The following is a 214325-nucleotide window of genomic DNA, read 5'->3' on the forward strand; positions in this document are numbered from 1 at the left end:
ATTGACTTTGACACCTTCTTTAGCCTCTATTGCCTGATGTAAACCGTCTGACCATCTGCGTCCAGGCATTGCCCTACCAGTACTCTCATCAATAATTACAACCTCTTGATCACGCACAATATAATCAACATTAAGCTGATATAATGAATGCGCTCTTAGGCATGCGTTTAAGTAGTGCATTTTTGTGATATTATGAGGACTATAAAGGTTATCATCCTCTTCAAGAATGTTTTCTTTTTTGAGTATATTTTCGATTTTTGCATAACCTTTTTCAGTTAAATAAGCATTTTTAGATTTCTCATCTACATAAAAATCTTTTTGCTCTTGCTCATTTTCAACTTCTTCTTTTTCTTGCTTATCTAAGTAAGGAATTAATCTATTAAAAAGATTATACATCTCAGAACTATCGTCTGATGTGCCTGATATGATAAGTGGTGTTCTAGCCTCATCAATCAAAATCGAATCAACTTCATCTATAATTACATAGTTGCGACTTCTTTGGACTTGCTGATCTTTGTCATAAGCCATATTATCTCTTAGATAATCAAAACCAAACTCATTGTTTGTACCATAGGTAATATCATAAGCATATGCCTGCTTGCGTTGCTCAGGATTTAAATCAGCAACTATGACACCGATAGACATACCTAAAAACTTATAAATATCACTCATCAGCTCAGCATCACGCTTTGCTAGATAATCGTTGACTGTAATTACATGTACACCATTACCAGTCAAAGCATTTAAATAAGCTGGCAATGTAGCAACTAAAGTTTTACCCTCACCTGTTCTCATCTCAGCAACCTTACCTTGATGAAGAGCTATACCTCCTATTAGCTGAACATCATAGTGACGCATATTTTTGGTACGTCTTGCAGCTTCTCTGACGGTTGCAAAAGCTTCTGGCAAAAGATTATCTAATATTTCACCATTTGCAAGTCTTTCTCGATATTCAAGAGTTTTTGCTTTCAATTGCTCATCACTAAGTTTCTCAAATCCAGGTTCTAAAGAATTGATTTTTTGAACTGTTTTAGAAACTTTTTTTATAAATCTTTCGTTACGACTACCTATTATCTTCTTTACTAAACCTAACATCCCTAATTAACCAACTCTTATTATATAATTTATATAAATAAAATACCCTGAAGATACATTATATAGAGTTTATAAGAAATTTAAATTAAGATAGAGGTATTAATTATAAGAATTATAATCTAACTCATCAAAATGAGATATTTCTACTTAAACTTACTAACTACGATAATACTTGGGCTAGCAATATCTAGCTGCTTTACTAGCGTACAAAAAAACAGTAAAAGTATAACCAACATGGTTTAATCTAGATTAGTCAAATACAGATGATTTTTTATGGCTTTGGTGCAGCAAAAATTTTCAAACAAGCAACTCAAAATGCTCTTGCTGATGTGGTTCAAAGGCTTCAAGTTTCAATATCGACAACAGCTAGCTTTACAAATATCACTAATAATAACAAATTTCTCAAAAACTAACTCAAACCACTACAACTGCCAAAATAACTATTCATAACTACAAGATAGTCAATCAGGCAGAGCTTAAACAAATATTCTATACCAAAGTTCAAACCAATAAAACACAAACTATAAATGATTTTAAAGAACTTATTAGTAGTAATATTAATCAAGCTCAACAACTACTAGCAACTATAAACAACAAAAGTTCACTTTACAGATTTGCTATAGCTCAGCAAGTGAATAAAACATACAACTAATAAAAAGTAGTTTAAGAACATTGATAATCTTAGTACCTGATAGCAATATTAATAGCCGAATTGACGCACTAAGCCAAATTGATAATCAGCTCTTGAATCTCACAAAAAGTTTACAAATAATGTTGATAAATAAAATAGTGGCTTTTTTACATAGTGGTTTTTTTTACAATTCACTTGAAAAGTTTTTGCAAGTAAATAACTATAATATTACAAATAAAAAAGATTTAGTTAATACTAGATATAATGCTAAAACTTAGCTATTATGATAATCAATTTAATGATGATGAGTACTATCTTGAAACAAAAGTTGAGCTTCAAGCATTAGATGACTCAGCTAATAAATTAGCACCCAAAGAATATATTATCAAAACATGCTCAAAGCAAGGTAGAGTAGCTGCTATAGACAAAGCTGTGGAAGTATTCTATTCTCAACTTAATAATGCAGAGAGTATATATTAAAAATGACTATAAAAAATTTTCCAGAAAAAATTGCTAGTATCAACTCACATACAACGAGAAAGAAAATAACTAATACAACTTATGCTAGCAAACAACTTATATCTAAAGCAACCCAAATTAAAACCACTATTGAGGTTGCCAACAAAGAGTTACACAAACTTAACTTACCTTATTTAAGAGATACCCAAATAGTTTTTTATTCTCCTAGTAAAATAATCATACATAGTAATAAAGAAATTCTGAAATCAAAGCTTAAAGAACTTCATGACCAGTTTGTCACACAACTAAGACAAAATAGCATATTTTCTAAGCTTGAGAAAATAGATATAATTATAAATTACACACAAAACAATAAAAAAACAAAGCCAACTATAACCAATGAGATTGGTAAGCAAGCACTAGAAAAAATTAAGAAACAGCTTTGTAGAGATTAAAATCGAGAAATTTTACTAGTTTTCTTTGATTGTACCTAAAGCCACTTCTATCATACTTGTAAAACATTGCTCTCTTTGTTGAGCTGTAGTAGATTCACCAGTTATAAAGCTATCAGAAATAGTTACAACTGCAGAAGCCTTTTTACCTAACTCACTTGCTGTAGCAAATAAAGCTGCTGTCTCCATCTCAACCAAATCACAGTTATACTTTTTGACTATTTTTTTGTAATCTTCAGAATTTCTATAAAAAACATCAGTACAATGTGCTTTTGCCTTCTTAAATTCTATATTCTGTCTTGCAGCAGATTCTATAAGCTCTTTATTAAGCTCTTCTGAAGACCTTACATCACGAACTTTACTTCCTGTAACGATTGCAACAAAATCAGATTCACCATAGCTTTCCTCGATAAGAACAATATCATAAACTTTAAACTCAGCTTTGTATGATCCAGCTGAGCCAACTCTAATAATACTATCGATATCATAATATTTAAAAAGTTCATAAGCATAAATACCCATACTTGGCATACCCATTCCAGATCCCATAACACTAACTTTTTTACCCTTGTATGTGCCTGTATAGCCAAACATATTTCTGACAGCATTAACTCTGACTACATTTTCTAGGTAGTTATCAGCAATATATTTAGCTCTTAATGGATCTCCAGGCATAATCACTGTTTTTGCAAATTCTTCTTTTCTTAATGTTTCTATATGAGGAGTAGGTAACGACATATCTTTTCCCTTTATTCTTAAGTTCTTTGAGATTATTAATTAGCATAAATTTAAACAAAAATCTTAGTTTTATAACATTTTATAGCATTAACTAATCTTATATTAATATAAAAAAACTTTATTTAAAACACAAAAAGTTAGATAAATAGTTTTTTTATATTGGAATAACAATAAAATAAAATTAATCTAGAATAAAAGGTGATGCGCTTAAAGAGCTTCTTTAGGGTTAGAATCATCAGCTACTTCTGACTCATCTTCAACTGGTGCTACTGGTGCTATAATCTTACCTGTATCTTTTGGTTTATAACTATCACCATATTCACCTGGATCACGCACTTGACGTCTAGCCATTAGATCATCAACTTGTAGTGCATCTATAGTTTCATATTTCATTAGCGCATCAGCCATAGCATGTAGGATATCGATATTCTCTTCTAGCAATTGCTTAGCCTTAGCATAACTTGTCTCTATTAGTTTACGCACCTCAATATCTACTTCTCGGATAGTAGAGTCTGAAAGTTTAACAGATTTGCCACCGCTAACTCCAAAAGGTCCATCATCTTCAACATCATATAGGATAGTTCCCACTACATCAGATAATCCCCAACGTGCAACATAGTTACGCGCAATATTAGTAGCTACTTGAATATCATTAGAAGCCCCAGTAGTTACATAATCATAACCAAAAATAAGCTCTTCAGCGATTCTACCACCAAAGATACTACATAGGCGCCCACACAATACTAGTCTACTCTGGCTAACAGTATCACCTTCTGGCATATACATTGTCACACCAAGCGCTCTACCTCTAGGTATGATACTTACTTTATAAACTGGATCATGCTCTGGCATTAAACGACCAATAATAGCATGACCTGCTTCATGGTAAGCTGTAAGCTTTTTCTCTTTTTCAGTCATTGCCATACTTCTTCTTTCAGAGCCCATTAAGATTTTATCTTTAGCTTTTTCAAAATCAGCCATTGATACTTTATCTTTAGACTCTCTTGCAGCAAATAAAGCGGCTTCATTAACAAGGTTTGCAAGTTCTGCCCCAGAAAATCCTGGCGTACCTCTTGCTATCCAATCAGCACGGACATCTTCGCCTAAAGCAATTTTTTTCATATGAACTTTTAGTATCGCTTCACGCCCTTTTACCGTTGGCAAACCAACTGTAACCTGTCTATCGAATCTACCTGGTCTTAGTAATGCTTTATCTAAAACATCTGGCCTATTAGTAGCAGCTATTACTATTACACCCTCGTTATCAGCAAAACCATCCATCTCAACAAGCATCTGGTTAAGAGTTTGCTCTCTCTCATCATTACCACCACCCATACCTGAACCACGATGACGACCAACTGCATCTATTTCATCAATAAACACTAAACAAGGAGCTTTCTTTTTAGCTTGTTCAAACATATCACGAACACGTGATGCACCTACACCAACAAACATCTCAACAAAATCAGAGCCTGAAATTGAGAAAAACGGTACCTTTGCCTCACCTGCAATAGCTCTAGCCAAGAGTGTCTTACCAGTACCTGGAGGCCCTACCATTAAGACACCTTTAGGAATCTTACCACCAATTTTTTCATATTTTTTTGGCTCACGTAAAAAATCAACTATCTCGGCAATCTCTTCCTTAGCTTCATCAACACCAGCAACATCATCTAAAGTTACTTTAATCTCATCTTCACCAAGTAGTTTTGCTTTACTCTTACCAACAGAAAAAGGCCCACCTTTGCTACCGCCACCAGCCTTGATCATCATATAAATGAAAAAACCAAAGATTAGCAGCATTGGTAACCAGTTAAGCAAAAATGTCAAAAATATATTAGGCTTTTCTGGAGCTTTTGCTTTGACTATAGCTTTACTATCTTCTAATTTGTTAACTAAACTACCATCTAGTAATGGTGCATAGGTTACAAAAGTTTCCCCTTCATTAGTCTTACCTGTGATAGTTCTACCATCAACATCTACAACGCTAATCTGGTTACCTTTTAGCTTGGAAATAAATGTAGAATAATTTATATTTTTAGATGATCCATTTGTATCATTAATACCATTGAAAAGTAGTAGCATCCCACCAATGATTAAAACCCAAAAAATAATATTTTTAATCATATTATTTTTATTATCATTATTTTGTGCCATATATTTATTTAATCCTTTCTTCCTTATAAAGTTTAATACTCAATTTTAACTAATATACTATAGTAAAAAAATTCATTATTAGCTAGTCGTTTTGCCAAAAAATTGTATAGTACTTTTTATATATTATAGCTCAATATAAATGATAATACTCTTTATATTACCTACTATATTTTTTATCTCAACAAAAATCATATTGGATCAAAATTTAAAACAAAACATAGGTTTAGTTATGCTTATTAAACTAATAGATGGTTCAGCACTAAAAATACTGCACAGCAACAAATAAAAATGACTTAGATGTCAATGCAATCATTCTAAAAATAGCAAATACCGTATATTTGCTTGCTTTGAGATTATTTATCCCAGCATCTGGGTAAATATCAGATAAAATTGGTAGCAAAAATCTACTAGTAATTTCAATCACCGGTTTCATGCTATCATCTATAGCATGTGGACTACTAACTAATCTTACTTGTTTGGTTATTTTTAGAGCTGTTCAAGAAACTTTTTGTGATTTTGTCACACCTGTCGCCCTCTTAGTAATAGTTTAGAATCTACAAAAATGTACTCACAGCAATGTCATAGTTGCTGTAATCACTGCGTTATGACCAATACCTTGACCCTTTATTTGGAGGAGCTATTACTACTCATATTGGCTGGAGAATGATTTTTTTTATTAATGTTCTAATTGGTATAATAACTGTAACTTTGATATATCTATATCTATCAATTATTAGCTCTTTAGCATTACAAAAAATTAATTTGAAAGGTTTTATTATTATTGGTACTTCTTATTAATATATGATGTTTTTATAGACTTGATTATAGATACACAAATCCTTGTTGATATAAAATGGCTGCTACTGATCTTTGTAGTTATCCTTTTTATTATATATACTCCATGCTCAGAGTTTGAAAGATAATGCTGTTATTAACTTAACTATTTTTGATAATAGCTGCTTTATGTATTTCACCATAATGAGTTCAACCTCAAGACTTTTAGTAATGGAAATGTCATTTATTTTTCCAATATATTTAAAAACCAAGTAAGGTTTTTGTGCTTTTGAATATGGGTTTATTTTTATTGTTCTTTATGATACGTGATTAGTTTGTTAAAAAGTTTGTAAAAAGAGTTTTAGCTAGAGAGCACTTTTATAAGTTTTTCATTATTTATCTATGTCTAATAGCTACTACATGATTTAGGTATTGATAGGTTTTTTATCCACTTTATATTTATTAGTTTTTGCGATATTACTGAGTATGCTTGTTTTTTGTTTTGGCATGTTCACCATGATTAGTATCACGCTGGAATATCATAATTAATATACAAAATGATACTTATATGAGCAGAGCAACTGTCATAAATAGTTTGATAATCCAACTTACAAACGAATTTGCGATTTCTTGGGTTGGAATAGTTTTGGCTAATTTTTCAGGAATTAATCACATTGATTTTAGTTAAAAATATCATTATTAGCTTTTGCAGCGGTTAAGTTTATATACTCTATCGGGCTTTTAGTGATTTTAATCTATGTAACTTAATAATTTAAACAGTGTGCCAATATCTTAGTTTAGCTAAAGTAAATCTTTAAGATACTTACCAGTATATGATTTTTTACACTTAACGTTATCTTCTGGAGTTCCTTCAAAAATTATCCGTCCTCCTTTACTACCACCTTCTGGACCTAGATCAACAATCCAATCTGCCATTTTTATCACATCTAAATTATGCTCAATAATCACTACAGTATTACCTTTATCACGTAAATCCATAATTACTTTTAGAAGTTGATGAATATCATAAAAATGTAAACCAGTAGTTGGCTCATCTAATATGTATAAGGTTTTACCAGTTGAGCGTTTTGATAGTTCTTTTGCTAATTTAACCCTTTGAGCTTCACCACCAGAAAGAGTTGTTGCGCTTTGACCTAGCTTAATATATGACAGACCAACGTTCATTAAAGCTCCAAGCTTACTTTTGATACTTGGTACTGCATCATAAAATTCAAGCGCCTCTTCGACAGTCATTTCTAGTACTTCGTAAATATTTTTGCCTTTGTATTGTACTGTTAAAGTCTCACGATTATAGCGTTTACCTTGACAAACATCACAAGCAACATATACATCTGCTAAAAAATGCATTTCTACCTTTATAACACCATCGCCCTGACATGCTTCACATCTTCCACCACGGACATTAAAGCTAAATCTTCCAGCACTGTATCCTCTAGATCGAGCTTCTAATGTTGCTGCAAATAGTTCGCGTATCTGTGTAAATACTCCTGTATAAGTTGCTGGATTTGAGCGTGGAGTTCTACCAATTGGTGATTGATCAATATCTATAACCTTATCAAGATGATTGAACCCTTTATGTGAGCTATACTGCATTGGTATTAAAGTACTCCTATTCAACAAACGAGATGCCAAAGGGTATAATGTCCTATTTATCAGCGTTGATTTACCTGATCCTGAGACACCTGTCACACATGTCAATGTACCAAGCGGGATTTTAAGGTTATCTCCTTGAAGATTATTACCAACTGCACCATTTATTTCTATATAACGATTCTTACTAGCTTTTAGTCTAGTTTTAGGAACTTCAATTTTTCTACGACCACTTAAATAATCTGCGGTTAAAGATTTTTTACTCTTAAGTATTGTTTCATAGCTACCAGCAGCAACTACTTCACCTCCATGCATACCTGCCATTGGTCCCATATCGATTATATAATCTGCTTGGCAAATTGCATCTTCATCATGCTCAACAACGATTACCGTATTACCTAGATTTTTAAGATTATGTAAAGCATCAAGTAAACGCTGATTATCTCTTTGATGAAGACCAATCGAGGGCTCATCTAATATATACATCACACCAACAAGACCAGCGCCTATTTGGCTTGCTAAACGAATACGCTGAGCCTCACCACCAGAGAGAGTATCAGCCTGTCTTGCTAAGTTTAAATACTCTAGCCCAACATTTGCCAAGAACTCTACTCTTAGTTTAATCTCTTTGAGTAAATTCTCTGCTATAACTTGTTGTTGACCAACAAACTCTAAGCTATCTAACCAGATTAATAACTCATCAATAGGTAAAGCACAAACATCAGCTATATTTTTATCAGCAATAAATATATTTCGCGCATATTCATTAATTCTTGTACCATTACAAGACTTACATTCAAGATTACTCATAAGTTCATACAGATCTTTTTTGACCATGTCTGAATCAGACTCATAATATCTGCGTTCAAAATGAGGTATAACACCTTCAAAAGGTTTGATACGTGTTTGTCTACCTCCCCTAATAGAATCAACAGTCATTACGATAGCTTCATCGCCAGAGCCATATAAGATTATCTCTTGAATTTTCTTAGGTAGCTTCTCAAATGATTCATCTAAAGAGAATTTGTAATGCGCTGCTAAAGACTCTAATTGAGAAAAATAATATTGATTAGTTTTATTCCACTTAACTATAGCACCATTCTTAAGTGAGATTGATAGATCTATAATTACCTTTTTCTCATCAAAAAACTCTTTAATTCCCAGACCATCACAACTACTACAAGCACCCAACGGACTGTTAAAAGAGAAAATTCTTGGTGATAATTCTTTAAGGGCAAAATCACATAAAGGACAAGCATGCTTTGATGAAAAGAAGATATCATCACCAGTTTGACTAGCCATATTTGCTAATTTGACAATACCATTACCAAGATCCAAAGCTATTTCAATTGATTCAGCAATGCGTTGCTCGTTATCTTTTTTTGGTTTAAATCTATCAACTACTACATCAATATTATGTTTTTTATAACGATCTAATTCTGGATAATCTTCATCAAGGTTATAAAACTTACCATTTATTCTTACCCGGATATAGCCTTGTGCTAGTATTTTATCAAGTAAATTATGATGTATACCTTTTTTTTCTGAAATAATTGGTGCTAGTATCATCAATCTTGAATCTTCATCAAACTCTAAAATTTTATCAACCATTTGGCTGATAGTTTGAGCCTTCAACTCTATTTTATGTATAGGACATTTTGGCGTACCAGCTCGTGCAAAAAACACACGCAGATAATCATATATCTCTGTTACAGTTCCAACTGTAGATCTTGGATTATGAGACGTTGTCTTTTGATCTATTGAAATAGCTGGAGAAAGACCCTCTATATACTCAACATCTGGTTTATCCATCATTGATAAAAACTGTCTTGCATATGAAGACAATGACTCAACATACCTTCTTTGCCCTTCAGCATATAGAGTATCAAAAGCTAATGATGATTTACCAGAACCGCTTAATCCTGTGATAACAGTTAGCTTATCTCGTGGTATCTCAACATTAATATTTTTTAGGTTATGAGTTTTTGCACCCTTGATGATAATTTTTTTCATAAAAATTCTTATAAATGAAATGTAGATTAGATTTTTAGGTTACTTATATTCTACAGCTAAGATTTCATATGTAACTTTACCTTTAGGAGTATCTAAAGTAATCTCATCACCTTCTTCTTTTTTTATTAGAGCACGAGCTAATGGTGCTGCTATAGATATTTTATGATTATCTATATCAGCTTCATCTTCACCAACTATTTGATAGGTAGTCTCTTCTTCAGTATCGACATTCATAATTGTAACTGTAGTTCCAAATATCACCATGCCATTTGCTGGAATTTTTGTAATATCAATTACTTGAGCATTAGATAATTTTGACTCAATATCTTTAATTCTACCTTCGATAATACTTTGTCTTTCTCTAGCAGCATGGTATTCAGCATTTTCTTTTAGATCACCATGATCACGAGCTTCTGCTATAGCCTCAATAATTGCTGGCCTTTCTATTTTTTTTAGCTTTTCCAACTCAACTCTTAAAGCTTGTTCTCCTGCTGGAGTCATAGGTACTCTATCATTTGCCATTATTATATTCTCCTTTTATAACAAAAAATAATAACTATTCGCAGGTATACAATCCACCACCATCTTTAGTATGGCTATCAGTATATACTACCCTACCAACTAGATTTGTAATTAGTGCCGCCTGATATTTGTTTGATTTGTCACAATATGTGATATTACCATTTGCCATAAATCCGTTTGGATTAATCCTTATATAACTAGGATTTCCTGACAGATTAATATAGATATGTCCGCCATGTCCTTGTGGCATATTCGCTATTATTGTATCTTCAGCATTCTGATAAATATCAGTCCCATCTGTACTCTCAAAAACTACGATAGGATAATCACTCCATGAAGTTGAGTTTGCACATGTGAAACTATTTTCATCTAATTTTCCAGTTCCATCAAAACTATCTGGTGTCGCTGCACATACAATAACAGTTTTACTATCATTACGAGCTTTAATGACACCATATTCTATTAATTTTTGTAAATTAGTTAAGCGTGTTACAGCAAATGTTTTATAGTAAAAAGTAAACGAGCTGATTGCAGCCACCATAAGGATAGTCATGATAGAAATAACAACCATAGTCTCAACTAATGAGAAGCCTTTATTTTTTTTACTCATAATCATTTATTTACTTGTTACCTTTGCTATTAGCTGTCTAGTTGATTCATCTAAATTTTTATATTCAACAGATGAATTATAATTCATAGCTTTTAATATATTTTTACCAAGTTTCTTACCAAGCTCAACTCCCCACTGATCATAGCTATTGATATCCCACAACACACCTTGAACAAATATTTTATGCTCATATAAAGCAATCAATGCACCAAGGCTATATGGACTTAGCTCATCAAGTAAAATTGTTGTACTTGGTCTGTTACCTGGTATAACCTTATGAGCTGCAAGCTTTTTTGCTTGAACTTCATTTAAACCAGATTTTAACAGCTCATTATAAACCATATCATATGATTGTCCAAACATTAGTGCTTGTGACTGTGCAAAACAGTTAGCAAGTAAAGCTTGCTGATGGTTATCATAATTATGATGACTAGTTGCAACAGCAATAAAATCAACTGGTATAAAAACATTCCCTTGATGTAAAAGCTGGTGAAAAGCATGCTGACCATTAGTACCAACACCACCCCAGAGTATAACTCCGGTTTGATAATTGATAGTTTCTCCAGCAAGGTTGACAGATTTACCATTACTTTCCATATCGACTTGCTGGAGATAATCAATAAAATAACAAAGTCTTTCATCATAAGGAATTAAGGCTTGTGACTGACTATTATAAACACAACTATAATAACTTGCTAATAATGCCATAATCACTGGAATATTTTTGTCAAATTCAGTTTCTTTAAAATGTTTGTCTACAGAGTATGCTCCAGCTAATAGTTTCTCAAAATTATCATAGCCTATAGCAAAAGCTATCGACATACCGATTGATGACCATAATGAATAGCGACCGCCAACCCAGTCCCACATTTTATAACAATGCTCTAAATCTATACCAAATTCTTCAACCTTGTCTAACTTACTCGATATTGCAACAAAATGATTAGCAATAGCTTGTTCATCCTCGTAATGATCTAACAACCACTCTCTAGCTGAAATAGAATTTAACAAGGTTTCTTCAGTTGAGAATGATTTTGAAGCTATGATAAACAAAGTAGTTTCAGGTTCAACAATATCCAATGCTTGTAATAAAGAATCAGCGTCAACATTTGAAACAAAGTGAACTTTTAAACCTGTACAATGATAAGGTTGTAATGCTCTAACTACCATTTTAGGTCCAAGATCTGAACCGCCAATACCAATATTCACAACATCAGTAATCTTTTTACCAGAAAAACCTCGCCACTGACCAGATACTACTTTTTCAACAAGCTCTTTTATACGCTGCTTTTCTGTTGTTACTTCTTGACGAATATCATGTCCATCAACAACCAATTGCGTAGCGGATAAATCACGCAATGCTGTATGTAATACAGCTCTATGCTCAGTAGTATTAATCTTTGCACCACTAAACATCTGTTTAATTTTATTCTTAAGGTTAAATTTTTCTGCATACCCTAAAAGCGATTTTAGAATATAATCATTAATAAGGTTTTTTGAGTAATCAAAATATATGTTTTGATGTTTTAAAGAGAATTTTTCAACTCTTTTATCATCTTTGCTAAATTCATTTTTCAAGTTTACATTTTGCTCTTTTAAATGTTTTTTAGAACCATCACAAAATAACATCTAATCTATCCTTATATTTTGCATGTGATATAAACAATAAAATATCTCCTGCTGAATAAGATATTTCAACCTTATTCTGTATAGCATAATTTCTTGCACCAGTACTAGTATCTATACTTAAGCTCTCACCACTTAAAGGATACCTTAAACCATTATAATATATATTTTCTGCATATCCAAAAGGCATAACAGAAAACATCTTACCATTAACACCGTTTACTGCAAAATTTTTAGGTATAAAGAAGTACTTTGAATAAATATCTATAAATTCAATATCTATCTTTTGTTTGTGTTTTTTAGCGGTACTAATATTGCATAAAAAATGATCCATCTCTCCTTCAGAAGCACCAAATACAAAAACTTTTGAAAACCCAAGAGAGATTAGATAATTAAGAGATTTTTCAAAATCAGTAGAATATTGATCAGTATCAATTAAAAATAAATCACTTTCTAATATAGCAAATGAGTCAAAATCTCCAACTACTTTTTTTATCTTTGAGTTTAATTGAGATGAACTTTTAATTTTTTGATAAGCACCATCGGCACAAAATATATCAAGTTTTGCAAAATTATCTTGAATATATTTTTCACAAAAACACAGATCTACTTTACCGTTTAAAAAGAGTATTGCTTCAGACATTAATATTTATTAAACAAAAATAAAATTTAGTAGATTATAACTTATTAGAATAATAATTAAGATGTTTTAAGACTGATAATTAGGTGGTTCTTTTGTAATTGTGACATCATGTACATGAGATTCGTTAAACCCAGCACCTGTAATTTGCACAAATGTTGGCTCTGTTCGCATTGTTTGGATATCTTTTGAACCAGTATACCCCATGCTAGATTTTAAACCACCTATTAGCTGATGAATTACTGCAGATAATAAGCCTTTGTATGGTACTCTACCTTCAACACCCTCTGGAACAAATTTTTTCTCCTCAGTTTTACTTTGGAAATATCTATCAGATGAACCCTTCTCCATTGCACCAAGAGAACCCATACCACGATATGACTTATAAGAGCGACCTTGGAAAAGCTCAACTTCTCCTGGCGATTCTTCAGTACCTGCAAAAAGTCCACCAATCATAACTACAGATGCACCAGCAACTATAGCTTTTGCGATATCTCCGGAGTATCTAATACCACCATCTGCTATCACAGGTACTTCTGTTCCTTTCAATCCATCTACAACATTAGCTATCGCAGTAATTTGTGGTACACCAACACCTGCAACAATTCTTGTAGTACAGATTGAACCAGGACCAATACCAACTTTAACAGCATCAGCACCAGCTTTGACAAGATCTTTAGCTGCTTCTGCTGTAGCAATATTACCGCCAATAACCTGAATATGTGGATAATTATCTTTGACCCACTTAACTGTATTAAGTACACCTTGTGAATGTCCATGAGCTGTATCTACCACGATAATATCGACTCCTTCTGCCGCTAATGCTGTAACACGCTCTTTAGTATTAGTAGCAGTTCCTACAGCAGCACCAACTCTCAAACGACCAAATGAATCCTTACAAGCATTTGGTTTATTTTGTGATCTTTCAATATCTTTTGTTGTAATAAGACCAACTAACTCACCTTGCTCATTTACCACAAGTAACTTCTCAATTTTATGCTCATGAAGTTTCTTCTTGATTGTTCCTTGAGAAGCATCTTCAGAAACTGTTACAAGTTTTTCTCTAGGTGTCATAATAGAGCTAACAGGTTCATCTAAATCTTTTGCAAATCTAAAATCACGCCTTGTGACAATACCTACAATTTTATTATTATCATCGACAACAGGAAAACCAGAAAAGTTATGCTCTTTAGCCAATTGCATAATCTTTTTAATTGAGCTTACTTGTTTAATGGTAACTGGATCAATCACCATTCCATTTTCAAATCTTTTTACCTTCTTAACTTCTTGTGCCTGCGCTTGAATAGACATATTCTTATGAATTATACCAATACCACCCTCTTGAGCTATTGCAATAGCAAGGCGCGACTCAGTAACAGTATCCATAGCTGCAGATACTAAAGGAATATTTAACTGAATGTCTCTAGTTATATTTGTCTTCAAATCTACTTGATGAGGAAGCACATTTGAATACCTAGGTGAAAGCAATACATCATCAAAAGTAATTGCCTGCTGAGTAATTCTTAACATTTTTGATCTCCGTAACTAAAACCTAAAGAGTATGAATTTAATTACAGAACCATTTTATCATATAAGAAAAAATATGCTAGAAATAAATATTAATATTTTATTACTTTGCTTGAGATATCAGATAATGAACTAATAATGAAACTGGTCTACCAGAGGCTTTACAGCTTGCAAAATCTCCCATTGCAGAGCCAGCAATATCAAGGTGCGCCCATTCATAACCTTCAGTAAATTTTGATAAAAATAAAGCAGCAACTATAGAGCTTGCAGATCTATCACGACCACAATTATCGATATCAGCAACTTTACTTTCTATTTTTTTAAGATAAGGTTTATGTAAAGGTAATCTCCAAACTAAATCGTTAGAAGCATTAGCTGCTTGCTCAAGACTATTGGCTAACTTATCACTATTAGCAAACATCCCAGAGAAAGCATCTCCTAAAGAGATAATCATAGCACCGGTTAATGTTGCTAAATCAATAACTGCCTTTGGCTTATATTTACCAATATATGTAAGTGTATCACACAAAACTAGCCTACCTTCAGCATCTGTATTACTAACCTCCACAGTGATACCCTTCATACTCTTAAGCACATCACCAGGTCGATAAGCTCTCGCATCAACAGCATTTTCAGCAAGCCCCATAACTCCAACAACATTTATTGGTAAATTTAGCATTGCTAGAGCTTTCATAGTTCCCATAACAGCTGCGGCACCACCCATATCCATTTTCATTAAGTCCATACCTGCTGCTGGTTTAATACAAATACCACCATTATCAAAAACCAAGCCTTTACCAACCAAAACTATAGGAGCATCTTCTTCATTACTACCATTATACTCCATACACACGGTATAATTAGACATATCAGAACCACGACCCACAGCTAAAGCACATCCCATGCCTAACTCTGCCATGGCATCTTGATCTAGATAATCAAGACTAAATGTCGCATACTTCGATGTTAGCTCTCTTGCTTCATTTAGCATATAATCAGTAGTACATATATTTGCTGGAAGATTTTGCAAATCTTTTGCGTAGTTTTGACCACAAGCAATAGCTGAACCAATTTTTGCTGAGTCTTCTATATCCTGATCACCAGAATAAACTAGTTCAATTTGTTCTAACGAATAGTTTTCTTTCTCAGATTTTAATTGATCAAAAACATAAGTCTCAGATATTAAAGCTCTAACTGTATCTAAAGTAAACTGCTTAGCATTTCCATTTTCAAAAACATAATCAATATTTACGGAAATTTCTTTAATAGCTAGCTTTTTGAGTTGTTCTGCTGCTTTAGCAAAAATTTTATCATACTCTGAAGCAATAAAATCCTGTTTTAAGCCTAAACCTAAGAGAATCACTACTTTATCACTATGCAATAAAGGCAAAACTTCGCCAGATTTAGCTTTAAAAATATTTCTACCAAGCAATGCTTTTGAATTTGGGCACTTTGTCTGCTCAACTAGCTTTTGTAGGTTTTCTTGGGCAACTATCATTAGCTCAGCAGCTAATGTCGATTGGTTATTTACAAATATTTTCATTAAAGCTCCATTATATCTATTTAATTAATGATTTCTTTAAATAGAATAACAAAAAATGCATTTTAACGCATTAAATTTAAAAGCTAGCAATGTTATCTACTGACTTTTACCGATAAAAAATATAGAATTACTACTAGCGTAATTATTGTAAATATAATAGTGGCATACCTTGATTCTTGAAAAATATTACAACAAAGATATAGTTAACACTTTTACATCGATCACGTTATTTATAATATCTATTGTATCTGCAAATCTACTAATTAGACTTTTTCAACAAGCCTACTCGCAAGGATTAGGAATTGAGTCAATAATAAGTTTTGTTATATTGACAATTCCGGAAAACGTAAGTTTGGTTGCTCCTATTGCGATATTTTTAGCTATTGTCGTTTGTTTTGGTAAATACTTTGCTAATAATGAAATGTTTGTGACACTTGCTGGTGGTATTACATGGATGCAAATTGTTAAATTTACTCTAAAGCCAGTATTTGCATTAACCATGATAACATTACTAACCGTGATGTATATAAACCCGCTTTCAAAACAAACTCTAGATATCTATCAAGCTTCGCTATCTGCCAAAGCTCTTTTATCATCGATAACTGATAAGAAAATAATTAAAACTCCTGATGGGAAAGTTATTTATATAGGTAATAAATCAGGAAATATCTTATCTAATGTTTTTTTATATCAGGATACTCCACAAGATGGTGAATATAAAGTTATGACTGCACCAACAGCAAAAATTGTATTAGATAAAGCCGCTGCTTACATAGATTTTACAAATGTAAATATTTACACTAAAAACTCGAAAAATTCTGAATATAGTTATGATAATGCTAAAAAAGCAATATATACTATATTTGATAATTCTGATCGTGATTACAATCATGATCGAGTAGATAGATTATACATGCACACACTTATAGAAAATTTTTATGATAAGGATAACGGTACTGCATGTAAGGCAGAATTTTTTGGGCGTGTTAATAACTCAATATCAGTGATAGTATCTTCTCTATTAGCACTTGCTCTTTGTAGATTAAGACCAAGACAAAATAAATATGCTAGACTTCTGCCAGCAGTAGTTGTATTGGCTATATACTTATGTGCAAATATGTTTATTAATACTCTTATGGTAAATGGTAATATACCAATATGGATAGGCTTTTGGCTGCCTCACATCTTTTTTACAATTTTTGCTATTAGAACTATTAAAAAATATAATGGATCTTCTAAGAAGGAAAAATAATGTTACTAAATCGCATTGATCGCTATATTTTTAAGACTGTATTTAGTAGCTTTCTAGTAGTTACTATAATTTTCTGTATTTTATTTTTTATCTTTACATACTTAGCACAAGTAAGTAACAATAATGGTAATGCTAGTAATTTTGAGCTTATCATAAACACACTATTCCAACTTCCCGGAATATTATATACGCTACTACCTGCATGTGCTATGGTTGGTGCTCTTATGGGTTTAAGTCTACTTGCAAATAATTCGGAGATAATTGTACTTAGATCCTTTGGTCATTCTACAGCTCAAATTGCTAAAGGTGTAGTTTTAGTTGGCATAATTGGCTCTGTGACAACTATGGTTTTTGGTGGTTACATAGCTCCAATTTTACAGCGCCAAGCAGATACTAATATGGTTACACATAATACTCATGACCTATGGCTGAAAACCCCTAACGGTTTTATGAATATTTCCAATATAGAGCCTACTGAGGGTAAAGCTTATGGGATTAGAAAATTTATCTTACAAGATAATAAAATTAGAGAAATTCGTTATGCAAAAAATGCAACTTATGTTAATGATACTTCAGCTAATGTTTTTAATATAAAAAAAATCATCTTTCCTTCTAGAAATGGTCAAAAACACATTGATATAGTTACGACAATTACTAATGCTGTATGGTCAAACCCAATACCTATTTCAGTAGCTAAAGTCATTACCATAAACGATAATGATTATCTAAACTTCTCCCAACTTACTAGCTATATGCTTTCAGATAGCCAAGCAAAAGATTCTATATCTTTAAAGTTTTGGCAAGAAATTTTTCAGCCATTAGCTTTGATGATACTAATTCTACTTGCAGTACCTCTTAGTATTGGTTCAACAAGGTCATCAACGCTGATACTTAAGCTTTTACTTGGAGCGTTTTTTGGTTTTACATTTTTTATCATAAACCAAATATTTGGTCCAATTGCACTAATTTTACACTTACCACCAATACTTGGCGCTGCAGGACCAACTGTTATAGCGCTAATATTGTTAATATATTCGTTTATAAAATCAAAAGAAACATAAAAATTAATATGAGTATAGAAAAGTATTCCCTAAATAATAATTTAGATATCTATATAAAAAAAGATATACGAGCACCTGTAGTTTTAGCACAAATATGGTACAAAGTCGGCTCAACACATGAGCCTGAAAAACTTACCGGCATATCCCACATGCTTGAGCATATGATGTTTAAAGGTACTGATAAATATTCAAAAGATGACTTAAATAGTATAGTTGAAAATAATGGTGGCATTCAAAACGCATTTACAAGCTTTGACTACACTGCATACTACCAATTTTGGTATAAGAAAAATCTCGAATTAAGCTTATCTATAGAATCATCACGAATGACTAATTTATTGTTTGATGAGAATGAGTTTATTCTTGAAAGAAAAGTCGTTTTAGAAGAAAGAAACTTGCGTGTAGATAATAAAGTTTTTAGTTATGCTTTTGAACAATTTATGCAGCTTGCGTATCAAAAAAACTCGCGCCATACTCCTGTTATAGGCTGGCGTGAGGATATTGAAAACTATACTCTTGATAATCTCAAAAAATGGTATCAACAAAATTATGCTCCAAATAACTCAAGTATTGTTTTAATTGGAGATATTGATACAGCTTCTGCATTATCAATGGCTAAGGATTATTTTGCTAGTATCCCAAAATCTCAACTAGTAGCCACTAAAAAAGAGTCTAGCTTAGTTAATATTGGTTGTAGACACTTAAAAGTAAAAAAATCACCAAATGATACTGCTGCAATAATACTAGGATATATTACACCCTCTTTAACGACAGATTATCAAGATAATGATCCATTTGCTCTGCTAGTTCTTAATAATATTCTTGGTAATGCTGATGCATCAATATTGCAACAACAACTAGTAAGAGAAGAAAATTTATGCTGTCATATTGATAGTGAGTATTCACCATTTATAAAAGGTGAAGAAGTTTTTACAATTACAGCTATAGCGAATAACGGTAAAGATCTAGATAGCATTCAAGACAAAATACAAAATATTATAACTAACCTTATAAATAAAGGTATTACTACAGAGCAGCTAAATCGAGCAAAAGTAACCATTAAAGCCGATAAAGTATTTGCGATGGATTCTCTAGAAACCCAAGCACATCTAATAGGTTCTTTAGCTAGTATCAACCTTGATGTTGACTACCATAAATACCTTGAGAGACTTTATGATGTAACAGTTAGTGACGTTAATCATGTACTTTATAAATATTTTGATAAACAAAATCTTGCATCTCTACATTTACTAAGGGATTAAAAACGATGATCGATAAATTTAATATTGATAATACAGCCATATATTTTCAAGAATCTCACAACTTACCAATATTAGATATTCAACTTAATTTCAGAGCTGGATCAGCTTTTGATGGTAAGTTAAATGGTTTGGCTAATCTAGCCGTAGGTATGTTTGCAACAAAGACACAAAATTCAAGTGAGCAAAAGCTGATAAATAAAATTACTGATAACGGAATATCAATTCACTCTAAAACTACTAAGGAATTTTTTAATATCAAAATACGTCTTCTTAACGATAGTAGCATTATTGACAATACTCTTAAGATATTAGAAGAAATTTTTACAATACCAAGTTTTGACTCTAATATTTTAGAAAGAGAAATAATCCAAACGCTAACACATATTGATTATTTAAACCAACAACCTAATTACTTAGCATCGTTAGAATTCTCAAAAAATCTCTTTAGCAACAACCCCTATAGTTATCCTACTATTGGTTATAAAGAAACTATTAGTAATATACATACTAAAGATATCGAAGAATTCTTTAATAGATATATTTGTGCTAATAATGTAAATATTTGCCTTGTCGGTGCAATAAATCAGAATCAAGCAGAAAGTATCTCTAAGCATCTAGTAAACTTTTTGGAAAAAGGCCAACAAAATACCCAAAAATTTTCTCAAAAAACAAATGACTCATTAACCATAAAGAAAAGTTTCTCAAGTAAACAAACAGCAATTTTAGTAGGACATCAACTACTTATAGATATTGAAGATCCATTGTATTTCCCATTAAAGCTTGGTAATGAGATACTTGGTGGAGGTGGTCTTAACTCTTTACTTTTTAATAAAGTCCGTGAAGAGCTTGGTTTAGTTTATAATATTTCTAGTAAGGCAAACATTAATCCAGATTATGGTAGCTTTGTAATATCTGCACAAACTAGTAATCCTTCTCTGGCTTTAACAACCATAAGTGATGTTTACAATAACTTTACCAGCACCACTATAGATAAACAAACGTTAGTAAACTCTAAAAAACACATAGAAGGCACTCATTTACTTAGCTGTGTCAAAAATAGTTCTAAACTAAATATGCTCTCATCTATAGCAAACAAGAATCTACCTTTAGATTTCTTTGACAGCTATGTTGATAATATCAGTAATGTCACAGCTGAAGAGATACATCAAGCTTTCTTAGCAATCCAAACCAATAAAGTTATAACAATAATGGTCGGAGATATCTAATAAATGAAAACAAATTCTATCCGTGTAATTTCTGGTAAATATAAAAATCATAGGTTAAAGTTCCCAAATGTTAATGGTTTACGGCCAACATCAGATCAACTCAAAGAAACGATCTTTAATTGGTTAAACCCATTTATACATGATAGTATTTGTATTGATGCTTTTGCTGGTAGTGGAAGTTTAGGAATAGAAAGCATCTCGCGTGGTTCTACTAAAGCAATATTTTACGAACTTAATTTTAAAGCACTACTACAAATTAAAGAAAATCTTAAAACTCTCGCTATAGAAAATTTTGAGATATATAAAACAGATAGCATCAAAGCTCTTGCTAATCTCAATACCATAAATTCACGCTTAATCATCTTTTTAGACCCACCTTTTAATAAAAATATTGTTCCACTAGCACTAAAATCAGTATTAGGAAATCCACATATCCATAACCAAACATTAATATATATTGAGACTGAAAAAACAGCCGAATATAGCCTTGAAGGATTTGATATTTTGAAAGAGAAAAACACTACAAATATTTCAGCAAAATTAATATCAAAAATCGTTTAAATTCTAAAAATAATCTCTAAAATATAGTCAACTTTGCTTGTCGGAAATAAATATGTATCACGTTGGTATCGCTGGACCTTTTATTTTTTCAGTTATGTTCCTCTTAGGTATAATTGCCGAGAGTATGACTGGTGTTATATCATCATCTCGTAGAAATATGGATGCCTTTGGAGTTGTTGCAATTGCCCTTACAACATCTTTAGGTGGTGGTGTTGTTAGAGATGTTTTATTAGGTAATCTACCAGTAACTATTATACTTCATCCGCACTATATCGCGATATGCCTATTTTTCTCAATTATAGCTATTTTTACCCAAAAATATATTAATAAGTTTTATAAAATATTTTTGATTCTTGACTCAATTGGTTTAATTGCTTTTGCATATATTGGTAGTAGTATAGCTCATCAAATTTGCACGCAAGTTTTTCATATGCAGTTCCTTAGTGTTCTTATTGTTGGTATTATTATAGCTATCCTTAATGGAGTTGCTGGTGGGGTAATGCGTGATATGATATGTAACGATATCCCTGTTGCATTTAAAGCGGAATTATATGCATCTGTCGCAGCAATAGTTGGTGCAATGAATATTATTTTTATATATTTAGATATAAATTTATACATAAGCGCGATACTAATAATAGGAATTGGTTTAACAGTAAGGGTTATGTCAATAATTTATAAGTGGAAGTTACCGATTATCTAATAATATACAGCATATATACTATAACATCATAGCCAATAAAATATTTAAAAGTTCCAAGCACCACTATGAAAACGAAATTCATTATCAGCTGATAATAATAAGTTCTTTTTTTCTACCTCTCCTATTCTGTCTATATGATTACCAATATCTACTGATGAATACTTTTCGGCAAAGTGAATATATATTGTAAAATGTCTTTTTCAGATTCTAATAGGACTATTATAAAACTTTTGCAACTCATCACCTAAAAATGGCGCAATTTTTCTTTCACAAGAACACGCATAATATAAGATCCGATTATCAAAGCATCTATAAAATATTTTGAAGTAGGTGATACGTGTTTGTTTTTTTGACATCCTATTAACCAAATCATACTTATATGGATATCTGTAAATATATGTTATTGCTGAAGATGAGGCTTTCATTTCACAGTGAGCATGATCTACGAACATTAGCTCAATATCTACTAAAGCCTTCTGTATCTATTGCTTAGGAGTTATTATTTTTTGCCGTAATTATAAAAAATACTCGGGATATTTATATTTTAAAATAGTATAGTTATTGATAAACAACCAATAATATTTATTTTAAAAAACTATGGGTAATATAAATACTGCTCAAATAGCTATATTACCTATAGGTCCTAAAAGATAAGAATACTTGGCAAAGATTTTTGATGATATTATTTTCTTAGAACCTAACAAAGGATATACATCATAATTAGCAAAAGTTACTAATCAAAATATTATTACAGGTATGGGTAGGACATTCGTAGCAATATGTATAGAAGAACTATGATGATTAGAGTTAAAAAATTCACCATCATCAGAAAATTATAGGCAATCCAAGAGAATATTGAAATTGGTGACTTAATTTTAAGTACGTCATCAGTAGATTATATGGAAAATAATATCATTCCTCATCATTACGCTCCGCTTGAATAACTTGCGGTTACAAGCTTTAAGCTTAATATTTCTCTATATCGCTCAGCTCAGGCACTTAATAAAAAAATCCACTGTGGCATAACTAGCTCATCTGATACTTTTACCCTGGACAAGATAGAAAAGATAATTATAGTGGCTACAATTATAAGACCTTTCATAAACTATTTAGATGAGGCGTAAGCTAAATGTGTTTAATTTAAAAAATGGAATTATCAGTATTATTTACCGCATGTGCTACTTTTGGTCTAGAAGCAAGCTGCCTGTGCATAGTACTAGCAAAAAAGAACCTACTTCTGAATATATCAATAATAAGTAAATATGATGAGGGTATGAGCAATATCATAATTCAAACATTCTATTGAAAATAGTTTTTTCGTTTAGACAAAAGAATATAAAATAAAAGTTATAACTTATCTAAACTAAAAAGTTAAAAATAACACAAAAACAAGATTAGCAACTAATTGAATATGCAAAAGAAGCTTTTTAATAACATACGTACCGTTTTCTGGCCTTAAATTTGGTGCTACATTACTTATGAAAGATGGTAATAATAATTAAGTAGTGCAAATATAGAAACTTCGATCCTAGCTTATCTGTTTGTGCAGAGGAAAATATTATATTTTATGCTTACAGTCAAGGTTATCGTAAGAATAATATCGTCAAAATAGCTGTGATTGCTAATACAGAAAAAGCAATATCCACATATGCTGCATGCATGCCGCCAGATAATGTCAGAACACCTTAATCTTGACTGTCCAATTATCTTAACTAATATAAATGAAAACTTATAAGATTAGATAACTATACTAAAGAGTTACTAGCATATATATTCTCTCTGTAAAAATTTCCATGAAAAAGTAATCAAATAGCTAACTAATAGGTTTAATTATATTACTGAAATATTGCTAACTCTATAGCTTCAATAACTTGATACTTAAATAGTAAAATATCAAACCTACCATTAACTTAAGTCTATATAGATGAATATATACTGCTAGGTCTAGTAATAAATCATAGATTAGTGCAATTATCAACACTATATCTTTTTTATGATTTTAATTATTTTATTTCTTTGGATTTTTCTATGAATTGCTTAATTACCTTAGCCATGAGTGTACATTGAAATAGGTACGTACTCTTTATAATGTACGCCACAATGTACTATATTATCAAGGATTAATAAGTATAAATGATACTGTTTGACACAATGAACTTATCTCAAAATATTATTACTATTAGCTTTGTGATATTGCATGAAACGGTATGAGAAATAAGTGTGGTGGGTTGTACAGGACTCGAACCTGTGACCAATTGGTTAAAAGCCAACTGCTCTACCAACTGAGCTAACAACCCGTGTGAGTGTTGATAATTATACTTATCCTAATCTCAGTGTCAACCATTTTTGTTGTTTTTTTCTATTTAATTCTAAAATTTCTATAGGGCTTAAATTATATATATTTTGACATATTTATATGTTTTGACACCAAAATGTTTGAAAATCTTTTGCCACTGTACTATAGAAATAGCTGATAAAGATTTTTCATTACAATGATTTAAAAGACTAAACTCCTTAAAGCATATACTTTGTTATTGTAAAGTATCTAATTTTGTAACCAACCATTCTTGAATTAATTTGACTTTGAATCTTATTTGATCTCCACAATTTTTTTTGATACTCATCTCGATAAACTAAAGTTATCGCTGGATCAACGCCGATCATTTCTATTTTTGTTACAGCATTTGGTTATTTTTGCAGCTTTTAAAGCTTGTTTTTTAAAAAATATTTTAAAACCCTTTAATATACTCTAGTTTACCATTTAGCTTAAATGGTGCAAAGTAAGCTCTAAAGCTTAAAGCAGTTAAGAAATCATACAGTGTCAAAACAATATGTGTGTCATGCAACGATGTAAAAATATCTTGGACAAACAATACAAACTGTTTTTTTATTCTACTATATTGATAATTTTTCCATTTCTTCTAAATTAAACTCAGGAGCAGCTCTTTGTTTTAGCTGTGCTCTTAAATTTAATGAGCTAATAAGTCTGGTATCTGCAAATCCTGCTGTATTAGCTAAACCAGCTCTGAAGAACTGAATATTAAAAATATCATTAAATATTTTTGGCATGTATAGACTAATTCTTAGTACAGCTTCACTATATTTGACAAAATAGTCTAATCCTAGTCTTTTATACTTGGAATGATAATGATATAAAAACTGAGATTTCATTATCGGAATATAACCTTTATAGGACAACCTACGATACATGCCTTACAGCCAAGACATTTATCGAGTCATAAACTTGATGATAAAAATCATCTAGAAAATCCTCTGGTTTATCAAAACCTGTATTAATAACTTCATCAACTGTTGAGTACCATGCTGCAGAAAGTTGATTTAGCCACTCACGTAACACCACTGATCTTCCAGTATAACCAGTTCCTACTAGACTTAGCAGATGGGCATATGTCCGTATCTAGATTATAGTTTAAGCATTGTGAATTACCGTTACAATTATATGCTCCAGATAATGACGTGACGCATTGACTTGGAAAATTGTTCATCAGCATAGCCTCTAAAATTTCATTGTATGGACCAAAAGCTTTTAAAATTTGCCATAAAGATATAGCTCATCACCAAAGAAATCTTTGAGATATTCACTTCTATAGACATGGCCATGTTCACCACAAAGAAGACCACCATACTTCTTGACTAGTTCACTAACTTTTTTGGTTATTTGCTTAACTTTTTATGAATCATCATGAAAGCTCAGGTCGTACACGTAAACAACCCACATCTACTTGGCCAAACATTCCATATTTGATATTATAGGAGTATAATAACACTGTTAGTTATTTTATATATTCAGCAAGTATTTCTGGAGCAACAGTTGCATTCTCTATAAAAGTGGATTACACTTACATTTCATCGTACCTAGTAGGCCAACCATTTTTTTACGTAATTTCCATAAATTATACATATCTTCTTGGCTTTCTGTAAGGTGAAAGGTTGTTAGCTTCTTTAATAATTACTTCTCTAAAAGTAATGTTCTGTTATCAAGACCATGCTAAATACCTGCAATAAATTCGACAAAGTTTATAGCTGCTAGATTGATTGAACCATTATTCTCAAGCATATATTTTATCTTATGATAAATCTTATCACCTTTAGCAATTTCAACAATATTATTAATCATCTCAATAGCCGAAGGAAAAGATAGTAATTCTCTCGCTTCCTGTAATACTAAATTAAATACCGTATGAGATTACAAATAGCGCTTTGTATTGTGGTTTTTTAGTTAGTTTTAGCTTTAGTTCTGTGACAAAAGCAAGAGTTCCTTTAGAACCTTAAACTAAATAACTAAATTGATGGTCTTATCATTATTATCATATTTTTTAGCTAAATTATATCCTGTTAGACAGCTATTTAACTTTTTTGTTGTATTAGTTCGTATTTATTAATTATTTGCTCAATAACTGTAGAATAAATATTTTTCTCAACATCACTGAAACTATCTTCATTAATATCTTTTAAGCTAATTTTTTTGTCGTAAGTTTCTGACCATTTACTAAAGTACATTCAATCTCTAAGACATGCTCACTATTACGACCATAAATTCTCGAACTTTTACCACAAGCATCAGTATTAACCATACCACCTAAAGTTGCTCGATTACTCGGAGAAAGGATTAGGTGCAAAAAAGTATTTAAAATCAGCTAAACTATCATTAAGCTGACCCAAAACAACTCCAGGCTCAACTTTAACAAACTCATTTTCAAAATCTATCTCCAGGAGATTAATTCATATAATGGCTCGTATCAACAATTACCACAGCACATAATGAATACTATACATATTCCACCACCACGAGTAAAGAATTTAACTTCGTAGTATTCTTGATACTTGCTAAAGCAAAAATTATATTTACATCATCTTTACCATATGGAAATACAACCAGCTCGGGAACGACTAAATATACACTATTACCCATAGAAAAAGATATTCTTGAAGCATAGTCAGAATTAATATCGCCCTCAAAACCCTTACTTCTTAGCTCTTCAGCAAAAGTATTAATCAATGCATTTAGAGTATTTGTTTTATCAAGTACAGATAACTTATTCTTATTCTTTTTCAGAAAAAAAATATTATTAATAAATAATATAATCAGATGAAAGCTATAATTAGTAAATAGTAAGATATAATAAACCTAAAAACACTGAAAAATCCTGTATCAAAGCAGACAAACTCTAAATATAAAGCTATAATTATGCTTGCATATTAAAAAAATAATTTCAAAGGTTAAAAGTTTTTGAGGATAATTATGAAAAAAACTATTCTTTTAGTAATACTAGATGGCTGGGGATATAGTGATAGTGACTACTTTAATGCTATCAAAAACGCAAACACTCCGACTTGGGATAGTATTTGGAAAGAATTTCCTAAAACACTTATTAATGCTTCTAGTTTAGAAGTAGGCTTACCTAGAGGTCAAATGGGCAACTCTGAGGTTGGTCATGTAAATATAGGTTGTGGTAGAGTAGTCTATCAAGAGTTAACAAAAATTGATAAATCTATAGAAGAAAAAACTTTTGGTGGTAATAAAGCTATATGTACAGCTATTGACAATGTCATCAAAAATGACTCAAACCTACACCTAATCGGACTACTCTCACCAGGTGGTGTTCACTCGCATGAAGAGCATATTTTTGAGATGATAAAAATCGCCAAACAAAAAGGCATCAAAAGAGTATATTTACATGCATTTTTAGATGGTAGAGATACTCCACCACGCTCCGCAGAAAAATCAATTAAAAAAGCAGATAAATTATTACAAGATCTAAACATAGGGTATATTGCTAGTGTTTGTGGTAGATATTATGCAATGGATAGAGATAATCGATGGGATAGAGTAGAGAAAGCTTATAATGCTATTGTTAATGCTAATGCTGAGTTCATCTACGACTCAGCACTAGAAGCACTAGAACAGTCATATGCTCGCGACCAATCTGATGAGTTTGTAATACCTACTTGTATCAAAAAAGGTGGATATCTTGTAAAAGTTAAAGATAATGATAGTGTTATTTTTATGAACTTTAGAGCAGATAGAGCCAGAGAAATTTCGCATGCTTTTACTGATGAAAGCTTTGATAATTTTCTAAGGAAAAAACATTTAAATATAAACTTCACTACACTTACAGAGTATGACTCTAAACTTAAATGTGCTGTAGCATTTCCACCTGAGTACCCTGTAAATACTCTAGGTGAAGTGTTAATGAAAAATCATAAGACTCAACTAAGAATAGCTGAAACTGAAAAATATCCACATGTAACATTCTTTTTTAATGGTGGTAGAGAAGAACAATTCGCATGGGAAGATAGAATACTTATTCCATCACCAAAGGTGGCTACTTATGATTTACAGCCAGAAATGTCAGCTCCAGAAGTTACTGATAAGTTAATTGCTGCTATTAACAGTGGTAAATATGACTGTATAATATGTAACTATGCTAACTCGGATATGGTTGGTCATACAGGGAATTACGAAGCTGCTATACAAGCAATTGAGTATCTTGATAAGTGTCTTGCTAGATTAAAAGATGCTATACTTGAACATGATGGTAGTATGTTTATCACAGCAGATCATGGTAATGCTGATATGATGGTTAATCCAGAAACACAAAAACCTCATACAGCTCATACTACAAACCTTGTACCTTTTGTATATGTTGGGCATAAAAAAGCTCAAGTCGCTCTAGAAAATGGTAAACTCTCTGATATTGCGCCAACTATACTTAACGTCATGGGCATAGTCCAGCCTAAAGAAATGACTGGCAGAACTATTTTTAACTTTGAAAATAAGGATTTTATATAAAATGCTTGATGCTAAATATATTAAAGATAATTTACAACAAGTTGCCAAAAAGCTTGCAACTAGAGGTTATCAGTTTGATATAGCTGAATTTGAAGCCCAAGATCAAAAAAGAAAATATCTACAAGAAAGAACTCAGGATCTACAATCACAACGCAATACTATTTCAAAAGAAATAGGTCAAAGAAAAGCTAAAGGTGAAGATACTAGTGACATCTTTACTAGAGTTAATCAAATTAATGAAGAACTAAAGGTTATTGAAAAAGAGCTTAAAGAGCTACAAGACTCTATAAATCAAACGCTACTATCAATGCCAAATCTTCCTGCTGATGATGTACCAGTTGGCAAATATGAGAATGATAATATAGAAATAAGAAGATGGGGAACACCACGTGAGTTTCATCCAGAAGCTAAAGCAAAAGATCATGCTGATATTGGTAAAATCCTTAATATGATTGATTTTAAATCCGCAGCTAAAATTACTGGCAGTCGCTTTATGGTACTGAAAAATAAGATCGCTAAACTACATCGTTCCCTATCACAATTTATGCTTGATATGCATACAGAAAAACATGGTTACGAAGAGTTATATGTGCCATATTTAGTTAATAATGATAGTTTATTCGGTACTGGACAGTTACCAAAATTTGCTGCTGATCTTTTTAAGCTTGAAGGAGATTTTGAATATAGCTTAATACCTACAGCAGAGGTCCCAATCACTAATATAATAAGGGATGAAATTTTAGATACAGAATCTTTACCTAGATACTATACAGCGCATACGCCTTGCTTTAGAAGTGAAGCTGGCTCATATGGGCGTGATACTAAAGGTATAATTCGTCAGCATCAGTTTGAAAAGGTAGAATTAGTACATATAACTACCGCAGATAAAGGTGAAAAGTCTCTAGAGTTACTCACATCACATGCTGAAAAAGTCTTACAAAAACTTAATCTACCATATAGAGTCATGAAGTTATGTACTGGTGATATAGGCTTTAGTGCTAAAAAGACTTATGACTTAGAAGTATGGCTACCATCGCAAAATACCTACAGAGAAATATCTTCGTGTAGTTGGTGCGGTGACTTCCAAGCACGCCGTATGAAAGCTCGACATAAAAATTCAAGCATGAAAAAGCCTGAGCTTGTACATACTCTAAATGGTTCTGGTTTGGCAGTTGGTAGAACACTTTTGGCAGTTATTGAAAACTATCAGCAGGAGGATGGTTCTATCATGGTTCCTGATGCTCTTATCAACTATATGGGCGGAATTTCAGTTATTAAATAAATCGCTAAATTTGTTATTTTTATTTATTATTAAGAGTAGTAAATATTATTAGCGAATAATGCTAAAATCTTTATACCTAGTTTTATTGACAAAAGAGTAATTTATGTATTTAGCTGGTATAGAAGCTGGTGGTACCAAATTTTTTACAACTATTGGTAATACCAACGGTAATGTGATAGAGTGTCATCGTACAGACACAACCACTCCAAACGAAACGATGTCTGAGGTTATTAAGGTTCTAAAAGATTATCAAAAGAAATATGATATTAAAGCTATAGGCTTGGCATGCTTTGGACCTATTGATATTAATCCCAGCTCGAAAACTTATGGTCATATCATAAACACTCCAAAAATAGCATGGCAAAATTTTGATATTGTCAGTGCTGTGAAGTCAACCTACTCATGTCCAATTGGATTTAATACAGATGTAAATGCAGCAGCAATCTGTGAACAACTATGGGGCTGTGCTCAAGATATCAGCAATTTTATTTACCTTACCATTGGTACAGGTGTTGGTGGTGGGATTATTTGTAATAACCAGCTAATTCAAGGAGCAATGCATCCAGAAATTGGTCATTTATTAATACCACAAAACCTGCAAGATAACTTTGAAGGTTGTTGTCCCTTTCATGGTAATTGTGTTGAGGGATTAGCATCTGGTACAGCAATTAATAGGCGCTGGAATGTTAACTCATCTAGTATATTACCAGATGATCATATCGCATGGCAGTTTGAGGCAGAGTATTTAGCAACAGCATTAGTTAACTATATATGCTCATTCTCTCCTGAGAGGATTATTCTCGGTGGTGGTGTAATGCATAAGACAATCTTATTTGATATGATTCGCAAAAATGTTACCAAATACCTAAATAAATACCTTGATTACATTGCGTTAAAAGATATGACTAAATTTATAGTTCCTGCATCATTTGGTGATAACACTGGTGTAAAAGGATCTCTTGCTCTTGCATTAGAAACTTTTAATAACTCCAAAGCAAAGTAATATAGTATAAATTATTCTTATATTATCTATGCTTTACTGTTAAAATTTTTTTAGACACAATTAAATACTAACATAAATTGATAAAAAAAATATTTTCTAATCATATTTTATCTAAATCTTTACAGACTATGATGTTACAAGCAGTAGGTCAAGGATGTGCCTTTATTACTGCTATTCTTTTAGCTCGACATCTAACTATTAGTGATTATGGTTTTTATATTTTTGGTGTTACAGCTGCAACTATTTTAGCTGTGATCGCGACAATGGGTGGTGGTGGTATCTTAGCACGCACTTGGGGTAAATCAGATTTAGTCGATAAATTTCAAAGAAACAAAGAAACTTTTTTGGTTCATAATTGGTATTTCAAAAGAGGTTTCACTATAGTAATTATAATAATTGCTATAATAATCTTTTATAATCACTCCAGATGTCATGATAACTCGATAGAGAACTTTGCACTACTATTCACCGTGCCATTTTTTATGGCGAATATACTTCAATCTTTCTTTGTTGCCAGAAGAGTAGTCATCCTTGCTAACCTACTTCAACTTGGTCTGAGAATTATTATGCTCTTTTTGACCGTAGTTTTTGCGTTTTTGTACATAAAAAATACAGCCATTCTTATTGGTACGATGATGATTATCATGACAATATATACGACATCTATATGGCTTATTCAAACATCAAAATATACTTTTGCTAGCTCAAAACCGATTGGTAGCAACATATCATTTGCTCTAATGCAGTGGGGCTTATTGTTACTATCGCAAATAGACATTATAATCTTAAAAGTATTATCAACACCAGCAAATATTGCTCTCTACGGTGTTGCACTACAACTTGGTGCCTTAATTAGCTTTGTATTAAATGCAGTTAATTCAAATGTATTATCACAAATTGCCGATGATTATAAAAATTGCTCTAGAGAAGAGTTTCAAAATAAAATAACTTCTTATACTAGAATTATATTTATACTTTCAATATTTGCTATTCTATGGCTTATTATTTGTGGTTATCCAATTACTTTAATGTATGGTAAAAAATATATCGTATCGTATTTTATCTTTTGCATATTAATGGTTGGACAAATAATAAATGTTATCTCTGGTTGTGTTGCTACAATTCTTAATATGGTAGGATATGAAAAAAACACATGTTTTGCTTTCTATATCGCTCTAGTTATTAATATAGTGCTAGGAGTAATTTTTACGCTTTATTGGGGCGTATATGGTCTTGCAGTTGCCTCAAGCTTATCAATGATATATTGGAATATTCATCTACTTTACAAAGTAATTACACAAATAAAAATAAATCCAACTATATTTATCTTTAGGTAAGTTATTTTCTAAACTGTAGTGCTATTACTTTTAGCAGCATTATTGAGAGTTTTTGAAACATTATTAACAGCTTGATTAACTGTTTCTTTAGCAGCTTTTATAGGCTTGATCCTCATATTTGCTACTAAAAGTAAAGTTCCTACAAGCATCAGAAAAATCACAAGAGGCATATTTATATTTTCTATGATTATTTTAAGGAATTTTTTCATATAGCTATCACCATAATGTTTTACTTAGCTAGAATGTGTTATCACCATCACCATCATCATCAAAGTCTTGTTTAAAACTCTGTGCTTTATCTTGGGTATTATTTGCTATTTTTTCTAATGCATATTCACTTTGATCTGTTTGCTTTGTTAGCTCAGCTTGAGCAACTTTGGCTTTATTGGATACCGTATTAGCAGCTTGTGAAGCATCTTTCTCAATGTCTTTTGAAGTTTGAGCTATTTTTTTAGAAACTTGAGATGTCGTTTTTATATTAGTTTGTACCTGCTTGACATTTTGACTTAATTTCATACCTATTTGGTATGAATCTTTTTGTGTGATTAAATTAGTTAATTCCTCATTAGCAAATACTGTCGATATAGACAAACCTATAGTCGCAATTAATGTTAAAGCTAATCTTTTCATTCATAAATCTCCTTTTACTTTTTTTATCTTCAGGCCCATTCTAGATATTAAACAACCATACCATGGGATGCTTCATTTATATCTATTATTTCTTGATTTGTTTTACAGCTTTATCAGATTTCTCTATATTTGCTTTAGCACCTTCAGACTCAATGCCATTCAATGTTTTTGCAGTCTGAGATTGAGTCTGTGTTATATTCACATCACTATTAACAACCTATGATGGCACACCCATAGTAGTAGGTTGAGATGTTGCGCTACACAATAATGGCACTACCAATAAACTTATTGTGATTAATTAATAAAGATTATTTGTTTTGCATACTTCCCCTTAAGCTTTATTTGGATAATATAGAAATTACCATAAAACTTATAAATTTACTATATTTTAGGACTGAGTTTAGCTAGTTTTAAGAAGTTTATGTTTGATTATGCTATAATCTAGGCAATACTAAAATTAAAAAATATCTAAATGCTTTCAGAAGCTTCAAAAGAAGATAAAAAAGTAGCTAGAAAATGGCTGAAACAAATCTCTTATCCTGCTAAAGGATTGGTTAAGCTAACTGTACTTGTAGCTTTTTTAAGTGGCTTGCTATTAATCGGACAATTATATTTATTAGCTCATATATCCTATGATGCATATCTACAAAATTCGACACAAACCCAATTTATTATTTATTTTGTTCTAATTATCCTTATAGTCTTAATGAGAGCTAGTCTTAGTTGGATTAGAGAAATTGTAAGTTATAAAGCGGCTATAATAGTTAAGAAACAAATTCGTGAAGATATTTTGGCTCATGTAAATCAACTTGGTCCAATTGAGCTAAATAAAACTTCTAATGCGAATATAATTACAAGTGTGATGGAACAAGTTGAAGGCTTAACAGGTTTCTTGACTAAATTTTTACCTCAAGTAACTCTATCTGGATTAATGCCTTTAGCCATATTAGTATTCATATTCCCACAAAGTATAGTCTGTGGAATACTTCTATTGATATGTGCGCCACTTATTCCACTTTTTATGGTACTAGTTGGTTTAGGTGCTGAATCTGAGAGCCAAAAGCATTTCAAGGCACTTGCTAGAATGAGTCTAACTTTTCTAGATACGCTCAAAGGCCTAACTACACTTAAGCTTTTTGATAAAAGTAAAAGCCATATTCAAACTATTTTTCTAGCTTCTGATAATTATAGAATTAGAACTATGAAAGTACTTAAAATTGCTTTTTTATCATCAGCAATTTTAGAATTTTTTGCCGCAGCTTCTATTGCATTGGTAGCAGTATATCTTGGCATAGGCTTTATAAATACAAGCGTAGATAATAATATCTGGTGGTCACTGGATAATATTACTTTGCAGGGCGGTTTATTTATACTACTACTTGCTCCAGAATTTTTTATGCCATTGCGTGAACTTAGCACACATTATCATGCAAAAGCTGAAGCTGTTGGCGCTGCTCTAGAAATTACTAAGATATTTAAAATGCAACCTTCTCATCAAGCTAGAGATAAAATATTTACTGATAAAATCAATAATATCAAAATTAAAAATTTAACTGTTAAATATGCTGAAAAGATAGCTCTTGATAATATTTCTCTAGAAATCAAGGATAAAGAAAAAATAGCTATAGTTGGCACTAGTGGCTCTGGTAAAACAACTCTAATAAACACTCTACTTGGTTTTATAAAATATCATGGCAATATTCTAATTAACAATAATAACGAACTAAAGGATCTCGAAGAAAAATCTTGGCTAATGAACATCTCTTGGTTAGGACAAAACTCCTCGCTATTCAAAGGAACAATAAAAAGTAATTTACTATTAGCAAACAACGATGCTAGTGATGAAGAAATTACCGCAGCTATAACAAATGCTGATCTTAAAGAGTTTATTGAATCTTTAAACAATGGTTTAGCTACAGAAATTGGTGAACAAAATATTGGTTTATCAGGTGGTCAAGCACAAAGATTAGCTCTAGCTCGAGCGTATCTCAAGCCACATGATGTTCTTATCCTTGATGAGCCTACAGCAAGTCTTGATAAAAATAGCGAAGAAAAAATTATCGAATCACTTAAAGCAAACTGGGACAATAAAACTGTTATCATGTTAACTCATAAACTAAGCTTTTTAGATTGTGTGGATAGAATTGTAGTTTTAGCAGATGGAAAAATAATTGAAATAGGAGAATTTAAAGAATTAATTAGTAATCAAAATAGTGAATTCTATAATTTCTATAGAAACGAGGTAACAGCATGAGAAATTTAATCCCTTTTATAAAACTGTTTAAAAATCAAACTCAATGGATGCTTTTAGGTACTCTACTTGCATGGTCAGCGATACTTATGGGAATTGGGCTAATGTCATTATCTGGCTGGTTTATCTCATATACTGGATATTTAGCAACAACTACTTATGCTATAGCTACTTCATTTAATTATTTTTATCCTTCTGCTGGAGTACGATCTTTTTCTCTTGGTAGAATTCTAAGTAGATATGGTGAAAGAATACTAACACATGAAGCAACTTTTAGAATAATTACAGATATTCGTGTTTGGTTCTACAAAAAGCTTGAACCTCTTGTACCATCTCACTTATACAAATACAAAAGTGGTGATTTACTTACACGCCTAGTTAATGATATAGGTGCTTTAGATAATCTATATATTCGTATAATCTCTCCAACAATTGTATTTATCTTAGCTAGTATAGCTATAGCTTTGCTGTTTAGTTTTTTTAGTTTCAGGTTGGCTTTATTAACACTATTATCTTTACTATTAATAGGCTTTATTATACCTTTAATTAGTAGCTTTATGGCTCTAAAAAAAACCCAAGATCTTAATCATACTAGTGCTGAACTAAAAACTAACATTACAGAACATGTAAACTCTCTAACTGAACTAAAAATCTTTGATTTAGAAAGTAAGCATTTTGAGAATATTAAACAACAAAACTCTAAATTATTAAAGCAAGAAGAAAAAATTAGTATTATTAGTGGCTTTGGTAGTGCATTAATTACTTTAGCACTGGGTTTAACTGTTGTTATGGTTACAATCTTTGCAGTTAACCTAACTCAAAATGGCTATATTAGTGGTGCATTTATAGCGTTAATATTTCTTGCAATAATGGCAATGTCTGAATCAATTATGCCTTTGCCATTAGCATACCAATATCTTGGTAAAACACTTTCTGCTTCAAAGCGGATTTTGAACATCACAGATGCTAAAGCAGATATTGATTATCCAGTAAATTCCAATATACAGTTAGATAACTATAATATTAATTTTAATAGAGTTGATTTTGGATATAACTCAGAGCAATCTGTGCTTAAAGATTTTTGTTTAGAAATCAAACAGAATGAAAAGGTTGCCATTTTTGCACCCACAGGAAAAGGTAAATCTACTATCATTAATCTTTTAGCTAGATTTTGGGATGTCAATAGTGGTGAAATAACTATTGGCAGTAAAAACATTAAAGAATTTAGTGAGCATCAACTTAGAAATCTAATGACCGTGATAAACCAATCTCCACATATTTTTAATACGACTATCAAGGAAAATCTAATTATTGCTAAAGATAATGCTTCTGAGGATCAACTTATTAAAGCTTTAGAAAAAGTTAAGCTGAGAAAGTATGTTGAATCACTTCCAAAAGGGCTTAATACATGGACTGGTGAGCTTGGTAGACAACTATCAGGCGGTCAACAAAAGTGTTTAGCTTTAGCTCGTGCATTCTTACAACATAAACCTATACTTATATTAGATGAACCTACAGAAGGACTAGATAAAGAGACTGAAAGATTAGTTTTTGAAAATCTAATTGAACTTATGCACAGTAAAACGGTTATTTTTATAACTCATAATGCTAAGCTTTTAGATAAATTTGATAGAGTTATTAAATTATAAACTAAGTTCTCAATTCTTGTTTTAATCTATCAATATCTAAGATAATCACAATCCAAGTTACAGGCACAACTCATAAGGCACTAAGTTGTAACTAGTAAGTATGATAAATCAACTATCTGTGACGCCAGCTACTCCTTTTAAGCTAATTAACATAATTAACAGCATAAAAACTTGCTAACTAAACTAAGCTCTATGCCTAAATTGTGCCATATAATATTGTTGCTAATAATAAATAGCTGTACCATCTAAGTTAAAAATTTCCATACTAACTAACCTTATAATGTCATGATAAAAATATAGCTTATATTAGTATCTTAAGTAAACTCTTTGGATATAATTTAGCAAAATATCTTCAACTGAATTAGTTTGAAATTAAAAAAAATAAAACTGAGTAATTTTCTACTCAGTAATTGCTATTACTTCTATTTCAACTCTCACATCATTTGGTAACCTTGCAACTTCAACACATGAACGAGCTGGAAAATTACCATAAAAAAATGAACTATAAACCTCATCAATTATCTTAAACTCAGTCATATCTTTGATAAATATAGTTGCTTTTACTACTTTATCTAAATTAGAGCCTGCTGCCTCTAAAACTGCCTTTATATTTTGCATAACTTGGGTTGTTTGTTCCTTGATACACTCTCCAGAGATTGTACCATCAGGCTTAAGTCCTATTTGTCCAGAAGTGTAAACAAGATTACCAATTTTTATAGCCTGCTCATATGAGCCTATAGCCTGTGGCGCACTAGTAGTATTAATTTTGATTTTTTGCATTAGATATCCCTCGCTAGTTTATAAGTTGGATCTATTTCTTCAAAAACACAGTACGGACCTGCATTTTAAGTATTTTAAGACAATCTTCACTTAGATATTTAAATGTAACTTTTTTACCTAAGTCTAAATATCTCTTAGTAATATCATCGATTGCTTGAGCTCCAGAAATATCCATAATTCTAGAGCTAACAAAATCTAAAATAATATTACCTTGATCATAATTTACATCAAACAAACTTTTAAATGAAGGTGTTGGACCAAAGAATAGTGGTCTAAAAAACTCGTAAACTTTTGTATCTTGATCTTCTCTATGAGTACGGCTATAAACTTATGAACTTTTCCAAGCAAAAACTAAAGTTGAAATTATCACTCCAAAGATAACTGTAATTGCTAAATCTGAAAATACTGTAATAACAGTAACTGCGACCAGACCACTTTATCAGCATTAGGCATATAACGGATACAGTTGACACTCTACTATTCAAAAGTATTAATACATAACATAAACATAATACCTGCTAATACCACATTATATAAGAAATATACTCAGGTAATACGACAACAAATAACATCAGCAATATAACAGCTATTAATGAAAATAAGCATCTCCGCCCACCATTGGTAAAATTAATGATAAATTGACCAATCATCGTACAGCTAGCCATACCAAAGAAACTACAAACAATATTACCTGTACATCGAGCAATACATTCTTTATTGACATTGCCGCGTTATCAATTTAATCTAAATTGAAAGAGTCAATAAAGATTCAATCAGCACAACTAAGGCAACAATTACAGCATATGCTAATACGATAAAAATAACTGTGCTATTATATAAAAACCTGGAAATGCTCCGGAAACACCTGCTAAATCACCAATATTCTTAGTTTAAAGCTTAAAAACCACTACTATCGCTGTGATAGTAATGCTTGCAACTAAACCTGAGAGAATTTTATCTGTAAATTTAGGTAAGAAATAAACAATTAGCATGATTAAATCAACTAGCGCATACATAGTAATTTCCTCACCATGAAACAATGGAATATGCGCTAAAGTAATAACAATTGCTAGACCATTAACAAATCCATACATTGCTGATTGTGGTATTAGACGGATTAACTTAACAAGACGTAATAACCAAATTATAACCTGTATAACACCAGCTATAATTGCACATAGTAAAATATATTGTAGGAAACCACTAAGTTTCCCAGATTCTGCAAATGAATTTAGCATTTCTGGAGAAAGTAATGCTTTAACTTAGATACCTAAGCTAACCAGTACAACAGCTACAGCTCATGTTGCACTAAAAATCCATCCCAGGTTTACAACCTATTAATGCTATGATCAAACCTAGTATAAAAGCTGTAATATATGTAGGTGAAACTCCTACGATAAATGAAAAATCAATGGCTTCAGTGATAAGAGTAACAGTCACTACAAAACCAGATAATACATCTAACTTAATATTTTTGCCAATTAAGTTTTCTTTATAATTTAACAAATTTATTTCCTAGTTTTTAGACTTTAATTTTAAGTCTTAAAGGTTTTCATAAGAGAAAATTGTATTGAAGTAGAATTAAATTTTATCTAGATAATCTAAATCGTATTCTTATATTTTTCAGACAAATAATTGACACAACAATCATAAAAATAAAAGTGGATAGATACTATTTTAAATATCAAAAAAAAAAAAAAAGCCTTTGCCTTTAAGAAGAATCTCTAGAATGATATTATAGATAATGGATTAACAGTAAAATACTACCGATCACTTGTGTCCACTCTGGCATACCATCTAAAGGAAAAATAAATCTATATTAATAATATCGATGGCAAGAAGAATAAAAATGTTATTTGCATTGCTAGTAGCTGAATATCAGCAATAGTTAAGAAAGTTATACACATAAAAGATTAGCAATAATAAAAGGAAATGTCGTAATTAGTAATAGTATAATACTGCATACAATAGTTATACCAAATATCACTTTATCAAAAATAATAATCAATTCCCTAACTGTTAGATCTGGACAGAGTGTAAATTTCTGTGTCATATAGCCGGACCTGCTGTTTGATAATGCTAGTTTGATAATGCTAGCACTTCGTTATTTGCTTGAATGTATTGACATCTGTCTTTTATATATATGGCTGTACCTTTAGACATATTTGCTGCTACTGCTTCAGAAGCTGAATACAAAATTTAATTTTAGTAAGATTATTTTTTTGACAGGCGCACCTTTACCTAGATTTAAACAAAAAAATCCACCACTACCTGTGAAAATATATATCTAATATCTGTACTGACATAATCAGTAATAATTTTTATAATGAGGTCTTAAATAAAAATAAACTAATTACAATATAATAACTACTACAATAGTTAATGTGGCCATAATTTTTGGTTTTAATAAGTATTTGTAACTTCTAATATACCGTTATATTAGAAATTATAAGGCAAATAAGTATAATAAATAAAAAAATCTTGCTATTTAACCATAAAAATAATTATAATTAATAAATTAAACTAACTTAAATTTAAAATGTTCAAAATAATTACTGCTACTGCCCTTACTCTTTGTAATATTAGTATAGCTACTGCTGATGTTATTAATATATACGCACATAGAGGATATAGACCTCTTGCTCCAGAAAACACTCTACCTGCTTACACTGAAGTAATGCGTATTGGTGTAGATGTTATTGATATGGATGTAAATATGACCAAAGATAAAGTTTTGGTTGTAACACATGATTTGACACTAAATCCTGACCTAACAAAAGATGAGAAAGGTAACTGGATAATAGAAAAAACTCCAATTAAAAACCTCACTTTAGCACAGTTAAAAAAATATACTGTTGGTTATCTAAAACCAGGCTCTGCAACCGCAAAGATGTATCCTAACCACATTGATATGGATAATGTTCATATACCAACACTAGAAGAAGTTATTAATTATATTAAAGCAAATGTTGGTAGCAAAATTCGCCTACAAATAGAAATAAAAACTAATCCATATGACCTTAAAGAAAGTTGGACAGCTCAAGAAATGGCTAAAGAATTAAATAAGGTTTTAGTCAAAACTTGGATGACTGATAATGTTGAAGTTCAATCTTTTGAATGGCAAGCTTTAGTAGATCTACAAAAACTAAACCCAAAAGTTAAAACAGCCTATCTAACAGATCGAACTACAGAACCAATGAATGCCGAACAAGCAAAACAAATGACGGATTACCAAAAATGGACTGCCCCTCTTGATCCCAAGGATTATAATTATAATTACCCACTGATGGTACATAAACTAGGTGGCACTTTCTGGGAACCTTATGAAAAAGACTTAACAAAGAAAGACCTTGATGAAGCTCATAAATTAGGTGTCAAAGTTGTAACATGGGGATGGACTGAAGCTGAAGGAACTGACTTTAACTATAAAATTGTCAACAAGTTAATTGATTGGAGAGTTGATGGTATTATAACTGATAGACCTGATATTCTAAGAGGTCTAGAAGCTGCAAAAGGATTAAATTTACCGCCTGCATATCCGAATGTATCATTTCCTAAAGAATATTAAAACAATTATCAAAAAAATCTCTTGTTTAAAAGCTTAATTTATATTGCTCAACATCAAAAATTAAACTAAACTACCCTACTAATAGTGTTTAACCTAGATTATAATTTTAATTATGAATTTCCTTAAACCTGCAAAATCTCTGCCTTTACTAGCTAAAGAGCAAATCCAAAAAGCTTATCCTTATTGGCGCTTAAGAATGTTTTTAATAGCTTATATCGGCTACTTTACCTACTATTTCGGGCGTAGCAGCTTTGATGTATCTAAACAATATATCGCAACCTTGACCCCAAATGAACTTGGACTAATTGGAGCTGGTTTAGGTATTGCTTATGGTATAAGTAAATTTCTTATGGGAAATATATCTGATAGAAGTAATGCTAAAGTATTTCTAGCAATTGGTTTATTTATAACGGGACTTATCAATTTACTTCTACCAAGCTTACTATCACTAGGTGTACTTATAATATTTATAGCTATGCTTATAAATGGTTGGGTTCAAGGTATGGGTTGGCCTGCTTGTGCACGCATTATTACACACTGGTTTTGTGTTAATGAGCGTGGTACTAAAATGGGTATATGGAATACTGCTCATAATGTTGGTGCAGGGTTTCTAGCTATTGCTATTGTGCCTATTGGATTATTACTATTTCATGGTGACTGGTATGGTCTTTTTTATGTTGCTGGAGCAATGTGTATTTTTGTATCAATGTTAGTATTAATATTTGGTGCAGATACCCCTCAATCAGTTGGTCTACCAGCGATAGAAGTATATAAAGGTTATACTACTGCCGAAACTCACTATGAACAAGAGTTTTCAGCTAAAGAAATATTTTTAAAATATGTTTTAAATAATAAGTGGATTTGGTTAATTGCTATAGCTAATGCTTTTGTTTATTGTGCTAGATATGGTCTTCTTAGCTGGTCGACTTATTATCTTGTTAATGTAAAGCATATGTCTACTACTACGGGGCTTTTAGGGTTTGCTCTATTTGAGTTACCAGCAATACCAGGAACTATCATTATCGGTTGGATCACAGATAAGTTCTTCGACAGTCGTAGAGCTCCTATGGGTGTTATCTGCATGCTTTTATTTATTTGTGCTTTATTTATATACTGGTATAGTGATAAAGCTTGGGTACTTTTACTTTCATTATCTGCTATGGGAGTACTTATATATGGTCCTGTAGCTTTAATAGGGATATTTGCCTTAGACCTTGTACCGAAAAAGGCTGGAGGTACAGCAGCTGGATTTACAGGATTATTTGGCTATTTTTTAGGTACAGTCGGAGCACAAGCGGTAATTGGTATCATAGCGACAATGCTAGGTTGGGATGCTGTATTTATATTTTTATTAGGATCTTGTATAATTGCTACAGCACTTTTAGCTATTTGTTGGAATCTTAGCTATAATGAAATTTACGAGAATTAAATAATACGATAGTAATGTATACAAAATTACTTAAATCACTACTATTTTTTATATTAGCAATCTCTATAGCATACCCGCTAAACTCAATAGAATTAAATCAAGTATTAGACAACTCTCTTAAACACAATAATCTTCAATCAGCTCTAGTTGGAGTGAAGATTATTGATTCTCAAAGTAACACCGTAATTTTTTCAAGAAATGCTAACAAAAACTTCGTACCTGCTAGTAATACTAAATTACTAACTGGGATTGCGGGATTATTATTTCTTGGCAGAGATTTTAGGTTTGAAACTAAGCTATATTACGACAAAATTAACAATCATAGTATTGATAATCTTTATATTGAGTTTTCAGGTGATCCAAGTTTTAATCGTGAAAACTTACATACACTTTTAATAAGTTTACAAAAAAGCAATATAAATAACATAAGAAACATCTACTTTGTAAACCGCTACTTTGAAGGTCGAGATACACCAATTAATCAAAGTAATACTAGCTCTATATTTGGCTATGGTGCTCCAAGCTCAATCTATAACCTAAATGAAAATGCGATAACTTTACAACTCACACCTAACTCAAATACTTTCAAAATAAGCCAAACTGTTGGTGAGAAAATTAACTTTATCAATAAACTTTTTATAGCTAGCCCAGAGAAGCTAAAAACCTGCCAATTTAACGCCTATTATAGAGATAATATTCTAGTACTTAGTGGCTGCATACCTTCAAATAGTTATACTTTTAGTTTTTCTATAGAAGATCCACAACAATTTATGCAACAAGCAGTCTTAACTGAACTAGCACAACTTAAAGTCTCATTAACGAATCAAATAAAAATTAATAACAAACTACCAAACAATCTAATACTCTTAGCAAAGCATAAATCAGCAGATTTAAGCAAGCTATTGAAGCATATGCTTGTAACATCTGATAATCTATATGCTCAAACAATCACAAGAACCATCGGCTACTATCGTAATCAAGTTGGGAGTATTGTATCTGGTAAAAATGCTATTATTGAAATACTAAAAACCAAGCTTAAAGTTAATACTGATTGCATTCAAATCGAAGATGGCGCAGGAATATCAGAGAATGATTTATTATCTGCTGATTTTATTACTAGCCTATTACAGCAAATGTTACATCACGACAACTTTAAGCTTTTTAAAAGTATGTTGCCAATATATGGAGAAAGTGGCACACTTAAAAAGCGCTCAAGCAAGCTATTAAAAGGTAAAGTAATTGCAAAAACTGGTACAGGAACAACTACAGTTACTCTTTCTGGTTATCTCTATACTAATAATAAACAATATATCTTTTCAATACTGATTAATAATCTCAAAAACTCACAAAAATCAAGCGCTGTTGCTTTAGAGAGAGATTTGCTTGAGAGTATCTGTTAGTATTACAATATGGTAATTTAATAAGCTCTTAAATGACTAAAAATATTATTAATCACTGGTGGTATTAGTTCTACTATAGCTTTAGCAGCGGCAAAAGCTAGATATAATATAGGTCTTCATTATCATAATAATAGTGAAAGTATTGATAAAATCAAAAAAAAACAAATTACTGAATATCCAATTTAAATCCAACTTATCGTTCTGATAATAGCAAATAAAGATGATATTAAAAAATATATCGTGATTTTATAACAAATCATGGTTGTATTATACGCCATTAATCAATAATGCCAACACGATTTTTCCTAGTTCAAAATTAGAAGATATTTCGATAGGTTAGAGAAAATTTTTGCGGTAAATGCGATAGGTAATATCTTATGTGTTTATGCTATTAAATACCTATCAAAAAAATCATGGACATAATGGTGGTAAAGTTATTAATATCTCATCAGCAGCATCACAAGACGACTAGGATCAGTAAATTAATATATTGACTATGCCTTTACTAAGAGAGCGATTGAAACTCTTAAAAAAGATTTAGCAAATGAATTAGCCGATTATGTAATTTTAGTAAATTGTATCCGCCATGGATTTATGTATATATTTAATAAACTATTAGGTATTAACAGAATTGGTAACCTCAAATATAAAATTCATCTTAAGAATGGTAGATATCCAATAAAAGTTGCTAGTTCTGTGGTATGTTTATTATCAGAAAATGCAAATTATTGCACTGGAAATTTTATATATATTGCTGGTAGTAAGTAAGATAAAATATTTATTATAAAATATATAATAACTGTGAATATTAATACTAAATTAATAAGAAAAATTTATACATTAAATAACTATTTACTATTTGACTAAGATTTTACCTTTAAATACAATCACTTATAAGTTTTAATTTGAAACGTAAAGTTTAGCTTAATTTAGAAAAAATAAGAGATATTTTGTATTGAAACTCAACTTTATAAAGAGGAAATTACTATGCTAAAGAAAATTGTAACTGCTTTAGGAATGTCTGGAATGCTATTAGCTTCTAACAGCGCTATAGCAGAAGATGTTACATCAAAAAATGATAGTCTCACTCCACAGAGTATTGATCTGTCGCCTTTACGCAATTTAAATAAACTTGATAGCCCAATGGATAAAGATTATAACTATCATCAAGCTTTCAAAAAAATGGATACTGAACAACTCAAAAAAGATATGCAAGATCTTCTAACCCAATCACAAGACTGGTGGCCTGCTGATTTTGGCAATTATGGCCCTTTCTTTATTAGGTTGTCTTGGCATGATGCTGGTACATACAGAGTATATGATGGTAGAGGTGGCACTAATCGTGGACAACAACGATTCTCTCCTCTAAATAGCTGGCCTGATAATGTCAACCTTGATAAAGCGAGACAACTTCTATGGCCAATCAAGCAAAAATATGGTGATGCTGTATCTTGGTCAGATTTGATTGTCTTAGCTGGTACAGTTTCTTTAGAATCAATGGGAATGAAACCTATTGGATTTGCGTTTGGTAGAGAAGATGACTGGCAAGGTGATGATACTAATTGGGGTGCTTCTCCAGAAGAGTTATCTAGTAATGTAAAAGATGGTAAACTTGTTAAACCTTTCTCTGCTACAGAGATGGGACTAATTTATGTCAATCCAGAGGGTCCAGATGGTAAACCTGATATCAAAGGTGCTGTAAGTGCAATCCGCCAAGCATTTAGCGGTATGGGCATGATCGATAAAGAAACTGTAGCTTTAATTGCAGGTGGTCATACTTTTGGTAAAACTCATGGTGCAGTACTAGCTAATAAAGTCAAACAATCAATTGGGCCTGCTCCTGATAAGGCTCCTATTGAACAGCAAGGTCTAGGTTGGCACAACAGTTATGGTACAGGAAATGGCGATTACACTATGAGTAGTGGTCTTGAGGGTTCTTGGACTTCTACACCAACATTTTGGAATCATGATTTTCTTAATAACCTTTACAACTTAGACTGGAAAAAAACACTTAGCCCTGCTGGTGCTCATCAATGGACTCCTACTAATGCTAAACAGGAAAATATGGTTCCTGATGCTCACAAACCAGGCATAAAACATAAACCAATTATGCTTACTACTGATTTGGCACTTAAAGAAGATCCAATATTTAATAAATATGCCCAAGAATTCTACAAAAATCCTCAAGAGTTCAAAGAAGAGTTTGCTAAAGCATGGTTTAAACTAACTCACCGGGATATGGGGCCAAAATCTCGATATATAGGTCCTTGGATTCCTAAACAAGACTTTATCTGGCAAGATCCTGTTCCAGTAACCGACTATAAGCAAGTATCTATACAAGATGTCGCTCAACTTAAGAAAGATATCATTAGCTCTGGTTTAACAAATCAAGAACTTATCAGAGCAGCTTGGGCTGCAGCTTCTACATACCGTAAAACTGACTATAGAGGCGGTGCAAATGGTGCAAGAATTGCTCTAGCTCCAGAGAAAGATTGGCAAATAAATGAACCTGCTAAACTTGAAAAAATTCTTGCTAAGCTTAAAGAAATCCAAAATAACTTTAACAATAGCAAAACCGATGGTACTAAGATATCTCTAGCTGATCTAATAGTTCTAGGTGGAAATGTAGGTGTCGAACAAGCAACTAAACAAGCTGGCTATAGTATAGAAATACCATTTATACCTGGCAGAACAGATGCTACTCAAGCACAGACTGATATAGAGTCTTTTAACTACCTAAAAACCAAGTCTGATGGTTTCATAAACTATACAGATGGTAGTGTAGCTGCTGATAAATTACCACAAGCTTTGATAGAAAAAGCTAGCATGCTTAACTTAAATATCCAAGAAATGACAGTATTAGTTGGTGGTATGCGAGCACTAAATGTAAACTATAATAATTCTCAAGAAGGTGTATTAACTACTACGCCAGGTCAGCTTAATAATAGCTTCTTTGTAAACTTACTAGATATGTCTACTGAATGGAAAAAATCTGATAAAAAAGATGGTGAATACATTGGTATAGACAGGAAAACTGGTGAGCAAAAGTGGTCAGCATCACCAGTTGATCTAATTTTTGGTTCAAATTCAGAGCTTAAAGCAGTAGCTCAAATTTATGCTGAAAATGGCAATGAGCAAAAATTTGTCAACGATTTTGCAAAAGCTTGGCATAAAGTTATGATGCTTGGCAGATTTGATGTGCAACAATAACTCTGCTAAAAACTTCTAAAATATTTATTAGTGCTAAATCTATTGCATCTACACTCATTTAATCTTAATATGTAGCTCTATAAACACTAATTTATTAGATTCTATATGGCTATAAGTCTTTATCATCAAAACGACTATATAAGGCAAAATAATAATATTTCAAAAAAGGAAAATTTTTCTGCTTTTAGACGAGATTATGCTCGCGTTGTCCACTCTTCATCTTTTCGTAGATTACAAGCAAAGACACAAATCTTCCCAAGCTTTGAAAATGACTTCTTTAGAAATAGGCTAACTCATTCACTTGAGGTTGCACAAATAGCTAAATCTATAGCAGTCAAACTTAATGCTGAACATCAACTTAATCTTGATTATGATCTAATAGAAACAGCAGCTCTTTGTCATGATATTGGTCACCCTCCTTTTGGCCATAATGGCGAGGTGGCTTTGAACAAAAAAATGAGTGGATTCGGTGGATTTGAGAGTAATGCTCAAACTTTAAGATTGATATCACATACTGCAAAGAAAGATATTGATCAAAAGCAAACTTTTGGACTAAATTTGACTTATCGGACTCTTGCAGCGACAATAAAATATGAACGCATTATCCCACCTATTGGTAATTTAGGTAAGCTTACTAAAGGCTACTATATTGAAGAAGCACACCTAGTAGCGGATATCAAGCAAAAACTTCTCGAACCTTATGGTGTAACTAATATAGATGGTAAATTCAAAACCATTGAATGCTATATAATGGATGTAGCTGATGATATTGCCTATTCTACCTACGATGTTGAAGATGCTCTTAAGGCAGGTTTCATTGATCCACTATCTATGGCTAGTATTGATGATAAGCTTCTTGACAAAGTTTTCAAAGCAATGCCAGATGACTTAGAAATTACTAAGAATGAAATTAGAAGTATTCTGAAAGATATTTTTTCAGATTATATAGATTTTACTGCTGATAGCAGAAATATTTATAGAATATCTAAAAATATTGCTAACAATAGCTTATTGCGGACAAAACTAACATCTAAGTTAGTCAATAGTTGCATCCAAAACATTAGGCTAGAGCTTAACCGAGATATCCCAATTCTTTCAAGAGTTTATCTAAATAGTCAAGTGCGAAAACAAGTTGAAGTTCTCAAAAAATATATATTATTTAAGATAATAAAATCACCAAAGTTGAATGTTCTTAGATATCATGGTAGAGAGATAATCTCAGAAATTTTTGATATTCTAATCAGCTCAACTCCCAATGAGAGCTTACTACCTGATGATATTGGTGTAATATTTTATAACACAGATAATCCTCAAGGCAAAGCTAGAATAATCAGCGACTATATATCTTCTATGACTGACCGATATATAATTGAATTTTATAATCAGTCTAAATCTGATCCTTCAGCAACAATTTTTAAGCCTTTTTCATAAACCAACTCCAGCTACTATTCCAATAAAAAAACTACTTCAGTAAATACTAAGTATAATGATGCTAATAAATTACTAGTTATGTAATAAGAAATATTGTCAACGCTAGAACTAATGCAAAAAAAAACAATAAATAACTTAGGTTATATGCTATACCATACCTATGACACATGTACTATAGCCTAAATAAATTTGTAATAATTATATTGTATGTTAAGGCAAAAAAATACATATTATAGACACAATATAAAATAGCTATAAGCACTCTATCTAGCTATTATACTTTTATAAAAACATATAATTATGAAGCTGTTGTTTATCTAAAGCTTCAACAACTATATAAATATCAATAATATTTTTTCTCAAAAATAAATAGTAAAAATTGTTTTACATTTTTACTATTTATTTTGTAAAACAAGCATCTATAAAAAACCTATATGCTAACCTAATCTTATATAAAGAAATCAGTATTTAGACAAAGATAATGCTATAAATAGTGTTTGCGAATATGTAGAGCAAAAAAAACTTGTACTTCTAAATCACGGCGTGGCAAAAGAAAATATTTTCTTTGATGTTGGCTTTGGTTTTGGCAAAAAATCAGATACTGCTAATTACTTGTTAGAAAATATAGTTAAAATTAAACAAAAACTAGACCTCAAAGCATTGGTTGGTCACTCACGCAAACCATCAGTTTTAAGTTTAGACAAAGATAGTAATCTAGCAACCTTAGATCGTGATACAAGAGAGCTTTCACGAAAGTTAGAAAAATTAGCTATTGAAATTATAAGAGTACATAAAATTTAATAAGGAAATACAATGCCATTTCATCCAAGTTTAGCAGCATTATTAGATACCCCTGAAATCAGAAGAATCAAAAAGCTTAATTTAACAGAGCAGCGTGAAATTTTTACCAATATTTCTATCGAACAGATTAAACGTTTACAGCGTCCTAATATTATTGAAGAAGATATCAAACTAGATAATAATACTGTCTTGAGGCATTACCAACCTAAGAAAGCTAGTGATAAAGCTGTACTTTTTATCCATGGTGGTGGGTGGTGTTTAGGTTCGATAAATACTTATGATCATGTGTGTAGATATCTATGTGATCAAGGTAATTTGAATATCTTCTCGCTAGAATATGGCTTAGCTCCTGAACAAAAATATCCAGTAGCAGTTGAGCATGCTTTATATGCTTATGACTGGTTATATCAAAATAATAACAAGTTAAATATAGTAACTGAAAATATTTTTGTTATGGGTGATAGTGCTGGAGGCAATCTTGTAAGTATAATCTGTCATGAACGCCAAGAGAATGTACCTAAAGCTCAAATTTTAGTCTACCCTGCTGTTGATATGTATACTAAGTATGATAGTAATAAAAAGTTTGATGAATATAAGTACCACTTAACTATGGAGTGGTGTGAAATGTTTCTTAAGGCTTATTTAGGGGATGAAATCTTATCAGAACCTAAAAAACTTAGACAGCCAAGTGTTTCACCACTATTTTATCAAGCAACTAAGCAACCTGATACATTAATTATAGCAGCTACTCATGATATCTTAATAGATGGTATCTATGCTTATGAGAAAAAACTCAAACTGCAAGGAACTCTAGTAGAAACTCATTACGATGATGAAATGTTCCATGGTTTTATGGGTATACTAGGCATAACTCCACTTGAAAACCCTAAAATAGCTTTAGATAAGGTAATTAAATTTATCAATCAAAGATAAAAATACTATTATAAATTATGACTCCAATTTTTAAAACAGATAAAAAATCTGGTGAAAGGTCAGAACAACTTATTAAAAGATTTAATGAACTACCTGCTTTTGTAGCAACTGGTGGCGAGATAGTTTTTGTATCAGATGACTTTCTTGAAGTACATCTAAAGTTTAATCTGACAGATAATACTAAAAACTATTATGGTACCGGCTTTGGTGGAGCAATATATTCTTCATTAGATCCAATCTACCCATTACAATTATATAATATTCTTGGTGATGATTATGTTGTCTGGGATTTATCAGCAAATATTGACTATCTTAAGCCCATTACCGATCATGTCTATGCAAGGTTTCTATTATCACAACAAACTATCACTAAAATAAAGCAAGATGTACTAGCCATTATTTCTATAGTATATCTTGTACCTTTTTCTAGATTAGTTATGACATAATTTAGGCTAGTAATATTTTCAGCCATCAACATTACTATTAACTATTACTATATATGAGAACCATCTAATTCTAGCTTATTCCAAGATACTGCAGCAAAGTTTTCTGTAATAGATACACTGATTGCATCTAACACATAAACATTAGCAACGCATTGATTAATGACTTGTTATGATTAGTAGAGTTATTACCTGCTTTACTTTTAATATTCTACACCAATACAATACATCATCATAAATTACAAATAATTTGGCTGATGGACTATATAAATGCCAAGGACTGCATAGCAATTTTACCATACTTTGCTAGTTTGATGCTAACTGTTCAAACATTGGAGCTATTGTAACACCATTGTTAGTCTAACCACCAATGATAAGAATGCTTTTAGATAAGGATATTTTTTAGCTTCTCTTGATGCCACTAATAGCTCCATGAATCAGCTGAGCATCTAGTGTTTTAATATTACCAGTATTCTTATCAAAACCAATAAATGCGTAGATTATAGTATTTAATTTATCATATTTGAAATCATATGGATTGTAATTATGTCCCAAGCTACCCATTCCTGGAGTTTTGGATCTTCACGAACATTATCTGCACATGGTCTTTAAATTTCTAGTAATTACATCCAAACTTTTAATAAATTATCAAAAAATAACAAGTCTTAGTAAATTAATACTTATATAAACTTATTATATATATAAATAAATTTTAATTAATAAATAATTAATTTTATTAAAAAATTTTTCCAATAAAAGAATACAAAGTATTCTTTTTTATAATTTCGATATCAAATAGTTTCAAAAACTAACTACATTAGATATTATCTAATATAGATAAATCTAATTTAGTTATAGTTCAAAGCTTAAAAGAGGTAAAAAATGAATAAAAGTTTCTACACAAATATTAGTGATAAGATACAAGAAATTAAACAATCAGGTACTTATAAAAGCGAAAAAATTATAGTAACACCTCAAGAACCTATAATTAGTTTAGAAAATGGCAAAACTTTAATTAATTTCTGTGCTAATAACTATCTTGGTTTTGCAAATAATCCTGAAATAGTTGCTTATGCTAAAGAGCATATTGAAGAATGTGGTTATGGTATGGCTTCAGTAAGATTTATTTGTGGTACTAACAGTGTCCATAAACAACTAGAAAGAGAGTTAAGCGATTTTTTTGGGTTCGAAGATACAATTTTATACCCTTCGTGTTTTGATGCAAATGTTGGACTTTTTGAAACACTACTTACAAAAGATGATGCTATTATCAGTGACTCTCTTAATCATGCTAGTATTATTGATGGTATTAGGCTTTGCAAAGCAATGAGATTTAAATATAACAATAATGATATGCAAGATCTTGAAACAAAACTAATAGAGGCTGATAAAGTTGGTGCAAGATTTAAGATGATCGCTACAGATGGCGTATTCTCTATGGATGGTATTATTGCTGATCTTAAATCAATCTGTGACTTAGCTGACAAGTATAATGCTATTGTTATGGTTGATGATTCTCATGCCGCTACTTTTGTTGGCAAACATGGTAAAGGATCTATCGAACATTGTAATGTAATTGGTAGAATAGATATTTTAACAGGCACTTTAGGCAAAGGTTTAGGAGGTGCTTCTGGCGGTTATATCTGTGCTAAAAGAGAAGTAGTAGATTTACTTAAGAATCTTTCTAGACCATATCTTTTCTCAAATTCACTTGCGCCAATAATTGCCAAAACTTCTATAAAAGCATTAGAAATTACTAAAAGCTCTAATAAACTAAGAGAACAATTACAAGCTAACCAACAAAGATTCAGATCTAAAATGACTGCTGCAGGATTTGATTTGATTCCAGGCGAGCACCCTATTATTCCTGTAATGATCTATAATGAGAAAAAAGCTGTAGAATTTGCTGAAAAACTCCTAGATTATGGAATCTATGTAATTGCTTTCTCATATCCAGTAGTGCCTAAGGGCAAGGCAAGAATTAGAACACAAATGTCAGCTGCTCACAATTTTGAGCAAATTGACAAAGCTGTTGATGGCTTTACAAAAGCTGCAAAAGAGTTAGGTATTATTCAGTAATATTCAATCATAGGAATCTAACAATGAAAGCATTAGCTAAATTAAAAAAACAACCAGGTATATGGATGATTAATGATGCCCCAATTCCTAAGTATAATCATAATGAGGTTCTAATTAAAATTAAAAAAACTGCAATTTGTGGTACAGATCTACATATTTACAACTGGGACAAATGGTCACAACAAACCATACCAGTACCGATGATTACCGGACATGAATTCGCTGGTAAAGTCGTAGCCAAAGGAGATAGTGTCACAAGTGTGGATATTGGAGATAGAGTATCAGGTGAAGGACATCTTGTATGTGGACAATGTCGTAATTGTAGAGCGGGCAAGCGCCATCTTTGTAGAAAAACTATAGGTATAGGTATAAATGTTCAAGGAGCTTTTGCAGAATATTTAGCTATGCCAGCAGTTAACGTATTTAAAATTCCTGATTCTATTAGTGATGATATCGCTAGTATCTTTGATCCTCTTGGTAATGCTATTCATACTGCTCTATCTTTTAATTTAACAGGGGAAGATATATTAATAACTGGAGCTGGACCTATAGGTCTTATGGCTGTTAAGATAGCAAGGTTCTGTGGTGCGCGTAGAATAGTTATCACCGATATTAATGAATATCGCCTACAAATGGCTAAAGGTTTTGGTGCAACTGTAGCTTTAAATGTCGCACCATTTAATAATCAACAAGACTTAGTCAAAGAAATGCGTAGAGTAATGTCTGATATAGGCATGACAGAGGGATTTGATGTTGGCCTGGAAATGTCTGGTAATAATTCTGCAATTTCGATGATGCTTAATGTTATGAATCATGGTAGCAAGCTATCTTTATTAGGTATAGCGGCAGGCGATGTTACTGTTGATTGGGGAGCAATATTATTTAAAGGTCTAACTCTTAAAGGTATATATGGTAGAGAAATGTTTGAAACATGGTACTTAATGTCAAGTATGCTTCAAGCTGGTATGGATATGAACCATATCATCACACATAGACTTCATATTAATGAATTTCAAAAAGGATTTGAGATAATGAAAAGTGGTCAGTGTGGTAAAGTAATACTAGATTGGAGTAGCTAGGATGAAAACACTAGATTACTCAAATACTACAAAAGTTGATATTCAATGGGTATTCACTTTGTTTGGTACAGCAGTAGGTGCAGGATTACTTTACCTCCCTATCCAAGCTGGAGATAGTGGTCTTTGGGCTTTGGTAACAGTACTTATTTTTGCTTTACCTTTGACATATTACTCACATAAAAGTATGTCAAATATAGTGCTTTGTACAGATAATGGCGGTATTACAGATGTATTTACCCATAATCTTGGTAAATTCTTTGGTTTGACTTGTGTAATGCTATATTTCTTTGCAATATTCCTAAATATGCCAATGTATTCTATCGGCCTAAATAGTGAATTAAGTAATTTTCTTTTAAATTATAATATTGTAAAAATTAATTTATCTAGACATATATGGTTTAGCTTTAGCATTCTAGCTGTTTTATTAATAATAGTTTCTTTAGGTATCAATATAATTCTAAAGTTTATGCAGCTTATAGTTATATTCTTAATTATATTAGTAATAACATTATCTATATATATAATACCTTATTGGAACTTTGAGTTTATAACTTATAGTCATTTTGATGCTGTTGGTTATATCACAGGTGTATTAATGGTATTACCAATTTTGATATTATCGATGAATCATTCGCCTATTATCTCCAGTCTAGTAATTTTTTATCGTGACTATGTAAAAGTTGAGCGCTCACGAGAAAAATACAAAGTTTATAAAATACTTAGGATTAATGCGCTAATTCTTTTTATATTTGTACTACTTTTTGTGACATCTTGCTTACTTAGCACTACTATATCAGACCTTAATAGAGCTAATGCAAATAATCTATCAATAGTAACACTGATACAAGAGCAGCATTCAGGTGCTTTATTGAATATTTTAGCACCTATGATAGTTTTTACCGCTATTATTAGTTCATTTATAGGCTGTTACATAGGTTCAAAAGAAGCTTTGAAATATCTATTTAAATATTTCTTTAGAAATATCTATAAAATTGAAGTTTCTGATTCAATAATAAATAAAATCAGTGTTGGACTAATATTCATAGTTTTATGGATATGTACAATATGTAATTTTAAAATCCTTAATATTATAGGTATACTAGTTGCGCCTACGGTGGCTTTTTTACTATATGTTTTGCCTATAATAATAATTTATAAAAATATTCAATGCAAAGACTATAGACACGTAGTATTAGACTCTATCTTATTTATAATGGGGTTAGTAATTATATTTGGTTATGTAATAGGTTTACTTTTAAAATAAGTTCTTAGCTTAGCTGCCAATTAGCATATTCTAAATCATCTTTAGTTGTAATCTTGATATTTTTTTTTGAGCATTCAACAACAATTGGATTTATACCAAATATTTCTAAAGCTGATGCTTCATCAGTTACTTTATCAACTAAATTATTTGAGTAGCAAAAATCAAAAGCTTTCTCTAATTGCCCAAGCCTAGATAATTGTGGTGTTTGAGCAAGCCAAATATTATTACGATCAAGTGTTTTGATAACTACATTCTTTATAGTAACTTGCTTAACTGTCTCAAACGCTCTTACTGCTAAGATACCTGCTTGTGAATATGATAGCTTAGTTTGCTGATATAAATCGATAATGCTATCAATATTAACACAAGGTCTAGCAGCATCATGTACAAAAACCCAGTCATCTTTTTTACGCTCATCGATAGCCTTAAGAGTATTATAAACACTATTAAACCTAGTTGCACCACCACTACAAAATACTATTTTGTCACAATTATGATATAACGAATCACTCCAAAAATTATCACTTGCAGAAATTGCCACAAAGATTTTATCAAACAAAGAATTATCAATAAACTTTGCTAAAGTATTATCAAGGATAGTCCTGCCATTACTAAGTTTATAGTATTGTTTAGGAATACCTAACTGCATTCTAGTACCTATTCCAGCTGCTGTAATAATTACATATTTATTTGACACTATAAAAAACCTCTCCTTGCTTGATTAGTCCCATATTCTCACGAGCCAAGCTTTCAAGCACCTCACTATTTTGACGTAATGAAACTACTTCAGAATATAATTGTGCATTAGTATGAAATTTATGCTTAACTTCTTTTTGTTGACTAGCTACAGATTTCTTTAGTGCTAGATACTTGATAAGACCTGTATTGCTAAACCACAGATCATATTGCAATGTAGCTATTAGTAATAAAACTACAGAAATAAAAATATAAAAAAAAGAATTAGATTTGATATCCATGAAATAATTATTCTTCTACTTGAACTACAATTTTCTCAGCTTCACTATCTTCTACAACAATTTCTTGAACACATTCTGCTACTTTTTCATCTGAATTAAATACAAATGCTTTTATTCCAGGGTAAATTGCATTTTCACCTAATTCTTCTTCTATTCTAAGTAACTGGTTATACTTAGCTATACGATCAGATCTAGATAATGATCCTGTTTTGATTTGTCCAGAACATGTTGCTACAGCCAAATCTGCAATAATAGTATCAGAAGTTTCACCAGAACGATGTGACACTACACAAGTATATCCTGCTTGTCCAGCTATCGCCATTGTTTCAAAAGTCTCTGTTAAAGTCCCGATTTGATTTAGCTTAATCAAAATTGAATTTGCAACGCCTTTTTCGATACCCTTAGCAAGTATACTTGGGTTAGTAACAAATAAATCATCACCAACTAGTTGCACCTTGTTACCAAGCTTTTCAGTTAACAGTTTCCAACCTTTCCAATCTTCTTCCGCTAAACCATCCTCAATAGATACAATTGGATACTTCTCAATCCATGCTGCATAGTAATCAATCATTTCTTGGCTTGTTAATGACTTATTCTCTGACTTAAGCTCATACTTACCATCTTTATAGAACTCACTACTTGCTGGATCTAGCGCTATAAATACATGTTTACCAGGCTCATAACCTGCTTCTTTAACTGCTTTTAATATTGCTTTTATAGCTGCTTCATTTGATGGTAGATCAGGAGCATAACCACCCTCATCACCAACACCAGCTACACTATAACCATCAGCAAGTAGTACTTTTTTAAGTGTATGAAAAACCTCTGTACCGCATTTTAGAGCCTCAGAAAATGTATCAAAACCAACTGGAACAATCATAAACTCCTGCATATCAACGTTATTATCAGCATGTGAACCACCATTAATGACGTTCATCATTGGTACTGGCATTAGATATTCTTTGACATCCATTAGATAACGATAAAAAGGTTTTCTAAGATGTGATGCTGCAGCTCTAGCAGTAGCTAGTGAAACACCTAGAATTGCATTTGCGCCTAGATTTTTCTTATTTTCAGAACCATCTAGTTCTATCATAGTTTTATCAATCAATCTTTGGTCTAATGCATCTAAACCTTTAACTGCTTGAGCTATCTTAGTATTAGCATTCTCAACTGCTTTATATACACTCTTGCCTAGAAAAAGGGCTTTATTACCATCTCTTAACTCTAAAGCCTCTCTTATACCTGTAGAAGCTCCAGAAGGAACAGCAGCACGACCAAAAGCACCACTTTCCAAAACCACATCTACTTCAACTGTAGGATTACCACGCGAATCTAATATCTGTCTAGCAAAAACTTGTTTTATTTGTGATAACATAATTACAAACTCCTTTAGATAAATTAAGTCTTTTATCATTTTTTTTTAAAAACTTTACAATTATAAGCTAGCTATGTATGCTTTGCAATTTAATATACTTATTTAAATATTATTCTTCAGATGATTTCTCTGAGATGATTTCCTGCGCCTCAGTGAAGTTAAGACTTTCAGGAGTTACTATTGTAAAAGTAGCTGTATCTGTAGGAGATTTTCGTGCTGATATTCTATATACTGAGTACAAGCATAAACTAATGCTTAGCAACGCTGTAATTATAAAAAAGCCAAATGGTCCAAAAGTAAACATCACGTTAGATATTACAACAGGACTGATTACCGAACCTAAACCATATGAAATAGTTAAAACACCAATTGCTCCTAAAATTTCATTTTCATCAAGAAAATCACTTGCATGAGATATAGATAATGGATATATCACAAAAGCACAACCACCAAAAATAAACATAATTACAGCAAATATAAAATAAGATGTATGAAAAACAAATATAAATATTGAGGTAATTAAAATACCTGCTCCTGCTAAAAATATTACTTTACGTCTATCGGTAAGATCTGATAATTTACCCATAGGAACTTGTAATAACATTCCTCCTAAAATTGTAATCATCATTAATACTGATATCATGTCATGATCACTTCCAACCCTTACGAGAAAGATAGGCAACAAAGTATATATAGAACCTAACAATGAACCACCAATAACACTAGCTACCATTGCTAGAGGAACTTTTTTAATGATTTTAGCAGGTGAACAAATTTCTTCAGAGTTTGGCACAGGTGCAACTGTTTTTGTAAAAGCCATCAATACTATCGCAACACTACATAAAGAAGATATAAAACAATAAGCTAATATCCCTTCACTAAAATGAACATTTATCATCAATTGTGACAATGCTTGTGTACCATAGTATACAAAAAGATATATTGAAAAAATCAAACCTCTATTTCTCTTATCTGATGATAATATACACCAGCTTTCAATAATGATAAATAAAGCAGCTAATGAGTAACCACAGACAAACCTAAATAATATCCAAACAGCGACACTTTTATTTACACCAACTATTAGTGTACTGATAGACATAAGAGATGCAAACAGTACAAAAGCTCTTATATAACCTACTCTAATTATAGTAAACTGTGAAAAATAAGATCCTGCCGTCATACCAAAGAAATATGCTGCAGAAATTATACCAATCATTAAACTAGAGCGACCAAGATTATTTAGTTCAATAGACGAATAAGTTGTAAAAAAGCCATTGCCAAATGATAATACACACATTGCTATTATTGGTGTAATAATAAAAAATAAAGTCTGTCTAACGGTCATCGCTCTAACCTCCAAAGAAAGGTATAATGAATATTGCAAATTATATAGAAAACTTTTAATTAAGTTAAGCTAGTTATAGAAAAAGTTTCACAAAGAAGTTTAGGTTTTTATCCACTTTATGAGCATTTAACAAATAAATAAGCCATACAGCTAAAAATGCTATACCCTCACCTATGCTAGAAAAATGTTGTTGTAACCAAATAATTGTTGAAAGAGTATTTTAATAATAGTCCATAAAACCCATTGTTCGATATAAGCTTTGACCATTAAGTACCAAGCAAACCTCCACCGATACTAGGTAACAATAATATCATCATAGCCAACACCTGCACCATATTTGGCCTCACCTAGGATTCCAACATTTACATCGTTATATATCTCAGACTTGACAGTGTATTTATCTTGTATAAGTTGCTTTAGATTAACACCATTAAAATTAATATTACGCTTACGCACAATTCGATGTTTTTTATCTATAAGTACAACAACCACTTTAATTTTAAACTCGTCAATGAGAGGACTTTCCATAAAATCATTATAGATAAATGTTAGTAGTGCTAACATCACGATAAACTTATGAACCTTATGGAAATGCAAATATACTCCAACAACACCAACCTCATTGAACCATTATCTAGGGTAAAAACTTCGTCAATATAATTTTTGACTATCCAAGGTGGTCCCATCCACCAGCCAGCCATTTGGTATATATCACTGCATCAGACTAAAGCTATTTTTGAATCTCATAATCAATATTATTTTGATATTAAAACCTTTATTGAGCAGATGACTCTGTATAGATCAGTTAAATGTTGATTAAGTGCACATTCTGAACGACCAAAATATTTAATTATCATAATTTTTTTCATTGATTTGTTTATATACTAGAGTTTAAGATCTTAGATAAACACTAAATCATAATAAATTAGCTACCTTGGCATACTATACCAGTATTATTAATACTAATTACAACAACACCAAATGGTATTAGATAATGTTTTTTTCCAAATTGATGAGGTTTGAATATATTTTTCCTATTATCTCACCTGCTTTGAATTGATCACCAGCTTTGATAAACCATTCATATAAGCTACCTTCTACTGCTTTAATATGCTTATAATTAGCAATATAAGTATATCTAATATCTGTACGTAATAAATTCAGTATCAAATGGTGATTCAATAATATTCTTATACTTTAAATATAATTTTAAATCTCTTGGCTTTGCATCTTAGCATCAGAGAAATTAATATAGTGTATAGCCTTTTCAAAAGCTTGCTCATATTCTACTGTAGTTAAATTAATATGCTCTTTGACAAAAGCTGTATAATTAATTTTATGATAAAAATTAATATCTATTAATAATTATCACCATTTGTAGAGTCAAATCTACCCTGATGCCCTGCCCATATAAACACATCTTTACCAATTTTACATTGAGGAATCAGGAAAACATCTCCTTTAGGCTGAAACTTTTTAAAATACTCAAAAAACAATATTACCTTTAGTTCTGAAACATGCATACTTGCTTGCATATATGCGCCAGATGCAGATGTATCAGACTTTTGATAGTTATTCTTCTACATAGAATATCATCTCCTGTTGATGATTGACTTACTTTGATTTTTTGTTCTGAAATATTTACTATCAAAAAGAACTATTAATCTGATAAGTAATTAGCTATTACACAGCTAGCACTAAAATGCTAAAATGATTTTAATCAATTAAAAATCAAAATAATTCAATGATAAAAGTAATGACTTTTAATGCCAATGGTATTCGTGCAGCTGCACGTAAAGGTTTTTGGAAGTGGTTTAAAATTCAAGATATTGATTTTCTATGTATTCAAGAGACAAAAGCTCAATTTCACCAATTAGAGAAAAATAAAGAGCACTTCCCCGTTGGATACTATTGTGATTTTAAAGATGCTGTCAAAAAAGGCTACAGTGGTACTGCTATTTATTCCAAGAAAAAACCTCTAAAGGTTATCAAAGAACTTGGTCTAGATTGGTATGATGATGAGGGGCGTTATATTCAGTTTGATTATGAAAACTTTAGTATCGCAAGCTTATACTTACCAAGTGGCTCAAGTGGCGATGTCCGTCAAGAATATAAAATGCAGTTTCTTGAAAAATACAAAGAAATACTCAGGGAACAAATAGAATCTGGTAGAGATTTTATAGTTTGTGGTGATTTTAATATTGTGCATAAAGAGATAGATATAAAAAACTGGAAATCTAACTATGGTAAAACATCAGGGGTACTACCAGAAGAGCAAGCTTGGTTAGATCATATCTTTGATGATTTAGGTTGGGTTGATACTTTTAGAGTTATTAATCAAGAACCTCTACAATATACATGGTGGTCAAATCGTGGTCAAGCCCGTGCAAATAATGTTGGTTGGAGAATTGATTATCATATCTCAACGCCTACCTTAAAAGACAAGGTAATACCTGAATCTGATTACATCTATAAAGAAATTTGGTTTTCAGATCATGCTCCTTTGATTATTAGTTATGATTATGAGGTTTAGATGTTTATAGAGATAGTACAACCAAGTAACTTAAATTTGATTTCAGTATTGGTAACTTTGATGACATCTCTAGTTTCTTAAGTGCTTGGATTTTTGATATATTCCTGACATATAAAGACAAAAAAATGCAAAAAGTAATAATAAAATAGCTTTAACTCTAATTAGAGAAAAAGTGATGCTTGTGAAAAGTAATGTAGATGATTTATATAACTATTTAAATGATAATAACTTAAATGAATTAAACAATATAAATAAGAAAGAATTGTTAAGTAAGTCTATTAAAACTTGTAATAACATTGATATGCAATTTTAAATTTTGCAAAAGACTATAAAAAATTATTTATTTATATTTAACTTTAGCTATTAATGATAGCAATGATTTTTTTCTTGTAAAAATAAATATCGAATCAATGCATAGATCAACTCATGAACAATCTTTATTAAATTCTTAAATGAGATAAATAAGTCTTTAAAAGAAAAGGTTGATTTATCAAACAATGCAACAAGTAACATCTTAAAATGCATATATGAGAAAGCAACAAAGAATAATAACATTGTAGATGCTTACATATTTTCAGATCTACTAGGAGTAGGTAAAACAACTTTAACTAAAAAATTAGCCAAAGCTATACCTAATACTGTCTACTACTAGAATAGACCTGTTGAATATTATATCAAAAAAGCTTGCTTCTCAAGAGCTAAATAAACAAGGTTATAAGATATATAGTCTATTATCAAACAAAAGAAAATTTTGGTTTGACTATAATGTAGTCATAGATTGTTTGTAATCCTATTGATGAATCTTGAAGTTTATGGCTCAGCTTATAGATGTAAATACTAAAAGTTATAAATATTGAAATAACCTGTAGTGATAAACAAGCTCATCAAAATCGAATAGAAACAAGGTATAAAACTAATCATAATCAATACCCTTCTTGGTAGAATGTCTTATATAGATATTATCAATCTTGGCAATATCATATTATTACAATTTATACAACTAAAACTGATATAATAGAGTCGTTTCAAAATACTTATTAATTACATAAGGAATACAAATGAATCATAAAAAAAAAACTATTATGGCATTAGGTAATTTTGCTACTGATTTCAAGCAAAATAATATCTATCTAATTCCAGAAAACACAGCTGATAAATATATAAAAGAATTTGATGACTACTTAGCAAAAACCAATGTATTGGAGAAATATAAAACTACACCTTTTATCAAAAACCATCCTGTACATCTAACACTCTACCTAACAAGTTTTGATGGTAAACATATTACAGATATACAAAATAAATTAGCACAAATTGCTAAAAATACTAAACCTTTATATATAAAAACAACAGGATTTAGTGCTGGAAAAAGTGGTTTTGTAATTTTAGATATTCAAAACTCGCAAACACTTCAACAACTATCAAATACAGTTGTAAAAAATTTAGCTAAATATAGAAATAAAAACTACCCTGCCCCAAGTTGGGTAAAATTTTATCCAAATAAATTAAAATCTTTTGAAAAATATGGTTCGCCAAATACTTTTTCTGAATTTAATCCTCATCTAAGTATTCTCGCGGCAAATTTACAAACTGATCAAGTAAGAGAGAGTTTTATCAAGGATTTTAACGAGATTATCAAAAACACAAAATTAAAACCTACTAGTTTCAAGATCAAAGCAATAGGCTTTGGTGAAGTAGACGAAAATGGACAAGTAACTAAAACTCTATATATTTACAAATTAAGTGGGTAAAATTGTAAGCAATTTTAAAATAAGGAAATATAATGAATAGTAATCACTTTAATGTAATAAGTTTAGGTGGCGGCTCTGGAGGGATAGCATCTGCTGTACAGGCTGCTAAATTTGGCAAAAAAGTTGCGATTATCGAAAAGAATGAGCTTGGTGGTACTTGCGTTAATAGAGGCTGTGTACCCAAAAAAGCTATGTGGTATGGTGCTAATCTTGCAAATGCGCTAAAACATGATGTTGCAGGCTATGGCTTTGATATTGAGGTTAAGGACTTTAGCTGGACAAATTTAAAAGAAAAAAGAGCTAAATATATTAGTAATATCCATGGTTTTTATGACAGATTATTAGATAAATGGAATATCACTCACTTTAATAATTGGGGTAAATTTAAAGATAATAAAACTATCGTACTAGATGATGGTACAGAGCTAACAGCTGATAATATTTTTATATCTCCAGGTGCTTACCCTATTATCCCAAAAAACATCGAAGGTGCTGAACTAGGTATCACATCTGATGAGTTTTTTGAGCTTGATGAACCACCTAGAAAAGCAATAATTGTTGGTGGTGGTTATATAGGTGTTGAGATTGCCGGTATCTTGAACGCCCATGGTACAGATACAACTATAATGGTGCGTAGAGATAAGCCATTAATGGATTTTGATAATGATATTATTGATACTCTAGTTGAATGTATGGCTATGACTAATCTAAAATTACTCAACCATACAAATATTACTAAAGTTGAGAAAACTAGTAATACTTTAAAAATCTCAACAGATACAGGCAAGGTTATAAAGAATATTGATACATTAATTTGGGCTATAGGTCGTGCACCAAACACAAACAACTTAGGTATAGAGAATACCGATATCAATATTACAGATAAAGGGGTAATACCTGCTAATGAATGGCAAGAGACAAATGTCAAAGGTGTATATTCTCTAGGTGATGCTTCTGGAGGCGCTCAGCTAACACCTGTTGCTATTTCTTGTGGGCGTAGACTTGCGCGTAGACTTTTCAATGGTGAGACAAACCTAAAACCAAAACTTGAGTATATCCCAACCGTTATATTTTCTCACCCTGCTATTGGTACTGTTGGCTTATCTGAAAAAGATGCTAGAGAAAAATATGGCTATCAAAATATAAAAGTTTACAAATCTCGCTTTACAGCTTTATATTGTGCTATATCTGGTCATAGAATGCCTACTGTAATGAAACTAGTTGTCACTGGTGAAAATGAAAAAATTGTTGGCTGTCATATAATTGGTCTAAATGTTGATGAGATGCTACAAGGTTTTGCAGTAGCTATCAATATGGGTGCTACTAAGAGTGACTTTGATGATACTATAGCTATCCACCCTACTAGCGCTGAAGAACTTGTAACTTTGGTTTAGAAAATAGCTAATTTACTTACCATAATTATAATTGTCGTGCTGAATTTATTTCAGCATCTCATTTTATACATTAAATTTATTGAAACCCTTAAACAAGTTCAGTGACTTTTAAAGTTTACCCACAAAAATTTTAGAAAAATTTATGATATTAACCACAGCTATATACTCTTGGTAAAAATAAAGGTTTAGTTACTGGAATAATTGTAGGAACACCTACTATCACACAAGGTATTTTTTGGGACTTGAAAAATATAATATGTGGTAAAATACTTCCTATACAAATGTTTGCAAAGAAGCCATATTACATGCTTAGTAAGAGATGATAAATCAAGCTAAAGAGTCAGATAGCTAATGCAATAGTCGCAATTCTCTATAACTCAAGCAGTCTTGGTGGATAATACTAGTGGTACCGAAGTCTTCTGCTATGTGGCTGCTTGTAGTTGTTAGATAGTCATTAAAGATCAAAATTCATAAAGTAAAATATAATTCTTAGTGTTTATTTCTAATTGTTTTTATGCACTAAATACTCTATGATGAATTTATGCTTTTTTTAAAAATACATCTTAATTATTATAAATAGGAGATTAGATAATGACTATTAGTAATTTTAATCATTCAAAAAATAAAAATAATATTACCCCTTTTTGGGTGTTATGGACATTAGAATTATGGGAAAGATTTGGTTATTATGGCTTGCAAGCTATATTAGCTATTTATTTTGCTAGAAAATTAGGTTTTAGTGATGCTGAAGCAATGTTAATATTTGGTTCTTTTTCGGCATTACTGTATGGTGGTCCACTAATTGGTGGTTGGATTGGCGATAACTATCTTGGTGCTAAGCGTACGATATTTATTGGTGCGGGAATTTTATTTTTATCATATTTATCACTTAGTTTCGGTACAGTTATTGCACAATTCATAGGTAATACAGAAAAAACTATAGTTATGTATTCACTCTCTGGAGTTGCGATTGGCGGAGGCTTGTTTAAGGCTAACCCCACATCTTTAATATCAAAGCTATTTGAAAAAGGCGATCCTGCTCTTGATGGCTCAATGACTTTATACTATATGGCTGTTAATATTGGATCTTTTATTTCAATGCTTATCACTCCTATAATAGCTGCTAAGTATGGCTATCTTCACGCATTTTTATGCTCAGCGTTTGGGATGTTGCTTGGTATTATAAACTATACAATTTTTTATCCTAAATTTAAAAAGATCACAACTGATGCTGGTAAGCAAAAAATGTCTTGGATCAAGGTTTTTGTTGTAATTTTAGGTGCTATTATAGCAATTTTCATAACTGGAAATATCCTTGAAGATACTAAGCTATGTACTCAAATAGTTGTTGTGATAGCGATACTTGCGTTGATATATTTCTTTATGCAAATGTTTAAGCAAGCAGAGCATGAAAGAAAGAGAATGCTTGTTGCTTTAATTTTGATTATTCAAGGGATTATATTTTTTGTGCTGTATCAACAAATGCCAACATCACTAAACTTCTTCGCGGTTAATAATGTAAACCCTCATTTCTTGGGAATGACTGTACATGGTGAACAATGGCAGGTTCTAAATCCTTTAGTGATTATTTTAATGTCACCGTTATTATCAGTTGTGTATAAGAAAATACTTGGCACACATGTGACAAAATTTTGTTTTGGCATGACTTTATGTTCAGTAGCATTTTTAGTACTATACTTCCCACAATTTACTGCTACTGATGGGATTGTATCTGGTTGGTGGTTAGTTGCTAGTTACTTCTTCCAATCTACCGGAGAATTACTAATCTCTGCATTAGGTTTGTCTATGGTTACAGAATTATTCCCACGTAAAAAGTGGTTTTGCCTTGGGGATGTGGGCTTTAACTACGATAGTTGCTGGGCCTATTGGTGGTTATGTTGGTGCGTTGACGGCACCAGCAGAAGGAAGTGTATTTACAAAGGTTGAAGGACTAGCTGTTTATGGTCATGTCTTTTTAACTATAGGTATTTTTGTCGCTATAATTGCTGGTATTATGTGGATTGCTCGCAGTTGGTTAAATGCTATTATAGAGAGTACTAGAGTACATTTTGTATCAGAAGGTACCCATGGTATGAATGAAGAAACTGTTATTCTACTGACTACAACAAATTGTTAATCTTTAGCTTTTGGTTTTCTAACACTTTTATTTTGATGAATTTTTTGTCTATTTTTTTTGCAAAATCATTATTGCTATTAAAGGCTTTTTATTACTAATAATTCTTATTCTTCATCAATTTTCTTAGCTTTTGTTTTTTGAGACATACTAGTTATAGGTACATTATGTTGAGCCTCAAAGCCATTAAGCTCTCCGCGAGGTAACAAATGTCCTATTAGATGTTCAATATTTAATGTTACTTCATCAGCAATAACTAGAGAAATTGCTAAACCATCTTGTCCTGCTATAACTTGTCCTACCTACTTATATGTACATAATCTTCAGCAACATTTAGTAAGTCAAGATTTATCACTCATGATAGTTGAGCAATATCGATTCTGCGAGCGGCAATATCTGTAGCGACTAAGACATTTATTTAGCTTTAAAATCTGCTAAGGCTTTGGTACGCATGGCTTTGGTACGCATGGTTTAACTTTTGTTACCATGAATAGCACTACTGCTAGTACTAGCATTATTTAACTTTTCTGAAATTTTATTTTCCCTATTGTTAGTACGCGAGAAAACGAGTACTTGATGTAAGTTTTGTTGTATAATTAGAGCAATCAAAGCATTTATTTTGTTAGATTTATCTAGAAGTATAGATTTTTGTGGTTATTTTTTTCACAGCTGTATTACAGTATCTACAGAGATAAATTGTTGGTTATTAAGAAACTCATTAGTTATTTTTTTATCTCTGGTGAAAATGTTGCCAAGAACATTAGTATTTGGATTTATGTAAAAAAATTATGTGAATCTTTTTTAGATCATTAATAAAGCCCATATCTAGCTAGCATTTTATCTGCTTCATCAAGAACTAAAGTATTATATTTGACTATCAAAATTGATTGCATTTTGACTATATAAAATCAAGTAATCTACTTGGAGTACAATGAGTATCTCAACTCACTTACATAACTTCATAATTTGAGGATTGATATTTACACCACCAAAAACGACTACTGAGAGAATATGAGTGTTATATATAACTTGATCTTGGATTTGTGCAGCTAACTCTCTTGTTGGGGTTAAAACTAAAACTTTAATTTTATTTGCCTATTCTTTTGGCTGATCTAAAAGTTTATGAATAATTGGTAGCGTGAAAGCTGAGGTTTTTCCTGTTCCTGTTTGTGCCGCTGCCATAACACCACTACCCTAAAAATATTAGGAATAGCTTTTGCTTGGATTACTATTGGAGTTGTATAACCTTTTTTTAAAAAAGTGCTACATATTGGAGGATTTAAACCTAAATCTAAAAATTGCATGAATATTTTATTTTTATAAACCTAGCTATAATTAACGCTAATAATTGGCATTTACTCTATAAAGATGATTTATTAAATAATATAATATAGCCTAGTAATTTTAGTTACAGCAGGATAAATTTAATAATGAAAGATAAATACTGCTCTAAATTAGGTAAAAATGTCCAGCAACACCTTATTAAACTAGGTCTAGAGCAACCAAGAGAATTTAATCTTGATAATGACAGCAAAATAGCCATAATAGCCAAAGCATATCGACAAATCTTAGATGCTCTTGGTTTACACACACATGAATTTGAGAAAACTCCTTTTAGAGTAGCAAGAATGTTTTCTCAAGAAATATTTAATGGCCTTGATTATGCTAATTTCCCTGCCTGTGCTTTATATGAAAATGAATTTAACTATACTGGAGTTCTAACTCAAAAAAATATAACTATTATGTCATTTTGTGAGCATCATTTTGTACCGTTTGAGGGTATTGCTGAGGTTTCTTTTATTCCTAAAGATAACAATATTATTGGTCTGTGTCGTATTAATAGTATTTGTGATTTCTTTGCTAGACGCCCGCAGATTCAAGAGCGAATGACCACACAAATATTTGAAACTTTAAAGTTTATTTTAGCGACAGACGATGTTAGTGTAGAGATTAAGGCTAAACATGCTTGTGTTTCATTGAGAGGAGTGAATAATCAAGATTCTCAAACATATACACAAATGGTTGGTGGTGCTTTTGCTAAATAGAAATTATGTTAAGATAAGTAGTTTATTAGATATTGGATGTTTATTTTTAATTGCCTTGATTATTGCTTGTATATTTTCAAAAAGCTATTTGAGGTATTTTATTGTAGTGCTAACGATTATCTATTATATTATAGGTAATGGAATCTTAGGAACCATTTTAGCGCTACCACTTAAATCAGAATCTACAGATATTAAAGCTTACTCTAATACCAAAGGGATTCTTCTCTTAGGCGCTGGTATAAATCAAGCTTTTGGTGAATTAGAGCCAGCTTTAAACGCCTATGATCGTATACTTAAAGTTGCTGAAGTGTATAACAAATATCCACAACGAATCATTATAAGTGGAGGGTCTCCTTTTGGAGAAAAACTATCAGAAGCTGAAATTTATTCTACAGTGTTATATAAGTTAGGTATACCAAAATCAAAAATCATTCTCGAGAAAAATTCTAAAAATACTTATCAGAATGCTGAATTTATTAAGAAAATCTTAGCAAATGATAAAAATACTTACTGTTTAGTTACTAGTGGAATTCATTATAAAAGAGCAAAAATAATTTTTGATAAATTTGCTATAAATACGGTTAATATAACTTCATCAAAGTTTGTCCCAAATATAAAAATACTTCCAGATGCTTATAATTTCTATATAACCCAAAATATAATTCATGAATACTTAGGAATTATAAGAATTTATCTATCATCATTTTAATTATAAAATTGCTAGTTAACATAAACAAGCTATAATTATCAAATATTTTTAAATATAAATCTTGAGTATTGTTTTGCTTACTTATTAGTAGTTGTTATTGTCAGACAATTAATGTTGCAACTGCACAAATGTTAATTAAGCAACAATCATTTACTAAATTTGCTATTGATATCAAAAAATTAATCAAGCAATCAAAAGATAAAGGTTCTGAGATTGTTGTTTTTCCTGAAGATAATTCAGTAAATTTAATTAACAATTCTCCATTGAATTGAATAAGCAAAGTATTATCAAACTTAGTAAATATTATAATCAAATTAAAAGCTTAATAGTAAAGCTGGTTAACGAATACAATATGATTATCATAGGTGGAACTATTACTAAAAATGATAATTGTAAAATCTCTAATACTGTTTTGGTAGGTTTACCTAATGGCCAAGTAATAGAAAATGACAAAATTTATTTAACTCCTTAAGAAGGAATGTTGGTTGTACTAAATTCGGTAAGAATATTTTATCATTAAACAATACCTAAAAATACTAATCCTAAAACTAATAATTTTAAACTGTAATATTAAATTATATGCTATAATCTTAGTAATTTTTTTTAGAAGTAATTATGAAATATATTAAACTAGGTAAAACTGGTGTTGATATTAGTAAAATATGTCTTGCTACTATGACTTATGGTAGACAAAACACTCAAGCTGAAGGATTTGAGTAGATGGATTATGCCCCTTCTCAAGAAGTTAATTTCTTGGATACGACTGATATGTACACAATCCACTCACTACCAAAACTTATAGTAAAATCGAAGAGATAATCAATAACTTGGTTTAAATAAAGATAAAAAACGCAGTGAAGTCATTTTAGTAACTAAATTCTCACCAAGACCATGGATGAGAAATGAAGAAAACCCTATCACAGACTATCAATTCTGTTAATAATCTAAAATGCTTACAAACAGACTATATTGATCTATACCAATTTCATTTACAACTAGACCTCACTTTATGGAATGTAGAACATTTAGCAGGTCAGCAAAATAGACAACTTATAGTAGATAATATTCATGAAATTTTGGTTACCTGTTATGAATGAATCAGTGTTGAAAAGATTATGCGTATATGATTATATAATTATTCTGCTTGGGGTATTAATCAATTTATCAACTTAGCTGAAAAATATGATTTACCAAGAATATTTAGCTTACAAAAAGTATAATTTACTCAGAAGAAGAGATGAATCTGATGTAATGGAAACGTGTGCTTTAGAAGAAATCTCTTATATATGTATGGTCGCCTCTACAGATGGTGATCTTAAATGGTAAATACTGAAATGGCGATATTCCAGCTGATAGTAAGAATGTCTTATGAAGTTATGGGATCTCCTAAGCAAAAAGCTCGATTTGCTATTAGGCAAAATGCCATAGTTGACAAAGCTTTAGCAGAATATTTAGAAGTTGCTAAGAAACATAATCTAGATGTTTGTCAAAATGCAATAGCTTTCACAATCATAAAAGCATATATGAGCTCTAGTATAAATTGGTACGACAACTATGGAGCAATTAAAACTAATATCGATGCTATTATCTAAATTTATCTGATGCAGTCTTAGCTGATATTGAAAAAGTCAGAAGAAAATATCCAATACCATTCTAGTAGATAGGCTTATCATATTGTCAAAAAAATCTTTCTAATCTAATATGGTTATGCAGTGCTATTTTACATGTACACTAGCGTGATAAATACATCACTTTCTGCATTTTCGGTTCCATTTAATAAATCAATATGGCTTTTCTAGTATTGATATAGTTTTTGCCATATCTATATACATATATTATAATGTCAGTGATGAAAATACCTGCTGGAATTATAGTTGATAAATATGATATTGATATCCCAGTAATGTTTGCTATGATTGCAGTTTTAAGTGTAACAATAGTTTTTGTCTTTCCTATTAACTCAGCTACTCTACTTGCATCGCGTTTTATTATAGGGTAATCTTAATTTTGCAGTGATGAGTGCTTATTAGGCTTACAAGAGTTATTACTTAGTAAACGTTCATTTGCAATTGCGATATGGTTTATTTATTTTTTGGGTCATTAGCTGTTTTCTGTTTCTGCTGATCCATTAAATTATGTTGTTCAACAGTATCACTATAACTATATAGTTCTGACATTAGTAAGTATTATGTTTATGATATTGATGCTATTATTATATCAGTAGATTTAAATACGGTAAGATTCCTAGAAGTAGTGATATTAAGTTATTTAGAGATTAGCTGGTATTAAAGATATCTTTAATTAAATAAGCAAATAATTTTACTATACTTTATGCTAGTTTTTTCACTTATGTATTTAATTTAATACAATTTGCTACTTGGGCAAAACTATCTTGCTAAATATCACAACAAGCAGGTTTGATAGGTAAATAGTATTGCTTTACTTGCATCAGGTGTTGCTTCAATTATTATTGGATTGATTATTGCTACTTAATTTCTTTAAAGAAGGCATATTTTTATTTTTACAATATTGGTGACTATTATTTCAGCGATTATTATTTTTTATACGTAGTATTACTAATATTTATATCCTTAGTTTAGCTGCTTTATTTTTTAGTACTGGTTTTGGCTTTACAGGTATAGTTTTTGATACTGCAAACGTAAGCAAAGTTATCTTGTCAATATATTATAACTATTATTTCTAATCGAATACAGTATTATCTTTAGCTGCTTATATCCCAGAAACTTTAGTCGATTATAATTTTGGTACTTTTATGAGCTACAAAATAGATCTTATTGCTTGTTTTTAATTTTATTAATTATTGCTAATATTTTAAGCTTTTTTATTTGGCACAAAAAATCTAATCAAAAAACCTGTTGATTTAATGGTGTAAGAACATGAAGCTTATCAAAATGCAACTCTGAGAACTAGGCAAACAAAGGCTTCGATAGGCTCAGCCAACATGCTCTATAAAGCTTTTATTGATTAAATCAATAGTCTTTCAAAGATTCAAAAAGTTTTTTAGTGTTGCTAAGCCATACTCAGTTAAATATGCCTCTGGATGATATTGCACACCAAAAATCTTTGCACTTTGATGAGCAAAAGCCATGATCTCATCATCATTAGTTGAAGCTAAAGTAATTAAAGGTTCTTTAATATCATCAACGATTAATGAATGATAGCGTGTTACAGTAAATTTTGCTGGTTGATCTTTATATAATGATGATAAATGAAGTTGCTTAATCTCAGAGAGTTTTCCATGATATATTTGCTTAGCTTTTATGATTTTTGCACCATAATACTGAGCAATAAGTTGATGTCCTAAACAAATACCTAACAAAGGTAGATTATTTTGTTGACAATATTCAATAATTGGATATATGTCTTTAAGCTCATCTGGATGACCTGGTCCTGGTCCAATTATGATATGCTTGTATTGCTCAATATTTTTTATTTGCTCATCAGTTTTTACCACATATGCTTGATAGCCAAGATAAGTTATATAATCAAAAATAGTATTACTAAATGAATCATAGTGATCGATATATAAAACCATCTTAAATCTCCAAATATGCTGGTATCAAACCTAGAACACTATTAATAAGATATATTTTATCAGCAGTTTTCAAATCATTTAAAGTTATGCTTTTAGCTTGAAGTTTACCTTTTTGAATTAAAGATTTTCTTGTGATACCTGCTAAGACACCATCTTTTAGTTTTGGAGTGTAGAGTTTATTATTTTTCTCAATAATTATATTGTGAAATCTAGTTTCAGTAATATTATCTTTTTCATTTATATATATAAGCTCGTAATTCTTGTCTTGATTAATATATTTTTGATGCATTTGAGCATAAAAACCTCGTGTCGAGTTATGCGTGGTTTTATGCTGGAATAATTTATTAGCTGAATTTATTTTCTCAGGACAAACTAATAGCTTAATAGGCTGTTGCTTAGTGGTATCAATTTGAGCATGTTCAATAATTATAGATTTATTATAATGATATTCAACACGGATTTTATATTCTTTATCTCTAGCTAATTGCTCTACATAATCATATAGTTGATCTCTAATCTTTTGAATATCAATATCAAAAAATAATTGTCTAGCAGAATTCTTAAGCCTATCTAGATGCAACTCTAAATATCTAAACTTTTTATGATAGTAAAGACTTTCAATTAAACAAAAATCTGGATGGTATATTTGGCGAATAAAATTTATTTTAATATTCATTTCTTGCCATTCTGATTGCACATCTGAATATACAGTAATACCACCACCTACACCAATTTGTAAGTTATCCTGATATTTTTGTATAGTGCGAATAGCTACATTAAAACACATATCATTATTTGGCATAATATAACCAATGCTCCCGGTATAAACTCCCCTTTTATCTTTTTCTATTTGTTTGATTAGTTCAATAGTTCTTTTTTTGGGTGCTCCTGTGATTGAACCGCATGGAAATAATCCATCTAAAATTTTTCTAAAAGATATTCGTTTATCTACTTTTGCAGAAATTTGAGAGGTCATTTGTAATAAGTTTTTATACTTCTCTATTAAGAATAGCTTATCTACTTTAACACTATAAGTTTTTGCTATAGCTGATAAATCATTACGCAGAAGATCTACAATTATTAGGTGTTCCGCCATATTTTTATCACATGATGATAATTCTTTATATATTTTTAAATCCTCTAAATCATTACCTGTAAGTTTAGCTGTGCCTTTCATCGGTTTTACAACTAAATTATCAGCTTTTTTTTTAAAAAAAAGTTCTGGTGAGATTGATATAATATCTGGGTTTAAAAATGGTAGATATGCTGCATATTTAACTGATTGTTGCTGTTTAAGTTTATTATATAGTTCTTGACTAGTAAGCTTTGTGGTAGCTGAAATATTTTTAGTTAAATTAATTTGATAACTTTCACCATTGATAAGTGCGTGCTGAACTTCTGCAAATTTTTTTTGATAATCTACAAAACTAAGACTATCTATCATTAAATCTATATTTTTATCTGAATTTAGATAACTAGGTATATCATTACAACAGTCTCTAAACGCAACAAAATGAAGTAACTTATCAGTAGTAGCATGACGTAAATGTCTAAGACTATCATTAAGATAATAGCTAGCTTCATAGCTTATGTAACCAACTAAAAATAATCTCTGTTGTTGAAATTTTTCTAACTCATAAAAAGCTAATTCTAGTGATTCTTTATCATTAGCTATAATCTCCCCAATAGGATTATAGAAATAATAATTTTGCTGTTTGCTCAATGTATCTTCAAAGATTGTAAATTGTGGTAATTGATAACTACTCATGATTAATCATTTCTTTTAATTTCTTTCTATCAGTTTTACCTGTTACTGTTAATGGAATTTTATCAATATAGACAATCCCATCTAATTTTTTATATTCAGCTAGATATTTACTTAGTTGACTATTTATAAAATCTAAACAATACTGCTTTGATGCGACGAGATATGCCCAAATTGTTTCTCCCCATATTTTATCTTGCTTAGAGGTGACAATACAATCCTTGATACCAGCTATTTTCAAAATTGCAGTTTCTAACTCAAGTGGCGAAATATTTGAGCCTCCTTTAATGATTATATCTTTATAACGACCATAAAATTTAAGCTCATATCTTTGGTTATCAAAACTACCGATATCTCCTGTTTCTAACCACTGGATTTGATTATTTAAAGGTAACATATTATTTTTGATAAAAATCTTACCATAATTAACATTTGCAAACTTAGTTATTCTTACTTGTGTGTCTGAAAAAATTTTAACTACGTTAGTAGCGCTAGCTGAGATATTTTGACCATAACCAAATATTTCTGTCATACCTATACCATTTAGCAATGGTAAGCCTAATTTGTCTTTTACTGCTGTTGCTAAGCTTGCACTAGCCACATCACCAGCAACACTTAAATAGCGCAAGTTATTGTTACTATTAATATCTTGAGCTATTAGAAAGTGATACATCGTCGGTAATAATGCTAAAGCTGTGACACTATTTTGGTTAATAATCTTTGCTACTAATTTAGCATTAAACTCACGGATAATTGTTATATCTAATCCCATTGCTAATGCTGGTAAAATTTGATATGAAAAAGCAAAAGCATGATTTATTGATAATACTACTAGAAGATGATCACCTAGTTTAAGACCTAAATCATGGACTCTATTTTTTGCATATGCAATAGTTTGCTCGACATTATGAAGATACTTTTGATAAACGCCCGTAGTGCCCGAGCTTACATGTGCTATCAAAGCTTTAGCATGTATTGTAAAATCTTCTTCTTGATTAAGTTTATCAAAAAAATCTAACTCATTCTCTATGTATAGTGTCTTAACTTGTAATTCACAAAGTTTATCAGTTATAAATAAACTATCATCCTCTACTATTGCTGCTAGTTCATTATCGACTAATCTTGGGTTGATAGGTACAAAAAGATCTATATCGGCTATCCAACTAGCTATGTATAGGCCAACTGATAATGGTGAATTTTTGAGATTTGAGTATATTTTTCTATAACCAGAAGATTCCAAAAATCTAGCTAGATTATATGATTTTTGCAGAATTTCAACATATTTATATTTTCTATTTTCAAAGAAAATATATTTATTTTTGCCATAATTTTTAATATCTTCTAAAAACTCACTTAGCTGATTCATATTTTTAGTAATTAATTATGTATTTGCTGATATAATACCTTAAATACAAAAATTTACCTATAATTTCTATCTACAAAATGAAACAATCTTTATTTTTAAATGGTGTTGAAATATATGTAAGTTTAGGCTGCTCAGAACAAGAAAGAGCTCATAAACAAATGATTAATCTTGATCTAGAGCTAGAATTTAACCAAGTTTATAGTGCTAGTGATAGCGATAATCTTGAAGAAACTATTTGTTACTATACTATAAGAAATAATATCCAACAATTTTGTGATGATATTAGCTGTAATCTTATAGAGTACTTAGCTAAACAAATTTATCTATTTATTGAAAAAAACTATAGTGATATAACTATCAAATACTTGAAACTTATCAAAAAGCCCCCAGTTTCTCAGATAGGGTCAGCTTGTTTTATAATTAGGAATTAGTGTGCAATATATTATAGGAATTGGAACAAATATTGGTTTTACTATCGAAAATATTCATCTTGCGATAGCTGCCCTAGAATCGCAGCAAAATATAAGAGTTATAAGAAAAGCAAGCTTATATAGCAGTAAAGCTGTTCTTAAAGAACATGCCCCAAAAGAATGGGATATCAGATTTTTAAATACAGCTGTGAAAATTAACTCTTCGCTAAAGCCTGATGAGCTTTTAGTAATCTTAAAAGATATAGAAACACAAATGGGTAGAGATCTAAGTGCTCCTATATGGTCACCTCGGGTGATTGATTTGGATATTCTCGCTGCTGAGGATTTAATCCTAGAGACAGATGAGCTTACAATTCCACATAAAGAATTAATTAATCGGAATTTTGCTTTAGCACCTTTATTAGAATTATCTAAAGGCTGGCATCACCCTAAATATGTCGAATGTGATCTTAATATAAGATATAAAGAGCTAGGGGAGATAATAAAACTTAAACAAACTCTTACAAATACAATGCGTATGGGTATAGTTAATCTGTCAAGTCAATCTTTTTCAGATGGTGATTTTAGTGATAACCAACGTAAATTAAACTTTGAGGAGCTTATAAAAAATGGTGCTGAGATTATTGATATAGGTGCTGAATCGACTAAACCTAATTCTAAGCCTATAACGATTGAGGAAGAATTTAACAAATTAGATAAATTTTTAGAATATCTCAAATCACAACTTGCAAATTTGATTTATAAACCATTAGTTAGCATTGATACACGCAAGCTAGCTGTAATGCAACAGATTCTCTCTAAACATAATGATATTATCTGGATGATAAACGATGTTGAATGTAACAATATTGAGCAAAAAGCCCAACTAATTGCTAAATATAACAAAAAATATGTTATAACTCATAATTTAGGTATCACAGATAGAAATCAGTATTTAGACAAAGATAATGCTATAAATAGTGTTTGCGAATATGTAGAGCAAAAAAAACTTGTACTTCTAAATCACGGCGTGGCAAAAGAAAATATTTTCTTTGATGTTGGCTTTGGTTTTGGCAAAAAATCAGATACTGCTAATTACTTGTTAGAAAATATAGTTAAAATTAAACAAAAACTAGACCTCAAAGCATTGGTTGGTCACTCACGCAAACCATCAGTTTTAAGTTTAGACAAAGATAGTAATCTAGCAACCTTAGATCGTGATACAAGAGAGCTTTCACGAAAGTTAGAAAAATTAGCTATTGAAATTATAAGAGTACATAAAATTTAATAAGGAAATACAATGCCATTTCATCCAAGTTTAGCAGCATTATTAGATACCCCTGAAATCAGAAGAATCAAAAAGCTTAATTTAACAGAGCAGCGTGAAATTTTTACCAATATTTCTATCGAACAGATTAAACGTTTACAGCGTCCTAATATTATTGAAGAAGATATCAAACTAGATAATAATACTGTCTTGAGGCATTACCAACCTAAGAAAGCTAGTGATAAAGCTGTACTTTTTATCCATGGTGGTGGGTGGTGTTTAGGTTCGATAAATACTTATGATCATGTGTGTAGATATCTATGTGATCAAGGTAATTTGAATATCTTCTCGCTAGAATATGGCTTAGCTCCTGAACAAAAATATCCAGTAGCAGTTGAGCATGCTTTATATGCTTATGACTGGTTATATCAAAATAATAACAAGTTAAATATAGTAACTGAAAATATTTTTGTTATGGGTGATAGTGCTGGAGGCAATCTTGTAAGTATAATCTGTCATGAACGCCAAGAGAATGTACCTAAAGCTCAAATTTTAGTCTACCCTGCTGTTGATATGTATACTAAGTATGATAGTAATAAAAAGTTTGATGAATATAAGTACCACTTAACTATGGAGTGGTGTGAAATGTTTCTTAAGGCTTATTTAGGGGATGAAATCTTATCAGAACCTAAAAAACTTAGACAGCCAAGTGTTTCACCACTATTTTATCAAGCAACTAAGCAACCTGATACATTAATTATAGCAGCTACTCATGATATCTTAATAGATGGTATCTATGCTTATGAGAAAAAACTCAAACTGCAAGGAACTCTAGTAGAAACTCATTACGATGATGAAATGTTCCATGGTTTTATGGGTATACTAGGCATAACTCCACTTGAAAACCCTAAAATAGCTTTAGATAAGGTAATTAAATTTATCAATCAAAGATAAAAATACTATTATAAATTATGACTCCAATTTTTAAAACAGATAAAAAATCTGGTGAAAGGTCAGAACAACTTATTAAAAGATTTAATGAACTACCTGCTTTTGTAGCAACTGGTGGCGAGATAGTTTTTGTATCAGATGACTTTCTTGAAGTACATCTAAAGTTTAATCTGACAGATAATACTAAAAACTATTATGGTACCGGCTTTGGTGGAGCAATATATTCTTCATTAGATCCAATCTACCCATTACAATTATATAATATTCTTGGTGATGATTATGTTGTCTGGGATTTATCAGCAAATATTGACTATCTTAAGCCCATTACCGATCATGTCTATGCAAGGTTTCTATTATCACAACAAACTATCACTAAAATAAAGCAAGATGTGATAACAAAAAACAAGTCTGTGATTAGCTTACCAGTTTCTTACGAAGATGCTGATAATAATATTTATGCAAAAGCAAATAAAACGATATATATAGCTGATAAAGAATACTTTAATAATAAACAGAAATAATTTTACTAATTTTTTAAAAAGCATTTATAATAGCTTGTTTTGTAATTTGCTTAAGTGAATCAATATCATCTAATGTACTATTAAGTGGAGGTAACCAATAGATTGTATTACCTAACGGTCTAAGTAATGCTTCTAACCGTATAGCTTCTTTATAGACGTAAAATCCAAATCTATCTTTTGCAACATCCAAATCAGCAGCAATTACTCCACCAAGATTACGAATATTCTTGAAAATATTAATTTGACTATTTATTTCTAAAAATGCTGCCAACATATACGATTCTAATTTTGTAACATTAGCTAAAATATTTTGTTGCTCAAATATGTCTAAAACGCTATTTGCTGCGACTACTCCTAAGACATTACCACTATGAGTATGCGAATGTAAAAATGCCTCTGATACTTTATCTTTATAAAACATATCATAGTAGTTATTTTTTGTTAGAGTAATACTAAAAGGTATCACCCCAGACGTTATGCCTTTTGAAATGCATAAAAAATCAGGGATAATATCCAAATAATCTAAAGCAAATAATTTACCCAATCGCCCTACTCCAGTCATTATCTCATCAAAAATAATGTAGATATCATTATCTCTGCACCAATTACATAACTTGTTTAGATAATCTTTACTATACAATAGCATACCACCTGCACCTTGACAGATTGGCTCAACTATTAGAGCATTTATAGACTCTTTATGCTGCTCAAGATATTTTTTTGATTTTAACCAATGATTCTCAGCATTTAACCATAAAGGATCACTCTTGCCAGTAACATAAGGAATATTTTTTAGTTTAAAACTATCAAATAATAACGCCTTATATGGTTCAGAATATAGACCACAATCACTAACACTCATAGTTGCTAAAGTCTCACCATGATATGAGTTTTCAAGGGATACAAAATTTATTTTATCTGATTGATTACGCAACTGTCTTAGATGTATAGTCATCTTTAGAGCAATTTCAACTGCAGATGAACCATCAGCAGCATATAAAGTTTTATCCATTGCTGTTAATTTGCATATTCTTTTGCTAAAACGCTCAACTTCATCATTAGTTGTATTAGCAAAGATGGTATGCTCAAATTTATCAAGCTGCTGCTTTAAATTATCTATGATATATGGATGTCTGTGCCCTAATGATTTACACCACCAGCTAGATATAGCATCAAAAATTTTGTGACCAGCTTGAGTATATAAATAACTACCTTCAGTTTTATAAATGTGCAATGGTGGAACTTTTTCAAAATCTTTCATTTGCGTGCATGGGTGCCAAATATTTGTACTATATTTCATTGTAAACCTATTTGCTAGTTTAAAGTTGACATAAATTGTATACAAGTTATAGAATACTTTACAACTATAAAAATACATCTAAAAATATAAAAATGAGTTTACAGAAAATCAAAGAAATTTATACTAGACCATTAACAGAGCTTATTCTAAAAGCTTTAGAAATCCATAATAAAAATTTTGGCAATGATATAGAACTTTGTTCATTAAAGAGTATAAAAACTGGAGCATGTCCTGAAGATTGTAAATATTGCCCTCAAAGTGGTCATTATAATACTAATGTTGAGAAGCATAAGCTGCTTGATATTGAAACTATTCTAGCTGAAGCAAGACAAGCTAAAAATAGTGGTTCAAAAAGATTTTGTATGGGTGCAGCTTGGAAAAATGTTCCTAAAAAAGATTTTGATAAGATTGCAGAGATTATTAGCGAAGTAAAGAAACTTGGTTTAGAAACATGTGTAACTCTCGGAAGTATCAACGCTGATGAGGCAACCAAGCTAAAGCAAGCAGGACTAGATTATTATAATCATAACCTTGATACTTCAAGAGACTTTTATCCTGAAATAATTACCACACGCAAATTTGATGAAAGAATTGAAACTATAAGAAATGTTGCCAACGCTGATATAAATGTCTGTTGTGGTGGCATTTTAGGCATGGGTGAATCTTTAGATGATAGATTTAATTTATTGCTAGAGTTATTACAACTACCTTCACCACCTAAAAGTATTCCTATAAATACCTTAATACCTGTCAGAGGAACTCCTCTAGGAGATAGATACACTGAAGCTCAAATTGACAGCTTTGAATTAGTAAGATTTATTGCAACTACAAGAATACTTTTTCCGCAAGCACGCTTAAGGTTATCAGCTGGTAGAGAAAATATGTCTATGGAAACTCAAACTCTATGCTTTCTTGCCGGTATCAACTCAATATTTTATGGTAATAAACTGCTAACAGAAAATAATGCTACCATTAATTCTGATAACTTTTTATTAGCTAAACTTGGCTTAGAATCTAGTACTGAATTATGCTAAATTTACAAGATAAATATATCCAATATCAAAAAGATAATTTATTAAGAGAGTTAACTACTTTTGTAAAAGATGACTCTATTATAGATTTTACAACTAGTGATTACCTTAACTTATCTGCAGCTAATAATCTAAAAGAAGCAATAATCACTGGATTTGATAAATATGGTTTCGGTAGTAAAGGATCTAATATAGTCTGCGGCTATACCGATGAGACCCAACAATTTGAGCAAGAGTTTGCAAATTTTGTTAACTATCCTAGAGCTATATTTTTTAGTTCAGGTTTTATGGCAAACTTAGCTATCTATTCAACATTGTTTAGTAAATATGACACAATATTTGCAGATAAATATATCCATGCTTCTATTATTGATGGTATCAAACTTTCACAAGCAAAACTTAAAAGATATCAACATCAGAAATTAAATCAGTTAAAAGATATTTATGATGATAAAAGTTTTATAACTACAGAGGGAGTTTTTAGCACCTCAGGTACAATTACTCAATTAGATAAACTAATAAAAATTACTACTGATAAACTAATAGTTGATGAAGCACATAGCTTTGGTATTTTAGGTAAAAATGGTAGAGGTGCTATTAATAAATATCAACTAAGTTATAAAAACTGTCCTATTAGTGTTTTTCCCTTAGGTAAAGCATTTGGTGGAGTTGGTGCTGTAGTCTGTACTACTCAGAGAATCTATAACTATCTAATCCAATTTGCTCGTAACTATATTTATACCACGGCATTACCACCACTAATGTTAAAAGCAGCAATTTTACAATTAAAAAATCTAGCTAATGCTGATGTTAATAGAACTAAACTCTACCAGAATGTCGATTTTTTTAACAAATTATGTGATGCGAAAAATCTTAAACTAGTATCTAAAGATTTCTCTGCTATTAGAAGCATATCTATAAATGATGCTAATTTAGTAATGCAGCTAAAAAATAAACTCTATCAAAAGAAAATAGTAGTATCTTGTTTTAGATACCCTACTGTTCCTAAAAATCAAGCAATATTAAGATTTTCACTTCATAGTAGTAATACTTTTGATGAGATTCAACAAGCTTTAGAAATTATCTCAAAAGAGGTTCATCATGGATATATACGATAAAGTTAAAAGTAACTTTTCAAAAGCTTGTGAATACTCTAAAAATTCTACGATCCAAAATCAAGTTCGCCAGTTACTTTTAGCACAAACAATTAATCACTCAAAGTTAGTTAATTATAACCATACCAATACAATTCTAAATTTGGGTGTACGTGATTTTTCTGAACCATTAGAGTTAAGTAAAATTTTTTGCGCTACTAAAATTGATGTTTGTGATATCGTATTACCTAAAAGATCAGCTAATATCGATAACATCAATACTTTTAAGCTTAATTTTGATAAAGATTTAGAACTTATTAGTGATAATTATGACTTAGTCTTTTCAAATATGTCATTTCAATGGAGCCAAAATCTTAAGCTACTAATTAAAAATATCTCAGGCAAATTAAACAATCGTGCCATTCTCGCATTTAGCACTGTTCTTGATAATAACTTCCATCAAATAAAAGATATTTTGAGAATAAACAGAATGCATAATATTAATGATATTTTAGATTTTATCAAAAATGCTAAGCTAAAATGTTTGTATCAACAAGATTTATATTTAGATATTAATTTTAACAATTTTCGCGAGTTAGCCAAACATTTAAAATCTACTGGTGTTAATACTTATATTGGTGATAAAAATAAACAGAATTATAAAAGTATAAAAAAACTCTGCTTAAATCCAAATCAGTTTAACCTTAGCTATCATGTCGGAATATTTATCTGTTTTAAAGAGTAGTAATTTATGAAAAAATTTTTTATTATTGGTACAGATACAGAAGTAGGCAAAACTTATATCTCAACTAAGCTTATAAAAGCCTATGAGTCACAGTATATCAAATCACTTTGTTTAAAACCTGTAGCGTCTGGTAAAAGTCAATTTTCAAACCTTTGTGAAGATGTAGAAAATATCTTAAAAGCTTATGATAATAAATTTTCAGCACAGAAAATAAACTTAATATCATTTGAACAAGCTGTTGCTCCTCACATAATCGCAACAAAAATGGGAACAGATATTTCTATTACAAAGCTTAAACAGTTTATCGAGGATAGATATAATAACGATCTAGATATTATCCTTATTGAGGCTGTTGGTGGGCTACTAACTCCATATTCAAATCAACTAACTCAACTTGATTTGATAAAGGCACTTCAAATACCAGTAATACTTGTATCAGCTATCAAAGTTGGTTGTATTAATCATACGTTACTGACAATTAATGAGCTTAATAGACACAATATCAGACTAGTAGCTTGGATAGCTAATTGTAGTACTCAGAACATTGAATTTATTGATGAGCAAATAAAAACCATAGAAGAGTTATCAAAGCATAAATGTAGTGCAAAAATAGCGCAAAATACTGACTATTTAAATTTTATAGAATTAGCTAATATGCTAGTATCTCCTGACGAAAATGAGTGACTTCCTTGTTGATAATCAACAATTATCTCTCCACTCTGAGATAAACCTAGATATTTGTAATTATCAAAGTTTTTATCGGCTAACTTTAATGAAAACTGTTTATTTTTTTTAGATAATTAATTTTTCAAACTCTTATTTAAAATAACAAAAACCATAGTTAGTAAAGATAGTTAAATCTTCTTTGATAGCTTTTATTAGTTGTATGAGTAAATTAGTCCTATTAGCATATTTTTGAGATTCTAGCTTTATTGAAGTCCAGTTTTTATAAATTTCTTGATTATGTTGCATATTGACATTTATACCAAAACCTATAATACCTCTGCTGAGATATTTATAATTACTCCAGCTATTTTTTATCATTGATAAAATATCATTTGGCCATTTTAATTTAGCATTTTAATCAAGTCTTTTTAGTGTTTTAACTATACTCATCGTAACAACTAAAGATAATACATTTAACTTTGATATGTCTAGTTCAACCACCTCAAGTAAATTACAGTAAATATTCTTACTAAATGGCAAAATCTATTTTTGATTTAAACGTACAAAACCATATGTTTGAAATTCTAAGATAAAATCGTATTATCATAAAATTATTTTGGTTTCCAATTACGTATTTTGATGTTTAATCTACAGAGTAAAAAAATAGTTTACGTTTTTAAAAGCCTTAGCTAAATCATCTATTTTTACTAGATCTAATTTTTCTTCTAGATAATCAACTCTTAAGTTAGATGATAATGTTATTTGATAGTTGTCTTTAAGTGCTTTGATATTTTTTGAAATAGCTTCTCTAGATATACCTAACTTTTGGACAATATCCTCACCACTTACATATTTTTTATCATCTAAAATTATATTTGTTGCTGAGTTTTATTCATTTAATCTTACTCTTTTAATAAAATTTACAAATTGCTATATCTATCTAAATAAAAAGCAACACCAAAAACTTGGAAATCTCCTTTAGTCTCTGACAATTCTATTTTGATTTTTTTTAGCAGATTGAATAAAGGCAAGTGTTTTAATCTCATCCCACATTGTTGTTTCAAAATATTACCTTACTGACCAAGCTATTATTATAACTTTAGAATCTATAGTAAACGTTATAGACTTTTTTTGTCCAATAGTAAAACTTTGCATCATTATCTATAAAAACAGGCACTTTACTCTTTTGCTATTGTTTGTTTTACTACATCTATAACTTAATTTGGCATTATGTTCTGCATTTACATGGATTTTACTCAAAAACAATCTAGTAGACTATTACCTTGTAATCTACCAACATTTACTTTAGTATCATCAATATCGACACCTATTATTATATTATTCTTAACTTAAATTTTTTAATCATGTTATTTCGCTTATTTAATAAATAAATCTTTTAATTTTATTGTTTTATTACCAACTAATGGATTTGCTGTCATAGCAACATATAAGATAAATATTATAGTTAGATAAACAAAACACATACCAACTTTTTAAACCTAAAATATTTCCTATATTACCTACAATTAATGACACTATAGCTCCACCAATTATTCCGGTACAATATTCTAGATACTGTTCCATGGTGAGACTTTAAAGAATTCATGCCCAACGATAAAACACCACCATACATTGATTGATGTCAGAAAACCACAAACAAGGAAGAATACTAAAGCCATAATATCTGACCCAAACAATGCTAAAGATAAAGATATTAACTATAAAATTAGAAATATTTTAAAAATATTTTTATATACCTAAAAATACAAAATACACACTACATAATCAGAAATAGTGCTACTTATTAACCATACCGTTTCGGTATTGAAGCTATGATAGTAATTCAAGAACTTAGAAATCTAAACACTAATTACTTGTTCTTGACCAACATATGCAAATATCGCTAAAAGTATATTTCATTACAACTTTATTTTTAAAAGACTTAATATCGTAGAGAAACCTTCTAGCTTTTCATTTTCTTTTAACTCAACTTCTGGAAATTTAATTAAGATAATAAATAATACCAATAAAAACATAACTATTGCATTAAACCAATATACTGCAACCCAACTAAAATTTGTTCCTGTTAGCTTATACAAAGAATAGTAAGAAATAATTACTATTACCATAATAAGGAAGATTCATTACTAATAAGACAAAACAAATGTATTTCACAAATGAAGAGCAAGTAAAATCAAGAGTAGATGAAACTGTCAAAAAAATTGGGCGTATTAATACAGTTATTAATAACACAGGTATTCAGATAATCTCACCTATTGTTGACTTTAGTGTTTCAGCGTGGAGAAAATTGTTTGATATCATAAGGTACTTATTTAGTAACTCAAGCAGCTATGAGACATATGATTGAACTAAAAACTGGTGGAAGAGTTATTGTGGTTAATTCGTTAATTCGGTTTAGCATCAAAAAATAAGGCAGCTTATATTGCTGCAAAACACTCTTAACTAGGTTTTGTTCAAGCGCTTGCCAAAGAAGTACGGAATATAATATTTCATCAAACCTATATTTGTCCAGGCTTTGTATTAACTCTACTAATATAAAAGCAAATTCCAGAGCAAGCTAAAGAGCTAAATATTTCTGAAGAAAAAGTTGTAAGAAGTATTATGCTTGGTGGTACTGTTGATGGTAAGTTTACAACAGTTCAAGATATTACTAATATCGCTATCTTATTTTAGCAGGATTTAAAACAAATGCTTTAACAGGTCAGAAAATTTTAGTTAGTCACAACTGGGGAATGTAAACAAATCTAACTCTTCTGTGCTATATTACTCTCATGTTAATTCTATTTTAAAACTATAGATGTCTACAAACTCAAATATCATAAAAAAATTAGGTCAACTAATTATGATGGATTTTCGCTATTGGAGTGAAGATTCAACTAAACAACCTATCCCATTTGTAAAAACAAATCAAACAATCAATAGAATTTTTAAAGATTATAATTTAGGTGGATTTATTCTTTTTAGAGAAAATATACAAGATAACCAACAAACCATCTCTTTATTGAGAGAGTTACAAGCAAACAATGCTATACCTCTATTTTTCGCTACTGATCAAGAAGGTGGCCAAGTAAATCGTCTTCAACAAGGTACTAGTGGTTGCGGTAATATGGCATTAGCAGCAACTAATAATCCTAATAATTCTTACACCATGGCTAAGTTAATTGGAGATGAATTATATTCTTTGGGTATAAATATCAACTTTGCACCTGCTGTCGATATTAATTCAAACAAAAATAATCCAATTATTGGCGTAAGATCATACTCTGATAATTCAGAAGTAGTTACTAAGTATGCGAGAAATGCTATAGCTGGTTACCATGATGCTAAAATTATAGATTGTGTTAAACATTTCCCTGGTCATGGTGATACCTCGACAGATAGTCATTTAGATAATGTAATCTTATCTAAGAATCTTAATAGTTTAGAAACTACAGAGTTATTACCTTTTAGAAAACTTACTAATATCTGTAGTATGGTTATGACCGCACATATAAGTGTACCAGTCATAGATGACACTCAGTACAAATCAATATCAACTGGTAAAAATATTTATGTGCCAGCTACGCTATCTTATAAAATAATTACAGAACTTCTAAAACAACAAATAGGGTTTGATGGGCTAGTAATATCAGATGCTATGGATATGCATGCTATTACTAAACATTTTGGCACTATTGAAGCAACAAAATTAGCAATATTGGCAGGTGTAGATATTGTACTTATGCCAGTTCGGGTATGGTCAGAAAAAGATATTTATATATTAGAAGATCTTTTTAGCGAGCTAAAAAAAGAATATGCTAAAAATGTTAAATTTGCTAGAGCAGTTGATAAGGCTTATGACAATATTATCAGCTTTAAAAAACAACATAAACTTGAGCAAAATTTGATATTTAAAATATCAAAGAAAGAGCAGCTTAAGCTAGCAGATCAAATAGTTAACTCTTGTGAACATCAAAAAATAGCTTTAGATATAGCTAAACAAAGTACAACTGTAGTTAAAAATTCAGGAATTATTCCATGTAAACTTAGCAAGCTACAAAATATCTTAATTATCGATACAGACAATCAACGTTTAGCAGGCTTTTGTAATGAATTACAAAAAGTAGTAATAAATAATAGCTCAAATGCCAATATTACCTGCGAAAATATTAATAATGAAAATATTGAAAATAGCATTAAAAATGCTGATGTAATTTTACTAGTTTCAGCAAATTTGCGTGAGTATAGTTATAAATATAGTTATCTAACTTCTATAAAGCCAAAGCAAACTATAAATATCGCGGCAATTACTCCTTATGATATCAACTATATTGATAATATAAAAAATTATATTTGTATATATGGCTCGACCTCTATGGATCAAACCAATTATACAAAGACATCACTAAAAGTTAATATCCAAGCTGCATTAGAAAATATTTTTGATGATAAAAAAATAATAGGAAAACTGCCTGTTAAAATTTAGAGATTTAAGATACTTTTGAGCCAAAAAAAATCAAAATAGATATCTTTTCCATTAATTCCGTTTTAAAAAATTTTTTCATGCATAGAAAGCATAAACTTTTGAACCACAGAAAAAGTATTGTGAATTAATTTTATCATCTTTAATATACTCACGAACTAAACCGTGTCTAATCAAACTAATCCTTGATTTGCATTAGTTACTGCAATATTTTCATATAAAAAAATAGTCTCTAGCCTTGAATTTTCTTTTGTTAACTTTTCTAATAAATCAGCAAAAGAATGTTCTTTTCTACTTTTTTTACCACAAACAAAAAGTATTTTTCTTTGATTGTTTGTTTTTAGTTATGATAGCAGACAGCATACTCATTAGAGGTGTAATGCTAATACCGGCTGAAATTAAAAATAATGGTTTGTCTAGATTCCTATTTAGTTTCTAATGGAGGAGCTACTTCAATTTTATCAACGACTTTAACCGCATCAAATAAATATTGAAATACACAACCTTGCTCTTCTTTCTTTACGGTTATTACTTAGGTAATCTTCATATGTAGCAGATGAAATACTATAATTTCTCATAGTTGTTGCTCCATTATATGAAAGTCTTACTGTTATATATTGACCAGGTTTAAAATCAAATTTATTAAAAGAATTATTTTTTAGCTAAAAAGAGCATGCACTTATGCTTTCATGCTCTTTTTTGACTATTTCAAATTCTTTGAAATTATCCCAATCATAATGTTATAAGTTTTCTTTACATATACTCTTTTCACGATTAATAAAAACCTCTGCAAATAAATTATAAGCTTCTGTTCAAGTTATAACTACATCGTGACTATCAGATAAATTCAATACCTCCTTAATTGACTCTATCGAATTAGTTCCAACAATTGTATAATGTTCATCTTGAATTTATAGTGATGTATGTTTTTGAGCTATTAGCTCTATTGTGTTACCTAGTACTTTAAGATTTTCAATATTTTTTTGTAAAAATGCTTTGTTAATTTAATATAGGAATTGTTGTTTTATTGTATCATATTTTTTTTGTTTAATATTAATTGACCTCCAAACTTGAAATTATGATTATATATCATATATGTATATTATTAATTTATACAACTTTATCTTATACTTTGGATATATCTTTTCAAGAAAATTTTATATGAATCTAACTTCTTTTACTGATTACTCACTAAGGATATTAATAATATTATTAGGATCAAATCCTAATCAAAAATATAAAACTAAAGATCTTGTTGAAATTTTAGATATTAAGTTAATCATGCTACAAAAATTATAAATTAACTATATAGTTTAAAATATATAAAATCATATAAAGGCAGATTTGGTGAAGTATCAATTTCTCAAACTACTTATAGCATAAAGTTATCAAAGATTGTAAAATAACTAGAACCTATTGAATATTTTGTAGAATGCTTTAATAAAGATACATCTACATGCACATTAATACCAAACAGTAAACTCAAATTTATATTAAACCAAGCTAGTAATGATTTTATAACTAGGTTAGAAAACTATACTTTTGCAGATATTTGTAATATCTCAATAGAACAGCTAGAACATGATAATTTAAAACTAGATCTTCACATCTTCGTTAGCAAATATAGTTACACCTTCTTAACTAGATAAGACATAAAACTTATTTGGGTGAGTTTACTTTTTTTATAATCATTAAAAGCCAAAGAACTATACATCTTTAGATTTATCTTTTACCACAAGGATATTTAATTGATTAGATTTATTCCAGTATTTGACAAATTTATCAAATTTCATTAGATACTTTTTTACACTTGACTTAGGAAATTATCTAACATCATCTAACTTACCTTCACCGTTAATAATAACTACATTGCGTTTACTATAGAAAATAATATCATTTAAACAGGATTACTCTCAAATACTTTTGGTTGCATCATGATATTTTTGATATATTTTAGATATTTTCTGAGCTGTTTTATATTTAGAACTTTTATCAAAATAATCTCCTAATACATAACTAAAATTCGCAACACAATCATCATTACTCAAAAATATACTACTATTTAACTGAAAATAGCTTTTTATCTAAATGATTTAATCGCAATCAAAACCACTATTAGAGCAATTTCTAACTTACTGAATTGTTGTAGATCAATATTTTTAAAAAATGAATAGCTACAATTATGGATAATGGTAATATTAATGGAGCTAAATATACAAACAGTAAAGACTTAGAAATACACAAAAATATAAATATAAAAGCTGGCCAAATAACTAAAAACCATTTATCTGAATTTTGTTTACAACTTTTAAGCACTTGTTTGGAGAAAAATTCCTTAAGAATTTTGGGCAAAAATAAAGTCCATGGAAATAAAGCTCCAATAATAGCCAAAAAATAAATAACCTTAGAAACTTCTCTATTTTGTTCATTAGAAAATATCTAAGTATTTACTGTACGACTATATAGTAATATGCAAAATTAGGATGATATTGTTCAACTGCAAAAGTCCATGATAAAGATATAACGGCAACTAATTATTAAACCTAAATAAAGCTATAATATCAAACAGTTGTTTGTACTGCCTGGTCATAGCATATAAGCTAACTATAACCGATTGGAAAAACTATTTCAATTAACCCTTTGAATAACTACTAAACCTGCAAAAATAAATGCTAAAATAAGCCAATATGTACTTTTTTTTTGTAGTTGTCGTCATACTTAAGACTAAACCCAATAGCTTAATAGTAATATTTATAAATACTGCTATTGCTAAGTCGATATTTAAATACCTACCAATAAATAGGAATAAAACCGTACTTAAACTTATATTCTATAGATATATAATGCAGTTTGACGACATTCTAATATTTTTCTTACGGTGAATATGGGTCAATACCAAAGATATACCTAGTAATATTGGATTTACTAATCTTGCTCCTCAATTATTCTCACTAAAAATACTCATAAATATATAAGTAATCCAATATACTAATGACAGTTTATGAAAAAATATTATGCCATCAACATAGGGAATATAAAATTATGGTTTGCTAGCATTTATATTGCTACTTCAGAGTATATAGTTTCACTATGAACGTAAAAATTTGGCACACCATACAAACAAAAAACAACTACAACAACATTATAACAAATAAAATATCTTTAATTTTATTATTTATAGTATTTATTTAGTCATGAATTCTCTTGAAAGAAATCTTTAGCAAGAAAAATAGTTTTTTTGATATCTTCGTCACTATGAGCTATCGAGATAAAACCTGCTTCATAAGCTGATGGGGCTAGATATACACCATTATCAAGCATATATGCAAAGAATTTATTAAATATTTTAAGATTTGTTTTGCCTAAATCTACAAATGTATTTACTGCGACTTTGTCACTACAGAAAAATAAACCAAACATTCCACCTAAGCATTTCGCATGAAAGTTAAAATCATAGGCTTTAGCTGCCTCATTTAAACCATCAACTAACTTTTGTGCTTTAGCTCCTAGTTCATCAAAGAAACCTTGTTGTGAGATTTTTTCTAAAGTTTTGATTCCTGCTGCCATTGCAATAGGGTTTCCAGACAGTGTACCTGCTTGGTATACTGGTCCAGCTGGAGAAACTTTTTGCATAATCTCCTTACGCCCACCAAAAGCCCCTACTGGCATACCGCCACCAATCACTTTACCCAAAGTTGTCAAATCTGGTTTAACATTATAAATACTCTGAACACCACCTAAAGCAACTCTAAAGCCAGTCATAACCTCATCAAATATAAGTAAACTATTATTTTCATCACAAATAGTTCTAAGCTTAGCTAAGAAATCATCTCGTGGGAAAATCATATTCATATTACCAGCTATAGGCTCAACGATAATACAAGCAATTTCATCTTTATATTTTTCAAAAAGAGCTTGGATAGACTCAATATCATTAAAACTAGCTACTAAAGTATCTTTGACTACATCTTCAGGCACTCCTGGAGAATTTGGTTGACCCAAAGATAGCGCGCTAGAACCAGCCGCTACAAGGAACTCATCAGCATGACCATGATAGCATCCTTCAAATTTAATAATCTTGTTTCTGCTAGTATATGCTCTTGCAACTCTAATCGCACTCATAGTTGCCTCTGTACCAGAGTTTACAAACCTTACTTGCTCAATATTTGGCATAAGCTCAATTATCTTTTTAGCAAGCTCAACTTCTTGCTTACAAGGTGCTCCATAGCTTAGACCATTTTTAAGTTGACACTGTATTGCTGCTAGGACATCATCATCTCCATGACCTAGAATCATTGGTCCCCATGATCCGATATAGTCTATATACTTGTTCCAATCAACATCATATAGATAAGCGCCTTTTGCAGACTTTATAAACCTTGGGAAGTCTTGACCAACACTTTTAAACGCTCTAACTGGAGAGTTTACTCCACCTGGTATATATTGTTGTGCCTCTACGAATAAACTTTGAGAGTTTAATTTATTCTCCATTTTTGTATTCCTGTCTCATCTTATTTATTTTTTTCTCAACTGCTTGCATTAATAAACTAGCAGCATTTATTTTTGTAGCTTTGTATATCTCTTGGATACCAGTAGGACTAGTAATATTAACTTCAGTTAATTTATCACCAATTACATCAATGCCAGCAAACATCACTCCTTTTTTTTTGAGCTTTTTGGCAACCTTTTTGGCTATCTTATAGTCGCTATCTTGAAGTTCTCTAACCTCTGCTGTAGCCCCAGCTGCAAGATTACCACGATTATCGCTATTACTAGGAACTCTAGCTAAGAGATACTTAATTGGTTCACCATTAACTATGAGAATTCTCTTATCACCGTCTTTGATAGCTTTTTGGTAATCTTGAACCATTATATAACGGCTTTGATGCTGTGTAATTGTTTCTAGTATTACATTTTTGTTTTTATCACTACCTTTAATTCTAAAGATAGAACTACCACCCATACCATCTAGAGGTTTGACAATGATATCTTTATGCTTTGTATAAAACTCATTAATCTGTTTATAGTTTCTGGTGATCAAAGTACAAGGTGCAAATTTAGGATAATTTGTAATAGCTATTTTTTCGTTAAAATCTCTAAGTGCTTGAGGATTATTGACCACTAAAACATCATTTTTTTTGGCTAAATCAAGCATATAAGTTACATAAATATATTCCATATTAAATGGTGGATCTTTACGCATAAATATACAATCTAAATCTAATAATGAAAAATCATGACGTTGTGATAAAATCTCATACCAAGATTGTTTTGCTTTATAAATTTTTATCCTAAGTGCATCACCTTTTAGTTTACCATTAATTATTGATAAATCATTAAGATAAAAGGTATAAATCTCCCAGCCTTTATCTTGAGCTGCCTGTAGCATCATATAAGTGCTATCTTTTGAGATATTAAAAGAGTTTAAATTATCTATTATAAATCCAATTTTCATTATTTAATTATCCTAGTTTGTATCCAATATATTTATCTAAATCTTTACCATTTAAAATATCTACAATATTAAGCATTTTTTTGTTAGGAAATTTTAGTTGTTTAAATCTTATAATTTTGTCACTTGTCGCAATATCAAAGCCATTTTTACTAATATCTACAATTGTACCTGCTTGTTTGTCATCAACATATTGCTCAAGTATCTCAAAACCACCAATTTTTACTGACTCTTCATCTAAGATAAAAAATGCTGCAGGCCATGGTGTAAATGCTCTAATATGACAACTAATTTGCCACGCTGATTTTTTAAAATCAATTAATCCATCTTGCTTAGTAATCTTATGAGCATAACTAGGCTCGCCTTGTTGTGGTTGTGGTTTAATTGTTTCAATCTTTTCTAGTGTTTCAAGTAATAGCTTAATTGATAATTTAGCAAATTTATCATGTAATGTTTGAGAAGTATCTGTATCTTGTATTTCAATTTCTAAAGTATTTAGAATATCTCCAGTATCAAGCCCAGTATCCATTTGTATTATACAGACACCTGTCTTTGTATCCCCAGCTTGGATAGCTCTTTGAATAGGTGCAGCTCCACGCCATTTAGGTAGTAGCGATACATGAATATTTAAGCATAGATATTTTGGTATATCTAAAAACTCTTGTGGAACAATAATTCCATAAGCTATTACAACTATTACATCTGGTTTTAGCTCTTTAATTTGCTTGAGCACTTTATGATTTTTTTTTAAAGATAATGGTTGAAACACTGGCGTATCATTTGCTAGTGCAACTTCTTTAACAGGTGAGAACTGTACTTTTTTACCACGACCTTTTGCTCTATCTGGTTGTGTAAGTACAGCTTGGAGATTATGTTGTGATTGATATAAATCTTTTAGAACTTGCGCTGAAATATCAGGTGTTCCAGCAAAAATTATATTTAGTTTTTTCATTTACTTAATCTCTAAAAGTGTATCCACGTAATTGAACACTACTTAACTCATTGATTTGCCCTTCCGGATAGAGACAAATATATTTGATCTCATGAGCACCATGTTGTGCTGCTAGTTTTATAGCTTCTTTAAGATCTTTATAACAAAGTTTTTGAAAATCTTCTTCATTACTGACATGAGTTGATGTTCTAACTTGGCCAATATTTCCTTGTGTATCATTTTGATATTGTAAGTTATAGACTCTGACTTGACTTGGATCTGTTGGTGGCAATTCAGCACTGTATTTAGGTAGATAAACTCCTTTTGTTTCAGCTTCATTGTTAGAAGTAAAAAAATACACGTAGACTGCAAAAAGTACTACTAAGATAACAGCATACATTAGATTTTGTTGAAATCGTCCCATTTAATTAATTATATTTTTTTGTTGCTATGCAAATTTTATCACAGATAGACTAGCTTAGCTAAAATATTACAGACTTTAAAATACCAGATTTTAAGAGAATTTATATTTAATTTTCCAACAATTATGAATATTTTTATTAGATAAGAAATCACGCTATAAACAGATTTTATTAATATTTTCGCAATTAAATTTTTCTTATATCTATGGTAACAATCTTAAAGCCGTCTATAATTGTTTGAGAAATAAAGTACACTAGCTTTCTTAAGCAAATCCATAGCTAAATTTATCAGCAACTCATGATCTCTTTGAATGTCTAAAATAATCCATGCACTTAGAATTTGAGAAAGTTGGTTGATCTAAAAATATCACCTCAAATTTATCTTTATTGGTTTTTAACCAACTTATACAATCTATTTAGATAAATTATGTTTTTTTAGCATCGATATTGTTTATAGTAAAATTATTCTTACCTATTAAGATACAGTATTAGACATATCTACACTTGTAGTTTTAGCACCTTTCAAAGCATCATGAACACTAGCTGTGCAGGTATAGCTAAACAAGTTTAATAAAGTTTTGTTTTTGCAACTTTTGCAACTAGTTGTCTAATTTTACGGTGATCTAAGAAAATACCTATATCTAAATAATAATCAAAATTGACATAAAACTTAATACCAATTCGCTAATAATATGAAATTTATTTTTATTTTTGATACTGATATTTACCCTTTTGGCGCTGGCATACTCGTGTATGGATATTTTCATACTTGATATAAAGAATTTTATGTATCTGATTTTTAAATTCCTTATTAAGCAACACCGGAGTGATAGTTTTCAATAAGAATAGTCCCAAGCCACACATTGGATCGATTAATATCAGTTGCTGTTTTTTAGCTATTCTAACCTATGATTTGATCAGTATCATAGACTAATGATTCTTTCAAGGAGCTTGTCCTTAAAATTAGCAATAATTGCGTTTGTGTAAGCTATCAATATTTAAGCATAAAAATACATTTACAAACTGTTTGTGTCAGTGAAGTTTAATGACATTATTAGAGTTTGATGTATCTATATTAGGACACATATTTGTAAATTTATCAACTGATCAACAATAGCATCTTTGTTTTTTTGAGAGACAAACATTGTATTGTTAAAATCATAATGCTTACCAGAAATTATAATTATTAAAAGTTTTATCAACATCAAAGTAATCCATCCAGTTTATAGATTATATAAAGTTATATAAAATCTTGTTGATTTGTAACTTATCGGTAAGCTACTTTTAGCATAACTTGACTAGCTAAATAAAGAATATATACAAACCTTATAAGTGTCTTCGATATAGCCTACAAATTCTACTCCAGCAAGTTTTTCTTGTAAAGATATACCCTAATTGTATAGCTCATCTTTGAGTAGTAGCTATATACCTTTGGCACAGCTAACGAAAAATGTATTTTTTGTATAAAAACATAAATTATAGAATATGTTTTAACATGATATAATTTAATTGATATAAATAACAATTAGTATTAGAAGTTAATCTTTTTGTTTTTCTTTAGTCTGAAAAACTATATCCCAGATGGGAAAAGCTACCGAAAAATTCACATTAGGATTCCTATGATGGATTGCATGGTATCTTTTGTACCAATGTAATATTGAACCTTTCTTAGATCTAACATGATGTGTAGTATGATGAATTATAAAATAAAAAAGTAAGTCTAATAAAAATGCACTAAAGATAACACTAGCATACGCTAGATTTAATATAAAACATAACGGTAAAAAAACACAAATTATATATACCTGTAAAGACACATAAGTAGGATTTCCTATAAGCTCAATGGGTTTATCATGATGTAATTGGTGTAGTTCTTTAAATACAGGACAGTGATGAAAAATAACTCTATGAATAAAATATTCAATAAATGAACCAAGAACAATACCAACTAAAAACCATATCGGTATAATTTTTAGGTTAAAATTAAGTAATTTAGAACCATAGATAAAAAAAACTATAGCAGCTAAAGGATAAATATAAAAATCACTCCAATAGCCAGTACTAAGGAGCTTCTTAAACTTAGTAACGTTCATAAATTATATAGTAGATACTTAAATATTAAGAAATATTGTAAATCATTTAATTAATCATATGAATTAAAATTAAGCAAATTATCTAAAAAACTATTGATTTTAGAGCATATGAAATTATAATATTGACTTACATACTCGCATAGCTCAGTTGGTTAGAGTACTACCTTGACATGGTAGGGGTCACCGGTTCGAATCCAGTTGCGAGTACCACTTTTTTTTCATTCATTTCCAACAAAGTTAGCTAAACACTGTAAAGCAAAGGTTTTTAGATGTAAATAATATTCTAGCTTCATACAGCCACATATAGTAAGATTCTGGAATAAATGGTATCCTCGGATATGATAAACAAACTATGGAACCATCAATGTTATATTTACAAAATAAAATCAAAAAGATAAAATTCAGGTAAAGAGCAAAGAATAATTGACAGTTTAGGACTATATTTAAGAAGTAACGGTAATAAAACATGGCACTTAAGTTACACTATTAATTGATAGTTTGCATAGGATCATGTTCACTTATTAACTTGAATGAAGCTAGAAAGAAAAGTACTGATCTTAGAGGAAAAATATATAATGGGATGTTTTAGCTAAACTAGAAGTATAAAATTATTATGAAATTTTCAATACTTATTGAGAATTAATTTTATAGCTTAAAGTAATTGTTATTACTACATTAGAAAACTATTTTAGATTTGAATGACTAAAATTTGAATTTTATAGGAGGCACTTTTCCCTCAGCCATCTTTAAAACCCTTAGAAATACTATTTTTTTATGTCTAAACATTTTTCAATATTAATTTTTAAATGTAGTCAAATTTCTAAGATAAAAATCCAAGTTATATTAATATATAACAGATACAAAAGCTAAACAGCTGCTCTTTCAAAAGTTCTTTAGCTAACTACTTCGCTTGTTTAAAAACTATGTCAGTAGCAAGCTTTTGCCATCTGCTTGAATTTTAATAGAAAATAATAATTTATGAATTTATTATATTTAATTTGATTATGTTATTGCTATAAGTATTAAAACTTATAGTAAATTTTGAGATTTTACTCATGAAAAGATAGCCACTTCTTAGATGGATAGCCAGGGATTTCTTTGGTTAATACTGGAACCATAAATCCTGAACAAATTTCTGAAAGCTTTTTCATAATATCTTTAGCATTATCAACACTATAATGCCTAGTTCCCGATACAGTATCTAATGAATGTATATAGTATGGAATTACCTTAGCTTTTATTAGTTTTGTACTTAAAGTATATAATACATTAGCATCATCATTTATATCTTTTAAAAGAGTACTTTGATTTAAGATAATTATGCCAGATTTATGTATTTTTTTTAAAACTTCACTAACATTATCATCTAGCTCATTTGGGTGATTTACATGTATAACTAGTATCGTATCTAGCCTATGCTCTGAGAGAGCCTTTAACAGTTTAGTAGTTACCCGCTCTGGTAGTACTACAGGTATTCTTGAATGAATTCTAAGCCTTTTGATATGATTTATTTGCTGAATATTTTCTATAAAAAACTCTAAAACCTCATCATTATTTAATAGAGGATCACCACCACTTAATATAACTTCCTCTATACTTTTATCATTTGCTATATATTCAAAAGCTTTTAACCAATCTTTCCTACCTGGTATATTACCTTTATAATCAAACTCTTTGCGAAAACAATAACGACAATGCACCGCACAACTTGTTTGTCCAATTAATAAAACCCTACCTTGATACTTATACAATAATCCTGGGACCTTATTATAGTTTTTTTCCTCAAGCGGATCACTGCTATAGGCTTGATCTATAACTTCTTCATCGACAGTCGGCAAAACTTGTTTTAAAAGAGGATCATTAATGTTCCCTTTTTGCATTCTATCAGCAAAAGACCTAGGCACAATCATCTTAAACTTCCTAGTTATATTTAATGAAACTTTAGCTTGATCACTATCTAGCTGCAAAAACTCTAATAATTCTATAGGTGAATAGAAAGATTCTTTGAGTGCTTTTTTCCAATCATTAGTAGACATATATTTGTATTTGGTTTTACTCTAATTACTAAATGACTTTTTAATCTCTGCCAATTCTCTCATATAGAGTTTAACTATCAATTTTTTATACTACAACAAAGCTATAAATATTACAAATATTTTAGTGTAGCTATTTTAATATGATATATAAATATTTTATTGTGAGGTAATTCAAAAATGTTTTAAAATAACAATAACACTATTGATAATACCTGAATATTTACATAAAGTATAAAGCTAATAATCAGCATCAAATACTTACTGATAACAGTGGATCTAGTTTAACTAATACCTCTTAGATTAAAAACAAATATCCAAATATACCTTATGCTTCAATATCAGATGCACAAAAGCTAGATATTTATTTACCTAATGGTAAAAATTTTGCTAAACCCTAGCCTGTTATAATAGGCTATACAGGAGCATTATAGGTGGAGATAAGGAGGACTATCAACTAAAACCTATGCTTGAAGGCATTAAATATGTAGTTTCAGTAAATTATAGCTTAGCTAATGAGTCAAAATTTCTAGCTCAAAGCCAAGATATCAAAGCAGCAATTAGATTTGTTAAAGCAAATATTAATAAATAAAATAAATCCAAATGCTATAGCTGTTTAAGTAGATTCTGCTGGCACTAATTTAGCAGCCCTTTCTTGCTACATCTGGAAACAAAATAACTAAGCTAGATGATTTAAGTTTAGGCAACAAAGAATATCGGCAAATGTATAGGCTTATGTTTACTAGTTTGGATCTATAGATTTTAGTAAAATAGATTATGAATTTAGATAGTCTGATTTAGTAAGTCAATTCATTCACAAGATGATTCACCTGAGAGCTTATATATTGGCAGTAATATAGGTAATAGCCACAAAAAAATCAAAATAGCTAACCCAGAAACATATATAAATAAAGACACTCCTCCTTTTTTTATAGAGCATGGTAGTATTAATAATGCCATGCTGCATATCCAAGTATAAATTCTATAAAAAATTAGTTTAAGTTATTGGAAAAGACAAAGTTGAATTAGTAATTATTGATGGTGCTAAGCATGGTGGAGAAAAATTTTAAACCAAAAATAATTTGGAACTTGTATTTAAGTGTCTTGATAAATATCTTAAATAAAAATATTCTCTAAAGAGTTAGAAAGTTACTCTAGAAAATTGCTAATATTTGAATGAAAAATATAATTAATGCCAAAAACTTATTAAGCTTTAGCTTTCAATGCAAAGCTTTAATATTAAATAAGCTGTTTTTTTTATATAATTAGTATTTAAATTAGTTAAAATAACTTAATAGCTTTTAGAACCTTTAACACCAATTTCAGCTAAAATTTGCGCTTTTACTTTTAAGAGTTCATTAAGATAGAAATCTTTATTTTCATCATAACGATACTGTGGTATTAGTATAGAAACTCCAAAACTTCCTAAGAAAGTATTTACCGCTATTGCTATACTGACAATACCCTCTATAGTCTTACCACAATCAAATTCTGTACCATTAACTCTTATCTTTGCCAATTTTGTAAACAATTCTTTATTAGCAGAAATTTCTTCTCCTAATATTTCAATAATTTCATCATCTGAATACAAAGCTAGTAATGCCCTACCTGGAGCTGTATTATAAATAGGCTTTTCAAGAACTCCTATTCTTGGGATTACTTGTAACTCTCTATTAGCAATAAAACGATGTACCACAATAAGATCAGCTCTATCTGATTGTGTTAACACAACTGTTTCACGGGTTTTTTCACTCAACTTTCTCAGTAAACTTTGTGTCAAAGATACAATATCTGCATATGATGATGAAGCTAATCTAAATACTTCTGATCCAAGTAAGATTTTTCCAGCACCCTCACTTCTTGTGAAGCCTTCTGCTTCCAAAGCAGCAACTATTCTTTGTACTGTAGAGCGTGGTAAATCAACCTGTTTGGCAATATCACCTAGACTCATACCACCTGGCTCATTACTTATACTTTTTAGTACATTTACAGCTCTAGTAATTACTTGGATTTTTTTATCTTTGCTCATATAAAACCAGCTAATTCTCTAAGTTTGCCAACTTTATGCTTAAATAATAACTTTTTTGCTATTAAATTAGCAAACTATTATTGTATCATTTTGCGATACATTGTATCATAAAATAGTTAAAGTCTAGTAATAGTTATTAAAAAATTGTTATTATTACTAAGTAATTACTTAGTACTAAGGAGTCAAATATGCCAGTACTTACTTTTGATGGTTTACTGTTCTCACCACTGCTATTATTTGTTGTAATAGCAATTATATTAACCGTGTTGACGAACCTAATTACTCCTAAAGTTATATTAAAATATACTAATCTAAAGCTTTCTTGGCTAAACTTAGCCATATTTATCTGTTATCTTGGGTTAGTTATGTTTATACTTGGGGATTAAGATGTCAAACAAAAATACTAAATCTATAGTCAGTATAATAATTGTTTTATTAGCTCTTTTTTCTCTCTATATGATGTGGAGATATTATCTTTATTCACCATGGACAAGAGATGGTAGAATCCGCGCAAAAGTTGTCATAATAGCGCCTGATGTATCAGGATTTGTAACCAAGATGTATGTTAGTGATAATCAAAAAGTAAAAAAAGGACAACTAATTTTCACAATAGATGATCAAAGGTACACTGCGACTTTAGCAGGCAAAGAGGCAGAATTAAAGCATGCAATAATAGAATGGCAGCTTGCAAATAAGCAATATTTAAGAAGAATAAAACTAGGTAGAGATAACTCAATCAGTAGAGAAGAACTGGATAATTATGCCATGCAAGAAAAACTAAGAAAAGCAGATCTTGAGAAAGCCAAAGCTGAAGCTGAAATAGCTAAGATTAATCTAGATAGAACAAAGATCTATACTCCTGCTGATGGGACTATTAACAATATTGATCTAAGACAGGGTAATTATGTAGTAGCATCTAAACCTGTGATGTCTCTAGTAAAAACTGATTCATTTTATGTTACTGGCTATTTTGAAGAAACTAAATTACCATATATAAAAATAGGTGATAAAGCTAAAATAGAACTTATGAGTGGTGGATCTCCACTATATGGACATGTAATAAGTATAGGTAAAGCAGTTGCTGATAATAATACTGATGTAAATAGCCAACTCTTACCCAAAGTACAACAAACCTATGACTGGGTAAGATTATCAAAAAGAATACCTGTTGATATTGCCTTAGATGTAATACCAAACAATATAGAACTTGTATCAGGAATGAATGCAACGGTAACTATAAAATGATCAAAGATTTGATAAATGACATACCAACAATCTTCAATAAACAAAATGCTTTCTATACAGTGAAGGGATGTATAGCTATTACATTAGCACTTGGTATATCAATTAGCCTAGACTTAGATAAACCAATGTGGGCAATGTTTGCAGCACTATTTCTGCAAACTAGACCTGAAACTGGTTTTATAATTGAAAAAGCTGTAGTTCTAATCATCGCATCTATTATTGGGGTAGGTGTTGGTTTTTTGATAGTTGATTTTTTCTTACCATATCCTGTATTAGCTTTATTAGCCTTATGTTTCTTTATAGCTATAACTATGTTCTTCTCTGCTAACATGTCTCATCCAAATTTTATGTATGCACTAGCTATAGCGAATACTACTTGTAATATAGTTGTTTTTTACTCTATAGCTGATCCAGCAGCCACAACTAGCGAAAGTGTTTTTCATACTGGATACTCTAGAGTTACAGAAATAGCAATCGGTAGCTTATGCTCATGTTTTATAAACTATTATATTCTACCAATGAAGGTTGAAAAAACACTGACAAACCATGAAACTAAAGGATTTAATTTAACTATAAATTACATTAAAGAAATGTTTTCTATTCAAGACTTTAGCAATGATCAAAAATATAATCTAAAAGTAGAAAATATCCTTAATAGCCTTGTTGCTCTTGATAATGATTTAAGTGCCGCAAAATACGAAAAGATAACTAAAACAAACTATGTTATTTTTTCAAATAAAGTAGTTGAACTAATCCAAGCTGTTCACTTTTTGAGAAAATATCTAGCAAAAAAAGATGATAATTCAGCTATCAAAAAAGACCTAGAAAATATAGTAACTAATCTATATAAACTTGACCTAACTCACTACTCTTTAGTTAGTAGTTCAAGTAACCATCTGATAAAAAAAATTATTCAAAGAATAAACAATTTACTTCATAGCTACCAAGAGTTATTCTCTACCTCTAACAAGAGTAATAATAAGGAATCATCTTACAGTTTTATAAATTACACAAACCCAGCTGTTACTTTTATTGCTATTTCTAGGACAATCTGCCTATTACTGTGTATGTATTTAGTTTGGATACATATTGATGGTAACTCAAGTTTACTAATGATGATGATATTTCCATGCTTATTATCACAAATATCTATAGCAGCTCCAAATCCAGCTAATACGATAAAAAATGTAGTAATTGGTCTATTTTTGTCAATACTTATTAGTATCTTTATAACTTTGAATCTATTATCACAAGTAGTTGGTTACTTTGAGCTGCTGATATTAGTTTTACTCGGGAGTTTATTATTAGGAATAGCTACCTTAGCGCATCCTAAATATCAGATGCATAGTCTAGGATTTTGTATAGGCTTTATATCGATAGTGCAGCCCAGCAATCATATGGATTTTGAAGTAGCAAAATCTTTTACTATCGGAATGAGTACTATAGTTGGTGCTATTGGACTTTGGCTAGCATTTAAGCTATACCCTCAATCGCCTTATACAATTAGTAGAAAAATTGCAATTAAATCAATAATTAAAGATATCCAAAAACTGAAAAAACAACAAATCTCAAAAGAACATTACCAAGCAGGGCTAATCAAAAAAATACTAAGTGTATATAAAAATAGAAAAGATGATGCAGCATCAGAGAGAGATATAGAATTTGCCCTACAAAGTCTGATACAAACTATTTAAGATCAAAAGATCTCGTCTATCAAAGTTAATATTGTAATTATCCTGGTGATAATTAAATGGATATGTTACTTTTAAGTCATAAACATATTTATATACTTACTCAATCAAAGTAATTCTCTGCTAATGATAACTACTTTTTAGCCCAACAAGATCAAGTAAATTTAGATTATAAGCCCATTACTGATCTACAATCATATGAAAATATTTTTGTCTCGTCAAAATTAGTAATTTGTGTTTGACTAGTTCATTTTTGAGACAACTTTTGATAAGTTTATTTCATCAAGTTGCCAAGAAAATCGCTTAGCATTCTGATAAAATAAATGATAATGTTTTCCGAGGTAAGCCAACAAAAGCAAGATTTAAATATTTTTGATATAAAAGTTGGTTGTATAGTGGTATTACAATATCTCTATCATTAGAAATTAATGTGATAAAAATCTAAAATCATAGTTATAGCCAGTACAAAATATAATTTCATCTACTTTATATATTCATTTTGATTTGTTGTAGTTACTATACAACCTTCTTTAGTAACACTAAGCTTTTGTGGTGATGATATGTAATTTAATTGTTTTTTTAGAGCTTTGGAGATTATCTAGTTCTTTATTATCATCTAAATCTCTTAAAGCAACATATACATCTGCCACTATCTAACAACTCTTGAGATATATCCATGATGAAGAGTAGCCAACACATAAAACTTTTTGACCATGATTAGCTGCAAGCTCTATAACTTTTACTGTGCAAGATATAGCTACTAATTTTATCAATACTATATATTCATTAGGAATTTTAACAATATTATAATGTCCGTTATAAACTACCACAAACTTAAAATCTTGCTGATATTTTTGTTGTTCTTTTATATATGTAATTTGCCATATAGGTTTTTTAGCACTATATTCTATGGCTTTAGGGCAGTAACTTCGGAATTTAACTATAGATGTTTATATATCTGCCAGGCATATGCATTTGCTTATAAATAAACTTTAACTTTGGCGTAGCCTATAAATGATTCTTTTGCTTGATAAGCTACACTTTGCTTATCAAAGATCATTATTTTTTAGGTAAATTAGTTCTTAAGCTTTTATACAAAGCTCCTTTCTCAGTATAATTCCATACACATGCGATGATATTAGTCTTCTCAAAAATATTCACATCAAAACCTTTATCAAGGAGTTTTGTACTAAAAATACCGCTTGCTCCAGCACCGATAATAGTTACTTTTGACATATAACCTAAATCTATGCTGATAAATTACACTTATAGCCACTAAATTTACGAATATTTATAACACCACTATCAAAAATCAGATATTGCCCTTTTATACCAATAAGTTTTGCATCAATTATACGATCTTTATCTAGATTGAAAGATTTTAGTTTAGTTGGATATTTAAGGATTGGATAATTTATATTTTGTACCTTACCTTCTATTGGCTCAACACTATTTTGACCATATTTAGCTTTTATCTCTGTTATTTTCTGCCTAGACTTTTCAATAAGTTGATATCTTAAACTCACAAAATCAATATCATTATTAGGCTCACCTTGTAGCATTTTACGCCAATTTGTTTTATCTGATATGTGTTCTTTGATAGCAACCTCAACTAGGCCAGATATCAATCTACTTTCGACAGCAAATATTGGTAGAGCTTGGCTAGCTCCTTGATCTATCCAACGAGATGGGATATTTTTAAGCTTAGTAATACCAATCTTAATATCACCAGTATTTGCTAAATATACCATATGAATTTTCATACAATTTTGCTCACCCCAGCTTGAGTCTCTACATGTTCCTTCAGCAAAGTGACATAATTCTGGCTTAATAATACAGATATCACACTCTGGTAATCTTCGCATACACATAAAACAATAGCCTTGTGAGTAGCTTTTTTTAGTTTTAGCTCTACAGACGACACAATTAATTTCATCAAGAAACTCAAGTTTCAGATGCTGACCAATGTAATCATTTAGACAAATATCCTCCAACTCATATACAGTATTATTTGCCGCATCTAGAGAAGTTTTCATTTTATGTAAATTTATAGTTTTATTCATTTTTTACTTTTCTAAAACTGATTATAATTACCTTTTAGGATAACAGACTTTAAAACTAGTTTAAACGCTAGATATTATTAGTTATAATCAAAACCACATTTAAAGCAATATTAACAAATGAATGTAAGACTAAATAAATGGTTGGCTGCTAGATTATATAAAACTAGAGCTTTAGAAAAAAAAGCTATCAAAAGTTAAAATACACTTTCAAGGACAAAAAAACAAAAGTAAGTAAAACTGTAAGTATTGGTACAAATTCAATAAGCTCATATCAAAAAAAATAGTTGTTGAAGCTTTAGATGAAGTTAGAAAATCTACTACCGAAGCGCAAAAACTCTATACAGAAACTTCTGAAAGTATCAAAAAAAGATAAAAAGAAGCAACTCTTAGAAAAACTGCCAATCTACTAAGCCCAGAGAAACCAATAAAAAACAGCGTAGACAAATAATTGGCTTTAAGAGAAATGATTAATTTATTATCAATGTAAGTGTCTTGTCTTTCACATAGTGGTAAAATTGAGTTTTAAGCAACATTATTAACTAAAGCATCGATATCTTTTTGAGCAATACTATAATTTTAAAATTTTGTAACAAGCTGAAAAATATTGAAAAATTCTTCTGTTTTAGCTATGATAAATCTATTTGTTGCTCTTTTGTAAACTACTATAAATATCTAAAACTATTGGGCATATTTATACTAATTTACCTTCTTTTTCAGCTTTCTTATAATTTAAATACACTTGGATAAACTATCGCTAAAGTCTGACCATTATCTCAGTTATGGCATGCTGTTAAAGAGTATCCTATCTGATGAGTTGCCCAATCTTGTATAACTCCTGAGCCAATTAAGACATTTAATGCCATAGCTACTGAAAACATTATTATCGCGCACATTATAATTTTATGGATTCTCAAATACTTATGTCTATTATTTATTAAATTATTTTTTAAAAATTGTCTCAGCAAAGCCACAACAAGTCACACTTCTTAAAGTAACAATTTCATCAGACAAAATGCATGAGCTATTGCTAGCATATATTGCTAATTTCTAGCTTTTTATGTACTACATTTGATGTACAGTTAATTTAGCAATTTTACTTATCTAAACAATATTTAGCAATAAACTCAATGTAATCATAAATTTTTGTCTCAGTCATCTTCTCATTTATTCTTAGAGAGCATGGGCTAGCATCTGGAACTATTGACAATCTAAAATTATTTTTACATCACCTTTTACTTTATCAGCTATTGCTGGCAAAGCATAGTTAGCAAAACACCATCAAGTTGTCTGCCATCATATTAGATATAACAATACCATCAGCATCAACCTTTACTGCACTTTCAGAACTTCGTGTATTTTAAACCAAGTTACCATTCCAATACTTCTTAACCACTCTATATCTTTCCAAGTAAAACTTTTATCAAATTGTGAATCCATAAAATCTATAACACTTTTCATTCCTTTAGCGCCAATTAGAATATGATCACTTAATATTACCAAACTGTTTGTATTTACTTAGTAAATATCTCCATGTTTCGTAACAATATTAATTAGATCTATAATGCCAAATTTAGGAGGAATTGATAAACCATTACTCATATCACTATATCCAATACCACTTACTGGTAAATCTCATCAACAAAAATTGTCTTACAGCTACAAGCCTTTGTTCTTTAAACTAGTGACTTAGTGAATCCTCTATATTTCATAAGATAGAGTTGAAACCAAAAATAATTAATTAACTTCTTTTTGTTACAGTTTATAAAGAACAAATAGCTATAGTGCGCATAGTATATGCAATATAAAGCTTTTCAGTAGCTTGAGCTATTGCTATATTTCACCTTTAGGCCAAAACATCCCAGCCATACCTGTTGGATCCATTGCAAATGGCACACTAGATTTAAACCAAATATCTCTATAGATTGATTTCTGTGACTACAATATTTATAACTTTCCTAAATACTTGCCCATTCTCATATACTTTTTGTTGCTAATATGAGCCACTATCAATATAAATCTAAAAAAACTATTGGCAATCTCTTTTTAGATGCTTTGTGAATATCTATTAATATCATAAATATTCTTTATATTCATATTTATTTTTCCTATATTTGCAAACTATATAAAAATAGCAATTTACACCAGAATACAAAAAAACAGATCACTAAGTGAAATATTTTAACCTTATGTTTATCATAAAATTCTCTTATGATAATTAAATTTAGTTTAAACAAAAGACTATACGAAAAATCTATTTTCCTAAATTAGTCGTTTCTGTTACTGCTTTGACTATAGTTGAATATTCTTTTTTTAACACACTACTTTTTTTTCTGACTAAACAAATATTTCTATAAAAAATCTATATCCTTTATAGAAATATATGCAAACCCTTGAATATTTATACATGTAAGCTATGTATCGTTACATCTTTATTCATTCTAACCATCTCTTCTTATTGTGAGTAAACTAGATCACTTGATGAAATTAAAATCAATATTATTTGACTTACAAATTTCTAAGATCCATCACTTCAGACCTTCTTCACTGTACAGTAATATTAGTTTCTGTTGTGAGAGCTCTTTAAATGTTACTGATTTTTTTGTGATATTGAATTATCAATACTTGCTGATAAATAAAATCTTTATTAAAAAACTCTTTCAATATTAAGATTACTATCTTCTATAGACTCAGCTAAAAAGGCAAAACCTAGCTGATCCTTATAAAGCATATAGATTAACTTATCAGTGTCATTTTCTACTGCAGAAATTTCAAAATTATGATAATCTTTCTTAAATTTAGGAACAATTTTAGGCATAAGATAGGGATATAAAGTTGAAAAAGCTCCTATAGCTCTGTTTATTTGGATAATTTGTTATAAGCCTATTTAACCTTTTATGTGTATCTAAAATATTATAGATTTGTTTAACAATTTTCTCCACGATTTCTGTTTTATAGACTTTTTTCTTTATCCTTTCAAAAATCTTACACCACATTGATCTTCTAAGTTTTTTATTTGCATACTCAAGGCTAGTTTATGATAAAAATTCAGAAGCCTCTTTTAAACTAACTATTTCATGCAGCGTAGTCACGTATTCTAAAGTTCTTATTTTCATATCATATTTTAAATATTTATTTTTAAAAACTTTATAGGAGATATAAAGATTTAGATTCTCTACTTTTTGAACGACAAAAAATCGCCCTACTTAAAGATATACTTAAAATACTTATTATTTTATTATTAAATTTAAACAATCTAATTACTAAACTTCTCAATCATTTTAAGTACAACATAAATTATTGTACTAATAATCAATGAGATAACACATACTTTTATAGCTATTGGAAAAAGGTGAATAAATATAGTTACAATAGTTACTATAATTAATACACCAACAAATATTGATAAAAACTTATCCATTTTACACAACCCCTTATTTTATAATAATTTTTACAAATTTACGCTTTCCTACTTGAAAAACATTATTTGTTCCTTTAACAAAAATAATCTTATTATCACTAACCTTTTCACCATCTATTTTGACTGCACCCTGCTGAATCATACGATTAGCTTCAGAAGTACTTGCAACTAAGCCTGCTTCTTTTAGTAAATTCGCTATCGGCAACTCTTGGTTTAATTCTAAAATATTTATATCATCAGGTATCTGATTTTTGTGGAATCTTTGAATAAAATCATGATGAGCGTTCTCAGCATCAGCTTTAGAATGGAATCTTTCAATCAGTTCTTTAGCGAGCTCTATCTTAATATCACGCGGATTAGTACCAGCTGCGACATCTTGTTTTAATTTAGCGATAGTTTCTATAGATTTAAAACTTAGTAATTCATAATAGCGCCACATAAGTTCATCTGAAATTGACATTATCTTACCAAAGATTTCATTTGCTGGTTCTTCTATACCGATATAGTTTTGGCTTGATTTAGACATTTTTTTGACACCATCTAAACCTTCTAGAAGTGGCATTGTAATTATAACTTGAGGTTCTTGACCATGTTGTTTTTGTAGTTCTCTACCCATTAGCATGTTAAATTTTTGATCTGTACCGCCAAGCTCAAGATCAGCATTCATAGCTACAGAATCATAACCCTGTACTAGAGGATATAAGAATTCATGGATTGATATCGATTGGCCATTTTTATATCTTTTTGAGAAATCATCTCTCTCAAGTATTCTTGCTACTGTTGATTTAGAAGCAAGCTTAATCATGTCACTAGCAGACATTTGATTAAACCAATTACCATTGTAACGGATTACTGTTTTGTCTTTATCAAGGATCTTAAACACTTGCTTAGTATAAGTTTTAGCATTTACATCAACCTCTGCCGCTGTTAGCGGTGGTCTTGTCGCATTTTTTCCAGTAGGATCACCTATTTGAGCCGTAAAATCACCGATCAAAAAATGGATCTCATAACCTAAATCTTGTAATTGTTTTAGCTTATTAATAACTACAATATGCCCCAAGTGAATATCTGGAGCTGTTGGATCACAGCCAAACTTAATTACCAACGGTCTATTTTTTTTAAGTTTCTTGATTAATTCTTCTTCAATTAGGACTTCATTAGCACCTCTTTTGATAATTTCTAAGGTCTGCTGTATAGTCAACATATATATTTTTATTAAAAAATTTTATTCAATAAAGCAAAATTATAGCACAAAACTCTTTTATAAAACCAATAAAACCTTATACTTTATTACAAACTAACAATATTTAATAGCTGTATGAATATATATATCTCTCAAAGTAATGATATTTATTTTAATTTAGCGTTTGAAAACTGGCTTTTTTTAGAAAAACTAAATGATAAAAAAATCCTATTTTTATGGCAAAATGCACCTTGTGTTGTCATAGGTAGAGCTCAGAATCCTTGGCTTGAGTGCAATCTCACAACAATGCAGCAAGATAATATCCCTATGGTCAGACGCCAAAGTGGCGGTGGTACAGTTTATCATGATTTTGGTAATCTAAATTATACGATTATTTCCCCTAAAAAAGATCATGATATCCAAGCTAATCTAGAATTAGTTTGTAAAACTATTAAAAAGTTAGGTATAGAAGTCTATACTAACCAAAGAAATGATATCGTCGTTGATCATCATAACTATACTTATAAAGTATCAGGTAGTGCTTTTAGAGAGAAGAAAGATCGAGCTTTTCATCATGGCACATTACTGATAAATGCTAATACAAAAAAACTCTATGATTACCTTCACCAGCCAATGGATAAGTCACTTGATACCAAAGGAGTTAAATCTTATCGTTCCAAAGTTATAAATCTTTGCCAACTAAAACCAGATATACAAACTCAAGATATCACTAGAGCTTTTATCAAAGGTTTCAGAAGTATTGAGTTAAGCTTGATTAATGAAGAAACCCCCTTAGAAAATAAAGAACTAATAACCAAAGAAATTGACAACTTAAAAGACTGGAGATGGAAGTTTGGTAAAACTTTACCTTTTACAAAAACTTATACAAAAGCTAGTGAAGAAATCAAAATCAAAATTGAATCTGGAATTGTCACAGAAGTCAAAAATGTATATAAAAATACAAATCTTACTAATAAGAATATTTACTATGAAAATAGTTATGATTTTAATTTCTTTAAAAAAATCTTAGAACAACAAACTATCAACAAATTATAGATGTTACGATTTCAAACATTCAGCTAAATTAGATTTATATATAGTTTTTATGCAAGTTTTATTTTGAATTTGTCGCAAAAAATGCTGCAACACTGATAGCAAAAACAAAAGGTAAAATAAAAGCATCAACTACTGTTACAACAATATTCTGAATAGACATTTCTAATGAATTGATCTCGGTATTTAAACTTCTTAGCACATATATCAGACCAAATGTTAATAATGGCTTAATAATTATAAATGCTAATATTGTTATTGAAATTCTAAACATATAGAAAAAATTATTTTTTACTGCATAGAAATTATCAGAAAAAGATTCAAAAATACCTTTCTGCGCTAACAGTACTGAAGGCATTACCGTTAAAAACAACAATATTGCTAAAAAGATACCTATATATTGTAAAAACATCATGAATATAGTCATTACAATCATTGAAAGTAAAAATGCGCCAATAAATACAAAAACTCTTTTAGAAAATATTTGTAAGGCAATTTTTAACGCATCTGATACTTTTATCTCATGCTTGATCATAATTCCTTGTAAAGTAATTATCATTGCATAAACAAATACTGTCGCAATTATAATTATCAAAAACATAGCTACTAAAATATTACTGGATGGTAACTCATAAATATCAGCCTCACCATTACTTTGGATAAACTTATCTATACCATGGTTCATCAAATAGACAAAACAAAACTCAGAGATAAATGAAAGCATAAAGGCTAATGCAAAAGTTACCTTAAAAGCTCTCTTGTATATAGATGCTGCTAGCGAAATAGTTTCTTTAAAATTTAAATTACTCATACTTAAAACACTCAGTTAAATAAATAAAACAAGTTAAAATATAACATAAAAGTTGTTATTTTTGTGTTATAAAATCTAATCTAATAATTTAAAGATATAAAAAAATTCATAATAAAAACTTGTAAAATTTGATATCAATACCATTTAATGGTATTACATAGATTATTTTAACAATGCCTAATAAAGGAATAATTATGAAAGTAATCAAAGGAACTACTATTCTATGTGTTAGAAAAGGTGACAAAGTAGTAATTGGTGGTGATGGTCAGGCTACTCTTGGACATACAGTTGCAAAAGATAATATAGTAAAAGTTAGAAAATTAAATAATGGTAAAGTACTTACAGGGTTTGCTGGTTCAACAGCCGATGCCTTTACATTATTTGAAAAATTTGAACAAAAATTAGAATTCTATCAAGGCAATCTTGAAAGAGCAGCTGTTGAAATGGTGCGTAAATGGCGTCTAGATAGAATGCTAAGTAAACTTGAAGCTATGATTATTGTCGCTGACGAGAAGCTTTCACTATTAATATCAGGTGCTGGTGATGTAATGGCTGCTGATAAAAATGAGATTATCTCAATTGGTTCAGGCTCAACTTATGCTCGTTCTGCAGCAACTGCACTTGTTGAAAACACTGATTTATCAGCTGAAGAAATTGTCAGAAAAAGTCTTACAATAGCTGCAGATACTTGTATTTATACGAATCATAACTTCACGATAGAAAGTTTAGCAAATAAAAAAGGATAGTTATATAATGACGCAAATAATGACTCCAAAAACAATTGTACATGAACTAGAAAGACACATAATTGGTCAAAATGATGCTAAAAAAGCAGTTGCTATTGCTTTGCGTAACAGATGGCGCAGAATGCAACTTGATAATGAAATGCGTCAAGAAGTAACTCCTAAGAATATTCTTATGATTGGTCCAACTGGTGTAGGTAAGACTGAAATTGCACGTAGACTAGCAAAATTAGCAGATGCTCCGTTCATCAAAGTTGAAGCAACTAAATTTACAGAAGTCGGTTATGTTGGTAAGGATGTCGAATCTATTATTCGTGATTTAGTTGAAACTGCTGTTAAAATGAAGCGTGAGGAAGCTAAAGACAAAGTCACAGAAAAAGCTACTAGACTAGCCGAAGATAGAATTCTAGATGTGCTAATCCCGCCTGTAAGAGCTTCAGAATCAAAGGTTGGTTTTGCAAATGAACCTGCAGAAGATACTGTAAGCAAAAAAGAAAAAGAAAATAAAACTCGCGAAATCTTTAGAAAGAAAATCCAAAATGGTGAACTTGATGATAAAGAAATCGAGATTGAAGTAGCTGTTGCTCCAAAAACTATCGGCGTAATGGGACCTCCAGGTATGGAAGACATGACGAGTCAACTACAAGAGCTTTTCTCTAGCTTAAGCAGTGATAAGAAAAAAAATAAGAAAATGCGTATCAAAGATGCGATTAAATTAGTTCAGGATGAAGAAGCAGCAAAACTAGTTAATGAAGAAGACATAAAAGCTCGTGCTTTAGAAGCAGTTGAACAAAATGGTATTGTATTCTTAGATGAAATTGATAAGGTATGTAGAAAATCAAGTAACTCAGGGGCTGATGTGTCACGAGAAGGTGTACAGCGTGATTTATTACCATTAGTTGAAGGTTCTACAGTATCAACAAAATATGGCATGATCAAAACAGACCATATACTATTTATTGCATCTGGTGCATTTCATGTTGCTAAGCCTTCTGATCTTATACCAGAGCTTCAAGGTAGATTACCGATTAGGGTTGAGCTAAAGTCTCTAGAAATAGAAGATTTTGTAAGGATTTTAAGAGAGCCTGACTGTTCTATTATCAAGCAATATATTGCTTTGATGAAAACTGAAAGTGTTGATTTAAGCTTTGAAGAGGATGCCATTAGAAAAATTGCTGAAATTGCTTACAGAGTTAATGAAGAGGTTGAGAATATTGGTGCTAGGAGACTTCACACAGTTATGGAAAGGCTTCTTGAGGAAATTTCTTTTGATGCCCCAGAACTAGAAGAAAAAAATATCAATATAACTACAGACTACGTCAATGAAAAACTAGGAAACCTAGTTAAAAACAAAGATTTAAGACAATATATCCTATAAAAACTCCTGTAATATGTATTTTCCTAATTTGTGATGATAAAATCTTTTTACTATTTAATCAAATTAAAATTTCTACGAGTATTACTTTTGTTTTTAAAGCCAAACTAAACAAAATTATAATACACTAATACACTATTTCTTATGACAACAATTACCAACATCATTGCTTTTGTACTCTTAGAAACAAGCTGGAAGACAGTCGCTGATAGAACTACCACTTTAGTTAAGAGAATTCAACAAAAATGCAATAGAATATATTCTAATTTCTTCGCATTTTCAATAATTTTTATCATAGTGTTATTGTTATTTGTTATACTACGATATCCAATTAACATAAAATATATTGCCATTGTAATAGTAATATTACACTGTTAATGTTTATCCAAATTGCTAAAGCTCAAAATATCAAAGAGCAAAAGTATAAAGTTTATGCTTATGTATATTAGCAACTTTTGGCTTAGTCTTTTGGTCAGTATATCAATTTGCGACAATAGCTCTAACTGTGTTTGCTAAAGCAAATATAGATAAACACTTACTAGATTTTAGGTCTAATTAAAGACTATCTAAATTCTCATACTGAATAATATTATTTGTTATCGAAAAAATTACCAGCAAAAATTTATAAATATTGACGAAGAACAAAAAAACATTTCATTGACTCAAAATCACATGACTATGATGCACTTATCAAAGCGAATATCATTAAAGCAAAAAGTATTTTTATACTTAATGATAAAAGATTATGACAATATTCTAACACTTCTAACAATTTAAGAAGTACTTAAATAAGATTACCAAAATAGTAATCAACCAAAAAATTCTATCAAGCTTGATAAAGATGAAGATGAAGATGAAAATATAAACATTGCTAATATATTAGTGTTGATCAAATCATCTCACTTACTAAGAAAATTTCTGAAATGCTACTTATACTATGTTATCATTTCGACAATGTGTTTGCCGATTTTTTAAAGAACAATATAATGTGGAGTAAAACCATGGAATATAATTACGATATTATTATTATAGGCAGTGGTCCTGGCGGTGAAGGAGCTGCGATGAAAGCAACTAGGAACGGGCAAAAAGTAGCTATCATCGAGGATGATGCTATTGGTGGTGGTTGTAATAACTGGGGAACAATTCCAAGTAAAGCTCTAAGGCAGCTATCACGCGAAGTTTGGTATAATAAAAAAAGCTTCGATTTCCCAGAAATGCTTGATACTGCTTATGAAATAGTTATTAAACAAAGAGAGATTAAGAGAAACCGTTACACTAATAATGAAATTGATGTTTTCTATGGTTTTGCTAGTTTTATCGACAAACATAAAATAAAAATCTCACGTAAAAATGGCTCAACTGAAATCATTACTGCGAAAAAGTTCATTCTCTCTACAGGATCTCGTCCATATCAACCTAATGATATTGACTTTACTCATCCAAGAATTCTAGATAGTGATAAGCTTCTAGAATTAAAAGACAAAAATATCAAATCGATTACCATTTATGGTGCAGGTGTAATTGGTTGTGAATATGCCTCTATACTTGGAACACTTGATATTCAAGTAAATCTTATCAATACTAGAAATAAATTAATGTCATTTCTTGATGATGAAATTATTGAAACATTGACAAATCACTTCACTGTTAATCAGAGAATTAACCTAATGCACAATGAAACCTATAAAAGTATCAAAGCAAAAGGCGATAAAGTAGTTACAACACTTAACTCAGGTAGAATTATCGCATCTGATTATGTCTTATTCGCTCTTGGACGAGCTGGTAATACAAATGGTCTTAATTTAGACAAAATCGGTGTTGAGTATGACCCTCAAAGAGGTCTTGTCAAAGTTAATGATAATTATCAAACTACTCAAGCGAATATCTATGCTGTTGGTGATGTTATAGGCTTTCCTTCACTTGCATCATCAGCTTTTAACCAAGGTAGATTTGCAGCTACACATATTATAGACGGCTCTTGTAATGACAAGTTAGTTGAGGATATCCCAACAGGTATCTATACCCGCCCAGAGATTAGCTGTATTGGAAAAACTGAAGAGCAATTAACTACTGAGAATATTCCTTATGAAGTTGGTAGAGCCTATTTTAAAGATCTAGCTCGTGCACAAATTTCAGGAAGTGAAACAGGGATGCTAAAGATACTTTTCCATAAAGAGACTCTAGAGATACTCGGCATTCACTGCTTTGGTCATAGAGTATCTGAGATTATCCATATTGGTCAAGCTATCAAGTCAATGCCTGGTAAACATAATACTATCAGATACTTTTTGAACACCACATTTAATTACCCTACTATGGCTGAAGCTTATCGTATTGCTGCTATTGATGGTGTTAATAAACTTAAACCTAAAAATAAGCAATGTGTACCAGAACATAAATAATATGCACTACGATATATACATAATTTTCTTGTTTATATTTCTATTTGGCGCGACTATTGGTAGCTTTTTGAATGTTTTGATATATCGGATACCAAATAAACTATTTACTGATGAGCAAGATATTGCCAGAGAAATACTTGGGCTTGATAAGCAAAAACATTTACAGAATTTTAGTTTATTAACACCATCTAAATGCCCAAAATGCCATAATAAACTAAAATATCGTCATAATATTCCTATAATTGGTTGGTTTTTACTCAGAGGTAAATGCTTCTTCTGTAAAGAAAAAATATCTTTTGAATACCCGCTAGTAGAATTTATCGCTGCTAGCTTATTTGTAGATATTTTCTATTATTTTGGTTTTACACTTCAGAGCTTAGCTCTAGTAACTTTAAGTAGCTTTTTTATATCACTATTCTTTATCGATACTAAACACCAAATCCTTCCTGACTCGTTGACACTACCATTGCTATGGCTTGGCATAATACTTAATTACTATAATATTTTTACTACTCTAGAGCAGTCTGTGTGGGGAGCTATAATTGGCTATCTTTCACTATGGTTGGTTTTTTGGGTATATAAAATTTTCACAGGCAAAGAAGGCTTTGGCCATGGTGATTTTAAACTTTTGGCAGCAGTAGGTGCTTGGTTTGGCTACCCTGTGCTATTATATACAATTTTTGCAAGTTGTATATTTGGGATTATGATCGCTATTATTATAAATTTTGTTGCCAAATACACTAATGTCATACCTTTTGGACCTGCAATAATTTTGGCGACATTTTTTTATCTACTAACTAAAGATAATATCTATATATGGTATAATCACATTATGCTAATTTAATTTTAGTCATAACTAATGCAGAAAAAAAGTTTCTCTATTCTAATTTTATTTGTGGTTATATTATTAGTTGTGCTGTATATTTTTAGCACTACTAACCTTAACAAAATCTCACCAGATAACAAACAAGGCTTATATCTTATTGAGCATGCCTTTCCACAATATAAAGTTATAAAGACTTTTGATACGGGTATTCATCTGCAAGCATATATTCTACAAAATAAAAATGACTCTGCCAAACATAGTGTAATTTTTACTAGTGAAGATGGGAATGTAATTGTTACTGGTGAACTTTTAGCTTGGAATAGAAATCAAAACAAGCTAACTAGTTTAAATAATATTTATGCAAACTATTTCACATCTTCACCTCAAGCAAATAATCTTTATCTAAACATCAAAAAATATGCTACATACATTCAGCAAGGTAGTAATGATGCTCCACATAAATTATATGCTATTATAGACCCTAGTTATAGTTATTGTAATCGTCTATTTGATGCAACTCAAACAGCTATTAACTCAGGAAAACTTGCAGTACGCTGGATTCCTTTAGGTGCATTTCTTAATAGTCCAGAGATTGTTAGAAGTATTTTTAATTCAAAAGACCCTCTTGAAGTATTGATTAAGTATCATAAGACAAAAAAATATGACCAAAACTTAACGCATGACCAAAACTTAACGCAGCAAAATGAAAAAGCTAAAAATAACTTAAGATTATTAAGTGATATTGAAGATTTCCCTACGATTGTTTATAAAACGCCTCAAGGAGCTTTAAAGATCTCAGGTGGTAATAAGCTTCCACTTACAGATGCTACTATAGCAGCAAAAAATAATATCAACAAAATTAATGAATTTTTACTTTTAACCTCAACTAACTTCTAAATTTAAGTTATGAAAAAAATAATTATGCTAATAATTGGTATATTAGTTGTAGCTTTAAGCTTTGCTACTACCAAAATAGATACCCAAGTTACCAATGATATTCAAAATATAGAAAAAAAATATGGTGGTAAAATTGGTGTCTACACCATAAATAGAAATGACTGGAGTAACTTTACAGTTAACGCTAGTTTCTATTTTCCAATATGTAGTACCTATAAATTTCTTGTAGTTGGTGCAATACTTAAACAAAGTATGGATGATAATAAACTACTAAATCAAAATTTAAAAATTTCTAAAAATAAAATTGTTGGCTACTCACCTATTACAAGAAAGTACATCAACCAAACAATGACTATCAAACAACTTTGCAAAGCATCTATGCAAGGTGATAGTGCTGCAACAAATATTCTAATTGAAAAACTAGGTGGTTTGAAAAATCTTAATAAATTTATCTTATCCCTTGCTGATCATGCTACAAAAATTACTAATTTAGAACCTAAAGTCAATTCTGTTAGTCTAATAACAAACAAAAATAAAACCACACCAAAAATTATAGCTAGAGATATTAATAAACTTGCTTTTAGCGATGCTATACTTGATAAAAAACATCGCTTAATGTTTAAAAAATGGCTTATAGCTAGTAGTACTGGCAACAATCTTATCACTGCTGAAGTACCTGATGAATGGGAAGTTGGTGATAAAACTGGCACTTGTCAATATGGTACAACAAATGATGTTGCTATTATTTGGCCTAATGATAATAGAGCTATCATAATGGCAATTTTTTATACCCAATCACAGAAAAATGCTAAGCCAAATAGTAAAATTATTAGAGAAGTAACTAAAATACTTCTAGACAGACTACAACTAAATAATACTACGAAAAAATGCCTAAAATAAAAATGATTGTTGGCCTAGGTAATATAGGCAAAGAATATCAATATACACGCCATAATGTTGGTGAATGGTTTATTGCTAAAACAGCTCAAGATAAAAAACAAAGTTTTAGCTCAAATCCTAAGCTTAATTGTAACATAGCTAAAGTTAGTATTGATTACAATAATGTGCTACTAGTATTTCCTACGACATATATGAATAATAGTGGTTTAGCTGTAACAAAAGTCGCTAATTTTTATAAAATAGAACCAGAAGAAATACTTGTGGTACATGATGATCTAGATATAGACTCTGGAGAAATTCGTCTAAAAAAAGGCGGAGGTCATGGTGGTCATAATGGTCTAAGAAATATTAACCAACACTTAGGTACTAATGACTATCTACGCCTTAGAATTGGCATTGGTCATCCAGGAAATAAATCAAAAATAGCTAACTATGTATTATCAAAACCATCTATAGCTCAGAAAAAAGATATAGATGATGCTATTGATAATGGTATCTGTTTTTTAGATTATATAATAAACTACAAATTAGAGCCTGTAATGCAGAAGCTACATACAAAATTAATATATAAGGAATAGAATAATGGGATTTAAATGTGGTATTGTAGGTTTGCCAAATGTCGGTAAATCAACTCTTTTTAATGCGCTTACAAAAGCAGGAATTGATGCAGAAAACTACCCTTTTTGTACAATTGATCCAAATGTTGGGGTCGTTTCTGTACCTGACCAAAGACTTAACGAATTAGCAAAAATTGTTAATCCAGAAAGAATAATACCGACAACAATGGAGTTTGTAGATATTGCTGGACTTGTAGCTGGAGCTAGTAAAGGCGAAGGCTTAGGTAACAAGTTCCTTGCAAATATTCGTGAAACAGATGCTATAGCTCATGTTGTAAGATGTTTTGAAGATGACAATATAGTTCATGTCAGCGGTAGAGTTGACCCAATAGATGATATTAATACTATAAATATGGAGCTAATTATAGCTGACATAGAATCATGTGATAAAGCTGTACAAAGATTCTCAAAAATGAAAAAATCAGGTAATAAAGAAGCCTTATCTAAAGTAGATTTTTATACTAAATTAAAAGATCATTTAGAATCAGAAAAGCCAGCAAGAACTTTTGAGTTAACTAATGATGAAGTTAAATGGCTCAAACAAACTCCCCTACTAACCAGTAAACCAATATTATATATTGCCAATGTTAATGATGATGGTTTTGAAAACAATCCTCTTCTTGATAAAGTTATAGAGTATGCCAAAGCAGAGAACTCAAATGTTGTGCCTGTTTGTGCTGCTATGGAGCAAGAAATATCCCAGCTAGATCATGATGAAAAACTAGAATTTTTGGCTGATATAGGTATATCTGAGACTGGATTAGATAGAGTTATTAAAGCTGGTTATGCCTTACTAAACTTACACACCTATCTAACAGTAGGTGTTAAAGAAGTCAGAGCATGGACAATTCCGGTAGGGGCAACTGCACTACAAGCAGCTGGGGTAATTCATACTGACTTTGAATATGGTTTTATCAGAGCTGAAGTTATCGCATACGATGACTATATTAAATATAATGGCGACAAAGGTGCCAAAGAAGCTGGTAAAGCTCGCCTTGAAGGTAAAGAATATATCATGAAAGATGGTGATGTAGTTAACTTTAGATTTAATATCTAGTTCACTTTCATATGGATAATAAAACAACTCATAGTAGTCTTATTTGGTTAGTGCTTAGTTGTATTATATTTGTAGTAATAGTTTTACACTACATAACTATCAGCTAAATGGTACATACTATAATCCAGACTATAATAAGAATAACTTAATCCATGGCTACTTCCAACAGAGCATTAAACAAATGGAAACTAGTCCATACACTATCAAGGTCAATATTATGAAGAAACTGGATTTACTCAACTAAAAGTCCATTTATGCAAAATATTAATTTGAATAGAATGGATATATAGATTATAGATGATGATTCTACTCAATAGTTATACTTCTATAAAAATAACAAATCACAAAAATCTAAAAGTAGACAATTCAATATAACAGCAGCTAAACTTGCCATAAATTTTAAAAATCTACGCCATAAGGAATAATCTAAATAATAGTTAACTTTATTGAGACTATTTTATTATCTCTAATATTCATGATTTCTAATAGAGTATTGTTATATTTTATGCAACAAGGTCCAGATGGTAAATTCTCTATCTCTTCAATTATAAGACCAGACAATGTCTTAGCATCTTCACTTTCAAATTCTATACCTATATGACGATTAATCTCTCTTAAAGTAGCACTACCACCTATCAGATAACTATTATCTGCAAGTTTACGGATATTATTATTGACATCAAACCTATCAGAAAATTCACCAACTATCTCTTCCATAATATCTTCGATTGTAACTGTGCCACATACATCGCCATACTCATCAACAACAATTGCAAAGCTCTTACTTTTTTGCTGAAAGTTTATAAGTTGTGTTTGTAATGAGACAGTTTCAGGAATAAAATATGCTTCTTGGGAGATTTTACGTAATACTGCTTTGGATATCTGATCTTTTTTTGATAAGATTAATAAGTTAATTATCTCTTTTAATCTAATAACTCCAATAACATTATTTACGCCATTCTCACACAAAATAATATTTAATGATCTCATCTTTGTAATTCTGGCTAAAATTTTATCAATTGAATTACTTAGATCAATATATTCAATCTTATTAAAATGGGTCATTACCTCTTGGACTAAAACTTTATCTAACTCCAAAACTCCCAAGAGCATATTTTTATTTTTAGCTCCAAGTTTTGCATTTGATTCATTGACAACAGTCTGAATCTCTTCTTTATCCAAAGACTCATTATTGACCGCCTCTATTTTGACACCAAAGAGTTTTAATGTTACTTTTGAAACCATACTTAAAAATATTACTGCTGGATATAAAATTAGTATGATTATTTTTAACGGTAAAGAAAAAGGAAAAGCCAGCCTTTGTGGATAAATAGCTGCAAAAGATTTAGGGATTATCTCACCAAAAACCAAAACTAAAATAGTCACGACAATAGTTGAAATAAGCAGTCCAATATCACCAAAATGATCTTCAGAATATGCTGAAATAACTGTTCCAGCAAAGATATTTGCAAAAGTATTACCAATAAGAATAGCAACCAATAACCTCTCAGGATTGCACACTAAAGATAAACTTCTCTTTGCAGCACGATGATTTTTTTTAGCTAAATGTTTAATTTTATATTTATTTAATGCCATCATTGCCGTCTCAGAGCTTGAGAAAAAAGCAGATGTACAAATAAGTATAAATATAATAATAACTACAGTATAAGTACTCATTTAATAAATGTATGGTTACAAATAATTTACTAGTTTAACACAAGGATTTTTTTAATAGAAAAATATATAGGGAAATAAATAATAAGTATAAAATATACTATACTCTCATAAAGTCAACATGGATAAGCTTAACTTTATATGGGTGTCTTTGTAATGCTTTGATGATTACTTTCTCTTGTTTACAATTGATATCTAAAGTTATTTCACTTGAGAAAAACGCTTTGTCTTCTGTTGAGTGTAGAACTTTATCATGATCAAGTACTATAGATACCGCTTCTTTGTCACCACCATATATAACAGCTGGGATTTTACCAGCCCTTCTTAGACGGCGGCTCGCACCAGTACCTAAGTCTTCTCTTTTTTCAGCTTTAAGAACAAAATTTGCCATTGTTAGATTCCTTATTAATTTTAAACAAATAAACTCAATCTATGCGACCCTAGATTAACTGTTGTATTGTAGTAAATTATATTTATTAATGCAAGTAATTAATCGACTAAACCATCAGTACGAAAAATATCACTAACTGATTCCTCACCATTAGTTTTCTCAACAATTTGAGCAAGTAATGGCGCTAATGTTATAACTTTAATTTTGCTACAAGCCTCAGCATGAGGCTTAAGAGGTATGGAATCAGTAACAATAAGCTCATCAATTGAGGAATTTTCGATATTTTTAATTGCATCGCCAGAGAGTAATGGATGCACGCAAAATGCCGTTATTTTAGCAGCTCCACTCTTCTCTATCAATGCTTTTGCCGCCTGACACATTGTGCCGCCAGTATCCATAATATCATCAACTAGTATACAATGTTTGCCATCAACCTCACCAATTATGTTCATAATTTCGGCAACATTTGGTTTAGGTCTTCTTTTATCAACTACAGCAATCTCAACACCTAAGTTTTTTGCTACAGATCTAGCTCTTACCACGCCACCCATATCAGGTGATACTATTTTAATATTTTGATATTTTCCTTGATTTTTACGCACATATTCTAGAAATATTTTAGTTGCAAAAGCATTATCAAATGGTATATCAAAGAATCCTTGAATTTGCTCAGCATGGATATCTACCGATAGTATTCTATCTAAGCCAACTGCTTGAAGAAGATTTGCTACAACTTTAGCAGATATTGGTACTCTTGCTGATTTTGATCTTCTATCTTGTCTAGCATAACCAAAATATGGTAAAACCGCTGTTACTCTCTCAGCAGATGATCTTTTAAGCGCATCTATCAATAGAATAAGCTCCATCAGATTATCAGCTGGTGGGCAAGTTGATTGAATTACAAAAACATCCTTACCACGTACATTCTCGTTTAGTACAACATGTATTTCACCATCTTTGAACCTACCAACTGTTGCATTACCAAGAGTTGCACCTAGCTCTTTAGCTACTTCACTAGCAAGCTTTTTAGAGGCATTACCACTAAAAATCATCAAATCTTCTGACATTTCATAAACCTTTAAAATTCACACACCCTACAAAATACTAATTCTAATGTTTTTTTCAATTTTTAAAAAGCTTAAATAGAATATTTTGACAATTATTTTAGAGGGTTTATGTAGACAATACTCAGGCTGTAGCGCTTTTTGAATTAATATTTTGCATTGTTATACTGTCATTACCTTTAAATTAGATAATTTAACTCTAATATAAAAATTTATGAAATTTAAAATTTTTGACAATACTTTTCAAATAGTAGAAATAGCTACTCTAGCTATGCCATTACCAATTCAATATTCTTGTGCGCTGATATATCTGCCAATAAAGATTCTTAATGAGATTAATGAAGGTGTCCTTGTATATTTATTTTTAGCATGGTTAATGATGATGAATTTAATAGTACCGAAATTATAAACTCTATTTTAGAAAAAACTAACCATAAACAACTAAAGTACAATCGTAGTAATACATGTACTAAATGTCTTCTGTTTAGTGCATAGTATCAAGCATAACCTTACCTTAGAGCAAGCTTTTCCAGGAAATGAGAATGGTTCATATATGGCACTGTTACGCGTAATAACCCAAGAGATTATAAAAAAACTATGGCTATAAATCACGAAATACTCCCACAAGTATATTTCAACAATGAAGATGAAGAGTCTATGAAAATGTCCATAGCTTTTCAAACACTGGTAATTACCACAGTAAATATAATCAATCTAGTATTAGTAGAATTCATCAAGATGTAGATATTCCTTTTATCTGTTATGAAGCTAGTGATTAATGAAGAAGCTATTAATGTCGGTATTGCCGAAATACAAAGTGTAATACGTAAAATAGACTTATTTAAAGATCAAGAATTTATCCAACAAGTCAAACCATTAGTATCAGAAGATACTGAATGGACAGTCTCTGACAAACCAGGGATACTTAGAATAGAGATAGATCTTGGTACAAGGGTTAAAGAAAGCCAGAAAATAGGTAAGCTAATATGATCCATTTGGCAATGATGACGATATTTATATAAAGTCACCAATTGATGGCATCATACTCGGTATAAATAATTATCCAATGATTAAAGAAGGCGACCTAGTATTTAAAGTTTCATCTTTCCAAGAAGATAAGAAAGCAGAGGCAAAAATAGAAGATTGTGAATAAATAACAAAAGAAAATTTTAGTGATAAATAATAGATCATCTTTTTTAGCTATAGTTATATGGTTTACATGTACTGTATTTTTATGTACGAGTTCCTACTTCGAACAATACTATGAACATTTGAACACCAGATAATATCTGACCTAGATTTAACTGTCTTAACATTTAGTATTTTAAGCTCGACAGTATATCAACTCACCTATGGAGGTATTGCAAAATCCCTGTTAATATAATTACTAATAACTATGACTAAAAAAAGCACTTACACTAGCGGATATTTATTTGTGCTTTAGTAGTTGGTTTCTTGTTTTGCTGCTGTACTAATCTTATAGAATAATGATAGACTTTGGCACTTCTTTTTGCTTTTTATGTCTGCTATTGCTGTTTATGATTGGCTACCACATTAGCATATAGGGTCTTGGATTTTCACAGTTTATAGGTGTGCTAGGTCAGATGCTAGCTGCAGGACCACTAGAATCACCATCAGTGTTATAGACTGGCGTTATTTACTTATTTCCTTAGCAATTATTGGTATTGTTCTAGCTGATATAACTACTAGTAGTTTAAAATAATTATCAGTCAAGTAGTTGTGGTAAAAACAGATTTATCATTTTACAAATACCAAAGTCACTATTAACTGAAATGAAAAGTATATTCGCCAATAAACAAGTTTGGTTAATTGCAACTTTCTTAGCTAAAACTTATTTAGCAATTGAATATTTATCAGAAAATGCTACCAAAAGTTTTTTACAATTAAATGTCTTTGATACAAAATTTATCTCATATTTGATAACTCTAGCTTGGATATGGTATTAGCTACCATAGTTTAGGTGCAATATCTTATCTTATAAAAAGAAGAAAACCTGTGATGATTTTTGCACTTTGCCTAAATTTTATATCTTTACTAACAATAATATTTTTAACAATCAACCAAGGCCATACTCTATTTAGTTTTTATCTGCTTAGGTATATGTGCTAAGTGGGCAAAGCATTGCATTGGTTTTGCAATAATCGCTGAACAATCTAAATCTAGCTGCAGAGCTGCTGCTCTTGGAGTCAATAATTTCTTAATTATGTTATCTGTTAGTATTGGCTCACCAATAGTTAGTGGCATTTTTGACTTAGTATCAAATCAAGATAAAAATCCAACAATTGCAAGTTATCAAACCATCCTAAGTATCCTCCTAGGATTTATAGCTTTAGGTATGTTAATTAGTATATTTTTGATTAAAGAAACTTTCTGTCGCTCAACAAAAGAGGTTATATTTTAGATAAATCTAATATAGATCTTAGGATATACTTAAACTATAAAGACTAATTTCTCTAGTTCTATATTTCTCTACTACAGTAGTAAAGATTATAATAGTGCTTAATATAAAAGTTCGATCAAAAACATCCATATTTATCTCCTCAGTCAAAGGTCCACCATTTAGATAGACACTAAAAATAGCTCCACACAAGCCTATAACCATATTAACTATAGCTAATGTGGTTGCTTTAATCTGTGGTGGAAATATTTCCTCAACTACTAAAAACACCAAAAGCATACTCGATACACTCAAGACAATCACAAAAAAGATTATATATAAATTATCTACTAAAATAACAGTAAAATTATCACTACTGAAAATGCCCAATAGTAATAATATCGCAACTAGCATCCATACAATTTTTTTCATCAAATAAGATAGCAATAAAACTATGGGATGGACCTCCAACTAATCATCATCACACTTACTTTAGCTGCTAGATGCTGTGATAAACCATAAGCTTGTTATAAAAATTAAACATCATATAAATCATAAAAAAAACTACTATACCAATTATTAGACAGACATATATACTAAAAGCCAAAGTTTTTTATTTAAGAGTAATTTAAAACTTTGAGCAAAGCTTTGACATTTAAACTTATAATTATTACTATTACTAACACTAGTAGTAGGATAATTTAATAATACTATAATTACAACACTCCAAAATATCCTATCAATACTAAAGCCAACTGCCAACTATGCAGCATAACAAAATAACTCAAAACAGCTGATCAAATATCTCACCTAAAGCCTCTATAGTATTTGTAAGACCAACAGAAATTGTAAATGCTCTCTTAGATCAAACATCAGTGCTACTTTAAATGTATCAATGAAAAGCCACTTCTGATCCAATAGCTATAAGAATTCTACCTATAAGCATTATTAGCAGAGTTGGGTTATAAAATAGTAATATCTCAAATCATCACTAAGCATGATATTGATAACAATATTACATAACATCAACGTTTATTAAATATAATGTTGATAACTAATAATAGCAAGCTTAGCTTTTTACTTACTTAAAAAGCGCGCGACATCGACTAAACAGATCAAAAACTAAAATCGCGGATAATTTATTTTTTTACTAGCTCTTAGAAAAATCTAGATTGGTGGAATCGCTAACCTATTTACTGTTAAGTTTAGTTGCCGTTGGTCTTATAATAGTTAATAAAGAAACTGTTATGAACTTTGTTGTCTGGATCATTATCAATTAGCGCAACCTATTTTATGAAAGTGATTTATATCCAAGTACAAAATTATCATGGATATGTTACCGATATAAAATATTTTATTTTAGAATATATGAAACTATTGAACATGGTGATAAAAGAATAACTAGAAAACTCTTAAAATTTCCTAATACTATAGTAATTACAAGTATTATCACGACTTTTACTAGTGATGAAAATATTGTTTTGCATAAAGTACCTTGGATTATAGCTGCAGAAAAATCCTCTCTAAATTACCAAAAATCTTGAACAATTAATCAAAAGAATCATTGCTGATAAATATTTTTTAGTAGTTATTTCTCAAAAAAGCTTAGTTATTAGTAAAAATAAACTCAAGAATTGTGGTATTAATGATTTCAAACCATATATTGAAGTAAAAACTTTAGCTGATAAAGAGAATATTATAAATGTGCAAGCTAGTTTTTATTATATGTCGAACGTAAAAAAAAAGATTAAACAATTCTATACTCAAGAGCTTATCAAAGAAATTAGATCTGAGTTCTCTTCTTGATAAATTTATTAATGTAAAGATTAACTCCACTAATCCATAATGGGCTAAATAATAATGATAAAGATATTAATGTAATACAATACTGATACATTGTCGCACTTAAAATTCCAGAAACATAACCCATAGAAATCAGTACAAAGCTAAATTCTCCAATTTGCGATAACATTGCTCCACCTATCAAAGCCTCTTCAGTTCTCTGTCTTAAGGCTTTAAATATAAGCGCATTAATAGTCGTATTTAATAAATAAGCTAATAATAGAAGAGAAACAAATAAATATACATGATCCCAAAATAATTTTAAATCGATCAACATACCTACCGAAATAAAAAATAATGCCATAAATATCGTCTTAACAGTTGAAAGACTATGACCAACCCACTCTGTCTCTTCAAGAGTAGAAACAATCATTCCTCCAACAAAAGCTCCAAGGGCTGATGATAATTCTAATGACTCAGTAAGTGCTGCCATCCCAAAACAAATTACTAAAGCAGCAAAAACTCTCATTTCCTCATCTTTTCCCAATACAGAAATAAAAGATATTTTAATATTCTTTTTCACCGCCATAATTGCTGCTATAGATATTACAAGAATACCTCCCACAATCTGAATTACTATCTGACTAATTGATGGTTGCTCTCCACCTATTAGTCTTACAAGAATAAGCATCGGCACTACTGTTAAATCTTGGATTAGAAGAATCCCTAGGACATTTTGTCCTAAACGAGTTTTCATGCTACCACTATCATTTAATAATTTAAGTACTACAGCAGTACTACTTAAGCTAATAACTGCACCAAAAAGTAATATTTTTGCAAGGCTCCATCCTAGCGTTAGACCAATTATAGAAACAATTAGACTTGTTATAAGCATTTGCAATATTGTCCCAATAGTTGGAACTTTCCAATTTTCAGCAAACTTGCGTGGCGAAACCTCCATTCCTGCAAAGAATAATAATAAAATAACACCTATTTCACCTAATCTCGCAAGATTTTCTTGATCTTGAATTAATTTCAAACCATATGGTCCTAGTAATATCCCTGTTAGTAAATATGCAACTACATATGGCTGCTTTATTTTTTTTAAGACAATTGTAACTACTAGAATACCTAGCATTACAAAAACAAAAATTGGAATTAGAGGTTCGTTATGCATATTTTTATATTCTAAAAGAAATTAGAATAATGATACTGCATATATGTAATAAATTACACTAAGATGATTAATTTTTTCTAAATTATTTATTATATAGTGGTTGTTTATTTTTGATTATACATTATATAACTTTTTTACAGTCTTTTAGTAAATAAAATTAGATAAAATCTATACAATATCTTTAGAAAAACTTAAACTAGAATTCTATAGTATTTCTAATAATAGTTTAATAGTTCGATTAAATTAAAATCATGATCTTCTAACATAGATTGATCTTATCTTTCCAATATCTCCTATTCTATTTACTATTTCTTCTATAATTATTTTATAACCTCATTTAAATTAGTATCTACAATAAAGCATAAATTAGCGCCTACCTTCTTTTACATTTTGCGCTTTAGGCTCACTCACTACCTAATATTTTCTGCTCACCAAATTTTTAATACTACGCTGGTTTTGTTTAATATAATTTAGGTATTAAAACTTAGAAAGACACTACTTGATGATTTAGTTTTATTCAACATAGACCAGCTCAATAACTTAAAGTAACATTATTATTTAAGATCATTAGTTGTTAGAATACGGTCACCTCCTAAACCTTCTTTCATAGCTGCAAATGCTACATCATGTGCAATAGTACCATGTGGCGACCCACTTAGATCCTGGATAATATAAGGTACTATTCCATCATCGAACATATCCATAGCTGTTTTTAATAAACAAACATCTGAAAACAATCCAGCAAGATAGATTTTTGTTGGTTTAAGTTTTTTTATTAAGGCTTTAAGCTCGTCATTGTATACCGTATAGTTATGATGATTGGTAAAATGAACATTTTCTGGTAATTCTACACCATCAATCAGCTTTCTATCTTCTTCATTTTGAAAGTCAACCCATTTTAATTGAGTTTCAAAAAGAGAATTTTTTCTATTTTCGAACATTGCAAAATTAATATTATTGAAATAAGAATAAAACTTATTGAGATTTACGATTATAGCTCTAGCTTCAGGGCAATCAAAACCTTTTTGCATATCAATGACAACTAATAATTTAGACATATAACACCTTTATTAGTTAACTTATACGTTAGATACTATATAATCCTTGCAGCTTAATCAATATAATATCTTTATATTTTGCTAAAATATATAATAATAAAAAGTTATTAATTTGGAACCTATGAATAATTTAGAAGCAATCCTTGAACTTAAAACTATTGATGTTGCAAAAAAATTACTAGGGCATTTTTTAGTGAGTAAATATAATAATAAAATATTAGTAGGGAAAATAGTTGAAACCGAAGCGTATTTGTATAATGATCCAGCTTGTCACTCATATAAAAATAAAACAAAAAGAAATTCAATGATGTATGTACAAGCAGGTACTAGTTATGTATACTTTACCTATGGAATGCATTACTGTATCAATGTTGTGACATCAGATTTGGGGATTGGTGAGGCTGTACTTATAAGAGCACTCGAGCCAATAGCTGGAATTGCACAAATGCAGATTAATAGATCAAAAAAAATTCTAACAGATTTATGTTCAGGCCCAGCCAAATTAACACAGGCATTTAATATTACTTTAAAAGATAATGGCATTAAATTACTTGATATAAATAATCCTATTCATCTTATATATAATAATGATTTAATCAATGACAACGATATAGTTCAGGCACAAAGAATCGGTATATCAAAAGCAAAAGATATGCCATACAGATTCTATATCAAAGATAGTATTTTTGTATCGAAGAAATAATCTTTATACATGAAAATAATTAAAAACTAGATTAAATTTATAATTAAGTGATAAAATTTTAAATATATAACGTTATAAGTGAATTATTTAGATGTATCTACATAAAAAATATTCAGAAAAAAATTGGCAGTTTGTTATCATTTAATACATTATTATGGTTGAGATGACTTACTCGCTACAACATATATCAGCAAGGCTTCCAAATGGAGATATGATTATTACACCTACAATGTAACCTTTTATCAGGTTACTAAGAAAAATATTGTCACAGTAATACCTAACGGATAAATGTTTAATATAATAGATATAAAGTAATACCGCAAGCTGCTAATATCATTTAGAAACATATAAAGCTCGAAAGGATATTAATGCTATTGTACATACACATAGTAAATATGCTATGATGTCATATTCATTAGAATTGTGGTATGCAGTTTACTAATCAACAATCATTATGATTTGAAATAGAAAAGTTTGAACCATAACATAATTGATGAAATGAAATATTATCAAAAACAAAGTCTAGTACTTTCTCTACGTTGGATATTTCATTATTTAAATCAAATCCAGAAAGCTTAAGATTCAAGTTAGTATTTTGATTACATTCTTCTATAAATCTTTGCCATTCTATTAAATTAATATGCCCAAATAGATGTAAACTAAAATGTTCTATAACCATTTTTACATCAGAATTATAATTTTTTCTAAAATAGGTAAAAACTGCATAGTTCATAGTTTAAGAGAGGAGAAAAATATGACTATACAAGATATAGATAATACACTAGCTAAGTGGAAAAATGATTTATTAAAGATTTCTAAAACTTATAGCTTATGATAATCGTGAATTCTTTTTAGCCAACTTTTGCTTCTAAAAAATGTTTAGAAGAACTTATAGAGAATGCAGTATCTTATTTTGTTGCAGGCAATGATAGATATCCTGGAGATAATACTGGACCTATGGGCAATATCTATTAGAGTTTGAAAATGTAGGCTATATGTTTAAAACAATATTGGTTGGTTATGATGGGTAAAAAGCATTTAACTCAAACTAATGGCAACAAATTAGTAGTAAACTATACAATGGATTTCAAACTAAATGCTAAGGGTGAACTACAAATCGTACTTCATCATTCATCTTTACTTATATACTCCAGTATAATTGATAGATAAGATAAAACTTTTAAATGATACATAATACCTAAAAAAACAACAAAGTTGGGTTTTCTTAACAATATCATTCTCATGTGTTATGTCTCATCAATAGTGACCCAAATCACTATTAGAGATATGGCTATCAAGGTTGGGATCACTTAAAGAGCGGTCCTAAATATTTAAAGTAACCTAATAGAGACAGCTTATCTAACAGTTACAAAGATTGGTAGAAATAATCACTATGCTATTAATAAATAGAAAAAACTTAAAAACTTAGAAATCCTATAGAATAGTCATCGTAATATTGATGATTTCTTGAAGCCGTTAGCAATAAAAAAATCTTAATATAAACTTCCACTCATAAACGCTAATCTTTTAAACTAATAATAAATCTGCGTAAGTATCTATGTACTACATATATTCAAAGCTAATAAACAAAAACCTTGAACAATTTACATTATACTTCAACTTCTTGCATTTTGCAATCTTAGTTTTACTAGCTCATATAAGTTTTATTTAAGAGATTAATGATAATTAAATAAATAATAATTAATTAATAGTGAATACCTCTTTTCTAGAATGCTGCAAATAGCAAAAAAACAGCGATAAGCACACCACCACAGAGATATGTACATAAGCTTCCCAACTCAAACTATAATGAATATGTACAAAATTACTATCAATAATCTGAATAATAACTAAAATAGTTATAATAATATGTAAAAGGCGAAAATTTTTATCCTACGACTGTTATAAATATTGCCAAAATCATTCTAAGAATATTGCCAAAATCATTCTAAGGAAAAATATAGTTTTTAAAAAAAAATTGCATCTCATATTCTACTTTAAAAGTTAATAGCTTAACTAATATAAATATGATTTAGCTATCAATCATTGCATTCTCAACTAAACTATTATCAAGCTCTTTTTTTGGTTTTATATTTGAAACTAGCTTCAGTTTTTCAACTTGTCCTATTAGATTACCACGACCAGTTTTTAGTTTATTAAAAGCATTTTCGCAAGACTTATTAGCGTCATTTATAGACTTACCTACTTTTTCTAAATCTTCAACAAAATTAACAAATTTTTTATATATCTCTTCTAACCTAGTATATATATCTGTGATACTTTGAGCTTGTTTTTCATATCGCCAAGTATTTTCAACAGCACGAAGCGCGACTAGTAACGTAGTTGGACTAACAAGAATTATCTTTTGCTTAAATGCCTCATCATATAAGCTTGTGTCATTATCAAGAGCAAGTAATAAAGCTCCCTCTACTGGTATAAACATAAATATGAAATCTAATGAATTTATACCTTTTAGATTTTCATAGTTTTTATTGGCTAACCCTTTAATATGTTCTCTGATTGATCTAATATGAGCTTTTAGGAGAGAATGTTTGTAATCATCATCAGCCGCCATATAGTCATTATAAGCAAATAATGAAGTCTTAGCATCTATGATAATATCACGATTATCAGGTAGTTTGACAACGACATCAGGTCGATATACTTTACCCTCATCATCTGTAGTATGCTTCTCTATAAAATACTCAAAACCTTCTCTAAGCCCTGATTTTTCAAGAACATTTTTAAGTACCATCTCACCCCATATACCTTGCTTTTTAGTACTACTTCTCAGGGCATTTGTGAGATTATGTGCCTCTGTGGTCATTTTTTGATTAAGTTCTTTAAGAGTTTTTAGCTCATTTTGTAGTGCATTTCTGGCGTTAGATTCTTTATCATAAACATCTTCAACTTTTTGTTTAAAATCTCTTAATTGCTCTTTGACAGGATTTAAGATACTATTTAAACTTTCTTGATTTCGTTCAGAGAGTTTTTTTGAACTATCTTCAAAAATTTTATTAGCTAAATTTTCAAACTCAGATTTGAGCTTTGTTTCACTATTTTGTAATAATTCTATTTTTTCTCTTAGAGCATTATTTTGCTCTTTAAGTTGAGTTTCAAGTGTTGCTATTTGTGATTTATAATTTTTTATCTCCTCAATATAGTTATAAGCTTTATTTCTCTCTAATTTTAACTCTAGTTTTAGTTCATCTATGCGTTGTGCGCTATCATGCTTTAATTCTGTATTCTTTTGTTTTTCTTGATTTAGTAGTATATCAAATGTAACTTCTTTACTTCTTAGTGATACTAGCTCCTCTTGTGTAGAGTTTTTATATTGCTCAAATGCTTGACAGATATTATCAACTTGTACAGATTTTTTTTTAAGCAATATAAAAAGAATTACAAATATAACTATTACAAAAATACTAATTAATCCAATTACAACTATCATTAATTTAAATCCTCAATCATATATAAATTAAAATTCACTTATTATTAATTTTATTCTTCAAACATAAGTAGTTTTTTTACTAAAAGTAAAGATAATAAAGAGTAGAAAATCATAAATAGAAACCAAAACTAAAGTAATAACAAATATAAAAGTATAAGAAATATGCATAAGCTGAATATAATATTTTACTTTTATCTCTTAATAGTAATACCTCTTCTCTTGAAATCAAGACTATGCAACACGCTATTGCTAAAGTGAACATATTTGTAGTAAATGAGTTATATGATGTATCAAAGTTACTTATCAGTAGTATATAAATGATTAGAAAGCTATATCTCCTTACTAAAAATAATATCATCAAACTTCAAATATGCAAATAATAAATACCCAGATGTTATGATGATAAAGGCCATAAGTTTACAATGATCATATACTTGTGTTAGTACGTTTATATTTTTTATCTTCTCAAATGAGCTATTTAACATTCCACTCTAGTTATTATTATTTTTTTAGATTATCTCTTTGATCTTATTGACCCTTGTAAAGCTTTACGAATTACTTCCGCAGCTGTAGTTGTATCACACATAGCATAGAGAGCCATTTTCTCAGCATCTTTTTGCTTATAACCCAAGGCTAACAATGCATCAACAGATTCGTTAAATATTGAGTTTGCTAAGACTGTAGGTGTTGGTGTTTGTTGTGCTTGTGAATCTAGATTAGCTGTAGTAGAACCTAAAGATTGAGCATAAATCTCATTAGCCATTTTCAATAATTTATCGTAAATTTCTACAACCAGACGCTCTGCTGTTTTCTTACCAATACCAGGAACTGTAGCTAATAAAGCGTAATCTTTATTTTCGATACAATGTAATAGCTTTTTTGAATCCATCCCAGATAAAATAGCAATAGCTGTTCTAGATCCTATACCATTGACTTTAATTAACTCTTGAAAAACTTTCTTATCAACTTTTGATTTAAATCCATAGAGCTGCTGAGCATCTTCACGAACTACAAAATGTGTATAAAGACTAACCTGACTATCAATATCACCTAATGTATAAAATGTTGTCATCGGTACAAAAACCTCATAACCAATACCATTTACATCAATAAGTAAAGATGTTGGATCTTTCTCTATCAATACACCTTTTATAAAACTTATCATCAATAATATTCCTTAGTTGCTCTGAACTGTTTATAATTTTAAGCTTACTATAAGTGCTACTAGAAAAGCGATAGGAAGAATTGAAAGAGCTAGCGAAATATCTAAATTAAAACTATTAACTAATACCCCAACAATAATCGGCACGATAAACCCTGAAAACATTACTACAGTGTTATTTATACCAAAAAATATAGATTTAGGCTTTCGTTCCATGTAGTTTGCTATCACCGTAAATGAAAGTGTCTGACCAGCAGCAGCACAACCAATCAATAATAATAAAATCATACTTATTATTTGATTTAAATGTAAAAATAACAATGAACAAACACAGATAAATCCTAGTAAAGAAACCACAAATAGCATATTTATCTTATCTTTAAACTTATCATACATTAGACCAAAAAAAGGACTTCCAATACCAAGACCTAACCACAAAAAAGCCATAGAATAAGAAGCTTGAGTGATACTAAGCCCCTTAGTTTCTAATAAGCTAACTCCCCAAATAGCTCCTAATGTAGGTATAGAACAGTAAATAAAGAAAGCATAGAAATATATAGTAATTAATTTTTTATTTAAAAGATTACTTTTTATCTCATTTAATTCTTGTTTGCTCAAAGTTTCTACAGTTTTAGCACCCTCTTTAACAAAAACCAGAATTAATGCTGCTAGAAAAATTCCTACGATAGCTGATATTAATATTACTAATCTCCAACTATCCAAATAATTTACAAGAAATAGTAATGGACCGCCAGCTAAAATAGGCCCTAAAGTCCCTAAGATTTGTGTAGATCCAGATAAAATACCCATATACCTCATCGGGAACCATTGTGTTGATATTATTAATAAACCTAAGAAACCAAAAGCAGCACCGATACCCATTAGGCATCTTGCAAAAACAGCCACATATAAGCTAGATGTTAGTGAAAAAAGTAATGCTCCTAAAGCACAAGTGATAGTAGCAAAAAATAATGATTTTTTTATACCATACTTATCAAATAAAAAGCCTACTGGCACTTGTAATAATGAATAGCATAGGTAAAAAGCTCCACCAAACAATGAAAAACTAAAAGCTGTCGCATGAAAACTATCAACTATATCTTGATGGAGTGAATTTGGCAACACCCTTAGAAAAAATTCATAAAAGAAAAATGTAGCGCCGATAAGCCATATTGTACAAGCTCGAATATAATACCTTGTGCCCATATAAAATTAATACTGTTATTTTTTTATGATAAAGCTATTATAGGTTTGACATCAAACTTAGACAAATATTTTTTTGATATTTTATTTAATTCTCTTTTGAGAAACTCGGCTCGCTCCAGAGATTTTTGCCAATGATTTACTACTATGATAATGACATATTGCTATTGCTAAAGCATCTGCTGCATCTTCTGGAGGCTTTTTGCTCAAACCTAACAAAGACTGTATCATATGCTGAACTTGTGATTTAGCAGCTCCTCCTGTACCTACTACAGCTTGTTTTATTTGTTTGGCTGAATATTCGCTAACCTCTAGATTATTAATTGCTAGCGTACACATAGCCACCCCTCTAGCTTGTCCTAGTTTAATAGCTCCCATAGGATTATGAAACATAAATATTTGTTCAATAGCAGCCTCAGTCGGTGCATATATATTTATAATCTGTGTTATACTATTAGCAATCTGCTTGAGTCTTCTTGCCATAGTTGTTTCTGTAATACGAATACAGCCACTTGCGACATAATAGATTTTATTATCTTGGACTTTTATGACTCCGAAACCTGTTATCCTTGAGCCTGGATCTATTCCTAAAATAACCATTTAATACTTATTATCACCCTATGACTACAAGATTTTACTATAGCTTAATAACAATTAGAAAACTATCAATAATGATAGTCGAATAAAAAAGTCTAACCAAGTTGCTTGATTAGCTCTTGAGTAAAGTTAACATTTGAATAAACATTTTGTACATCATCTAAATCTTCTAGCTTATCAATAAGTGCCATAACTTTCTCTGCGGTTTCTACATCTAATTCTACTTTTGTCTCAGCATCAAAAGTAACTTCAGCACTTTCAGAATTAAAACCATTTTCGATTAAAGCCTCTTGTATATCAGAAAAATCATGTGGATCTATGTATACATCTATACTACCATCTTCATGAGTGATTATATCTTCTGCACCAGCTTCCAAAGCAACCTCCATCAATATATCCTCATCTACACCAGGTGAAAATGAGATGATTCCTCTTTTAGTAAACATATATGCAACCGAACCATCTGTACCAAGATTACCACCACTTTTCGTAAATGCATGACGCACCTCACTAACAGTACGATTACGGTTATCAGTCATACAGTCAACAATAATTGCTACACCACCAGGACCATAACCTTCATAACGAACTTCTTCTACATTTCCACTTTCATCACCACCTGCACCTTTTACTACAGCTCTTTCGATAGTGTCTTTACTCATATTATTTGCTAGAGCAGTTGTTATTGCAGCTCTTAAACGTGGATTAGCATCTTTATCACCACCACCTAATCTTGCAGCAACAATTATTTCTCTAATTATCTTTGTGAAGATTTTACTACGTTTTGCATCTTCTTTTGCCTTTTTATGCTTAATATTAGCCCATTTACTGTGACCTGCCATTTTTGCACCTTTTCTCTAAATATAACTAACTACTTTTTCTACTAATTTTTCAATTCCTTGAGCTGCCTCTAAGATATTTCTTGCACACATATATGCTGGGGTTGACACAACTTTTACACTCTCATCAATACAAATATCCTTAGCATCCATAATTATAGCTTCAGCACCTTTTTTTGCTAGTATAGCTGTGATATTTTCATCTGTACCAACAGTAGCTTTTGTACCTTCTCGATATACCAAAGGTATCATCAATGGTGCTATACATATATAACCAGCAGGTTTATCAGCTAGATAAAATGCTCGTGCAAATTTTAAAACTTCTTCATCCATTTGATAGCTATCATCACCAACAAAAGCAAAATCCATAATATTTTTCGCCGCGCCAAAACCACCTGGGAAGATTACAGCATCATAATCATCGCTATCTGCATCAGCTATATCGATAACATTACCTCTGGTAATGCGTGCTGATTCTTCAAGAATATTACGTGCTGATGCTTTGCTATCTACAGACTGATGCAAATGATTAATCACCTGCTTTTGATCTGTATTTAGCGCAACACCCTGCCATTCTACACCTTGTTTCTCTAATGCTAATATTGTTAATACAGTTTCATATATTTCTGAACCATCAAGATAACCACATCCGGATAATACTACCGCTACTTTTGCCATTTTATTCCCTTTACATATTTTTTGATGTTACAAATCTAAATTATTTCTTTTGAAAACTCTATCAGCTCTATAACTTGATCTTACCATAGGTCCTGATGCTACTTCTAGGAAACCTTTTTCGAGACCTACTTTGCGGTACTCTTCGAATTGTTGTGGTGTCACAAATCTCTCAACACTTAAATGATGCTTTGTAGGCTGCATATATTGTCCTAGCGTGATTATATCAACTCCTACACTTCGCGCGTCATCCATAGTCTTGTATATTTCCTCATTAGCCTCTCCTAAACCTACCATAATACTAGTTTTGGTAAACACATTTGGCGATTTTTGTTTAACATATTTTAAGAAGTTTAATGTTTGCCAATACCCTGCACGTGGATCACGTACCGCATGAGTTAAACGCTCTACAGTTTCGATATTTTGTGCAATTACATCTACTTTTGTATTTATTATTTTATCAATATTTTCTTTAATACCAGCAAAATCTGGGGTCAATGCTTCTACTTTGATATTCTCATTAAGATTTTTAATAGCCGTAACAGTTGCTGCATAATGCTCAGCACCGCCATCCTCTACATCATCACGATCTACCGATGTTAGTACGACATATTCAAGCCCCATAAGCTTAACACTCACTGCAGCATTCATAGGCTCATCTTTATCTAACCAACCTTTTGGATTACCTGTATCTACAGAACAAAATTTACAAGCTCTAGTACATACACTTCCCATTAGCATAATTGTTACTGTACCATGTGACCAACATTCATTGATATTTGGGCATCTTGCCTCTTCACAAACTGTTGATAGTTTATGTTTTTTTGTTATAGACTTAACTTTTAGATATTCTTTAGAATCTTGTTTTTGCACCTTCAACCAATCTGGTTTACGCACATGTACAGCATTATCTTTCTTATTTATGATGCCATCTTTGACAGCATGGAAACCATGATCTGTAGTATATTTACTGCCACTTTCGACTTTTACTTTTATACTAGATATTCCTTTCATAATATTTTTAGCGTATTCACTTAAGCTATAATTTCCATACATTATAAATGATTAACGCCTATTTATAAATAATTAGTTAAAGATTATCTCTATTCCTAAGTTATCAGCTAGTTATTACGATTATAAAATAATTTTTAAATATTATAAATTTGCATATACTTTTAAAAACATTTAGATTTTTAATAAATAAATACATACATAAAAAAACAAGTAAGACATATTACATATCAAAAAGATTATTAGATGCTTTAAATTATCAGTACGAGTTAGAGTCAGAAAATACTTATTTAGCTATAGCTGGTTATACTACAGATCTTGGCCTTGGCAGCTTTACTAATTAATTTTATCGATGAACAAGTCGAAGAAGAAGTAACCGTTAGCGATATGATTATAAAATCAAAATTGTCAAAAACAATTGCTTATATCTACTAGATCAAGAAGCTGCTAAAAGAAACTTTAATGCACCTTCATTAAGCTAATTTCTAAACAAAAAATATATATTCCTAAATTATCATACATCTCATTTTAAAGTATGCCAATATCAGTACTAAAAATCCTATTAACATAAACTTACACTAGTATCAAAAAAATAACTCTGACACATACTAGCGCTTTCTAAAAGCCTCATTCCATCTTTTGGGAAAGCAACTACTTAGTTTAATAGTCCTGTGATAGAGTTAGTCATAGAGATAGATATATACCATGCTCCCATAGCAAAGCCTATATTCTTACTATCACAATATACACCAATTAACATTGCTCTTACAAACAACTCTGAAATAAATTAAAACTGAGAATGTGATATAAATTACTATTTACAGTACCATCATTATCTACTAAAGTATCCATAGTACATTATGAAACAAACCTGCAGCTGCTAATACATACTCCTACTGCAAATTGATATAGTATATCAAACCTTAGAAACATTGGATATATCCTATATTAAAAGCACACCACCAAGTATATATAATTGTATAATTCATGGCTTTATATATACCATGAAATAGATAGGCACAGTTCTCAGAGAAGCCAATACCATAAATATATAACAAACTTTGTTAGATGAAGAATTAAATAGTGTTGAAACTATAAGTTGCGAACTGCCTCAGAGTGTAATTGCTGCAATTGTAAAGCTTTGCTTTGTTTTTAGATCTTTAAACATAATATTTCCAAAAGATAATAAGTTTTATACTAATGTCTTTTCTGAAAAAAACAAAATTAGCAAATTTTGTATTTTTAAACGTAGTATCTGATTACCTCAAGTTTATCTAATCTCAATAAATGATATAATTAAGAAAAATATAAATGTAATAAATAAACAATTATGAAAATATATCTGTATCACCATTGCCCTTACTGTATAAAAGTAAGACTAGTTGCTGATTTAAGTAATTTAGACTATCAAATGATAACCTTAGCAAATGATAATGAAAAAGCTCATATCGATAGAATTGGCTCAAAACAAGTACCTTTTTTAGAAAAAAATGATGGCACTTTTATCAAAGAAAGTGATGAAATATGTAAGTTTATTGCCAAGACCCAAAATTTTGAGATTGCAGAATCAACTATTGATAGCTTTGTCAAAGATTGTATTGTTGAACTAGCACCACATTACCGCAGAATTGTATATCCACGAATTCCTCATCACCCACGTAATGAATGTGACTTCCCAACGCAAAGCGCTAAAGAATATTTTATAAGTAAAAAACAATATATTGGTGATTTTGATGCTTTACTTAAAAATCCTCCTTATGACTCGATCAGAGCAATAAACCAAATACTTGTAAAAATTGATCCTTTGATAAAAACCCCTTTTATAAATGGTGAGAAGTTTTCTTGGGATGATATAAATATTCTTCCAATATTTTTCATCCTAACAATGGCTAGAGATTTGCTTGAAATACCAACAAATATTACCAACTATATAAAAAATATTGAAAGTAAAACAAACATAGAATTATACTAAAATGGTTATATCTATAGAAGCAATTGATAAAGTATTACCACAAACACAATGCCAAAAATGTGCTTACCCTGACTGTTATAGTTATGCTAAAGCTATTATAAATGGCGAAAAGCATAATAAATGTATCACAGGTGGAGAGAAAATTTTAAAAGAGCTATCAAAACTTTTAAATAAACCTGAAATAGCTTTAGATAGTTCACTAGGACAAGAAAAACCACGAGCTATTGCAAAGATTAATGAATCAATGTGTATTGGTTGTGAGAAATGCTTACTTGCATGTCCTGTTGATGCTATAGTAGGCGCAAAAAAGTTCATGCACACTATAATTGAAGCAGAATGTACAGGCTGTGAGCTATGTGTAGAACCATGCCCAATGAACTGTATATCTTTAGTAGATTTAGCTGCTGATAAACAACCTAATAATCTAAGTGATAATGTCTATACAAATCAAAAAAATCACTATCGTGATAGATACGATTATCATAAGCAAAGAGTAAGTCAAACGAAGGCTAAACAAAGAGAAGTTTATAAAAATATCTCCTCTGCCGAAGAAATTGACAAAAAAGCCTATATAGCTGCTTCATTAGCTAAGTTTAGAAATAAAAAGAAATCTTTACCAACCAATGAATAAGCAAAAAAGAATCCAAATTTTTGAAACATGGAAAAAAAATGACCCAAAACCAACAACAGAGCTTGAATATACATCTAATTTTGAACTTCTAATCGCAGTAATTTTATCAGCTCAAGCAACTGATATAGGTGTCAATAAAGCTACCAAAATATTGTTCAAGGTTGCTAACACTCCGGAACAAATATACGCTTTAGGTGAGCAAAAATTAGCTGAGTATATAAAATCTATTGGACTTTACAAAACCAAAGCTAAAAATGTCATAGCAACATGTAAAGATTTGATTGAAAAGTTTGATAGTACAGTACCAAATAATTTTAATGATCTGATATCTTTAGCTGGTGTAGGCAGGAAAACTGCAAATGTAGTTCTTAATACAGCTTTTGGACAACCTACGATAGCGGTTGATACACATATTTTTAGGCTTGCAAATCGTATCCCATTAGCTAATGGTAAAAATATTAATGACGTTGAAAAAAAACTTCTGCGTGTCATTCCTAAAGAGTATCTACATGATGCTCACCATTGGATAATATTGCATGGTCGCTACATCTGTACAGCCCAGAGACCTAAATGTCGTAATTGTATAATTTATGACTATTGTGAATTTAAAGATAAGGAAAAATATCGATGATTCTCTCTAAAGATAGATACCAATTACGCAAGATTTTTATCGATAGCTGGGATAAGTTTATCAATAACAAGCCTTTGACTACTTTAGAAGAGCAAATAGCTAGGATCATAGAGTTACATCAAGAGTATCATAAACAGATTACTCTTGATAATATTGACAAAGACTACTCACCAGAAATTGGGCAAATAAATCCTTTCTTGCATATAAGTCTACATTTAGCAATTATTGAACAAGTCCAAACCAACAATCCACTTGGCATAACTAATGTTTATCGGCAACTTCTAAACAAATACGATAATGATGAACATAAAGTACATCATATTATGATAGACTATCTTGCAGAGAAGATGTGGAAATCACAAAAATATAACACTCTCCCAGATGAACAAAACTATTTAACCAAACTACAAGAGTTAGCACTTATATAATGAGAAATTCTACAAAGATCTCAAAAGTAAATATTAACTTTAAGCAACCTAAAGGTTTACATATCATAGCCTTTATAACTTTTTGCTTATGTTTATGTATCGCTCCTTTTATGACTATAAAAAATGACTATAGTAATATTAACTTCTTCTATAATCGTAATGACCATCTTTTTGTAATATTTTTTGCTGGGATTTTTGGATGTATTAGCAACTATATTTTTGGCTCAACTAAGTCAATTATTCACGGTCTACAGTTTATTATAGTAGCGATTATTCTATCTTTTATTCACAATATGGTTTTATTTAGTTATGCCGTATTATGGGTTGGCCTTGCAATAGTTATTGTTAATTTACTTTTTAACTTAAGTGCTTTTTACCTCAAGACAGATATTCGCAGAATATATGGCTTTATTGGTGTATATTCAAGTTCTTTACTTGGAATTGCTGCTGGAATTATTATTTACTTTTTACTTCTTAAAAGTATGTACCATTTTAAGATTCTCTACCTTTTTATAGTAATCTTTTTACTATTATTTTTCCTTAAGAATAGTTATAAGCTTAATACCTCATTAACAAGTCAAACAGAAAGAGTCAACTTAAGCTTTTATGGGGTACTTTTTATTTTCTTTATATTTGCTTTTATACTTTTTTATTTGCTTGTTAACCTAAATGTTTTTAACAGTTTAAACTTGGTTATTCTACCTATATCACTGATATACTTACATATTCTTACGGTTTCTAATAACAAAGAAAATGGTAAAAATCTCTTAAAATATATCTACTTCAGTCTAGCACTTATAGTTATAAATAAGGTCTTTTATCTTAGTTTTCTCAGATACGAACATATAGTAAATCCAAAATACCTAAATTCTGCGATTAGTACTTTTTTATTTTTATTAACTGGCTATTTATTATGCATAATAATGTATTTTGGTTGGAGGTTTAAATTTATAACTCTGCGTATTGAGTCAATCACAAACTCACATATCATCAAAACGATGCTGTATATCGAAGCTATCCGAGTGTTTATCTTAATGATAGCAATATTTACAAATAATATCCTAATCATCAATATAATCCTTATGATTGCTACAATTTTAGCTTTGGTTTTAAATATTTTGATTGTGCCAATATATTTCTCTCTTGGCAAAATACTTGCAGGTGGCAAAAATGAAATTATCACTACAACACTACTATATTTAATATTCTCATCGCTAGTATTTGTATATTTCTTGTATGATATTTCTATTAGTTTATTAATAATTTTCTTGTAAATTTATCTTTAGCCCCATATCTAACATTATACAATTATGTTATAATTTATTTGCTAGGGAACTTTTATTAACTATACAACAAATTTAAAGGAGAAAAAATGAATAACTTTGAAAATAACACTCGTGTAATAGACTCACTCTCTCAAGAGTCTATGCTAAGAGCAAACAAAGTTCTTAGAAACACATATTGGTTGCTATCTATGACACTATTATTTAGTGCTTTTACAGCATTTATAGCGATGAGTACAGGCACAACAATAATGAATCCATTACTAATGCTAGTAGTTTACATTGGTTTACTATTTAGTATTAATGCCACTAAAAATTCACCATGGGGCATAGTTTTAACTTTTGCTCTAACAGGTCTTTTAGGTTATTCATTAGGCCCTATACTAAATATGTATCTTACTATGTTTAAAAATGGTGCTGAACTAATCATGATGGCATTTGGAACTACAGGTCTTATCTTCCTTGGTTTATCTGTAGTTGCAATGAATACTGCGAGAAATTTTAACAGATTCGGTTCATTCTGTGCTATAGGTGCTATTGTAGCGTTAGTAGCTTTAATTATTAATATATTCCTACAACTTCCTGCTTTGGCTTTAATTATATCACTAGTATTTGCATTTATATCTGGTGGTTTTATCTTGTGGCAAACAAATGCTATTGTAAGAGGTGAGGAAACTAACTACATCTTAGCTACTGTAAATATTTATGTTTCTTTATTTAACATATTTGTAACTCTATTACAAATTTTTGGGGCTGTAGCTGGAGATAGAGAATAATTTATATTATTATTTCTCTTAAAATTCTAATGCTTAATAACCAAATATCTGTCAGTGATACAATTGTATCTAGTGTTTACAATCTGCTTTTAGTGTTTTATTTAATAAGTATCTCAAGCAGAATAATCAGTTTAATTTAATCTTCACTGAAGACTCACAACAAGTACATAAGATATACAAAGAATTAAAATATCTCAATAAATATAATCCAAAGATAGATATTCTATTTTTTAGAAATTCTTCCTTATGATATATTCTCAACTAATGTAAATATTATCTCTAGACGTCAAGAGATTCTACCAACCCCAAAATACTCTAATAATAACAAGTATTATCAAATACACTAAGAAAACTAGCACCAGTAAGTTTTATACAGGAGTATAGCTTTATACTCAATTTATACTCAAAACAAGTGATAACTTAATACAGCAAATATAAAATGCTCCTTACAGAAGTAAGTTATACTTTAGTAAACACAATTTTTTTAGAAAGGTGAATTTAGTATTCGTTGTAGCATTATCGATATTATATACCCTATCGGCTCAAAAATTGCTTTTAAGATAGATTTTTTTCATGATGAGGTTTGACTATAATATCAAAGAGCTTAATACTAAAACTCAGCGCTCTGGTAATCAAATACAATCAATCAACATTATGCCATATCATGAGCTAGTATATAACGATCAAAATACTGCTTTTCTTTGTATAAACTCAAAAGATTATGTTGTAAGAAAGCCCTTAATTTAACTATTGCGACATATATATAATAATAAATATTTCAGTGGCATTGAGTTTTATTTACCTTTATTTTATGACAATCTTACTAGTCTTTATGATTATCTACCACAATCAACAAATATTTACTTAGTTGATAATATTGTTAATTCAATCAAAGCTTTTTCTTAAAAGTAAAATTTAGATATAATGAGCTTAAGCATGATAGTGATAGACCAATTCTACCCTATAAAAAAATTTTTTACTCACAGCAAGAGATACAAAATATCTATCGACAATATAAAAATATTAAATGGCCAAAGTCAAAATCTAAACACTCAAAAGTAGACCATTTATAAAAATCTCAGTAAACTACAAGCTTGCAAATCTATTTAGAAATTTGCAACAGCTTGTTTATAAAACTAACTTTGATAAAGTTATTTTTTCAACTGATTCAAATGGGCGGGGCGTGCTGAAGTGCTTCTAGAGCACTTAAATAAGCTTAATCTAAATATACAAAACTGTAAAAGCTTTAATGAAGCTTTAAAAGTAGCTGCTAAGTTCTGCCTAATAATTTCACCTTTCCAAGAATGGGTATTATAGACAAAAAAATTGTTTTAATTACAGAAGCGGATTTATTTCCTGAACATAGTTATAACTCCACTAAAATTTCACAGCATGATCACTACTCTAGCGTTGACCTTAAAGATCTTACAGATTTAAAACTAGGAATGCATGTTGTCCATATTAACCATGGCATCGGAGGTATGAAGGCTTAGAAATTATTGAGCTAAATGGTAAAAAAGATGAGTTTATATTACTAAGATATGCAAATGATACCAAAATATATGTACCAATCACATCGTTAAATCTAATCTTATATTTACAAATCTTTACGTAAAAAATATAGTTCTAAATAAACTTGGTACAGATAAGTGGAAAAACAAAAAGAAAAAACTATCAAAAAATTATTGATGTAGCAGCAAATCTTATCTAAATTTATGCAAAAAGAGAAATGCGCCAAGGTTTTACAATAGCTTAGATGATGGAGAATATCTTAGATTTTGTGCAGATTTTCCTTATGACTAAACTCCTGTAGCTTTAAGCCATTAATAATATGTTTAAAGATATGATCTCAATCAAACTTATGTATAGACTAATCTGTGGTAATGTAGGTTTTGATAAGACAGAGATTGCAATGCGTATAGCTTTTCTAGCTAACAAAATCAAAAACAAATAGCAATCTTAGTTCAACAGTATTATAATAGATTTAAGGATAGATTCAATAATACTACTGTTAATATCGAAGTAATCACCAGTTCAAAACTCTAAAAGCTCAGCGGCAACTTTTTGAAAACCTCAAAAAATTAATATTAATATAATCATCGGCACTCATAAACTAATTTCATCACAAATTGACTTTAAAAGCTTAGGTTTACTAATTATTGATGAGGAACATAGTTTTAGTTACTCAAAAAGAAAAGTTAAAATCTATAAAAGCTGAGATAGATATTTTGACTATGCCTGAAAAACACCTATTCCGCGTAGTTTAATTATGGCATTCTCAGCACTAAGAGACCTATAAATTATCGCCTCACCGCCTGTAAAACGCTTATCAGTTAAAACTTTTGTCAAAGAATATGATAACAACAATATAATCCGTGAAGCTGTAAGTCGTGAGACTATTCGTGGCGGACAGATTTTTTTATCTTTATAATAAAGTTGAGACTATTCAAAAAAAAAAAAAGAAATTCTTCAAGAATTATTCCATACCTACGTATAGCAAAAAAGAAATCCAAAAAGTTATGTTTGATTTCAAACATAACAAATATCATATCTTACTTTGTACAACAATTATTGAGACTGGTATTGATATTCCCAATGCAAATACTCTAATTATCGAGCTAATAATCTTGGCTTAACTCAACTTCACCAACTAAGATGTAGAGTTGGTCATTCACGTTACCAAGCTTATGCATATATGCTAATACCAAATGAAGCAAGTAACTAAAGATGCGCTAAAAAGGCTTGAAGCCATCAATAACACTGAATCACTAGGTGGCGGTTTTACTTTAGATAATCATGATTTAGAAATTTGTGGTGCTGGTGAAATACTTGGGGAGGAACAAAGTGGTAATATCGATGGTATGGTCTAAATCTATATATTGATTTACTCGATAAAACTATTGCAAATATAAAAACTAGTTAAATATTCCAACACTAATTCCTGACTATTATATTAATGATGTCAATACTCGTTTGAACATCTATAAACGCATCTCTAAAGCTAATCACAAAGATCTAGTTAATATAAAGATTGAACTAATTAATCGCTTTGGTAAACTACCTTTAGAAATTCTTATCTACTAAAAATAGTACATATAAAAATAGATGCAATGGAACTAGGGATTGCTCAAATAAAAATATTTACTACAGCTGGTAATTAGTTTCTCAAATAATACAAAACTTGAACCACAAAAGCTAATAAAACTTATCTTAAGTAAATTGAATGCTTACCCAAGATTGTTAGATATTGGTCACGTACCAGCTATCAAGCTTTTTTTTAAACTTATCTAGACCCATCTTAGTTAGTGATGAAAATAATTGATATGATATTTTATCTGCAACGACAAAGGTTTTTAGAAAACTATCTATTATTCTATTAGCTTGAGCTCGTTCTTTATTATTTAACTTATCAGCCTTTGTTAGTAATATATGCAAATTTAAGTCAAAAGATATAGCCATCTCTATCATCAAAGAGTCAAACTCTTTTAACTCATGACGTGAGTCTACTAAAAGTACTATACCATTTAAGCATTTACGCGATGTCAAATAATTCTCCATCTCACTTTGCCATTGACGCTTAATAGTTTTTGAAACCTTAGCATAACCATAACCAGGTAAATCTACCAACCTATTATTATCACCTAAATCAAATAGGTTAATAAGCTGTGTTCTCCCTGGTGTTTTACTTACCCTAGCAAGACCTTTTTGATCTGTAAGAGTGTTTAATGCACTTGATTTACCAGCATTTGAACGCCCTGCAAAAGCGACCTCGACACCAATACCTTCTGGAAGTTGCGAAACTTTTGCCGCACCCATTATATATTTTGCTTTACCATAGTTCATAACTTATACTCTAACCTTATCTTTTCAAAAAGCCCTTGACATGCTGTATCTATCATCAAAAAAACTTTTTCAAAATTGTTTTCAAAATATGGATCTGGCACATCATTAAAAGCAATATTAGATGCATATTCTAACATCCTAGAGACTTTTGAAAAATCAGCATTTGGAAACATCTCTTTTATTGTATCAATATTTTCTTGATCCATCACAACGATATAGTCATATTCGACAAAAGCAGACTCCTCTAGCTGCCGAGACACTTGATCTGAAAGATCACAATCATATTTCTTAGCTATTTTTAATGTGCGAATATCAGCCCCATGTCCTTCATGTCCCCACATGCGTGAGCTTGTGCCACAAGACGCTACATCTATATACTTATCGAGATTATGCTTCTTAACGATATCACGAAAAATACCATGAGCAATAGGTGATCTACAAATATTACCTTTACATACAAAAAGTACTTTTACTTTACTCATTTATTTAACTTCTTTCATATCTTTGGCAAGCTTACTATTATGTTCTAATTTAAACCATTGGAAAAACTTGCTATCTGGTTTAAGCATAAATACAACTTCATGTTCACCATTGAAACTCTCTTTATAGGAGTTCATACTCTTTAGAAACTCATACAATGGTACTGACTTAGAATAAGCTTCTATGAAAATCTTAGCTGCTTTAGCATCTGCCTCTGCCATTATAGTTTTAGATTCTTTTTCTGCTTCTGCTAGTGTAACTGTTACTTTAGCATCTGCTGCAGCTTTTATTTTTTCAGCTAATTGCTTACCTTCTGCTCGAATTGAAGCAGCTACTTTTTGGCGCGAAGATCTCATTCTTTTATAGATAGAGTCTGTAACTGTATCTGGTAAATCTATCTGTTTAACTCTTACATCGATAACATCTACACCAATTTGCTTGGATTGCTGTTGGACACTCTTAGTTAAAGCAATCATTAGCTTATCACGATTGTCATTAATTAAGCTTTGAATATCATTATTACCGACCTCTACTCTTAAAGAAGATTCTAAGAATTGTTTTAATAATATCTCAGCTCGATCAACACCACCGCTAGTACTTGTGTAAAATGTAGAAATATTACTATTACTTATCTTCCAAACTACATAGGCATTAATCAAGACATCTTTTTGTTCTTTGGTAACTACACGAGCAGAATCAGCTTCTAAAACTCGATTACGCATGTCATAAATCTTGACAGTATCTATAAATGGAATCTTAACATGTAAACCTGACTCATACTCTATAGCTTTACCATCTTTATCCTTTACGAGTTCACCAAGTCGTAGAATAACTGCTTCTGAGCCTTGTTTGACAATAAATTTTGTACTTAACACAACTATAGCTACAAATACTACAAGCACTAAGAATATTTTTAGAAATTTACTCATCTTAATTTCCTCCTTGTGTATTTGATAATAGTGCTTGTTTTTGTGTATCATTTAGAACATAAAAAATATTCTTATCACCATCACCATCTATCAAAAATATCTTATTATGCTGTAGCACATTTGAGATAGTGTTAAAATACATTTGATTCATCATAATATCCTGAGACTGTTTATAAATAGGTAATAATTGTTCAAATTGAGCAACTTCACCTTGAGCTTCTAGAACAATCTTTTGCTTATATGCATTAGCTTGATCTAATATCCTTTGAGCCTTACCTTGTGCTACTGGCACTACTCTATTTGCGTATGCTTCAGCTTCGTTTTGTTCTCTCTCACGATCTTCACGCGCTTTAATTACATCATCAAATGCACCTTTAACCGCATCTGGTGCTTGAGCTGGCTGCATTATTACTTCACTTATATAAATACCTGAATTATAGTTTTTTAGTAATTCTTCCATTTCTTTTCTAACCTGTTGAGTGATTACAGCACGATTAGTAGTTAATATTTGCTCTAATTTATTCTCACCGACCACCTGTCTAACTGCACTTTCTAAAGCTTGTTGTAATAACTGGGTAGGATTTGTATTAGCAAATAAGTATTTTTCCAAATCAGCAATACGATATTGAACTGTAAAAGAAATATGTACAATATTCTCCTCAGATGTCAACATGTCACGCTTTATAGAAATAGTTTTCAACTCTTGAACATTTTCTTTATAAACATTATCAATACCCAAAGGATGCCAATGTAGACCAGGCTCTACTAATTTAGAAAACTTACCTAATCTAAGTACCACAGCTTGCTCAGCTGGCTGTATAACATAAAAACCGAAACCAACCCATGCAACTATAAGTAAAGCCAATATTATTGTAGCTATTTTAGCAACTGGTGGTTTGTTAAATGTTGTTTTGTTCTTATTAGCATTTTTTGAGTAAATACTCTCATTATCATCATTATTAATTTTGTTCTTCTTGCCAAAGAATCTTTTAATCATTTCTTCTAAATCTGGTGGTCCATGCTCAGAATTTTTATTCCAAAACCATTTTTGTTTTAGCTTTTTAATCATAAATTATCATTCCTATACACTTTATAAAGTATTTATATCTCACACATTAACTATTATATATAAAAATTTCTATATTTTTTGCACTATCAGCAAATAATTAACAAATGCTTAGCAAAGCTTGTATTGATAATACTAAATATAGTTCTAATTAGAGATATTTAATCTAAAAATAAAAAATGCAAATATAACTATAGAACTTACAAATTAAGAAAATATATTTTCAATCCAATATACGTTTGAAAAAGCTTATAAGTATGAGTCAGCTTATTTTTGAGTAAAAAACTCTGCTAAATTTAAATTAAGCTCTCTATTAAATCTTTCAAAATCATCTTCTGATATCTTTATTTGTAGTAGATAATTACCCTGCTCTGAAATCTCTTCTTCATCAACAACACCAAGCTCATACATCTTGGATCTAACTTTTGAATACTTAGGTGGTAACTCTATAGTTTGATTTATCCATGCTTTATTAAAAAATGTTGCTAATGCTTGATATAACTCTGCTAAACCATCACTATTTTGTGCAGATAAATACACTCTAGCGACGACACTACTATCAGAATCCTCAAGTGGAACAAAACTTGACTTGGTAGTTTCTAGCTTATCAATCTTGTTATATACACAAATCATCTTTTTGTCTACTATACCAATTTCACTAAGTACTTTTTCGACCTGCTCAATATAACTTTCATGATTTTCATCAGCGTAATCTATAACATGTACCAAAAGATCAGATTCTATAGCCTCTTCTAAAGTAGCATGAAAAGCCTTAACTAAATAATGTGGTAAATTCTTAATAAATCCTACAGTATCAGAAAATATAACTTCACCAAGCTTTGGTACAATCACTTTACGCAAAGTAGGATCTAAAGTCGCAAATAGCTGATCCTTAGCTAAAACATTGGTGTTTGTGATTCTATTAAATAAAGTTGATTTACCTGCGTTTGTGTAGCCAACAAATGAAACTGTTGGAATGTTATTTTTCTTACGTAAAGATCTACCTAAATTACGATGGTGTTTTACTTTCTCAAGTTTTTGCGTAATCTGCTTAATTCTTTGTCTAATTAGGCGTCTATCTATCTCAAGCTGTGTTTCACCAGGTCCACCACGTAAGCCAATACCACCTTTTTGTCGCTTGAGATGAGTCCATCCTTTGACTAAACGTGTTGATTGATAGTTAAGTTGCGCAAGTTCGACTTGAAGATTACCTTCATAAGTTTTTGCTCGAAGTGAGAATATTTCTAGAATTAACCTAGTTCTATCCATAATCTTACACTCAAGAAATTTCTCAATATTGCGCTCTTGCGAAGGAGTTAAAGGATGATTAAAAACAACTAAATCTGCTTCTAGTTCATCGCGTTTATTTTTTATCATCCAGATTTTACCCATACCACAAAAATATTTGATATCAGGTTCAGGATGATTAAAATCTAAACTTTGCAATACAACTTTTTCTGCTGCTGTAACCAAGCCTTCTAACTCAGTCAAATCAGCATTAAGATCACGATGGTACTTAAAATTTATATTTACAAGCAGGCACTTACTACCTGCTTGATAAGATTGGAAAAATTCCACCAACTAATATTGTACTCTCCACAATGGAATTATTAAAGAAAAAAGAAAAGATTATATTACTCGTGAGTATTGCCTTCACTCTCTTGAATTTTAAGATCATCAGAATGAATATCATCTACATTCTCATCTTGCTCATCATTAGAGTTTTGGTGATATGGATTAAAAGAGCTATAGACCATTCTTACACTTTTAGCTGGTACTATAGTAGATATGGCATGCTTATAAACCATTTGATTTACAGTGTTTCTAAGCACGATACAGAACTGGTCAAAAGCTTCTACTTGACCTTGTAATTTAATCCCGTTTACTAGATATACAGATACGCTAACTTTTTCTTTTCTTAAAGCATTTAAGAACGGGTCTTGTAAAGATGATATTCTCGACATTGTCTCACTTCCTTTAAATTTATTTTGTTATAATTATTATTTTATCAAGTTTAACAATTAAACTTCGCTATATTCTAGCAAGATTTATATCTATCAGCAAATATTATTTATAACCAAAATATTTTAAAATATGTAACTCTTTAGTTTTGCTCTCCATCGTAACTATATTTATAGGACTCTGCCAATTACGAACCCAAGTAAGCTGACGCTTAGCAAGTTGGAGTGTAGCTACTATACCTTTATTGACAAATTCATCATAACTAATACCTCCATCAAGATATTGCCATGCTTGGCGGTAACCAACACTTCTAATAGCCGTACTATCTATACTTAAATTTGGATTATCTCTAAGCTTTTGTACTTCAGCCAAAAAACCTTCTGCTAGCATTTGTTTAAATCTAAGTTCAATATTTTTATGCAGTATCGATCTATCATTTGGTACTAAAGCACATAGTTTTAGATCTTCTTCTAAACCACCAATTTTAGATGTTTTGACAAGCTCAGAATATTTCTTACCACTTATCATAATAACCTCAAGAGCGCGAAAGATTCTTTGCTGATCATTAGGATTAATTTTTTGAGCAGATTCTAGATCCATTTTGCTTAGTTGCTGATGAAGATATTGTAAGCCTTTTGCTTTTCTCTCTAATTCAAGCGTTTTCCTTATCTTAGCTTGAGATTGTGGTAGTGCAGATAAACCTTCTATCAAACCTTTGAAGTAAAACATTGTACCACCAACAAGTAAAACTTCTTTACCTCTAGCCCATATCTCTTTTTTAAGAGTATTTACACTTGATATAAAATCTGCTATAGAAAAATTATCTGCTGGTTCAATGATATCAATAAGATGATGCTTAATACCATCTTGCTCTTGTAGAGTTGGCTTAGCTGTACCAATATCCATGCCTCTATAAACAAGAGATGAGTCAACACTAACAATTTCAGCATTGATGCTTTTAGCTAACGATATTGACAGCGAAGTTTTACCAGAAGCTGTAGGTCCAGCCAGACCATAGATTGATTTACTCATTTAGATATTTTTATCATTAACTTTAATTGGAATTTGTTGTTTAATTACCTGTAAATAGAAGTTTAGTTCTTCTTGTTTATACGTATCGATAACTTGATTAGGTACTTGAGTAGCTTTATTATTTATTGGCTCAACTTTAGCTACCTTATACATATAAATATCACCATTAGCAGTCTTATAATGATGATATTGATTATTACTATTGGACATTACATAATCATTAAAATCTTTGCTAAATACTTGTGAGTTACTACTTACTATGGCTTGTTTAAAGCTTTTATCTATCTTCTTACCACTAATTAAATCATTTAAAAGGTATTGTGCCTGCTGTACAGCAAGTTGTTGTGATTTTTGCTCAATATACGCCTTTGAAATTTTATCTTTAATATCAGCTAGTTTTTGCTGAGTTGCTTTGGTTGAGTTATCTACTTGATAAACTAGAAGATGATTATTAGCTATAGCAATGCTTGCATACTTATCTAAGTTTGCAAAAAACTGGCTATTAGCAATATTACTAATTGTCATATCATTATTATTAATAATTGTAGCTGTTTTAGCTTTGCCAAATCTTTTTTCTAATTTAGCATATTTAATGCTATCAACATTTTGTGTGTACTCATTAAACTTCTCTAAGGCACGCCTATTTTTAATTATTTTTTGGATAGTAGCTTTAGTATTATAATCAAAATCTTTGAAGAATTCTTTATGGGTTTGATAATAAGCCTCTAACTCATATTTATTAATATTATTTTTTGTTATAAAATCATCTTTTGTAATTATGAAGTAACTAATCGTCTTTCGTGCTGGTGATATATACTCATTTTTATGAGTATCATAGTAGCTTTGTAAATCTTGCTGGCTTGGTTTAATTTGTGATTTGAAATCAGAAGAAGAAACCTTGAAATAGTCTATATACTTATTTACAGAATATATACTTGTAAGCAACTTATTATCATAATCCGTATTAAATGATGTATCTACTATAGTTTTAGGAATTATAGTTACTTGGATATTTTGAGCTAATATCTGCTCTAACCTATCCATACCACCTAAATATGCAACAACTTGTTTTAGCTTATCAGCAGAAAACTTACCATCTTTATCAAAAAAGATTGTATTGGTAAATATTGCTGATTGTAGAGCTAATTTTGACACTACAATATTGTGGCGTTGTGCATCAGCTAATAACAAATACTGATCTATCATTTGAGCTAAAATAGATCTCTTTTGTGCATTTGTAGTAACATTTTGAGTGTATTGTTGAAATTGCTGCGAGCTTATTTCATTATCGCCAATTTTAGCAACATAAGCTCTACTACTACCAATATTTGTAAAAAAGAATGTCATACCTGAGATTACAAAAATAAAGCTCATCGAGATAACCACAATCCAAGTAAAAGGACCTTTAAGTCTATCATTTAAAGACTGTAACATTTTATTGACCTTAATTAATAATTAATTTAATTAACTTGTAAATATTATAGATAAAAAAAAAGCATACTACCAAGTATGCCTTTTAAAAAATTACTTTTTTGTAAATTTTTATTATTTTACAGCGTCTTTTAGACCTTTACCAGCTTTAAAGCTAGGAACTTTAGAAGCAGGAATCTTAATAGTTTCACCAGTTTTTGGGTTTCTGCCTTCTCTAGGGCTTCTTTCTTTTACTTGAAAAGTACCAAAACCCACTAGAGTTACACTATCACCACTTTTTAAAGCTTTAGTTACTGCAGCAATAGTAGCATCTAGAGTATTACTCGCAACTTCTTTAGTAACATCTGCTTCTTTAGCTATAACACTTACTAATTCACTCTTGTTCATGTTTTAAACTCCTTTATTTTTATACAATTGACAAGTGTCACTTAAATTTATAACACTAAAAATGCAGTGTTTCAACACCTAAATATCAAAAAACTCTATCTAAAACATCTTTTATGCTACTTACAGGAGTTATTTCTAGTTTTTCAAGGATTTCTTTATCGATATCCGTAAGGTTTTTGACATTTTGTTTAGGAATCAAAACTTCCTTGATTCCACCTCTTAATGCTGCTAAAAGCTTCTCTTTTAAACCTCCTATAGCTAACACTTCACCGCGTAACGTTACCTCACCTGTCATTGCAACATCATTTCTAACTGGCTTGTTTGTATATACGGAAACTAAAGCAGTCGTCATTGCAATACCAGCACTTGGTCCATCTTTTGGAGTAGCTCCTTCAGGAACATGAATATGAACATCTTTCTTCTCATAAAAGTCCTCTTCTAGCTTATAGTCTTTGGATATCGAGCGCATTACACTAAATGCTGCATCTATTGACTCTTTCATTACATTACCTAAACTACCAGTATATTTGACTTTTCCTTTGCCAGGCATTGCTAGGGCTTCTATAGTCAAAAGCTCACCTCCAACTGATGTCCAAGCCAAGCCTGTTACTTGACCAACCTTTGCTTTAGCATTTTTGACACCATAATCATACTGATGCACGCCTAGATAATCTTCAAGATTTTTTTGTGTAATCGAAATTTTGCCAGTATTTGGATCTTTTAAGAGACTTTTAACTGCTTTACGACAGACACTATCTACCTTTTGCTGTAAATTTCTTACGCCAGCCTCTCTTGTATAATATCTAATAATATCAAGAATAGCTTTTGGCGTGAAATTAATTTCATCCTTAGTCAAACCATTGTTTTCTAGTGCTTTAGATATTAAATATTGTTTTGCAATTGCTTGTTTCTCAATCTCTGTATAGCCTGATAGATTGATAATCTCTAATCTATCACGCAATGCCGGATCTATATCTAGCGAGTTTGCTGTTGCAACGAACATTACATTTGATAAATCATAATCTATCTCAAGATAATGATCATTAAATGTACTATTTTGCTCTGGATCAAGTACCTCTAATAACGCAGCAGATGGATCACCTCTGAAATCAGATGAGATCTTGTCAATCTCATCTAATAAGAAAAGTGGATTCTCTGTCTTTGATTTAATTATCTTTTGTATAATTTGACCTGGCATAGAACCTATGTAAGTACGACGATGTCCTCTGATTTCTGATTCGTCACGTACTCCACCTAATGCCATACGCACATACTCACGACCTGTTGCTCTTGCAATCGACTGGCCTATAGATGTCTTACCCACACCTGGAGGTCCGACTAGGCATAAAATTGGCGCTTTGGTATTGCTATCTCTTTTAATCTGAACAGCTAAATGCTCAAGAATTCTTTCTTTAACTTTTTTGATACCGTAATGATCTTTTTCTAAAACTTTCTCAGCAAGGTTAATATCTCTTTTAACTTTCGCTCTCTTACCCCATGGTAGAGAAAGTATAGTCTCGATGTAGTTTCTTGAAACAGCTGACTCTGAAGAAGAAGGTGGCATTGCCTTAAGCTTTTTAAGCTCTTTTAAGCATTTCTCTTTTGCATCTTTAGACATCTTAGTATGCTCAATCCTTTTTTTCAAAGCAGTCACTTCTGATTCTTCATCAGCTTCACCAAGCTCTTTATATATAGCCTTGACTTGCTCATTTAGGTAGTACTCACGCTGATTCTTATCAACTTGTGCTTTGACTCTATCTTTAATCTTAGCTTCTAGCTCTAGTATTTCTAACTCTTCATAAAGATATGAAAGCAGTAGCGAAGCTTTATTTTTTATCTCTGTTGCTTCAAGAATCTTTTGCTTTTTAGCTATCTCTGTATTAAGAATAGTTGCAATTTCATAAATAAACTTATGTGGCTCTTCTATATTTATTAGTGTAGCTAATGACTCTTTTGAAACTCTACCACTGATATCAACAAATTTTTTAAGCAAATCAGAAACTGATAGTAAAATAGCTTTTAGCTCTTTATCAACTTGGCTAGGATCATAATTATCATTAACATGTAGACTATCTAAATTAGCGTAAATACAACCATCAATATCTTCATACTTAGCTACTAGTCTTTTAGCCATACCCTCAACTATTATTTTCAAACTACCATCAGGAAGTTTCATAATCTGGACAACTTTGGCAAGAGTTGCAATATCATAAATGTTTTCTATAACATCACCACCACTAGAGCCATTTTTTTGTGTAGCTAATAAAATATAGTTATTATAATTATTTGATGCCTGTTTAACTGCCTCTATTGACTTTTTACGCCCAACATTTAGTGGAAGAGTCATCGATGGATAAATAACAATATCTCTTAAAGGAATAACAGGAACGATATTTAGAGCTTCTAACATAAACTTACATCCTCCTGTAAATTTTTAGATTATATCTTTAAATTGTTTTTTCTGTTGTGTTTTTGTAACTAAGATTGGTTCTTGTTGCTCTAGAATTACTTTGGCATTGATAATAACTTTTTCAATATCTTCAGATGAAGGTACATGAAACATCACTTCAAGAAGTACATTTTCTAAAATAGTTCTTAGTCCTCTTGCACCTGTTTTTTTAGCAATTGCTTTTTTAGCTACCTCAACAAGAGCCTGATCTGTAAACTCAATACTTACATCATCAAACTTAAACAGCTTAATATATTGTTTAATCAAAGCATTTTTAGGTTCTGTAAGAATTTTAACTAAATCATCTTCCTTAAGCTCTTTTAGAACTGTAACTATTGGTAAGCGACCAATTAGTTCTGGAATAAGACCAAATTTAGTTAAATCATCACTCTCAACCTTTTGCATTAGTTTATCGCTATCTAAATTATTTTTTTGTTGAATAACATCAGCATTAAAACCAATACTAACCTTATCCATTCTATGCTTAACAACCTTTTCGATACCAGCAAATGCTCCACCACAAATAAATAATATATCTGTAGTGTCTACTTGAATCATATCTTGATTAGGATGTTTTCTACCACCTTTAGGAGGCACAGAAGACACAGTACCTTCTATAAGTTTCAATAATGCTTGCTGCACACCTTCACCTGATACATCACGAGTTATTGATGTACTCTCTGATTTGCGTGCAATTTTATCTATCTCATCAATATAAATAATACCCTTTTGCGCTTTAGCAACATTAAAATCAGCATTTTGTAAAAGACGAACTATTATATTCTCAACATCATCACCAACATAACCAGCTTCAGTAAGAGTTGTAGCATCAGCAATAGCAAAAGGTACATTTAGTAACTTTGCTAAAGTTTGTGCAAATAATGTCTTACCTGAACCTGTTGGCCCAATCAACAGTACATTACTCTTTTTAAGCTCAAGATCATTATCTTTTGTTGGGGTAGATGTGATTCTCTTATAGTGGTTGTATACTGCTACTGACAATACTTTTTTAGCATTATCCTGACCAATAATATAATCATCTAAGTATTTTTTGATTTCTACCGGCTTTGGCAGCTTATCAAATGAAACATCTTCTAAAGGAGTACTACTGGCACTACGGATTTTTTCGGCACATTTACTTACACATTCATTACAGATGTTACCATCTCTTCCTAAGATAATATTTTTGACTTCCTGTTGCGATTTACCACAAAAAGAACAATATGGAATTTTAGCCATTTTATTAAGTTGACTTCCTTTAATTATTTAATAATTGCTTCGCGAGATTCAATCACATGATCAACCAGACCATACTCTTTAGCTTCATCAGCCATCATAAACTTATCTCTATCAGTATCTTTCACAATAGTTTCCAAATCCTGACCAGTATGATGTGCTAAGACTTTATTTAGTCTATCCTTTATACGTAAGATATTTTTTGCATGAATCTCAATATCAGATGCCTGACCTCTAAAACCACCTAAAGGTTGATGAATCATAATCTGTGAGCTTGGTAGGCTATATCTTTTACCCTTAGCACCACCAGCTAATAAAAGCGATCCCATACTAGCAGCCAAACCAATACAGATAGTACTTACATCAGGTTTAATAAACTGCATAGTATCATATACACCCATGCCCGCTGTAACCATACCACCTGGAGAATTTATATAAAAATAAATATCTTTATCATGATCCTCTGACTCTAGAAACAACATCTGCGCTATCACAAGATTAGCTGAGTGATCATTCACCTCACCATTTAAAAAAACTATACGCTCTTTAAGCAGTCTTGAGTAAATATCAAAAGCTCTCTCACCGCCAGCTGTTTTTTCAATTACAGTAGGAACTAAATTATTAGTTATCATTTATAACCTCTCTTTAAAAGCCAGTTGAGAAACCAGATTGTTGAGCTTGTATACTTTCCTTAATAACATCAAAGAAATCTTCTGTTTTCTCTGTTACTTTAGCTTGCTCCAATACCCAGTCTGTTAGCTTATTCTCTATCACTAGCGCTTTTAAATTAGCCATTTCTTTATCATTTTTCTTGATGTGCTCTTTAGTTTTCTCTGGCTCTTCATAAGCTTGTACTAGCTCATTTAATAAACTCTCAACTTCAGCATCTTCTGCCTTGAACTCTTGTGAATTCACAATATTATTTAGAATTAGGCTAGTCTCTACTTTTTGCTTAGCATTAGCTTCAAATAAGTTATCTGGTAGTTGACTAACATCAAAACCTTTATCGCCACCCATTTGCTTAAGCAGATTTTGCTTAGCTGCATCAATTTCTCTCTTAATCAAAGATTTAGGAGTTTCAAACTCAGCGATTTCTCTTAAACCTTTGAAAATTTGATCTTTTACTTTTCTTTGTAAGATGAATTTAAGCTCACGCTGCATATTTTCTTTGATTTCATTCTCAAAAGTATCAACACCACCCTTTACACCAAACTTCTTGACAAACTCATCGTCAACTTCTGGTAACTCAGCTTGTTGAATTTTATTAACAGTTATATCAAAAATAGCCTCAGCTCCAGCAAGATCTTTATTTTGGTAGTCTTGTGGGAAAGTTGCAGTAATAGTTTTTTGCTCGCCTTTTTTCATACCGATGATACCATCTTCAAAGCCTGGAATCATTTGACCAGAACCGATGATAACATCTGTGTCATTTGCTGTACTACCTTGGAAAGCTTCACCATCTTTCTTACAAACGAAATCTATCGTTACTTTGTCACCTTTTTCTACAATTTTGTCAACTTCTGAGAAAGTTGCAAACTGCTTTCTAAGATTTTCGATCATTTGCTTAACTTCTTTATCAGTTAGTTCAACAACTGGCTTTTGAACTTCGATTTTGTCAAAATCAGTTACTTCAAATTCAGGGAAAAGCTCAAGATTAGCAACAAACTTAAGTGACTGACCTTCTTTATTTTCTTTTAATTCAACTTCAATACCAGCAACTACTAGCTTCTCATCTTGAATAGCTTTAGAATATTTTTGAGGAATAAGATCAGAAATCACTTCCATACGGATTTGCTCGCCATACTTCTTCTTAACTATACCAGCAGGTACTTTACCAGGTCTGAAACCATCCATCTTGATAGTTTTTGCAGTTCTATTGATTTCTTTTGAAACTACACTGTCAATTTCGTTAGCTGGCACTTCGATTAATAGTGAACAGTGAATTCCTTCTTTTTTCTCGACAGTAACTTGCATTATTAAGTTTTCCTTTTTATTTTTCACAACTTATCTAGTAGCAAATTTTAACTATCATCTATTAGATTGTCTATATGTTTATTATTAAATCATATGACAAACCAAAGCATTTATTGTAAAATCTAGCTATTTTCTACAATATTTTTTTATGACTTATGGTAACTATAATTGTAAGCGTTTGTTTACTAATCACACCCTTCATAATAGCGTTTTTGCACTCAAGTATTATTCATGATAAGCACTATGCGAACATCTACGCAAACTACTTTATAATCAGCAATATAAGCCTTTATACTTTAATTAATAGTTATGTATATTTAGTATGTGGGGATATCATGAGTAAATTTCAAGGATGGATTTTCACTCCAGCTGTTTTTCAGATAGGAATTTTTCAATTAGCTATATTTTTATTTTCAATTTTAGCATTATTTAAAAATAGTCAGTTTAAAGCCGCTTGTTTAATATTTTTTGCTATTTATACAATTCTAAATTCGCTAACACTATTTAATAGTGGCTCTGTTTATAATTCAGTTGTTGAGGCGATATTTTTTGTAAATATTGTAGCTGCTGTGATTGCTTATGTTTTGTACAGGGTTTTGAATAGGAAGGTTTAGTTTTTTTGAAGTACTACTCTGACCTGCTCCGCAGCCAACCTCTTCGGCATTTGAATGGGAATTAGCTTTTAATATTGCTAATACTAAAATTCCCATTCAAATTTTGAAGTGGTGGTAACCTTTAGGTTGACCTGGTAGTATTTACAACATTATCAACATACTGCATAAATCTATCAGTTTGTGTAAGATCTACTATTTTGATAGTGCAAAATATCATCAAAACTTAGCTCTCTACCCTTGCGATCTTTAAGCCATTTTTCGCTGGTTAATAACCACCAATAAATTCCAAGCTACTTCTGTGACATTATCAAAATATTGCTCTTTATTGATATACACCTTACCATTTTTATAGTTTGACTTATCTACAACATTATCACCGTCTATATGGTAGCTTGTGATATAGTCTGTAACTACTGGCAACTCTAAATGGATTTGGCAAAACTTACATACTCACCTAGTTTATGGACAAGATGGGTTAATTTAGCAACCGGGTAAACCTTTTGCTTTTTGCTCAATTACACCTTTTCTAAACTCTTCTGCACTATAACTATAATTTTTATAGTTATCATACTCTTGCAATGAGTTACATAAAACTGTCTCATCAACATCCAAGATAACGCCCCATGTACCTATTTAGATGCCCTTTAAAACTTGATGCTTTGTTCTATTGTGCCGCTTATAGATCTCTAGATAGATTGCTCTTTTTTTTTTCATCAGAATCATGATACCACTTAACACCATCAATACTTACACTGTCACATGTAACTGCATAAGCTGTTACAAAACAAAACTGTATAGCAATTACAAAGATTTAATATTATTTTTCTCATCGATATTGATAAGTTCTTGTTCTTATGATACTGATACCATGACGAATAGGTAAGACTAATGTTTCTAGGTCATCGCGTTGATTTACATATTTGTTAAAATCGTCTAAGGCTTTAGCGCACTTGTCTTGAGGATCTAAAACTTCACCACGCCAGAGTATGTCATCAACTATGATTACACCAGTATATGCTAGTTTAGCGACTAAAATGTCAAAATACTCTTGTATCTGTTTTTTATCAGCATCAATAAAAGCAATATCTATTTGATTTGGTAATGTTGGTAAAATATCTATAGCATTACCTTGGCAATATTCGATATTTGGGTATTTAGCAATAAACCGGTTTGCTAGCTGCTCACCTGTCTGATTAGGTCTATCTATAGTATATACTTTAGTATCTGGCGATGCCTCAGCCATTGCAATTGCAGACATCGCTGTAAATGTACCAACATCAACACACACTTTCGCCCTACTAGCAAAAACAAAAAATTGTAGTAATTTAGTGACTATCTTCTCTGAAAGCATTTGCGCACCGTGAATATTTTTGCGGGTGTAATAGCTTAGCTGCTTGAGATTATCTGATAAATCACTAGTATGCTCAAGACAATACTGCCAAATATCATCTTTTGTAAATTGATTTTGCCTCATCGAAGTTAATACGTTAAGAAAGCTTCGAGTATTTTACATTAATTAAGCGAATTAGTCTAGACTCTAAAAGTGCTTTTAGTTAAATTTTGTGGTAGAATCTTAGAGTATTTTATATTTAATAACCTTTATTACTCCCAAGGTAAGAGTTTAAAATATAACTTAATTTAAATCGTGACAAGATTAGCACAGATCAGTTTATGTATTTATTATATTTAATATTAATAGCACTTTAGCTATACTACAAAATAAAGGGTTTCGATTAAATGAAAGAACAAAAAAAAGTTTTCATAAAAACTTTGGGTTGCCAAATGAATGAATATGACTCTGCTAGAATACATGAGGTGCTAAATGAGCATTTTCATACTGTAAAAACAGATGATTATAAAGATGCAGATATAATCTTAATTAATACTTGCTCTATCAGAGAAAAGGCTCAAGAAAAAGTATTCCATGAGCTTGGAAGATGGAAAGGTCTGAAACAAACTAACGAATATCTAATAATAGGTGTCGGTGGTTGTGTTGCTTCACAAGAGGGTGAAAATATTATCAAAAGAGCACCCTTTGTTGATATAGTTTTTGGTCCACAAACTATTCATAGACTTCCAGAGATGATTAAGCAAAAACAAAAAACTCAACAACCTCAAGTTGATATATCATTTCCTGAGGTGGAAAAATTTGACTATCTGCCAGAGCCAAAAGCTAAAGGTGCTAAGGCGTATGTATCTATTATGGAAGGTTGTGATAAATACTGCTCATACTGTGTAGTACCATATACCCGCGGCCCAGAAGTAAATAGACCTTTTGAAGATATCTTAGCAGAATGTGCTATCTTAGCAGAACAAGGAGTGAAAGAGATAACCTTACTTGGACAGAATGTCAACCACTATTTAGGCCCAATGGAGAATGGTCAAACAGCAGACCTTGCTTTGCTAATCCACTTTATCGCTGAGATAGATGGTATTGAGAGAATTAGATTTACTACTTCACATCCAGTTGAGTTTTCACAAAACTTGATTGATGCTTATGCAACTGTACCAAAACTTGCTAACCACTTACATTTACCAGTCCAACATGGTTCAGATAGAATTCTTATTAATATGAAAAGAAACCATACTATCTTAGAGTTTAAACAAAAAATTAGAAAATTAAGAGCGATTCGCCCTGATATTGTAATTTCATCTGATTTTATTGTTGGTTTCCCTGGTGAGACAGAAGAAGATTTCCAAAAACTACTAGATTTAGTAAAAGAAATCAACTTTGACCAATCATTTAGCTTTATCTATAGCAAGCGCCCTGGCACTCTAGCAGCTGATTTACCAGATGACACTCCTATGGAAGTCAAAAAAAATCGTCTTAAGCGACTACAGGATTTACTAAATAGTAATGCTCAAATAATCTCTAGACATATGGTTGGCACTAACCAGAGAATTCTAGTAGAAGGAACATCTAAAAAAGATCATAATATCCTTGCTGGAAGGACAGAAAATAACAGAGTTGTAAACTTTAAGGGTGATAAGTCTTTGATTGGTAAGTTTGCTATGGTTAAAATAACTGAAAGCCTACCAAACTCTCTAAGAGGGGAACTTATTTAATCTATGAATAAAACTCAATTTGTTCTTGAACCTTATAACTACGATGCAATGATGCTACTTTGTGGCAATCTTGATGAAAATATTCGTGCTATAGAAAATTATTTTGATGTTGATATTAGGCATCGTGCTGATGAGTTTGATGTTACTAGTGATTCAAGAGCTAATAATACCCAAGCAAAAAGATTTATCAAATCATGTTATGCTGAAATTCTAGCTGGTAATACTAAGATTGATTTAGAGCAGATTACAACTATCCTCAATGCTACTGCTAAAGATAAAGTCGCTGCCACCGCTAAGTCACGCAAAAAATTTGAAGAAGCTGAAGTTCAACTAAGAAGCAAAAAGCTCAAAGCGCGTACACACAACCAAGCAATATATCTAGAGAATATCAAAAATAACTTTGTCACATTCGGTGTTGGTCCTGCTGGCACAGGTAAAACCTACATTGCAATTGCTTGTGCTGTAGCAGCTTATGAGAAAGGTGAAGTTAGAAGAATTGTACTAGTACGCCCTGCTGTTGAAGCTGGTGAGAAACTTGGCTTTTTACCAGGTGATCTAACCCAAAAGATTGATCCATATCTACGCCCAATGTATGATGCTTTGTTTGATTTTATGGGAGTAGAAAAAGTCACCAAGCTAATAGAAAAGCAAGCTATTGAGATTGCTCCGCTGGCATATATGCGTGGTAGAACAATCAATGACTCTTTTATCGTCCTTGACGAGAGCCAAAATACCACAAAAGAGCAAATGAAAATGTTCTTAACGAGAATTGGTTTTAGTACTACAGCTGTTATAACGGGCGATATCACCCAAGTAGATTTACCAAAAAATGTTACATCAGGATTAATCCATGCTTTATCAATCCTTAATGATATCGAAGGTGTAGCTATTAGCTACTTAAAATCAGTTGATATTGTCCGCCATCAAATAGTTCAGAAAATAGTTAATGCTTACGATAAGCACGAGGAGAAAACTAAAAATGGATAGTCTAAATATAAATGTTATCAATGATGACGAACACCCCATACCTAGCCAAGATTTACTGCTAAAATGCCTACAACTTGTAGCAGACAAACACCATATCAGCCATGCTGAAGTGAATGTAAGTATTGTCTCAAATGATGAAATTCAGCGGATAAATAAACAGTTCCGTAATAAAGATAAGCCAACAAATATCATCTCTTTTGAATTTGAGAAGCCTCAAGGCTTACCTGATGATATTACTGCTGATTTCTTAGGTGACATTATCATAGCACCAATGGTACTAGAGAAAGAAGCCAAAGAGCAAAAAAAGAAACTCCATGATCATTGGCAGCATATTTTTATCCATGGTTTGCTACACTTGCTTGGTTATAATCACCAAGATGATCAAGAAGCCAAAGTGATGGAGAATTTAGAAATACAACTATTAGAACAGCTAGGAATAGCTAATCCATATATTGAACAAGAGAATCAAAATGGCAGACAATAATCCTTTTATAAAAAGAATTACCTCAAGCATTTTTAATATAAAAAGTGAAGATGCTCTTATTGATGTTATCAATAGGGCCGCAACTAATGAGGTCATTGATAAAACATCACAGAATATGCTAATAGGTGCGATGAAAATATCATCACTAGATGTTGGTGACATTATGATATCACATACAAAAATTGTTGCTGTAGATATGTCTATGTCTATTAGAGAAATCTTAAAAAAAACAATAAACTCTAGTCATACACGCTTACCTGTCTACTGTGAAAACAAATCTGAAGTGCTAGGAATTTTACACTCAAAAGACCTACTAAAACTAATCTTTGAGAAAGAAATTGAATCAGCTGATGATGAAGAGCTAAAAGCCGAAGATATCAAAAATATTCTGCGACCTGCTATCTTTATCCCAGAAACTAAAAAACTTAACGCAATGCTTAAAGATTTCAAAAATAGTCAAAATCATATTGCCATAGTTGTTGATGAATATGGTGCTATTTCTGGATTAATTACTATTGAGGATGTTTTAGAAGAAATTGTTGGTGATATTGAAGATGAATTTGATATTACTAGCCAAAACATAGTTAAAGTAGCAGATGATAAGTTTATATTAGATGCCACAACTACAATAGAATACTTCAATGAGTATTTTGGTACATCAATAGATGATAATAGCGATTATGACACTATTGCTGGCATGATTATTCAAACTTTAGAGTGTTTACCTCAAAAGGGTGATAGTATCGTCGTTGATGGCTTGAAATTTATAGTACAAGAGGCTGATAATAGAAAAATCATTAAGATTTTAGTCGAAAAGTTTAAGAAATAATGAAAAAGTTAATATTTAGAATAATTCCACCGCTATTAAGCGGTGCTATACTCACTTTAGCTTTTGCACCTTTCCGTATTGATATACTAGCATTAGTATCTTTAGTACTTTTTTTCTATCAGCTAAATAAAGCAACTAAAATTCGCAGTGCATTTTTTACCGCAGCATTATTTGGGATTGGTTTCTTTGGCACTAGTATATCGTGGATATATATAAGTATACATTTATTTACTGAATCAATCTCTGCTGGTTTATTTACAACAATTGCTGTGGTAATCTCGTTAAGTTTCTTACATATAATACCTTTTGGTACATTTAGCTATATCCTCACGCGCAAAGCTAATAATTTTGCCAAACTACTAATCTACTCTGCTTTGTGGACACTTTTTGAAATAGTTAAAGCTAATCTACTCTATGGTGGCTTTCCATGGGTATCACTAGGCTATTCACAGACTGAATCGCCTCTAATATGGTATGCTAATATTGGTGGTGTTTATTTAGTTAGTTATATTATTGCTTTTATTGGATGTTTGATAACTTTCTATATTTGTAATAAAACTACTTTGAAGAAAACAGTTAGTGTAATCTTTATCATAACTATTTTATATATAGGTGGTGTCACTATCAAATATTGCCAGCCTGAGACTCAAACAAAACAGCCTCAAAAGGTAGTATTAATCCAAGGAGATTTTGTCCAAGGATTTAAGTGGGATCCTGATAATTTTTCTAGGATGCAGAAATACTATCAACAAGTCGCAGCTAAATATAAAAACTCATTAATAATCCTCTCTGAAAATGCGATTCCTAATTATAGACAATATATGAGCTCATATTTTAATAATCTTAAAGAGCTAGCTGATGAAAATAATAATGCCATGCTTATTGGCTCACTAAGTATTGATCAAACAGCATCTAGAACTAAAATTTACAATAGTTCAATTATTATTGGTAACGGTCAAGGAATATATAATAAACATCACCTAGTCCCATTTGGTGAGTATTTCCCAATCAAAGTTTTTGGTTATGTTGATAGTGTAGGTTTAAGTAGCTTCAATGTTGGTGACAAGATTCAACCAATTATGACAGCTTTTGGTCAACCTCTAGCTAATTTTATCTGCTATGAAGTTGCATATCCCGAGCAGGTCCGTGATCAGCTACAAGGTGCTAAGCTTATTTCTATCATTAGTGATGACTCTTGGTTTGGTGACTCAATCGCTCGCGAGCAGCAACTACAAATATCTCAAGTCAGAGCAATAGAAAATGCTAAATATGTTCTTACAACTACTAGTAATGGTATCACCGCTGTTATTGAGCCTAATGGGAAAATTATTAAAGAGCTACCTAAAGATACTCGTGCTACACTTAAGCAAACTATATATCTAAATGATTATCATACTATTTGGATAAGTGTTGGTATGTCGCTAGTTTGGTTATTATTGATATTTAGTATAGCTATCGGACTAATCATAAAAGATAAATACTCAAAATAATTTTTATATACAACACATTCAACACATTGAAGCGCTCTCTTATATCTACAGACTCCATTTTTGCCTTCTATAAAAGCTAAATGCTTTACTAGAATAAAAGTAAAAATTTACTTATGTTCTAAATTATTTTCTGCCAAATTAAGTAGATTCGTAACTATCTTTGTAGCATAACCTTCACAACAATATTTATGATCAATTACATAACTAATTTCAATAGTGTCTATCTCTTGATATAAGCAAAACTTGACCTAGCTATGAAATTACCATTTTTATCAAATATCATAAAAACTGGAGCCTAATATTTTTCGTAGCCACCAATAAATCCAAGTATGTACATAGTTTCTTATCTTGATCACTTCGGGAAATTATGATATTTAAAGCTTTAAGATACCGGCAATTGCATAAAAAATTTAAATAAGTATTCTGTTTATTATACATAGCATTTCCTAAATTTATTGCAGCAGACTTATTAGGCTTTTTAAGTGATTTCACAATTACTGATATAAAAATTAAAGGTTTAAGAGATGTGTTGTTAATTTAAATCTAAATATAAATAAATTATAACTAGTCGTAAGACTTATCTAAGTATAACTTAATCCAATAATTAGCTGTAGTTTTGTTCATTGATAATAATTTTTATAGTTCACGCTGTACTTCCTGCATTAATAACTTGATTAATTTGTTTTGATTGTATGAACTTAATCTTATCTTTCTCATTAAAATTTTAGTTATTTAGAGTAACCCACCTAAAATAATATACTGCTGCTTAAACATTTTTTAGGTTATTCCCAAAATTAGAAATAAATGAGTTTAATAAAAACATAAAAAACTATAACAAATTATTGATATATGAAAGTGAAGAATTTTTCAAAACCTTATTATATAAATATTTTTTAAGTTTTTTAATTTCAATCAGTTTAAATATTTTTTACATAATGAAGTAACCTGTTTCATAAATAAAAAGTGAATAAAAATAACTTATTTTGTTATAACATTGTATTTTATTCTAGTTAAGTAGCTATAAATTTCACTGAATCACTAAAGATGCATATCATTTTACTATTTTATTTTTCAAATAAAAGAAGAAATAATAGTAGTAAATTAAGGAGTGTAAAGAAAATATGAAAAAACTACTCGTATTATTAACATTAGTTGGTAATATCACTAACTAGTATTGGTTTTAGCAAAGAGTTAAATAGTTATCCTGTAAATGCTGTAAAAGCTGGAAAAAATACTACTACAGTTGTTATAAATTTCCCAAATTGTAAACCAGAAATAAAAGCATTCGGGCAATTTAGTCCTAAATCAATAATTATTCACAGTAATTCCATACTTTTAGATGTCCATTTTACTAGAAAATAATCAACAATACCCAAATTAATCAGTACTAGAATATGTAATTTATAAGATAAATTATAATAATATTAATATAAAGACTGAAATTCTTAATGCTAAGAATTATAGCCAAATGAAACATTCTAAACATATTAATATTAGTTGCACAATTGGTAAAGGCCAAGCTAGCTTTTCTATAATTAAATATAAAACATTTCTATGATACATCAAATACTAGAATTGTAATTAACAAATCTAAGCATATACTTTATAAAAAGTATTGAGCTATTAGCATATCAAATTAAAGCAATTTGAAACTTTTTATGTAGCAATTTTTTGTATAAACTTTAGATGTTGTTTGTTTAGCTACAAAGGCTGAAACAATGTGTTTATTAGTAACAACTTTATAATTAATCCAAACTCTCATACTAGATAACTCTAATTTGCAAGGTTCTTTCAAAAACCTAGAAAAATAAATGGTGGTAAACTTGGTATTTAAACTATCAATAAAAAAGCTATAAAATAATAATCAAAACTCATATTTGTAGTGTTTTCAAGTTTTTATTATTTAGTGCAGTTTTAGATTATGATATACGTAATCAAGGCTTATTAGATAAATAAGATTATGATATTAAAAATTGATACTGATACACTTGGATATGCACCTATCACTGCTAAAAATGTCGGCAAAAGCTTAACTATTTCACAACTTAAATTATGCTGCTATTCTAAGTGATAATCTACTGCTAATATCTTAGTAGAGAACTAGATGGTTTATAAAACTTAAATAAATTCATAAAAAATTAGGTGATAATGAGACTATAATCGTAGCTGATGAATCAGAAATTAATTACACTTAGCCTGGATAGTGATATAAATAAAACAACTCCAAAATATTACTAAAGATATTTTAAAGCACCTACAAGATAACAATACTGGTGCAAATAAAATAGCTTCTGGTATGCCTAAAAATTGGATAATTGGCTATAAAACTGAAACTTATGGCCAATATGCAGCTACTAATGATGTGGCTGCTATTATTATATGGCTTAAAAACCAGCAAACTATTGCACTATTATATACAAATCCTAATGATAAAGCAGGCTGCTAAGTTGATAACTAATGATCTAACCAACAGTTATAAATAAGCAATACGCCACATTGAAGAGACATTATTTATAACAGAATCTCGATCTGGAATATTAGTCAAAAACTTTAATCCCGTAAGATTTTGGATCTTTTTTATTGATACTCTATAGTTAGCAATCTTAGTTTTATCAACCCTCGCGTTTGGCATTACAAAAGCTATTGCCTTATTATTAGAAGGTACATAAATTATCTTAAAGAAATAATCAGGTACAGCTATTTTATTACCACCTATAGTTTTATGAATTTTTTGTTTTTTGTATATTGGTCCTGTATAGACATATATACTATCATACATATTCGCCCAGATTCGCTCATCTGTCTCAAGTCTTTCCCATCCTTGCCTATTTAGCTCTGCCTTTTGCGGTAAAATATTTGATAACAAGAACGACTGATCTGCAGATTTCTTGCTAAAATCTATAGATGCATACGAAGCTAAATGCCCTCTGTCATAACCGGAACGAGAATAATCATCTAATGTCGCTCTATATACAAATGGTACATCATTGTCTTCTTTGAATTTATCATCACGTTTAAGATGATTGACTACTTTTGATTTTGTCAACTTAAATGCTACCCAGCTTGCCTCTTTAGTTTGATAGTTATAACCAACAACATAACCATCACGACATAGATAAAGATTTGCCTGCCCTAAACCTTCAGTTACACCATAACTAGGATTACCATAGGCTAGAAAACCATGACAATAATCAGTAACTGCTGGTAAAGTTCTAACTGGTGGATACTGCTTAAGATTATAAAATTCATTTGATTGTTGCTGTTGTTTTTTCGACTCATCACTTTGTGAAAAAAATCTAGCAATAATATTCGCATTATCTTTGGCAGTATAGTGCTTTATTGGCTCATTAGTGAAATAGTTATATACTGCATGTCTAAAGTTTATAAACTTTTCTTTTAAGTCAAATTTATCAAAAAAGATACCAGAAAAGCCACCACCTATAGTCAAAGCTAGTAGTACAAATATTTTTAAACTTATCAGCTTACTAGTCGTTTGCCTTTTGGTATTTTTTTGCTTTGGTGTTTTTTTTGTCATCTTAAAATACTTTTTTTATTTATTTTCAAAAAAATAAAAGCTATTAACTTTTCATACCTGAAAATTATCCTATTATTTGACTGATAAAGATAATAGGTATTTTGACTATTTTATATGTCTTGTTTTGAATAATAAAAATTCTCTAACTTGTGGATCATTTATCAAAGGTAATACCTCTTTTCTAATTTTACTATAGTAATTATTTATAGTTTTCTTTTCAGTATAAGTTAGCATCCAAGTCTCGATTAGTTTGTATTCATAAGGTACCAAAGTTAGATCTTCAAAACAGTAAAATGGCCCATGACCTGTAGGCGACCCTTGATTACGCTGTTTCACATAGCATAAGTTTTCTATTCTGATACCAAACTCATTTTGGAAATATGCACCTGGTTCATTACTTAAAATCATACCAGGCATTAGCTCAACTTTTGAGACTGAATTTATTCTTTGTGGTCCTTCATGTACTCCTAAGAAACTTCCTACTCCATGACCTGTTCCATGAGTATAATCTGCACAGAAATGCCATAAATGCTCGCGTGCTAAAACATCAAGCTGTGATCCTGTAGTACCTTTAGGAAATACTGCTCTACCAAGCCCTAAATGACCTTTTAGAACTAAAGTATAGTACCTTCTATGTTCTTTTGATGGTTTACCAAAGTGAAGTACTCTAGTAATATCTGTAGTCCCCTCTCTATACTGTCCTCCAGAATCACATAAAAGAGGTGCTTGGTCATCAATCTTTTTCAAATTAGCATCTTTTTTTGCCATATAATGAATAATTGCACCATTTGCTGCATGACCTACTATGTACGAAAAACTATCTTCAACATAGCCTTGTTGTTGTGCACGAAACTCTCTTAGCTTAGCCGCAGCTTGAATCTCATCAACTCCTTGATAGCTATTCTCGATCCAATGCCACCATGATATAAATGCTGCAGCATCTTTACGATGAGCTTCTTTTGCACCGCTAATTTCAACAGGATTTTTTAGAGCTTTGCTCAAACCTACTGGAGAATCGACCATTAAGAAATAGCAGCTACTATTTTGATTCTTATTGATACTTTGTGGAACTTTATAGTTGATATTAGCGCCATCTAATAAATACTTACCAGTAATTGACTCTAAATCTTGGTAGAATTGATAATAATCCCTAATTTGAATATGATTATTATAGAAGTATTTTTTTATTTCTGGAGTAACCTTTCTATCATCAACATATAGAATTATCTCATTTAGAGAAACAAATAAATAACTTATTACTAAAGGTGTGCATTCAACATCCCTACCTCTAATGTTTAATAACCATGCTATATGATCTAATTTTGAATCCACATAAAAATCTGAGCTTGTTTCTTTAATTGTGCGTCTTAGCTCTTCAATTTTAGAAGCAACACTTCTACCAGAGTATTGAATAGCATGCTCTTGTATTGCTGTACATGGAATATCAGCTAATTGACCAAGCTCTTGCTGAGCTTTATGCACAAGGTTATTTTGATCAAAAATCACACTATAATCATTGCTATTAAGAAAATCCAACAACTCTAAAGCACTTTTGTAACTAAGTTTAGCTTGGTCTACAGCAATAGTTTTTCCCTTAGCATTTTTCCATAGCCACTTGACAATTTCAGGTACAAAACCTAACTGCTTTATTAGTTCGAAATCATCTTTGTCTAATTGTTGCTCAGCTTGGAGAAAATACCTACCATCAGTAAAAAGATATGCTTTATCCATACCAACTAAAACATCTCCAGCTGAACCATCAAATCCACTTATCCAAGCACGGTACTGCCAACACTTAGGGACATACTCATTATTATGATCATCTACAGAAGGCACAATATAAAAATCATAGCCTTTTTCTTGCATTAAATTTCTTAAGATTTGTAATTTCTCAGACATATTATCCCCTATTAAAACTTACTCAAACCACACAAATGTAGCTTGTCTGCCTGTGACACCATCTTTACGATAAGAGTAGAATCTTTTATTATTATAAGTGCACAAACCAGAGTCAACTATATCAAAACAATTACTATCATTTAATATCTGTCTAGCAATTAGCTTCATATCAAAAAGATATTTATCTTCACTTTTTGAACGAAATGCTTGACCAAATGCCTGATGTTGCTCAATAAATTTATCATAAACATCGCTGCCAACCTCATAGAAATTAGCAGATATACAAGGACCAAACCAAGCTACTAACTCTAGCCCAACAAACTCTTTCAAAACTACTTCTAGTATACCTTGATATAAACCTCGCCAACCTGCATGTATTGCAGCAACTTTTGTCATTTTCTTATCAAATAAGATAATAGGTAAACAATCTGCTGTCAAAACTACGCAAGCTTGCCTAGGTTTATCAGTGATAATAGCATCACAAAAATCACCATTATATTCATCGAAACTTTTAACAATATTAGTATGATTTTGTCTTAGCCACTTTATATCAGCATTAAGATATGATTTAAATAAATTACGATTTTTTTCTACAGCTAAGTGTTTATCGCCAACATGATCAGCTAGATTAAACTTAGCGTATTTTTCTTTACTAAAGCCTTGAGTATTATTTGTATAACCTAATTTAAGTCTAGCAAAAGGTGTATTAACAAAAACTACTGACATCTTCTAAAATTTACCTATTTTTTACTATAACGATCTTGAACATAATTTTCTACAATTTTTATAAACTCTTTAGAGATGTTATCTCCTCTTAGGGTATACGATTTTTTACCATCGATGAAAACTGGTGCAACAGGTGAATCACCACTACCTGGTAGACTTATACCAATATCAGCATTTTTTGACTCGCCCGGACCATTGACAACACAACCCATTATAGCGACTTTCATTGCTTCTACACCATGATATTGCTCTTTCCAAGTATGCATTTTTTCATCTAAATAATCTTTAACTTTACTTGCAAGCTCTCTAAAGAACGAACTAGTAGTCCTACCGCAACCAGGGCAAGATGTCACACTTGGAGTAAATGTACGCATCCCTAAGTTTTGTAATATCTCACGACATACACGCACCTCTTCTGTACGCGGTGCATTTGGAGCTGGAGTTAATGAAACTCTAATAGTATTACCGATACCTTGCTGTAATAAAATTCCTAAACTCACAGCACTAGCAACAATACCTTTCGTACCCATACCAGCTTCTGTTAATCCCAGGTGTAAAGGATAATCACACTCTTTAGCTAGCTTTTGATATACTGCTATTAAATCTTGCACTTCACTTACTTTGCATGAGATTATGATTTTATCTTTTGCTAGTCCAAGCTCCTCTGCGTATTTAGCGCTTTCTAAAGCTGAAGTTATAAGTGCCTTATGTATTACCTGTTGTAAGCTTAGTGAATTCTCTTGAGCATTATTTTCATCAATTAGTCTTGCCAATAAAGCTTGATCTAAACTTCCCCAATTGACACCTATACGCACAGGTTTGTCATTTGCTATTGCAATTTTTATAATCTCCGCGAACTGAGTATCTTTTTTCTTACCAAAGCCAACATTACCTGGGTTTATACGATATTTTGCCAAAGCTTTAGCACACTCTAAATATTTGCTCAGTAAAGTATGACCATTATAATGAAAATCACCAACTAAAGGCACATGACAGTCATGCTTAGCAAGTTCTTTGACAATCTCAGCAACTGCAGCTGCAGCTGGCTCATCATTAACTGTAATTCTGACTATTTCACTACCAGCTTTATGTAGGACTAAAATCTGTTTAACTGTCTTTTCAACATCTGCAGTATATGTATCTGTCATTGACTGAACAACAACTGGACTATCACCACCGATTAAAACATTTCCAACTTTTACAACATTTGTTTTATTCATATAAGAACCCAAAAATCATATTTTTTTTAAAATAATTCTTCGAAAAGTATACAATCTAAAATTATATCATTATAAACATTAATTTTCACAAGCTATGTACTTTAAAGAATTAGAAAATTACTTGAATAATTATTTTGCTATTGAACAATTCAAAGATTACTGTCCTAATGGACTACAAGTCCAAGGCGATAGAGATATCAAAAAAGTTATAACAGCTGTCACAGCATGCCAAAAACTCATTGATCAAGCAATTACTGAAAACGCTGATGCTATTGTCGTACATCATGGCTATTTTTGGAAAGGTGAAAACTATCCAATAATTGGCATTAAATATCAGCGTATAGCTAAACTTATCAAAAATGGTATACATCTTTTTGCTTACCATCTCCCTTTAGATGGTCATAGTAAAATTGGCAACAATATTCTACTAGCCAATAAACTAGGCTTAGGTAACTTAAAATTTTTTGAAACAGGATCTAAACCAGATATTTCGATAATTGGTCGGTGTAAATTAGATTTGGATAATTTTAGCAATTTAATAGAAAATAAACTTGAGAGAAAACCTACTGTAATAGCTGCTAAGCAGCAAAATAACAAAGTAGCTATCTGCACTGGTGGCGCTCAAGATTTTATCGAGTACGCATACCAAGCTGGGGCCGATACTTTTATATCAGGTGAAATTTCCGAAAGAACAACCCATCTTGCTTATGAGCTAGGTATAAACTATATCGCAGCAGGCCATCACGCTACGGAAAAGGAAGGTGTAAAAGCTATTGCAGATTTACTCAAACAAAAGTTTGACTTTGAGACAAAATTTATAGATATAGCTAATCCAGCCTAGTTTATTTTTAATTCTTTCTTTGCTTGAGTTATTAAAGTTCTAAAATCATCATTTGCATTTAGTGCAGAAAACACCGCACTACCAAGTAGATATCCTGCTTGTACATCACTAGGCCAGTGGGCACCACATATTATTCTACTTTGTCCATATTCATAACCTTTTTTAAGAATTTGCTGCTGATTTGCTGGATTTATTTCCGCAAGTAATAACGCCACAGCCCAACCTTCTGTGGTATGACCGGAAGGATAAGAACCACTGTTTCTTAATTTTTTCTCTCCTGATGGATTACAAGTAGATTTATCAAAAAATACAAATGGTCTTACCCGCATATATTCTTTCTTAGCATAGCTTGCTGACCTTGATGCAACTTCGCTAGCTATATCTATTAGATTATATATAATTGGTGTTTTCTCTTTAGAAATTTGTTGACCAAAACTTTCAGAAAAATTTTCTGCTATCTCTTTTGTAGTATACCCAGCATCAATCTTTGCTTGAATATAGCGCTGAGTGGTTTTATTTTTAGATAAAAATGTCACTTGTGACATTGCTTTATCATTCATAAAAGCAATACTGTCAATAGCTGGAGGTGAAGGCAAAAGAGCTAAACTGTTTGGAATAGTAATTTTGTAGAGATTTATTAATTGTTGTGCATATAGATTAAATGAAAGAATTAATAATATAACTGTTAGAGTTAGTCTTTTGAACATTTATCTTATTATTTATTCAATAATTAATTTATATTACAATATTTATCGAAAAATTTTTATAAATTAAACACCAAAAAATATCAAAAAATTATTTTTCTGCTTCGATATGATATCTTCTAGGGAACGACTGGGTAGTTCTTGGTACAAATTTAATACAATAAAACTATATAACTAAAGTACATATACCACATATATAAAACATGCTGCCATGTCCTAAGAAATTGTTAATAGGTAAAATACTGATGCTAATATTACTGATGCCATACTATTCAAAAAATAGTGCTATACAGAGCCTTACTTCTAATAGTTCCTGGTAATAATTCTGACATAATCACCCAAATATAAGCACCAAGTCCAATAGCAAAAAAGAAAATAAAGCTAACCATTCCAGCAAAAGGGTTAGAAACCTTGAGTTTCACTATGCCTAATTAGCGACATAACTAAACCGGTTGCTATTAGTGATAATGAACCCATAAAAGTACCAAAATTGGCTATAAACACTGCTGTCAAAGTTGCTTAAAAGTTCATTGCAGTGATTGTAACACCTACAAGTATAGCGACATAATTAGAGCTAAGACCTGATTCTTTGAGTATTGTTGCTGAGAATTGTAATATACTATTAATACAATGTCATTTGTGCTAGGATTGCTGTTGTAAAAACAATTAACAAAGAACTAAATATTGTCTATGGCTTAGAGATTTTAAAACACTATCTTCTTGTTTAGATTTCTCAATAACTTCTTAGATTTCAGTTAATTCTCGTTGTGCGGAATTTTTCTTAAATATTTTATTAAGAACTCCCTCTGCTTCTTTATCTTTACCTACCAATACTAGCCATCTTGGTGATTTACATAAAAAATGAGCCAATATCTTTATTAATAAATAAGAAGGCACTATTTATAACCACCATATCATAACCATATAGTATTCCTCTCATAGCTGATAAGAAAATAATCATAGTTACCATGAGCTTCAATTTAATTTTAATATTGTTTAAATTTATTGATAAAATTAAACCGTTTCAGTAACTTTTTTAAAAAAATTGCTTGGATTATCTGGATTATATCCTATATGATAGTGCCAAATCGTTAACAATCAAATATAATTTTTGTAATAAAACTATTGTTTCTATCTTACCTGATAATATTTCCCATCAAAAATAATAATGTAATGGCTGTAGTAAATATTTGTGATACTTCTTGGTTTTTCTTTGTTAATTGCACATCGCACTTCTAGTTTGATTTATAACTAATATTGTTAGATTCTACAAAATTATTTGGAAGGCTATGCTCGCATCTGCTACTTCTAGATCAAGTATGGGGTAATATAGTATAATTGGTAGTGTTGCCACATTTGCCCCAACTATGGACACAACTCCAGGTATGAATGGCTGTACATCAGTATTAACAAATGGCTATTAATGCTACCGGCATTGGTATTACTTTCTCAACAGTATTACTAATTTCACTAATCTATATGCTAGCTTCACTTGGAGTCTAAGAGATACATAGTACAGCTTTTTGTTGCAGCTGGTGTAGTTTTCTCTTATTTTAGCTTGCTATGTGGTAGCTGATTGCTCTAATTTATAGGCGTTGATGCTATTATAGATAGCTTTAGGGCTCTACTTAATATTAACGGTAGCATGACAATAGCTATTATTGTTTGATAACACTACTAAAACTTTTTAGATTCATATATAGTGCTTCATGTAGTTATTTAGCTTCAAAAGCTATAATTTAACTACATGTCATACATATTTATAAAAAATTTCGTTCATGAAACCTTATTAAGTACCACAAAAAGTAAATCTAACTTTTTCTTCTTCAGCCGGTTCTTCCATATATTTCTCAGTTAGACTATTAAATTCATAATGTGTTTTAAATGCTGCTATAAGATTATATAAATCGCCAAGCTTAGCATCTTTGGAAGACTTAAGTGCTTTCTTTACCTGGTGATTGCGAGGAATAATTACAGGATTTGTTTTCTTCATATTTACAAAATTTATCTCATTATTAATCATATATTTATCTAACCAATCTCGCAAACCACTATCTTTAAATGCTACAAAGTTTTTATAAGTTAAATTGTAAAAGGTGTTGTTATAGTCAAGTTTATTTTTAAACATTGCTATAAGTAAGTCTGAAATTAATTCATCACCAGCTGGTTGGCCAATCTCAAAACCTAGTTTAGTTAGAAACATTTGTTTTCTTTTATTCTTATAAATTTCAGAAAAGCTTTGCAATTTATCTTGAGCTAGTTTAATAGCCTCTTCTTCATCTTCTGAAATAAGTTTCAACAAACTCTCTGCTAATCTTGCAATATTCCATCCAGCGATTGATGCTTGATTTACAAAAGCATATCTTCCATCACGATCAATCGAGCTAAACGCTGTATCTGGATCATAACTATCCATAAAAGCACATGGACCATAATCAATAGTTTCACCCGAGATAGTCATATTATCTGTATTCATAACACCATGAATAAAACCTACTCTTTCCCAGTCTATTATTAAACTTGTTTGTTTATCAATCACATAATCAAGTAGGCTTAGAGCTTTATTCTCTCCATAACTTATTATTATGTCTTTTTAGCGTATAGTTTAAAAGCTCTTGACTATATTTAGTACCTAAGATTGCTGCATATTGAAAAGTTCCTACGCGGATATGACTACTGGCCACTCTAACAGCTATTGCTCCTTGTTTTATCTTATTTCTTTGGACGTTTTCACCAGTGGTTATAACAGCTAGGATACGGCTAGTTGGTATACCTATGTTATACATCGCCTCACCAAATATATATTCTCTAAGCATTGGTTTTAAAGCTGCTTTGCCATCACCTCCTCTTGAAAACTTTGTTAAACCCACACCTTTTAGATGAAAATCAACCAACTCACCATTTGGCTTTTTATATTCACCCATTAATATAGCACGCCCATCACCTAGAATTGTAAAATTACCAAACTGATGGCCAGCATAAGCTTGTGAGATTGGCCTTTCACTAGTGTAGCCTAAAAAAACTTTAACAATTCTTGGTATGAATTACCAACTAAATCTAGACCTAATTCAGCGGCTAAACAATCATTTAAAATTAGTAGTTTTGCATTGGGATATTTGTATACTGCTTGGTGTGAGTAAAATTGCTCTGATAAGTAACTATATGTGTATTCAAAACTAATCATAATAAATTATAAACTTTACTAAATATAGTATAATTTTAACAAAATATAGCTAATAACACAGCTTTTAGGTAAATATATATACTATAGTAATGAGTCAAATAATCATGGAATATCTCAAACTAGCAATAGTATACTATGAAACTACAATATATTTTGCACATATATCTACAGGTAATTTCGATAGAGTACAATAGCTCCAATAGACAAGAACTAAGATCTAACTTTAACAAAACTGAAATATATCACAATTTTGAGCTAGTACCAATTATCTATGGTGAAGGTAACAAAGATACCACATTTGTAGCAAAGTTAGCGAGTATATGTTGGACGCTATTACTATTTTCGAACTTACCTTAGCATTACGATATTTAGTAATGATAGATTTTTTAGTGAATAACCTCATACTATACCAGCAAAGGATTCAATATAGCAGCCACTGCGCCTAAACAATGTGATACTGGCACTAGCAATACTAATCCGAAGATACATATCAAAAAAATTCTCGCTTGCCATGAAAGTGTCGTTAACAAAACTTTCAAAAAATATTTTAATGAAAATAATAAAGATGCTTTTTACCATCTTATTATAAGATATTTAGACAAAGATATTCCTAAACAAATAACTGATCTTTTAGTCGAAAATAACATAATATTTTTCGAGTAAATCTATGTAAAATGTTTGTTTATGAATCTAAGTATAACCTCTTGTAAGGTTGTTATAAAGATACTGGATATACAATTTTTATAATGCTAAAATGTTTCATCTTTTTATTTATTAATCATTGTTTTAGAGTTGTTATGGAATATAGAAAATACATTTGTATCGTTTGTGGTTTGATTTATGATGAAGCTGAAGGATGGCCAGAAGATGGTATCGAACCAGGTACTAGATGGGAAGATGTCCCAGCAGATTGGGAATGCCCTGACTGCGGTGTTGGTAAAGATGAGTTTGAGCTTCTAGAAGAATAATTGTTCTAGATGTTATCCCTATTTCAAAAAATATCTTTTGAAAATAAAGATTTTATTGTAATGAGGGATGACCTAAGTCACCCTATATTTTCTGGTAACAAAGCTAGAAAACTTGCTTATCATCTAAACAACCATGATAAATATTCACATATCCAAACGATTATATCTTTTGGTGGTAATCAGTCTAACTTTATGTTGGCATTAGCACAATTAGCTAAGCTTAAAGGTTGGGATTTTCATTACTGGATCAAACCTATACCTAAGTTTCTAAAGCAAAATAAAAATGGTAACCTTAAACTATCTTTAGCAAATGGTATGCAACTATTTGAAACAACAAACCCTCTTAACTTAGAAAGTGTAAAAACAAATTATCAGATAGAAAATAGTCTTTATTTTTTTGATCAAGGCGGGAAAAATGCCGATGCTGAGGAAGGCATAGCTGCATGTGCTTTAGAAATTAACAAGTATTGTCAAATAAATAATATAAATAACTATAGTGTTGTAATTGCAGCTGGCACGGGTACAACAGCGTTATATCTTGAGAAATATTTAGCAAATAAAGTCTATACAATACCATGTGTTGGTAGCTCAGAATATCTAAAAGAACAATTTGCTAGTATAGATGCTAAATTAGCTCATCCTAAGATCATCTCGCCAAATTTTAAAAATAGCTTTGGTCAATTAGATATCGCCAACTACTATATCTACCTAAAACTAATTAGAGAAACAAAAATCGAATTTGACTTACTTTATGATCCAATAGCTTGGCGTACTTTATTAGCAAAATATCATCAACTACCAAAACCAATTATATATATTCATTGTGGCGGGGTTAGTGGTAATCAAACGATGTTAGCAAGGTACAGAAGATTTCTCAATTAGACATATTGTGCAACTAATTTTTTTGTATTTGCCTTCTAAGTTCAAAAAATATTCGTTTTAGCAAATTTATATAAATTATAAATAGTATCTAATTTTTGATTGGCTGAATTACTAAATCAATACTAATAAGATTTGCACCACGAGACATCTCTATAGCTGTTAAAACTGAAGAGTCTTCTAATTTTTTTATTTTAATCTATCTTGCATAAGCTTTAATATATTACTCTTTTGTCTGACAATTATAATTATGATTTATATATTCATACATCTGATATGCTAAAGACATTCTCATTTTATCTTAAAGAAAAACATTTGGTTAATTTCTCATCTTTACTAAAAGATAATCTATACCATTGTTGTATTTGAGTATCTAACCTTTTTAGCTGAGTTTTTATTATGCATAAATTTTGATTTAATCTATTATTTATAATTGTTTTCTTAGTTCTTTACTTAGCTTTCTAGTGTGTAGATGTACAAGAGACATCTCAAGTTTTTTTATATTTACTAGAATATCATCAAATACATTTATCACCTATTTTAAATTCAATCTCGTTGCTTACAATATCAACAGTTAAAAAACATTGCTTAATGCCTAAGACATGGTTATATTTTTTTAATTACCTTAATGCTCAAGGTTTCTATAGAGTTAAATAATCTTTTTACATCAGTAAACTTTGATACTGCTCTAAAATAATATACTTTTCTACCAGAAAGTAATTCAATAAAAAGATTAATAGCATTATTTAGAATCATCTAAGTCAAAAAGATTATATTGACCAACACTATTATAAATCTTTGTTTTAAAACCCACATTTCTATCTATACCATACTTTAGCCTAGCATACTCACATACTAATGCTTTCAAAAACTTATATTTTACTCTATAGCCATATTTTGGTGATTGGTTATTGGTTTATAATTTTTTTTAAGTTTTTGTTTGACTGTGTATCTATAGGATGTAATTTAAAAACATAAAAGATTTCTTTACTTGTCGGATGTGACTTAGACAAAATCTAATAAGCTATTTTATTATTTCGTTGATCACTATGATTTGTGATATTGAGCTTTTTTCCAAGTATAAATTCTGATAAGATTCCTCAATTACTGACAAAAATCATTCTTACATTTCTTCTTGCTTACTGTGTTTAATTGAGTCAAAAAATAATCTTACTAACAAAAAGTAAATATAAAGAAAAATATATCACAGTGACAGTAGGAACTACATTACCATGACTTAGGTAATATCCTAAAGTAATTACAACTACTGTAACGTGACCTGCTGACAATATTACCGAAAATATAGTTGCTTTAATATCTATACTATAGATAGATAATATAAGCTCACTCATATATGAATTGTTATGTTAATTTCTTTATATTGAGCTTTGCTAACATCCTAACAATTTATTTGATCATTTCAATTTAATTTTAACAAATGCGCTAAGTCCAAGCTCACATAAAAGTTTAATAATGTTAACTTTATCTAGTATTTTTTTGAGCCAGATAAAGCTTCTAGTAATTTTTAGTTAAAGATTGTCTTTTTTTGTTTCAGTGTTTGTTATTTTTGGCAAATACATATGTAATTCTACCATTTATCATTACCATTAATTTTGTAACCACTAGGACAAGCATAAGCTTTTACACTTAATGGTCAAATTAAGTTGCTTAAATCTTTATCTGAACCATTAGTTCACTGCAATACTCTTATATGCACATACCTTATAGCACTTATGAATATCTCTACTTTTACCATAATATTCTGGATTATTAACCATTGCATATCAGTTTTAAGTACGTAATATACAACTCTAATCAATTTTCTAAACTTTTATAAGTCGTTTGTATAAACCTTTTTGAGCTTGTAAAAGATAATATAATTGACCAATTAGATTCATGAATACAACATTCTATTTGTTCTTGATGTAATTTAACTTCGAAAGCTACATTTTAAATTACATCAGCCATTAATTACAAATTTTTGTTCTAGAACCTAATTAAATTTAAGGTTTAAATAAGAATTCATATATATACTTACTACCCCAATTGCATTCACTTTTACCTTTCTCAGTAAAACCATAATTTGTTAGAACTTTCATAGAAGCTGGATTTGTTGCAGTTGCATAGATTCCAATATATTCTGAACCATCAAATACTTCTTCAAACACTTTTCCCTGGTCATTTTCCCAAGAATATTTAGCTTTAGTTTCTAAAATAAATGGAATATAATTTTTTAACCCCCATTGTAATATACGTGATGCATTTTTATTCCCCCAAATTGGGTGTATAGAATTTTTAACTTCTTTTTGATTTTCTGATTCAAGAGTTTTATTTTGAAAAGGAATATCCAAATATTGGTTACTTTCTGTATCGAAAGCTGGGTGTGTAATCATAGCACATTCTAAAAACTTAGGCTTGGAAGAGCCACCTAATACAACAACACCTACTTTAATCCATCTACCTTCTATTAATTGTTCTATCACATGTAAATACCTTGGGTCACCATTTTTAAACCTTGCGAGACTTCTGTCAAATTGTGCTTTAACCTGCTCAGCACTTCTTGTTTTACCATCTCTAAAATATTTACAAACAGATTCCGATGCATGTAAATCATACCAGAAATCTCGATCTTCTTCTTTTATTGGTCTGGTTTTTAAATTTTCTGATATATACTCTAACCCAAAATCTTTTTCTGAGTACATAGATACTGCAACGCAAAAGCTTAAGAAGTATATAAAAAATCCAATAAATAATCTACGCATAAATATACACTACAAATAGTTTTTTAGCTATAATTAAACCAAATACTTACTATACAAGCAAATATTTTATAACAATATTTTTGTATTTTTTAGTCAATAAGTAAAAATATTTATTTACTTAAGATTTATATTAACTATTTTATTACTTATAAAATTAAATAATAAATAATTTCAGATGTGTGCTGTCTTGTATATAGCAGTTTTTATACTAATCTTAAGCTTAATTTTTGCTATAGATGATTTATCCTTTCAAAAATAGATGATTGGTATTTCTACCTGCTGGTAATTATAATTGGTTCGTTTCAGTTTATTGATTTTTCACAATTTAATATTAGTACTTGATAATTTAACAATGTATAACAACAACCCAATACTACCATTAGTTGCCATACTTGTTTATAACAGATTTAGTATCCAACCAAAGAAAATAACTAAAGATAAGCTATTAACTGTAGGTATTTTTATTTATAGTAACTACTGATGATACTATTTAATTATCTGACTTTGCCTATATTTCCTTTTGCAGATATTGGATTGCTCATATTAGTGGAGTAGTTGTATATGTATGCGGTAGTTTATTAGTTTTTGGCTATATATGACATACACCCATTATATTAGATTTACAAGTACCTTATTTAGATTTTTATCATTTATTATTTTATTTGTAGTTATCACTAAGAATAGAAAGCTAATTTAAAATTAAAGTTCTTAAGTTTTTAAGTACTTTTGCCTCCTATTAGTCTATAATAATGTGTGATTTTATAAAAATAGGTAATACTTAATGATTGAAAATTTAAGAAATATTGCAATTATTGCACACGTTGACCATGGTAAAACAACCATAGTTGACAAATTATTACAACAATCTGGAACACTTAAAACACGTGAGGCGGAAGTTGAAAGAGTTATGGACTCAAATGATATTGAAAAAGAAAGAGGAATCACAATCTTAGCTAAAAACACTGCTCTTAAGTGGAATGATTATAGAATCAACATAGTAGATACCCCAGGCCATGCTGACTTTGGTGGTGAAGTTGAGCGTGTACTTTCAATGGTAGACTCTGTATTACTATTAGTTGATGCCGTTGATGGACCTATGCCTCAAACTAGATTTGTAACTGAAAAAGCTTTTGAAAAAGGTCTAAAGCCTATAGTTGTAATTAACAAAATTGATAGATATGGTGCACGACCTGACTGGGTTGTTGATCAAGTTTTTGATTTATTTGATAGATTAGGTGCAACTGATGAGCAATTAGATTTCCCTGTTATATATTCTTCTGCAATTAATGGTTGGGCAACTAATGATATTAATCAAAAAAAAAATGATATGACTGACCTTTTCAAAGCTATAGTTGAAAATGTTGAGCATCCTAATGTTGATGAACATGGTCCATTCCAAATGCAAATATCTTCACTAGATTATTCAAACTTCACTGGAACTATCAGTATTGGCCGTATCCAGAGAGGTAAAATCAAGACAAATACTCCTGTAACAATTGTAAATGCTGCTGGTGAGAAAAGAAAGGGACGCGTGCTACAAATATTAGGTTACCTTGGACTTGAGCGTAATGAAGTACCAGAAGCTAGTGCTGGTGATATAGTTTGCGTAACAGGTATAAGAGGTCTAAAAATTTCTGATACATTATGTAATCCAGAGCATGTTGAAGCCTTGCCTGCACTTTCTGTAGATGAGCCAACTATTAGTATGACATTCCAAGTTAATAACTCCCCTTTTGCTGGTAAAGAAGGTAAGTTTGTAACATCGCGACAAATCAAAGAAAGACTCGAAAAAGAACTTATTCACAATGTTGCTCTAAGAGTTGAGCAGCTAGATGATCCTGATAAGTTCAAAGTTTCTGGTCGTGGTGAATTACATTTATCAATCTTACTTGAGAACATGCGTCGTGAAGGCTTTGAAATTGCAGTATCGCGCCCACAAGTAATTTTTAAATATATCAATGGTGAAAAGCATGAACCATACGAACAAGCTATTATAGATATTGATGAAGAGCATCAAGGTGCTGTCATGGAAAAAATGGCCTTACACCAAGGCGAGCTTAAAAATATGAAGCTAGATGGTAAAGGTCGTGTCAAACTTGAATTTATAATTCCTTCACGTGGTTTGATAGGTTTCCATACAGAATTCCTAACTATTACATCAGGTTCAGGTATCTTAAATAAAGTATTTATCCACTATGGGCCGATGAAAAAACAAACTCTTGGAAATCGTCAAAATGGTACTTTAGTTTCAATGATATCTGGTAAGGCTTTAGCTTTTGCTCTATTTAACCTACAAGAGCGTGGCAGAATATTTATCGGCCATGGTACTGATGTTTATGAAGGTATGATTATCGGGATTCATAACAAAGACAATGATCTTGTCGTAAATCCCTGTAAATGTAAGCAACTTACTAATATCCGTGCTTCTGGCAAAGATGAAACTGTAACTCTAGTACCACCAATTAAGCTTACTCTTGAGCGTGCTTTAGAATTTATCGCAGATGATGAACTTATTGAAATTACACCAAAATCCATTAGATTAAGAAAAAAACACCTAACAGAATCAGACCGTAAAAAAGCTTCTCGTGGTGCTATTTAATAATAATTAATTTAATATTATTTTTATACTTAACAAAATTAACATTGAGCTATCAAAAAACTAAGGACTCCTAATAATGAAAAAATTAGAAAATAAAAATAGCTTTAGTTACAGGTGCTTCTAGAAGAATAGGTAGATAAATAGCAGAATTATTTACTAATGAGAATGCTGTAGTTATTTTTCTAATATCAACGATAGTTTAGGTAGTAGTGTTATCAAAAGTACTGTACCTGAAAATATTAATTATTATATGTCAGTATGAGGATAATTGGATAGAAGTTTACAAATATATTAAAGCTAAATTTAGTAAATTAGATATTTTGAGTTAATAATACAGGAATTACAAGTTTATAGAAAGTGCTGGTCCACATAATCCTGAAGACTTAGATATGACTTCTTGGCAAAAAGTACATCCTGTGAATTATAATGGAGTAGCCTTAGAATTTAAATATGCTATTAAACTTATGAAAGAAAAAGAATGTAGAAGTATAGTTAATATTTCTTAACTATCTGTTGTAAGAATACCCTGTAGCATATACTTCAAGCAAAGCTTCTGTAAGAAAACATACAAAACAAGTTGCTCTATATTATACTGATATGAGATATAGTATTAGCTAGAATTAAATTCATCATGGAGCTATCTTGACATAATGTTGGATGAAATGCTACCTAAAGACGAAAATCACAAACAAAAATCAATAAGAACTACTAATTATATTCTTATAAAAGTCATGAGAGAAGCTCAAGATGTAGCTTATGCAGCATTATATTTGGCATAATATGAATCAAAATATGTTACAGTTATTGAGTTAAATGTAGATGAGGTAATTCTTGCTGGTAGCTCATCCAAAAAAAGTGTAATAACTACTTATTCAAATTTTAATATAAAATAATGAAAAAGCTGATTTTAGTGCTGTTGCAATACTATATCAAAAAGCTAGACCTAGTATTCCGGTTGAGATTATAAGCTTTCTAAAAGAAAAAATACCCTCTAAATGAAAAAGATTATGATTGAGGTACTGGTAATGGTCAAATAGCAATCAAATTAGCTGAATTTATCAATGAGATTCATGCTACTGATACTAGCAGTGCACAACTAGCTAAAGCTTTCAAATATAATAGTATAAAAAATAGTTTTAAACAGACGATAAGACTAATAGTATGTTTTGCGAATCAAAGTGTGGATCTAATAACGGCTTCACAAGCTGCTCACTAGCTTGATACGACTAAATTTGAAAAGAATGCACACATACTTAAACCTAATTGAATTAATTGAATTGTAGCTATTTGGGTGTACACCATAATATTATTGTCAACGCTAAGGTTCAAGTTATTTACCAAGAATTTTATAGCACTATTCGTCCGTACTTCCCACAAGGCAGAGAACATATTAATAACTTTTACAAAGATATCAATACCAATCTACCCAAGCTAGATATTCCAAACTTAAACAGCTAAACAAATGAATTTTGATAGTTTTATAAAATATCTCAAATCTTTTTCTGTTTATGCCAAGTACCCCAAAAGTCATAGTAAATGTCCTATAATTGAACTAGGATTTTATTATAAGTTTAAAAAATCATTGGGAGATAGTAAAAAATTATATACTGTTATTTGGCCAATTATTAAATGTTATATTTAAAAGACAGACAATATAAAGCTAATACCCAACAGCTAAAGCCCCTATCTACGTGGATCTGCTGCACCATAGACATATTACCCACTAGACATTACTGATTTAGCTGTTCCCAGCAGCATAAGGTACAACATTATTATCCATTTCTTTAAGTAGCTTTATTGTATCTACAGATATACCCTACTACACCTAACTCATCTGGCCATAATTGACTACGAACACGAGAGTTATTAACAGCTCGCTTGAAGATTCATATTAAAATACAATGATATTTAAAAAATCACTTACAAAGTTGTTGTAATAATACGGCTACCACTAGGTGAACCTGTAGCTAAGAAATAATTACCATCTATTATCTAATACTATCGTTGGAGTCATTAAACTTAGTGGTCTTTTGTTTGGTGCAGCTGTATTTGCTTCACCTTGAACTAAACTAAAGACATTTGCTACGCCAACTTTAGCAGCGAAATCATCCATTTCGTTATTTAACAATACAGTACCAGGTAACTACAATGCCGTTACCATATGAGTAATTTAGCGTATAAGTGTTTGACCATATTGCCATCTTTATCGACAATACGTAAAATGTGTAGTTTGTAATTTCTAATGATCTTTTGGATCTATACTACTAATATATTTGCTATGAATATGCTTATCTGTAATTATTTCTTGAGCAATTTGCTTAGCATATTTTTTAAAATAAAAATTTAGCTAAGTCCATCTTGACAAAATCAGTATCACCTAAGGCATTACTATCATTATAAGCATAGCTCATCGCATTACTCATAATATTAATAGTCTTAGCACTGTTATGACCATAGTCAGCTAATTGGAGATTCTCTAAAATATTTAGAGCTCAATTAGAATTACTCCACCTGAACTTGGTGACGGTATAGAGTATATTGTATAACCTTTATATGTACCTTTTAACGGTTGCATCTCTTCATTATAATTTTTAAGATCCTCCAGTGTAATCATCCCACCATTTTTAGCAATACTATTAGCTATCTTACGAGCTATTTTTCCTTCATAAAAAGCTGCAATTAATTTTAGACTATTGGCAAGTTCTGACTGTTTTAAAATTTCTCCAACCTAATATACTGAAACATCTTCTTATAAAAAATTTTTATCGCATCAGGAGACTTCTCTAACCATGGTTTCGCAGTTACTAGTGATTAATGAAGATCATAACTTACAGGGAATTCCCTCTTCGGCTAATTTAGATTCAATTACTTGCTAAGGTTTAATTTAACATATTTTTGTTACACATAAATAAGCCTGCAACCGTACCCATGGATACCTGAAGCATTGTATGAACCAGAACTTTACTATAGTTAATATTACCTTTACCATTTGGGAACATATTACAATAAGCTTTTGTTGTAGCTTTTTTCGATAATTTTTATGCTGGTTTTTAGGTAAATTAACATAAATCCACCACCAAGATTACATGCTCTTGTAGAGTGACAGTTAAAGCGGAACCAACAGCAACAGCATTACCACCTTTGTTTAACTTTGTCTAAGAATTTCAAGACCTACTTTACTTGCTAGAGCTTCTTTAGATGCAACTATAACATGCTTTTTCACAACTGGTTGGGCAATCTGCATTTCTTCTTAAATGGGGATAAAATCATAACCAGTTGGTAATAATGCAGCAATTAAAGTTAAACTTGGCAAAAAGTATAACAATAACATTAAATTTACAGATAGTTTTTCACTAATAACCTCTGATTTTTGAAAAGACAAAAAATAATACATTAAAGAAACAAAAATAATTTTATAAAAACTTTATACCCTTCTTAAAGCCGCGAATCCAAAAACGCTCTAAAGATAAAGCTTCTAATAATTTATCACAACATGGTGGTGTTTGATTAGTTATTTGTGCAGTTATAATCTTGGCTGCTAATAATGATGAACATAAACCTTTTGAACCAAAACCTGAAGATACATATAGGCCTTGTTGATATTCAATTTTTGGCATTTTTGCTTTTGGATAGCCTTTTGATAATGGCTTATAAAAGTCTTGTTCAAACTTAATATAATCAACTAGCTTACCAACTAGTGGTAAATGATCTGATGTCACACATCTTGTAGCTACTCTTGAATCAACTATATTTATACTTGTTATACTACTACCTAGCATTTCTTTTATTTGAGTTATATTAAAGTTATTATCCCCTTCTCTGATATCTGCATTAGTATCGCTATTATCACGAAAGGTTGCACCTATAACTTGTAAGTTTTGCTTATAGTTTGGAATTATATAACCCTTATCCATAATAGTTTTTGTGATATCAAAACTTTTTTCGATAACTGTTAGTTGACCTTGTGATGGATATACTGGGATTTTTTGGAGTTGAGTTATTTGCTTAAATAGTTGGTATCCGCCTGCAAAAATTACAATATCAAAATCTTGGTTAAAATTATCAAATTCTAATTGCCAATTTCCTTTTTGATTTGTACTAATTACGATTAGCTTAGTCTGTAAATTTAATTTCACATTTGCTAATTTAAGCCATAGTTGACAAATACTTTTAGGTATTAATGCTAAAGCATTCTGATAATAAATAGCACTTTTTGAAGTAGTTGTATTTATAAGTTGAGAAACTTGTGTAGCTGATAGTAATTTAGCCACATTTGAATCTATATCTCTATTTGTGAAAATTTTTTGATATCTATGTTGCTCTTTTATATCACTTAAAAGTTGTATTATCCCTTGATTGCAAATTTCTATGTAATTTCTATACTGATTTATAAAATCTATTAATAAGCTATAACCAAGAGTATGAAATTGATCAGAAAAGTTATTATCAGAAGTTAAATATGGTGCTAATATACCAGCAAAATTACCTGATGCTTCATGAGCTACTTCACAACTCTTATCAAATATGGTTATATCAAAGCTAACTGTTTTACTTAATTCATACGCCAATGAACATCCAGCAAGCCCAGCGCCGATAATAGCTATTTTTTTATTTATCATGTTCCAAAAAATCTAATACCTTCTTTTTTACGCTTTTGTTCAGCTCTTAGCATACGTGCCTGCTTAGGATCTATAGTTAGATTTCTATAAATTTCTACCCTATCTCTATCTTTTAGCTTATGATCTAAATCTACTAGCTGGCTATATATACCAACTTTTAAATTCTCAATATCCTCTAACTCTGGATATTTATATGATATTTTAGACAATTTGAGAGCTTGTCTGACAGTTATAGCTTCGTCAACTTCAACAAAAAAAGACTTTTGCTCATTAGCTAAAGCGTAGAGAACTTCTATTTTCACTATTTATAAACCTCTTCTGCACGCTTACAAAAAGCATCTAACATCTTATCTGCTAAACCACGAAAAACTTGTCCAAGCGCCATTTCGACAAATTTATTTTCAAAAATGAATTCCATATCTAATGAAACTTTACATGAGTTTTCACCTTGTGGCTCAAACTCCCAATCACCAGTTAAGCTTTTAAATGGTCCGTTCATTAAGTTTAGATGAATATGCTCATTTTTGACCATTGTATTATGAGTCGCAAAATCAAGTTTGACAAATCCAGACTTTATTTTTAATGATGCTGCTGCTACTGTTTCAGTCTGCTCAAAGATTTCAATGTCATAACACATTGGCAAAAATTTAGGGTAACTTCTAATATCACTTACAAGCTCATACATTTGTGCAGCACTATAATTTACGAATGCAGATTTATTAACCTTATTCATTTATTTAATATTTTGTGATTTGCTGATAGTATATAGACTTACATTGTATATCTTTTATAAAAAATAATAAAGTTATGAGTAAACATAAGGTTTCTCCAGCTACTATTACTAAAAATAAAAAAGCTTTGCATGATTATACTATTTTAGAGAAATTTGAAGCTGGAATAGTTCTACAAGGCTGGGAAGTAAAAAGTATGCGCGCTGGTCAAGTACAAATGGTTGATAGTCATGTGCATATTAAGCATGGTGAAGCATGGCTTTTAAATTGTCTAATTACTCCGTTACTATCCGCCTCAACACACGTGGTCGCGGATGCTGCAGCAACGCGTAAATTACTTCTTAATCGCCGTGAGATTGATAAAATCATGGGGAGAATTGAGCAAAAAGGTTTTACATGTGTACCTCTTGCTATGTATTGGAAAGGTCCGAAAGTAAAAGTAGAAATAGCATTAGCTCAAGGTAAAAAAGTTCATGATAAGCGCCAAGCACAAAAAGACAAAGATTGGGCACGTGAAAAAGATAGGTTATTTAAAAAGGCTTATAAATAAATGACGAAGACTGAGAAAAAACTGCGCCATTATATCACGAAAGCTATTGCAGACTATAAGCTTTTTGATAAAGGTAATAAAGTTATGCTTTGCCTATCTGGTGGTAAAGATTCTTTTGGACTTCTAAAAGTCTTACATGGTTTAATTAAAGATAAAACTTACGATATTGATCTTCATGTATATACTCTAGATCAGTCTCAACCAGGTTGGGATGATAGTAAACTTAGAAAATACCTTGATGATTTAGGTATATCTTATGAAATCGAGACAAAAAACACTTATGGAGTGGTTATTGATAAAGTTCCAGATAGTAAAACCTATTGTTCACTATGTTCTAGGCTTCGTCGTGGTAATATCTACAGATATGCAAAAGAGCATAAAATGGATAAAATAATTCTTGGGCATCATCGTGATGATTTAATTCAATCATTACTAATGTCAATACTCTACCAAGGTCAGATTAAATCTATGCCACCAAAATTTATTACTCAAGATGGTGAAAATACCGTCATTCGCCCAATGGTGTTAGTACAAGAACGCGATCTAATAGAATTTGCTAAAGAAGAGAATTTCCCAATAATTTCGTGTAACCTATGTGGTTTGCAAGAAAATCTCAAAAGAAAGAAAGTCAAAAAACTTATTCAAGATTTGGCACATGAGAATCCAAAAGTACCAAGTAATATTCTAAACTCTCTTTCAAATGTATTACCTAGTCATTTGATGGATAAGAGTTTGTTTGATATAGATGCTAATAAATAGCTACTCTTCCAACTCAATCCCTATAGCTTCAGGCATTCTTGCAATAATCACTACAATCCTATTGAAGCTATAATAGCATACAATGCTTGTATCATCTGACCAAAATATACAATCAAAATACTTGAAACTAATTGTACAGTTCTGCCTATAGTGCATTACTAACATTATAACCAGGCAACACCACTAAACCTAAGATGTGTCAGAAATAGCTCATTAATAGCAACTACAAATGGTGCTATTGCAAAATAGCATATTGATGCAACCATATATTCATTTGTTGAATAGTGCAACGAGCCTTCTAATAAAGATGTATAAATGCCGAGACAATGTCATAAACAATACCTAAATAATCAGCTAAAGTTAATACCACAAATATTTAATAAGGATACTCTCTAATAGATGAAACTACTTGGGTATCTTCAAACAGATTACCATGTTTCTCTCTTAGACATTCTGGTTACTCATCTTACCTAAACTGTAATATAAGCACTAATATAGTTATTACCATACTAATCACAAAACACAATCTCCATACATAACTATGCATTTGAGATTCTGATAAAAAGCTTGAGAATATGAAATACTACCACTGTACCTAAAATACTCCAAAGCCAGGAAAAATGTACAAAATGCTGTAATTAAACCACGCTTTTTATCTGATGCTTGTTCACTTAAGATTGCTAGTACGCCATTATACTCACCACCAATCGAGAAGCATTAGTATAATACGTGCAAAAATTATTAGAAGTACGGAAACTATGCCAATTTGCGGATAGTTTGGATTAAGGCAATAATTGCAGTTGAATTGCCATTAAAGCAACTGTTATAATCAATATTTTTTTACATCCTACTTTAAATCACCTAGATCACCAAAAAATATTTCACCGATAACACCATAAAGTAACTAGCAGCAAATATTCCAAATGTTTTAATTGTTAGCACAGTCGAGTTATTATAAGGAAAAAAGCCGCTGAAATAAAAACAGTTACATAGGCAAATAGCACAAAATCAAAATACTCTACACTAGTTGCCAAACCAGCAAAGATTACATTTTTATTAGTATATATCCTTGTGCATTTTTTGATAAATTTTAGTTTAGTTTTCGATATATTATAAAATTAAAATTTAATTTGCAAAATAGTAGCATGATTAATAGTAAATAAGTATTAAGCTAAGCTTTTTCAAATTCATCAATAAATTTTTGTGCTGCAGCAATTCTCTCTTTGCATAGCTGATAGCTTTTTGAAGCTTGCTCAAGCATAAATGCTAACTCATCTAGTAATGCTGGATTATCTTGCTGCTCTTGTAGTTTCTCATTTATCTCTGCCAATATTTCATAGTTTTTTGCGAATCTTTTACTTTGTGTTGCCATTATTTTTCACCTCTACTTGTATTTGACCATCTGCATATACTATTTCTAAATTCATGTATTTTTGCGCCTGCTTTTGGCTAGTAACATACTTACCATCATGTGTTTTAGTTATACTAAATCCTCTTCTCAAAGTAGGCTCAATAGATACCGATAATATCTGCTTATATAAGTATTCACTTGCTTGATTGTAATATTTTATAACATTTTTAGCTATGCTTTTTGAGTTATTATATGACTCCTCAAGATTGTGCTGAGAGTTTTTTATAAGGTTTTGAGAATTAGAAATTACATTATCATATTGCATATCTATAGATTTGCCATATAGTTTTATCAAACCTCTGGATATAGATATAACTGCTTTGTAATTATTCTCAATATTTTGGTTAACTTGATATAAATAATGTTCAATTTTAGTTTTAAAATTATGATACAGTCTATCTAATTGAAGTTTATTTTGGCTTACTGAACTACTCGCAATCTTGAGTATAGCTGCATAATTATATTTGGCATTTTTAGCATTAGTTATAATTGTATTTGTGATAAAATTTATGACTTTAGATGGTGTATCAAAACTTTTAGTACATATCTCATCTAAAACTGTAGAATCGCGCTCATGCCCTATGCCAACCATCACTGGTATTTTACTGTTACAAATACTTTCAGCAGGCACGATATTGTTAAACCAATCAAGATCAGCTTGAGAACCTCCACCACGGATAAGTACAATTACATCATAACTATCAGCCTGATGCTGTATTTTAGCAAAAGCTTCGGAGACACTTTTTGCACATTCTACACCTTGCATCTTTGCCTCATAAATATCAAACTTGCATAGTCCTAAATTTTGAAGTTTATCAGCTTCTTCAAAAAAATCGCCCTTTCCTGCTGCTGTTATACTTGTAATCACAGCAATACTTGTAAAATCATAAGGGATAGCCAGAGACTTATTTTTTTCTAAAATGCGTTTTTTAACTAATTTCTCAAGAATTTCTATTTTGCGAGCTTGTCTATCACCAAGTGTAAAAGCTGGATCAATATCGATAATATTTAGACTCAGTCCAAAACTGATATGGTAGTTTACTGCAACTTTCATTAAGACTTTCATATCAGAACTAAGTTTTTCTCCAGTTGCTAAGCTAAACTTGTTATGAATGTAATCAGCTTTATTTGCCCAACAATTACACCTAACTTTAGCAATAGGATACTTACTTATACCATTATGCTCAATAAGTTCACCATAATAGTGTTTTCCAGACTTACGCCATTCAGACAATTCTGCAACTATCCAGAAACCTTCATAGCCAAAGTTCATTTCTATAGTACTTTTTATAAGTTCAAGAAATTCACTTAATTTTAATGATTGTTGCATTGTAGTGTCTACTAATATATTATCTAGTAATTTTCACATTCAATCAATTAATATACAAGATTTATTAGCTGTTTAGATACTACATTAGCATAGTTATAAGCAATGATATTTAGAAATGATTCTTGAAAAAAAGCATTTTAAAAATTAAAGAGCCAATATTAGGGCACCTCTATTTTTAAAACTACACTCTTGAACAGTTGATTTTAATTTTTGGTAATTTCCTGCTGTACCAGATATCAAAGTAGTACTTGTTGATAGCTCTAATGGTTGGGCAATATATGCTCTTAGTTTAGTTTTTATTTTAACTGCAAACTCTTGTATTTAATCTGCACTAGCTTGTTGTCCAATCAACATCCTATAACTACCTGAACCATTTGCCTCTTTGACAACTATATTTATCAATTATTATTTAGCACATAATTTCTATCATTTTCTTCACTGCAGAAATAGGTTTTCACCTGAGCTAATATCTATTTTTCATTGAGATAACACTCTATCATCTTGTTAACGTATAATATATCTTATCATCTGCTATACTATCGTCTACTGCATTTGCTAGATATTTGTTTTAGCAAATGCTTTAGGAATCGCTTTTATCAAAAAGTTACGATTCTAACTAATACATACGAAACTGCAGAATGTGTCCTGACATTATCTTCTAACACCATAAAGCAGCTTTCATCTTTGATAGGATCTAATCCAACAATATGACAAATATACACCATGAGGTGGTTTTACACATCTCATTTGTGGTAAGTACTCTTCTGATGACTCTACAAACTCCCTAGGAATTAAATCAAAATGAAATACCACTTTTTTAGAAATGAGGCATCGATAAACTTCTATTTCTCATGTAATGTTTCTAAATTTAACTCATCTATAGCTTTGATAGCCTGGCGAACATCATCTCGTACTTTGCCATCAATCTGTGAAAATTTCATCATATACACATTTGCATAAGAAACATAGCCATTTAAAGCAGTATTATGCGACATAAAACCCTTGAAATAAAAATATTTTCACAAAAAAAATTATAGCACAACAACTATTTAGTCATAGTATATAAAAGTATTATAACTACAATTTTGTATATCATTAGAGTTGTAAAAAAACTAGAATTTTTGTGTTATTATCTTAAGTTTTAATTATCTTATTTACTTCAAGTTTACTATCTAGACACCTTTAAATCCAAAATCACTCTACTATTTGTTGAATATCTTTTAAGAAAAATACTGTTAATTTATTATTTTCTTTAAGACCATGGATTATAGATGACTTAGTAGATGCTATCTCTACTTATCTTTTTTTAACAAGTTTAAGAAAACTACATCAAAATTTCCCACGAATATTAATGGCGCATTTCAACCATTAATAAGATTAACTTCATACTTATAATCAAACGCAACTAAAAATATCTCTTTACTCGTAGCTTTTTTATCTATATAGCTAACTACTTCTTTAAGGAAATTATAATAGTTTATATTATAACAATAGCCTAACTAGACCACTACTATCTTTGTAGACAGCTATTATATCTTTTTCGACATTACTATTATCAACAGTATCCTGGATAGCTAGCACCAGCTTACTATCAGTACTATTTTCAACTATTAAATCAAAATCTAATATTTTGCTAGATGGTATATAATCTTATCATCTTTTATTACACTACCACCAGCTATAAGTTCATAGCGGTAAATATCTTTACGACTTTGAATATACATATATTCAAGATTATTAAATGTAATCTTTTGAGGCTTATAATTAATGAATCACTACTAACTTTACTTAAGGAGCTGTTACTATTTACTCTGTAGTTGATAACTTTACCACTTTCACTTTTAGAACTAACTGTTAATACATGTAAATTTTTACCATCATTAACTAATTTTGCCTCAACAATCTTTTGTGTAAAGCGTTGTTAAAAATTTTACCGTTAATACTAATAGTTATTAGTGAAATACTATAATCAATAAGTTTATGATTAGAAAAAATATAAAAAGCATTAGCAAATTTAGCTACAATTATTTTTGTGATTTTACTATAATATTTTGATTATCAAAGCAATGGGTAAATGAGCCTGTAGTATTTATCGAATATGATAGTTTAGTGACATTAAAACAATAATCTATCCTGCTCTAAAAATAGAACATAGTTTTGTACTATTATAATTACTAATACTCAACTGATTGGATATTCGGCTCGGTGGTAGTGGTAATATATATGGCTATCTTAACCAAAGATGCCTTAGGTTGCTGAAAAACTAAAAGCATAAACATAACTCATAATAATTAAATTTCTCATTATTAACCTTAGTTTTTAATGCTTAGACTTTAGCATTTTTTATTGATGGACTAAACTATATTATCTATCGTACATTTTTATCACTGATGTTGTTAATTGACACTTAGCAAATCATATAGGGTTTTATTTTTATTTAGAAGCAATGTTTACAAAAGAGTTATATTTTTAGTAGCTATAAGCTGACTATCTCAAGATGTTGTATCTGTGTTTGAAGAAACATCTCACCAACTGATCTAAAATTCAAAGGAATATCAGTTACATAAAATCTATATTGTGGATTAGAGTTAGCTTTATTTAAAAGCTTATTCTCCAAGAGAACCGAATAAAGCATTTTACTAGCTTGCAATGATGGATCTATAAGTTTCACACCTAAAATTTTTGCAATACTCTCTTTAATAATTGGATAATGCGTACAACCTAAAATTAAAGCTTGGATATTCTTATCATGAAAATAACTAAGATACTCTTTAACTACTAATTCTACTATTTGACCATTAACAAAGCCTTCTTCTATCATTGAGACAAATAGACCACAAGGATTACTATAGACTTCAATATTAGGATTCTTCTTGTGTATCTGTAAAGCATAGGCACTACTATTAATAGTTGCTGGTGTGGCAATTACACCAATTGTATTTAGATTATCTACCAAGTTTACCCCAGCAGTTATTACATCTATTACGGGTATAGTTTTAGCAATCTCTTGGACAATATCTTTAGCAAGAGCTGAAATAGTATTGCAAGCAATAATTATTGCTTTGACTTTTTGCTCAATCAAAAATTTTGCTGTTTGTGCAGCAAACTTTTGAATTATAGCTCGCGATTTTGTTCCATAAGGTATCCTAGCTATATCACCAAAATATATAATATCCTCATTTGGTAATATGTTCATAAGGTTTTTAACGATAGTCAAACCACCAATACCTGAATCAAAAACACCTATAGGTCTATTATTAAGAAGCATTATTTTTTCTCAAGTTTTCTAATAATTTTTCGGCGTGAACGAGTAGGCATCTTCTCAAGATACTCTTCTTTTGCCTTAATAAAAGGTATTAAATTCTCTAAAGAAAGAACTGCTTGGTTAGCATCATCAGCAATGAAATTTTCACTTAATTGCGCATCTTCATTTGCAAAAATAACTATCGTAACTACAGGTACACCTTTGATATAAATCTTTTGATTGTAAAGGAATGTCTGTAAAACTTTTTTCTGTGCAAAAGTCTGTCTGATAGGATTTTTAATTGTCTTAGCATAAACCTTATTATTCTGTGAGGTCTTAGATACATTCCATCGCTCAGCCATATTTTCAACTTCAATATAACCACGGTTATTTTTAACCTCAACAATATATATGCCTTTGCGTGATATTGTGATAAAATCAATCTCTCTATTACCTACTGTTGATTTCTCATCAGGTAAAATAACTCTATTGAATAATACAAAGTTGTTATCAAGCTTTTTTAACTCATCAAGTACAGTAGTCTCACCCTCTGCACCAGAAATAATTATATCTACAGGATTATCATCTTTTGTTATTAAGAAAAAAAATACAAATAATATAAATGCTAGAGTAATACCAATCTCTAGCGATTGAGTCACAAATTCAACATTACCTAAATATAAATCAACCCCTACTATCAAACCACAGAGTATGATAGAAGCATATAAGCTTTTTCTCGCTCTTATCAGGTAGTTTCGTAACCGTGCCCAAGTAAAGCGCAAAAAAAGTCTATTCTTTTTTAGTCTACTTTCTATTGCCATGATTAATAATACTTCTTTTAAAAAATCTAACAAAAATTAACAGTTAATAAACTTTTGCTTTATTTCAGCTATCTTATCTCTAATAGTTGTAGCTTTTTCAAATTCAAGCCCTTTTGCATAAGATCGCATACGCTTTTCAAGAGATTTGATAACCTTTGAAGCTTCAGTCATACCTAGTATAGCCGAAACATCTACATCATCAACCTTTAAGCGCAAATTATTTTTATAAGCACGTTTTTGCATCTCTGGAGAGCTATCAAGCATATCATCAATATTCTTAATAATAGTTTTTGGAGTTATATTGTGCTTTTGGTTATATTCATCTTGGAGCTTACGCCGGCGTAATGTCTCATCCATCGCTTTCTGCATTGACTTTGTCACAATATCTGCATATAGTATAGCTCTACCATTTTGATTTCTTGCCACACGACCAACAGTTTGGATAAGAGATTTTTCCGAACGTAAAAAACCTTCTTTATCAGCATCAAATATTAGTAGCACGCCCACTTCTGGCATATCAAGACCTTCTCGAAGAAGATTAATCCCCACTAGTACATCAAACACCCCACGACGAAGATCATGAATTATCTGTACCCTTTCAACAGTATCGATATCTGAGTGTAAATATCTGACATTAACTCCATGTTCAGATAAATATTCAGTGAGATTTTCTGCCATTTTCTTAGTAAGTGTAGTTATTAGCACTCTCTCATCTTTAGCAATAGCATTATTAATCTCAGACAAAGCATCTTCAACTTGTATCGCAACTGGACGGACAAAAACTTCTGGATCTAATAATCCCGTAGGACGAATCACTTGCTCAACTGTATTTTGAGATTTTTCTAATTCATAAGTTGCTGGCGTTGCTGATACATAAATTGTCTGTGGGAGTAGTTTCTCAAACTCATTAAATTTCAGTGGGCGATTATCCAACGCTGATGGAAGCCTAAAGCCATAATTTACAAGGTTAGACTTACGCGAGAGATCACTTTTATACATTCCTCCAAACTGTGGTAATGTCACATGTGACTCGTCAACTATCACTAAAGCATTCTCTGGAAGATAATCAATCAAAGTAGGTGGTGGATCACCTGGAGCTCTTCCAGAAAGCAATCTTGAATAATTCTCTATCCCAGTACAGTATCCAAGTTCTTGAATCATCTCAATATCATATTTTGTGCGTTGTTCAATCCTTTGCGCTTCAAGAAGTTTCTCCTCTTGCTCAAAATATTTAACTCTTTCTTTGAGCTCTTTTTTAATTTCCTCTATTACTATTTCTTTACGCTCTTTTGATGCAACATAGTGAGTACTTGGGAAAATTGTAGCACGATGCAGTGATTTGATTTGCTTTGATGTTAGTGAATCAATTATACTTATTGCCTCTATCTCATCATCAAAAAACTCTACACGAATAGCATCTTTCTCAGAGTCTGCTGGGAAAATATCTAAAACTTCTCCGCGCACACGAAAGCTTCCACGACTAAAATCCATATCATTACGCGAATATTGCATCTCAACAAGTTTAGCTTGAGCTTTCTTGAGTCCTAAATCTTCACCAACCTTAAGATGTAACAACATTTGCATATATTGCTCTGGATCACCTAGACCATATATTGCTGAAACGGTAGCAACTATTATCACATCATTACGCTCAAGTATTGCCTTAGTTGCTGATAAACGCATTTGTTCAATATGCTCATTTACAGATGAGTCTTTTTCTATATAAGTATCTGATGCTGCTACATAAGCTTCTGGTTGATAGTAATCATAATATGAAACGAAATATTCAACGGCATTATTTGGAAAATATTGCTTAAACTCAGAATATAACTGTGCTGCTAAGGTTTTATTATGTGCAAGTGTCAAGCATGGTTTTTGTGTTTGTTGGATGACATTTGCCATAGTGTAAGTTTTACCAGAGCCGGTTACACCAACTAAAACTTGATGCTGTAAGCCATTATTTATACCTTCAACAAGACTTTGTATTGCCTGTGGCTGATCACCTGCTGGAGTATATTTTGTTACTAGGTTAAATTTATACATCTTTAAAAAAGATACTCCTCTAACTCATATAACAATGCTTGTTGCTCTTCAGTTAAATCATGATTTGCTCTTAGCTCTTGGATTTCTTGGTAAATCTCTTCTAGAGTTTTACGGGTTTTACCTTTATGATCAATCAAAAGCTCATCTGCATCTAGGCTGACAATTTTGTTAAGATAATTTTGAAACTCTATTTGTGCTTTTGCTGGTAATTTTGAGAAGTCTAATCTGCCAATTATACGCATAGCCCTGCCATAATAAGATTTTGGTAATTGATTAAGCATTTGTGCTTTTTGCTCAATAGGTAAGCTGTGAAATTTATCACAACCTCTCTCATCAGCCATAGTCATAAAATCACTTTGATAAATACTTGCATCAATATCAATGTTTTCAATTTCTGGATATTTATACTCTAATACATATTCGACAAAATTTGTAAAAATCTCTGGATTACTTTTGATAAATTCTTTATTTGCTTCTATAAAATCTAGCCTATCCTGTGGTAACTTCCCTACAAAACGTGTTTTAGCTGGTAAAATGAGAGGTATATCGCCCCACTTTTTGTTTAAAGTTAAGCGCCAGTGCTCTGCTTCTAAACTACCAAATTTTTGTATAAATTCACTAAAAAGATATTTATCTAAACGCAAAAATATTTCTTGGTTTTTATATCGTCGATGTTGCCCTAAGTCTAATATTGCCGATATAAAATTATTCTTAGAGCCAAATATACCGCTTATTGCAATAGCTTGTTTATATTTGTGATCACTAACATCTAAACCAATATCAAGTTGTGCTAAGGTACTTTCATCATTTTGCTTATTAAACTTTGCTAGTAAAAATTGCCACATCTTTGGATTTGCAACTCTTAGCTTTTTAGCTAACTCTACAGTGACAATCACATCTGTAATAGCATCATGAGCTCTACCACCATTATATAAATTATTAATTTCATTTAAATTTTCCAGTTTAAGAGAAGTTTTTTCTTGACCATCCTCATCAACAATTTTAGGCCAATTTAATACTTGAATACAAAATAAGTAATAACAAGTAACTATCGGAAATAAATCAACTCTAAAACAACCATTTTTAAATTGATGATTGTATGGTGGTAGCATATTTTTATAAAATGCAAATTTTAAAAACTCATCATCAAAACCAAGAGTGTTATAACCTATACTTATAGTTCCTGGTGTATTGATAATTTTATGAATTTTTCGAATTGCTTGATATTCTGCTATACCAGTATTTGCTTGAGCAATAGAAATATGATGAGTGATTGTTGCCATAGGTGATGGCGTTGTATCAGGATTTAGTTTTACAAAAAAATTAAATCTCTCAATCTCATTAAAATCTAAATCAGTTCTAATCGCAGCAAATTGTAAAACCTGATCAAAAGAATTGTTTATGCCACTAGTCTCTAAATCATAAAATAACAAAGTCTGATTACTAAACATCTAAAACACGAATTTTTATTTCATTTAAATTATTAGTTTAGAATTTTAACATACCTTTAAGGTAATTAATAACTTTAGAATGGTATAGTTTTATTTGTAAAATAATTTAGACTGTTGATTTAATACTAAAAGTTGATTGAAATAGTCGAAATAACTTTTTTCGATTTTTCTAAACACAAGATTTTGACTCTGCTTAAGCGACTTTATTTTTTTATGTATTAAGTTAATTCTTCTAAAGAAGAAATTTATTATAACTTAGTAAGCAGCAAAAATATTATTATAACTACGCAGGCTGTTTAGTTGCCGCAATTATGACCTCACGAATGTTTATTATTTTATGGTTGGCTATACATTAACATCGCAGTGCGTGCAGTATTATACGCAATTAATACTCCACCATAGTTTTTTTCCAACTTTAATAATCTTCTTTTACTTTTTTCAGAAGTAGTATGATTTAAAAGCTCGGTTTCAACAGCACATGGAAAGATTATCATAATTCTTACATTATCATCTGCAACCTCTTTACGTATATTCTCACTTACGGAAAAAACTGCAAATTTTATTCCAACATACGCAGCATGGTTAGCAAATGACTTTTTACCAGCAATTAACTTATATTGATAATTGTCCCAGTTTTTCTAGATCTCATATCAGTTAGTACTGCTTGCATGCTATTAAGTAATGGCTAATATATTTACATCATACATTTTTCCATTCAGTTGGATCTTGGGTATTAATTTACCAAGTAGCATTACATGCATTATTTACTAGACAATCTACAGGTCTATATTGCTCTTCTGCTTCTTTTATTGCATTTCTTAAAGCTTATACATCTGTTACATCAACCTTACGAAGCCAGTGTATTTGGTAGATTTAATTCTTCAATTTTTCTACTCTTCTAACAATTAGCAAAATAAGTGTCTTGCTTTAGAAAAGCGTTTTACAATAGCTGCACCAATTACTGAACTTGCTCCTGTGATTATAATATAATGATTTACGCATTTTACCTCTCCTATGTTTTTTTATTTTACTGTGTTTTATTGATTGTAAATTCTATAGAATACTATATTAAGACTGATAAATACTAATAATAAATTTGTTATATAATAATGAACAATATTCATTGGCGTGGTATCTATTCATTTATCCATGTGGCAGAAAACAACAAAGCTTTACTAAGACTACAGATATACTAGGCATTGTAAAATTAAATCTTAGTTAAAATATTAAAAATCTTGAAAATCATTTTAAAGTACAGCTACTTTATAGAAGCACCAGGCATGTCAGGCTAACAGAAATGGGACGAGAGTATTATCAAAAATGCAAAAAAGCTATCCAAGATTTATGCACTGCTACCGAACTCACTAGCCAAGAAAGTAATGAGATTAGTGGAATTATAAAAGTAAATAGCGTTGGTGAAATACTTGGTGAACAAGTAATAGCTCGAATATTGCTGAGCTTTCAGAGACAAAATCATAAAGTTATTTTTCTAGTCACAGAGTGAATCTTTTGGATAGTGATTACGACTTAGTAATACGCATGGGCAACCTTGCTATTCTAACCTTATAGTTTCATCTTTACGTACTGTTGCTACCAAATAATATTGCTAATCGTAATTTTATTCAAAAGCATGGACAAATAACTAATCTCAGGCAACTCGCATGCCACTAATTATATGGCAATGTCAAACAATGGTCATTAGTTTAGACTAAGGATAAATATATTCTTCATATTAATAATAATGGTATTCATGTTACCAGTAGCAGAGTGATGAAACAAACTGCATTAGCAGGATTAGGAATTACTCGACTTATATATAATGTATGTATGGTCTGATATCAAAAATGGAAATTTAATCGAAATCTTGCCAGATTATTCTGAAATTACAGAATTATCTATTATTTCACTACTTAAGAGAATAAACTCATTGATAAAATTACATAAAATAACATTTTAACCAATTATATCTAGAGATACTTTCACAAAAAAAATAGTTCAGTTTTAAAATTTACTTAACATTAATAAATTGTTAGAGAATCTTATAATAACGAATTGTTATTTTTTTAAAATTTCTTCTTACTTGTTGCTTAGTATGATCAACTAACTCTTTATATAAATCATCTTTATGTTTTTTTTGCTGGATAAATAAGGTTCTATATGTTTTTAGATTAATTAGCAACTCATCAATCAAGACAATTATCTTTTTATATTCAAAATATTTTTTAGTCGTTGGAAATTCAAATTTGGCATTTACAAGTATTTCATTAAGCTTAATAGTTTGTTCAATCAATGAAATAAGCCTACGGTTTTTGACACTTTTATCAACATCATCTACGAGTTTTTTTAGCTCGTCATATAAACTATACATTTCCTTATTAAAGAGAGTTCTATATTTCTGTTCTCGAGTTAGAAAAGTAATCAAGACAATACAAATAGTACCGATAGCTACACAAGTAATCCGCACTAAAAAAAGCTCTTTGTCCCAACCGATAAATAAACCAAAAAACATCACTAAATAAATATGAATAAAGAAAACACTAGTTGCATAATTAAGAAATAATGTATAGATATATAATGCTAAAGCTATCCCACACAATATTGCTACTATAGTGAAGTTATCAGGTGTACTCTTTTGCACTAACATTAATATTACTGAGCCTGTTGATGTTCCTAGGAGCGAAAATATTATAATCACTTTTGCTCGAGTATATACAACACTAGTACTGGTACTAGCTGCAACACTTACTACAGCTATAACAACCCAATATATTCTATCCCTAAAGTCACTATCACCGCTATAACTAAAGATATAGTAACAAATAACTAATCCTAATGTCGAAGCGATCAAAACCCTATAAGCTAATAGTGTCGTATCAGATAGTTTATCTATAGTTTTATCTTTAAAAAAGATCATAATATGCCTCTTTAATATTCTCTAAACTAATCAACATATCATCTAGTAGCAATATACAATCGAAAAGTAACTTTCTTTTTTGTTTATCATACTGATATTTTTGGATATAACCAATTTCTAATTTATACTTCAAATGTTCAATCTCATCACTTTTTTTCTTAAATAATTCTGCTTTCTTTTGGACATATAACATCAAGAATAATGTTTCTTTAAAGACTCTTTCTAAATCTTGTGAAAGCTCCTTAATCTCATGGTTGTCTTCAAAACCCAAAAGTACATAATTTGAGCTTAGTCTTTTATAACTTAAGATAAACTTTGGTGTTAATCTATTAAAGACTATAAAGTTATGAGTTAAGTATCTCCAGCTCTCTTGAGTATTCTTGCGTAGAAACATCAAGCCATGATTTTTTACTGAATTTATATTCTGATACTTTAGATTACTCATTCGTACTATATCTATTTGTGTAAATTTTCCACTCTTTGCTTTGTCAAAAGTATTTAGATAATTTCTTATATATAAGCGTATAAACTCATAAACTATTTTTTCAATATCTTCGGACTTCATAATCTTGTAGTTTCTGATAATCAAAATATAAAAAGCTAAGCTTATAAGTATTGCAGTAAATGTAAAACTTAGATGATTATATTCCGCTAATGGAAATCTAATAAAACATATACATGTTAATACTACTACCATTATCGGAAATATTGTAAAAGCCTCACCAAATCTTCTAACCCAAAACGCGACAAAAACCACAAATACAATAAGTATAAAATCTTTTTCAAAGATATTATGTACATAGGGTGAAAGATTAATAACAACTATTGCCGAAATTAGATACATCACAAACGCTATATGCTTAGCTTGTATACTCCCGAGTAAAATACTCCCACTTAGATTAGAGATAAATAAAATAGACATAATAATCAAATTCTTATCGATATTAAAAAATGAAGTTATCGCTAAAAAAGAGAAAAGTATAACCGCACATTTTACAGCACAATCCTGAAAAATCCGCATCGGATCTTGATCAATGTATTTTGAATAAACTTCATTTAAACTAAGCACAAAAAAACTAAATTAAGGTATTTAGTGTAGCTAAATTATATTGTAAAACTTAGATAATTAATATCATTTCAGTAGTTATTTTTCAGAATAAAATGTAGTAAAATTTATATGCTAAAAATTACATATTATAGTTATCTTATTATGATTTATGATTTCACTTATGATGTTATAGTTGTCGGTGGTGGTCACGCAGGTGTTGAGGCTGCTTCAGCTTCAGCTCGTATCGGCGCGAAGACATTGCTACTAACTCACAATATCGACACTATTGGGCAAATGTCATGTAACCCGGCTATCGGAGGCATAGGTAAAGGCCAACTAGTCAAAGAGATAGACGCTATGGGGGGTATCATGGCAAAAGCTATTGACATGGCTGGTATCCAATTTAGAATACTCAACTCACGTAAAGGCCCTGCTGTACGTGCTACAAGAGCACAAGCAGATAGAGTATTGTACAAAAAAGCTATAAATTATCTTATCAACAATCAAGAAAACCTTGATATTTTTCAAGATTCTGTTGATGATTTGGTTGTTGAAAACAATACCGTTTATGGTACTGTTACAAAAACAGGAGTTACATTTAGGGCCAAAAAGATAGTACTTACTGTTGGTACATTTTTAGGTGGTAAGATACATATTGGTAAAGTCTCTAATGCTGGTGGCAGAGCGGGAGATCAGCCATCAAATGCACTAGCTGTACGCCTTAGATCGTTACCATTTAGAGTGGATAGACTTAAAACTGGCACTCCACCACGTATAGATAGACGCTCAGTAGATTTTAGTGTTATGGAAGTACAACATGGTGATAATCCTACTCCTTATTTCTCATTTTTCTCAAAAGGTAAGATAGAGCATCCGCAACAAATACCGTGTTATATTACTTACACTAATTACGAAACACATAAAATTATTATTGATAACCTTGATAAATCAGCTATGTATAGTGGCTTAATAGAAAGTATTGGTCCACGCTATTGTCCTTCTATCGAGGATAAGTGGTTAGATTTGCTGACAAAGGAAGACATCAAATATTTGTTGAACCAGATGGTTTAAATAGTATCGAGCTGTATCCAAATGGTTTATCAACTAGCTTACCTTTTGAGGTTCAATGTAACTATATTCAATCGATTAAAGGTTTTGAGAAAGCTTTTATAATGCGCCCAGGTTATGCGATTGAATATGATTTCTTTGATCCAAGAGATCTAAAGCCAACATTAGAAACAAAACATATCAAAATCTCTATTTTGCTGGACAAATTAATGGTACTACTGGCTATGAAGAAGCTGGTGCTCAAGGTTTAGTAGCTGGCATTAATGCCGCTATTAGCTTAGATAGTGACAAATCATGGTACCCAACTCGTGCAAACAGTTATATCGGAGTGTTAATTGATGATCTTATTACTAAAGGTACAAAAGAACCATATAGAATGTTTACCTCTCGTGCGGAATATAGACTGATTCTACGTGAAGATAACGCTGATTTACGCCTTTCTGATAAAGCTTGTGAACTAGGACTTTTGAACAAAGAAAATCAACAATACTTCATCAATAAGAAAAATGCTATTAATGAAAATATAGCAATTATGAAAAACACTTGGATAGGTCCACAAACACAGAAAGCTCGTGATTTAGAGAAATTCTTAGATAAGAAAATGACACGTGAAAGTACCTTATTCGACTTACTCAAAGACCAGAAATAGATTACAGCAAATTACAACAAATATCTGAGCTAAATCTAAACTTAAAAGATGAGGATGTAATAGAACAAATAGAAATTTCAGCAAAATACTCTGGCTACATAGAACGTCAACATAAAGATATTGCAAGATTAGCAACCTTTGAGCAAAAAGCTATTCCTAAAGATTTTAATTACTCTCAAGTTAAAGGTCTATCTAATGAAGTTCTACAGAAATTGACTGAACAAAAGCCTACGACATTAGGAGAGGCATCACGTATCCCAGGTATAACTCCTGCAGCTATATCATTATTGACTATATATATGAAAAAAACTGGTTTTATAAAATAGGAAAAGATATGAAAAGAGATTACTTCAAAATAATTATATTAACATGCTTAGTTACTATGCTTTTTTCCTGTGCTACCAGACAGAAATATATAGATCAACAAAAAAGCATGGATTGGCAAAAGTATTGATGCTTATATCCAAGAATTTCGTATGCCACAAAATGTAATCCAAGTATCTCCAGACTCAAATATTGAAACATATGTTTATATTCGTAAAGCTGTTAATCCAAACACTCCAGCCTATGCCGGCAACCCTATTAATAGTCTTGTAATGGCAAATAGAAACCCACGCTTTGTCCAATTTGGTGCGCTAATGTGTACAACTTGGGTATCGATAGATAAAAATACTAAGATTATTAAAATATAACTTTC

Annotated in this window: 172 protein-coding genes, 2 tRNA genes and 43 pseudogenes (1 of these 217 only partly in view); 106 read left to right on the top strand and 111 right to left on the bottom strand. The window is 30.5% G+C overall.

The features are described 5' to 3' along the window. Positions 1–1095: the 5' portion of a preprotein translocase subunit SecA gene (gene secA, locus FSC845_RS05840; protein WP_064461107.1), read on the bottom strand. The gene continues 1626 nt to the left of window position 1, outside the view; only the first 1095 of its 2721 coding nucleotides appear in the window; it begins with the start codon at positions 1093–1095; the stop codon falls past the left edge of the window. A gap of 263 nt (positions 1096–1358) precedes the next feature. Here secA and FSC845_RS09070 point away from each other — a divergent pair, with 263 nt between their 5' ends. The 3 genes from FSC845_RS09070 to FSC845_RS05850 all read left to right on the top strand — a co-directional run bounded on the left by FSC845_RS09070 (position 1359) and on the right by FSC845_RS05850 (position 2640). Then, a complete protein-coding gene (locus tag FSC845_RS09070) occupies positions 1359–1508 on the top strand; it encodes an LPP20 family lipoprotein (protein WP_227806673.1) in 150 nt (49 codons plus the stop codon). A 482-nt stretch (positions 1509–1990) separates the two neighbouring features. Then, on the top strand, positions 1991–2206 hold the full coding sequence (locus FSC845_RS09075; RefSeq protein ID WP_227806674.1) for a hypothetical protein: 216 nt from the start codon (positions 1991–1993) through the stop codon (positions 2204–2206). Between the two features lie 2 nt (positions 2207–2208). Then, positions 2209–2640, top strand: coding sequence for a hypothetical protein (locus FSC845_RS05850; RefSeq protein ID WP_064461108.1), 432 nt, complete (start codon positions 2209–2211; stop codon positions 2638–2640). 15 nt (positions 2641–2655) lie between these two features. Here the strand turns inward: FSC845_RS05850 and deoD are convergent, their stop codons facing one another. Together deoD and ftsH are read right to left on the bottom strand one after the other, a co-directional pair. Beyond that, positions 2656–3375 carry a purine-nucleoside phosphorylase gene (gene deoD, locus FSC845_RS05855; protein WP_064461109.1) on the bottom strand — a complete coding sequence of 240 codons (720 nt, stop codon included), beginning with the start codon at positions 3373–3375 and terminating at the stop codon, positions 2656–2658. A gap of 207 nt (positions 3376–3582) precedes the next feature. Continuing rightward, positions 3583–5529 carry an ATP-dependent zinc metalloprotease FtsH gene (gene ftsH, locus FSC845_RS05860; RefSeq protein WP_064461110.1) on the bottom strand — a complete coding sequence of 649 codons (1947 nt, stop codon included), beginning with the start codon at positions 5527–5529 and terminating at the stop codon, positions 3583–3585. Positions 5530–5758: 229 nt separating this feature from the next. Here ftsH and FSC845_RS09770 point away from each other — a divergent pair. Beyond that, positions 5759–7099, top strand: a pseudogene (locus FSC845_RS09770) (MFS transporter). Between the two features lie 5 nt (positions 7100–7104). On the opposite strand, the gene uvrA reads toward FSC845_RS09770, so the two are convergent. The 7 genes from uvrA to FSC845_RS05900 form a co-directional block, all read right to left on the bottom strand. Further along, complete coding sequence (uvrA, locus tag FSC845_RS05870; protein ID WP_064461111.1) at positions 7105–9927, bottom strand: excinuclease ABC subunit UvrA; 2823 nt, start codon at positions 9925–9927, stop codon at positions 7105–7107. Positions 9928–9966: 39 nt separating this feature from the next. After that, positions 9967–10449: a transcription elongation factor GreA gene (gene greA / locus FSC845_RS05875; protein ID WP_064461112.1), complete on the bottom strand. Its 483-nt coding sequence runs from the start codon at positions 10447–10449 to the stop codon at positions 9967–9969. Positions 10450–10483: 34 nt separating this feature from the next. Continuing rightward, positions 10484–11065 carry a pilus assembly FimT family protein gene (locus FSC845_RS05880; protein ID WP_064461113.1) on the bottom strand — a complete coding sequence of 194 codons (582 nt, stop codon included), beginning with the start codon at positions 11063–11065 and terminating at the stop codon, positions 10484–10486. Further along, on the bottom strand, positions 11066–12688 hold the full coding sequence (pgi, locus tag FSC845_RS05885; RefSeq protein ID WP_064461114.1) for a glucose-6-phosphate isomerase: 1623 nt from the start codon (positions 12686–12688) through the stop codon (positions 11066–11068). Beyond that, entirely contained in the window at positions 12675–13328 is a 654-nt protein-coding gene (locus tag FSC845_RS05890; RefSeq protein ID WP_064461115.1) for a thiamine diphosphokinase, read from the bottom strand. The genes pgi and FSC845_RS05890 overlap by 14 nt, the downstream gene beginning before the upstream one ends. A gap of 66 nt (positions 13329–13394) precedes the next feature. Further along, positions 13395–14855: an IMP dehydrogenase gene (gene guaB, locus FSC845_RS05895; protein WP_064461116.1), complete on the bottom strand. Its 1461-nt coding sequence runs from the start codon at positions 14853–14855 to the stop codon at positions 13395–13397. Positions 14856–14955: 100 nt separating this feature from the next. Then, positions 14956–16395 (bottom strand): leucyl aminopeptidase, encoded by a 1440-nt coding sequence (locus tag FSC845_RS05900; RefSeq protein ID WP_064461117.1) that lies wholly within the window; start codon positions 16393–16395, stop codon positions 14956–14958. Between the two features lie 169 nt (positions 16396–16564). On the opposite strand from FSC845_RS05900, the gene lptF reads away from it, so the two are divergent. The 6 genes and pseudogenes from lptF (at position 16565) to FSC845_RS05930 (ending at position 22460) form a co-directional block, all read left to right on the top strand. Next, positions 16565–17647: an LPS export ABC transporter permease LptF gene (gene lptF, locus FSC845_RS05905; protein ID WP_064461118.1), complete on the top strand. Its 1083-nt coding sequence runs from the start codon at positions 16565–16567 to the stop codon at positions 17645–17647. Then, entirely contained in the window at positions 17647–18708 is a 1062-nt protein-coding gene (lptG, locus tag FSC845_RS05910; protein WP_064461119.1) for an LPS export ABC transporter permease LptG, read from the top strand. Before lptF ends, lptG begins: the two co-directional genes overlap by 1 nt. Before the next feature lie 8 nt (positions 18709–18716). Continuing rightward, the gene (locus tag FSC845_RS05915; RefSeq protein ID WP_064461120.1) at positions 18717–19970 is read left to right on the top strand and encodes a M16 family metallopeptidase; all 1254 of its coding nucleotides are present in this window, start codon (positions 18717–18719) and stop codon (positions 19968–19970) included. A 5-nt stretch (positions 19971–19975) separates the two neighbouring features. Further along, positions 19976–21196, top strand: a complete 1221-nt coding sequence (locus FSC845_RS05920; protein ID WP_064461121.1) for a M16 family metallopeptidase — start codon at positions 19976–19978, stop codon at positions 21194–21196. Between the two features lie 3 nt (positions 21197–21199). Then, positions 21200–21777, top strand: a pseudogene (gene rsmD, locus FSC845_RS05925) (16S rRNA (guanine(966)-N(2))-methyltransferase RsmD). A 32-nt stretch (positions 21778–21809) separates the two neighbouring features. Next, entirely contained in the window at positions 21810–22460 is a 651-nt protein-coding gene (locus FSC845_RS05930) for a trimeric intracellular cation channel family protein (RefSeq protein ID WP_064461122.1), read from the top strand. Between the two features lie 44 nt (positions 22461–22504). Here the strand turns inward: FSC845_RS05930 and FSC845_RS09080 are convergent, their stop codons facing one another. Both FSC845_RS09080 and miaE read right to left on the bottom strand, forming a co-directional pair. Further along, complete coding sequence (locus FSC845_RS09080) at positions 22505–22645, bottom strand: tRNA isopentenyl-2-thiomethyl-A-37 hydroxylase MiaE (protein WP_227806689.1); 141 nt, start codon at positions 22643–22645, stop codon at positions 22505–22507. Positions 22646–22660: 15 nt separating this feature from the next. Further along, positions 22661–22942 carry a tRNA isopentenyl-2-thiomethyl-A-37 hydroxylase MiaE gene (miaE, locus tag FSC845_RS09085; RefSeq protein WP_409360053.1) on the bottom strand — a complete coding sequence of 94 codons (282 nt, stop codon included), beginning with the start codon at positions 22940–22942 and terminating at the stop codon, positions 22661–22663. Between the two features lie 124 nt (positions 22943–23066). On the opposite strand from miaE, the pseudogene FSC845_RS09775 reads away from it, so the two are divergent. Then, positions 23067–23785, top strand: a pseudogene (locus tag FSC845_RS09775) (phosphorylase family protein); the annotation flags it as partial. 79 nt (positions 23786–23864) lie between these two features. Then, positions 23865–24245 (top strand): annotated as a pseudogene (locus tag FSC845_RS09090) (cytidine deaminase family protein). A 436-nt stretch (positions 24246–24681) separates the two neighbouring features. Here FSC845_RS09090 and FSC845_RS05935 read toward each other — a convergent pair. Beyond that, positions 24682–24757, bottom strand: a tRNA-Lys gene (locus tag FSC845_RS05935). 22 nt (positions 24758–24779) lie between these two features. Further along, a pseudogene (locus FSC845_RS05940) lies at positions 24780–27537 on the bottom strand (FAD-binding protein). Between the two features lie 186 nt (positions 27538–27723). Between FSC845_RS05940 and gpmI the strand changes: the two are divergent. From gpmI to FSC845_RS05960, 4 genes are all read left to right on the top strand, one after another. Beyond that, entirely contained in the window at positions 27724–29274 is a 1551-nt protein-coding gene (gpmI, locus tag FSC845_RS05945) for a 2,3-bisphosphoglycerate-independent phosphoglycerate mutase (protein ID WP_064461123.1), read from the top strand. A gap of 1 nt (position 29275) precedes the next feature. After that, positions 29276–30556 carry a serine--tRNA ligase gene (gene serS, locus FSC845_RS05950; RefSeq protein WP_064461124.1) on the top strand — a complete coding sequence of 427 codons (1281 nt, stop codon included), beginning with the start codon at positions 29276–29278 and terminating at the stop codon, positions 30554–30556. A 103-nt stretch (positions 30557–30659) separates the two neighbouring features. After that, a complete protein-coding gene (locus FSC845_RS05955; protein WP_064461125.1) occupies positions 30660–31559 on the top strand; it encodes an ROK family protein in 900 nt (299 codons plus the stop codon). A 77-nt stretch (positions 31560–31636) separates the two neighbouring features. Continuing rightward, positions 31637–32896, top strand: a complete 1260-nt coding sequence (locus tag FSC845_RS05960) for a lipopolysaccharide biosynthesis protein (protein ID WP_064461126.1) — start codon at positions 31637–31639, stop codon at positions 32894–32896. A gap of 8 nt (positions 32897–32904) precedes the next feature. Here FSC845_RS05960 and FSC845_RS05965 read toward each other — a convergent pair whose 3' ends face one another. Together FSC845_RS05965 and FSC845_RS05970 are read right to left on the bottom strand one after the other, a co-directional pair. After that, positions 32905–33105: a hypothetical protein gene (locus FSC845_RS05965; protein ID WP_064461127.1), complete on the bottom strand. Its 201-nt coding sequence runs from the start codon at positions 33103–33105 to the stop codon at positions 32905–32907. A gap of 28 nt (positions 33106–33133) precedes the next feature. Continuing rightward, the gene (locus tag FSC845_RS05970; RefSeq protein ID WP_064461128.1) at positions 33134–33526 is read right to left on the bottom strand and encodes a hypothetical protein; all 393 of its coding nucleotides are present in this window, start codon (positions 33524–33526) and stop codon (positions 33134–33136) included. A gap of 472 nt (positions 33527–33998) precedes the next feature. On the opposite strand from FSC845_RS05970, the gene cydD reads away from it, so the two are divergent. Then, the gene (cydD, locus tag FSC845_RS05975) at positions 33999–35780 is read left to right on the top strand and encodes a heme ABC transporter permease/ATP-binding protein CydD (protein ID WP_064461129.1); all 1782 of its coding nucleotides are present in this window, start codon (positions 33999–34001) and stop codon (positions 35778–35780) included. Continuing rightward, positions 35777–37426: a heme ABC transporter ATP-binding protein/permease CydC gene (gene cydC / locus FSC845_RS05980; protein WP_064461130.1), complete on the top strand. Its 1650-nt coding sequence runs from the start codon at positions 35777–35779 to the stop codon at positions 37424–37426. The genes cydD and cydC overlap by 4 nt, the downstream gene beginning before the upstream one ends. Positions 37427–37825: 399 nt before the next feature. On the opposite strand, the gene FSC845_RS05985 is transcribed toward cydC, so the two are convergent. The 3 genes and pseudogenes from FSC845_RS05985 to FSC845_RS07550 all read right to left on the bottom strand — a co-directional run. Beyond that, positions 37826–38206 (bottom strand): RidA family protein, encoded by a 381-nt coding sequence (locus FSC845_RS05985; protein WP_064461131.1) that lies wholly within the window; start codon positions 38204–38206, stop codon positions 37826–37828. After that, a pseudogene (locus FSC845_RS05990) lies at positions 38206–39712 on the bottom strand (SulP family inorganic anion transporter). Before FSC845_RS05990 ends, FSC845_RS05985 begins: the two are co-directional and overlap by 1 nt. A 95-nt stretch (positions 39713–39807) precedes the next feature. Next, a pseudogene (locus FSC845_RS07550) lies at positions 39808–40287 on the bottom strand (hypothetical protein); the annotation flags it as partial. 458 nt (positions 40288–40745) lie between these two features. Between FSC845_RS07550 and FSC845_RS05995 the strand changes: the two are divergent. The 9 genes and pseudogenes from FSC845_RS05995 to FSC845_RS06035 form a co-directional block, all read left to right on the top strand. Further along, entirely contained in the window at positions 40746–41774 is a 1029-nt protein-coding gene (locus FSC845_RS05995; RefSeq protein WP_064461132.1) for a glycerophosphodiester phosphodiesterase, read from the top strand. A gap of 112 nt (positions 41775–41886) precedes the next feature. Continuing rightward, the gene (locus FSC845_RS06000; RefSeq protein ID WP_064461133.1) at positions 41887–43203 is read left to right on the top strand and encodes an MFS transporter; all 1317 of its coding nucleotides are present in this window, start codon (positions 41887–41889) and stop codon (positions 43201–43203) included. A gap of 14 nt (positions 43204–43217) precedes the next feature. Beyond that, on the top strand, positions 43218–44603 hold the full coding sequence (gene dacB / locus FSC845_RS06005) for a D-alanyl-D-alanine carboxypeptidase/D-alanyl-D-alanine endopeptidase (protein WP_064461134.1): 1386 nt from the start codon (positions 43218–43220) through the stop codon (positions 44601–44603). A 516-nt stretch (positions 44604–45119) separates the two neighbouring features. Beyond that, positions 45120–45371: an SDR family oxidoreductase gene (locus FSC845_RS09095; protein ID WP_236940312.1), complete on the top strand. Its 252-nt coding sequence runs from the start codon at positions 45120–45122 to the stop codon at positions 45369–45371. A gap of 219 nt (positions 45372–45590) precedes the next feature. Then, the gene (gene katG, locus FSC845_RS06015; protein WP_064461135.1) at positions 45591–47813 is read left to right on the top strand and encodes a catalase/peroxidase HPI; all 2223 of its coding nucleotides are present in this window, start codon (positions 45591–45593) and stop codon (positions 47811–47813) included. 105 nt (positions 47814–47918) lie between these two features. Beyond that, a complete protein-coding gene (gene dgt, locus FSC845_RS06020) occupies positions 47919–49244 on the top strand; it encodes a dGTP triphosphohydrolase (protein ID WP_064461136.1) in 1326 nt (441 codons plus the stop codon). 456 nt (positions 49245–49700) lie between these two features. Then, positions 49701–50045, top strand: a pseudogene (locus FSC845_RS06025) (dihydropteroate synthase); the annotation flags it as partial. A gap of 12 nt (positions 50046–50057) precedes the next feature. After that, positions 50058–50978, top strand: coding sequence for a pimeloyl-ACP methyl ester esterase BioJ (gene bioJ, locus FSC845_RS06030; protein ID WP_068594369.1), 921 nt, complete (start codon positions 50058–50060; stop codon positions 50976–50978). A gap of 17 nt (positions 50979–50995) precedes the next feature. Continuing rightward, positions 50996–51370: pseudogene (locus FSC845_RS06035) on the top strand (PaaI family thioesterase); the annotation flags it as partial. Positions 51371–51730: 360 nt separating this feature from the next. Here FSC845_RS06035 and FSC845_RS10155 read toward each other — a convergent pair. After that, positions 51731–52029: pseudogene (locus FSC845_RS10155) on the bottom strand (glycosyl hydrolase family 18 protein); the annotation flags it as partial. A 274-nt stretch (positions 52030–52303) separates the two neighbouring features. Between FSC845_RS10155 and FSC845_RS06040 the strand changes: the two are divergent. The 3 genes from FSC845_RS06040 to FSC845_RS06050 are packed head-to-tail and all read left to right on the top strand — an operon-like array spanning position 52304 to position 55843. After that, entirely contained in the window at positions 52304–53500 is a 1197-nt protein-coding gene (locus tag FSC845_RS06040) for a glycine C-acetyltransferase (RefSeq protein ID WP_064461137.1), read from the top strand. Between the two features lie 23 nt (positions 53501–53523). Further along, positions 53524–54579, top strand: coding sequence for an L-threonine 3-dehydrogenase (gene tdh, locus FSC845_RS06045; RefSeq protein ID WP_064461138.1), 1056 nt, complete (start codon positions 53524–53526; stop codon positions 54577–54579). A gap of 1 nt (position 54580) precedes the next feature. After that, the gene (locus tag FSC845_RS06050; RefSeq protein WP_064461139.1) at positions 54581–55843 is read left to right on the top strand and encodes an amino acid permease; all 1263 of its coding nucleotides are present in this window, start codon (positions 54581–54583) and stop codon (positions 55841–55843) included. 4 nt (positions 55844–55847) lie between these two features. On the opposite strand, the gene ispD is transcribed toward FSC845_RS06050, so the two are convergent. The 7 genes and pseudogenes from ispD to FSC845_RS09110 all read right to left on the bottom strand — a co-directional run bounded on the left by ispD (position 55848) and on the right by FSC845_RS09110 (position 61081). Further along, positions 55848–56540 carry a 2-C-methyl-D-erythritol 4-phosphate cytidylyltransferase gene (gene ispD, locus FSC845_RS06055; protein ID WP_064461140.1) on the bottom strand — a complete coding sequence of 231 codons (693 nt, stop codon included), beginning with the start codon at positions 56538–56540 and terminating at the stop codon, positions 55848–55850. Beyond that, complete coding sequence (locus FSC845_RS06060) at positions 56530–56820, bottom strand: FtsB family cell division protein (protein ID WP_064461141.1); 291 nt, start codon at positions 56818–56820, stop codon at positions 56530–56532. The genes ispD and FSC845_RS06060 overlap by 11 nt, the downstream gene beginning before the upstream one ends. 7 nt (positions 56821–56827) lie before the next feature. Beyond that, entirely contained in the window at positions 56828–58198 is a 1371-nt protein-coding gene (gene eno / locus FSC845_RS06065) for a phosphopyruvate hydratase (RefSeq protein WP_064461142.1), read from the bottom strand. 109 nt (positions 58199–58307) lie between these two features. Beyond that, positions 58308–59561: an MFS transporter gene (locus FSC845_RS06070; protein WP_144416535.1), complete on the bottom strand. Its 1254-nt coding sequence runs from the start codon at positions 59559–59561 to the stop codon at positions 58308–58310. A 58-nt stretch (positions 59562–59619) separates the two neighbouring features. Continuing rightward, positions 59620–59816 (bottom strand): annotated as a pseudogene (locus tag FSC845_RS07555) (nicotinamide mononucleotide transporter); the annotation flags it as partial. 24 nt (positions 59817–59840) lie between these two features. Then, positions 59841–60074, bottom strand: a complete 234-nt coding sequence (locus FSC845_RS09105) for an ROK family protein (RefSeq protein WP_227806582.1) — start codon at positions 60072–60074, stop codon at positions 59841–59843. 830 nt (positions 60075–60904) lie between these two features. Then, complete coding sequence (locus FSC845_RS09110) at positions 60905–61081, bottom strand: M14 family metallopeptidase (protein WP_227806584.1); 177 nt, start codon at positions 61079–61081, stop codon at positions 60905–60907. 209 nt (positions 61082–61290) lie between these two features. Here FSC845_RS09110 and FSC845_RS06090 point away from each other — a divergent pair, with 209 nt between their 5' ends. From FSC845_RS06090 to FSC845_RS06105, 5 genes and pseudogenes are all read left to right on the top strand, one after another. Further along, positions 61291–62079: an exodeoxyribonuclease III gene (locus FSC845_RS06090; RefSeq protein ID WP_064461146.1), complete on the top strand. Its 789-nt coding sequence runs from the start codon at positions 61291–61293 to the stop codon at positions 62077–62079. Between the two features lie 1058 nt (positions 62080–63137). Continuing rightward, complete coding sequence (locus tag FSC845_RS06095) at positions 63138–63830, top strand: 2'-5' RNA ligase family protein (RefSeq protein WP_068594371.1); 693 nt, start codon at positions 63138–63140, stop codon at positions 63828–63830. Between the two features lie 32 nt (positions 63831–63862). Beyond that, the gene (gorA, locus tag FSC845_RS06100; RefSeq protein ID WP_064461148.1) at positions 63863–65224 is read left to right on the top strand and encodes a glutathione-disulfide reductase; all 1362 of its coding nucleotides are present in this window, start codon (positions 63863–63865) and stop codon (positions 65222–65224) included. A gap of 142 nt (positions 65225–65366) precedes the next feature. After that, positions 65367–65671 (top strand): annotated as a pseudogene (locus tag FSC845_RS07570) (heavy metal-binding domain-containing protein). Positions 65672–65815: 144 nt separating this feature from the next. Further along, positions 65816–67361: pseudogene (locus tag FSC845_RS06105) on the top strand (oligopeptide:H+ symporter). On the opposite strand, the pseudogene FSC845_RS06110 reads toward FSC845_RS06105, so the two are convergent. Then, positions 67358–68662, bottom strand: a pseudogene (locus FSC845_RS06110) (DEAD/DEAH box helicase). The pseudogenes FSC845_RS06105 and FSC845_RS06110 sit on opposite strands and share 4 nt — an antisense overlap. 126 nt (positions 68663–68788) lie before the next feature. On the opposite strand from FSC845_RS06110, the gene folE reads away from it, so the two are divergent. From folE to FSC845_RS09125, 6 genes and pseudogenes are all read left to right on the top strand, one after another. After that, positions 68789–69403, top strand: coding sequence for a GTP cyclohydrolase I FolE (gene folE, locus FSC845_RS06115; protein ID WP_064461149.1), 615 nt, complete (start codon positions 68789–68791; stop codon positions 69401–69403). 13 nt (positions 69404–69416) lie between these two features. Next, complete coding sequence (locus FSC845_RS06120) at positions 69417–70112, top strand: YdcF family protein (protein WP_064461746.1); 696 nt, start codon at positions 69417–69419, stop codon at positions 70110–70112. 128 nt (positions 70113–70240) lie between these two features. Beyond that, positions 70241–70634, top strand: a pseudogene (locus tag FSC845_RS06125) (nitrilase-related carbon-nitrogen hydrolase); the annotation flags it as partial. 380 nt (positions 70635–71014) lie between these two features. Next, a complete protein-coding gene (locus FSC845_RS10160) occupies positions 71015–71209 on the top strand; it encodes a hypothetical protein (RefSeq protein WP_227806585.1) in 195 nt (64 codons plus the stop codon). Between the two features lie 222 nt (positions 71210–71431). Then, positions 71432–71704: a hypothetical protein gene (locus FSC845_RS10165; protein WP_227806586.1), complete on the top strand. Its 273-nt coding sequence runs from the start codon at positions 71432–71434 to the stop codon at positions 71702–71704. Between the two features lie 257 nt (positions 71705–71961). Beyond that, on the top strand, positions 71962–72111 hold the full coding sequence (locus FSC845_RS09125) for a hypothetical protein (RefSeq protein ID WP_227806587.1): 150 nt from the start codon (positions 71962–71964) through the stop codon (positions 72109–72111). A gap of 1002 nt (positions 72112–73113) precedes the next feature. Here the strand turns inward: FSC845_RS09125 and FSC845_RS06140 are convergent. From FSC845_RS06140 to FSC845_RS06150, 3 genes are read right to left on the bottom strand one after another with little or no spacing between them, the layout of a single operon-like run. Next, positions 73114–73668, bottom strand: a complete 555-nt coding sequence (locus FSC845_RS06140) for an aminodeoxychorismate/anthranilate synthase component II (protein WP_064461150.1) — start codon at positions 73666–73668, stop codon at positions 73114–73116. 1 nt (position 73669) lies between these two features. Next, positions 73670–75436 (bottom strand): chorismate-binding protein, encoded by a 1767-nt coding sequence (locus tag FSC845_RS06145; protein WP_064461151.1) that lies wholly within the window; start codon positions 75434–75436, stop codon positions 73670–73672. Then, entirely contained in the window at positions 75429–76799 is a 1371-nt protein-coding gene (locus tag FSC845_RS06150) for a class I adenylate-forming enzyme family protein (RefSeq protein ID WP_064461152.1), read from the bottom strand. Before FSC845_RS06150 ends, FSC845_RS06145 begins: the two co-directional genes overlap by 8 nt. Before the next feature lie 77 nt (positions 76800–76876). On the opposite strand from FSC845_RS06150, the gene FSC845_RS06155 reads away from it, so the two are divergent. Genes FSC845_RS06155 through FSC845_RS06170 form a run of 4 tightly spaced genes read left to right on the top strand, consistent with a single transcriptional unit; the run spans position 76877 to position 79948 of the window. Beyond that, the gene (locus FSC845_RS06155) at positions 76877–77230 is read left to right on the top strand and encodes a dihydroneopterin aldolase (RefSeq protein ID WP_064461153.1); all 354 of its coding nucleotides are present in this window, start codon (positions 76877–76879) and stop codon (positions 77228–77230) included. A 1-nt stretch (position 77231) separates the two neighbouring features. Continuing rightward, positions 77232–78497, top strand: coding sequence for a 2-amino-4-hydroxy-6-hydroxymethyldihydropteridine diphosphokinase (gene folK, locus FSC845_RS06160; RefSeq protein ID WP_068594373.1), 1266 nt, complete (start codon positions 77232–77234; stop codon positions 78495–78497). A gap of 12 nt (positions 78498–78509) precedes the next feature. Beyond that, complete coding sequence (bioJ, locus tag FSC845_RS06165) at positions 78510–79430, top strand: pimeloyl-ACP methyl ester esterase BioJ (RefSeq protein WP_068594369.1); 921 nt, start codon at positions 78510–78512, stop codon at positions 79428–79430. Between the two features lie 17 nt (positions 79431–79447). After that, positions 79448–79948 carry a PaaI family thioesterase gene (locus tag FSC845_RS06170; RefSeq protein ID WP_068594374.1) on the top strand — a complete coding sequence of 167 codons (501 nt, stop codon included), beginning with the start codon at positions 79448–79450 and terminating at the stop codon, positions 79946–79948. A gap of 13 nt (positions 79949–79961) precedes the next feature. On the opposite strand, the gene bioA is transcribed toward FSC845_RS06170, so the two are convergent. Next, positions 79962–81248, bottom strand: a complete 1287-nt coding sequence (gene bioA, locus FSC845_RS06175; RefSeq protein ID WP_064461154.1) for an adenosylmethionine--8-amino-7-oxononanoate transaminase — start codon at positions 81246–81248, stop codon at positions 79962–79964. Positions 81249–81340: 92 nt separating this feature from the next. On the opposite strand from bioA, the gene bioB reads away from it, so the two are divergent. The 4 genes from bioB to bioD are packed head-to-tail and all read left to right on the top strand — an operon-like array spanning position 81341 to position 84802. Further along, positions 81341–82282 (top strand): biotin synthase BioB, encoded by a 942-nt coding sequence (bioB, locus tag FSC845_RS06180; protein ID WP_064461748.1) that lies wholly within the window; start codon positions 81341–81343, stop codon positions 82280–82282. Then, positions 82276–83397, top strand: coding sequence for an aminotransferase class I/II-fold pyridoxal phosphate-dependent enzyme (locus FSC845_RS06185; RefSeq protein ID WP_064461155.1), 1122 nt, complete (start codon positions 82276–82278; stop codon positions 83395–83397). The genes bioB and FSC845_RS06185 overlap by 7 nt, the downstream gene beginning before the upstream one ends. Further along, the gene (locus FSC845_RS06190) at positions 83381–84118 is read left to right on the top strand and encodes a methyltransferase domain-containing protein (protein WP_064461156.1); all 738 of its coding nucleotides are present in this window, start codon (positions 83381–83383) and stop codon (positions 84116–84118) included. Before FSC845_RS06185 ends, FSC845_RS06190 begins: the two co-directional genes overlap by 17 nt. 6 nt (positions 84119–84124) lie before the next feature. Then, complete coding sequence (bioD, locus tag FSC845_RS06195) at positions 84125–84802, top strand: dethiobiotin synthase (protein WP_064461157.1); 678 nt, start codon at positions 84125–84127, stop codon at positions 84800–84802. A 132-nt stretch (positions 84803–84934) separates the two neighbouring features. Here bioD and FSC845_RS09130 read toward each other — a convergent pair whose 3' ends face one another. The 4 genes and pseudogenes from FSC845_RS09130 to FSC845_RS10175 form a co-directional block, all read right to left on the bottom strand. After that, positions 84935–85162 carry a hypothetical protein gene (locus FSC845_RS09130; protein ID WP_227806588.1) on the bottom strand — a complete coding sequence of 76 codons (228 nt, stop codon included), beginning with the start codon at positions 85160–85162 and terminating at the stop codon, positions 84935–84937. Between the two features lie 270 nt (positions 85163–85432). Next, positions 85433–85657, bottom strand: coding sequence for an HTH domain-containing protein (locus FSC845_RS09135; protein WP_322786754.1), 225 nt, complete (start codon positions 85655–85657; stop codon positions 85433–85435). 503 nt (positions 85658–86160) lie between these two features. Continuing rightward, positions 86161–86538 (bottom strand): annotated as a pseudogene (locus FSC845_RS10170) (MFS transporter); the annotation flags it as partial. 108 nt (positions 86539–86646) lie between these two features. Then, a pseudogene (locus tag FSC845_RS10175) lies at positions 86647–86938 on the bottom strand (MFS transporter); the annotation flags it as partial. 10 nt (positions 86939–86948) lie between these two features. Between FSC845_RS10175 and FSC845_RS09140 the strand changes: the two are divergent. Beyond that, positions 86949–87152 carry an SDR family NAD(P)-dependent oxidoreductase gene (locus FSC845_RS09140; protein WP_227806589.1) on the top strand — a complete coding sequence of 68 codons (204 nt, stop codon included), beginning with the start codon at positions 86949–86951 and terminating at the stop codon, positions 87150–87152. Positions 87153–87602: 450 nt separating this feature from the next. Then, the gene (locus FSC845_RS06215; protein ID WP_064461158.1) at positions 87603–89270 is read left to right on the top strand and encodes a glycoside hydrolase family 3 protein; all 1668 of its coding nucleotides are present in this window, start codon (positions 87603–87605) and stop codon (positions 89268–89270) included. Positions 89271–89746: 476 nt separating this feature from the next. On the opposite strand, the pseudogene FSC845_RS10180 reads toward FSC845_RS06215, so the two are convergent. Then, a pseudogene (locus FSC845_RS10180) lies at positions 89747–89899 on the bottom strand (hypothetical protein); the annotation flags it as partial. 1550 nt (positions 89900–91449) lie between these two features. Here FSC845_RS10180 and FSC845_RS07910 point away from each other — a divergent pair. After that, complete coding sequence (locus FSC845_RS07910; RefSeq protein WP_064461159.1) at positions 91450–91665, top strand: hypothetical protein; 216 nt, start codon at positions 91450–91452, stop codon at positions 91663–91665. Positions 91666–92459: 794 nt separating this feature from the next. On the opposite strand, the gene hemL is transcribed toward FSC845_RS07910, so the two are convergent. From hemL to FSC845_RS06255, 7 genes and pseudogenes are all read right to left on the bottom strand, one after another. After that, positions 92460–93758, bottom strand: a complete 1299-nt coding sequence (gene hemL / locus FSC845_RS06230) for a glutamate-1-semialdehyde 2,1-aminomutase (RefSeq protein WP_064461160.1) — start codon at positions 93756–93758, stop codon at positions 92460–92462. Continuing rightward, complete coding sequence (gene gshB / locus FSC845_RS06235) at positions 93748–94722, bottom strand: glutathione synthase (protein ID WP_064461161.1); 975 nt, start codon at positions 94720–94722, stop codon at positions 93748–93750. The genes hemL and gshB overlap by 11 nt, the downstream gene beginning before the upstream one ends. Before the next feature lie 7 nt (positions 94723–94729). Beyond that, positions 94730–95671, bottom strand: coding sequence for a methionyl-tRNA formyltransferase (fmt, locus tag FSC845_RS06240; protein ID WP_064461162.1), 942 nt, complete (start codon positions 95669–95671; stop codon positions 94730–94732). 4 nt (positions 95672–95675) lie between these two features. Next, a complete protein-coding gene (gene fvfA / locus FSC845_RS06245; protein ID WP_064461163.1) occupies positions 95676–96074 on the bottom strand; it encodes a Francisella virulence factor A in 399 nt (132 codons plus the stop codon). Positions 96075–96227: 153 nt separating this feature from the next. Beyond that, a pseudogene (locus FSC845_RS10185) lies at positions 96228–96867 on the bottom strand (class I SAM-dependent methyltransferase); the annotation flags it as partial. 275 nt (positions 96868–97142) lie between these two features. Beyond that, positions 97143–97277 (bottom strand): hypothetical protein, encoded by a 135-nt coding sequence (locus FSC845_RS10190; RefSeq protein ID WP_407637667.1) that lies wholly within the window; start codon positions 97275–97277, stop codon positions 97143–97145. Between the two features lie 333 nt (positions 97278–97610). Then, positions 97611–98165, bottom strand: coding sequence for a sterol desaturase family protein (locus tag FSC845_RS06255; protein ID WP_064461164.1), 555 nt, complete (start codon positions 98163–98165; stop codon positions 97611–97613). Positions 98166–98298: 133 nt separating this feature from the next. Between FSC845_RS06255 and FSC845_RS06260 the strand changes: the two genes are divergently transcribed. Beyond that, a tRNA-Val gene (locus FSC845_RS06260) sits at positions 98299–98375 on the top strand. 839 nt (positions 98376–99214) lie between these two features. Here FSC845_RS06260 and epmB read toward each other — a convergent pair. Further along, positions 99215–100201, bottom strand: coding sequence for an EF-P beta-lysylation protein EpmB (gene epmB, locus FSC845_RS06265; RefSeq protein ID WP_064461165.1), 987 nt, complete (start codon positions 100199–100201; stop codon positions 99215–99217). Positions 100202–100413: 212 nt separating this feature from the next. Between epmB and FSC845_RS06270 the strand changes: the two are divergent. Then, positions 100414–101268: pseudogene (locus FSC845_RS06270) on the top strand (alpha/beta hydrolase fold domain-containing protein). A gap of 221 nt (positions 101269–101489) precedes the next feature. On the opposite strand, the gene FSC845_RS06275 reads toward FSC845_RS06270, so the two are convergent. Then, positions 101490–102227 (bottom strand): IclR family transcriptional regulator, encoded by a 738-nt coding sequence (locus tag FSC845_RS06275; RefSeq protein WP_064461166.1) that lies wholly within the window; start codon positions 102225–102227, stop codon positions 101490–101492. Positions 102228–102415: 188 nt separating this feature from the next. Between FSC845_RS06275 and FSC845_RS06280 the strand changes: the two genes are divergently transcribed. Genes FSC845_RS06280 through FSC845_RS06290 form a run of 3 tightly spaced genes read left to right on the top strand, consistent with a single transcriptional unit; the run spans position 102416 to position 105166 of the window. Further along, positions 102416–102613 carry a DUF1656 domain-containing protein gene (locus FSC845_RS06280; protein ID WP_064461167.1) on the top strand — a complete coding sequence of 66 codons (198 nt, stop codon included), beginning with the start codon at positions 102416–102418 and terminating at the stop codon, positions 102611–102613. A 1-nt stretch (position 102614) separates the two neighbouring features. Further along, complete coding sequence (locus FSC845_RS06285) at positions 102615–103472, top strand: efflux RND transporter periplasmic adaptor subunit (protein ID WP_064461168.1); 858 nt, start codon at positions 102615–102617, stop codon at positions 103470–103472. Next, the gene (locus FSC845_RS06290) at positions 103469–105166 is read left to right on the top strand and encodes an FUSC family protein (protein WP_064461169.1); all 1698 of its coding nucleotides are present in this window, start codon (positions 103469–103471) and stop codon (positions 105164–105166) included. Before FSC845_RS06285 ends, FSC845_RS06290 begins: the two co-directional genes overlap by 4 nt. 650 nt (positions 105167–105816) lie before the next feature. Here FSC845_RS06290 and FSC845_RS07915 read toward each other — a convergent pair. The 3 genes from FSC845_RS07915 to FSC845_RS06295 form a co-directional block, all read right to left on the bottom strand. Then, positions 105817–105993 carry a hypothetical protein gene (locus tag FSC845_RS07915; RefSeq protein WP_156507923.1) on the bottom strand — a complete coding sequence of 59 codons (177 nt, stop codon included), beginning with the start codon at positions 105991–105993 and terminating at the stop codon, positions 105817–105819. A gap of 229 nt (positions 105994–106222) precedes the next feature. Continuing rightward, positions 106223–106399 (bottom strand): NAD(P)-binding protein, encoded by a 177-nt coding sequence (locus FSC845_RS07920; protein ID WP_144416494.1) that lies wholly within the window; start codon positions 106397–106399, stop codon positions 106223–106225. A gap of 11 nt (positions 106400–106410) precedes the next feature. Continuing rightward, entirely contained in the window at positions 106411–107226 is an 816-nt protein-coding gene (locus FSC845_RS06295) for a DUF2797 domain-containing protein (protein ID WP_064461170.1), read from the bottom strand. A gap of 117 nt (positions 107227–107343) precedes the next feature. On the opposite strand from FSC845_RS06295, the pseudogene FSC845_RS09145 reads away from it, so the two are divergent. Beyond that, positions 107344–107697, top strand: a pseudogene (locus FSC845_RS09145) (RNA-binding S4 domain-containing protein). A 735-nt stretch (positions 107698–108432) separates the two neighbouring features. Here the strand turns inward: FSC845_RS09145 and FSC845_RS09790 are convergent. The 4 genes and pseudogenes from FSC845_RS09790 to tyrS form a co-directional block, all read right to left on the bottom strand. After that, positions 108433–109320, bottom strand: a pseudogene (locus FSC845_RS09790) (alpha-hydroxy-acid oxidizing protein); the annotation flags it as partial. A 550-nt stretch (positions 109321–109870) separates the two neighbouring features. Further along, on the bottom strand, positions 109871–110095 hold the full coding sequence (locus FSC845_RS07595) for a LysR substrate-binding domain-containing protein (protein ID WP_409360054.1): 225 nt from the start codon (positions 110093–110095) through the stop codon (positions 109871–109873). A gap of 384 nt (positions 110096–110479) precedes the next feature. After that, entirely contained in the window at positions 110480–110644 is a 165-nt protein-coding gene (locus tag FSC845_RS08270; protein WP_169748262.1) for a hypothetical protein, read from the bottom strand. Between the two features lie 13 nt (positions 110645–110657). After that, a complete protein-coding gene (tyrS, locus tag FSC845_RS06305; protein ID WP_064461171.1) occupies positions 110658–111848 on the bottom strand; it encodes a tyrosine--tRNA ligase in 1191 nt (396 codons plus the stop codon). 114 nt (positions 111849–111962) lie between these two features. On the opposite strand from tyrS, the gene FSC845_RS06310 reads away from it, so the two are divergent. Next, positions 111963–112883, top strand: coding sequence for a lipoate--protein ligase (locus tag FSC845_RS06310; RefSeq protein WP_064461172.1), 921 nt, complete (start codon positions 111963–111965; stop codon positions 112881–112883). 58 nt (positions 112884–112941) lie between these two features. Here FSC845_RS06310 and FSC845_RS06315 read toward each other — a convergent pair whose 3' ends face one another. After that, positions 112942–113691, bottom strand: a complete 750-nt coding sequence (locus FSC845_RS06315) for a hypothetical protein (protein ID WP_064461173.1) — start codon at positions 113689–113691, stop codon at positions 112942–112944. A gap of 194 nt (positions 113692–113885) precedes the next feature. On the opposite strand from FSC845_RS06315, the gene hslV reads away from it, so the two are divergent. The 10 genes and pseudogenes from hslV (at position 113886) to FSC845_RS09795 (ending at position 122798) form a co-directional block, all read left to right on the top strand. Then, positions 113886–114437, top strand: a complete 552-nt coding sequence (gene hslV / locus FSC845_RS06320; protein ID WP_064461174.1) for an ATP-dependent protease subunit HslV — start codon at positions 113886–113888, stop codon at positions 114435–114437. Between the two features lie 7 nt (positions 114438–114444). Next, positions 114445–115812: an ATP-dependent protease ATPase subunit HslU gene (gene hslU, locus FSC845_RS06325; protein WP_064461175.1), complete on the top strand. Its 1368-nt coding sequence runs from the start codon at positions 114445–114447 to the stop codon at positions 115810–115812. Between the two features lie 126 nt (positions 115813–115938). Next, positions 115939–116356, top strand: a pseudogene (locus FSC845_RS10195) (peptide MFS transporter); the annotation flags it as partial. A 454-nt stretch (positions 116357–116810) separates the two neighbouring features. Further along, a complete protein-coding gene (gene sthA, locus FSC845_RS06330) occupies positions 116811–118211 on the top strand; it encodes a Si-specific NAD(P)(+) transhydrogenase (RefSeq protein WP_064461176.1) in 1401 nt (466 codons plus the stop codon). Between the two features lies 1 nt (position 118212). Then, positions 118213–119055, top strand: coding sequence for a prepilin peptidase (locus FSC845_RS06335; RefSeq protein ID WP_064461177.1), 843 nt, complete (start codon positions 118213–118215; stop codon positions 119053–119055). A gap of 15 nt (positions 119056–119070) precedes the next feature. Further along, a complete protein-coding gene (locus tag FSC845_RS06340; protein WP_064461178.1) occupies positions 119071–119934 on the top strand; it encodes a thioredoxin domain-containing protein in 864 nt (287 codons plus the stop codon). 9 nt (positions 119935–119943) lie between these two features. Then, positions 119944–120834 carry a class A beta-lactamase gene (gene bla, locus FSC845_RS06345; RefSeq protein WP_082343464.1) on the top strand — a complete coding sequence of 297 codons (891 nt, stop codon included), beginning with the start codon at positions 119944–119946 and terminating at the stop codon, positions 120832–120834. Beyond that, the gene (pth, locus tag FSC845_RS06350; RefSeq protein ID WP_064461179.1) at positions 120822–121412 is read left to right on the top strand and encodes an aminoacyl-tRNA hydrolase; all 591 of its coding nucleotides are present in this window, start codon (positions 120822–120824) and stop codon (positions 121410–121412) included. Before bla ends, pth begins: the two co-directional genes overlap by 13 nt. Before the next feature lie 4 nt (positions 121413–121416). Continuing rightward, positions 121417–122508, top strand: a complete 1092-nt coding sequence (gene ychF, locus FSC845_RS06355) for a redox-regulated ATPase YchF (protein ID WP_064461180.1) — start codon at positions 121417–121419, stop codon at positions 122506–122508. Between the two features lie 11 nt (positions 122509–122519). Continuing rightward, positions 122520–122798, top strand: a pseudogene (locus tag FSC845_RS09795) (hypothetical protein). A gap of 136 nt (positions 122799–122934) precedes the next feature. On the opposite strand, the gene FSC845_RS06360 reads toward FSC845_RS09795, so the two are convergent. The 3 genes from FSC845_RS06360 to FSC845_RS06370 form a co-directional block, all read right to left on the bottom strand. Further along, a complete protein-coding gene (locus tag FSC845_RS06360; protein ID WP_064461181.1) occupies positions 122935–124185 on the bottom strand; it encodes an HlyC/CorC family transporter in 1251 nt (416 codons plus the stop codon). A 97-nt stretch (positions 124186–124282) separates the two neighbouring features. Further along, complete coding sequence (rplY, locus tag FSC845_RS06365; RefSeq protein WP_064461182.1) at positions 124283–124573, bottom strand: 50S ribosomal protein L25; 291 nt, start codon at positions 124571–124573, stop codon at positions 124283–124285. Between the two features lie 98 nt (positions 124574–124671). Then, positions 124672–125640 carry a ribose-phosphate pyrophosphokinase gene (locus tag FSC845_RS06370; RefSeq protein ID WP_064461183.1) on the bottom strand — a complete coding sequence of 323 codons (969 nt, stop codon included), beginning with the start codon at positions 125638–125640 and terminating at the stop codon, positions 124672–124674. Positions 125641–125851: 211 nt separating this feature from the next. Between FSC845_RS06370 and FSC845_RS06375 the strand changes: the two are divergent. Together FSC845_RS06375 and FSC845_RS09155 are read left to right on the top strand one after the other, a co-directional pair. Next, positions 125852–126790 (top strand): annotated as a pseudogene (locus FSC845_RS06375) (succinylglutamate desuccinylase/aspartoacylase family protein). 640 nt (positions 126791–127430) lie between these two features. Continuing rightward, positions 127431–127604, top strand: coding sequence for a hypothetical protein (locus FSC845_RS09155; RefSeq protein ID WP_236940286.1), 174 nt, complete (start codon positions 127431–127433; stop codon positions 127602–127604). Between the two features lie 127 nt (positions 127605–127731). Here the strand turns inward: FSC845_RS09155 and FSC845_RS09160 are convergent, their stop codons facing one another. Next, positions 127732–127902 carry a hypothetical protein gene (locus FSC845_RS09160; RefSeq protein WP_227806591.1) on the bottom strand — a complete coding sequence of 57 codons (171 nt, stop codon included), beginning with the start codon at positions 127900–127902 and terminating at the stop codon, positions 127732–127734. A 175-nt stretch (positions 127903–128077) separates the two neighbouring features. Then, a pseudogene (locus FSC845_RS09800) lies at positions 128078–129051 on the bottom strand (MFS transporter); the annotation flags it as partial. A 28-nt stretch (positions 129052–129079) separates the two neighbouring features. Here FSC845_RS09800 and FSC845_RS09805 point away from each other — a divergent pair. Continuing rightward, positions 129080–129500 (top strand): annotated as a pseudogene (locus tag FSC845_RS09805) (mechanosensitive ion channel domain-containing protein). Positions 129501–129818: 318 nt separating this feature from the next. Here FSC845_RS09805 and FSC845_RS06395 read toward each other — a convergent pair. Continuing rightward, the gene (locus FSC845_RS06395) at positions 129819–130994 is read right to left on the bottom strand and encodes a cation:proton antiporter (RefSeq protein WP_064461186.1); all 1176 of its coding nucleotides are present in this window, start codon (positions 130992–130994) and stop codon (positions 129819–129821) included. 554 nt (positions 130995–131548) lie between these two features. Beyond that, positions 131549–132052 carry an isochorismatase family protein gene (locus FSC845_RS06400; protein ID WP_064461187.1) on the bottom strand — a complete coding sequence of 168 codons (504 nt, stop codon included), beginning with the start codon at positions 132050–132052 and terminating at the stop codon, positions 131549–131551. 121 nt (positions 132053–132173) lie between these two features. On the opposite strand from FSC845_RS06400, the gene FSC845_RS06405 reads away from it, so the two are divergent. Together FSC845_RS06405 and FSC845_RS07625 are read left to right on the top strand one after the other, a co-directional pair. Continuing rightward, a complete protein-coding gene (locus FSC845_RS06405) occupies positions 132174–132755 on the top strand; it encodes a DNA-3-methyladenine glycosylase (RefSeq protein ID WP_064461188.1) in 582 nt (193 codons plus the stop codon). Between the two features lie 108 nt (positions 132756–132863). Further along, positions 132864–133210 (top strand): annotated as a pseudogene (locus FSC845_RS07625) (class II aldolase/adducin family protein); the annotation flags it as partial. Here FSC845_RS07625 and FSC845_RS06410 read toward each other — a convergent pair. Then, positions 133198–133478 (bottom strand): annotated as a pseudogene (locus FSC845_RS06410) (amidohydrolase family protein); the annotation flags it as partial. The pseudogenes FSC845_RS07625 and FSC845_RS06410 overlap by 13 nt on opposite strands. A 300-nt stretch (positions 133479–133778) precedes the next feature. Between FSC845_RS06410 and FSC845_RS08350 the strand changes: the two are divergent. Beyond that, positions 133779–133925, top strand: coding sequence for a hypothetical protein (locus FSC845_RS08350; protein WP_193789263.1), 147 nt, complete (start codon positions 133779–133781; stop codon positions 133923–133925). A 31-nt stretch (positions 133926–133956) separates the two neighbouring features. Further along, positions 133957–134252, top strand: a pseudogene (locus FSC845_RS09170) (ArsR family transcriptional regulator); the annotation flags it as partial. 535 nt (positions 134253–134787) lie between these two features. Here the strand turns inward: FSC845_RS09170 and rmuC are convergent. From rmuC to lipA, 7 genes are all read right to left on the bottom strand, one after another. Beyond that, positions 134788–136206 carry a DNA recombination protein RmuC gene (gene rmuC / locus FSC845_RS06420; protein WP_064461190.1) on the bottom strand — a complete coding sequence of 473 codons (1419 nt, stop codon included), beginning with the start codon at positions 136204–136206 and terminating at the stop codon, positions 134788–134790. A 514-nt stretch (positions 136207–136720) separates the two neighbouring features. Next, positions 136721–137371, bottom strand: a complete 651-nt coding sequence (gene ruvA, locus FSC845_RS06425) for a Holliday junction branch migration protein RuvA (RefSeq protein ID WP_064461191.1) — start codon at positions 137369–137371, stop codon at positions 136721–136723. A gap of 30 nt (positions 137372–137401) precedes the next feature. Beyond that, complete coding sequence (locus FSC845_RS06430; RefSeq protein WP_064461192.1) at positions 137402–138574, bottom strand: MFS transporter; 1173 nt, start codon at positions 138572–138574, stop codon at positions 137402–137404. 81 nt (positions 138575–138655) lie between these two features. Beyond that, positions 138656–139171, bottom strand: coding sequence for a crossover junction endodeoxyribonuclease RuvC (gene ruvC / locus FSC845_RS06435; protein WP_064461193.1), 516 nt, complete (start codon positions 139169–139171; stop codon positions 138656–138658). Between the two features lie 92 nt (positions 139172–139263). Continuing rightward, on the bottom strand, positions 139264–140010 hold the full coding sequence (locus FSC845_RS06440; RefSeq protein WP_064461194.1) for a YebC/PmpR family DNA-binding transcriptional regulator: 747 nt from the start codon (positions 140008–140010) through the stop codon (positions 139264–139266). A gap of 15 nt (positions 140011–140025) precedes the next feature. Then, positions 140026–140685: an isoprenoid biosynthesis glyoxalase ElbB gene (elbB, locus tag FSC845_RS06445; protein ID WP_064461195.1), complete on the bottom strand. Its 660-nt coding sequence runs from the start codon at positions 140683–140685 to the stop codon at positions 140026–140028. A 27-nt stretch (positions 140686–140712) separates the two neighbouring features. Then, entirely contained in the window at positions 140713–141696 is a 984-nt protein-coding gene (gene lipA / locus FSC845_RS06450) for a lipoyl synthase (RefSeq protein ID WP_064461752.1), read from the bottom strand. Between the two features lie 224 nt (positions 141697–141920). Between lipA and FSC845_RS09175 the strand changes: the two are divergent. Further along, positions 141921–142175 (top strand): annotated as a pseudogene (locus tag FSC845_RS09175) (hypothetical protein). Here the strand turns inward: FSC845_RS09175 and FSC845_RS09810 are convergent. Next, a pseudogene (locus FSC845_RS09810) lies at positions 142172–142669 on the bottom strand (peptide MFS transporter); the annotation flags it as partial. The pseudogenes FSC845_RS09175 and FSC845_RS09810 sit on opposite strands and share 4 nt — an antisense overlap. A gap of 354 nt (positions 142670–143023) precedes the next feature. Between FSC845_RS09810 and grxB the strand changes: the two are divergent. The 7 genes and pseudogenes from grxB to FSC845_RS06485 form a co-directional block, all read left to right on the top strand. Continuing rightward, a complete protein-coding gene (grxB, locus tag FSC845_RS06455; RefSeq protein ID WP_064461196.1) occupies positions 143024–143665 on the top strand; it encodes a glutaredoxin 2 in 642 nt (213 codons plus the stop codon). 1 nt (position 143666) lies between these two features. Continuing rightward, a complete protein-coding gene (locus FSC845_RS06460; protein ID WP_064461197.1) occupies positions 143667–144296 on the top strand; it encodes an RnfABCDGE type electron transport complex subunit B in 630 nt (209 codons plus the stop codon). Further along, entirely contained in the window at positions 144289–144927 is a 639-nt protein-coding gene (nth, locus tag FSC845_RS06465) for an endonuclease III (protein ID WP_064461198.1), read from the top strand. The genes FSC845_RS06460 and nth overlap by 8 nt, the downstream gene beginning before the upstream one ends. Next, positions 144924–145355 carry a DUF1841 family protein gene (locus FSC845_RS06470; protein WP_064461199.1) on the top strand — a complete coding sequence of 144 codons (432 nt, stop codon included), beginning with the start codon at positions 144924–144926 and terminating at the stop codon, positions 145353–145355. The genes nth and FSC845_RS06470 overlap by 4 nt, the downstream gene beginning before the upstream one ends. Next, complete coding sequence (locus FSC845_RS06475; protein WP_064461200.1) at positions 145355–146629, top strand: hypothetical protein; 1275 nt, start codon at positions 145355–145357, stop codon at positions 146627–146629. The genes FSC845_RS06470 and FSC845_RS06475 overlap by 1 nt, the downstream gene beginning before the upstream one ends. 98 nt (positions 146630–146727) lie before the next feature. Further along, entirely contained in the window at positions 146728–147414 is a 687-nt protein-coding gene (locus tag FSC845_RS06480) for a Bax inhibitor-1/YccA family protein (RefSeq protein ID WP_064461201.1), read from the top strand. Positions 147415–147443: 29 nt separating this feature from the next. Next, positions 147444–150633, top strand: a pseudogene (locus tag FSC845_RS06485) (TRCF domain-containing protein); the annotation flags it as partial. Positions 150634–150654: 21 nt separating this feature from the next. On the opposite strand, the gene yihA reads toward FSC845_RS06485, so the two are convergent. The 13 genes from yihA to tig all read right to left on the bottom strand — a co-directional run bounded on the left by yihA (position 150655) and on the right by tig (position 164203). Continuing rightward, positions 150655–151257, bottom strand: a complete 603-nt coding sequence (gene yihA / locus FSC845_RS06490; RefSeq protein WP_064461202.1) for a ribosome biogenesis GTP-binding protein YihA/YsxC — start codon at positions 151255–151257, stop codon at positions 150655–150657. After that, complete coding sequence (locus FSC845_RS06495) at positions 151254–151739, bottom strand: low molecular weight protein-tyrosine-phosphatase (RefSeq protein ID WP_064461203.1); 486 nt, start codon at positions 151737–151739, stop codon at positions 151254–151256. Before FSC845_RS06495 ends, yihA begins: the two co-directional genes overlap by 4 nt. Next, positions 151740–152666 carry a protease modulator HflC gene (gene hflC, locus FSC845_RS06500; RefSeq protein WP_064461204.1) on the bottom strand — a complete coding sequence of 309 codons (927 nt, stop codon included), beginning with the start codon at positions 152664–152666 and terminating at the stop codon, positions 151740–151742. Position 152667: 1 nt separating this feature from the next. After that, positions 152668–153735 (bottom strand): FtsH protease activity modulator HflK, encoded by a 1068-nt coding sequence (hflK, locus tag FSC845_RS06505; RefSeq protein ID WP_064461205.1) that lies wholly within the window; start codon positions 153733–153735, stop codon positions 152668–152670. A 264-nt stretch (positions 153736–153999) separates the two neighbouring features. Then, positions 154000–155310, bottom strand: coding sequence for a GTPase HflX (hflX, locus tag FSC845_RS06510; protein WP_064461206.1), 1311 nt, complete (start codon positions 155308–155310; stop codon positions 154000–154002). Positions 155311–155366: 56 nt separating this feature from the next. After that, on the bottom strand, positions 155367–155696 hold the full coding sequence (gene hfq, locus FSC845_RS06515; RefSeq protein ID WP_064461207.1) for an RNA chaperone Hfq: 330 nt from the start codon (positions 155694–155696) through the stop codon (positions 155367–155369). A 103-nt stretch (positions 155697–155799) separates the two neighbouring features. After that, positions 155800–156726 carry a tRNA (adenosine(37)-N6)-dimethylallyltransferase MiaA gene (gene miaA / locus FSC845_RS06520; protein ID WP_064461208.1) on the bottom strand — a complete coding sequence of 309 codons (927 nt, stop codon included), beginning with the start codon at positions 156724–156726 and terminating at the stop codon, positions 155800–155802. Continuing rightward, complete coding sequence (locus FSC845_RS06525; protein ID WP_064461209.1) at positions 156727–158160, bottom strand: peptidylprolyl isomerase; 1434 nt, start codon at positions 158158–158160, stop codon at positions 156727–156729. Positions 158161–158271: 111 nt separating this feature from the next. Beyond that, a complete protein-coding gene (locus FSC845_RS06530) occupies positions 158272–158544 on the bottom strand; it encodes an HU family DNA-binding protein (RefSeq protein ID WP_064461210.1) in 273 nt (90 codons plus the stop codon). Positions 158545–158629: 85 nt separating this feature from the next. Next, positions 158630–160954, bottom strand: coding sequence for an endopeptidase La (gene lon, locus FSC845_RS06535; protein WP_064461211.1), 2325 nt, complete (start codon positions 160952–160954; stop codon positions 158630–158632). A gap of 24 nt (positions 160955–160978) precedes the next feature. Further along, the gene (gene clpX / locus FSC845_RS06540) at positions 160979–162232 is read right to left on the bottom strand and encodes an ATP-dependent Clp protease ATP-binding subunit ClpX (protein WP_064461212.1); all 1254 of its coding nucleotides are present in this window, start codon (positions 162230–162232) and stop codon (positions 160979–160981) included. Positions 162233–162255: 23 nt separating this feature from the next. Then, positions 162256–162861, bottom strand: a complete 606-nt coding sequence (clpP, locus tag FSC845_RS06545; RefSeq protein WP_064461213.1) for an ATP-dependent Clp endopeptidase proteolytic subunit ClpP — start codon at positions 162859–162861, stop codon at positions 162256–162258. Between the two features lie 13 nt (positions 162862–162874). Then, complete coding sequence (gene tig, locus FSC845_RS06550) at positions 162875–164203, bottom strand: trigger factor (protein WP_064461214.1); 1329 nt, start codon at positions 164201–164203, stop codon at positions 162875–162877. 155 nt (positions 164204–164358) lie between these two features. On the opposite strand from tig, the gene FSC845_RS09815 reads away from it, so the two are divergent. Then, positions 164359–164817, top strand: coding sequence for a DUF6790 family protein (locus FSC845_RS09815; RefSeq protein ID WP_064461215.1), 459 nt, complete (start codon positions 164359–164361; stop codon positions 164815–164817). A gap of 246 nt (positions 164818–165063) precedes the next feature. On the opposite strand, the gene FSC845_RS08355 is transcribed toward FSC845_RS09815, so the two are convergent. From FSC845_RS08355 to FSC845_RS06565, 3 genes and pseudogenes are all read right to left on the bottom strand, one after another. After that, positions 165064–165237, bottom strand: a complete 174-nt coding sequence (locus FSC845_RS08355; protein ID WP_193789264.1) for a hypothetical protein — start codon at positions 165235–165237, stop codon at positions 165064–165066. Between the two features lie 8 nt (positions 165238–165245). Then, positions 165246–165647: pseudogene (locus tag FSC845_RS09820) on the bottom strand (HAD family acid phosphatase); the annotation flags it as partial. Continuing rightward, on the bottom strand, positions 165644–166291 hold the full coding sequence (locus FSC845_RS06565) for an O-methyltransferase (RefSeq protein WP_064461216.1): 648 nt from the start codon (positions 166289–166291) through the stop codon (positions 165644–165646). The gene FSC845_RS06565 and the pseudogene FSC845_RS09820, both read right to left, overlap by 4 nt. A 263-nt stretch (positions 166292–166554) precedes the next feature. On the opposite strand from FSC845_RS06565, the gene miaB reads away from it, so the two are divergent. The 7 genes and pseudogenes from miaB to FSC845_RS06600 all read left to right on the top strand — a co-directional run bounded on the left by miaB (position 166555) and on the right by FSC845_RS06600 (position 174156). Continuing rightward, positions 166555–167883 carry a tRNA (N6-isopentenyl adenosine(37)-C2)-methylthiotransferase MiaB gene (miaB, locus tag FSC845_RS06570; RefSeq protein ID WP_064461217.1) on the top strand — a complete coding sequence of 443 codons (1329 nt, stop codon included), beginning with the start codon at positions 166555–166557 and terminating at the stop codon, positions 167881–167883. Between the two features lie 3 nt (positions 167884–167886). Further along, a complete protein-coding gene (locus tag FSC845_RS06575; protein ID WP_064461218.1) occupies positions 167887–168870 on the top strand; it encodes a PhoH family protein in 984 nt (327 codons plus the stop codon). Next, positions 168863–169354, top strand: a complete 492-nt coding sequence (ybeY, locus tag FSC845_RS06580; RefSeq protein ID WP_064461219.1) for an rRNA maturation RNase YbeY — start codon at positions 168863–168865, stop codon at positions 169352–169354. The genes FSC845_RS06575 and ybeY overlap by 8 nt, the downstream gene beginning before the upstream one ends. Further along, complete coding sequence (locus FSC845_RS06585) at positions 169341–170183, top strand: HlyC/CorC family transporter (RefSeq protein ID WP_064461220.1); 843 nt, start codon at positions 169341–169343, stop codon at positions 170181–170183. Before ybeY ends, FSC845_RS06585 begins: the two co-directional genes overlap by 14 nt. Continuing rightward, positions 170183–171673: an apolipoprotein N-acyltransferase gene (lnt, locus tag FSC845_RS06590; RefSeq protein ID WP_064461221.1), complete on the top strand. Its 1491-nt coding sequence runs from the start codon at positions 170183–170185 to the stop codon at positions 171671–171673. Before FSC845_RS06585 ends, lnt begins: the two co-directional genes overlap by 1 nt. Positions 171674–172825: 1152 nt before the next feature. Beyond that, positions 172826–173035: a hypothetical protein gene (locus tag FSC845_RS09185; protein WP_227806593.1), complete on the top strand. Its 210-nt coding sequence runs from the start codon at positions 172826–172828 to the stop codon at positions 173033–173035. Positions 173036–173421: 386 nt separating this feature from the next. Continuing rightward, positions 173422–174156: pseudogene (locus FSC845_RS06600) on the top strand (serine hydrolase). Here the strand turns inward: FSC845_RS06600 and FSC845_RS06605 are convergent. The 4 genes from FSC845_RS06605 to ispG form a co-directional block, all read right to left on the bottom strand. Beyond that, positions 174147–175208: a DNA/RNA non-specific endonuclease gene (locus tag FSC845_RS06605; protein WP_064461222.1), complete on the bottom strand. Its 1062-nt coding sequence runs from the start codon at positions 175206–175208 to the stop codon at positions 174147–174149. The pseudogene FSC845_RS06600 and the gene FSC845_RS06605 overlap by 10 nt on opposite strands. Positions 175209–175313: 105 nt before the next feature. After that, positions 175314–177107 carry an aminopeptidase P family protein gene (locus FSC845_RS06610; RefSeq protein WP_064461223.1) on the bottom strand — a complete coding sequence of 598 codons (1794 nt, stop codon included), beginning with the start codon at positions 177105–177107 and terminating at the stop codon, positions 175314–175316. An 18-nt stretch (positions 177108–177125) separates the two neighbouring features. Then, positions 177126–177833, bottom strand: a complete 708-nt coding sequence (pgeF, locus tag FSC845_RS06615; RefSeq protein ID WP_064461224.1) for a peptidoglycan editing factor PgeF — start codon at positions 177831–177833, stop codon at positions 177126–177128. Positions 177834–177847: 14 nt separating this feature from the next. Next, the gene (ispG, locus tag FSC845_RS06620; protein WP_064461225.1) at positions 177848–179053 is read right to left on the bottom strand and encodes a flavodoxin-dependent (E)-4-hydroxy-3-methylbut-2-enyl-diphosphate synthase; all 1206 of its coding nucleotides are present in this window, start codon (positions 179051–179053) and stop codon (positions 177848–177850) included. 94 nt (positions 179054–179147) lie between these two features. Between ispG and FSC845_RS06625 the strand changes: the two genes are divergently transcribed. Next, complete coding sequence (locus FSC845_RS06625; RefSeq protein WP_064461226.1) at positions 179148–179894, top strand: Nif3-like dinuclear metal center hexameric protein; 747 nt, start codon at positions 179148–179150, stop codon at positions 179892–179894. Here FSC845_RS06625 and FSC845_RS06630 read toward each other — a convergent pair. From FSC845_RS06630 to FSC845_RS09195, 3 genes are all read right to left on the bottom strand, one after another. Then, positions 179891–180601 (bottom strand): acid phosphatase, encoded by a 711-nt coding sequence (locus FSC845_RS06630; protein ID WP_064461227.1) that lies wholly within the window; start codon positions 180599–180601, stop codon positions 179891–179893. The two genes, FSC845_RS06625 and FSC845_RS06630, sit on opposite strands and share 4 nt — an antisense overlap. 269 nt (positions 180602–180870) lie before the next feature. Continuing rightward, positions 180871–181020, bottom strand: a complete 150-nt coding sequence (locus FSC845_RS09190; protein WP_227806594.1) for an MFS transporter — start codon at positions 181018–181020, stop codon at positions 180871–180873. Between the two features lie 322 nt (positions 181021–181342). Continuing rightward, the gene (locus tag FSC845_RS09195) at positions 181343–181495 is read right to left on the bottom strand and encodes an MFS transporter (RefSeq protein ID WP_227806595.1); all 153 of its coding nucleotides are present in this window, start codon (positions 181493–181495) and stop codon (positions 181343–181345) included. A 323-nt stretch (positions 181496–181818) separates the two neighbouring features. Here FSC845_RS09195 and FSC845_RS09200 point away from each other — a divergent pair. Then, positions 181819–182289: pseudogene (locus tag FSC845_RS09200) on the top strand (cation:dicarboxylate symporter family transporter); the annotation flags it as partial. A gap of 98 nt (positions 182290–182387) precedes the next feature. On the opposite strand, the pseudogene FSC845_RS06635 reads toward FSC845_RS09200, so the two are convergent. Continuing rightward, a pseudogene (locus FSC845_RS06635) lies at positions 182388–183782 on the bottom strand (protein adenylyltransferase SelO). A gap of 104 nt (positions 183783–183886) precedes the next feature. On the opposite strand from FSC845_RS06635, the pseudogene FSC845_RS06640 reads away from it, so the two are divergent. The 3 genes and pseudogenes from FSC845_RS06640 (at position 183887) to FSC845_RS06650 (ending at position 185632) form a co-directional block, all read left to right on the top strand. Continuing rightward, positions 183887–184492 (top strand): annotated as a pseudogene (locus FSC845_RS06640) (hypothetical protein). A gap of 87 nt (positions 184493–184579) precedes the next feature. Next, complete coding sequence (locus FSC845_RS06645) at positions 184580–184750, top strand: rubredoxin (protein ID WP_064461754.1); 171 nt, start codon at positions 184580–184582, stop codon at positions 184748–184750. 9 nt (positions 184751–184759) lie between these two features. Further along, on the top strand, positions 184760–185632 hold the full coding sequence (locus tag FSC845_RS06650) for a hypothetical protein (RefSeq protein WP_064461228.1): 873 nt from the start codon (positions 184760–184762) through the stop codon (positions 185630–185632). A gap of 739 nt (positions 185633–186371) precedes the next feature. Here FSC845_RS06650 and FSC845_RS09410 read toward each other — a convergent pair. The 3 genes from FSC845_RS09410 to FSC845_RS06660 form a co-directional block, all read right to left on the bottom strand. After that, complete coding sequence (locus tag FSC845_RS09410; RefSeq protein ID WP_257719631.1) at positions 186372–186497, bottom strand: hypothetical protein; 126 nt, start codon at positions 186495–186497, stop codon at positions 186372–186374. A gap of 289 nt (positions 186498–186786) precedes the next feature. Further along, positions 186787–186981 (bottom strand): hypothetical protein, encoded by a 195-nt coding sequence (locus FSC845_RS09205; protein ID WP_227806596.1) that lies wholly within the window; start codon positions 186979–186981, stop codon positions 186787–186789. Between the two features lie 651 nt (positions 186982–187632). Then, positions 187633–188331, bottom strand: a complete 699-nt coding sequence (locus FSC845_RS06660) for a GNAT family N-acetyltransferase (RefSeq protein ID WP_064461229.1) — start codon at positions 188329–188331, stop codon at positions 187633–187635. Between the two features lie 841 nt (positions 188332–189172). Between FSC845_RS06660 and typA the strand changes: the two genes are divergently transcribed. The 3 genes from typA (at position 189173) to FSC845_RS10200 (ending at position 192206) form a co-directional block, all read left to right on the top strand. Continuing rightward, positions 189173–190990 (top strand): translational GTPase TypA, encoded by a 1818-nt coding sequence (gene typA / locus FSC845_RS06665; RefSeq protein WP_064461230.1) that lies wholly within the window; start codon positions 189173–189175, stop codon positions 190988–190990. Between the two features lie 650 nt (positions 190991–191640). After that, entirely contained in the window at positions 191641–191769 is a 129-nt protein-coding gene (locus FSC845_RS09415; protein ID WP_257719632.1) for a hypothetical protein, read from the top strand. A 287-nt stretch (positions 191770–192056) separates the two neighbouring features. Beyond that, positions 192057–192206, top strand: a complete 150-nt coding sequence (locus FSC845_RS10200; RefSeq protein WP_407637683.1) for a hypothetical protein — start codon at positions 192057–192059, stop codon at positions 192204–192206. Positions 192207–192706: 500 nt separating this feature from the next. Here FSC845_RS10200 and ggt read toward each other — a convergent pair. From ggt to FSC845_RS06690, 4 genes and pseudogenes are all read right to left on the bottom strand, one after another. Next, positions 192707–194321 (bottom strand): annotated as a pseudogene (gene ggt / locus FSC845_RS06675) (gamma-glutamyltransferase). Between the two features lie 82 nt (positions 194322–194403). Continuing rightward, a complete protein-coding gene (gene mnmC / locus FSC845_RS06680; protein ID WP_064461756.1) occupies positions 194404–195606 on the bottom strand; it encodes an FAD-dependent 5-carboxymethylaminomethyl-2-thiouridine(34) oxidoreductase MnmC in 1203 nt (400 codons plus the stop codon). Continuing rightward, positions 195606–195911 (bottom strand): RnfH family protein, encoded by a 306-nt coding sequence (locus tag FSC845_RS06685; protein WP_064461231.1) that lies wholly within the window; start codon positions 195909–195911, stop codon positions 195606–195608. Before FSC845_RS06685 ends, mnmC begins: the two co-directional genes overlap by 1 nt. Next, a complete protein-coding gene (locus FSC845_RS06690; RefSeq protein WP_064461232.1) occupies positions 195911–196342 on the bottom strand; it encodes a type II toxin-antitoxin system RatA family toxin in 432 nt (143 codons plus the stop codon). Before FSC845_RS06690 ends, FSC845_RS06685 begins: the two co-directional genes overlap by 1 nt. Before the next feature lie 74 nt (positions 196343–196416). On the opposite strand from FSC845_RS06690, the gene smpB reads away from it, so the two are divergent. Next, complete coding sequence (gene smpB, locus FSC845_RS06695; protein ID WP_064461233.1) at positions 196417–196890, top strand: SsrA-binding protein SmpB; 474 nt, start codon at positions 196417–196419, stop codon at positions 196888–196890. Beyond that, a complete protein-coding gene (gene ttcA, locus FSC845_RS06700; protein WP_064461234.1) occupies positions 196891–197649 on the top strand; it encodes a tRNA 2-thiocytidine(32) synthetase TtcA in 759 nt (252 codons plus the stop codon). 1171 nt (positions 197650–198820) lie between these two features. Here the strand turns inward: ttcA and xseB are convergent. The 8 genes and pseudogenes from xseB to FSC845_RS09830 all read right to left on the bottom strand — a co-directional run bounded on the left by xseB (position 198821) and on the right by FSC845_RS09830 (position 208935). Further along, positions 198821–199021: an exodeoxyribonuclease VII small subunit gene (gene xseB / locus FSC845_RS06705; RefSeq protein ID WP_064461235.1), complete on the bottom strand. Its 201-nt coding sequence runs from the start codon at positions 199019–199021 to the stop codon at positions 198821–198823. Further along, on the bottom strand, positions 199005–200390 hold the full coding sequence (gene xseA, locus FSC845_RS06710; protein WP_064461236.1) for an exodeoxyribonuclease VII large subunit: 1386 nt from the start codon (positions 200388–200390) through the stop codon (positions 199005–199007). The genes xseB and xseA overlap by 17 nt, the downstream gene beginning before the upstream one ends. Before the next feature lie 842 nt (positions 200391–201232). Then, a complete protein-coding gene (locus FSC845_RS09210) occupies positions 201233–201385 on the bottom strand; it encodes a hypothetical protein (RefSeq protein ID WP_227806597.1) in 153 nt (50 codons plus the stop codon). Between the two features lie 1481 nt (positions 201386–202866). Then, positions 202867–203658: a glutamate racemase gene (gene murI, locus FSC845_RS06715; RefSeq protein WP_064461237.1), complete on the bottom strand. Its 792-nt coding sequence runs from the start codon at positions 203656–203658 to the stop codon at positions 202867–202869. Next, positions 203658–204455 carry a nuclease-related domain-containing protein gene (locus FSC845_RS06720; RefSeq protein WP_064461238.1) on the bottom strand — a complete coding sequence of 266 codons (798 nt, stop codon included), beginning with the start codon at positions 204453–204455 and terminating at the stop codon, positions 203658–203660. The genes murI and FSC845_RS06720 overlap by 1 nt, the downstream gene beginning before the upstream one ends. A gap of 36 nt (positions 204456–204491) precedes the next feature. Beyond that, positions 204492–206498: an excinuclease ABC subunit UvrB gene (gene uvrB / locus FSC845_RS06725; protein WP_064461239.1), complete on the bottom strand. Its 2007-nt coding sequence runs from the start codon at positions 206496–206498 to the stop codon at positions 204492–204494. Positions 206499–206500: 2 nt separating this feature from the next. Then, positions 206501–207949, bottom strand: a complete 1449-nt coding sequence (locus FSC845_RS06730) for an exodeoxyribonuclease I (RefSeq protein WP_064461240.1) — start codon at positions 207947–207949, stop codon at positions 206501–206503. A gap of 283 nt (positions 207950–208232) precedes the next feature. Next, positions 208233–208935, bottom strand: a pseudogene (locus FSC845_RS09830) (SDR family oxidoreductase). 123 nt (positions 208936–209058) lie between these two features. On the opposite strand from FSC845_RS09830, the pseudogene FSC845_RS06740 reads away from it, so the two are divergent. Next, positions 209059–209943, top strand: a pseudogene (locus FSC845_RS06740) (LysR family transcriptional regulator). A 35-nt stretch (positions 209944–209978) separates the two neighbouring features. Here FSC845_RS06740 and FSC845_RS06745 read toward each other — a convergent pair. Both FSC845_RS06745 and FSC845_RS06750 read right to left on the bottom strand, forming a co-directional pair. Beyond that, entirely contained in the window at positions 209979–210863 is an 885-nt protein-coding gene (locus FSC845_RS06745) for an FUSC family protein (RefSeq protein ID WP_064461241.1), read from the bottom strand. Further along, positions 210850–211932 (bottom strand): hypothetical protein, encoded by a 1083-nt coding sequence (locus tag FSC845_RS06750; protein WP_064461242.1) that lies wholly within the window; start codon positions 211930–211932, stop codon positions 210850–210852. Before FSC845_RS06750 ends, FSC845_RS06745 begins: the two co-directional genes overlap by 14 nt. Positions 211933–212104: 172 nt before the next feature. On the opposite strand from FSC845_RS06750, the pseudogene FSC845_RS06755 reads away from it, so the two are divergent. The 3 genes and pseudogenes from FSC845_RS06755 to FSC845_RS06760 form a co-directional block, all read left to right on the top strand. Further along, positions 212105–213678 (top strand): annotated as a pseudogene (locus tag FSC845_RS06755) (FAD-dependent oxidoreductase); the annotation flags it as partial. 69 nt (positions 213679–213747) lie between these two features. Further along, positions 213748–213954, top strand: a complete 207-nt coding sequence (locus tag FSC845_RS10205; RefSeq protein ID WP_409360055.1) for a hypothetical protein — start codon at positions 213748–213750, stop codon at positions 213952–213954. An 8-nt stretch (positions 213955–213962) separates the two neighbouring features. Continuing rightward, a pseudogene (locus FSC845_RS06760) lies at positions 213963–214320 on the top strand (hypothetical protein). The last annotated feature ends 5 nt before the right edge of the window (positions 214321–214325 follow it).

It is taken from the genome of Francisella persica ATCC VR-331, assembly GCF_001653955.1.
GTDB classification, from domain to species: Bacteria; Pseudomonadota; Gammaproteobacteria; order Francisellales; family Francisellaceae; genus Francisella; species Francisella persica.

Excerpts from the sequence above, each read along its gene's own strand:
- FSC845_RS09070 (WP_227806673.1), top strand. The coding sequence starts at position 1,359 with ATGATTTTTTATGGCTTTGGTGCAGCAAAAATTTTCAAACAAGCAACT.
- FSC845_RS09075 (WP_227806674.1), top strand. The coding sequence starts at position 1,991 with ATGCTAAAACTTAGCTATTATGATAATCAATTTAATGATGATGAGTAC.
- FSC845_RS05850 (WP_064461108.1), top strand. The coding sequence starts at position 2,209 with ATGACTATAAAAAATTTTCCAGAAAAAATTGCTAGTATCAACTCACAT.
- deoD (WP_064461109.1), bottom strand. The coding sequence starts at position 3,375 with ATGTCGTTACCTACTCCTCATATAGAAACATTAAGAAAAGAAGAATTT.
- ftsH (WP_064461110.1), bottom strand. The coding sequence starts at position 5,529 with ATGGCACAAAATAATGATAATAAAAATAATATGATTAAAAATATTATT.
- uvrA (WP_064461111.1), bottom strand. The coding sequence starts at position 9,927 with ATGAAAAAAATTATCATCAAGGGTGCAAAAACTCATAACCTAAAAAAT.
- greA (WP_064461112.1), bottom strand. The coding sequence starts at position 10,449 with ATGGCAAATGATAGAGTACCTATGACTCCAGCAGGAGAACAAGCTTTA.
- FSC845_RS05880 (WP_064461113.1), bottom strand. The coding sequence starts at position 11,065 with ATGATTATGAGTAAAAAAAATAAAGGCTTCTCATTAGTTGAGACTATG.
- pgi (WP_064461114.1), bottom strand. The coding sequence starts at position 12,688 with ATGTTATTTTGTGATGGTTCTAAAAAACATTTAAAAGAGCAAAATGTA.
- FSC845_RS05890 (WP_064461115.1), bottom strand. The coding sequence starts at position 13,328 with ATGTCTGAAGCAATACTCTTTTTAAACGGTAAAGTAGATCTGTGTTTT.
- guaB (WP_064461116.1), bottom strand. The coding sequence starts at position 14,855 with ATGTTAAGAATTACTCAGCAGGCAATTACTTTTGATGATGTATTGCTT.
- FSC845_RS05900 (WP_064461117.1), bottom strand. The coding sequence starts at position 16,395 with ATGAAAATATTTGTAAATAACCAATCGACATTAGCTGCTGAGCTAATG.
- lptG (WP_064461119.1), top strand. The coding sequence starts at position 17,647 with ATGTTACTAAATCGCATTGATCGCTATATTTTTAAGACTGTATTTAGT.
- FSC845_RS05915 (WP_064461120.1), top strand. The coding sequence starts at position 18,717 with ATGAGTATAGAAAAGTATTCCCTAAATAATAATTTAGATATCTATATA.
- FSC845_RS05920 (WP_064461121.1), top strand. The coding sequence starts at position 19,976 with ATGATCGATAAATTTAATATTGATAATACAGCCATATATTTTCAAGAA.
- FSC845_RS05930 (WP_064461122.1), top strand. The coding sequence starts at position 21,810 with ATGTATCACGTTGGTATCGCTGGACCTTTTATTTTTTCAGTTATGTTC.
- gpmI (WP_064461123.1), top strand. The coding sequence starts at position 27,724 with ATGAAAAAAACTATTCTTTTAGTAATACTAGATGGCTGGGGATATAGT.
- serS (WP_064461124.1), top strand. The coding sequence starts at position 29,276 with ATGCTTGATGCTAAATATATTAAAGATAATTTACAACAAGTTGCCAAA.
- FSC845_RS05955 (WP_064461125.1), top strand. The coding sequence starts at position 30,660 with ATGTATTTAGCTGGTATAGAAGCTGGTGGTACCAAATTTTTTACAACT.
- FSC845_RS05965 (WP_064461127.1), bottom strand. The coding sequence starts at position 33,105 with ATGAAAAAATTCCTTAAAATAATCATAGAAAATATAAATATGCCTCTT.
- FSC845_RS05970 (WP_064461128.1), bottom strand. The coding sequence starts at position 33,526 with ATGAAAAGATTAGCTTTAACATTAATTGCGACTATAGGTTTGTCTATA.
- cydD (WP_064461129.1), top strand. The coding sequence starts at position 33,999 with ATGCTTTCAGAAGCTTCAAAAGAAGATAAAAAAGTAGCTAGAAAATGG.
- cydC (WP_064461130.1), top strand. The coding sequence starts at position 35,777 with ATGAGAAATTTAATCCCTTTTATAAAACTGTTTAAAAATCAAACTCAA.
- FSC845_RS05985 (WP_064461131.1), bottom strand. The coding sequence starts at position 38,206 with ATGCAAAAAATCAAAATTAATACTACTAGTGCGCCACAGGCTATAGGC.
- FSC845_RS05995 (WP_064461132.1), top strand. The coding sequence starts at position 40,746 with ATGTTCAAAATAATTACTGCTACTGCCCTTACTCTTTGTAATATTAGT.
- FSC845_RS06000 (WP_064461133.1), top strand. The coding sequence starts at position 41,887 with ATGAATTTCCTTAAACCTGCAAAATCTCTGCCTTTACTAGCTAAAGAG.
- dacB (WP_064461134.1), top strand. The coding sequence starts at position 43,218 with ATGTATACAAAATTACTTAAATCACTACTATTTTTTATATTAGCAATC.
- katG (WP_064461135.1), top strand. The coding sequence starts at position 45,591 with ATGCTAAAGAAAATTGTAACTGCTTTAGGAATGTCTGGAATGCTATTA.
- dgt (WP_064461136.1), top strand. The coding sequence starts at position 47,919 with ATGGCTATAAGTCTTTATCATCAAAACGACTATATAAGGCAAAATAAT.
- bioJ (WP_068594369.1), top strand. The coding sequence starts at position 50,058 with ATGCCATTTCATCCAAGTTTAGCAGCATTATTAGATACCCCTGAAATC.
- FSC845_RS06040 (WP_064461137.1), top strand. The coding sequence starts at position 52,304 with ATGAATAAAAGTTTCTACACAAATATTAGTGATAAGATACAAGAAATT.
- tdh (WP_064461138.1), top strand. The coding sequence starts at position 53,524 with ATGAAAGCATTAGCTAAATTAAAAAAACAACCAGGTATATGGATGATT.
- FSC845_RS06050 (WP_064461139.1), top strand. The coding sequence starts at position 54,581 with ATGAAAACACTAGATTACTCAAATACTACAAAAGTTGATATTCAATGG.
- FSC845_RS06060 (WP_064461141.1), bottom strand. The coding sequence starts at position 56,820 with ATGGATATCAAATCTAATTCTTTTTTTTATATTTTTATTTCTGTAGTT.
- eno (WP_064461142.1), bottom strand. The coding sequence starts at position 58,198 with ATGTTATCACAAATAAAACAAGTTTTTGCTAGACAGATATTAGATTCG.
- FSC845_RS09105 (WP_227806582.1), bottom strand. The coding sequence starts at position 60,074 with ATGGAAAGTCCTCTCATTGACGAGTTTAAAATTAAAGTGGTTGTTGTA.
- FSC845_RS09110 (WP_227806584.1), bottom strand. The coding sequence starts at position 61,081 with ATGCAAGCAAGTATGCATGTTTCAGAACTAAAGGTAATATTGTTTTTT.
- FSC845_RS06090 (WP_064461146.1), top strand. The coding sequence starts at position 61,291 with ATGATAAAAGTAATGACTTTTAATGCCAATGGTATTCGTGCAGCTGCA.
- FSC845_RS06095 (WP_068594371.1), top strand. The coding sequence starts at position 63,138 with ATGAATCATAAAAAAAAAACTATTATGGCATTAGGTAATTTTGCTACT.
- gorA (WP_064461148.1), top strand. The coding sequence starts at position 63,863 with ATGAATAGTAATCACTTTAATGTAATAAGTTTAGGTGGCGGCTCTGGA.
- folE (WP_064461149.1), top strand. The coding sequence starts at position 68,789 with ATGAAAGATAAATACTGCTCTAAATTAGGTAAAAATGTCCAGCAACAC.
- FSC845_RS10160 (WP_227806585.1), top strand. The coding sequence starts at position 71,015 with ATGAAGAAAACCCTATCACAGACTATCAATTCTGTTAATAATCTAAAA.
- FSC845_RS10165 (WP_227806586.1), top strand. The coding sequence starts at position 71,432 with ATGGTAAATACTGAAATGGCGATATTCCAGCTGATAGTAAGAATGTCT.
- FSC845_RS09125 (WP_227806587.1), top strand. The coding sequence starts at position 71,962 with ATGAAAATACCTGCTGGAATTATAGTTGATAAATATGATATTGATATC.
- FSC845_RS06140 (WP_064461150.1), bottom strand. The coding sequence starts at position 73,668 with ATGGTTTTATATATCGATCACTATGATTCATTTAGTAATACTATTTTT.
- FSC845_RS06145 (WP_064461151.1), bottom strand. The coding sequence starts at position 75,436 with ATGAGTAGTTATCAATTACCACAATTTACAATCTTTGAAGATACATTG.
- FSC845_RS06150 (WP_064461152.1), bottom strand. The coding sequence starts at position 76,799 with ATGAATCAGCTAAGTGAGTTTTTAGAAGATATTAAAAATTATGGCAAA.
- FSC845_RS06155 (WP_064461153.1), top strand. The coding sequence starts at position 76,877 with ATGAAACAATCTTTATTTTTAAATGGTGTTGAAATATATGTAAGTTTA.
- bioJ (WP_068594369.1), top strand. The coding sequence starts at position 78,510 with ATGCCATTTCATCCAAGTTTAGCAGCATTATTAGATACCCCTGAAATC.
- FSC845_RS06170 (WP_068594374.1), top strand. The coding sequence starts at position 79,448 with ATGACTCCAATTTTTAAAACAGATAAAAAATCTGGTGAAAGGTCAGAA.
- bioA (WP_064461154.1), bottom strand. The coding sequence starts at position 81,248 with ATGAAATATAGTACAAATATTTGGCACCCATGCACGCAAATGAAAGAT.
- bioB (WP_064461748.1), top strand. The coding sequence starts at position 81,341 with ATGAGTTTACAGAAAATCAAAGAAATTTATACTAGACCATTAACAGAG.
- FSC845_RS06185 (WP_064461155.1), top strand. The coding sequence starts at position 82,276 with ATGCTAAATTTACAAGATAAATATATCCAATATCAAAAAGATAATTTA.
- FSC845_RS06190 (WP_064461156.1), top strand. The coding sequence starts at position 83,381 with ATGGATATATACGATAAAGTTAAAAGTAACTTTTCAAAAGCTTGTGAA.
- bioD (WP_064461157.1), top strand. The coding sequence starts at position 84,125 with ATGAAAAAATTTTTTATTATTGGTACAGATACAGAAGTAGGCAAAACT.
- FSC845_RS09130 (WP_227806588.1), bottom strand. The coding sequence starts at position 85,162 with ATGATAAAAAATAGCTGGAGTAATTATAAATATCTCAGCAGAGGTATT.
- FSC845_RS09140 (WP_227806589.1), top strand. The coding sequence starts at position 86,949 with ATGTATTTCACAAATGAAGAGCAAGTAAAATCAAGAGTAGATGAAACT.
- FSC845_RS06215 (WP_064461158.1), top strand. The coding sequence starts at position 87,603 with ATGTCTACAAACTCAAATATCATAAAAAAATTAGGTCAACTAATTATG.
- FSC845_RS07910 (WP_064461159.1), top strand. The coding sequence starts at position 91,450 with ATGGATAATGGTAATATTAATGGAGCTAAATATACAAACAGTAAAGAC.
- hemL (WP_064461160.1), bottom strand. The coding sequence starts at position 93,758 with ATGGAGAATAAATTAAACTCTCAAAGTTTATTCGTAGAGGCACAACAA.
- gshB (WP_064461161.1), bottom strand. The coding sequence starts at position 94,722 with ATGAAAATTGGATTTATAATAGATAATTTAAACTCTTTTAATATCTCA.
- fmt (WP_064461162.1), bottom strand. The coding sequence starts at position 95,671 with ATGAAAAAACTAAATATAATTTTTGCTGGAACACCTGATATTTCAGCG.
- fvfA (WP_064461163.1), bottom strand. The coding sequence starts at position 96,074 with ATGGGACGATTTCAACAAAATCTAATGTATGCTGTTATCTTAGTAGTA.
- FSC845_RS10190 (WP_407637667.1), bottom strand. The coding sequence starts at position 97,277 with ATGTTGATAAAACTTTTAATAATTATAATTTCTGGTAAGCATTATGAT.
- FSC845_RS06255 (WP_064461164.1), bottom strand. The coding sequence starts at position 98,165 with ATGAACGTTACTAAGTTTAAGAAGCTCCTTAGTACTGGCTATTGGAGT.
- epmB (WP_064461165.1), bottom strand. The coding sequence starts at position 100,201 with ATGTCTACTAATGATTGGAAAAAAGCACTCAAAGAATCTTTCTATTCA.
- FSC845_RS06275 (WP_064461166.1), bottom strand. The coding sequence starts at position 102,227 with ATGAGCAAAGATAAAAAAATCCAAGTAATTACTAGAGCTGTAAATGTA.
- FSC845_RS06280 (WP_064461167.1), top strand. The coding sequence starts at position 102,416 with ATGCCAGTACTTACTTTTGATGGTTTACTGTTCTCACCACTGCTATTA.
- FSC845_RS06285 (WP_064461168.1), top strand. The coding sequence starts at position 102,615 with ATGTCAAACAAAAATACTAAATCTATAGTCAGTATAATAATTGTTTTA.
- FSC845_RS06290 (WP_064461169.1), top strand. The coding sequence starts at position 103,469 with ATGATCAAAGATTTGATAAATGACATACCAACAATCTTCAATAAACAA.
- FSC845_RS07920 (WP_144416494.1), bottom strand. The coding sequence starts at position 106,399 with ATGTCAAAAGTAACTATTATCGGTGCTGGAGCAAGCGGTATTTTTAGT.
- FSC845_RS06295 (WP_064461170.1), bottom strand. The coding sequence starts at position 107,226 with ATGAATAAAACTATAAATTTACATAAAATGAAAACTTCTCTAGATGCG.
- FSC845_RS08270 (WP_169748262.1), bottom strand. The coding sequence starts at position 110,644 with ATGGATAAGTTTTTATCAATATTTGTTGGTGTATTAATTATAGTAACT.
- tyrS (WP_064461171.1), bottom strand. The coding sequence starts at position 111,848 with ATGTTGACTATACAGCAGACCTTAGAAATTATCAAAAGAGGTGCTAAT.
- FSC845_RS06310 (WP_064461172.1), top strand. The coding sequence starts at position 111,963 with ATGAATATATATATCTCTCAAAGTAATGATATTTATTTTAATTTAGCG.
- FSC845_RS06315 (WP_064461173.1), bottom strand. The coding sequence starts at position 113,691 with ATGAGTAATTTAAATTTTAAAGAAACTATTTCGCTAGCAGCATCTATA.
- hslV (WP_064461174.1), top strand. The coding sequence starts at position 113,886 with ATGAAAGTAATCAAAGGAACTACTATTCTATGTGTTAGAAAAGGTGAC.
- hslU (WP_064461175.1), top strand. The coding sequence starts at position 114,445 with ATGACGCAAATAATGACTCCAAAAACAATTGTACATGAACTAGAAAGA.
- sthA (WP_064461176.1), top strand. The coding sequence starts at position 116,811 with ATGGAATATAATTACGATATTATTATTATAGGCAGTGGTCCTGGCGGT.
- FSC845_RS06335 (WP_064461177.1), top strand. The coding sequence starts at position 118,213 with ATGCACTACGATATATACATAATTTTCTTGTTTATATTTCTATTTGGC.
- FSC845_RS06340 (WP_064461178.1), top strand. The coding sequence starts at position 119,071 with ATGCAGAAAAAAAGTTTCTCTATTCTAATTTTATTTGTGGTTATATTA.
- bla (WP_082343464.1), top strand. The coding sequence starts at position 119,944 with ATGAAAAAAATAATTATGCTAATAATTGGTATATTAGTTGTAGCTTTA.
- pth (WP_064461179.1), top strand. The coding sequence starts at position 120,822 with ATGCCTAAAATAAAAATGATTGTTGGCCTAGGTAATATAGGCAAAGAA.
- ychF (WP_064461180.1), top strand. The coding sequence starts at position 121,417 with ATGGGATTTAAATGTGGTATTGTAGGTTTGCCAAATGTCGGTAAATCA.
- FSC845_RS06360 (WP_064461181.1), bottom strand. The coding sequence starts at position 124,185 with ATGAGTACTTATACTGTAGTTATTATTATATTTATACTTATTTGTACA.
- rplY (WP_064461182.1), bottom strand. The coding sequence starts at position 124,573 with ATGGCAAATTTTGTTCTTAAAGCTGAAAAAAGAGAAGACTTAGGTACT.
- FSC845_RS06370 (WP_064461183.1), bottom strand. The coding sequence starts at position 125,640 with ATGTCAGAAGATTTGATGATTTTTAGTGGTAATGCCTCTAAAAAGCTT.
- FSC845_RS09155 (WP_236940286.1), top strand. The coding sequence starts at position 127,431 with ATGAAAAGTATATTCGCCAATAAACAAGTTTGGTTAATTGCAACTTTC.
- FSC845_RS09160 (WP_227806591.1), bottom strand. The coding sequence starts at position 127,902 with ATGCCACTAACTATTGGTGAGCCAATACTAACAGATAACATAATTAAG.
- FSC845_RS06395 (WP_064461186.1), bottom strand. The coding sequence starts at position 130,994 with ATGCATAACGAACCTCTAATTCCAATTTTTGTTTTTGTAATGCTAGGT.
- FSC845_RS06400 (WP_064461187.1), bottom strand. The coding sequence starts at position 132,052 with ATGTCTAAATTATTAGTTGTCATTGATATGCAAAAAGGTTTTGATTGC.
- FSC845_RS06405 (WP_064461188.1), top strand. The coding sequence starts at position 132,174 with ATGAATAATTTAGAAGCAATCCTTGAACTTAAAACTATTGATGTTGCA.
- FSC845_RS08350 (WP_193789263.1), top strand. The coding sequence starts at position 133,779 with ATGGGTAAAAAGCATTTAACTCAAACTAATGGCAACAAATTAGTAGTA.
- rmuC (WP_064461190.1), bottom strand. The coding sequence starts at position 136,206 with ATGATAGTTGTAATTGGATTAATTAGTATTTTTGTAATAGTTATATTT.
- ruvA (WP_064461191.1), bottom strand. The coding sequence starts at position 137,371 with ATGATAAGTTTTATAAAAGGTGTATTGATAGAGAAAGATCCAACATCT.
- FSC845_RS06430 (WP_064461192.1), bottom strand. The coding sequence starts at position 138,574 with ATGGGCACAAGGTATTATATTCGAGCTTGTACAATATGGCTTATCGGC.
- ruvC (WP_064461193.1), bottom strand. The coding sequence starts at position 139,171 with ATGGTTATTTTAGGAATAGATCCAGGCTCAAGGATAACAGGTTTCGGA.
- FSC845_RS06440 (WP_064461194.1), bottom strand. The coding sequence starts at position 140,010 with ATGGCAGGTCACAGTAAATGGGCTAATATTAAGCATAAAAAGGCAAAA.
- elbB (WP_064461195.1), bottom strand. The coding sequence starts at position 140,685 with ATGGCAAAAGTAGCGGTAGTATTATCCGGATGTGGTTATCTTGATGGT.
- lipA (WP_064461752.1), bottom strand. The coding sequence starts at position 141,696 with ATGAAAGGAATATCTAGTATAAAAGTAAAAGTCGAAAGTGGCAGTAAA.
- grxB (WP_064461196.1), top strand. The coding sequence starts at position 143,024 with ATGAAAATATATCTGTATCACCATTGCCCTTACTGTATAAAAGTAAGA.
- FSC845_RS06460 (WP_064461197.1), top strand. The coding sequence starts at position 143,667 with ATGGTTATATCTATAGAAGCAATTGATAAAGTATTACCACAAACACAA.
- nth (WP_064461198.1), top strand. The coding sequence starts at position 144,289 with ATGAATAAGCAAAAAAGAATCCAAATTTTTGAAACATGGAAAAAAAAT.
- FSC845_RS06470 (WP_064461199.1), top strand. The coding sequence starts at position 144,924 with ATGATTCTCTCTAAAGATAGATACCAATTACGCAAGATTTTTATCGAT.
- FSC845_RS06475 (WP_064461200.1), top strand. The coding sequence starts at position 145,355 with ATGAGAAATTCTACAAAGATCTCAAAAGTAAATATTAACTTTAAGCAA.
- FSC845_RS06480 (WP_064461201.1), top strand. The coding sequence starts at position 146,728 with ATGAATAACTTTGAAAATAACACTCGTGTAATAGACTCACTCTCTCAA.
- yihA (WP_064461202.1), bottom strand. The coding sequence starts at position 151,257 with ATGAACTATGGTAAAGCAAAATATATAATGGGTGCGGCAAAAGTTTCG.
- FSC845_RS06495 (WP_064461203.1), bottom strand. The coding sequence starts at position 151,739 with ATGAGTAAAGTAAAAGTACTTTTTGTATGTAAAGGTAATATTTGTAGA.
- hflC (WP_064461204.1), bottom strand. The coding sequence starts at position 152,666 with ATGAGTAAATTTCTAAAAATATTCTTAGTGCTTGTAGTATTTGTAGCT.
- hflK (WP_064461205.1), bottom strand. The coding sequence starts at position 153,735 with ATGATTAAAAAGCTAAAACAAAAATGGTTTTGGAATAAAAATTCTGAG.
- hfq (WP_064461207.1), bottom strand. The coding sequence starts at position 155,696 with ATGTCGAGAATATCATCTTTACAAGACCCGTTCTTAAATGCTTTAAGA.
- miaA (WP_064461208.1), bottom strand. The coding sequence starts at position 156,726 with ATGAGTAAATCAATCTATGGTCTGGCTGGACCTACAGCTTCTGGTAAA.
- FSC845_RS06525 (WP_064461209.1), bottom strand. The coding sequence starts at position 158,160 with ATGTTACAGTCTTTAAATGATAGACTTAAAGGTCCTTTTACTTGGATT.
- FSC845_RS06530 (WP_064461210.1), bottom strand. The coding sequence starts at position 158,544 with ATGAACAAGAGTGAATTAGTAAGTGTTATAGCTAAAGAAGCAGATGTT.
- lon (WP_064461211.1), bottom strand. The coding sequence starts at position 160,954 with ATGTTAGAAGCTCTAAATATCGTTCCTGTTATTCCTTTAAGAGATATT.
- clpX (WP_064461212.1), bottom strand. The coding sequence starts at position 162,232 with ATGGCTAAAATTCCATATTGTTCTTTTTGTGGTAAATCGCAACAGGAA.
- clpP (WP_064461213.1), bottom strand. The coding sequence starts at position 162,861 with ATGATAACTAATAATTTAGTTCCTACTGTAATTGAAAAAACAGCTGGC.
- tig (WP_064461214.1), bottom strand. The coding sequence starts at position 164,203 with ATGCAAGTTACTGTCGAGAAAAAAGAAGGAATTCACTGTTCACTATTA.
- FSC845_RS09815 (WP_064461215.1), top strand. The coding sequence starts at position 164,359 with ATGGTAACTATAATTGTAAGCGTTTGTTTACTAATCACACCCTTCATA.
- FSC845_RS06565 (WP_064461216.1), bottom strand. The coding sequence starts at position 166,291 with ATGAGGCAAAATCAATTTACAAAAGATGATATTTGGCAGTATTGTCTT.
- miaB (WP_064461217.1), top strand. The coding sequence starts at position 166,555 with ATGAAAGAACAAAAAAAAGTTTTCATAAAAACTTTGGGTTGCCAAATG.
- FSC845_RS06575 (WP_064461218.1), top strand. The coding sequence starts at position 167,887 with ATGAATAAAACTCAATTTGTTCTTGAACCTTATAACTACGATGCAATG.
- ybeY (WP_064461219.1), top strand. The coding sequence starts at position 168,863 with ATGGATAGTCTAAATATAAATGTTATCAATGATGACGAACACCCCATA.
- FSC845_RS06585 (WP_064461220.1), top strand. The coding sequence starts at position 169,341 with ATGGCAGACAATAATCCTTTTATAAAAAGAATTACCTCAAGCATTTTT.
- lnt (WP_064461221.1), top strand. The coding sequence starts at position 170,183 with ATGAAAAAGTTAATATTTAGAATAATTCCACCGCTATTAAGCGGTGCT.
- FSC845_RS06605 (WP_064461222.1), bottom strand. The coding sequence starts at position 175,208 with ATGACAAAAAAAACACCAAAGCAAAAAAATACCAAAAGGCAAACGACT.
- FSC845_RS06610 (WP_064461223.1), bottom strand. The coding sequence starts at position 177,107 with ATGTCTGAGAAATTACAAATCTTAAGAAATTTAATGCAAGAAAAAGGC.
- pgeF (WP_064461224.1), bottom strand. The coding sequence starts at position 177,833 with ATGTCAGTAGTTTTTGTTAATACACCTTTTGCTAGACTTAAATTAGGT.
- ispG (WP_064461225.1), bottom strand. The coding sequence starts at position 179,053 with ATGAATAAAACAAATGTTGTAAAAGTTGGAAATGTTTTAATCGGTGGT.
- FSC845_RS06625 (WP_064461226.1), top strand. The coding sequence starts at position 179,148 with ATGTACTTTAAAGAATTAGAAAATTACTTGAATAATTATTTTGCTATT.
- FSC845_RS06630 (WP_064461227.1), bottom strand. The coding sequence starts at position 180,601 with ATGTTCAAAAGACTAACTCTAACAGTTATATTATTAATTCTTTCATTT.
- FSC845_RS06645 (WP_064461754.1), top strand. The coding sequence starts at position 184,580 with ATGGAATATAGAAAATACATTTGTATCGTTTGTGGTTTGATTTATGAT.
- FSC845_RS06650 (WP_064461228.1), top strand. The coding sequence starts at position 184,760 with ATGTTATCCCTATTTCAAAAAATATCTTTTGAAAATAAAGATTTTATT.
- FSC845_RS09205 (WP_227806596.1), bottom strand. The coding sequence starts at position 186,981 with ATGAGTGAGCTTATATTATCTATCTATAGTATAGATATTAAAGCAACT.
- FSC845_RS06660 (WP_064461229.1), bottom strand. The coding sequence starts at position 188,331 with ATGTACTCAGAAAAAGATTTTGGGTTAGAGTATATATCAGAAAATTTA.
- typA (WP_064461230.1), top strand. The coding sequence starts at position 189,173 with ATGATTGAAAATTTAAGAAATATTGCAATTATTGCACACGTTGACCAT.
- FSC845_RS09415 (WP_257719632.1), top strand. The coding sequence starts at position 191,641 with ATGTTGGATGAAATGCTACCTAAAGACGAAAATCACAAACAAAAATCA.
- FSC845_RS06690 (WP_064461232.1), bottom strand. The coding sequence starts at position 196,342 with ATGAATAAGGTTAATAAATCTGCATTCGTAAATTATAGTGCTGCACAA.
- smpB (WP_064461233.1), top strand. The coding sequence starts at position 196,417 with ATGAGTAAACATAAGGTTTCTCCAGCTACTATTACTAAAAATAAAAAA.
- ttcA (WP_064461234.1), top strand. The coding sequence starts at position 196,891 with ATGACGAAGACTGAGAAAAAACTGCGCCATTATATCACGAAAGCTATT.
- xseB (WP_064461235.1), bottom strand. The coding sequence starts at position 199,021 with ATGGCAACACAAAGTAAAAGATTCGCAAAAAACTATGAAATATTGGCA.
- xseA (WP_064461236.1), bottom strand. The coding sequence starts at position 200,390 with ATGCAACAATCATTAAAATTAAGTGAATTTCTTGAACTTATAAAAAGT.
- FSC845_RS09210 (WP_227806597.1), bottom strand. The coding sequence starts at position 201,385 with ATGTCGCATAATACTGCTTTAAATGGCTATGTTTCTTATGCAAATGTG.
- murI (WP_064461237.1), bottom strand. The coding sequence starts at position 203,658 with ATGCTTCTTAATAATAGACCTATAGGTGTTTTTGATTCAGGTATTGGT.
- FSC845_RS06720 (WP_064461238.1), bottom strand. The coding sequence starts at position 204,455 with ATGGCAATAGAAAGTAGACTAAAAAAGAATAGACTTTTTTTGCGCTTT.
- uvrB (WP_064461239.1), bottom strand. The coding sequence starts at position 206,498 with ATGTATAAATTTAACCTAGTAACAAAATATACTCCAGCAGGTGATCAG.
- FSC845_RS06730 (WP_064461240.1), bottom strand. The coding sequence starts at position 207,949 with ATGTTTAGTAATCAGACTTTGTTATTTTATGATTTAGAGACTAGTGGC.
- FSC845_RS06745 (WP_064461241.1), bottom strand. The coding sequence starts at position 210,863 with ATGATCTTTTTTAAAGATAAAACTATAGATAAACTATCTGATACGACA.